The following is a 174200-nucleotide window of genomic DNA, read 5'->3' on the forward strand; positions in this document are numbered from 1 at the left end:
CCTGGGACGCCGTGCGCAGGAAACGCAGGAGCAGGAACAGCGCCCAAGGCCACCTTGGTTGCGTTGAACGCAACCAAGGTGGCCTTGGGGGCAGAAACGCACGCTGGTCGCGACCCAACGCAACCACGCCCGCCAACCCAAGGAGCTCGCACCGTGGGGGCTGCGGGGGTCGCCCCCGCAAAGCTAAAGCACTGCGGCGGGGCGGCGGGGGCCGCGGGCGACGAGGAAGGCGTACGTACCGCCGCTGGCGCAGCTGAGTACCAGCAGGGCCAGACCCATCGGACGTTTGAGGTCCGTGGTGCCGGGCGCAGTGCTGGCGAGCTGCACCTCCAGCAAACCGTCACCGACCGTGGCAGGCACGGCGATCTCGACCTGCTCGTCCTGGTCATGCCCGCAACCGCTGAGTGTTCCGTTGCGAGTGGTGCCGTCCAGCTCGAACCGCACCGTCTCCTCGGCGGCCGGATCGGTGCATTCGGCGGGGAGCGTGACGGTCGCGCGGACGGTACGGGTCTGCTCCGCCTCCGGTGTGCCGAACAGCGAGGGCCCGCTCCACCAGCTCAGCAACACAATGAGGATGCCGGTCACCGCGGCGACGCCGAGTACCTTCCAGGACATCGGCGGCATGGGCCGCCCGGGTCTCTTCACTCGCTGCCGCACGGCGCCAATGGTTCCAGATCACGCTGCCAATGCACAGAAAGCCGCCACGCACGCCACATCACCCGACTGGGGCGATCAGCGGCTGGCCTCCTCCACCGGGGTGACCTTGCGGACGTAGAGGAGCCGGTCGCCGCGCTCGATGGCGTCGGCCTCCGGCGCGTCCACCCGGTAGAGCCGGCCGTCTCGCACGATCCCCAGCACCAGGTCGGGCAGGTGCCGGGGTGAGCCGCCTTCCTCGGACGGTTCCACGGGCCGTTCCGCGATCGCCAGCCCGGTCTCCGGGGTGAGCAGGTCCTCCACCATGTCGACGACCAGCGGCGTGCGCGTCGCGATACCGAGCAACCGGCCCGCGGTCTCGCTGGACACCACGACCTGGTCGGCACCGGACTGCTTGAGCAGGTGGACGTTCTCCGCCTCCCGCACCGACGCGAGAATGCTCGCCTTGGGCGCCAGCTCGCGGGCGGTCAGCGTGACGAGTACGGCGGTGTCGTCCCGGTTCGGCGCGATGACGACCGCGCGCGCCCGCTGCGCCCCCGCAACACGCAACACATCGGACTTCGTCGCGGAGCCGTGCACGGTGATCAACCCGAGCGCGCTGGCCGCGTCGAGCGCCTGCTGGTCGGTGTCCACCACGACGATCTGGCCCGGCTCGGCGTTCTCCTCGGCGAGCAGCGCGTTGACCGCTGACCGGCCCTTGGTGCCGAATCCGACGACCACCACATGATCGCGCACCTTGTTCCTCCACTTCTGGATCCGCAGCGCCTGCCGCGAGCGCTCCGTCAGCACCTCCAGTGTCGTCCCGACCAGCACGATCAGGAACATCACCCGCAGTGGGGTGATCACCACAATGTTGACCAGGCGCGCGGTGTCGGTCACCGGGGTGATGTCACCGTAGCCGGTGGTCGACAGCGACACCGTGGCGTAGTAGAAGCAGTCCAGGAAGGACAGTTGGTCGCCGTTGACATCCCGGTACCCGTCCCGGTCGAGGTAGACGATCAGCACCGCCGCGAACAGGAACAGGAACGCGCCGACGACCCGGCGCCCGATGGCGTTCAGCGGGCTGACCTTCGTCTCCGGCATCCGGATGACGCCGACGAGCGCATGGCCCGGTTGGTCGGCAAGTGGCTGCCGGATGAGGCGCTTGATCACGGTGGCGCAGCCTAGTCGCTGCCGGGCATTGATCGCAGCAGCCGGCGCAGCCCGTCGGCGTCGAGAAGGTCGACCGGCCGCAGTGTGTGCTCGTGCCGGACGTAGTGGAACGCCGCCCGTACCTTCTCCAGTGGTGTACCCGAGAGCCCGGCCCAGGCCAGCCGGTACGCCGCGAGCTGCACGGACAGGGCGGGCAACTTCGCACCATCGGGTACCGCGCCGGTCTTCCAGTCGACCACCGTCCAGCCGCCGTCGGGGTCGGCGAACACGGCGTCCATCCGGCCACGCACCGTCACCCCGTCGATGTCGGTGGAGAACGGCACCTCCACCTCGTGCGGTGTGCGCTGGGCCCACGCGCTGCGCTCGAACGCTTCCTGCAATGCCTCCAGCTCCGCATCGCTCGCCGCGCCGACATCCGCTGCACCCGGCAGGTCGTCGATCTCCAGGAGCCGCTCACCCCCGAAGCGCCGTTCGAGCCAGCCGTGGAAGGCGGTGCCGCGGCGCGCGAATGCGTTGGGTGGGAAGGGCAACGGCCGCCGGAGCTTGCGGGCCAGCGCCGCAGGCTCGCCTGCGAGCTCGACGAGCTGGCTCACCGAGAGCTGGCCGGGCAGGCTGATCTCGTCGGTCACCGTGGCCGCCCGCTCCCGCTCGGCGAGCAGCACATCGGTGTCGGCGATCCAGCCGTCCGGATCGTCCTCGGCACCGGCCAGCGGCAGGTCCAGCTCCTCCAGCGCCGCGAGCACCAGCTCGGCCCCCTCGTGCACGGCAGCGCGTCTATCCCCGAGCGGGTCGGCAGGCCAGCTGACCGTGCGGGAGGCGGTGACCAGCGGGTTCTCCTCGTCCTCTGCTGGCGCCGGTGCCCAGTGCGCGATCGCGCCGACCTGCTCCTCGCTCCGGATCACCTCGGCGAGCTCGAGCAGGAACGCCGACGGCCCCTTCGGCCGCGCGCTGCTCTCGTTCCACCAGTGCCCGGAGGCGAGCAGGCAGTGCTCCGCGCGGGTCAGCGCGACGTAGCAGAGCCTGCGTTCCTCCTCGGCGTGCCGGGCCGCGAACCGCTCCTCGTGGTCGGTGCAGACCTCGAGCACGTCCTTGCGGTTCTCCCCGCCGTGCAGCCGGAGCTCCGGCAGGTCCTGCGAGTCGCCGCGCAGTGCCGCGGGCAGCTCGGGCACCGTTTTCAGCCACGACGACGAACGGCGCTTGCCGGGAAAGGTGTCCTGCACGAGATGCGGCACGGCGACCACGCGCCATTCCAGGCCCTTCGCTGAATGCGCTGTGAGGACCTGCACGCGGTCGGCGACCACCTCCACCTCACCGGGTGGCAGGCCGTCCTCGGCGTGTTCCGCGGTGGCCAGGTAGTCCAAAAAGGACAGCAGCGTGCCGGTCGGCGAGTTCTCCGCGTACTCGGTGACCACATCGGCGAAGGCGTCCAGGTGGGCACGTCCGGCGCTGCCCGGCCTGGCGAGAGCCTCGACGTCGAGCAGCATCGTGCGTTCGACATCGGCCACGAGCTCCGGCAACGGCTGGTCGAGCCTGCGCCGCAGGGCACCGAGCTCGTTGCTCAGCCGCCGTATGCGTACGTAGCCCTCCGGCGAATAACGCTGCAGGTCGCCGGGGTCGTCGAGCGCGTCGACGAGCCCGGCCTGCTCCGCACGCTCGGCGACGACCATGTCCTGCGCGGCGGAGAGCTCACCGGCCCGCCGCCAGAGCGCACCGAGATCGGCTGCCGCCAGGCGCCAGCGCGCACCCGTCAGCAACCGGGCGGCCGCCGTTCCGGACAGCGGTTCGGCCAGCACGCGCAGGGTCGCCACCAGATCGGCGACCTCGGGTTCGTCCAGCAACCCACCGAGCCCCACGACCTCAACGGGCAGGCCACGGGCGCGCAACGCCGCGGCGATCGGGGCCATGTCGGCGCGCCTGCGCACCAGCACGGCGGCCGTCGGCGGGGTGCCGGTGGCGTCCCGTTCGTCGAACCACGCCTGCGCCATCACCTCGGCCAGCCACTCACGCTCGGAACGCACGTCAGGCAGCAACGCGCAGCGCACGTCGGCGGGGCCTGCGCCGTCACGTGCCCGCAGCCGCTGTACCCCGAGCCCTTGCGCGCGTAACGGTTCCGCGACGGCGTTGGCCAGCGTGAGGACCTCGGGCGGGTTGCGGAAGCTGGTGAGCATTCCGTACTCGGCCGCGGGCCGGAGCCCTTCGGGACCACGCCGGGGGAAGTCGGTGGTGAACCGCGGCAGGTTGGCCGCGCTGGCCCCGCGCCAGCCGTAGATGGCCTGTGCCGGGTCACCAACCGCGGTGACTGGCATCGGCGTGTTCCCGCCGAACAGCGCGCGCAGCAGGACGCGCTGGGCGTGCCCCGTGTCCTGGTACTCGTCCAGCAGTACGGCGCCGTAGCGGTCCCGCTCCCCGGCGGCGACCTCCGGATGGGTGTCCGCGAGCTGCGCGGCGAGCGACATCTGGTCGGCGAAGTCGAGCGCACCCTCGGCCCGCTTACGCTGCTGGTAACTCTCGATCAACGGCAGCAGCGCGAGCCGGAACCGTTGCGCGGTGAGGATGTCGTTCAGCACCACGGGCAGCGCCTCCCGCTGACCCTTCGCTCGTGGTGCGTTCTCCACGATCCCGCAGAACCACTCGGTGTACTGCCGCAGCCGTTCCGGATCGACGAGGTGCTCCCCCAGCTCACCGGCCAGTCCCAGCAGCTGTGCCGTGACCGACGGCGGCACGCGGTCGGTGTCCAGGTCATTGTCCCATGTGGACACCACGCGGTGCCCCAGCTGCCAGGACGCGGTCTCCGACAGCATCCGTGTGCCTGGCTGCACCGGCAGCCGCAGGCCGTGCTCGCCGAGCAGTCGCCCCGCGTAAGCGTGGTAGGTGAGCACGGTCGGCTCACCGGTGAGCACCGCGAGCTTGCGTTCGCCACCGGGGTCGACGCGGTCGAGCAGGCCGGATCCGGCGAGTCGGCGCAACCGCGCGCGGACGCGGTCGGCGAGCTGGCGCGCGGCCTTGCGGGTGAAGGTCAGCCCGAGCACCCGCTCAGGGATGACCAGCCCGTTGGCGACCAGCCACACCACGCGTGCCGCCATCGTCTCGGTCTTGCCCGCGCCCGCACCGGCGACCACCAGTGCGGGTTCGGGCGGCGCGGCGATCACCGCTGCCTGCTCGTCGGTGGGCGAATGCAGGCCGAGTGCCTGCGCGATCTCGGCCGGGCTGACGAGTGCGCTCACGGCCCCGTCACCTGCCTGCCCTCGGGCCGGACCGGGCATGACGTGCGGCCGGGGCAGCGGTCGCAGTCGGCGTTCTCCTGAGCGGCGTACTCGGGCCCGGCGGTTGCCGCGGCGGCCTGGCGCACGAGCTCGAGCCACTGCGTGCCGCTCTCCTGGTCGAGCGGAGGCTGCGCGCGCTGTGTCGCACCGGTCTTGTTGTGCGCCTTGGCAACGTAGACCAGCCTGGCGCCACCGGGTTCGCTGCCCTGCTCGGCGAACGCGCCGAGCAGCAGCGCAAGCTGGTAGGCGGCCAGCTGTGGATGCTTCTCGGCATCCGCGGCGCTGACCGGTGTCTTGCTGGTCTTGACATCGACGATCACCGGCCTGCCCTGGTGGTCGACCTCCAGCCTGTCGACGCGTCCGGTGAGCTTCACCCGCAGTTCGTCGGCGGCCATGGGCAACTCCACCTCGATGTCCTGCTCCACGGCGAGCTGGGTGAGCTCGGTACGGCTGGTGTGCAGCCACGCCAGGAAGTTCTGCACCATCTGCTCGACCCGGCGGCGCTCGCGCCGGGAGAACCACGGCGCACCCGCGTCGACCTTCGCCCACGCGGCGTCGAGCTCGGCCTTCAGCTGCTCACTGTCGGCACCGCTGGCCGCCGCCTGCGCGAGCGCGTGCACCAGCGTTCCGGTCACCGCGGCGAGCTGCGCCGGATCGCTGCCACCGTGCCGCTCGAGTAGCCAGCGCAACGGGCACTTGGCCAGGATGTCCACAGTGGAGGGTGAGACGCGGATGGGATCAGCAGTGCTGCGCAGCGGCGCATCGGTACTCGGCCCGCGCAGCCCGTACCACTGGTCGGGATGCGCACCCGGCACCCCCGCCCGCGCCAGGCGCGTGAGCTGCCGGACGGCGAGCTGTCGCCGCTGTGGTTCGGCGTCGGGATCGCACACCACCGAGCGCAGCTCGCCGACCAGCTCGGAGAGCACGAGCGAGCGTTCCCGCGTGTAGCGGCGCACATCCGGACCCGGTTCGTCGCCGCCGGTGTCGATCAGCTCGTCCACGAACCGCGACGGCTGCTCGTCCTCGCCCTGCACGGCGCTGATCAGCAGCAGGCGGCGGGCCCGGCTGGCGGCCACGTAGAAGAGCCTGCGCTCCTCGGCCAGCAGCGGCGCCGTCGCCGACACCGTCTCATCGTCCACACCGGACAGCAGGTCGACCAGCCGTTCCACACCGAGGAGCGTGCCACGCAGGCGGAGGTCCGGCCAGCTGCCCTCCTGGGCACCGGCGACTGCAACGACTGTCCACTCACGACCCGCGGCACCGTGCGCGGTGACCAACGAGACCCCGGCACCGCGGGCGGCTGCCGGCGCGAGGCTGTCCCCCGCGATGTGTTGTGAGGTCAGGTACTCGGCGAACCCGGCAACACCGGCCCGTGGCAGCCGGTCGACATAGCGGCCTGCCGCGTGGAAGAGCGCGACGACGGCATCGAGATCGCGATCGGCCTGCACGGCAAGCGAGCCGCCGCGGGCGATCTGCCGCAGCAGCCTGCCCTCCAGCTTGCTGGCCTGCCAGACCCGCCAGAGCACGTCCTCGACCCCGGCCCCGCTGGTGACCGCCTCGCGCGCGGTGGCGAGCAGTCCGCCGACCCGACGCACCGGTGCTGCTTCCGCGTCGGCGAGACCGGCCAGGATGTCGTTGTCCCGCAAGGCTTCCACGAGTAGCTCATCGCTGGATCGTTCGCCGCCACCGGCCAGTTCGAGCCTGCGCAACCCACGCCGCAGGCGCCGCAGTGCCAGCGGATCGGCCCCACCCAGCTGTGAGGCGAGCAGCATCTCGGCGAGGTCGGCGTCGAGCGCGTCCGGCTCCGTGGCCAGCCGCAGGATCGCCAGCAGTGGCCGGACGCCTGCCTGCCGGGCCAGCGGCAACTCCTCGGTCGCCGAGGCGATCGGTACTCCGGCGGCGCCGAGTGCGCGCTGCAGCACGGGAAACGAGCGGCCCGGCGAACGCACCAGCACGGCCATCTCCGACCACGGGATGCCGTCGAGCAGGTGCGCGCGGCGCAGCTGGTCGACCACCCAGCTCGCCTCGGCGGCCGGCGTGGGCAGCAGCTTCGTGCGCACGACGCCCTCCCCGTCATCCGCCGGGTACAGGGTCCGGTACGACCGTGCGCCGGGAAGGTTCGTGACCACACGGGAGACGGTGGCGTGGACGGCCGCGGTCATTCGGTAGCTGCGGGTGAGTGTGATCGTGCGCTCGCCACGATGATCGACATCGGCGAGCAGGCGCGGATCGGCCCCACGGAAGGAGAACACCGCCTGGTCCGGGTCGCCGGCGAGCACGAAGTCGTCGGCAGCGCTGCCGAGCAGCTGGATCAGCCGGAACTGCAAGGGATCGAGATGCTGGGCGTCATCGACGAGCAGGTGCCGGATGCGCCGCTGTTCCCTGGCGAGCAGGTCCGGATCGCCCTCCAGCTCGACGAGAGCGCTCGCGACGAGCTCGGCTGCGTCGAGTGCGGGGGCACCTGGCGTGCCGAGCGCGTTGCCTCCCGACCCCTGCAGGAGGGTGACCTCCTCGTACTGCCGCCAGAAGGTTCCCGCGGCGATCCAGGCGTCGCGCTGTTGCTGGCCGCCGAGCTTGATGAGGTCCTCAGGGCCGAGACCGCGCTCAGCCGCGCGCAGCAGCAGGTCGCGCAGCTCCTCGGCGAAGCCGGGCACGGGCAACGCCGGGCGCAGCGTCTCGGGCCAGTCGGGCGCGCCCCGGTCGAGGTCCCCGGCGAGCAGCTCGCGTACGACCACGTCCTGTTCCGCGCCGGAGAGCAGGCGCGGTGCGGGCAGGTCATACAGTCCGGCTTGCAGGCGCAGCACGGCGAAGGCGTAGGAGTGCACGGTCCGGACCATCGGCTCGCGGATGGTCCGGCCGGCATGGTGCGGGTCGGCGGTGAGCAGGCGGGTGATCGCCGCGCGCACGGCGTCGGCGGCCCGCCGCGACGTGGTGAGCACGAGCAGGTTCTCCAGATCGGCGCCCTGCCGGACCCGCTCCGCGGCGAGTTCGCTGAGCAACGTCGTCTTGCCGGTGCCGGGGCCGCCCAGCACGCGGGTGAACCCGCGGGGCGCTGCGAGCAGGGTGGCCGCGGCGGTATCCCACGCGCGCGGTGGCGGCGGGCCGCCCGGTGCGCGCACGAGACGTGCTTTGAGTCCCTTCCTGCTCACGGCCTCGATGGAACCATGTCGGCCCGACAGGATCGCGCAGCGCCACGGACCGGGCGTGCCAGAGTGTGGGGTATGGACGAGGCACTGCACGAGCGAGTGCGGGAGATCGTGGCCGCGATTCCGCCGGGCACCGTCGCGACCTACGGTGACGTGGCGGCCGCTGCAGGCGCGCGCACGCCGCGGCTGGTGGGCCGCATCCTCGCCGAGGACGGCGCCGATCTGCCCTGGCATCGCGTGCTGCGCGCGAACGGCACTCCCGCACCGCACCTGGTGCACCGGCAGCTGGAGCTGCTGCGCGCAGAGGGCGTACTGGCCGACGGGCAGCGGATCGATCTCCGGCGGTACCACTGGCAGGGTTAATAGGTTAGCCTTGCCTAATGACAGTGCAGGAGGCTCCGGCGGCAACACCCACCCTGACCTACCGCGCGATCCGCGTGTGCGCTCTCCAGCAGCTGACTCCGCACCTCAGGCGCATCAGCTTCACCGGCGAGGACCTGCACGATTTCGTCAGCGTCGCGCCCGATCAGTACGTCAAGGTGTTCTTCCCGCTGCCCGGCCAGGCGCGCCCGCAGTTGCCGCCGGCGGTGGCGGCCGGCGACGTGACGTCCTGGTACCGGACCTACCTCGGGATGCCGGATGACATCCGCCCACCCATGCGGACCTACACCATCCGTGCGCACCGTCCCGAGGTGCGCGAGATCGACATCGACTTCGTGCTCCACGCCGACAGCGGACCGGCGTCGACCTGGGCCGCGAACGCCGCGATCGGCCAGGAAGTCGCCTTGCTGGGCCCGCACGGCCTGTACTCGGTACCGGCGGGCACGTCCTGGCAGCTGCTGGTGGGTGACGAGTCGGCGATCCCCGCGATCGGCGCGATCCTCGACGAGCTGCCCGCGTCCGTGTGCGCACAGGTCTACATCGAGGTCGCCGACCTGCGCGACCGGCAGGATTTCCCGACCGCGGGCGACGTGGAGATCCGCTGGGTTCCCAGGGGCGCCGCGCCGCACGGCGAGGCGGTGCTGGACGCCCTGCGCACCGCGCGGTTCCCGGCGGGCAGTCCGTATGCGTGGCTCTCCGGCGAGGCAGGGATGGTCAAGTACACCCGCAGGCACCTGGTGCGCGAGCGGGGCGTCGACAAGCGGGCGATCACCTTCACCGGCTACTGGCGGCTGGGCAAGAGTGAGGAGGACACCGGCCGCGAAAGCCTCCGCCAACTGGACGCCGGCTAGCGAGCGACGCCGGTTCCGTCCGCGAGTCCCCCACCCCGGTCGGCGAGTCCCCCACTCCGGTGCGCGAGTCCCCCGCCCCAGTCGGCGAGTCCCCCACTCCCGTGCGCGAGTCCCCCACTCCCGTGCGCGAGTCCCCCACTCCCGTGCGCGAGTCCCCCACTCCCGTGCGCGAGTCCCCCACCCCGGTCGGCGAGTCCCCCACCCCGGTCGGCGAGTCCCCCACCCCGGTCGGCGAGTCCCCCACTCCGGTGCGCGAGTCCCCCACTCCGGTGCGCGAGTCCCCCGCTGCGGCGCCCGAGTTGCCCGCGGGAGCACGCCAGTTGACTGCTCGGTGCGCCGATCGACCGGCGACGCCATTGGCCAAGCGACCGCGCGAGACCCCGGGCCGTCACCGCCCCACCGACAGCCGAACGGACACCTCACGCACCAGAACGGGCAACTCGCACACCAGAGCGGGGGACTCGCCCGCTCGAATGCGCAACTCGCGTGCCTGAGCGGGCAACTCGCGTGCCTCAGCGGGGGACTCGCGAGCCTGAGCGGGGGACTCGCGAGCCTGAGCGGGGGACTCGCGCGGTGGTTACCGGCTCAACTCAGCGGTCAGCAGCTTCACGAGGGCGCCGAGGCGTTGCCGTTCCGGTTGGAGTGTCGGTACGCCGAGTTCGGCCAGCGGCGCCGCCGTAACAGGGCCGACGCAGGCACACACCACATCCGCGCCGAGCTTGCCGACGAACTCGTCGTAACGGCCACACTCACGGGCAACGGTCAGCAGGTTCGCCGCTGCCGGGGCGCTGGTGAACGCCAGCGCGTCGACCGCACCGCCGACCACGCCGTCGATCAGGCGGCGCGCCGGTGCCAGATCGGCAGGCCAATGCCAGCGGTACGGCTGCAGCTCGACCACCAACGCACCGGCTTCGCGTAGCGCATCGGTGTGCTCGGGCAGCGCCTGGCCGTGTAGCTGCACCGCGATCCGCCTGCCACGCACTCCTTGCGCGAGCACGTGGCCGAACAGCTCCCGGTTGGTCTCCCCCGGCGCCGACCACTCCTCGGTGAGGCCCCGCCCGCGCACCGCTCCCTTGGCCTTCGGGCCACGGACGAAGATCCGGGTCCGCTCCAGTGTGCCGAGCAACCGGTCCGACAGCCCCCAGCCATCGGCAGCCGACAGCCAGCCTCGGAAGCCCGCACCGGTGGTGATCGCCGTGAGGTCGACATCATCGGCGACGACCTCCTCCGTCGCCGCACGCAGCCGCTCATCGTCGGGTAGCGGCACGATCCGGATTGTCGGCGCATGCCACACCGTGGCGCCATGCCGCTCCAGCGCGCCGATGAACTCGGCGGCGCGCCGCTCGGCAGTGATGCCGATCGTGACACCGTCAAGATCACCCATAGCGCGCACCCATCCTCGACACCGCGTCGGCCACCTCGTCCCTGAGATCGGCTGGCTCCAGCACCTCCAGCTCCGGGCCGAAGCGCAGCAGCTCGCCGAGCGCGGGGGCGCCCGGCTCGACCGGCAGCTCCACCCGCGACCAGCCGTCCTCGTCCGGTTCGCCGCCAGTCTCCCGCAGCGCCCGCGCGCCCACAGCCCCGAGGTAGAACGGTACGAGGTCCCTACCCAGTGGCGACAGCCGCACCAAGGCAATTCTGGGAAACATTCTGCGCTCGAACTGCTCCGACCATTCCCGCCAGTACCCGGCGAGGTAGAACCCAGCGGGCCGCACGAACTCACCGGCATCGGTGAGCTCGTCGATGCGCGACACCCGGTAGGTGCGGTCGCCTCCGTCGCAACGCGCCGCGAGATACCAGTTGCCCGCCTTCAGAATCAGCCCGAGCGGTTCCAGGACACGTTCCACAGCACTGTTGTCCCAGCGGCGATAACGCACTCGTAACCGGCGCGACCGCCACACCGCATCGGCGACGTCGGCGAGGCGGTCGAGCCGTTCGATGCCCCTATGCCAGCCGGGGACGTCGAGGTAGAACCGTTCGGCGACCTGCCCGGCACGGGCGCGCAGCTCCTCCGGCAACGCGGCGAACAGCTTGAGCTGCGCGGCGGCCAGCACGGTACCGAGCCCGAGTTCGGCCGCGGCGACCGGCAACCCGGCCAGCGCAAGCGAACGCGCCTCGTCCCCGGTCAGGCCGGTCAGCCGGGTACGGTACCCGTCCACGAGCTGGTAACCGCCGGTGCGTCCCCTGTCGGCGTAGACCGGCACGCCCGCCTCGGAGAGCGCCTCGATGTCGCGATACACCGTCCGCACCGACACCTCCAGCTCAGCGGCCAGCTCCTCCGCCGTCATCCGGCCACGGTTCTGCAACAGCAGCAGCACCGACAGCAACCTACTCGCCCGCATCCGTTCATTCTGCCCCGAAAAACTGACAGAAGATGGCAGGTATACCAGCCAAGCTGTCTGTCATGACTGGGAACACCTTCACCACGCAGACCTGGGACGAGCACGTCGTGAACGGCCCGGACGACGGGCCCCGCTATGCCCACGTGCACGCGACGTTCGCCTACACCGGGATCCTCGAGGGCACGTCGAGCTGCGACTACCTGATCTACTACGCCACCGAGGGCTACGACGACGGCAACAGTCAGCTCGCACCCGGCCTCGAACGGATCGAAGGCAGCGTCGACGGGCACAAGGGCAGCTTCGTCGCGCGGCACGATGTGCGTTACGGACCGGACGGAATCACCGACAACTGGACCGTGGTGCCCGGCTCGGGAACCGGCGAGCTGGCCGGCCTTTCGGGCCACGGCACCGCGGCTGGCAACTCGACGACGATCGCGTACACATTCGACTACGACCTGAGCTAGGAGGTACGCCGTGCTCGACGTCGACCGCGATCAGGTGCTCGCCTACCGGATCGCCGCGCACGGCCTGCATCGCGACGAGCACGATCCGTTTCGGTTGGATGTTTTCGACCTCGGCGTGCAGGACATGACCAAACGGGACACGGCCTGCCTTGCGCTTGCCTCCCGGTTGCCAGAGATCCACGCGGAGTCGCTTGTGGATGATCGACGGTTTGCTCTGGTGTGGACGCATCGGGGAGCGCCGCATTACCACCGCGCGAGCGAGGTCCCCGGCCTGATCCCGGCACTGTTCCCGCTCGATGACGCCGACACCGAAGCGCGGATGCTGTGGCAGCGCAAGGAAGTCGCCGCGGCGGGCATGCCCGCGCGCGAGGTGCTGCTGACGGCCGCCCGCGCAATGCGCAAGGTTGTCGACAAACCGATGACGAAGGGCGCGGCGAGCACGGCGGTCAGCAAGCTCGTGCCCGCCGCGCTGACCCGGTGGTGCCGGGGCTGCCAGGCCACCCACATCCACGAGCAGCTGATGCGGCTGGCCACACCGCTGGCCGGCATCCGGCTCGTACCGGGGGTGACACCGGCAACCCTTGCGGTGCTGGAGAAGCGCCCGCGTATCCCGGCCGCGCCGGACATCCCGGCGGCGACGGAGCTGGTGGCGAGTTACCTGCGCCTGCATGGACCGGCGACGGCTGCCGACGCGGCCGGCTTTCTTGGTACGACACGCCAGACGGTGGCCGAGCGGCTGTGGCCCACCGACCTGGCGGAGGTTCGCCTCGGCAAGCGCAAGGCCTACCTCCCGGCCGACCGGCTATCGCGGCTGACGAGCCCGCCGGATCCCGATGTCGTGCGCCTCCTCCCGCCGTGGGATCCGTTCCTGCAGGCGCGCGACCGCGCGGTGCTCGTGCCGGACAAGACGCACCAGAAGGAGCTGTGGAAGATCATCGGCAACCCCGGTGCGCTGCTCGCCGGCGGCGAGGTCGCCGGGGTGTGGCGCACCAGATCCGCGGGCAAACGGCTCGAGTTCCAGGTCACCGCACTGTTGCCGCTCGGCAAGGCGGCGAGGGCGGCCACGGACGACGAGGCGCACCGCATCGCCACGATCCGCGGCTTCGCCGACCTCCGCGTGACCTGGTACTAGGCTGCTCGGGTGGCGTGCAGGGTTTCGGTATAGCGACGCAGGACGAGATCGGCAACGGCCGGATGCGCGCCCAGTGGTTCGGCGACGAGGTCGGCGTCCGCCGCGACCAAGCGCTGCTGGAACAGTCCCGGCGCGAGTAGCCACGACGCCACGGCGACCCGGTGACTGGTGCGCCGCGCGCGTACGACGGCCTCAGCCACCGAGGGCTGCGCGGTCGCGGCGTAGCCGACCCGCACGGGTGTACACAGCCGCCCGGCGAGGGCCTGCGCGGCGGCAGCGACCTCGCCGCGTGCCCGCGGATCGCTGGAGCCCGCGGCCGCAAGGACCACGGAGTCGCCGGGTGCGTACCCGGCTTCGCACAGCCGGTGCTCCAGCACGTCGAGCAGCTCCGGCGCCGGGCCGAACGCCTCGGCGAGGACCGCCCGCGGCTGCCTGCTCGCTGCGACCTGCGCCGGGATGTCGGTACGCACGTGGTAGCCGGCTGCGAGGAACGCAGGCACGACCACCGCTGGCTCGCGCAGTCTATTGAGGACGGTCGTCACGTCGGGTTCGCGAACATCGGCGTAGGCGATCTCGACGCCGAGGCCACGGGAGCGCACCAGGTTCGCGAGCTCCTCGGTCACTTGTGGACCGGCGGGATCACGGGTGCCGTGCGCGACGAGCACGATCACAGCCGTTCTCCCTCGGCAGGCACGACCGCGAGCCGGTACCCGCGCTTGACGACCGTCTGCACGAGCCGCCCCTCCCCCAGCGAGGTGCGCAACCTGCCGATTGCGGTCTCCACCGCGTGCTCCTCGCCGCCGCTGGGCAGCGCGGCCGTCAGCTCGCGCCTGGACACGACCCGCCCCGGCTGCTGTGCCAGCGCACGCAGCACCGCCATGGGCGCAGGTGCCACCTCACACAGCTGGCCGTCGACCACCGCGGCCTGACCACGCAGCTCGATCTGCCTGCCCGCCGCACACAGGCGTGGCGAGCGGGCGATCAGCGCCTGGGACAGCGTCCGTGCGAGCGCACCGATCCGCGCCCGCTGCGGTTGGACCGTCGGGATGCCGACCGCGGCGAGCGGTCCCGCCGTGATGGGACCGACACACGCCACCACGACCCGGCGGGTCAGCGCGTCGACCAGCGCGGCCTGCCGTCCGGTGCGCTTGGCCATCGCGAGCGTGCTCGCTGCGGCCGGCGCGCTGGTGAACGGCACCGCGTCGATCGAACCGTCGAGCACCGCGTCGATCAGCCGGTCCAGCGGGCCGGGATCGGCGGGCCCAACCCACCGGTACACCGGGATCTCGATCACCTCGGCACCGCCGGCCCGCAGCGAGTCGACGAAGTACGGGAGCGGCTCGCCGTGCAGCTGCACCGCGATCCGCTGACCGTCCACACCGGAGTCCAGTAAATGCTGTAGCAGCTCGGCATTGCTCTCCGACGCCGGTGAATACACCTCCGAAAGGCCGGCTGCGCGGACCGCGCCTTTCGCCTTGGGTCCACGGGTGAGCACGTTCGTCCTGCTGAGACGGTCGAGCAAGGCCTCGCCGAGCCCCCAGCCCTCGGCGGCCTCGACCCACCCGCGGAACCCGATCCCGGTGGTCGCCACGACGGCGTCCACCGGTTGATCGAGCAGAAACCGCGTCGCCGCATGCAGTTCGGTGTCGTCGGCCAATGGGACGATCCGGATCGCCGGGCCGTACCGTACGGTCGCACCCTTGCGCACCAGTAGTGCGCCGAGCTCATCGGCCCGCCGCGCCGCGGTGATACCGACCGAGAAGCCAGCCAGCGGCATGAGGTCGGTCACGGCAGGCTCACATGCACGACACCATCGACGACACGGACGGGATAGGTGGTGACACGAACGTTCTCCGCGTCGAGACACCGGCCGGTCCGCAGCTCGAACCGTTCCTTGTAGATCGGCGAGGCCACCACGGGCACACCGCCAACATCACCCACGATCCCGCGCGACAGCACGGCGGCACCGCTAATGGGATCCAGATTGGACAGTCCGTAGAACTCGTCGTCCTCGGTGCGGAAAATAGCCACCTGCACGCCGTCGTCCAGTAGCGCCGCCACGCCGTAGGCGCGCAACACGGACTCGGCACGACAGACCGCCACCCAGGTCTGCTCCGCCATCGCTGTCATCGGCTCACCACCTCCGGCACACCCAGCAGCACGGGTACGCGCTGGTCACGTTCGGTACGGAACGAAATGGTCGGGTCCGGCGTACCGGGTGCGTTCACGAACGACGTGAACCGCGCGAGCTTCTCCTTGTCCTCCAGCACACCCTTCCACTCGTCGCTGTAGTTGGCGACGTGCTCGGCCATCGCCGCCTCCAGCTCGGCACAGATGCCGAGACTGTCATCGACGATCACCGCGCGCAGGTGATCGAGCCCACCTTCCATCTCCTCGATCCACGGCGCGGTGCGCTGCAGCCGGTCGGCCGTGCGCACGTAGAACATCAGGAACCTATCGATGATCCTGACCAGTTCCTCGGTGTCTACATCGGATAGCAGAAGGTCGGCGTGCCGCGGCATTGCGCCGCCATTGCCGCCGACATACAGGTTCCAGCCGTGCTCGGTGGCGATGACGCCGAAGTCCTTGCTGCGCGCCTCCGCGCACTCGCGCGCGCAGCCCGACACCGCCGACTTGAGCTTGTGCGGCGAACGCAGCCCCCGGTAACGCAGTTCGAGCGCGATCGCCAGCCCGACGCTGTCCTGCTGCCCGTAGCGGCACCAGGTGGTACCCACGCACGACTTCACCGTGCGCAGGGCCTTGCCGTAGGCATGCCCCGACTCGAATCCGGCATCCACGAGCCGCCGCCAGATGTGCGGCAGCTGGTCGACGGTTGCACCGAACAGGTCGATCCGCTGCCCACCAGTGATCTTGGTGTAGAGCCCGAACTCCTTGGCCACCTCGCCGATCACGATCAGCTTGTCCGGTGTGATCTCGCCGCCGGGAATGCGTGGCACCACCGAGTAGGTTCCGTTGCGCTGCAGGTTGGCCAGGAAATGGTCATTGGTGTCCTGCAGCGTCGCCTGCTCGCCGGCGAGGATGTGCCCGTTGCCGAGGGTTGCCAGTATCGAGGCGACCGCGGGCTTGCAGACAGCGCAGCCCTTTCCGTTGCCGTACCGGTCGATGAGCTCGCTGAAGGTCGTGATCCGGGTCGCGCGGATGATCTCGAACAGCTCAGCCCGCGACTGTCCGAAGTGCTCGCACAGCGCCTTGGACTGCTCAACGCCGCACGAGCTGAGCAGCTTGCCCAGCATCGGCACGCACGAGCCGCACGACGTGCCCGCGCGAGTGCACGCCTTGATCTTGGGGACGCTGTCGCAACCCTCCGCGGTGATCGCGTGTGTGATGGCACCCTTCGTCACGGCGTTGCACGAGCAGATCTGCGCCGACTCCGGCAAAGCCTCGACGCCGACCGCGGCCTCGCCGGTGCCCGCGGGTGCCAGCAGCACGCCGGGCTCGGCAGGCAGTTCGTTGCCGACGAGCGGGCGGAGCAAATTGTACTCGCCGGCGTCGCCGACGAGCACGCCGCCGAGCAACGTCCGCGCGTCGTCGGAGACCACGAGTTTCTTGTACGAGCCGTTGACGGCATCGTTGAAGACCACCTCGAGCGCGCCATCGGTGGCCGCGTGCGCGTCGCCGAAGCTCGCGACGTCGACGCCCATCAGCTTGAGCTTGGTGGAGGTGTCGGCACCGGGGAACGAGCCCGCCTTGCCGAGCAGGGTCGCGGCGGCGACCTCCGCCATCGAGTAGCCCGGTGCGACCAGGCCGTACACCCTGCCTTCGATGGCCGCGCACTCACCGATCGCGTATACGTCGGGATCGCTCGTGCGGCAGGTGCCGTCCACCACGACACCGCCGCGCTCACCGACCTCCAAACCACAGGCACGAGCCAGCTCGTCGCGTGGACGTACGCCCGCGGAGAAGACGAGCAGGTCGATGTCGAGCTCGGTGCCGTTGCCCAGTCGCGCGCACAACCGGCCCCGGTCGGCCTCGATCGCCTCGGTCGAAGTTCCGATGTGGACGGTCACGTCGAGCTCGGCGATGAGCCTGCGCAGCAGGCTGCCACCGCCCTCGTCGACCTGCAGCGGCATGAGCCGCGGGGCCATCTCCACCACGTGTGGCGAGAGACCGATGTCGCGCAACGCCTTCGCCGCCTCCAGCCCGAGCAGCCCACCGCCGACGACGGCGGCCGCCGGCCTGCCCCTGCCCTGCCGTGCCCGCTCGACGGCAGCGCGGATCTCGTCGAGGTCCTCGATGGTCCGGTAGACGAAGCAGCCGGGCAGGTCGTGCCCCGGCACCGGCGGCACGAAGGGCCGGGATCCGGTCGCCAGTACCAGGGCGTCGTAGTCCTGTACATGACCGCCCGCGGTCGTGACCCGCTTGGCGGCACGGTCGATCTCCACCACCGGATCACCGAGGCGTAGCTCGACGTTGCCGTCGCCGGCGTAGTCAGAACCCGGCAACGCGAGCGACGCAGGGTCCCAGGTGTCCACATAGGAGGTGAGTGCGACCCTGTCGTACGCCGGACGGACTTCCTCGCCGAGCACGACAATGCGCCACGTCGCGTCGACGTCGTCCGAGCGGACGGCTTCCACCAGTCGGTGGGCGACCATCCCGTGCCCGACGACAACCAACGTTCGACTCATCTGCACCCAACCTCCGTTACGGCTGCTCCCATGCTCACCAGGCACCGTGTCCGCCCTGCTTCCAGTCGATTTCGGCAGTGTTACCAAAACCTCCCCTTGCAGGTCAGGGCATGTGCAGTTGTCACGTGGACGCTGTCACACCGATGCTCCGGCGCCGGCCAGCTCCAGCTTCCTGTCGGCCGCGGTCTTCGCGATCGGCCCCCGCAGGTACACGACGTAGGTCACGACGATGCACGCCGCGTAGAACACGAGGAAGGACCAGAAAGCAACGACGCCGCTGCCGGTGCTCTGGAACGACGCGCGGAACGCCAGGTTGATGAACAGCCCGCCGAGTGCCCCGACGGCGCCCGCGATCCCGATCAGTGCACCGGAAAGCCTGCGGGCCGTCCGCAGCGCGGTCGCCTCGGACTCCCCGTCGGCGATGGCGGCGAGAGCCTTGGTCTTGAAGATCGCTGGGATCGTCTTGTAGGTCGAACCGTTGCCGATCCCGGAGAACACGAACAGCGAGACGAAGCCGACCATGAACAGGGCGAGTGAGCCTGCGTTCGACGCCATGATGCACACCACGGTGCCGACGGCCATCCCGAAGAACGTGGCCAGCGTGACACGGGAGCCGCCGTACTTGTCGGCCAGCCAGCCGCCGACCGGGCGGATGAACGAACCGACCAGCGCGCCGATGAACGTCACCTGCGCGGCCTGCAGCGGCGTGCGGTCGAACTGGTTCTGCAGCACGAGACCGAACGCGAAACTGTAGCCGATGAACGAGCCGAACGTTCCAATGTAGAGGAACGACATCACGTATGCGTGGCTGTCCTTGAGCACCTCGCCCATCGCGTTGCCGTCGTTGGACAGGTGCGCGATGTTGTCCATGAACAGTGCCGCACAGGTCAGCGCGACGATGATGACCGGAAGGTAGATGTAGAAGATGATCTGCGGAGCGGAGGGACCGGCTGTGCTGATCACCAGCAGGCCGATGAGCTGGATCACCGCGACGCCGAGATTGCCGCCGCCCGCGTTCAGGCCAAGCGCGTAACCCTTGAGCCGCTCGGGGAAGAACGCGTTGATGTTCGTCATCGACGATGCGAAGTTCCCACCGCCGACACCACCGATTGCCGCGACGAGAATGAACACCCACAGTGGCGTGCCCGGCGTCATCACGATTGCCGCGAGGATCGTGGGGATGAGCAGCATTCCCGCACTGACGATCGTCCAGTTGCGACCGCCGAACTTGGCCACGGCGAGGCTGTAGGGAATGCGCAGGATCGAGCCGACCAGCGTCGGCGTCGACACGAGGAGGAACTTGTCGGCCGGTGTGAACCCGTACTCGGTCCCCATGAACAGGACGAGTACCGACCACATGGTCCAGATCGAGAAGCCGATGTGCTCGGCGAAGATCGAGAACCACAGGTTGCGACTGGCGATCTTCTTTCCGGTCGACTCCCAGAACCCGGTGTCCTCGGGCTCCCAGTGCTCGATCCACCGCTTTCCGGTTCGGGTCGCAGCGGCCATGATGTGTCTCCTCTTCATCGGGCGGGGCGCCGTGTCGAGCGGAACCTAGCCAGTGGCCGTTTCAGGCACGGCGTCGTGCAGTCGCCTCGCTGCTAACTTCTTCTCACAAGACGGGGGATGTGCTGTGAGATCCCCGGTCACGCGGTGCTCGCGAGCCATTCGGCGATGCCGCACACCGCGTCTTTGCAGCTGCCGCAACCGGTACTGGCTCTGGTGGCCGACGCCAGTTCGGCCACACTGGACGCTCCCGCGCGCCAGGCGTCCACGAGCTGCCCCTTGCTGACCGAGTTGCACCGGCACACCACGGCGGCTGCGGGCAGATCCGCCGGGCTGGCCGCGGTGGGCGCACCGGTTGGCAGCGCACGGCCGAGCAGTAGCGCGAGCCGGTCGCTGGGCGCGGGCACACCCCGGTCGTAGAGCTGTGTGATGGTGGCCGCCGCATCCGGCAGGCCGAGCACGATCGCTCCGGCCACCCTGTCGTCGCGCAGCACCAGCTTGGCGTAACGACCACGCGCGGGATCGTCGAAGCAGAGGACCTCGGTGCCGTCGTCACCGGTCTCGGTCTGGGCCTCACCGAGCGCGGCGAGGTCGATGCCGCGGGCCTTGAGCCGGGTCACCACCGAGGTTCCGCGGTACCGGGCCGCGGTGTCGGCTCCGGTCAGCAGGTCGGCCAGCACGTCGGCCTGCTCGAACGCGGGCTGCACGAGACCGGACACCGTGCCCGGGTGCTGCGCGCAGTCGCCGATGGCGTAGATCCGCCCGTCACTCGTGCGCAACGCGTCGTCCACGAGCACGCCGCGGTCGACGGCAAGACCGGCCCCCGCCGCCAGCTCCGTCTCGGGGCGCACACCGGCGGAGACCACGACCAGATCGGCATGCACGTGGCTGCCGTCGTCGAGTTTGAGCCCGTCGCCGGGCATGTACTTCGCCGCCGACCGGCCGAGCCGGAAGTCGATGCCGAATCCGCCCAGCGTGCGGGCAAGCACCCGTCCGGCAGCCGGATCGAGCTGGCGTTCCATGATGTGGCCCATCGGGTGCACCACGGTGACCAGGTTTCCGCGCCCGGCGAGACCGCGCGCGGCCTCCAGCCCGAGCAGGCCGCCACCGAGCACCGCGACCGGTGCGCCGATGCGGGCGGCCTCGAGAATGCGCTCGCAGTCGGCCATCGTCCGGAACGCCACGGCTCCCTCGGCGAGCTGACCGTCCTCTGTGCACAGTCCGTCGACAGGAGGCAACCACGGCCTGCTGCCGGTGGCGAGCACGAGCGCGTCGTACGGCACCGCGCTGCCGTCGGCGAGCTGGACGGTCCGCGTGTCCCGGTCGATCCGCTCGGCCGCGACACCGCGCCGCAGGTCGATCCCGTGCCTGGCAGCCCATTCCTCGTCGTGCAGCCGCACGGTGTCCGGTCGCATCGAGCCGCCGACCACCGCGGAGAGCAACACCCGGTTGTAGGCGTGGTGCGGCTCGTCACCGACCACGGTCACGGTCACGCGCTCACCGTCAGGGTCCCGCCTGCGGATCTCGTCGGCGAGGCGCGCCGCCGCCATCCCGTAGCCGAGTACCACGACCTTACGGGGGCTCAACTGGCACCGTCCTTTGTAGTCAGCCGCACCGCACAGACTTTGAACTCCGGCATCCGGCTCGTCGGGTCCAACGCCGGGTTCGTCAGCAGATTGGCCCGCTGTTCACCGGGGAAGTGGAACGGAAGGAACACGACGTCCTGGCGTATCGAGGAAACACAGCGCACGCGTGCGGCCACCTCGCCCCGGCGCGACACGACCCGCGCCCAGTCGCCATCCGCCAGCCCGGCGCGCGCGGCGGTATCCGGATGGACCTCGACGTAGGCCTCCCCGATCGCGTCGGTCAGCTCTTTCACCAGTCGGGTCTGCGCACCGGACTGGTAATGCTGCAGCACGCGTCCGGTGGTGGCCTGCAAGGGAAACTCGGCGTCCGGCGGTTCGGCTGGCCCCGTGTGCTCGACGGGCACGAACCGCGCGCGGCCGTCCGGGTGAGCGAACACGTCCAGGAACATGCGGGGCGTGCCGGGATGACCTTCCCCCGGCACCGGCCAGTACAGCGCCTCCCCGACGCGCAGCCGGTCGTAGCTGATACCGGAGTAGTCAGCGGGGCCACCTGCGGAGGCCGCGCGCAGCTCGGTGAACACCGTCTCCGCGTGCACGGGGAACCGGTTCGCAGGCTGACCGAGCCGGGTGGCGAGTCCGGCGAGGACATCGAGGTCGGTGCGTACACCCGGCGGCGGGTCGACGGCCTTGCGCCGCAACAGGATCCGTCCCTCCAGATTGGTCATCGTGCCGTCCTCCTCGGCCCACTGGGTGACCGGGAAGACCACATCGGCGAGTGCAGAGGTCTCCGACAGCACGAGGTCGGCCGTGACCAGGAAGTCCAATGCGGACAGCCGGTCAGCCACGTGTGCCGCGCGTGGCGCGGATACGACGACGTTGCTGCCGAACACCAGCAGCGCCTTCGGGCCCTGTTCGGTGCCGAGCGCATCGAGCAGCTCATACGCCGAGCGGCCGGGCCCGGGCAGCGACTCGGCGGGCACGCCCCAGACACCGGCGACGTGCTCGCGCGCGGCCGGGTCCGCGATCTTGCGGTAACCGGGCAGCTGGTCCGCCTTCTGGCCGTGCTCGCGCCCGCCCTGGCCGTTGCCCTGGCCGGTGAGACAGCCATACCCGGCGCCCTCGCGTCCCGGCAGGCCGAGCGCCAGCGCGAGGTTGATCCAGGCGCTGACGGTGTCGACGCCGGTCGCGTGCTGCTCGGCGCCGCGCGCGGTGAGCACGTAGGCGTTGCGCGCGGCGGCGAGCAGTGCGGCGACGCGGCGCTGGTCGGCAGCGGACACGCCCGTGATGCGCTCGACACGCTCCGGCCAGTACGCGGCGGCAATCCGCCACACCGCATCGAACCCGGCGGTCCTAGAATCCACATAGGACTGGTTGAGCAAGCCGTCGGCCACGACCGCGTGCAGGATTCCGAGCGCCAGCGCCAGGTCCGTACCGGGTGCCGGTGCCAGATGCAGGTTCGCCTGCTCGGCGGTCGGAGTGCACCGGGGGTCCACGACGACGAGCCCGCCCTTGGCCTTCGCGCCCCCGAGGTGCTGCACGAACGGTGGCATGGTCTCGGCGGGGTTCGCTCCGACGAGCACAATGGCGTCGGCGGTGGCGAGGTCCGTGAGTGGGAACGGCAACCCGCGATCGAGGCCGAACGCCTTCATGCCCGCAGCCGCCGCCGAGGACATACAGAACCGGCCGTTGTAGTCGATCTGTGAGGTGCCCAGCGCCACCCTGGCGAACTTGCCGAGCAGGTAGCTCTTCTCGTTGGTGAGCCCACCGCCGCCGAAGACGGCGACCGCGTCGAGTCCGTGCGCTGTCTGGATCTCGCGCAGCCGGTTCGCGACGAGATCCAGCGCAGCGTCCCAGCTCGCGGGGCGCAGTTCGCCACCGGTGCGGATCAGCGGCCTGGTCAGCCGGGCCGGGGAGTTGAGCAGTGCTGGTGCGGTCCACCCCTTCTGGCACAGCCCACCGGCGTTCGTCGGAAACTGGCGCGGGGCGACCTCGGCTTCCGGGCTGATCGTCATACCGCACTGCAATGCGCAGTAGGGACAATGGGTGGCTACGGCGGTCGTGGGCGTTGGCTCGGCCGTCAGCGTCAACGGGCACCTCCTGCTGCTCGCTGGCAGGTCCTGACGGTAGGTACCCCGTGTTACTTGAACATGGCCGGATGTTTCAGGCGTGCGACATTGCCCGCCCAGGCCGGATGCGATGCGGTGAGGGTCGCGCGCGTCACAGAATTTCGCTGACCTCACTGGCTGCCACGCGCAGGCCGTCCAGGGCCGCGGCGGTGGAATTCGGATGCAACGCGTTGTAGGCCAGGCGGAACAGCGTGGCGCGCAGGAGTAGCTGTGGCCACTCGGGCAGATGCGACCAACGGCGCAGCAGCGCACTGTCGGCACCGCCCCAGGCGACCGCGTCCACCGCGGCCACCGCGGCTCCCCACTCGGCCGGCCGGTAGTGCGGAACGAAGTCGACGAGCCCTGGCGCGGCATCGCCGTCGAACAGGACGGTGCCGAACAACTCCGCGTGCACGAGCTGGTCGGGCAGCGAGACCGGGCGGCGGGCGGGGACCAGGATCTCGAACCAGCGGCCGCCCTTCTGTTCATCAAGTTCGGCCTCGTGTTCACCCCAGGCGATGCGCTCGGCGACAGCGGACACATCGCGGCGCTTGGCAAGGAAGTCGGGGCGGGGAAGGTTCGCGGTGGCCTGGTGGAGCTTGACGGCGGTGAGCACGAGGGCGTCCGGCCGGTTCTCCGCTGTTCCGGCAACGTAGCGGCTGGCGCTCCAGCCGCCGATGAGCCAACGGCCGTCGGTGGTGCGCAGCGGGCGGGCAATGCGCAGGTCGGGGATGTCGAGTGCGGCGAAGGTGGTGGCAAGCCACAGGGCATGGGTCCGATCGGTGACCTGTCTCAGCACCACGTCGCCACAGCGCCACGCGCCACCGGGCAGCGGCTCCGCGCCGTCGAAGCTCGCCCCGAACGCCGTGCACACGTGCACTGGCGGGCGTCTGAGGCTAGGGTCCACGACCCGGGACGGTACCGCGCCGGTCCCCCTCGCGGGTGCAGGCGCACGGCACGCTGCCCGCTCGTCTCCCACATTCGCTGGCCGCCCGTGCGCCGAACCTGCCAGTCTGAGGCCATGGTCGACACCGCGGCGAAACCGCCGACGGACAGAACCGCCTGGCAGCTCACCGCACAACTGGGCTGGTTGGGCGTCGCGGGGTTCGTGACAGGTATCCCAAGCGCTGCGGTCCTGTTCGCGCCCATCTTGCTGGTGCCCACTCTCGCACTCCTCTTCGCGCTGAACTACCTGGTCGGCACGGCGACCGCGAAAGCGACTCCCCTTACGGCCGGCCCGGGAAGGCGCGCGGTGTGGGCGGGCCTGGTGACGGTGCTGGGCTTCGCCGGCGTGCTGTACCTCCTGGTTTTGAGCCCGTCAGGTGTCCTGGGGGGCGCCCTGTTCGCGCTACCGGGCCCCGTCGTCGCCGCGATCCTGGCCGACCGCTGGCCCGTGCGGGCCGGTGGTCTTGCGCTGACCGGCGTGGCCATCGTGGTCGGCATCATCAACCCGGACAGCATGCACATGTTCGGTACGCTCTGTCTCGGCCTGCTGGGCCTCTAGCGCAAGTGCGCCTGAAGATCGTTCACGTATGCCGGCGCCAGCGCCTCGATGATTTCGCGGGTGGTACCTCCAGCCAGGGCGTAGATCGTGATCGCTGTCCAGACAAGAAACTTGCCAAAAAATGTGACTTGCCTAGTCAAGGCAAGTCGGATTTTTTGGCAAGTTTGCGGCCCACGAACTGAAGCGGTGAGTAGAAGTACTGTGTGCGGCGGCCCGCGGACGTGCCAGGCTTTCGCGCGTGACCGAGACACCCGCCGCCGTTCCGGCGACTTCCCGAAGTGCGTGGCGGGTGACCGCACAGCTACTGGGGTTGTGGGTCGCCGCGATCGTGACCTACTACACCGCTGGCTGGCTCGTGCCGGTCGCCGCGTTCCTCAACGCGCCCGGACTGCTGGTCCCCGTCGTCGGGCTCGTGTACGGCCTGAGCTTCCTGGCTGGCACGATGACCCCGGCGGCGACCCGGTTCACGGCCACGGCCGGGAGGCGGGCGCTGTGGGCCGGTGTGGTGGCCGTCGGCGGCTTCCTCGTCGTGATCTTCACGGCGGCGGTCTCCACGGACGCTCGACCGCCGGTCGTTGTGGGCATGCTCATGCTGACGCTGCCCTTTCCGGCGGTCGGTGCCGCACTCATGGACCGCTGGCCCGCACGGCTCGTCGGGCTGGCCTACCTCGCGGTCCTCGTGGCCATCGGCATCGCCACCCCCGGCAGCTTCGGCGAGTTCTGGGAGTTGCTGCGCTCGTTCAACCAGTGAGCCGCCGGCAGGGAAGCGACCCAGCCGCTCCCCTGCCTGGCTCCTTGGTCAGTACGTCGGCAGGCTCGGGTCGATCTGCCGTGCCCAGGCGAGCACCCCACCGCCGAGGTGGCTGGCGTCGCGGAAACCGGCGCGGTGCAGTGCCGCCAGTGCCTCCGCGGAGCGGGCACCCGACTTGCAGTGCAGCACGATCGGCTTGTCCTGCGGCAGCTCGGCCAGCGCCTCGCCCGAGAGGATCCGGTCCTTGGGGATCAGCTTGGCGCCCTTGATGTTGACGATCTCATACTCGTGCGGCTCGCGGACGTCGATGAGCTCGAAGTCCTCGCCCGCGTCGAACTTGGCCTTCAGCTCGGCGGGGGTGATGGTGTGTCCCGACGCGGCCTCCTGCGCCTCGTCGCTCACCACACCGCAGAACGCCTCGTAGTCGATCAGCTCGGTGATCTTCGGAGTGTCCGGGTCCTTGCGAATCTTCACCTCGCGGTACTTCATCTCGAGCGCGTCGTAGCTGATCAGCCTGCCCAGCAGCGGCTCGCCGATACCGGTGATGAGCTTGATCGCCTCGGTGACCATGATCGAACCGATCGAGGCGCACAGCACGCCCAGCACACCGCCCTCGGCGCACGACGGCACCATGCCGGGCGGCGGCGGCTCGGGGTAGAGGTCACGGTAGTTGAGGCCCTGACCATTCGGCGCGTCCTCCCAGAAGACGCTGACCTGGCCCTCGAACCGGAAGATCGAGCCCCACACGTACGGCTTACCGAGCAGCACGGCGGCGTCGTTGACCAGGTACCGGGTGGCGAAGTTGTCGGTGCCGTCCAGGATCAGGTCGTAGCCACGGAACACCTCGAGCGCGTTGTCGGTGGTCAACTGCTCCTGGTGCAGGATCACATTGATGAGCGGGTTGATCTCGGCGATCGACTCCTTGGCCGACACCGCCTTGGGCTTGCCGATGTCGGACTGCCCGTGGATGACCTGGCGCTGGAGGTTGGACTCGTCGACGACATCGAAGTCGATCACGCCGAGGGTGCCGACCCCGGCGGCCGCGAGGTACAGCAGCGCGGGGCTGCCGAGGCCACCCGCACCGATTACCAGCACCTTCGCGTTCTTCAGCCGCTTCTGCCCGTCCATCCCGACATCCGGGATGATGAGGTGCCGGCTGTACCGCGCGACCTCCTCCTTGGTGAGGTCGGCGGCCGGCTCGACGAGCGGCGGCAGCGTGCCTGACATCGGGTCCTCCATCTCGCGCGGATCGCGGTCCATCCATCTATAACCGCTCGGGCGGTCCGAGTCTTCCCCTGGTCCACATCGTGGACGGCTGGTCAGCGCTGCTGCACCTGCGGGCTCGGCCAGGCGTTGGGCTTGCACACCTTGCCGTCGGGGGGCACCTTGCCCTGATCGCCACCCGGCGTGTTGTTCAGCCGCGCGACGTAGTCGTTGGCCACCCCGAACGTCTGCTGCATCATCACCGGCGCCAGTGCGTTGTTCGCCGGGCAGCCTTCGTGACCGTTGCCGAGCGCGTGGCCGACCTCGTGGTTGATGGCGTACTGGCGATAGCCGGTCATGTCCGAGCTGAACGCCAGCGCCCCGCGAACCCAGCGGGCCAGGTTGATGACGACCCGGTTCCCGTCCTGCATGTTACGCCGGTAGCAGGACGCCTCGAACGGGATCGCGCCGCCGCAGACGTCCGGCCGGTGCGCGGTGTCGGGGGTGGTGAGACTCACCCGGAAGTCGGGCTCGGGGTGGCCGGCATCGACGCGCCGCAGTGACACCTGGCCGCCGCCGGTCCAGCTCCGCGGATCCGAGAGCGTGCCCTCCACCGCCTGCGCGAAGCTGTCGTCACCGGCGTAGCTGGACGGGTCGACGCCGTCCTCGACCTCGATCACGTAGGTGTAGACCTCGGGGCTGGTGCCGACCTGCTCGCCGGAGCCGGGCACGACGTGCCAGGTGCCGGCGCCCTTCTTCGTGTACTCGCCGCCTTCCGGCAGTTTCGCGGTCGGGATGTCGAGGTCGATCTCCTCCGCGGGCTGCTCGGTGGCGACCGGGCCGCTGGAGGCGGCCAGCGGGTCGTCCGTGGACGGCGTGGTCTGCGAGTCCTGCTGTTGTTCACCGGGTGCGCTGCGCGTCGTGTCGAACACGACCAGTGCGGTGATCACCAGCAGGACGGGAACCGCGTAGGCACGCCAGCCATACGTCGACGCCAGCCTGCGCAGTGCGGACCTCTTGCGGGCCGGCTTGGCGTTGTCGGCCGTTGGCTGCCAGGACGCGCGCAGCGGTTCGGCGGTCACACGCCGGGTTCCCGGCCGGTACCGGTCGTCGGATGCGCGCATCGAGCCCGCACTGTCGCGGGAGGTTCCCCCTTGTGAACGGGATCGACCGGACGGCGTGCGGCGCGACTGCTCGGCCCGCTGGCCGTCCCGCCGTACGCCGTGCGTCACCCGATCCACACGCTTCAGAGTGCCACACGCGCCCTGCCCGCCAGCGCTCGACCAGCGGCGCGTCGCGGACAGTCGCTACCCGTTGAGCCCGCTGTCACTGACGGCCACCGGCAACAGCACCGTGAAGGTCGGCGGGCTCGGCGTGGTGAGCCCGAGCCTGCCGCCCTCGGCCTCCGCGAGCCTGCGGGCCAGCGGCAGCCCGATACCGTGCCCACCGGCATCCGGCTCGCGGTGGGCGAACACGTTTCCGCCTGCTGCCGGGCCTGCTCCCTCGTCGCTCACGTCCACCGCGAGGGCGCCGACCGCATCACGCGCGGTGACCGTGACCGTCCCGGCACCGTGGTGGAAGGCGTTGTCGAGCAGGATCCCCAGTATCTGCCGCAGCACCGCACCCGGCGCAGCGGTGTCTCCCATACCGGGGTGCACCATCACCCGCAGCCTCCGCTCGCGCGTGGCGAGCCGGGTTCGCCACTCCTCGACCAGGTCGCCGATGACCTCGTCCAGCGACGTGACGTCCCGCCCCGCACGGGTGGCTCTTGCCAGCGCCAGCAGGTCGTCGATGGTGCGTTCGAGCCGGTCGGTGGTGCCCAGCGCCGCCACGATGACCTTGCGCAACTCCGCGTCGTCGCCCTCCAGCGCCATCTCCAGCTGCAGCCGCAGCCCGGCCAGTGGTGTCCGCAGCTGGTGCGAGGCATCCGCGGAGAACGCGCGCTCCCTGGCCACCAGCTCGTCGAGCCGCTGCGCGGTGGTCTCCAGTGACATGCCGACCGAGTCGATCTCGGGGATACCGGACCGGGCGGGATGCACGGTGAAGTCACCGTTGCCGAGCTGGTGGGCGACGCCGGAAAGGTCCTCGAGCGGCCTGGCCAGCCGCAGGGCCTGCCTGCGTGCGACGAGCCAGGTCGCGACGAGCGCGAGCGCGCCGAGCACGACCATCGCCAGCCAGGTCAGCCCGATCCGCGTGTAGAGCTCGGAACGGGACTCCGCCGCCCGCACGATGCCGGTGACGGAACCCTGGTTGCCGATGGCAACGGCCGTGATGATGTCGTCCGCGGTGTCGGCCGAGACCACCTGATCCGGCTTGATGCCGAACACGACCGAGTCGAGCCGGTCCGGGCCGCTGCCGAGCACGCGCTGACCGGTCGGGCTGTACAGCCCGACCTCGGTGCCGGGGCCGCCCACCGGCAACCGGTTCGGCATCTCATGGCGTGCGCTGTAGGGCGCGACCGCCAGCACGGCGGAATCGGCGACGCGTTCCAACTCGGCGCCCTCGTTGGCGAGGTAGTAGTTCGCGATCGCCACCGCGAGCGGGACACCGAGCAGCGTGGTCGCCAGCCCGGCGGCCAGCACGGTCAGTACGACGATCCGCTTGCGCATGGCACGATCATCAACCCGGTGCGGGCTGCCCGGCATCCGGTGGCTCGAGCCGGTAGCCGTAACCCCGGAGTGTGGTGATCTCCGGTATCTGCCCGTCCGGCGCGGCGTCGGCGAGTTTGCGCCGCACCGCGGCGACATGCACGTCCAGCGTCTTGGTGGAGCCGAACCAGTGCGCGTCCCAGACGTCGGCCATCAGGGTCTCCCTGCGGACCGCCACCCCCGGTTCCCGCGCCAGCCTCAGGAGCAGGTCGAACTCCTTGGCGCGCAGCGGGATTTCGTGTCCTGACACGCACACGCGCCGGGCAGCGGGGTCGATGCGCAACCTGCCGTACTCCATCGAGTGCTCACCGCGCTGCGCACCCGACTCGCGGCGCAGGTGCGCCCGGATGCGTGCGTGCAGTTCGGCGAGCCGGACGGGCTTGGCGAGATAGTCGTCGGCGCCCGCCTCCAACCCGACGACGACGTCCATCTCCTCGGTACGCGCGGTGAGGATGACCAGGACACAGCCGGCCTGCGACTCGCGCAGCCTGCGGCACACCTCGATACCGTCCAGATCCGGCAGCCCGAGATCGATCAGAGCCAGATCGAAGGCCTGCTCACCGGCTTCCTGCAACGCGAGCCGTCCACCGCGGACCCAGGTCACGTGGTAGTCGTGCCGCTGAAGGCTGGCCTGCAGGGCGTGTCCGATGGTCTCGTCGTCCTCGACCAGCAGCAGGCGCGCCATGAGTTTCAGCGTAGCCAGCATCGGCCCAGGCAGCGCGATGTCACGGCCCGCATATCGGTGTCAGATTTTGCCTTCGCCTAACCTTCCGTTGCCGAACGCTGCACCGGCCTGCTCCTACCGTCCGACGGTAGAAGGGGAGGCCATGACATTGACCAGTGCCCGGGGTCGGGGGGCCCGGACCGTGGCCCTTGGCGGATCGCGAACCGCTGCGAGTACGGCGTGGGCGACACGGGTGGTGGGACTGCTGGTCCTGGTGTCGGCCATCGTGCCGACCGGCAGGATGCGGCTGCGGCCGTCACTGCTGGCATGGCTCGGCCTCGGTCACTCCGCGCACGTCGCGGCCGGTGTCCTGCTCATCGGTGGCGGCGTTCTGCTGCTGGGGCTCGCGAACGCGCTCGCGCGGGGCAAGCGGCGGGCCTGGCAGCTCGCCACGATGGCCACCGGGTTCATCGCGGCGCTGAACCTGCTCGCCGGTCACCGCATCATCGTCGGGCTGGCGGCCGCCGCACTGTGCGTGGTGCTCGCGGTGACGCGGCGGGAGTTCCGGGCGCTGCCCGACCCGGCGTTGGGCCGCTGGCGTGCGCCGTTACTGTTCGCCGAGCTGCTGGCCGCCGGGGTGGTGATCAACTTCCTGATCCTGCTCGCGGGCAGCCACGAACTGGCAGGCGCCCCCTCGCTGCCGGACAAGCTCGCACAGGCGACCTACTCCCTGGTCGGTTTCCCCGGCCCGATCCAGTTCAGCAGCCATCGGCTGGCCGACCTCACCACCGGAGTCGGGCTCCTCTTCGGCATCAGCGCCCTGCTGGTGGGTGCCTACGCGCTCCTGCGGTCCGGCGAGCCGGCTCCCTCACTGCCTGCGGACGAGGAGCACGCGCTGCGCGGCTTGCTGCGCGAGCACGGCGCGCAGGACTCGCTTGGCTACTTCACGTTGCGCAGGGACAAGTCGGCGGTGTTCTCGCCGACCGGCAAGTCCGCGGTGACCTACCGCGTCCTCGCCGGTGTGGCGCTGGCATCCGGCGACCCGCTCGGCGATCCGGAAGCCTGGCCCGGCGCCATCACGGCGTTCCTGGAGATCTGCCGCCGGTACGGCTGGGTACCCGCCGTGCTCGGGTGCTCCGAGGCGGGTGTGACGGCCTGGAACCGGCACGGTCTCGACGCGCTGGAACTCGGCGATGAGGCCATAGTGGACACCACGACGTTCACTCTGGAGGGCAGGCCCATGCGTGGGGTACGGCAGATGGCAGCTCGCGCTCGCAGGGCCGGTTATGCGGTGCGGGTACGCCGGGTGGGGGAACTCGACGAGGCGGAGCAGGCGCAGCTGCGCGAGCTGGCCCGCCGTTGGCGGGGCACGAACACCGAACGTGGTTTCTCCATGGCGTTGGGGAGGACGGCCGACGTAGCCGACCCCGAGTGCGTGCTCGTCACGGCGGAACGCGACGACACGGTGCACGCCATGCTGCAGCTCGTGCCGTGGGGCACCGACGGGCTGTCACTGGATCTCATGCGGCGGGACCGTTCCGCGACCGACACCGGGCTCAACGAGCTGATGATCGCCGAGCTCCTGCAGGCCGCTCCTGGGCTCGAGATCCGCCAGGTCTCGCTGAACTTCGCCGTGCAGCGGGCGGCGCTGGAACGCGGGCAGCGGATCGGCGCCGGCCCGGTCGCCCGGCTCTGGGCGCGCGTGCTGCGCATCAGTTCACGGTGGTGGCAGATCGACACGCTGTACCGCTTCAACGCGAAGTTCCGCCCATCATGGGTCCCGCGGTATCTCGCCTTCCCCGCACTGCTGGACCTGCCCAGGGTGGCGTTCGCCGCGCTGGAGGCTGAAGGGCTGGGTGGGAGGCCGCCCGCACTGCTACGGCTGCTCGGCAGGACCACGGGCTGAGGCCGGGGCATGCTGTCCCGCAGACGGTTCGTGCTCGGGGCTTCAGCGGCGGCAGCGGCGTTCTTCGGGTCGCCGCTGCTGCCCGGTTGCCGTGCCGAGACCAACGGCACCACTGTCGTCGGCGACTGGCTGTTCGGTGAGTTCGGCGCCCGCGGCACCGGAGTCGCCGACGCCGCGCTCACCCCGGTGTCGCTGCCGCACTGCGTGACGGACCTGTCGTGGTGGAAATGGAATCCGTCGCGCTGGCAACGGCTGTGGCTGTACCGCCATCGGTTCCGACACCATCCGGACACCAGCGGTGTCAGGACCGTGCTGGAGTTCGACGGCGTGCTCTCCGCCGCCGACGTCTATCTCAACGGCCGCAGACTGGGCAGCAACGTCGGCGGCTATCTGCCGTTCGGCTGGGAAGTCACCAACGAACTGGTTCCCGGCGAGAACGTCCTGGACGTCGTGGTCGACTCCCGTTGGGGGCTCAACGCACCACCCAACCGGCCGGCGCCCTGGCGCCCCCGCTCCATCGACTTCCTCCAGCCAGGGGGCATCTCCAGGGCCATGACGATCCACCGGTTCCCGCGCACCTACCTCTCCGGGCTGTTCGCCAAGCCCGTGGACGTGCTGTCACCGGCACGGCGCGTCGAGCTGACGGGTGTCCTCGATGCCGGAGCGGCCACGGGACCGATCACCGTCACCGCTCGGCTCAGGCGCGACGACGGTGGCGTCGCCGAGGCCGCCACGCAGATCGTGGCCGCCGCGCCAGGGCGGCACACGTTCTTCCTCACTCTGCGGGACCTCGCGGCGGTCAGCCTGTGGGACCTCGACTCGCCCGCGCTGTACGACGTGGTCGTGTCCGCGACCGCAGGGCAACGGACAATCCACGAGGCCGCAGTCCGGATCGGCTTGCGCGAGGCCCGGTTCACCCGTGACGGGTTCTACCTCAACGGGCTGCGCTGTCAGCTCTTCGGGCTGAACCGGCACGAGTGGTACCCCTACGCCGGCGCGGCGATGCCCGACCGCGTCCACCGGCGGGACGCCGAGATCCTCAAGAACGACCTCAACTGCAACATGGTGCGCTGTTCGCACTATCCACAGTCGACGGCCTTTTTGGACGCCTGCGACGAGCTCGGCCTGCTGGTATGGGAAGAAGCGCCAGGCTGGGACTTCATCGGCGACGAGGTGTGGCGCCGCAGGGTGTTGCGGGACGTCGAGCGGATGGTCACGCGTGACCGCAACCATCCGTCGATCATCGTGTGGGGCACCCGGCTCAACGAGACCGAGAACGACGTCGCCCTCTACCAGCAGACGCGCAGCATCGCGCTGCTGCTCGACGACAGCAGGCCGGCCACGGGCGCGGTCGAGTACACGTTCCCCGGCAACGGGCCCTCGCTCCCACGCGGGTACCGGGACCCGTACCACACCGACCCACACGTGCAGGACCTGTTCGCCTTCAACGACTATCTCCGGCCCCCGCGCGGTCGGCTGCCCACGCTGCGGTCGCCCCGGACGGACCTGCCCTACCTCGTCAGCGAGGCGGTGGGCGCGCAGGTCGGCTCAGCGCACTACCGGCGCACCGATCCGGGGTATGTCCAGGGCAGGCAGGCGTTGCTGCACGCCGCCGTGCACGACACGGCGCTGTCGAACCCGCGTTACTCCGGTCTGCTCGCGTGGTGCGCCTTCGACTACCCATCGGTGCACTCGCCTGCCGTCGACGGTCTGAAATGGGCAGGTGTGGCCGACATCTTCCGCATTCCCAAGCCGGGGGCGGCGTTCTATCAGTCGCAAGTGGACCCGGCACGGCGCGTAGTAGTCGAGCCTGCCTTCCCGTGGCCGGTGGACGCGAGCCTGCGGGAGGGGCTGATCTGGTCGAACTGCGAACGGCTCGTACTGACCGTCGGGCAGCGCCGGATCGCCGACGTGCGGCCCGATCCGGCGCTGCTGTCGCATCTGCGCTACCCGCCGTTCCGGGTGGAACTGCCTGTACAGGCAAGGCAGGACCTGCGGATCGACGGCTACCTCGGCGGCCGGCTGGCGTTGTCGCGAACGCTGTCCGCCGACCAGAGCCGGGACACCCTGCTGCTGCGTGCCGACGACCGCCAGCTGAACAAGGGCCAACCCGATGCCACCCGGGTGGTGCTGGGCATCGTCGATCGCTACGGCAACTGGCGCGGCAGTGCGAGCGGGTCGGTGACCTTCGCACTCACCGGCCCCGCCGTGCTCGTCGGTGACAATCCGCTCGATCTGACGGCCTGCGGTGGCACCGGCGCCGTGTGGGTCCGCAGCACTGGGGCTCCAGGGCAGGTCGCCCTCAGCGCGTCCTACCCGGGCCTACCGCTCCGGAAGGTCGGCATCACGGTTGCCTGATCCGGGCCCTGGAGCTGCCCGGCGAACCACGGCAGCTGCTGGCCGAACATCCGGGCCGCGAAGCTCCAGCTGTGCGCGCCGGGTTCGACGTGCACGCCGGCATCGAGTCCGGCACGGCTTGCCGCCGCGGCGAGCATGCGTGCCGGCCCGATGTGCGCGGGTTCGGCGACCCCGGCGGCGAACACTCCGTGAACCCGCCACGGCCCGCGGTGCGCGGCGAGGACGGTGCGTGGATCGTGGGCTGCCCAGGCGGCGGCGTCACCTCCGTAGAGGTATTGGATCGTGCTTGCCCGCGAGCCGAGGTTCGGTCCGACGTCGCCGGAGATGTCGAGGAAAGACGGGAAGACGTCGGGATGCCGCAGTGAGAGGTCGAGGGCGCAGGTGCCGCCCATGGACCACCCGGCGACGCCCCAGCGCGTGGCACCGAAGGTGTGGTCGACATACGCGGGGATGTCCCGCGCGAGGTGGGTTTCGGCGTTGCCGCGCGGCCCGTCGACGCATTCGGTGTCCGGTCCGAAACCGCCGGAGGGGTCTGCGAACACCAGGATCGGCGCCCAGCCGCCGTGTGCGGCGGCGTAGGAGTCGGCGCTGGCGACGGCCTGGCCTGCCCTGATCCAGTCGTCCGGATGGTTGAGCACGCCGCCGATCAGCTCGATCGCGGGCAGGTGCGGGTGGTCGTGGCCGCGGAACCACGCGGGCGGCAGGTAGACGTACTCCTCGCGGTGCTGGAACTGGCTGAAGGTGGCCGGGATGGTCACCGGCACGACCCGCCCGGTCGTGGTGTCGGGGCTGACCGAACCGAGCGCGCTGAGCTGCGTCTGCTCCAGTTGCGGTGTGCCCGCCACAGCGGCGTAGAGGTCGCCAGCGGTCGGGTAGTAGGCGACGAACTGGTTCACGGCGCTGGCCGCCGCCAGCGCGGCGAGGATGATCGCGGCCCATCGCACGCCACGCCGCCACCATGATGCTCGCCAGCCGAGCCGAACACGAACACGGCGAACACGAGAGCAGCCAGCCACACCCGCAGCTCGGCTGGAAGCGGCTCGGGGGTCGTGTCGGGTCCGGCGACCGCGGCGGCGGCACCGAGGATCCCCAGGGCAGCCAGGCCGAGGGCGACGGGAAGCCGGCGCAACAGCCACCGCCGCTCCGGCTGAACCACGGCGGCCAGCAGCAACGCCCCCGCGGCCACCCGCAGGGTCCAGGGGAACGCGCCGGACAGCAGCGACAAATGTGTGAACGCCATCATGTCGCCCGCGACGGTACTGATCACCGGGTATCAGCTGCCCCCACGGCGGGTTAGCGCTCGGCAAACCTGCCTAGACGAACAAAACGAAAGCTGTTATGTTTCGTTCGAATAAAGGAGAGCCAATGGACGCAACTCTGAGCCAGGAAACGTACCTGCCCGCGCGGGATCAGGAGTTGCAGCTCGCGAAGGTCGGCGACTTCATGCGGGCACGCGAACAGACAGGATGCGGCAGGTCGGCGGCGTATTTCCTCAGCGGCGCCTCCCTGGAAGACCGGGTGGAGCTGCCCGAGGAGTTGTACCGGGCGCTCAGGCTGGTGGTCGCAGCGCTACAGAACGGGCTCGCCGTAACGGTGGCGCCGCAGAGCAAGACGCTCACCACGCAGCAGGCAGCTGAGCTCCTGGGTGTCAGCAGGCCCACCGTGGTCAGGCTGCTCGATAGTGGAGAGATTCCGTTCGAACGCGCGGGGACGCACCGACGGATCACCGCGCGGGACCTGCTGGAGTACCGCAAGCGTCGCCGTGCCGCCCAGTACGCGGCTCTGGAAGCCACGGCTGTCGACGATGACGAGGACCTGGAGACGACCTTGGATCGCCTGCGCGACGCGCGGAAGGAGATCGCCCGCCGCCGCCGTCGGCAATGAAGGCCTCGCCCCCTACCAGGTGCCTGCCTCGACGCTCTCCCACATGCCGAGCATCGCCCTGGCGACCGTGACCGGGCGTTCCATCTGCGCCACGTGCCCCGTCTTCGGCAACACCAGAAGGCGCGCTCGCGGCATGAGCTGAGCGGTGCGGGCGGCCTTGCGCACCGAGATGACCTTGTCGTGCGTGCCCCACACCACGAGTGCCGGCATGTCGACGCGCGGCGCCACCGACCACAACGACCGGGCGCCACCGGCGAACCAGGCGCGGAAGATCTCGAACGTGCTGCGCGCCAGCGCCAGGTTCGCCCATTCGAACTCGGCACGTGCGCTGTGCTCCGCGGCGAGCTCCTCGAGCCGGTGCACGGGGAAGGCGGACGGTTCGGCGAAACAGAGCCGGATCACCTGCTCTGCTCGCTCCTTCGGCCCCATCTCCGCCAGCTGTCTGCGCACCCGCCTGCCGACGAGCGGCAGGTAGGCCAGCACCATCCTGGGATCGGAGAGCCGTCGCGGGTCTGGCCGACGGTCGGGCATCGCCGGGGAGATCAGCGTCAGCGTCCGCACCAGCTCGGGGCGGTTCGCCGCCAGTAGCAGCGCGATGGCGCCACCCATCGAGTTACCGACGAGGTGCACCGGGCCACCATCCTCACTCTCGAGGAACCTGGCGACGACGTCGGCATGGGAGGTGAGGCTGAAGGTGAACCCGTTCATCGGCTCGGAGAAGCCGAAGCCGGGCAGGTCCAGCGCGGCCCCCGACGCTTGGGGGGCGAGCAGCGCGGCCAGGTCCGTCCAGTTCGTGGACGAGCCGCCGAGTCCGTGCACGTAGACGACCGTCGCGTCCTTGGCACCGGGTGTGCGCCGGACGTAGAGATCCAGATCGCCTACCCTTTCCACCCGGCCCGACCACGGCGACTGCCGTGCGTCGAGTGGCGGGAGCGGGGAACTCGACAACGGCACGTGCGTCAGCGGCACACGCTTCGTGCGAGGCGTGACCACCCGGCGGGACAGTGTTTCGGACACAATCCCAGGATGCCTCATGCCGCCGTTCTTGGCGCCCGGTGCGTACCGGCGAGTAATGTGCTGTGGGAAGAAAGTAGGAGGGCGGATGACTGAGACGGCGCAAGCGCAGTCACACGGGACAGGCGAGAGCACCGGATCGGCACAGCTCGGCCGGGGCGTGCGGCTGCCCCGCACGGAGCGGCGCGCGCAGCTGCTGGCCGCCGCGCAGCAGGTGTTCGCGGCGAACGGCTACCACGCGGCGGCCATGGACGACATCGCCGAACGCGCCGGCGTGAGCAAACCCGTGCTCTACCAGCACTTTCCCGGCAAGCTCGACCTCTACATCGCACTGCTGGAAAGCCACGTCGACCACCTCGTCAAGGCCGTGCAGAACGCCCTGTCCTCCACGACCGACAACAAGCAGCGGGTGAAGAACGCGGTGGGCGCCTTCTTCGACTTCGTCAACGGCGACGCCGGGGCGTTCCGCATGGTGTTCGAGTCGGATCTGCGTGGCGAGCCCGCCGTGCAGGAGGCCGTCGACAGGGCGACCTCGGCGAGCGTCGACGCGATCACCGAGACCATCACCGCCGACGCCGGACTCGACGAGGAGAAGGCGCGCCTGCTGGCCGTGGGCCTGGTCGGCATGAGCCAGGTCAGCGCCCGGTTCTGGTTGGCTCACCACAGCTCGATGAGCAGGGACGACGCCGTCGCGCTCACCTCGACGCTGGCGTGGCGGGGTATCGGCGCCGGGTTCCCCCTTCAGCATTCCTGAGCGGGCTACCTGCCGCGCCGCGTACGAGCGCACCGAGCCGGGCCGCGACCTCGGCGGCCCTTTCCTGCGGCAGCATGTGCCCCGCTCCGGGATACAGCACGAGCCGCGCGCCCGGCAGCTCGCTCGCGATCGCCTCGGCATGCCGCACCGGGCAGAGCCGGTCGGCCTCGCCGGCGAGAACGAGCGCCGTGGTGTTCCGCAGGGCGGCGAGGGCGACCCGCCGATCGTGCAACGAGATCGCGTTCTGGAACCCGCCGATACTGGCGGGATGTGCGCAGAGCAGCTGGTCGACCACCGCGACGACGTCCTCGCGGCGTGCCCGCCTGCCGAACACCAGCCAGCGGGCGCCCGCTCGCGCGGCGCCCGGCCGCAGCGGAAGGACGTCCTTGCGGTAGGCGAGCAGCAATTCCGCCAGCCGCCGCTCGGCACGCGCTGCCCCGCCCCCGAGCACGCCGGGCAGGCCCAGCGTGATGCGGTGCATGTCGCCACTGGACGTCGCGACGAACGCGACACCGTCCACCCGGCCCGAGACCAGTTCGGGGTGCCGTTCGGCGAGGGCCATGATCGTCATCCCGCCCATGGAGTGCCCGGCGAGGACGAGCCTGCCACTGGGCACCCTGGCGGCAATCAGCTCGGCGAGATCGTCGGCGAGCTGGTCGATCGTGGCGGTCCCCTGCCGCGCCGGCGCCGAGCCACCGTGGCCGCGCAGGTCGTAACGCACCACGCGCTGTCCAGGGGGCAGCTCGGCGAGCACCCGGTCCCAGGTTCGCCGATCCTGCGTCCACCCGTGGATCAGCACCAGCGTGGCCTGGCCGCCGGCAGGGCCGGTGAGGTCCACCCGCAGCCGGGTACCGTCGCTGGTGCAGAAGCCGTCCGCAGCTGGCGCCGTCACCGGTCGTTGACCAGGAACGATCGGCGCCACCAGTACATCCCGGGCGCACCGACGAGCCCGGCCTCGCCGAGGAACTGCATGATCCGCTCGCCCGCGTAGTGCACTGTGACGTGCCAGTGCGGGTTGGCCATGGCCGCCAGGTAGCCGTCTCGCGGCCGGATGCCAACTGCCTTGTACACGGCGGGGTTGACCAGGCTACGGGTGATCTCGTGGGATACGAGTGCGATGAGCAGCCGCTGGTAGCCCAGTTCCTTGCGGGACAGCTTCGCCATCCCGCGGGTGACCGCCTCACGGGCGAAGGTGACGTGCCGCGCCTCCTCCAGCACGTGGATGCGGTTGACCATCCGCACGAGCGGTTGAATCTCCGGGTCGGTCATCTGCTCGCGCTGGAGCCGGTCGAGGATCTCCTCGGCCACCAGAATCGAGCCGTAGAGCGCAGGACCGTAACCGATGACCGGCAAGATCTTGCCGAGCCTGCGCCGCCAGCGCACCGGGCCGTAGGCCGGGCACCCGATCCGCTCGGTCATCCTGGCGAACATCGTCGAGTGCCTGCACTCGTCGGCGATCTCGGTGAGCGCGTACTGCGCGTGCTTGCTCGTCGGGTCGGCGTCGTAGACCTCCTTCAGCAGCATCTGCATCAGGAGGATCTCGAACCACAGGCCGTTGGTGGCCACGCTCGCGACCTCGTGTTTGCCCAGCTCGATGCGCTGCTCGGGCGTGAGGCCCGCCCACAGCTCGGTGCCGTAGAGCGAGGAGCGGTGCTCCGGGATGTAGCGCTTGCCCTCGGCGAGCGGCGCGTTCCAGTCGATGTCGACGTCGGGGTCGTAGGACTTGTTCGCCGACGACTTCAGCAGCCGCTCGGCGGTCTTGTCCCGGCCGGCTTCGTCGAGGGTCCGCGTCACTGCCGACACCACCTTCTGCTTGCATGTGACCGGAGGTAACGGTTACTTCTGGTAGCATGGGAGGCATGGCCGACCCTGTCAAGCCCACCGGCGACGCGCGCCGCGATCGGTGGCGCAAACACCGCATCGCCCGGCGTGCCGAGTTCGTGGAGGCGGCGCTACGTGTGCTCCACGAACACGGCCCTGACCTGGCCATGGACGACGTCGCCGCGGCCGCGGGCGTCACCAAGCCGGTGCTCTACAGGCACTTCACAGACAAGGCCGACCTGTATCTGGCACTCGGCCAGCGCGGCACGGAGATCCTGTTCGAACGGCTGCTTCCGGTCATCAACGCTGAGCTTGCACCAGTGCCGAAGATCCGGATGGCGCTGAACGCTTTCTTCACGGTCATCGAGGAAAACCCGAACCTGTACCGGCTGCTCGCGCACGGTTCCTTCGGGGAAAAGCCGGTCGCCACCGATGTGGTGGCCGAGGACAAGGCCCTCATCGCGACGGCGCTGACCGCGCTGCTCGGCGACTACATGCGCAGGTTCAACATGGACTCCGGCGCCGCGGAGCCGTGGGCACACGGCATCGTCGGGATGGTGCAGAACACCGGCGAGTGGTGGCTGGACAAGCGATCGATGAACCGCGACAGCGTCGTGGAGTACCTGACCCAGATCATCTGGGCCGCGATCGACGGGTTGACCCGCCAGCACGGCGTGGCCATCGATCCGGACAGACCACTGGGAGCCGGCAAGGTCGTCAAGCTGACCGACGTGCGCACCAGTGAAGCAGGGGACCCACAGTGAGCGAGCACGACGAAGACGGGTACACCGGCTCCGCGACGCTGCTGCTGGAGGGCACCGAACTCGCTGTCGAGGTCGAACTGCGCGGGCACTTCCAGCCGATCGACGGCTACTACCACTGGTACGGCCGGATCGGGGCCAACGAGCGGCTCGCCGAACTGGCAGGCGGTAGGAAGAAGCCGGTCGAGATCCGCACGCCGGACGGCGCCGCGCGGGGCGAGATCTCCGACCCGGACCCGTGGGACCGCTACCGCATCACGGGCACCAGCACTCCCCCGTTCCCGATACCCACCACTCTCGACGATCTTCCCGGCTGAAAGCACCCAAGGCCATGTTCACCAACGTGGAGGGTGATTGGGCCGAGGTGATGGCGGTTGTGAAGCAGGCGGTCGAGGCGGCGGGGGGTTGGGTTGAGACGGCGAGGTCGCCGGTGGTTTCGCTGGATCGGTGAGATCATCTGTCGGTAGTGGTGTGCGTGGCAGAGGTTGATCTCTTGTCCGTCGGTCAGTCCGTGCTGGACCCTGCACGGAAGATGGGATCGAGAATCGCTGCGACGAGTGCGACTTGGTTGTCGAGGAGTTCTTCGGAGATCGTTTCGAGTCCTTCTTTGCGTCGCCATGCTGCCCATTTGGTTTGCCCGATCTGTCCGTAGCCGGCCAGGTATGGGCTGACGGGTTCCAGGTGGACCCCGCGGTAGTGGGCGACCGCGTGGGCGGAGCGGAGAAGCTCGTTCGTGTCGATGCCGTGCTGCGCGAGTTGGACGATGTCGATGTAGTCACGCCATCGGGTGCTGGTGATGCCTCGCTCGAGGATGGTGATGCCCTTCTCCGCGATGGTTGTCTCGGGTGCGTAACCGAGTATCTCGATCGGATCCCCGAGCACTCGCTCAATTCGCAGGGTTCGTGGAGCGGGGACGATCGGGTCGCCGGTGGACACGTCCCAGGCCGCGACACCCTGCCAGGGCCCGATCGCCGCTTTCACCCGCACCCGATAGCCGGGATAGCCGGCCTGCTCACGAATCTCCTGCACGGTGATCGTGTCGACGTCGAAGACCACGCCATCCGGGGTGTCTACGGCGGCGATGTCGTGCACCACGGTGCTGAGGTGCGCGGTCGAGACGTCGGCGTTGATGGCGTTCGCGTCAGCGTCCTTGGTGGGGCGGCGTACCCCGTAGGCGGCGAGCAGGATGCCGCCTTTGAGGACGAAGTCCTCGGCATGGGTGGTGCGGGTGAGGCGGTCAAGGAACGATTCGAGGACGTGGCGGATCAGATGCTCCTGCGTCGGGACGGCTCGTCCTGTCTTCGCTGCTGCCGAACGCGCGGTGGCCTGGATCTGCCGGAAGGTCGCGTCGCTGGTGTTCATGCGAGTGCGTCCAGCGCGGTAAGGATCGGGGTCTTGGCCCGGGGCAGAGTGGTGGCGAGCTTGATGAGGTGTGCGGGTTTACCACCGCGGCGCAGCCACTCCTTCAGGGCGTCTCGGGCGAGTTCGTAGCCGATCTCACCGCGGAGCCGGAAAGCATCGGCGATCGACCGTTCGGGGGAGTAGAGGCCGATTGTCAACTCGGTGCCGGGGATGGGGATCTCGTCGCGGTCGAGGTCGAAGGTGGGCCGGTCGAAGGAGTGCCACGCGATCGATGGGTTCCCGGTGCGGATACGCGACCCCCGCGGGATCGCGACGTCCAGTGCGGCCGGGATCGTGTCGGTCAGATCATGGTGGGCCAGTGCCGAGGTCAGGCAGATCGTCGCATTCGGGCGCCGGCTGGCTGCCTCGATCCAATCCCAGTCCGCTGCGGCAGCGTCGGCCGGCAGATAGATCCCGCGTGCGATCCGCTCGAACCGCCCTTCTCGTGCGGCGCGGTACAGCCCGCTGCGCGACAGGCCGTGCCGCTGGGCCGTGCCCGGTGTCACCGTCGCCATCGCAGTCACCTCCACTCGCGGAACAAAACGTCCACACATAAGAGTACCTGATGACAGTTCGTTCCAAACCGTGTCCAATGTGCTTCCACGGCACGACAGCCTGGCCACAGACGAGAACGCGTTGGAGTCGATGGGTTGGCGGGGACAGCGGGTCCGGCCGACCATGGCGGAAGCGTCTCCCTCGCCGCACTGCAACCCGCGGCCAACCTCGACCCGACGTCGGGGATCGTCGCGAGTGCCGGACGGTTCGCCGACCTACGTCACATCGAGATGGCGCTTGAACTGCGGATATGCGGTTGAGCGTGCCTTCAAGGTCGGTACTTCTTCCGGGCTGAAAGCACCCAAGGCCACCTTGGTTGCGTTGGTCAAACAGCGCGACGCGGAGCGTCTCCGTTTGGGTGGTGGTGGGAGACGGGTGGGCGCAACCAAGGTGGCCTTGGGGGACGTCAAACCGCGGCTCAGGCGCCGACGGCGAAGCCGACCTTGCGGACGTCGGACGGCGCGATCTCGACGTAGGCGATCCGGTCCGCCGGGACCAGGTACTTGCGGCCCTTCTCGTCCGTCAGGCGGAACAGGCCGTCGGCGGTAGCCAGCGCTTCGGCGACCAGCTTCTCGACCTCCTCGGCAGACTGGCCACTGGACACCACGAGCTCGCGTGGGGTGTCCTTGATGCCGATCTTGACCTCCACGTGCAACCTCCGCCTGGGTTCATGCCGGTTCGTTCACCATCAGGCTATCCGAGACCGAGCACCTGCATCCGCTTGGTGTGACCCTGCTGCAGCCTGCGGAACAGCGCCGCGATACCGGAAAGATCGCCGGAGCCACGCACGATCAGCTCGGCCAGACCGTCCCGCTCGGCCACGATGTACTGGGCGTGCGTCAGCGCTTCCCCGAGCAGCCTGCGGCCCCACAACGCCAGCCTGTCCCGCTGCTTGGCGTCGGCCTCGATGGCGGCTGCCACTTCGCGCTCGGCGAACGCCGAGTGCCCGGTTTCACCCAGCACGGTGAGCACCAGCTGCCGGGCCTCCTCGTCGAGCACCTGCGACAGCTCGCGGTAGAGGTCGGCGGCGAGGTTGTCGACGACGTAGGCCTTGACCAGCGATTCCAGCCAGGACTTCGGTGCCGTCGAGTTCTGGAAGGCGTCGATGTGCCCCACGAACGGCTTCATGGCCACCTCGACAGCCACTCCGTGCCCGGCGAGGTGCTGCTCCAGCATCTGGTAGTGGCCGATCTCGGCAGCCGCCATCGTCGCCAGCGCGGCACGCCCGGCGACGTTCGGCGCGGTACGCGAGTCCTCGGCCAACCGGTCGAACGCCGACAGCTCGCTGTATGCCAGCACCCCCAACAAATCCGCGACCCCGGGGCTGATCTGTGCCTTCGCCTCACTCACAGGGTTCACCGTAGTTGACGAGGCACACCGTGTGTGACGGCAGAAGGGCGAACACCACAGCGCATACGGCTCTACGGACACCCCGGAAGGGAGACCAATAACACGTCACTCTTTGCGACCACGGTCACCAACCGAGCGGCTGGACAAGATACACTCCGGACTGCTAGTGACGTTGCCACTTGATCGTGCGCAGCCACATGCCGGTGAATCCGGCATGGGTGCAACGACATCGGTGCAACACAATGTGCGTGCACGCCTCGAGCGGTGCTCCTGCGCAGGCCGCGCTTCGCGTGACCAACCGTGAAGCGGACCGCAGCCGCGTGGTCGAGTGCCGCGTACCACCTGGTAGTGCGCGCTGGTACGAGAGAGGCGATCAGACATCGACCAGAACATCAATCCCAATACAGAGCCCATCACAGATCCCGTAGCACTCGAGCACAGCGAGAGCGGTGTGCCGGCGACGGACACGTCCCACCCGCTCCAGGCAGTCGCCGTCACCGAGCCCGAGTCCCCGACCTTCGCCGAGTTCGGCGTCCGGCCCGAGATCGTCTCGGCCCTCGAATCGGTCGGCATCCACCGCACCTTCGCGATCCAGGCACTGACACTGCCGCTCGCGCTGGCGGGTGACGACGTGATCGGTCAGGCCCGCACCGGCATGGGCAAGACCCTCGGCTTCGGCGTCCCGCTGCTGCAGCGGCTGACCGTACCCGGTGACGGCACGCCGCAGGCGCTCGTCGTGGTACCGACGCGTGAGCTGTGCCTGCAGGTCACACATGACCTGAAAGACGCGGGCAAGAAGCTCGGCATCCGCATCGAGGCCATCTACGGCGGCAGGCCGTACGAGCCGCAGATCGCCGCGCTGCGCAAGGGCGTCGACGTGGTCATCGGCACTCCGGGACGGCTGCTCGACCTCGCCGAGCAGCAGCACCTGGTGCTGGGCAAGGTCCGGTCATTGGTCCTCGACGAGGCCGACGAGATGCTGGACCTCGGCTTCCTGCCGGACATCGAGCGGATCATGCGCATGGTGCCCGAGCAGCGGCAGACGATGCTCTTCTCGGCGACCATGCCCGGCCCGATCATCACCCTCGCGCGGACGTTCCTGACCCAGCCGACGCACATCAGGGCCGAGGAACACGACGCGGGCGCCGTACACGAGCGCACCAAGCAGCTGGTCTACCGGGCCCACTCGCTGGACAAGACGGAGCTCGTCGCCAAGCTGCTGCAGGCGGGCGACCGCGGGCTCACGATGATCTTCGCGCGCACCAAGCGCACCGCGCAGAAGGTCTCCGACGACCTGGCCGAACGTGGCTTCGCAGCCGCGGCGGTGCACGGTGACCTCGGTCAGGGCGCGCGGGAGCAGGCGCTGCGCGCGTTCCGCTCCGGCAAGGTCGACGTGCTGGTCGCCACCGACGTCGCCGCCCGCGGCATCGACGTCGAGAACGTCACGCACGTGATCAACTACCAGACGCCTGAGGACGAGAAGACCTATGTCCACCGGATCGGCCGGACCGGCCGCGCCGGGCGCACCGGTGTCGCGATCACGCTCGTCGACTGGGACGAGATCCCGCGCTGGAAGCTGATCTCCGACGAGCTGGACCTCGGCATGCCGGACCCGGTGGAGACCTACTCCACCTCGGAGCACATCTTCACCGATCTCGGCATTCCCGACGACGCGACCGGCAGGCTCCCACTGTCCAAACGCACCAGGGCGGGCCTTGCCGCGGAGCCGGAGGAGAACCTCGGCGGCAAGCGGCGGCGCGGCCGTTCCGAAGCCACCAGCCCGGCGAGCTCGCGGCGGACCCGCAAGCCGCGACGGCGCACCCGTTCCGGTGTCGATGTCGCCGACGAGAACGCGACGGCCGAGGCCGAGACCGCGGCGCCGGCGGCGGAAGGCAACGGCCACACGCGTACCAGGCGCCGCACGCGCGGCGGCTCGAAGCCGGCAGGCGAGGCACCGGCGACGAACGAGAAGCCCGACGCCACCGCCGTCGACGGCGGCGAGCGGCCCGCGCGGCGGCGCCGCCGTCGCCGGGCCGGCGTGCCCAACACGGCGGAAACGCCGGCGGGGGCAGACTGAACACGTGAACACTTCGTCCGGGCGCCATCGCAGGCACGACAACGATGAGGTCCCGCCCGTTGGGGCGCCCGGAACGGAGGACGTGCTGCAGCCGGACGAGAGTTCGGACTCGCTCGGTACACCACGGCACGCCGCATCGGCCACGACGCGCCCGTCGCCGTGGAACCGTCGCAGGGACCGGGCGGCTGCCGCGCTGATCGCCGTCGTGGCGCTCACCGCGGCGCTGCTGGTGTGGGCCTTCAGCGACAGCCACGCCACCAGCCAGGAGACGTCCGCCGAGCCGCCCGCGCTGCCCCCGGCACCGGACACGGTGCCGGCCACGCTCACCGAGCTCTGGCAGGCGCCGAGCCCGGCGACCCCGGTACCGGTGAGCGAGGGCGCGTCGGTGGTGACCGGTGCCGGTGGCGAGGTGGCCGGCCGTGATCCGCTGACCGGTGACGTGCGCTGGCACTACACCCGCGACCTCGAGCTGTGCACTGTCGCGGGCGCATGGTCCAGAGCGCTGGCCGTGTACCGCAAGGACACCGGCTGCAGCGAGGTCACCCAGCTCGACCCGGGTACCGGCAGGCGCACCGCGCAGCGCAACGGCGACGCCGAACTCGGCACGCGCCTGGTCAGCGACGACGGACATGTGACGGCCACCGGCCAGCACCTGCTCAACACCTGGCGCAACGACCTCGTCAAGAGCCTGGAGTACGGCCAGGTCTACGCACCGATCCAGCCCGACAGGCAGCCCCGGACGGGCTGCACGTACGGCACGGTCGCGGCGGCTGCCAGCCGGGTGGGCGTGATCGAGCACTGTCCCGATGAGACCGGCGCACGGCTGACCGTGGTGAAGGCGGTCGGCAAGGAGGCCGACACACCGGAGGAGGAGTTCACCGCGCTGCTGCCGGGGCGTTCGGCCCAGCTGGTGGCCATGACCCCGAACGACCTCGCCGTCATGCTGCCCGAGCAGCAGGAGCTGCTGCTGTTCGACAGCGACGGCACCCAGCGCGCGGTGTACCCGCTGGACCTGCCCACCACAGATCTGCAACGTGAGCCCGAAGGCGGTGTCGTGCCCACGGCGCAGGGCACCGAGAACGTCTACTGGTTCACCGGTTCGCGCACCATGGCACTGTCGCAGGCGGACCTCAGGCCACAGTGGACGCTCAACGACACGCTCGGCCCCGGAACGGTCTTCGCCGGTCAGTACGTCGTGCCGATCAACGGTGGCCTTGCGGTGCTCGACGAGACGACCGGCACCACGATCCGCACCGTCGGTGTCGACCGGGGCGCCTACCGCGGCCCGGTCGAACTGGCCGCCGCCGGTCCCGTCCTGTTGGAACAGCGTGGCGGCACCGTGGTGGCACTGCGATGACGACGGCATTCTCGCAACTGTCCCCGCACGGCGGGCGCCGGACGAGCCTGCCAGGCCGTTACGGCCCCGTCGCCGCTCTCACCGGGCCGGAGCCCGCTGACCCACTGGCAACCGTGCTGCTGCTGCCGGGCTACACGGGCTCGAAGGAGGACTTCGCACCGCTGCTGGACAGGCTCGCGGACGCCGGTTTCCTGCCCGTCGCCGTCGACCTTCCCGGCCAGTACGAGTCACCTGGTCCCGATGACGAGTCGCTGTACCTGCCCGCCACGCTCGGCGAGGTGGCCGCCGAGCTGATCGGCGCACTCGCCGCCGACGACCTGCCGGTGCTCGTGCTCGGGCACTCCTATGGCGGCCTCGTCGCGCGCGGAGCGGTACTGGCGGGTGCGCAGGTCGCGGGGCTGACCCTGCTGAGCTCCGGCCCCGAGAAGCTGCCGCAGGGATTCCGGCTCACCGCGCTGGCCGTGGGAGACCCGCTGCTGCGCGATCACGGCGTCGAGGCGGCCTACACGCTGCGGGAAGAGGTCAGCGCACACTCCCCCGCCTGGGCGGCACTGGCGGAGGAGCTGCGCGAGTTCCTGCGCACCCGGTTCGTGTTGTCGAGCGCGGCGGGCCTGCTCGGCATGTCGGCAGGGCTGCGCACGGAACCGGATCTGGTCGACGAGCTGGCCGCGGTCCTGCGTGAACGGGAAACGCCGAGCATCGTGGTGGCCGGTGAACGCGACGACGCGTGGTCGCTGGACCAGCAGAAGGACATGGCGCGGCGGCTAGGCGCGCCGTTCGCCGTCGTGGAGAACGCCGCGCACTCGCCGAACACCGAGAACCCGCCTGCGCTGCTGGAGATCCTGGTCAACGAATGGCGATCCTGGCTCGCGCCCTAGCTCCACCAGAAGAACCAGAGGACTGCGGCGATGACCAGGAGTACCACCGCTGCCGCGACGCCGGCAGCAGGCCCACGACGCCGGTCCACAACCACCTGCGCCCCCAGCGCCAGCGCGGCGCCGGCAACGTGACCGAAGACCGGTAGCGCGCCGGGTCCCTCCGTGCCCCTCGCCAGTGCGATCAGCTCGCCGCCGACGAAGATGACGGCGAGCACGGCAAGACCCATGGCAAGTGAGCCCGTCAGGCCACGCCACCAACGGCCGGAGCGCGCCGGCTCCTCCTCGTCGTGCGCGGGCGGGCTCATCGTGGGCGGCTCCACCGTGTCGAGCGTCGTATCCACGTCGCGCAACTCACTCAACGTGGGTCTCACTGCTCAGCGGAGCCAGGAGGTCCCAGGAACGGACGGACGGCGCGGCCTGCTGGCCCTCGGCACAGCTGGGCCGGAAGTCGCACCAGGCACACCGCCGCGCCGTCCGCGCCGGAAACAGCGTGTCCGGATCGCCGCCCGCCGCCAGGGTGTCCGTGGCCGTCTGCAGTTCGGTGGCCGTCTCATCGGCGCGCCGCACGTGCCGGAGCAGGCTCTCGCTGGTGTGCTCGGCCGCGGCGACGGTTCCCGTGGGGACGTGGTGCAGCTCGACTCGCCGACACGGCCTGCGCAGCGTGCGGGCGGCAGCCACGGCGTACATGGCCAGTGCCTGCGATGCGCGCGCCTCGTGTTCGTCGGGCACGCCTCGCCCGGTCTTGTAGTCGACGATCACGAGCTCGCCGTCGCGCTCGTCGATGCGGTCGGCACGGCCCTCGACGATCAGCGACGGCGGCCCGTCCCCCGCGCTGACCGGCGCGGAAACCCAGCGTTCCAACCCCACCGGGTCCGCGGTGACGTCGTGGTGCTCGACGTAGTCGGCAACCCACTGCTGCGCGCGCCCGCGGTACCGGCTCGCCTGTGCCGCGTCGAGGAAACCGGAGTCGTTCCACTGCTCGGACACCAACGCGGCGGCCCTGGCCGCCGTGCGCCGCCGGGCGGGGAGCTCGAAGAGGGCGCGCAACGCGTTGTGGACGACGGCGCCCAGCGTGCTGTGCGCCCACGGCCCCGTGCGCTGCGGCGTGGGCCGGTCCAGATAGGTCATCCGGTAGCGGCGCGGGCAGTCGTCGAAAGTCGCCAGCCGCGCGGGCGTCACCTTCGTGAGCCGCTTCGGCTCGACCCCGAAGTCGAAACCCAGTTGCGCCATGTGCGTCACCCCTGTTCCAGCCTACGGAGCATCAGGCCCCGGCGATGGTCCACACACCGAATCGGCCACAGGTTGCATCGAGATCGCGCGTCAGCCCACCCGCACCGGCGTGCCGCTGGCCCGCGCGATGAGTGCCTCGAACTCCTGCGGCTCGGTGGTCTCCTGGCCGATCACGATGGCCTTGTTCGTGCCGTGGTAGTCACTGGAGCCGGTGCGCACCAGGTCCAGTTCCTTGGCAAGGTCCCGCAACCGCGCCCTGGTGGGCTCGTCATGGTTGGGGTGATCGACCTCCAGCCCGGTGAGGCCACGCCCGGCAAGGTCGGCGATCACCTCGGCGCTGACCGTCGGACCACGGGAGACCGCGAACGGGTGCGCCAGCACGGTCACCCCACCCGCCGCACTGATCATGTCGATCGCCGCCGCGACCGGCGTGTCCTCCCTGGGCACGTAGTAACCGCGCCCGCTGCCGAGATAACTGGTGAACGCCTCGTCCACTGTGGTCACCAGGCCGGCCCGGACCAGCGCCTGTGCCAGGTGTGGCCGCCCCGCGGGTGCGTCGGGATGCAACAGCCCGAGTATCTCGTCCGGATCGACCGGCAGCCCGTCGGCCGCCATGTGCTCAGCCATGGTGCGCAGTCGCGCGCGCCGCTCCCGGCGCAGCCGCTGCTGCTCGGCGACGATCGTGGGCGAGTCCGGGTCGAAAAGGTACGCCAGCAGGTGCACGCTGATCCGCCTGCCGTAGGCATCGGCCGACACGCAGGACAGCTCCGCGCCGGGCACGAACCGCATACCCGACGGCAGCGCCTCGATCGCGGGCTGCCAGCCGGCCGTGGTGTCGTGATCGGTCAGCGCGACGACACTCAGGCCTGCCCGTGCCGCCGTGGCGACCAGTTCGGCTGGACTGTCCGTGCCGTCGGAGACGGTCGAGTGGGTGTGTAGGTCGATGCGCACGCCTGCCATTCTCCAGCGGCGTGCCCGCCGAGCTCAGCCGACCATCCGCTTTCCGCGCGCCGCGCGCTGTGCCTTGATCATCGAGAACCGTTCGGCCTGCTTCTGCTTGTCACCGAACACCAGTGCCGAGATCGTGTCGTAGAACTCCTCGGGCCTCGGCAGGTACTCGATCCGGTTCAGCGCCTGGATCTGGCCCGCCGACTCGACGACCATCGTGCCGTAGCCCAGCATCCGTCCCCAGAACGACCGCTCGTAGGTCAGGTCGGTGACCTTGGTGATCGGCATCATCAGGACCTTCGTGGTCCAGACACCGGTGGTCATGATGAACCGTTTGTCGGTCACGACCAGTCGCTCGACCCACCACTCGATGATCTGGTAGGCGAACCTCAGGATCACGAGCAGGGCGAGGTACCACAGGATGTTCTGGACCACCCACAATGACGGCGGCAGGACGTAGGAGACCATCACGCAGACGGCGATCAGCGCGATGGCCTCGAACATGTCCCAGGCCAGGCAGGACCAATGCCGCCTGATCCGGATGACCCTCCGCTCGGTGTCGAGGAGGTACTCGTCTGGGTCGCGCGGCGCGAACATAGTGGAAGCGTAGCGCCGATCAGCTGAAAACGTTGCTCACGAAGGTGATAACCGCCTCGGCCGCGTCGCGCAGGAAGCCGATGACGTTGTTCACGAGGCCCGCCGCGTTTCCGGGTTGGGCGATCACGAAGAACAGAACCAACGCGATACCAGCGATAGTCGCAAGCTTTTTCGCGTTCACGGCGATCAATCCCGTCTCTCGAGTGCAGACCTGGTGGCAAGGTGCCACTAAGTTTGTACCGCACTGCGCAGCGTTACGGGAGCAAAGTCCTGCGCTTGGGTCAGCGGGCTGCGAAAATCGGCCCTGTTGACTACAGAGTGTTACAAGGAGGCGGACTCATGGACACTGTCCGATGCGTCGGCGGTGTCGTCCACGACAACGCTGGGCGCCTCCTGCTGATCCAGCGCGCACACGAACCGTCACGTGGGCGATGGTCACTCCCCGGCGGGCGCGTCGAGCCGGATGAGACCGACAGCGCCGCGGTCGTCCGTGAGCTGCGCGAGGAGACCGGGCTCGACGTCGTACCAGGTCAGCTGGTCGGCAGCGTGGTGAGGGAACCGTACGTGATCTACGACTACGCGTGTTCCGTGCGCGGCGGGCGCCTCGTCGCGGGCGACGACGCGGCCGCCGCCCGCTGGGTCGATCGCGCACAGTTCGCCGAGCTGGACCGCGCCGGTGAGCTCACGGACGGACTCGCCGACACGCTCCGTGACTGGGGTGTACTACCCAGCTAGTCCGTACCCCCTAGCCCTGAACCCGCGTCCCCCGCCCGGCCCAGTCCCGCTCGCGCAGCTCGAACTTCTGGATCTTGCCGGTCGAGGTCTTCGGCAGCTCGGCCAGAAACTCGATGACATCGGGCACCTTGTAGCCGGCGATCTGGGTACGTGCGTGGTCGAGCAGCTCCCCGGCGCCCGCCTGCTGTCCCGGCCGCAGCACCACGTAAGCCTTCGGCCGCTCGCCCCACTTCTCATCCGGCACGCCGACGACCGCGACCTCCAGCACCGCGGGATGCGAGTCCAGCGCGGCCTCAACCTCGATCGTGGAGATGTTCTCGCCGCCGGAGACGATGATGTCCTTGGCCCGGTCCCGCAGCTCGATGTAGCCGTCGGGATGCCACACGCCAAGGTCACCGGAGTGGAACCAACCACCGCGGAACGCGTGCCGGGTGGCCTCCCGATCCGCGAAATAGCCGGACATCACGTTGTTGCCGCGCATCACGACCTCGCCCATCGTGGCGCCGTCGCGTCGCACGTCGTTGAGCGCGTTGTCGACGACGCGCACCCCGTCGGTGACGATCATCCCGACGCCCTGCCGGGCGAGCAGCCTGCTCCGTGCGTCGATGTCGAGCGTCGGCCAGCCGTCCTGCCACTCGCACACCGTGTATGGACCATAGGTCTCGGTGAGCCCGTACACGTGCACCAGGCGCGCGCCCAGCGCGGTCATCCGCTTGATCACCGTGGGGCTGGGCGGGGCACCGGCCGTCGTGACCAGCACCTCCCGCGGTAGCGGGTGGGCCCGCGGATGGTTGGCGATCGCGTTCAGCACGGTCGGCGCGCCGTTGAGATGCGTGATGCCTGCGGTGTCCAGCAGCCGCCAGATCTCCGCGGCGTCGACGGCCCGCAGGCACACGTGCGTGCCGCCGATCGCGGTGAGCGCCCAGGTCGTGCACCAGCCGTTGCAGTGGAACATCGGGAGCGTCCACAGGTACCGCGACGCGCTGGTGTGCTGGGAGTGGACCAGTTCGGCGAGCGAGTTCAGGTAGGCGCCGCGGTGGTGGTACATCACGCCCTTGGGCTTGCCGGTGGTACCCGAGGTGTAGTTGATCGAGATGGTCGCGCGCTCGTCGGCCACCGCCCACGGCAGCGGCTCGTCACTGCCCCGGGCGAGCAGTTCCGCGTAGGAGACACCGCCGACAGCCGGGTCCGGGACCGCGCCGGAGGCGGGGTCGGTGACGGTGACGATCTCCCGCACGGGAGCGTCCGGCGGCAACGAACCGTGCAGTGCGGCGTCGACAACGAGGACCGTCGCCCCGGAATGGTCGAGGATGTAGCGGATCTCGGCGGGCGCGAGCCGGACGTTGATGGCGACCAGCACCCCGCCGGCGAGCGGCACCGCGAAGTGCGCGACGAGCATCTCCGGAATGTTGGGTAGCAGGTACGCGACCCGGTCCCCAGGGCCGACACCACTCGCGCGCAAAGCACGGGCCACCCTGGTGGTCGCCGCGGCGAACTCGGCGTAACTGACCTGGCGCTCGCCGTAGGAGATCGCGGTCTTGCCGGCGAACACCTCCGCCGACCGCGCGAGGAACGACAGCGGTGTCAGCGGGGTGTACCAGGTCTCGATTGTGGCGGACATCACCCCATCGTCTCCGCGGGGCCGGGCCGCCACAACCGCCCGCGACGTGCCTCAGGACGGCAGCCAACTCATGCGCTCGCCGTGCGGCGCGGCGAGCGCGAGTGCCTTCGCCTTCGCCGTGCTGCCCTCCCAGTGCACCACGCCGAGGGTCGTCTGTGCGGTGCGGCTGAAGGCCAGCTCGTCCCGGCCGGGCAGCACGTGCACGAGTGCCGCCTCGTACGGCTCCATCGACACCCACCACAGTGGACGGTCGGTCGCGATCTCCTGCAGCGTCGCCAGGAAGTCGGCGCGCCGCTGCCGCGCGAAGTACGGCAGCACGTAGCTGGTGAACACGACGAGCGGCAGCTCGGCAGGCACGCGTGCGGCGGCGGCAGGCAGATCACCGACGGCGTCGCCCGCCACCAGTTCGGGTGGGTCCTTGCGCTGTGCGGCGGCGGCCGTGCGCAGCAACCGGACCCGGTCCGGCTGATCGGCCCATACGCACGCCTCGAGCCACGCCAGTTCTTCCTCGTCGGAACAGTCGACGGGCAGGCGATCCAGCCCGACCTTCGCCCCCACGGCGAGCTTCTTCGGCACCGAGGGCTGCACCCCGCCGTCGGCGACACCAAGCGCGCAGTGCAGACCGACGGCGGTCTTCGCCGGGCCCGCGGTGAGCTGGTCACCGCCGTCGCACTGGTAGCGGTAGCCGTAGGTGCCCATGCCGAGCAGCAACCCGGCGCTGCAGCCCACCTCCAGCAGACCGACCTTGGTCTTGGCCTGTTTGGCGACCATCGCCACCGCCGGGTACAGGATCGCGGCCCTGCGGACCTCGTTGGTCTGCGTGAACCGGGTGCGCACGACCTCGCGCATGCGGTCGGCCCGCTCCAGCACGAACTCGCGGAACAGCGACCACGTCTGCCCATCGACGCCGTCGAGGCCGCCGAGTGACGGGTAATAGCGCGACAGCGGGTGGATGGGCTCGGCCTGCACGAGCCGGTGCGCTGCCGCCAGCAGCAGGGTCGGCTGGGCATCGTCAGCGTCCGCGGCCGTCAGCAGACCGGCCACCTCGTCGTCGTCGGCCGCGCGGGCTGCCAGGTGTTCGTACAGCGGCGACACTCCGCCCGCGTCGTGCTCGGCGAAACGGCGTAGCCGGCTCTTGGCCAGTTCGAGGTCACTCATGCGGTTGCGGTCTCCCTGGCTGCTCGCCGCCCCGGGTCTCGCCGTAGGAACGCTTGGGCACCATGACCTTCCTCCGGAACGTGCACACGATCGTCCCGTCCTGTTTGTAACCGCGAGTCTCGACGTACACGATCCCGCGGTCGTCCTTCGACTTCGACGATGTCTTGTCCAGTAGCTCCGTCTCACCGTAGATGGTGTCGCCGTGGAACGTCGGCTTGACGTGCTTGAGCGACTCGACCTCCACGTTGGAGATGGCCTTGCCGGAGACGTCCGGAACGGACATACCCAACAGCAGCGAGTAGATGCAGTTGCCCACCACCACGTTCTTGCCGAAGTCGGTGGTCTCTCCCGCGTAGTGCGCGTCCAGGTGGAGCTCTTCGAAGTACCGTGCGAACTGCACGTCTTCGCCTCCTCTCCGCCAACGTCACACCGCCCTGCGGCGATGTGCGGTGATGTTGGGGAGTAGCCTTGAGCATTGGCGCGCAGTGCGTCAACGCGAGTAATACCACCCACGGCCCGAGGAGGTGAGGAACGCGCAATGAGTAGTGGCGATAGTCCGCTCCCTAGTTCAGCCAGCGTTTCCTGCACCCGGGCCGACTGCGGCTTTCTTCGGTAATCGCGCGCGGTCCCGGCTGCCGGGACGCTGGCAGTGCCGAGCGGACGAACAGCTCTCGCTCGGTGCGTCGTCCTCATTCAGCGACGTCACAGCCAGGAGATCCCCATGCCTGCGATTCCATCCCTCGGCGGCCTGCGCGGCCGTGGCAACGGCCGCGCAGCCCGCGCCGTGACACCACCGGTTCCGGTGCCGCTGTCGGCCTATGTCGTCGACTGCGGCGTCTATATCGATGGTGCACGGCTGCCGGGCCGCTGGACCCACGCGGCCGCCATTCAGGAAGTCCGCCGCCGCGGCGAGGGCTTCGTCTGGATCGGCCTGCACGAACCGGACGAAGAGCAGATCCAGGGCGTCGCCGACACGTTCGGCCTGCACGAGCTCGCCGTCGAGGACGCCGTGCACGCGCACCAGCGTCCCAAGCTGGAGCGTTACGACGACACGCTGTTCATGGTGTTCCGCACCGTCCGCTACATCGAGCACGAGTCCCCCACCACTGCCAACGAGATCGTCGAATCCGGCGAGCTGATGGCGTTCCTCGGCACCGACTTCATCATCACGGTGCGACACGGGAACCACGCCGGCCTCGCCAACCTGCGCCGCGAACTCGACGCCGACCCGGATCGCCTCGCGCCCGGGCCCGCCTCGGTACTGCACGCGATCGCCGACCAGGTCGTCGACCACTTCCTCGAGGTCACCGACAAGATCGAGGACGACATCGACGAGATGGAGGCACAGGTCTTCGCCCCGCGGACACGGATCACCTCCGAGCAGATCTACCTGATGAAGCGCGAGGTGCTCGAACTGCGTCGTGCGGTGTCACCGCTCGCGACACCGCTGCGCAGGCTGTCGGAGGGCTACACCCGGCTGGTGCCCGACGAGGTGCGCTCGTACTTCCGCAACGTGCACGACCATGTGACGACGGTCGCCGAGCGGGTCGAGTCGTTCGACGAGCTGCTCACCACGCTGGTCGACGCGACACTCGGCAAGATCACGCTTCAGCTCAACTCGGACATGCGCAAGATCACGTCGTGGGCGGCGATCATCGCCGTGCCGACCGCGCTGGCCGGGATCTACGGCATGAACTTCGACTACATGCCGGAACTGCATTTCCGGTACGGCTACCCGACGATCGTCGCGGTCATTCTGCTCGTCTGCCTGTTGCTCTATCGAATATTCCGGAAGAACCGCTGGCTCTGACCTGAATCCTCGACAAGCGACTGGAGAGAACTGATGCCCCGCTTGCTCACCAGCCTCAAGTTCTGGGCGCTGGCCGCCGTGATCACCTGGATCGTCGTGGTCGTCGCCGTCATCGCCAAGAATCCCGATTACGCGCTCGGCGCGCGCTAACGACCTACGCTGGGTACATGCCGCGTGCACTGGTGGTCGCCGACGAGGTCGACGAGAGGCTGTGGACCGACTGCGTGCGCAGCCTCGACGTCGACCTCATCCTGGCCGCCGGTGACCTCGAGTTCGGCTACCTGGAGTACCTGACCAGCGCACTCGACCAGCCGCTCGTGTTCGTGCCCGGCAACCACGACCCGGACCTCACCGGATTCACCCGGTACCGCGGCCTGGTGCTGCGCGGCGGTTTCCCCGCGGTGTGGCCGGGCCCCGCGGGCGGCACCAACGCCGATGGCCGGGTCGTCGAGGTCGCCGGCCTGCGCATTGCCGGGCTCGGTGGCTCGCTGCGTTACCGGGAAGGTCCGAACCAGTGGACCCAGCGCGAGCAGGCCCGCCGCGCCCGCCGCCTGGTGCGCCGTGCCGGCAGGCGCGGAGTCGACGTGCTGCTGACCCACGCACCGCCACGCGGTGTCGGCGACTGGGAGGATCCGCCGCATCAGGGGTTCGACTGTCTACATCGCACGGTCGAGCGGCTGCGGCCGCGCTGGTTGCTGCACGGGCACATCCACCCCTTCGGTCAGCCGCCTGCCGAGCACCGGATCGGCACGACCCGCGTGCGCAACGTCGTGGGCTCCCGCGTGCTGGAGCTGGGGAGCGTGCAACGCCTCGACACGAGCGCGGAGGTGCGATGAACGCACGCGACACCGGTTTCCCCCGAGCAGACGCCGAGCACGATTTCCTGCGCGCTCGGCGCAGGCAGGTGCTGTCGAGGCTGGCGACGTGGCTGCGCAGGGAACCCGATGACGTCAACATCATGCTGCCGTTCGCCGAGGTCGTCGAGGCACTCGGCTGGGAGGGCGAACGGCGCCTCGGCCTACAGGTGATCCCGCTCGACTCGATCGTCGGCAGCGTCGACCGCGGCCGCGACTTCGACCGGCGCTTCCGGCCCACGTCCGCGCGGGTACGCCAGCGCTGGGAGCGGCTCGCGCTGGCGAGCAGGCGTGGCGAGAACATCCCGCCCATCGAGGTGTACCGGGTCGGTGAGCTGCATTTCATCATCGACGGCCACCACCGGGTCTCGGTGGCACATGCGCAGAGCCTGCGCAGCATCGAGGCCTACGTCACCGAGGTCCGGACGAAGCTCGACTCCCGCGGCATCCGGTACCGCTGCGACCTGATCGTCAAGGACTACCGGCGCCTGTTCCTCGAACGCGTCCCGCTGTCCGCGCAGGCGAGGGCCGCAGTGGTGGTATCCGATCCGTGGGACTACGCCGAGCTCGGCGAGCACGTCGAGGCGTGGGGTTTCCGGCTCATGCAGGACGAGGGCACCTTCCTGGACAGGGCGAGCGTCGCGGCGCGCTGGTACGAGACCGAGTACCTGCCGGTGGTGCACATGCTGCGGCAGGCCGACCTGGTGGGCGACCGTACCGAGGCCGAGGCGTACAAGTGGGTCGCGTGCGAGCGTTACCGGCTGATCCGCACCCACCGCTGGGACGACGACGTCATCGAGACCCTGCGTTCGCAGCCAAGGCGCGGGCATTAGGTCACTGCGAGTGGGCCTGCTCGCGGCGGAGGCGGCGCCGCTGGACCGCGTCGGGATGGTGCCTGGCGAGCACCACGATTCCGGTGACCGCGATGGCCCCGCACACCGCCAGCGTGGTGAGGAACCCGGAGTCGAGCCCGCCTGCCTCGCCGAGCACACCGAACCCGATCGTCGTCGCGACCGCCGGGTTGAGCATGGTCTGCGCGCCGACCACCACGTCCGGCGGGCCGCTGGCGTAGCCGAGCTGGACGAACCACGACCCGGCCAGGAACGCCACCACCAGCCCCGCCAACGACAGCACCGGAAGGTGAGTGATGCCCTCCGTGCGTACCGTGTAGGTGACGTCGCGCACGAGGACCGTCACCAACCCGTACGCCGCACCCGCTGCCATCGCGAGCGTCACGCACCGCACGATGCCGCGGGTGGCTGCGGCCACCGCGAGGAGTGCCGCGACCCCCACCGCGACGAACTGCCCCGCCAGCAGGACCTCGCGTGCCGGGATCTCCTGCTCGGTGACCTGGCCCGCCGTGTTCGTCACGAACAGCACGATCGCCCCGGTGGTCGCCGCCACGGCCAGCCAGCCGGGCACGTCGAGCTCTCTGGCGTTGAGCAGCGCCACCATCGGCAATGCCAGCACGACGATCGGCGCGACCACGGTGATCGGCGCGAACGTCAACGCCAGGATCTGCAGGATCGCGCAGGCGAAGAGCACGACGAAGCCGCGCAGCCACACCGGGTTCCGGATGAGGTTGCCGAGCTTGCGCAGGGTGAGCTTGCCCTCCTGCGTCTCGGCACGGACGCCATCATGCTGCAACTGCGCCCCGACCGCGCTGCAGGCGGCACCGACGATCGCGAAGACGATGGCGACGGTGATCACGAAGGCACCACTGTGTCCTTGCCCGACGTTCTGGCCGCGCGGACCGATGCCCACGACACGACCAGCAGGCGGGTCGCGAGCACGAGCAACATCGCCAGCTCCACGGTGAAGAGACCGCGCTGGATGAGCCCCGAGACCGCCCGCCAGTCGAGGGGACCCGGGAACTGCCACCACGCCAGCAGATCCGGCAGCCGGGCGGCCAGGTATCCGAGTGCGAGGCCGGTGCTGGCCAACGCGAGTGCGCGCAGCACGCGCGCGGTGCCTGCCCAGCTGGGCTGCCCGGCCAGCACCTTGGCCAGCGCGAAGCCGGCGAACGGCAGTGTGATGAACAGCGAGGCGCCCGCGAACTGGTGGATCCAGCCGCCGGTCGTCTCGATACGCGGGGAGTTGTCCGTCGGGAAGAGGACGCAGAGGACCAGCGCCACGCACCAGGCGCCGAACAACACGACGGCACGGGTGCCGAGCCGCACACGCAGCTGAGCCATGCCAAGCAGTATGACCGCCGTGGCGATGGCCACGGTGGTCAACGCGGCGGAGAAGGTGTCGGCGCCCCGCTCGACGAAGACGTAGTAGCTGATCGCGCGCGACAGCGGGTCGACCTCGCTGGCGAAGTGGATGTTGAGGTAGGTCATCACCAGGATCGAGCGGACGAGGATGAGCAGGGCCAGCACGGCCAGTACACAAGCAACGAGCGAGAACGCACCCGCCCGCCGAGCACGCCGCTCTGCAGAACCCCCTGCGATCACTGCCCGGCCCCTCCCCTTGTGAGGTTCCCTCAGGTCAACATTGTGATCGTCGCACCTGTTCCCTGAGAGTTCACTGATCCCACGCGGAGAGGTGAAAAGCCCCCAATGCCACCAAGGTTTGCGTTGAACACAAACCTTGGTGGCATTGGGGGCGATCGGGGTCAGCCCGAGTAGGTGAGGTTCTGACCAGAGGAGGGGTCGAACAGTTGCACCTTGTCGGGGTCGAACCAGACCTCCAGGTTCTGCCCCTCGGCTACGTCCGAGGCCGCCGAAAGGCGGGCCACGATTGTCGAACCAGTACCCGGCACATCCGCCGAGCCGGCGTCGGCCGCGAGCTCCTGCAGCTCCGCCGTGGTGGCCAGCTCCGCCTCCACCGTGAAGTAGGCGTACTTCTCCGCGCCCATCGACTCGAGCACGTCGACGGGGGCCGAGAACATCGCGCCCGCCGCCCTGTGCCGTTCCTCCAGCAGCGCCGCGTCCTCGAAATGCTCCGGGCGGATCCCCGCCACCAGGTCTCGCGGCGCGTTGGCCGACTCGGCGAGCCTGCGCACCCGGTCGGTGAGCGTGACGCTGCCGAGCGGACTCTTCAACACGCCGTCCTCCAGCGTGCCCGGCACGAAGTTCATCGAGGGCGAGCCGATGAACCCGGCCACGAACAGGTTGGCGGGATGGTCGTAGAGGAACTGCGGCGACCCGATCTGCTGCACGACCCCGCCCCGCAGCACGACGACGCGGTCGCCCAGCGTCATCGCCTCGGTCTGGTCGTGGGTCACGTACACCGTGGTGGTGCCGAGCTGCTTCTGCAGCTTCGACACCGAGGTACGCATCTGACCGCGCAGCTTGGCGTCCAGGTTGGACAGTGGCTCGTCCATCAGGAACGCCTTCGGGCTGCGCACGATCGCCCTGCCCATCGCGACGCGCTGCCGCTGCCCACCGGAGAGGTTGGACGGCTTGCGGTCGAGGTGCTGGGTCAGGTCGAGAATCTGCGCGGCCTCTTCGACCTTCGCCTTCACCGTCGCGTTGTCCACCTTCGCCAACCGCAACGGGAAGGCCATGTTCTCCCGCACGCTCATGTGCGGGTACAGCGCGTAGGACTGGAACACCATCGCGATGTCGCGGTCCTTCGGTGCCTTCTCGTTGGCCCGCTGCCCGTCGATGCGCAGCTCACCGGACGTGATGTCCTCCAGCCCGGCGATCATGTTGAGCGCGGTGGACTTGCCACAACCGGAGGGGCCGACGAGGATCACGAACTCGCCGTCGCCGATCTGGATGTCTATTTCGGACACCGCTAGCGCGCCGTCGGGGTATCGCTTGGTCACCTTGTCGAGAACGATCTCAGCCATCTGTCTTACCCCTTAACCGCACCGGAGGTCAGCCCCGCGACGATGCGGCGCTGGAAGAACAACACGAACAGGACGATCGGAATGGTGATCACCACGGCAGCCGCGGAGATCGTTCCGGTCGGGTCGTCGAACTGCGAGGTCCCGGTGAAGAACGACAGCGCGGCCGGCACCGTACGTGACGCCTCCGTTGACGTCAGCGAGATGGCGAACAGGAAGTCGTTCCAGCAGAAGATGAACACCAGGATGGCCGTGGTGAACACACCGGGCGCCGCGAGCGGAGCGATGACCCGCCAGAACGCCTGCCCAGGGGTGGCACCGTCCATTTTGGCCGCCTTCTCCAGTTCCCAGGGGATCTCCCGGAAGAACGCCGACAGCGTGTAGATCGCGAGCGGCAACGCGAACGTGATGTACGGCAGGATCAGGCCCGGCCAGGTGTCGAACAGACCGAGCTCGCGCTCGATGTTGAACAGCGGGGTCACCAGCGAGATCTGCGGGAACATCGCGATGAGCAACGAGATCCCGACGAGCAGCTTCTTGCCGGGAAAGTCGAGCCGGGCTATCGCGTAGGCAGCCATCATTCCGAGCACGACCGCGATGAGGGTCGCGATCAGCGAGATCCCGAGCGAGTTGATGAGGGGGCGGATGAACTCGTTCGTGGCAAAGATGTCCGCATAGTTCTGGAACGTCCACTCGCGTGGAATGAAGTTGCCGTCCGACAGCGTCTCCTTCGACTTGAACGACAGCGAGACGATCCACAGCACGGGAAGCACCGCGTACACGACGACGATGACGTCGATCAGCGCCCACCTGGCTTTGCGGCCCGTAGTGACCGCACCTCCGATGGCCATCAGCGCTTGCCTCCCTGGTCGCTGCCCGGCGCCGCGGTGCCGAACACCTTGATGAAGATGAAGGCGATGATCGCCACGGTGATGAAGATGAGCACGGCCATCGTCGACCCGATACCGAGGTTCAACCCCTTGATGAGGTTGTTGTAGGTCTGCATCGACACCGACGACGTGTCGTTGGCACCGGACGTCAGCACGAAGATGTTGTCGAAGATCCGGAAGGCGTCGAGCGTGCGGAACAGCAACGCCACCAGGATCGCCGGTTTCATCACCGGGACCATGACCTTGGTGAACCGCTGCCACGCGTTCGCACCGTCCATCGACGCGGCCTTCAGCAGGTCGTCCGGCACGAGCGCGAGCCCGGCCATCAGCAGCAGCGCCATGAACGGCGTCGTCTTCCACACCTCGGCCAGGATGATCAACCACAGTGACGGCCACTGCTGCGTCAGCGGTGCGGCGTCACCGGCGAAGGCGTTCGCCAGGTACCCCGTCCCCGGCGTCCAGGCGTAGTACCAGGAGAACGCCGCCACGACGGTCACGATGCCGTACGGCACCAGGGTCACCGTGCGCACGAGCCCGCGGCCGACGAGTGTCCGGTGCATGATCAGTGCCAGCGTCATGCCCAGCACCAGTTCGATCGCCACCGACACGATCGTCAGGAACATCGTCGTGCCGAATGCCGTCCACCAGTACGAATTGGACAGAACGGCGACGTAGTTGTCCAACCCGACGAACTGCCGCTCATCGGGGAACCGTAGGTCGTAACGCTGCAGCGACAGCCAGAGCGAGTACACGATCGGATAGCCGGTCACCGCGAGCATCACGATCGCGGCCGGTGCGCACAGCAGCAACCCCAGCCGGCGCTCGGCCTTCTTGCCTTCGCTCAGTGCCGGTCTGGTTCCCGACGGCGGCGTCGGCGGTGCTTCCACCACGGTCTGGGTCATGGGATCACGCCCCTCGAGTCGAGCGCGTCGGTCAGCTGAGTGCGCAGCTGCTCCGCCGTGCTTTGCGGATCGATGTCCGATGGCGGCGAAAGCACCTTCGACATGACCGTGGACAGGTTCTGATAGGCGGGGGTGAGCGGACGCACGCCTGCGTTCTTCAACGCCTCGAGAATCGCTTCCCGCATCGGGTACTCGGTCGCCATTGTCGGGTTGTTCTCCGGATCAGCCGGCTTCGACGGATCCAGTGGCGTCGTGTCCGTGTAGACGGACTCCACGGTGGGCGGCACGCCGTCCTTGAGCGCGGAGAACTTCTGGTTCTCGGGGCTGCGCAGGCACAACGCGGCCTCGAACGCCTCGGGCTTGTGCTGTGAGTGCGCACTCACCGCCAGGTCGAAGCCGCCGATCGTGGACCGGCCGGGGCCGGATCCCACGCCGGGGTAGGGCGCCCACTTGAAGTGCTGCAGCTCCTCCGGCTTCTCCGCGGCGTAGGAGGCGTAGACGAACGGCCAGTTGAGTTCGAACGCGCCGCGGCCCTCCTGCATGGCGAGGCGGACCTCGTCCTCCTTCTGGTTGGTCAGCGACGGGTCGGTGAGCCCGGTGGAGCTGACCTCCTTGAGGATCTCCAGCGCCCGCACGGCACCCGCGTCCATCACCACGGACTGGCCGTCGTCGGAGATGATCCGGCCGCCTGCCGACTCGACGAGTGAGTTGTAGAGGACCACCAGGCCCTCGTACTGCGCGCCTGTGAACAGGATCTGGTACGGCTTGCCCTGCGCCTTGAGGTCACGCGACATCCGGATCATGTCGTCCCACGTGCGCGGCGGCGTCGGCGTGATGCGCTCGTCGTACCACAGCAGCTGGACGTTGGTGTTCTTCGGCGCCGCGTAGAGCTTGCCGTTCCACTGCGCCGTCGTCAGCGGGCCTGGCAGCACGTCCCGCTCGGCCTCGGCCTTGTCGGCGCCTGTCCACTCGTCGATCCAGCCCGCCTCGGCGAACTCCGGCACCCACGTCACGTCCAGGCCCAGCACGTCGAGCGACTCGTCACCGGCCGCGAGCCTGCGCACCATCTGCTCACGCTGGCCGTCTGCACCACGCGGCAGCTTGTTGTAGACGATCTCGTAGCGGCCGTTCGCCTGCCGGTTGCAGTTGTCCACCACCGACTGGAAATTGTCCTCGGGGGAATAGTAGACGTTGATCTTCATCCCGCCGTCGGTCCCGCACGCCGTGAGCAGTCCCGCGCCCACGATCGATGCGCCGGCCAGCGCAACGGCTCTGGCGGGCGATCGGCCTCGCCTGAACCGCCGTCGTGCCTTCCCCATCAGCTCTCCCTCCACGACAAGCACGCGAAGAGAGGACGAAGCGCCCCGCACCCCGACGTGCATGAGAACCACGGCACACAGAAAGCATCCGTGCGTAATCGGTGCGGAAGAACCTATGCCCGCACGCCACCGCACGCAAGCACTCACAGTAATGAGCCGGTTCCTGTGGCGTTCTGTCGCCCGCCGTGGAGGGAGCGAACGGTCAGCCGGAGGACCCCATGGCGAGCTTCGCCAGCAGGTCACGGCCCTTCTCGGCGCTGCGTGGCTGGCACAGCACGTCGTACCGGCCTGCGACCAGCTGGCTCGCCGACGAGAAGTCCCGGCGGCCCCGAGTGGAGGCGTAGCTGATGGCGGCGAAGATGACGCCGAACACGATGCCCGCGACCAGGCCGACCAACACCGGCGCGTACCCGCCCTGCGTGGTGTTGAACAGGCTGAGCAGCAACCCGACGAACAGGCCGAACCAGGCTCCGGACAGGGCCCCGGTGCCGAGCACCCTGCCCCATGAGAGCCTGCCGATGACCCGCTCGACCAGCATCAGATCGACGCCGACAATGGTCACGTCCTGCACCGTGAAGTCCTTGTCGGCGAGATAGTCGACCGCGCGCTGCGCGTCCTCGTACTTTCCGTACGAACCGATCGGCCAGCCGGTTGGTGGCGTCGGCAGACGCGGAAGCCCCGGCGCCTGCCGTCCCGATGAGAGTGGACCGGTCACGATCATCACCTGTGCCTCAATAGTCTGCGCTGTGGTGTCACCAGCGCGATACCCATCATCCCATCCTGCCAATACCGATGTAACCACGCGAACACGACATGCACCGGGACGAGCAAGGCGGGCCCTTCACCGCGGAAGGTGTACTCGCGGAGCAGGCCACGCGCGATCTCCTCCACCACCAGCGCATAGGTCAGCAACGACTCACCAAGACCGCCAAAGGACTCGGGGATGGTGATGCCGGCGCAAGGCGTGCCATGCATCGTTCCCCTCATGGTTCGACGCCGGCACACACGGGAGCGCCGACGCTGGCTGAGCAATCGACCCGGTTACCGGTGAGTATGACCCGGTACGACCTCCTCGGCCGGGGCAAGGTGGGCAGCACCACGCTCCCGCCCGTTCTGCTCCTGCTGCGTGTCCTCCGGCCGAGCCACGCCGTCCCTGGTCGTCTTGTCGAGGAAGCGGAGCAGCTCCACCGGGAACGGCAGCACCAGCGTCGAGTTCTTCTCCGCCGCCACCTCGACCACGGTCTCCAGCAACCGCAGCTGCAGCGCGGCCGGTGTGTGGGCCATCTGCTCGGCGGCCAGCGCCAGCTTCTCCGAGGCCTGCAGCTCACCGTCAGCCGCGATCACCCGGCCACGGCGTTCCCGCTCAGCCTCCGCCTGGCGCGACATCGCCCGCTTCATGGCCTCGGGCAGGGCCACATCCTTGATCTCCACGCGGTCGATGTGGATGCCCCAGGCCAGCGCCGGGCTGTCGATCATGAGCTCGAGGCCCTCGTTGAGGCGCTCGCGGTTGGACAGCAGATCGTCCAGATCGCTCTTACCGATGATCGAACGCAGTGACGTCTGCGCCACCTGCAGCATCGCGAACCGGTAGTTCTCGACACCCACGATGGCCTGCACCGGGTCGATGACCTTGAAGTACACGACAGCGTCGACACGCACGGTCACGTTGTCCCGGGTGATCCCGTCCTGCGCAGGCACGGGCAGCGTCACGATCTGCATGTTGACCTTGGTCATCCGGTCGACACCCGGCATGATCATCGTGAGGCCCGGCTCGCGCGGCGGGCTGCTCACCCGGCCGAACCGGAGGACGAGCCCCCGCTCGTACTGCTTGACGATTCGCACACTGGTCGCCAGCCCGAGTGCGCCGATGGCGGCCACTGTGATGAGGATGTCTACCAACATGGCGGCTCTCCGGAGTGGTTAACCCCCTGTAGATCGATCGTACTCCCCCAGCACGCGGCCAGGCAGGTGCGCCGACGACGGCATACGCTTGCTCCCATGCCTGCCGTGAACCGGGTATTCGCAGCTCAGCTGGCACGACTGCCGGTGTTCGGCCCCGACGGCGAGCCGATCGGCAAGGTGCGCGACCTCGTCGCCGGGCTCCGGCTCGACCAGCTGCCACCACGCGTGCTGGGGCTGGTGGTAGAGCTGGCAACCCGGCGCCGTGTGTTCGTCCCGATGCTGCGGGTGACCGCGCTCGAACCGAACGCCGTCACGCTGGCCAGCGGCTCGGTCAACATGCGCCGGTTCCACCAGCGCCCCAACGAGGTACTGGTGCTCGGGCAACTGTTCGACGCGCACGCCAGGCTCGTCGAGACCGGCGACCGGGTCACCGTCGTCGATGCCGCGATGGAGCAGGCCCGCACGCGCGACTGGCTGCTCACCAAGCTCGCGATCCGCGAACGCGGCGGGCCGCTCGGTCTCGGCAAACGCCGTTCGGCACTGCAGGTAGTGCCGTGGGCCGAGGTCGCAGGCCTCAGCCTCACCGATATCACCGGGCAGACGCAGGGTGCGGGGCAGCTGCTCATGCTGTTCGACACGATGCGGGCGGTGGACGTCGCCGCGACCCTGCGCGACCTGCCGCTCAAGCGCAGGCACGAGGTGGCCGACGCGATGGACGACGAGCGGCTCGCCGACGTGCTGGAGGAGCTGCCCGAGGAGGACCAGAAGGAGCTGGTCGCCTACCTCGCCGACGAACGTGCCGCCGACATCCTCGAGGCGATGAACCCGGACGACGCCGCCGACCTGCTCGCCGAACTCAACCCGGCCGACCAGAACCGGCTGCTCGGCCTCATGCACCCCGACGAGTCGGCACCGGTCAAACGGCTGCTGGAGTATTCGTCGGACACCGCGGGGGGGCTGATGACCCCGGAGCCGATCGTGTTGACGCCGGACGCGACCGTCGCGGAGGCGCTCGCGCACATCCGCAACCCCGACCTGACTCCGGCACTGGCCAGCATGGTGTTCGTGTGCCGTCCGCCCAACGCGACGCCGACCGGCCGCTACATCGGCTGCGTGCACTTCCAGCGGCTGCTGCGCGAACCGCCGGCCGATCTGGTCGCCGCGTCGGCGGACACGGACCTGCCCGCACTGCAACCCACGGCATCGCTGGCGGAGGTCACCCGGTACTTCGCCGCGTACAACCTCACCTGTGCGCCGGTCATCGACGCCGAGGATCACCTGCTCGGCGCGGTGACCGTGGACGATGTGCTCGACCACCTGTTGCCCCAGGACTGGCGGGAGACCGGACTGCACGATACGGGTGCGGCCGAGGCTGTCGAGGAGGCCGAACATGCCTGAGCTGACGACCCGCCGACGCCTGGACCAGCCCCGGCAGCCGCGCCGGTTGGCGGTCAACATCGATCCGGAGGCGTTCGGCCGCTCCTCCGAGAGGCTGGCCCGGTTCCTCGGCACGGGCAAGTACCTGTTCTGGCAGACACTCGTCGTGATCGTGTGGATCACGCTGAATCTCGTCGCGGTCTCGCTGCAGTGGGACCCGTACCCGTTCATCCTGCTCAACCTGGCGTTCTCCACGCAGGCGGCCTACGCGGCCCCGTTGATCCTGCTCGCGCAGAACCGCCAGGACGACCGCGACCGGGTGTCGCTGGAGGAGGATCGCATCCGAGCGGCACAGACCAAGGCCGACACCGAGTACCTCGCGCGCGAGCTCGCCGCGCTGCGGCTGGCGATCGGCGAGGTGGCCACCCGCGACTATCTGCGCGGCGAGCTGGACAAGTTACGCGAAGACCTCGATCGGCAGCCACGTAACATAAGGAGAGCAACCGCATCCGCCAACGACAGAAGGTCGGTGCCCGAGCAGTGACCACCACGCACGAGGTCCCCAGCGTCGAGGACGTGCGCACCGCGCTCAACAGCGTCAACGACCCGGAGATCCGCAAGCCGATTACCGAGCTGGGCATGGTCAAGGACATCACCGTCGGCGACGACGGTGTCGTGACCGTCGCCGTCTATCTCACGGTCGCGGGCTGTCCGCTCAAGGAGACCATCACCCGCGAGACCACCGCTGCCGTCGGGAAGCTGGCGGGCGTCGCCGATGTGCGCGTGGAGCTCGACGTGATGAGCGACCAGCAGCGCACGGACCTGCGAAAGCGTTTGCGCGGTGACGCGGCGGAGCCGGTGATCCCCTTCGCCCAACCTGGTTCGCTGACGAGGGTGTACTGCGTTGCCTCGGGCAAGGGCGGGGTCGGCAAGTCGAGCGTGACCGTGAACCTGGCCGCGGCGATGGCCCAGCGCGGGCTGTCGGTCGGTGTGGTGGACGCTGATATTTATGGCCACTCGGTGCCTCGGATGCTCGGCGCGAGGGACAAGCCGGTCAAGGTCGAGAAGATGATCATGCCGCCGCAGGCGCATGGAGTGAAGGTCATCTCGATCGGCATGTTCACCCCGGGTAATACGCCGGTGGTCTGGCGGGGCCCGATGTTGCACCGCGCGCTGCAGCAGTTCCTCGCCGACGTGTTCTGGGGCGATCTGGACATCCTGCTGCTCGACCTGCCGCCGGGTACTGGTGACATCGCGATCTCGGTCGCCCAGCTGATCCCGAACGCCGAGATCCTGGTGGTCACCACGCCACAGCAGGCTGCCGCCGAGGTCGCGGAGCGCGCCGGCGCGATCGCACTGCAGACCCGGCAGCGCGTGGCCGGCGTCATCGAGAACATGTCCTGGTTCGAGGCCCCCGACGGCACACGGATGGAGATCTTCGGCGCCGGCGGTGGCCAGACCGTGGCCGACTCGCTGTCGAAGGCGGTTGGCGCCGATGTGCCGCTGCTAGGCCAGGTGCCGCTCGATCCGCGGCTGCGCGAACAGGGCGATGCCGGTACCCCGCTCGTGCTGACAGCGCCGGACGCCCCAGCGGCGCAGGTGCTCAAGGCTGCGGCGGAGCGGCTCACGGTCCGCGCGCGCGGCCTAGCCGGCATGATGCTGAACGTCACACCCGCGGGTCGCTGAGCCGCTGGTCGTCGCTGGTCGTCGCTGGGCCTGAGCGTTTCGGCTAGGGAGCTGCACTGGGGGCTCGCTGACCGGCGCGGCAACTCGTAGGCCTGGACGGGAGACTCGCGGGCTGGAGCGGGGAACTCGCGGGCCGGAGCGCGCAGCTGGCGAACGCGAGCGGAGAACTGGGCGCCCGAGTGCGGGACTCGCGCCCCGGAGCGGGCAACTCGCCGGCCCGACCGGGCAACTCGGGCATCAGTCTGCGTGACTCACGCGCCCCAGCGGGGAACTCGCCAGCCTGACCGGGCAACTCGTGAACCAGACCGGGCAACTCGCGAGCCAGACCCTCGCGTGTCGCAAGCGCGGCGCGCCTCACCGGTCCGAGCGGGGAACTCGTGCGCCCGAGCGCGGGACTCGTGCGTCGGACCGGGGAACTCGCCTGCCCCAGCGCGAGACTCGTGAGCCGCAGCGGTGGACTCGCCGACCCGGGCGGGCAACTCGCGCACCGAAACGGGAGACTCGCGCACCCCAGCGCGAGACTCGCGGGCCTGCACGGGGGACTCGCGAGCCCGGGCGGGGGACTCGCCAGCCCGGGCGGGGGACTCGCCAGGCCAGCGTGCAAGTCGCGTGCTGGAGCGCGCAACTCATGAACGGGAACGGGAAACTCGGCGACCGGACGGGGGGACTCACGAGCCCGAGGGGGCAACTGGCGCACCGGACGGGTAGCTCGCGGACCTGAGCGCGGGACTCGCGCGCCCGAACGCGGGACTCGCGCACCCCAGCGGGGAATTCGGGAGCCAGACCAGGCAACTCGCCGACCCCAGCGGGCAACTCGCCGGCCCCAGCGCGGGACTCGCGCACCCGACCGGGGGACTCGCGCGCCCCAGCGCGGGACTCGCGCACCCCAGCGGGCAACTCGCCCGCCCCAGCGCGGGACTCGCGCGCCCGAGCGGGGGACTCGCGCCGCGCCTGCGGCTGGCGGTTACGTGGCGTCTGGGTCTACCGGGGGCTTCTCCCCCGGCTTCAGCGATTCCGAGGCGGCCGGGCTGATGGCCGGGTTGGCCACGCTGGAGCCATTGGAGCCGTTGGAGCCGTTGGAGCCGTTGGCAGGTCCGTGGCCGTTGCTGTAGCCGTTCGGACCGTAGCCGTTGTGGCCGCTGCCGTTCGTGTGCCCGTTGCCGTTGATGTTGTCCAGCCCGAGCGGGTCGGGGTCACCGTCGAACAGGTGCTGGGTCACCACGCGCTTCGGGTCGAAGTTCCGCAGCGTACGCAGGTCCTCGAGCGGCTTGCGGAACTCCTCGAAATCGGAGCCCATCTCGTCGCGGAGCTGCTCGCGGGCGCCGGTCGCGAACTCGCGTACCTTGCGGACGGTGCGGCCCAGCCAGGCTGCCGCCTCGGGCAGTCGCTCGGGGCCGAGAATGAACAGCGCGGCGACGATCAGTACAAGAATCTCGCCCCAGCTTATGTTTTCGAACACCAGGCAACCTCCGCCTCGAACCCGCTGCGGATCAGCGTACCTCGCTAGTCTGAACCCAAGGTGACGTCAACGGTAAGCGAACGCCCATCTCGGACGAGCCGCACCGGGACCATGTCACCGATATTGTGCTCGCGCACCGCCACGGTCAGCTCGGCGGCGTTGCGCACCTGCCGGTCGCCGACCCGGGTGATGACGTCGCCCTCCGCAATGCCGGCTCGCGCGGCTGGACCGCCGTCGAGCACGTTCTGCACCTGCGCGCCCTCCGACGTGTTCGCCGCGACCGACGCGGCGTTGACACCGAGATCGGCGTGGTTGACGTGACCGTCGCGGACGAGCGCCTCGCTGATGCGGATCGCCTGGTCGACGGGGATCGCGAAGCCCAGCCCGATGTTGCCGCCCTCGCTCCCACCGACCGTACGGATCATGGAGTTGATGCCGACGAGCGCACCAGTGGAGTCCACCAGCGCGCCACCGGAGTTACCGGGGTTGATGGCGGCATCGGTCTGGATCGCGTCGTAGGTGATGGGTGGGTCGCCGTTCTCACCAGGCGCGGTGACCGGCCGGTCGAGCGCGCTGACGATGCCCTCGGTGACGGTGTTCTCCAGGCCGAACGGTGAGCCGACCGCGATGACGGTGTCGCCGGGCGCGAGCTCAGCCGAGTTGCCGACCTGGATGACCACCGGGTTCGAGATGTTGACCTTGATCACCGCGAGGTCGGTCTTCGGGTCGCTTCCGACGACCTGTGCCTTGGACCGGGTGCCGTCGGTGAACACCGCGGTGATCTCGGCCTGCGGGTCGCGCACCGCCTGTGACACCACGTGGTGGTTGGTGAGGACATAGCCCTGCTGGTCGATCACCACCCCGGATCCGACACCGCCGGACTGGCCGGACTTCACCTCGATGGAGACCACTGCCGGAGCCACCCGCCTTGCGACGTCCGCGACCGAGCCGGCCGGCCGTTCCTTGCCCGCCGTCGCCTCGGCGATGTTGAGCTCACCGGTGAGCGAATCGCCCGTCCTCGCCAGGCCCCAGCCGACCAGTCCGCCCGCGGCGCCGACCAGCAGCGCGACGACGCCCAGCAGCGCGAGTGCGGTGGGCTTGACGCGCCGGCCGAAGACCACCTCGGGCAGGCTGAGCAGTGGTCCGCGGGTGCGTTCCTCGTCCTCGGCATCATCGTCGTCGGCGACAACAGCGGGACCACCGAGCACGGCACCGGCACCGGGATCGCGCCACGGGTCGCCTGTGGAGGACCACAGCGGCGACTCGCCCTCCGCCGCAGAGCGCCCACCGCTGTCGTCAGGCGGGCGTTGCAGGATGACCTCATCCGCACCCGGCGGCCTGCCGAACGCCTCGGTGAGCGACTCCGGCACCGCAGCCTCGGCCGACCTGCCATTGCGGTGACTGCTGTCGGGCCGGTAGAGCGTGTCGAACGAGCCGTCGACTCCGCGCGGCCTGCCGAACGTGGCGGCGAGGGCCGGGTCCACAGAGGGCCGGGCGATGGGGCGCGGCTGCAGCCTGCGCTCGGGCTCGCCGGGCTCCTCCTGCTGCGAGTTGGGTGGCTGGTTCATCAATTCCCCGACAGACGGCCTTCAGTGCTCGTTGCTCGAAACGACCCTACGCGCTCCACACTGGAGCCTCGGATTCTGCCGCCCCGCCGGTGAAGTGGGCGTGGGTCAGCGCGGGCCGTCCATCGGCGTACCTGCGCCGATCGTGGTCGACGCGGGAGCCTGAACCGGGGTCGTGGTCGTCGTCGGAGATGAGTTCGTGTCCCGAGCGAGCTGAGCGCGTAGCACGTCGGCGGGTGGGGTGTGCCGCTGCTGCTCGACCTCGGGTGTGTCGGTTCCGCCAACGGTCACCAGCGCGATCGCGCTGAGTACCAGTCCGGACACGACCACACCGGCGCCCTGTGCGGCCCGGCGGCGCGCGGAGCCGAGCCGGCTGCCGTTGCCGAGCACATTTTCAGAGTTGCCGAGCGGTGCGGAGCTGCCGAGCGGGCTGCTCTGCAGGCCGTTGCGCAGTCCCGCCACGCGGTCGGGCCGCTGGATGGTGACGAACTGGCCGTTCTCGGTGATGGCGAGGTTGTCCGGGGTGGTGGGCAGCTCGGTGTGCTCGGGGATCGAACGGAGGCTGGCAAGAAAACCGGGGGACATCGAGGGCGCCTGCGCGTGCTGTACGGCGGCCCTGACCTGACGCTGCGCCCGCACGTCCGCGGCGCAGCCGGAGCAGCGGGCGATGTGCGCGGCGGCGCGCTCGCGGGCGCCGAGCGACAGTTCGTTGTCTACGAACGCAACCACCGCGTCCGGCAACAAATGCGACTCGGGGAGCGCCCATCCCCGGTGTTCGGTCATACCACGGCCTCCTTGAGCGCACGTCGACGCTCCAGAGATGCCTTCAGTGCCTGCCGGCCGCGGTGAATCCTGCTCCGCACAGTACCGAGCTTAACCCCGAGCGTCGCGCCGATCTCCTCGTACGAGAGCCCCTCGACGTCGCACAACACGACGGCGGCGCGGAACTCGGGTGGCAGCTCGTCGAGCGCGGCCTGCAGGTCCGGATCGAGATGCGTCTCGGAGTACACCTGCTCAGGGCTCGGGTCGTCACCGACGATGCGGTCGGTGTCCTCGGGCAGCCCCTCCATCCGCACGCGCGAGCGGCGGCGCGCCATGTCGAGGAACAGGTTGGTGGTGATGCGGTGCAGCCACCCCTCGAAGGTGCCCGGTTTGTAGGACGCCAGCGAGCGGAAGACCCGGATGAACGTCTCCTGGGTCAGGTCCTCGGCGTCGTGCGAGTTACCGGTGAGCCTGTAGGCGAGCCGGTACACGCGGTCCGCGTGCTCGCGCACGACCTCGTCCCAGGACGGCGGCGTCCACGCCGTATCGGCCTGATCACCGGCAGTGCTCAGCTGGGCGGGCTCACCCACCTCCGCCTCGGTCGGTATCGGCGCGGTCTGAGTGCTGTTCTGAGACAGCGGAGGCACCTCCATCGGCCTGTTCCCCTTACTAACCTTCCCCAACGCAGCGGTTGCGCCAGGTGTTCCCATCCTTGAGACGTAGTCTCCGGCATTTCCTTATGGTTCTAGTGAGATCCGACTGAGATCAGCCTGAGAAACGTGTTCCGCGTGGTTAACCTGACGGGCGAGTTCGCCGCGCTAACCTCTGCGCGTGAACTCCGAGGTACACAGCACGAGCCCGGTCGATCTCGGCGACTTCATCGAGGGCTACTTCCCCGACGACGAGCTGCTTGCCGCCGCGCGCGGCAGGGCAGCCGAGCTCGGCTGCCCTGCCGTGTCGTGCGCGACCGGCGCGGCGCTGAGCTTCCTGGCCGCGACCCTGCAGGCCAGAGCCGTCGTCGAGATCGGGACCGGAGCCGGGGTCAGTGGCTTGCACCTGCTGCGTGGGATGGCCTCGGACGGTGTGCTGACCACGATCGACCTCGAGCCGGAATGCCACCGCTCGGCGCGAAGAGCGTTCGTCGAGGCCGGCTTCCCGGCAGGGCGTACCCGGCTCATCATGGGCAGGGCGCTGGACGTGCTGCCCCGGCTGACCTCGGGCGGCTACGACCTGGTGTTCGCCGATGCGGCGCGGCTGGAGTACCCGAACTACTTCGCGCAGGGTGTGCAGCTGCTGCGGCCAGGTGGCGTCATCGTGTTCCACAACGTGCTGGCCGGTGGCCGGTTCGCCGATCCGGCACGGCGCGACCCCGAACTGCTGGCGTTACGGGAGGTGGCGCGGGCGCTGCGGGACGACGAGCGGTTGCGCCCCGCGATCATCCCGGTCGGCAGCGGGCTGCTCGCTGCCGCTGTGGGCAGCAGCTGAGGGCGCGCGCACCGCGAGCGAACCGAGGAAGGCCACCAGCAGCCACCCGGTGACGGTCACCACGAGCCAGCCCCAGCCGGCGTGGCCGTACACCACACTGCCCAGCGTGCCGCCGACGCTGCTGCCGAGGTAGTACGCCTGCGTGTAGAGCCCCCCGGCCGGTCCGCGGGCCTGCGGGGGCGCCTCCGCGGCGGCCCAGCCGTTGGCGACCGCGTGGGTGGCGAAGAAGCCGCCGGTGAGCACGACGAACCCGGCGATCACCAGCGGCAGCGAGTCGGGCAGCGTCAGCGCGGTACCGGCAGCGGTGATGGCGAGCCCGCAGAGCAATGACCGCCGCCTGCCGAACCGGCCCACCAGCCTGCCCGCGACCACCGACGACACCGAGCCCATCGCGTAGGCGAGGAAGACCAGCGAGGCGACCGCGGGGCTGAGCCCCAGCGGGTCGCCGGTGAGCCGGAACCCGGCGGCGTTGTAGAGCGCCACGAACGAACCCATGGCCAGCAGCGCGACCGCGTACTGCGCCAGCAGCACCGGTTTGCGCAGCGCCAGGCCGAACCCGCCGAGGATGCCGCGCAGCGGTGCTCGGCCGCCGGGTGCGGCGGGGCCCGCGGCCGGCACCGTGACGACGGTGAGCACAGCGCACACGAAGGCGAGCACGGCGACCGCTGCCAGCGCCCCGCGCCAGCCGAACAGACCGGCGGTGCCGCCGCTGGCCAGCCTGCCGAGCATGCCCCCGACGGTGTTGCCCGCGACCATGGCGCCGACCGCGGCCGCCACCCCGCCGCGGCCGAGCCTCTCCACCAGGTACGCCGCGGCGACCGCGGGGAACCCGGCGATCGCCACACCTTGCACTGCCCGCAACACGAGCAGCACCTCGAACGAGGGCGCCAGCGGCAGGAGCAACCCGAGTACTGCCGAGGCAAGGACGGAGGCGATGATCACCGGCCGCCGCCCGACGATCTCCGACAGCACGGCGATCGGCAGCACCGCGATCGCCAGTGCCGCGGTTGCGACGCTCACCGCGAGTGAGGCACGCCCCGGGTCGAGCCCGTACTGCTCGGCCAGCTGTGGCAGCACCGGCTGCGGTGCGTAGAGCAGCGCGAAGGAGCACACCCCGGCCGCGGCGACCGCGAGCGTGACCCGGCGGACGTCCCCGCGTACCCGCTCCGTGACCATGCAGGTGACGCTAAGGCCAGCTAACCAATACGTCTAATACGGAATCCGTGGATAATACATACCGTGCTGGATGAATGGGAAAACGCCCGGTTCACCGCGGAACTCGCTCCGCAGGCGGCACTGCTGCGGGTGCTGAAGGTCACCGGCAACGTCACCCGCGCCGCGCAGGAGCTCGGCATCCCGCAGCCGACGGCGAGTAGGCGCCTGGCAGCCATCGGTGACCGGCTCGGCGCGCCCGTGACCATCGCCGACGGCCGCGGCATCCGGCTCACCAGGGCCGGGGCGCTGCTCGCCGATGCAGCCGAACGCGCCCTCGGCGTACTCGAGGGCGGGGTACGGCAGGCGCGCGAGGAGATCGATCCGGAACGTGGGCACGTGGTGCTCGGCTTCCTGCACCTGCTCGGCCGCTCACTGGTGCCGCGTCTGCTCAGGGATTTCCGGGAACGCCATCCGCATACCCGGTTCAGCCTCGTCCAGGGCTCTCGGCAGGACATGCTCGACCGGCTCGGCGCCGGCGAGATCGACCTCGCGCTGATCGCACCGCCGCCCGCGGACGAGGCGTTCGACAGCGTCGTCCTCAGCCAGCAGGAGCTGTTCGTGGCCGTACCGGCAGGCCACCGCCTCGCCGGGCGGGACCAGGTCCGGGTCGGCGACCTCGAACACGAGGTGTTCGTGCAGCTCGAACACGGCTACGGGCTACGCCAGATCACCGACGAGCTGTGCGCAGCTGCCGGATTCCGCCCCGCGATCGCGTTCGAGGGGCAGGAGTCCGACACCGTGCGCGGCCTGGTCGCGGCCGGCCTCGGGGTGGCGCTCCTGCCGAAGTTCGAGCCGGGCGCCCCGGCGGGCGTCATCGAGGTACCGCTGCGCCCCAAGGTCACCCGCGCGATCGGGCTGGCGTGGACCGCCGGGCACGCCCCGCCGGCCGCGGTGGCTGCCTTCCGGGACTTCGTCCGCGACCGAGCTCAGCTGTAGGACACAGCCAGCTCCACGAGCGTGCGTGCCGCGAACCCGGTGCCGCCGGGCACCACCTCGTTGTAGTTCTTCTCCGACCGGGCCGGGCCCGCGATGTCCAGATGGGCCCAGGGCAGGCCCGCGGTGAACTCGCGCAGGAAGAGCGCGGCGGTGATGCCGCCTGGCCCCGATGGTGCCTGCCGCACATCGGCGATGTCGCTGCGCACGTCGTCGGTGTGGTCCGCGAGCAGCGGCATGCGCCACCACTGCTCACCGGCCTGCTCCCCCGCGGCGTGCACACGCTCGGCGACCTCGTCGTCGCTGGCGAACAGCCCGCCGGTCCGCAGCCCGAGTGCGACCTTCATGGCACCGGTCAGCGTCGCGACGTCGACGATCGCGTCCGGGCGGAAACGCCGCACGCCGTAGGCGATCGCGTCGGCGAGCACCATCCTGCCCTCGGCATCGGTGTTGCCGACCTCGGTGGTCGTGCCGCCGTAGTGCCGCACGATGTCACCCGGCCGGTACGCCGAGCCGGAGACGTGGTTCTCCGCCGCCGGCACGAGTGCGGTCACCCGCACGCCCAACCGCAGCGCGGCGATCGCGCGCATGGCCGCGATCACCGCGCCGCCGCCGGACATGTCGGTCCGCATCAGGTGCATGCCGTCGGCAGGCTTGATCGAGATGCCACCGGTGTCGAAGGTGATGCCCTTGCCGACCAGCAGCAGGTGCCGCGTGGCGCCGCGCGGGCGGTAACTGAGTTCGATCAACCTCGGCGGGCTCGCCGAACCGCCGCCGACCGCGAGCACACCGCCGAAGGACTGCGCCGCGAGCCACTGCTCGTCGCGCACGGTCACCCCGAGCCCCGTCACCTCGTCTGCGATCTGCTCGGCCACGCCGGCAAGCCACGCCGGATCCTTCACATTGGACGGAGTGTTCGCGAGGTCACGCGCCAGCGCGGTCGCCGCCGCCAGCTCGCGCGCCCTGGCCACCGCGTCGGAGTACGCGGGAACGGCCCGCTCGTGCTGGGTCAGCAGGCGCACCGTGCGCACGGCAGGCTTCGGCTCGCCGGCACTGACCCGGTACCGGTACCCGCCCAGCAATACGCCCGTGGCGAAGGCGGCGTAGTGATTGTTGGAGACAGCGCCCGGCAGCTGCACGACGACCCGGCGCGGTGCCCGCCGTCCGGTGTCGGCCTCCGACTCGGCATAGGAGTTCGCCGCGCGAATGAACGCCGCTCCCGCCGCGCGGTACTGCTGCTCATCGCCGGCGCCGACACCGACGAGCCAGCGCGGGCCGTCGTCGCCGGGCACCAGGAGCACCTCACCCGCCTTACCGGTGGCCCGTACCGCACTGACCGCATCGGGGTACATCGAATCGCCGTCCGGCGAGATGACCACGGCGAGCGGTTCCCCGCGACGAGCGGTGTCACCGACCTCGATGTCGATCAACGGACTGGGAACGGACGGCAGCGGGGAGCGCGCCATCGGCAGCCTCCAGGCACACGAAGGGCGCCAGCCGGAGACGAGTCAACGCTGGCGGTGCGGTCGAGAGAAAGTAACTAGCTCGTGGCCTCCTGAAGGGCCGCACCGAGGTCCTTGGCTTCCTCGGCCGACAACTCGACGACGAGCCGCCCGCCGCCCTCGAGCGGTACGCGCATCACGAGGCCCCGCCCCTCCTTAGTAACTTCGAGGGGACCATCTCCGGTCCGGGGCTTCATGGCCGCCATAGCGTGCTCCCTCCGTCTGAACCAGCGCGCCCGGCTCGCGCTCGCCGAAGCAACCGGGTCACCACCATTGTCCCCTATCAGCCGACGGCGGCGAATGCGGACCGATCTTATCGTCGGCACATCGGCGCTGGTATGCGGCTCGCGGGGCTGTCAGACTCGCCGGGCGAGGTACTGACGACGAAGGGGTTTTCGTGACCACTGAGGATGTGCTGCTGCGTGCCGACACCGATGGCGTGCGCACCCTGACCCTGAACCGCCCCAAGGCATACAACTCGATGACGGTCGAGCTGAAGGAGCGGTTGCTGGCGGCACTGCGGGAGGCCGCGGCTGACACGAGCGTGCGGGCGATCGTGCTGACCGGCGCCGGCAAGGCCTTCTGCGCGGGGCAGGACCTCAAAGAACACGTCGGCCTGCTCCAGGCCGGCGACGAAGCGCCACTGCGCACCGTCGCCGACCACTACAATCCCATCGTGCGGGCGATCGTCGAGGCCCCCAAGCCGGTGATCGCGGCGGTGAACGGACCGGCCGCGGGCGCGGGCGCCGCATTCGCCTACGCCGCGGACCTGCGGATCGCGGCCAGTTCCGCCACCTTCCTGATGGCCTTCGCCGGCGTGGGGCTCGGCCCCGACTCGGGCGCCTCGTGGACCCTGCAGCGGCTCGTCGGCTACGGCCGAGCGGCGGAGCTGATGCTGCTGGGACGCCCGGTGGACGCCACCGAAGCCCTGCGGATCGGCCTGATCGCCGAGGTCGTGGCGGACGAGGATCTCACGGCGAAGGCGCACGAGGTCGCCGCGCAGCTGGCGGCGGGGCCGACCGCGGCCTACGCCGGCATCAAGCGGACGCTGTCGCTGGCCGCCGAGAGCACGCTCGCCGAGGCCCTTGCCGCCGAGGACGCCATCCAGACCGCTCTGGGCGGCACCGCCGACCACCGCGAAGCCGTGGAGGCCTTCGTCGGCAAGCGCAAGCCGAGGAGGTTGCGCGGATAGGGGCTGCCGTCGCGAGCGGGGATCAGCGTGGGAGCGCCGCGCTGGCCCCGCGCAGCAGGCATTCGCCCTATCCGCGCAACCTCGAACTTCACGGGACGGTGACCGCCGCCCCTGCCGAGAACGACAGTTCCTCGCTGTAGCGGGGTGCCCCGTCGGGGTCGTCGCCAAGGTAGAAGTGCGTCGACATCGTCCGGCTGCCGAGGTCGAGCACTGAGCGCCAGAGTGTACGTGCCGGGTAGTCCTGCGCGTTGGCGGCGGTGATCCGAACGGCGTCGAGCGTCTCACGCAGAGCGGTGCCGGACAGCCGCGCGCGGTCGGTGCGCTCGCGCAGTGTCCGGTAGCGCTGGTAGGTCAGCATCGTCTCGGCGTTGTCCTCGGGCAGCTGCGCGAGGTCGCGGTGCCGGTGTAGCAGATGGTTGGTGACGCACAGGGCCGCGTCGTTGGCGTCGATGATGTGCTCGACGCCGCCGCGTCCACGCTCCCAGACGAACGCATCCCCGCTGGCGTCCGCGACCAGGTAGTGCAGTGGCGTGCCGAGGTCGTACTGCTTGGTGCCGAGCAGAGCCAGCCTGGCTTCCTCGGCCGTGGCGCAGGTGTCGAGCAGGAACCGGGGCAGTTGCGTGCTGGACAGCCCCACCTGCGGGCCCGCCAGCTCGGGGGTGCCGGTGTTCTCGGCGTCGGCGATCAGTAGCGCGACGGCGAGCCCGTGCTCGTTGACACCCTCCATGCACCCGTCCAGCTCGTTCATGGTGAGCAGGGTCGTGGCAGGCCCGTCGTCGGGAACGCTCGTCAGTACGTAGGGCAGGGAGGCCATCGGCGGGGTGGTGTCCTCGACCTGCTCACCCGACATCAGCGCGAACAGGGCCTCGGCGCTGGTGAGGAAGAAGTCGTAGTTGCGGCCGATCAGACCGCGGCCCTCCTCCGTGAACGCGGGCGGGCAGAAGGTCACCGAGCAGGCGGACCCGTCGGGCAACCCGGTCAGCCCGTCGAGGAACACCGCATCGCTGCCGGGATCGACACCGGCCACGGCAGCGGCACCGCGCATGCGGGCGGCATGCTGCGGCCAGTTCCGCTCGAACCAGATCCGCCTCGCCCGCGCCCGCAGCGGCTCGGCAGGCAGCGGCTTCCAGGCGTAGGTGGCCATGGCGGCCTCGGCCTGCGCGCGGCCGATCTCGGTCTGGCTGCCGCGGCACGTCAGGTGCCGCACGGTCATGAAGTCGCCGTCGCCACCACCGGCGACGACCTCGTTCTCACTCATCGTCACTGTCCCTTCTCCTGTGTGCTGGGTTCACGCCACATCGGCCAGAGCGGCGGGCCGTCGGGCAGGGTGATCGGCTCGCCGGTGTCGCAGAAGCCGTGCCTGGCGTACAGCGGGCGGCTGCGGGCCGAGCTGGCTTCGAGATAGGCGGGCAGGCCCTCGGCGTCGGCACAGGCGAGTCGCCGCGCGAGCAGCTCACTGCCGAGCCCACGACCGTGCTGCGCCGGCGCGACCCCGAGGAACGGCAGGTAGAGGTGAGCCCGGTCGTGCGGGTGCCGCCGCCCGGCCAGCTCGGCGAAGGTCACCAGCCGCGAGACGTGCGGCGCCAGTTCGGGTGGCAGCTCCCCCTCGTCCTCCATTCCGGTCTCCCCCGCCGCCAGCCTCACCCACACGGCGACGGCGGCTCCGTCACCCGCCGTGGCCAGGTCGCCGGTGGCTGCCGAACGCCGGACCAGCGGAGCGAACAGGCGTGCCATCGCCGCCGGGCGGGTCGCGTCATCGGGGAACACCCACCGGCTGACCGGGTCGTGCTGGAACGCCGTCACCAGGACGGCGATGCTCTGCTCGTACTCGATCTCCATGCGTACAAAGTACCCAGGACTACCTGAACTAACCAAGAAAATGGGTGGATGACCCTACCTCGTGTACTAGTACACTCGGCACATGGAGCCGAGCATTCCGCCCTACCTGCGCATCGTGTCGGCCATCCGCGACCGCATCGCCGACGGCGAGCTGCGTCCCGGCGACCGGGTGCCGTCGGCACGACAGCTCGTCCGGGACTGGGGGGTGGCGATGGCGACCGCCACCAAGGCACTCGCCACCTTGCGTCACGAGGGGCTCGTGGAAGCCCGCACCGGCGTGGGCACCGTCGTTCGCACGGGCAGGCGCCCACCGCAGGCCACGCAGAGGGCAGCGACTGCCGAGGCCACGCTGACCAGGCAGCGCGTTGTACGTGCCGGCATCGCGGTGGCCGACGCCGAGGGGCTCGACGCGCTGTCCATGCGCAGGGTCGCAGCAGAGCTGGGCGCGGGGGCGATGTCGCTGTACCGCCATGTCGCGGGCAAGCACGAGCTGGTGCTGCTGATGGCCAGGGCCGTGTTCCGCGAGCTGCCGCTACCCGACCAGAGCCCCGAAGGCTGGCGGGCGCGGTTGGAGCTGGTCTGCCGCATCCAGTGGGAGCTCTTCCGGCGCCACCCGTGGCTTGCCTCACTGATCTCCGTGACCCGGCCGATGCTGATGCCGGAGGCCATGGCGCACACCGAATGGACCCTCGACGCACTCGGCGAGCTCGGGCTCAGCGAGCGCGAGCGGGCACGGGAGGCAATCACGCTGCCGGCCTTCGTGCGGGGGCTCGCGCTGTCGGCCGCCGCCGAGGCCGATGCAGAGCGGCGCACGGGGCTGACCAACCAGCAGTGGTGGCATTCGCTGGAGCACGAGGTCGGCGCACTGGTCGGCTCGGGGCGGTTCCCGCAGCTCGCCCGGTTCCCCGGCGACGTGATCCACGACGTCGATGCGCTGTTCGCGCACGGCCTCGCCCGCCACCTCAACGGACTGGAAGCGGCGACTCAGCGCGCGCGGAAGCAGCCCACAACGTGATCGTCAACCATGCCCGTGGCCTGCATCAGTGCGTAACACGTGGTCGGGCCGACGAAGGCGAAGCCGCGCTTCTTGAGTTCCTTGGCCATCGCCTTCGACTCGGGCGACACCGCGGGTACATCGGCCATCGTGGCAGGCCGGACCCGATCGCCGGGGTCCGGCGCGAACGACCACAGCAGCGTGTCGAGCGGCACGTCCAGCTCGGCGATCGCCCGCGCATTGCGGATGGTGGCGAGGATCTTCGCCCGGTTCCGCACGATCGAGGCGTCACCGAGCAGCCGTGTCACGTCATCGTCTTCGAACGCGGCCACCTGCTCCGGCTCGAACCCGGCGAACGCCTGCCGGAATCCCTCCCGCTTACGCAGGATCACCAGCCACGACAGCCCCGACTGGAACGCCTCCAGTGACAGCCGCTCGAACAGCGCCACGGCGCCGTGCAGCGGTATTCCCCATTCGGTGTCGTGGTAGGTCACGTAGTCCGGCGCCGAGTTCCCCCAGCCACAGCGGGAAATCCCGTCGGAACCCACCAGCACGTTCATCCACCCACCACATACGACTCGGCGAAGCGCGCGAAGTTGCGCAGAGACTGCCGCAGGCCGAGCGAGAACGCCGGCCTCACGAACGGCCAGCCGAGACGACCGACCAGCCCGAAGGGCAGGTCCAGCTGCTCGGACCAGATGCACACCGACCGCTGCGGCCCGCGGTCCTGCACGTGGAACGCACCCGTCCCGCGGACGACCGAGCCGAGATGCCGCACCGTGCACCGGATCGGCGGCTCCCAGCTCGTGATCTCCATCGTGTCGGTGACACCGACAGCGCCGACACCGGTGAACGCCTCCAGCCGCGAGCCGACGCTGCGGCCGTTGCCGGACACCACCCGCACGTCGGTGCGCAGCATCCACTCGCGCTGGCGCTGCCAGTCGGTGAGTGCGAGCCAGGTCGTCCCTGCGGGAGCGGCGATGCCGACCGAGACGACGAGGTCCGTCACGGTGAGGCCTCGTGCCCGGTGCGCTGCGCCAGCTGCTTCTCCAGGTCGGCGACCTGGCCACGCAGGCCGTCGAGCTCGGCACCGAGGCGCGAGAGCACCCAGTCCACCTCGGACATCTTGTACCCGCGTAGCACGAGCTGGAACTTCACACCGCTCACGTCGGAGCCCGTGAGGTCCTCCGCGGGCAGCCGCGTTGGCGAACTGCCGGGGGCCAGCGGCGCGAGCTCCTCGCCACGCCCGAAGACGACGGCCGCCAGCAGGAACACCACTGCCGCCACGAGCAGCATGACGACGAGATAGATGAGCGCGGTGGTCACGCACCGATCGTGGCACACCTTCGTATTGCGGGGGCGACCCCCGCACCCCCCACGGCGCGAGCTCGTCACCTTGGCGGGCGCTGGTTGCTTGATGTGGTGACCAGCGCCCGGCTGTCAGTGTTGGGCTAGCGCCTCGCGCAATGGCGGCCGGTCCGTCAACGGCACCTCGTTCGGCTGCGGAAGCCATTCACCGGCGACCTGCGTGAACTGGGTCAGTCCCGCATCACTCGCCGGGATGCCGCAGCGAGCCAGTGCCGTGCCCAGTATCTCCCGTGCCATGACGCCGAGCTGCAGCAGCGAGCGGTTGCGGTGCTTGCGCACGCCGAGGTTGACCTGGGCGAGCGCGTCGATGCCGTACCGGGCCTCGGCGTCGAGCAGCAGCCCGATCTCCACGCCGTACCCGGTGGCGAACGGCACCGACTCCAGCAGCTCGCGGGTCGCCGCGTACTCACCGCCCAGTGGCTGCACCAGCCCTGACAACGTGGGCCGCAGTGCCGCGAGCAGCGGTCTGGCCATCAGCTCGGTGACCCGTCCACCGCCGGTGCCCAGCTCCGCCGACTCCAGCCGCAACGGTCTGCGGTAGAAGCCCTTGACCAGGTGCACCCCCTGCTCGCATACAAGGGGGCCGAGCAGCGCCGGAACGAATCCGGGGTCGGGGTCGACGAGGTCGGAGTCGAGGAACACCACGACGTCACCGCTGGTGGCGGCCAGCGAGCGCCACAGCACCTCGCCCTTGCCCGGCAGCGGCGACCAGTCGGGCAGGACCTCCTCGCGGCGCACCACCCGGGCGCCGGCACGCGCCGCGACCACGCAGGTGTCGTCGGCGGAGCCGGAGTCGACGACCACCAGCTCGTCGACCAGCGAGCCGAGCAGCGGACGGATGGACGCCACGACCGTGCCGACCGTGCCCGCCTCGTTCAGCGCGGGGAGCACCACGGACACCGATCGCGTGCCCTTCGCCCTCCGTAGCTCCCCGACCGTCCACTGCGGACTCTGCCAGGTGCGCCGGCTGAACCACCGCTCGTCCATGGCACCCGATCGTGCCATGCTGGCTGAGGACCCCGCTGGAGGAGAGACGTGTTACACCTGCTGATCCGCCGTGTTCTCGCACCGCTCGCCAGGCTCATCTACCGCCCGGTCGTGTTCGGTGCGGAGAAGGTGCCACTGGACGGGCCGGTGATCCTGGCCTCCAACCACCGCTCGGCGGCGGACACCGTGGTGATCCCGATCGTCACGCCGCGGCGGGTGGCCTTCCTGGGCAAAGCCGAGTACTTCACCGGCAAGGGGTTCAAGGCCCGGTTCGTCGCCGCCTTCCTGTCGGCGCTCGGGTACGTGCCCGTCGAGCGGGGCAACGCGGCGGCAGGCCTGGCCGCACTCGGTGCGGCGCGCAAGGTACTCGACGCGGGCGGCGCCTTCGGCATCTACCCGGAGGGCACCCGGTCACGGGACGGCCGCCTGCACCGCGGGCACACCGGCGTCGCCGCGCTCGCGCTGGCCACCGGCGCCCGTGTGGTTCCGGTGGCCCTCATCGGCACGGAGAAGCTGCTGCCGGTCGGCAAGCTGGTACCGCGCCTGACGAGGGTCACCGTGCGCTTCGGCGACCCGCTGGACTTCTCCCGCTACGACGGGCTGGCGGAGTCACCGGCCATCCGTCGTTCGGTGACCGACGAGATCATGTACGCGATCATGGAGCTGTCGCAGCTGGAGTACGTGGACGAATACCACAAACCACCGAAAGCCGCCTAGTTATTCGGGGAGCGTTAACCCGCCCACTTGTTGATCGGGATCGCCTCGTGCGCGGCGAACGCGTCGAGGAGGGTGATCGGGTCCGAGTCGATGGTGATCAGCCCCCGGCTGCGGGTGTTGAGAAAGCCCTCGGCGACCATGTGCTCGATGAACTCGGCCAGCTTGGTGTAGTAGCCACCGGCGTCGAGCAGGCCCACTGGCTTGGCATGCAGACCGAGCTGGGCCCACGTCCACACCTCGAACAGCTCCTCCAGCGTGCCCGCGCCACCTGGCAACGCCACGAACGCGTCGGCGAGGGCGGCCATCTTCGCCTTGCGCTCGTGCATGTCCTCCACGACGTGCAGCTCGGTGAGGCCGTGGTGGGCGATCTCCACACGCATCAGGTGCTTCGGGATCACCCCGATGACCTCACCGCCAGCGGCCAGCGTGGCGTCGGCGACCGCGCCCATCAGCCCGACGCTCGCACCGCCGTACACCAGGCCGATACCGCGCTCGGCGAGCAGCGCTCCCAGGGCCGCGGCTCCCTCGGCGTACCCGGGATCGTGGCCCGCCGAGGAGCCACAGAAGACACAGAGCCGTCGCACAGTGTTCACCACGTTAATGAGCGTCCTCCCACGCCTTGTACGCCTCGAGCACCACACCCACCGCGTCGTCGATGTCGTCGGTGAGGTGCAGCAGCGCGGCGTCCTTCTCGCCGATCTTGCCCTCGGCGAGCACGGTCGTGCGGACCCATTCGTAGAGCCCGCCCCAGTACTCCGTGCCGAACAGCACGACCGGGAACTTCGTGACCTTCTTCGTCTGGACGAGGGTCAGCGCCTCGAACAGTTCGTCCAGTGTGCCGAACCCACCTGGCAGGCAGATGAACGCCTGCGCGTACTTGATGAACATCGTCTTGCGGGTGAAGAAGTACCGGAAGTTCACCCCGAGGTCGACCCACGGGTTGAGGCCCTGCTCGAACGGCAGCTCGATGCCGAGGCCGATCGAGAGTCCACCCGCCTCCGAAGCGCCCCGGTTGACCGCCTCCATCGCCCCGGGGCCGCCGCCGGTGATCGCCGCGAAGCCGGCGTTGGCCAGCGCCGTGCCGATGTCGCGGCCCAGCTGGTACTCGGGGTGGTCGCGCGGCGTGCGTGCGGAGCCGAACACCGTCACAGCGCGTGGCACCTCGGCGAGCGCGCCGAAACCCTCGACGAACTCCGCCTGGATCCGCAGCACCCGCCACGGGTCGGTGTGCACCCAGTCGCTCGGCCCCCGCGAGTCCAGCAGGCGCTGGTCGGTCGTGGATTCCTCGTCCTGCCGCGCCCGGCGCAGCACGACAGGGCCGCGGTGGCGCTCCGGCGGGTGCTCGGCGTCACCCTCGGTGTTCTTGATCACCTGGTCAGTCACAGCGCCCAGCCTAGAGTCACGGCGCCAGAAACGATCTGAGCACCTCGGTGACCCGATGGATCTCGGCGGCTGCGACGTGTTCCTGCTGCGTGTGTGCCAGCGTCGGATCGCCGGGGCCGAAGTTCACGGCAGGCATGCCGAGCGCGGCGAACCGGGCCACGTCGGTCCAGCCGAGCTTCGCGGCGGCGGTGCCCCCTGCCGCGGTCACCAACTCCGCGGCGGCAGGCGCCGACAGACCGGGCAACGCACCCGCCGAACTGTCGACGACGGTCACGTCGAAGCCGTCGAACACCTCCCGCAGGTGTTGCTCGGCCTGCTCCGGGGTGCGGTCCGGCGCGAACCGGTGATTGACGGTGAGTACCGCCGCGTCGGGAACGACGTTGCCGGACACCCCGCCGCCGACACGCACCGCCTGCAGGCCCTCGCGATACGTCAGCCCGTCGATCTCGACGACCCTCGGCTGGTACTCGGCCAGCCGGCGCAGCGGTTCGCCGAGCGCGTGAATGGCGTTGCGGCCCATCCACGCCCGCGCGGTGTGCGCCCTGGCACCGGTCGTGGCGAGCTCGATGCGCATCGTGCCCTGGCAGCCGGCCTCGATGACCGCGTTGGACGGTTCCCCGACGACGGCGAGGTCACCACGCAACCACTCGGGCAGCTCGCGCTCGATCCGGCCGAGCCCGTTGCGGACCGCCTCGACCTCCTCGCAGTCGTAGAACACGAAGGTCACGTCGTGGCGTGGCTGCGGCAGGGTCGACGCGAGGTGCAGGAAGACCGCGTCACCGCCCTTCATGTCCACCGTGCCGAGTCCGTGCAGCACCTCGTCCGCGCCCGAACCGGTGCGGGTGTGCGGCAGGTTGTCGTTGACCGGGACGGTGTCGAGATGTCCGGCGAGCACCACGCGGGACGGCCTGCCGAGGTCGGTGCGCGCGAGGACCGCGTCGCCGTTGCGGACGACCTCCAGCTGCGGGGCGCAGGTGCGCAGCGCCGCCTCCACGACGTCGGCGATCTCGCGCTCTTCCCCGGAGACACTGGGGATGTCCACCAACGCGGTGGTGAGGTCGACAGGGTCGGCACGCAAATCGAGCGAGGGCATGCGCGCACCGTATCGCCGGTGCGTACGGTGAGGGTGTGCGCACCCGAGCTGTCCTCGCAACCGTCGCAGGCGCCCTGATCCTGTTGCTGCCTGCCTGCTCGAGCGAGGCAGGCCCGACACCGAAGGCCGGGGCGCCCGACCCCGGTCCCGCCGCACTGCGGGTGAAGCTGGACGCGCTGAGCGTCGACGTGTGCTTCCGCACTCCCTCGGAGATCGCTCCGCCGAGCTGCCAGAAGTACGTCACCCAGCTCGGGAGTGTGCCGAGCACCGCGGAGAAGTACGCGGGCACCGAGCATCCACAGCTGGTGGACGCCGCGCGGCAGCTCGGCGCCGCCATCAACGCCTACCGCGCGAACGGCTGCGAGAACGCGGGTGGCAATGCCAAGTGCACACAGACACTGGTCGACATGTCGACCGCGCTGGGTGAGGTCAAGACCCGCGTGGCGAGCCTGCCCGCGGTCACCGGCCAGCCGGGTTGACGGGCCATCAGCCGGGTTACGGTATCGACTGTGAGTGAGCAGACCCCGATCCCTGAAACGACCGGCGCGACCGGTGTCGGACTGGCGACCGTCACACCCGGCGGCACGGTGCTCGACACCTGGTTCCCGCACCCGAAGCTGACGACCGAGGACAGCGGCACCGGCACGGAACGGCTGTCGCGCGAGGAGACCGCCGAGGTGCTCGGCGACGCCGCGGCCGCGCTGCTCGGCGTGGACGACGCCCGCGGGGTCGAGGTCGTCGCGGTGCGCACCTCGATCGCCTCGCTGGCGAAGGCACCGGCCGACACCCACGACGTGTACCTGCGCCTGCACCTGCTCTCCCACCGGCTCGTCCAGCCGCACGGGCAGAACCTCGACGGCGTGTTCGGCCTGCTGGCCAACGTCGTGTGGACCAACCACGGCCCGTGCCCGGTCGAGGGCTTCGAGGCCACCCGCCTGCGGTTGCGCACGCGGGGACCGGTCACCGCGTACAGCGTCGACAAGTTCCCGCGGATGGTCGACTACGTCATGCCGAGCGGGGTCCGCATCGGCGACGCCGACCGCGTCCGGCTCGGCGCCCACCTCGCCAATGGCACCACCGTCATGCACGAGGGGTTCGTGAACTTCAACGCAGGCACGCTCGGCGCCTCGATGGTCGAAGGGCGCATCTCCGCCGGGGTCGTGGTGGGCGACGGCTCCGACATCGGTGGTGGCGCATCGATCATGGGCACGCTCTCCGGCGGCGGCAAGGAAGTGATCTCCATCGGCGAGCGCTGCCTGATCGGCGCCAACGGCGGTGCCGGGATCTCACTCGGCGACGACTGCGTCGTGGAGGCCGGGCTGTACGTCACCGCGGGCACAAAGGTGGTCGTCGAGGGCAAGTCCGTGAAGGCACGTGAGCTGTCCGGCATCTCGGGCGCGCTGTTCCGCCGCAACTCGACGACCGGTGCGGTCGAGGTCGTGGCCCGCACCGGCGACGGCATCGAGCTCAACGCCGCCCTGCACGCCAACGACTGACCGCGCGCGCTGGCCTCGCCATGCCGGCGAGGTCAGCGCGCGGGCCGTTGTCGTTGCTGCTGCCGAAGGCGCCGCCACGCCAGCTTGTAGGGGTCGAGTTCGAGCACGCGGCCCAGCCTGATGTCGACGCGGGCGGTCGTCAGGGCGCGCCGGGCCTCCTGCCTGTCGATGTCGTACTCCCGGCACTGGGTGAAGAACCGCTCCAAGGCTCCTCCGTTGCGCGAGGTGTCCGTGCCTGCGCAACTGAAACCCCTGCCACCCGGTCGCGTGACGCCCGTACAGGGGAGACGAGCGTCACACCGTTAGCGGTGTGATCAGCTCGCGAGTCGCTCCGCCGCGGCGTTGATGCGCTCATCGGTCGCCGTCAACGCGATCCGCACGTGTTGCCCGCCGGCGGGACCGTAGAAGGTGCCGGGCGCGACGAGGATGCCCCGCTCGGCGAACCAGCCGACGGTCGCGGCGGTCTCCTCCCCGCGCGTCGCCCACAGGTACAGACCTGCCTCGGAGTGGTCGATGCGGAATCCGCTGTCCTGCAGCGCCTTGCGCAGCACGATCCGCCGCGCCGCATACCGCTCCCGCTGCGCCAGCAGGGCGTCGTCATCGGCGAGTGCGACGGTCATGGCCTCCTGCACCGGCCGCGGCACGATCATGCCCGCGTGCTTGCGGACCTCCAGCAGCCGCCGCACGAGCGCCGGGTCACCGGTGACGAAACCGGCCCGGTAGCTCGCCAGGTTCGCCGACTTCGACAGTGAGTGGACCGCCAGGATGCCGTCGAGGTTGCCGTCGTGGACGGCGGGACTCAGCACCGACACGGGATCGGCGTCCCAGCCGAGCGCGAGATAGCACTCGTCCGACACCACGACGGTGCCGCGGTCCCGTGCCCATTCGACGACCTTGCGCAGGTGCTCGACGCCGAGCACGCGTCCGGTGGGGTTGGATGGCGAGTTCAGCCAGATCATCGCGGGCCGCCGCGGGCCGACCGCGAACAGGCTGTCCGCACGCAGCACGGTCGCGCCGGCCAGCAGCACGCCGACCTCGTAGGTGGGGTAGGCCAGTTCCGGGATGACGACGATGTCGTCCGGTCCCGCGCCGAGCAGCGTCGGCAGCCAGGCGACCAGCTCCTTGGAGCCGATCGTGGGCAACACCGATTCCGGGTCGATGCCCGCGATGCCGTGTCGCCGCCGCAGGGCCTCCACCGCGGCGGCACGCAACTGGGGCGTGCCATGCGTCGTCGGGTAGCCCGGAATGTCCGATACCGCCGCAAGCGCGTCACGTATGGCGGGCGCTACCGGGTCGACCGGGGTGCCGACAGACAGATCGACGATCCCGCCGGGATGCGCCTTGGCCCGCGCGGTGGGACCGGCCAGCGAGTCCCAGGGAAAGCCGGGGAGTTCGACGCGGGTCATTCGCCCTGCGGGGGAAGGTCCTTGATCCACTGCGGGTCGTGGCTGGTCTTGCCGACCTTCGACGCACCGCCGGGCGAGCCGAGCTCGTCGAAGAAGTCGACGTTCGCCTTGGTGTAGGCGGACCACTCGTCGGGGACGTCGTCCTCGTAGTAGATGGCCTCCACCGGACAGACCGGCTCGCAGGCTCCGCAGTCGACACACTCGTCGGGGTGGATGTAGAGCATCCGCTCGCCCTCGTAGATGCAGTCGACGGGACACTCGTCGATGCATGCCTTGTCGAGCACGTCGACGCAGGGCTCGGCGATCACGTAGGTCACTGCGTTCTCCTGCTGTTTCTGTGGTCTTGCCCGTTCACGGACATTACGCGGTCCCGGCAGGCATCCTATGCGCAGGCCACCCTTAATGGGTGAGCGCAGCGCTTAAGTCCGGCTGCACTCAGTGCCGGTCCTTCTTGGGCGGATTGCGCATGTCACCGGTCACGACGAAGCGCGGCCGCTCAGTGCGCTCGGCGGCGTCCTCGGCGTCGGGCTCCTTGGCGTTCACGGCGCGGTTGAAGCTGTCGGCGATCTCCCGCACCAGGTCTGCGTTGTGGCGATCGTCCTTGCGCGCGATGCTCATCGGCATTCCTCTCTGCGCTTTTGTCACCAATCTAGTCGTGAATGACGCCGAACGGCTCGAGCACGCAGGTACCGGTGAAGGCGCCTGTGAAGACGGTGTGTGACGTCACACACGCGCAGCGCATTGCTCTCGGTTTCGGCGAGCATCACCGCTACCGCGACCGGATAGGCGTGGAAAGATCCGATGCTGTGAACGTTGTCGTTGTAGTCGGCGGGGTGGGCGGCGCCCGGTTCCTGCTCGGCGTCAAGGCCGCCCTCGGGTTGCCCCCGGTCGGCGAGGCGGAGGATTCGCCGCACCAGATCACCGCGCTGGTCAACACCGGCGACGACGTCTGGCTGCACGGCCTGCGCATCTGCCCCGATCTGGACACCTGCATGTACACGCTCGGCGGGGGTATCGACACCGAGCGCGGCTGGGGACACGCTGGTGAGACGTGGACGGTGAAAGCCGAGCTCGAGGCGTACGGCGCCGAGCCGACGTGGTTCGGCCTCGGCGACAAGGACATCGCCACACACCTGATCCGCTCCCGCATGCTGCGGGCAGGCTACCCGCTCTCCGCGGTGACCGAGGCGCTGTGCCAGCGGTGGCGTCCCGGTGTGCGGCTGCTGCCGATGACCGACGACCGGGTGGAGACCCACGTCGTCGTCGACGACCCGGACAACAGGGGGCAGCGCAAGGCACTGCACTTCCAGGAGTGGTGGGTGCGTTACCGCGCCGAGCTGCGTGCGCATTCGATCGTGCCGGTCGGTGCCGACGAGTCGGCACCGGGTCCTGGGGTGCTGGACGCCATTGCCGGCGCCGATGCCGTGCTGTTCGCACCGTCGAACCCGGTGGTCTCTGTCGGCACCGTGCTGTCGGTGCCCGGCGTGCGCGAGGCCATGCTCAAGACGGCGGCCGGGATCGTCGGTGTCTCACCGATCATCGGCGGCAAGCCACTGCGTGGGATGGCCGACGCATGCCTGAGCGCGATCGGTGTCGAGACCTCCGCCGAGGCCGTCGGCAGGCACTACGGCTCACGGCAGACCTCCGACGGCCTGCTCGACGGCTGGCTGGTTCAGGCGGGCGAGTCGGTGGACGTGCCCGGTGTCGCGGTGCGTGCCGTACCCCTGTTGATGTCCGATGTGGACGCCACGGCCAAGATGGCACGCGCCGCGCTGGAGCTGTCTGGAGTGGACGTTGACTGACCACGCCGCGCCCAGGCTGGAGATCATCCCCGTCGCGGGTCTTCCCGAGTTCGCCCCCGGCGACGATCTGACCGGCGCCATCGCCGCTGCCGTGCCGTGGCTGCGCTCGGGCGACGTCGTGGTGGTGACCAGCAAAGTGGTCTCGAAGATCGAGGGCAGGCTCGTCACCGTCCCGCGCGAGCCGGAGGCCAGGGACGCGGCGCGCCGGGAACTGATCGAGCAGGAGTCGGTGCGCGTCCTCGCCCGGATCGGGCGTACCGCGATCACTCAGAACCGCAACGGGATCGTCCAGGCCGCAGCCGGTGTCGACGCCTCCAACGTGGCACTCGACAAGATCGCGCTGCTGCCTGCCGACCCGGACGCCTCGGCGCTCGCCCTGCGCAACGGCCTACGCGAGCGGCTCGGTGTGGAGGTCGCCGTCGTCATCACCGACACGATGGGGCGCGCGTGGCGGGTCGGCCAGACCGACGCGGCCATCGGCTCCTCCGGCCTGCGCGTGCTGCACTCCTACGCTGGCGAGGTCGACAGCCAGGGCAACGAGCTGGCTGTCACCGAGGTCGCGGTGGCCGATGAGCTCGCGGGTGCCGCCGATCTGGTCAAGGGCAAGCTCGGCGGCACACCGGTGGCGATCGTGCGCGGACTCGAGATCGGCGACGCCACCGCGACCGCCAAGGACCTGGTGCGGCCGGTCGACGAGGACCTGTTCCGCCTCGGCACGAACGAGGCCATCGCGCAGGGCAGGCGTGAGGCGGTGCTGGTGCGCCGTTCGGTCCGGGAGTTCAGCGGCGAGCCGGTGGACCCGGCGGCTCTGCGCAGGGCTGTCGGGGCGGCGCTGACCGCGCCGGCACCGCACCACACCCACCCGGTCCGGTTCGGCTGGCTGCGCAACCGGCCACAGCGGGTGAAGCTGCTCGAAGCCATGCGCGATGCGTGGCGAGCCGATCTGGCGGCTGACGGCTTCACCACCGAGCAGATCGCCCGTCGGCTACGCCGCGGCGACATCCTGTTCAACGCGCCGGAGGTGGTGGTGCCGTTCCTGGTCGCCGCCGGCGCGCACACCTATCCCGACGCGCGACGCAATGCCTGCGAGCACACGATGTTCACGGTCGCGGGCGGAGCAGCCGTGCAGGGACTCCTGGTGGCGCTGGCCGCCGAGGGCCTCGGCTCGTGCTGGATCGGCTCGACGATCTTCTCCGCCGACGTCGTCCGGCAGACGCTCGGGCTGGCCGAGACATGGCAACCGCTGGGAGCCGTCGCGATCGGACACCCGGGACAACCGCTCGCGCCGCGGGAGCCGCGCGAGCTCACCGATGGGTTGGTGGAGTTCTAGTGCCGGGGACGCTGCACGCGAACGCTTTGTCCACTCTGGACGCATGGCGTCCGCTGGTCGCGAGCCAGGAGGCCCTGCGGCAGAGCTATCTCGGCTTCCTCACCGCACGTGCGGACGCGTGTGTGCGGGCATGCGAGCCGGGGCACCTCACGGCCTCCGCGGTCGTCCTCGACGAGCCGGGCGAGCGTGTGCTGCTCACCCTGCATCCGCGGGTGGGCCGGTGGCTGCAGCTCGGCGGGCACTGCGAGGCAGGCGACACATCACTGGCCGCGGCCGCGCTGCGAGAGGCGACCGAGGAGTCGGGAATCGCGGGCTTGACGCTCGACCCGGAGCCACTGCAGCTGGACGTCCATCCGATCACCTGTTCGCTGGGCGTGCCCACGCGGCATTTCGACGTTCGCTTCCTGGTGCGGGCGCCACGGGACGCCGAGCCCGTCGCGAGTGACGAGTCGGACGATCTGGCCTGGTGGCCCGTGACTGCCCTGCCACCAGGCAGCGAGGACCTCACCGAGCTCATCGCCGCAGCGCTGGAGCGTGCATCGGTGGTACACGCGCCATGATTGTTCAGGTGGACAGCACGTCGAAGGTGCCGCCGTACGAGCAGGTCCGTTCCGAGCTGGCCAGGCAGATCAACGACGGCACGCTCGCGGTGGGCACCAAGCTGCCGACCGTGCGCAGCCTCGCCGCCGATCTCGGCATCGCGCCGAACACGATCGCCCGTGCCTACCGTGAGCTCGAGGAGGCCGGCCTGATCGAGACCAGGGGCCGCGCCGGGAGCTTCGTCGGCGCCTCCGGTGACGAAAGCCGCCGCCGCGCCGGGGAGGCCGCCGTCGGCTACGCCGACACCGCGCGCCGCCTTGGCCTATCGACCGACGAAGCGCTGGCGATCGTCACAGCGGCCCTCCGGCAGTAACACCGCGCGAGTCCCCCGCCCAGGCACGCGAGTCCCCCGCCCAGGCGCGCGAGTTGCCCGCTCAGTACAGCTGGAACTGCACGTCGCGCAGGTCGGTGATCGCCATGTGGCCGGGCGCGTGCCCGATGGCGAACGAAGGCTTGGACCGCATCACGGCCGCCTGCGGGGTCACACCGCAGGCCCAGAACACCGGGATCTCCCCCGGGCGGATCTCCACGGGGTCACCGAAGTCCGGGCTGGCCAGATCGTCCAGACCGAGCAAACCGGGCGCTCCAATGTGGACGGGCGCACCGTGCACCGCCGGGTAGCGCGCCGTCACCCGCACCGCGGTCGCAACCAGCTCGGCGGGGATGGGCCGCATCGACACGACGAGCGGGCCGGCGAGCTTGCCCGCCGGACGGCACTCCCGGTTGGTCCGGTACATCGGAACGTTCGAGCCTGCATCTATGTGCCGTACCGGGACACCCGCGTCGAGCAGCGCCGCCTCGAAGGTGAAGCTGCACCCGATCAGAAACGTGACCAGGTCGTCCCGCCAGACATCCACGACCTCGGAGCGTTCATCCACCAGCGCACCGTTGCGGTACACGCGGTAGGCGGGCAGGTCGGTACGCAGGTCGCCGGAGAAGATCGACGCGCTGGTCTCCCCTGGTTCGGTCACATCGAGCACCGGACACGCCTGGGGGTTGCGCTGGGCGAAGAGCAGGAAATCGTAGGCGTCCTCGCGGGGCAGGCTGAGCAGGTTGGCCTGTGTCCATCCTGGACAGTAACCCGCGGTCGGAACCCGCAGTCCGGCACGGAACTTCGCCCTGGCCTCGGCTGGTGTCAACATCATCGTTCTCCCCTTCTACGCACGGCGGAAGCGCACCCGCATTCCGGGCCGCGCCTGCGCTGCTCGGTCGACGTCGGCCGCCACGACGACAGCGATCACCGGATAGCCGCCGGTGACGGGATGATCAGCGAGGAACAACGTCGGCCTGCTGGACGGCGGCACCTGTAACGCGCCGACGACCATGCCCTCGCTGGGCAGTTCCTCGTCCCGGACACGGGCGAGGGCGGGACCGTCGAGACGGATCCCGATGCGGTTGCTCTGCGATGCCACCTCGTACGGCTCGCTCAGCAACGTCGCGAGCGCACTCTCCGCAAACCAGTCCGCACGTGGACCGGGCACCACGGCGAGTTCGATCTCCTCCACCGGCAGGCAAACCGCCGGCGCGAAGTCGGTCGCCGGGTACTGCCGTGGCGCAGGGCCGACCGGCAGCACCGTGCCCGGGCGCAGCGGTGGCGGTCCGAGCCCGGAGAGCAGATCGCACGACCGCGACCCCAGTACGGGGTCGACGGCGATCCCACCACGAACAGCCAGGTAGCTGCGCAGCCCGCGCTCGGGCAGACCGAGCCGCAGCTCGGCGCCGGCAGGCACCCGCAGCACCGTGTTCAGCGCAGCGGCTCGGCGGCCCACCGTGACTGGGCACGGCGCCCCCGTCACCGCGACGGTCAGATCGCGGCGTGCCACAGCGGCGAACCCGCCGAAGGTGACCTCAACGGCGGCTGCACCCTCCACATTGGCGACGAGCCGGTTCGCAAGACGCAGCGAGCTGCGGTCGGCGGCACCCGACATCCCGACCCCGATACCGGCCAGCCCAGGACGTCCGAGGTCCTGCACTGTCGACAGTGGACCGGTCGCGAGCACCTCCAAGCCGTGGCTCACTCCGCCTCCTCGAAAACCACACGTACGCCCGGGCGGAGCAGCGCGGGCGGATCGCGGTCGGCCTGCCACATCGCCGCCTCGGTGCGCCCGATGAGCTGCCAGCCACCCGGCGACTCGCGCGGGTACACACCCGTGAAGTTTCCCGCGAGCGCCACCGCACCCGTGGGGACCCTGGTGCGGGACTCTGCCCGCCGCGGCACCTCCAGCAGCGCCGAACCACCGGTGAGATAACCGAAACCGGGAGCGAACCCACCAAATGCGACTGTCCACTCCGCACCAATGTGCTCCACGACGACCTCACGCTCGGTGAGCCCGGTCAGCTCGGCGACTTCGGCGAGGTCCGCGCCGTCGTAGATCACCGGGAGCCGCACGAGCTCGCTCTGCTGCCGGGCGACATCGACGGGACGGACCGCGCGGACCGCCCGCTCGACCTCGGACACATCGGCACGCAACGGATCGAGCCGCAGCAGCAGCGTCCGCGCCGCGGGCACGAGGTCGATGACCCCGGCAGGTGGGTCGGCTTCGAGTGCCGCGTGCAGCGCCCTGACCGCGACGAGGTCGTCGAGCTCGACCAGCAGCCCGGAATCGGCACAGGGCAGGAGACGCATCCTCAGCTCCACAAGTCGGCGATCCCGCTGAGCGAGTTCCAGCCTAGGTACAGCGTCAGCAGCCAGGCCAGCAGCCCGACGATCAGCAGCCACCGCGGGTACCGGTAGCCGCCGAGCAGGTCCTGGCGCCGCGCGGCCACCCACATCAGCACACCGAACCCGACCGGCAGGATCAGACCGTTGAGCGCGCCGGCCAGGATCAGCAGGGTGGTGGGCGCCTGGTCGAGCAGAAGGAAAGCCGCCAGTGACACCGCGATGAACCCGCCGACCAGCCAGTTCTGCCGCTTCTTGAGCGCAGGTGAGAACGTCACCACGAACGACACCGACGTGTAGGACGCGCCGATCACCGACGTGATCGCCGCCGCCCACAACACGATTCCGAACAGGCGCAGCCCCACCTCACCGGCTGCATGCGAGAAGGCATCCGCTGCCGGGTTGGCATCGGCCAGTGTGACGCCACCGGCCACGACGCCGAAGATCGCGAGGAACAGCACAACACGCATCACGCCCGTGACGAGCAACGCGGTGATCGAACTGCGCGACACCTGCCGCACCTGGTCGGGGCCGGTGACCCCGGAGTCGATGAGCCGGTGCGCGCCCGCGTAGGTGATGTAGCCGCCCACCGTGCCACCGATCAGCGTGGTGATCACCAGGAAGTCGACGGTGTCGGGGAGCACCGTCTGCCGTAGTGCCTCGCCGACCGGCGGACCCGACACGATCGCGACATATGTGGTCAGCCCGATCATCAGCACACCCAGCACCACGACGAGCCGGTCCATCGCGATACCGGCCCGCTTGCTGAGGAAGATCCCGATCGCGATGACCGCGGAGATCGTGCCACCGATCTTGACGTCCAGCCCGAACAGTGCATCCAGCCCCAGCGAGGTGCCTGCGACGTTGCCGATGTTGAACACCAGTCCGCCCAGCACCACCAGCCCCGCCATCACGTACCCGACGCCGGGCAGCACGCGGTTGCCGAGGTCCTGCGCGCGCATCCCGGACACCCCGATGACCCGCCAGGTGTTCAGCTGCACGGCGATGTCCACGATGATCGACAGCACGATCGCGAAGGCGAAAGCCGCGCCCAGTTGCGCGGTGAACGTCGTCGTCTGCGTGATGAAGCCTGGTCCGATCGCGCTCGTGGCCATCAGGAAGATCGCACCGAGCAGCGCACCACGCTTCGTCGCGGACTTGACCGCTTCTGTCGCCCCAGTGCTGGTGTCTCGCGTCCGCGTGCTGAATTCCTCGGCCATGAACAGACCTCCCATCGCAGTTGATGTTCGGACGAAGGTACTGAATTGTTGAACAATCCTGCAAGACTCTTGTGCAACTTCCTTGTTAAGCTGCGGGTCGACATCGGGATCGGAGGGTGCATGACCGCCACAGACCCGTGGGTGGAGCTACTCACGGGCGACCGCTCGCTGCTCGACCGCACGAGCACGGCCGAACGCGTCGCCGACGTCCTGCGGCAGCGCATCATCGAAGGCGGGCTCCCGCCGGGTACCCGGTTGTCCGAGGGAAGCGCCGGGCGCGCGCTGTCGGTGTCCCGCAACACGTTGCGCGAGGCATTCCGGCTGCTGGTGCACGAGCGCCTGCTGGTGCACGAGTTCCACCGGGGGGTGTTCGTTCGCGTGTTGAGCGTCGACGATGTGCAGGACCTCTACCGCACGCGGCGCCTACTCGAGGTTGGTGCCATCCGCTGCGCCGGGACCGCAGCGCCCGAGCAGATCGCGGCCGTCGTCGCCGAGGTGCAGGCCGCTGTTCAGGCCGCTGCTGAGGAGCGCTGGCTCGACGTCGGGACAGCGAACATGCGGTTCCACCAGGCAATTACGGCCCTCGCCTGCAGTCCACGACTGGACGAGATCATGCGACAGGTGGTCGCGGAGCTACGGCTCGGTTTCCATGTGATGTCCCGGCCACGGGAGTTCCACGAGCCCTACATCGTGCTGAATCGAGGCATCACCGACCTGCTCAGCCGCGGTGAGTTCGGCGAGGCCGAACGCCTGCTCGAGACCTACCTCAGTGAGGCCGAGGCACAGCTGGTCCAGGCCTACCGTCAGATGGCGCGGTAGTCCCGGACGGCGTGCCGCGGGCCGAACCGCGGCCGGGAGAACCCTGCGGCCTCCAGGTATCGCACCACGCGCTGGCGCTGCGGAGCGTACGGTGCGAGCTCCGCGTGCATACCCTCGTCGTCGAGTGCTCTGCCGACGAGCGCGTGCCCGACGACCGCCGGGATGTGGAAGTCGCCGAAACTGACCGCATCCGGATCGCCCCATGCCCTTTGGGCGATCTCCGCGGCCGTCCACACGCCGATGCCGGGAACCTTCCGCAGCAGGGCCCGCCCCTCAGCACCGCGCAACTCGACCGCCTTCTCCAAGCGGTGGGCGACAGCCGCCGCTCCGAGCAACGCGCGCCTGCGGGCCAGGTCGACACCGAGCTTGTGCCAGTTCCACTCCACAATGGACCGGATGGCAGCGGGTGTCGGTGGCACGCGCATTCCGGCCGGCGCGGGGCCAGGGGCCGGCTCACCGAACCACCGGCACAGCTCACGCCACGACCGGCGCGCCTCGTGACCGGTGACCTTCTGCTCCAGTACCGCAGGGATCAGCACGTCCCACACCCGCCCGGTCGCGCCGAGCCGGAGCAGCGGCAAGCGCCGCCTGGCCCAGGCGACGGCATCGTGGTGGGCGACGAAACCGGTGTCGTCATCGTCGGCGCCCAGCAGCGCGGGCACCCCGTCGAGCATGATCCGCGCGCCGCGACCCCACGCCTTCGCCTCGACAACACCGCCGGTGCGGCAGGCGAGAACCAGCGTCGCGGCGCCCTCGGCGGTGTTGCCGGTGAGCCACACCCGGCCCGCGTCGTCCTTGCGCAGGCAGGGGTCGGCCCGTCCCCGCCGCAGCGGCGCGAGGCCTGTGGCGAGGTCGACTGGGAACGTCGGCTCCCAGACCCGAGCCGATTCAGGCGTCACTGGAGAACCGGATCGATCCCGGCGGCAGCTCGACATCCGGCCAAACCCTCGCGCCGTCGATCAGCTCGCACCGCGCGCCCACCGAGGAACCGTCACCGAGCACGGCCCCGCGCACGACCGCACCGGCACCCACACGCGCACCGGCACCAACGACCGATCGCTCCACCACGGCTCCATCTTCCACCCGCGCCCCGGCGAAGAGAACGGAGCCGGAGACCTGCGCACCCGCACCGACGACGGAACCGGCACCGAGCGTGGAGCCTCCTGTCACCTTCGCGTCCTCCGCCACCTCGGTGTCGTCCAGCCGCAGTGCCTCGCCGACCGGCCCCGGCAGGGCCGACGTCGGCGCGATGCCACGGACCAGATCGGCCGAACCACGCACGAACGCCTCCGGCGTACCCACATCGAGCCAGTAGGAGCTGTCCACGAAGCCGTGCACATGCGCGCCCGCGGCGAGCAAGCCCGGAAAGGTCTCACGCTCGACCGACACCGGGCGTCCCGCGGGAATGGACTCGATCACCTCTCGGCGGAACACGTAGCAGCCCGCGTTGATCTGGTCGGTCGGCGGGTTCGGGGTCTTCTCCAGAAACGCCGTCACCCGCCCGTTTTCGTCGGTGGGCACCGAGCCGAACCGGCTGGGGTCGGCGACCCGCTGAAGATGCAACGTGACGTCGGCACCACTGTCGCGGTGCGTGCCGACCAGCGCACCGAGATCGGCACCCGAGAGGATGTCGCCGTTGAAGATCAGCACGTCATCGGCACGGAGCCGGTCCGCGACGTTGCGGATCGCACCGCCGGTGTCGAGCGGCTCCTCCTCGACGACGTAGTCGATCTCCAGCCCCAGCGCGGAACCGTCACCGAAGTGGTCCTCAAACACCTCGGCCCGGTACGAGGTGCCGAGCACGACGTGGGTGATCCCCGCCGCACGGATGCGCGACAGCAGGTGCGACAGGAAAGGCGCACCGGCGATCGGCAGCATGGGCTTCGGCGCCGAGAGCGTGAGCGGGCGCAGCCGGGTACCTTTGCCGCCGACGAGGATCACCGCATCGGCTCCGGAAACGGATGTCATCGCGAGCACCTTCTCTTTCTAGCGCCCGCCAGCAAACCGGCGACAAACCGGGGGAAACGCTGACGGTAACCGGCCGGAGGCCCTACCCTAGACAGCAACGCGGCGGCCCCGGACAGAGAGGGCCTCGGTGAAGTACGGGGAGGCGAGGGCATGGACCCCCGCGATCGGGCGAACGCCGTGCTATCCCGAGCACAGGCGCGCGCGGGCGTGGTGACGCCGGACAACATGACGTCGCCGATGGATGCCGCGAACACCCAGCAGATCCCGGGTGCGGTGGTACGGCAACTGGACGAGGGGCAGGACCCCGATACGACGACCAAGCTGCCCGCGTCGATGATCGCGAGCAACGACAGCCATCTGGCTGAGTCACCGCCGACCTCGCGGATCGATCCACCGCCACCGCGGCAGGACCTGGCACGCGAACCGGAGTTCGAGCAGACCGAGATCAGCGGTTTGGTCCCGACCACGCGCGCCGTGCCCTCCCGGTCGAACGTCGCCCGCCGCCTCGAAGGCCTGTGACTCCCGTAGCGCACCGACACTGTCCCTTGTGTCCGGTCGGTGAGCTGCACCATTGATGGTTGGTGCGCACCGACTCGCGTTCGCTTCTCGTTCGCCCTGGCTTCGATGATCGAAAGGCCATCCACTCCAGGGAGGAATCACAATGAAGCGGACCATCCGCACCACGGTCGCCGGGCTGTTCACGGGCGTGCTCGCCGCCGGCGCGCTCGCCCTCGCCGCCGTCCCGGCCGGCGCTGACAACTACGGTAGCGACCTCGACGGTGAGGGCTACGGCGTTACCGGTGACGCCCACATCACTGGCGACAACTGGAGCCTCAAGGACCTCAAGGACCTTGACGACCTCGATGACCTTGACGACCTTGACGACCTTGACGACCTTGACGACCTTGACGACCTTGACGACCTCGACAGCACCCCCAACGGCGTGTGCTGCTGACCGATCAGCACCAGTGCCTGGGGACCCGTCAAGCGCGGCGGGTCTCCAGGCGCAGCCGTACCGCAAGGCCGATCCGGATGACGGCGAGCGCTGGCTTCCACAGCAGCCCGCGGTGCCGGTCGGCGAGGTAGCGGTAGGCGCTGTCGTGGTGCGCGGCGAGCATCCGCGCCGACGCCTTCGACGTCGCCTGTCCACCTATGTGCATGACACCGGCCGACGGGATGTAGACGTTGAGCCAGCCCGCTTTGCCCAGCCGGTCGCCGAGGTCGACGTCCTCGAAGTACATGAAGTAACGCGGATCGAAGCCGTCGACCGAGTCGAATGCGGCGCGCCGGACGAGCTGACACGAACCGGACAGCCACTCGGCAGTGCGCTCGGCCGGTTGCGCCTTCTCCTGCCGGTAGGCGCGAGTCCACGGGTTGCCGGGCCAGACCTTGCCGAAGAGTGCGTGGCCGATGCCGCGACCGAGCGAGGGCAGCAACCGCGCCGACGGGTACACCGTGCCGTCGGGTTCCCGGATCAGCGGGCCGAACGCGCCGCCGCGCGGCCACCGCTTGGCAGCGTCGAGGAGCGTGTCGAGCGAGCCGGGATCCCATTCGAGGTCCGGGTTGGCGATGACCACCCAGCCGATGTCATCGCCCAGCTCGGCGACGCCCCGGTTGACGGCCGCACCGTAACCGAGGTTCGCGCCGGTGCTCACCAACTGCACGTTGGCGCGCTCGGCGGCCTTCTCGGGCGCACCATCAACGGACCCGTTATCGGCAAGCACCACGTGGACGTCCCGGTCGGTGGCCTTGTCGAGCGTGTCGAGGAAACGCTCGAGCGTCTCGCCGGGCGAGTACGTCACGGTCACCACGGCGACGCCGTCGCCGTACGTCTTCGGCTCGGTCACGCTGCCATTGTGCACGTGTCACGGTCGGTAGCTCAGCACCGGGCAAGATGTGCGGGGCGCTGGATTCCGGGACCACCGTAACGCCGACGACGAACGGAAGCTGTGGATCGCTGTGACAAGCGAAAAGCCCGCGAGACGACCGTCCGGACACGTCACGGGCTTTCCTACTCGGCTCTACCGGAACCTCGCCCCAGCGGGCTACAACCAGCCGCAACCAGGCACAACCAGCAGTCACGCCGAGGCAGCGCGGTGCCGGTGCCAGGCCAGCTCGTATGCGACCCGGTGTCGCTCGGCGCTCAACGCCCAGGAGAACTCCTTCGCCCTGCGTTGCGCGGCCTCGGCAAGCGCCGCGCGCCCCGACGGGTCGGCGAGCAGTTCCCGCAACGCCGCCGCGACATCACCGGCGCCCACGCCGCAGTACGCCACCGCGTCGCCGCCGACCTCCGGCAGCGCGAGCCTGCGCGTGGTGAGGACGCAGGCCCCCGACGCCATCGCCTCGAGTACGGGCAACCCGAACCCCTCCCCCAGGCTCGGGTACGCGACGAGCTCGGCACCGCCGAGGAACCCGGCAAGCGTCTCGAAAGGCAGGTACCCGGCCCGGATCACGCGCAGCCGATGCGGTACGGCGTCGAGCGCGTTCTCCACCTGCCGGTCCCAGCCGGGCTGCCCCGCGAGCACCAGCGCGGGGGGATCGGGCTGGTCGGCCACCGCGAGCGCGAAACCACGGATGAGCGCCGGTACGTTCTTGCGGGGCTCGAGCGCACCGAGGAACGCCACATAAGGCATGTTGCCCAACCCGACGGCATCGCGAGCCGCGCGGATCTCCTCGGGCGAGGGCGGGTGGAAGCGTTCGGTGTCCACGCCGTGTTGGATGATCTCCAGGTCGGCCCGGCGTCCCCGGGTGACGCGCGCCAGCTCCTCCGCCGTCGCGGCGCTCGGCACGACGCACAGCGACGCCCGGCGCAACGCGGTGGTCGTCCACGCACGGAAGAACCGCGCCTTCACCGACGAGTGCAGTAACGCATCGGTGAAGAACGTCGCATCGTGCAAGGTCACGACAGATGCCGCCCGGCTGGCGAGCGGCATCGTGTAGTGCGGGGAGTGGACCACGTCCACGCCGAGTCTGCGGGCAAGCCGTGGCAGCGTTGTCTGTTCCCAGGTCAGCCGCGCCGTTCTGGTTGCGATCGTCTCCGCGGTCCGGACCACTCGCGAGGCCGGAGCGAGCTGGGCGAAGAGCTGTTCGTCCCGCGGCTGGCACACGACCGTGATGGCGGCTCCATCCCGGTCGAGGGCCGCGACCAGCGAGTCGACGTAGCGGCCAACGCCGCCACGGTCGGCTGGCACGGCCGTGGCGTCGATCAGCACGCGTGGTTCTGCCACCTGTGCAGACTACGGCCCCGCGCCGCTCGGACGGGAAGGATCCAACAAACTAGCGGTCAGCGTGACCCGGTGTGCACTGCCCAGACCGCCTCGGCGGCCCGCCGCCAGGAGAACGCCGACGCCCGTGCTCGCCCGGCCGCGGCGAGCTCGGCGGCTCGCTGCGGCGTCCAGAGCACCTCCCGAAGTGCCGCGCCCAGCGCTTCGGAATCGCCACGCGGCACCGTCACGCCGGCACCGCCGGCGACCTCGACGAGTGCCGGTACGTCGGAGTGCACGACCGGTACCCCCGTTGCCATGGCCTCCAGTACCGGCAACCCGAAACCTTCCGCCCGGCTGGGCGCGGCCAGCACACTCGCTCCCCGCAGCACGGTGCCGAGCTCGGCATCGGTGAGTCTGCCCAGTAACCGCACCTGCCCTTCGCGCAGCCCCGCCTCGCGGGCGAGGCGCAGTGGGTCCAGACCACCCCAGCCGGGCTGCCCGGCGAGCAGCAACGGCTCGGCGAGCCCGGCCATGGCCTTGATGAGCACATCGATTCCCTTACGCGGTTCGAGTGTGCCGACGGCCAGCACGTAGCGCTCGGGCAGATCGACCGGCGCTGGTGCGCCGAACTCGGTGACGCCGTGGCCGACGACGTGAACCGCCGCGGGGCCGGTGACGTACCCGGCGAGCTCGTGTGCGACCGCCTGTGTCGGCACCACGAGCGCATCCGCCCGCGCGGCTGCCCTGGCGATCATCGAGCGGTGCCAGCGCACCCCGCGTGCGGTGAGGGTCTGCGGATGCGTCCACGGCACGGTGTCGTGCACGGTCACCGACAGCGTCGCGCCCCGTGGGGCGCGAGGCGGCGCCAGCGGGGTCGGCGCGTGCACGGCGGCGCCGCCCGGCCACAACGGCAGCCCGTACTGCCATGCCGCGACCAGTCCACGTGGCGGCAACGGCAGCCGCCGGGGCCCGCGCACACCAGCCACGCGTGCGGCCTCGATGTCCGCGCGGGCTGCCACCACGCTGGACAGCGTCCACGCACTGGGCACCGTCGCAGCCAGCGCGCGCAGCAGCTCAGCCGTGTAGCGGCCGGTGCCACCGGGGACCGGGGCCAGCAGCTGCTCGGCGATCACGACTAGTTCGGGCACGGCGCTATTCTGCCCGCGTGCTCCGGACCACCGTCGTCGTCGTCACCTGGCGTGGCGCGGCACACCTCGCCGACTGCCTCGACGCGCTCGCTGCGCAGGATCGTCCACACCGGACGTTGGTGGTCGACAACGCGTCCGACGACGGCACGGCCGAGTTGCTCGCGAGGCACCCGTCCCGCCCGGAGGTACTCCGCCTGCCCCGAAATACCGGCTACGCCGGCGGTATCGCGGCCGCATTGTCCCGTGTGGACACCGAGTACGTTGCCTGGCTCAACGACGATGCGGCACCGGAACCGGGCTGGCTGGCGGCACTGGAGAAGGCGATGCGGCCTGGCGTCGCCGCCGCGGCATCGCGCCTGGAGTACCCGGACGGCACGGTGCAGTCGCTCGGCGTCGGGCTGACGGCGCTTGGCTACGGCGCCGACCTGACGGCACCCGGCACGCCGTTCGGGTTCTGCGGGGGCGCCGCGCTGCTGCGCACGGCTGTGCTGCGAGACACAGGCGGTGTACCGGCGAGCTTCTTCTGTTACTACGAGGACACCGACACCGCATGGCGGCTGCGGCTCACCGGCTGGGACATCGCCGCAGTGCCGGACGCGGTCGTGCGACATCGGCACGGTGCGAGCACCCGCCCGGGCTCGGCGCGGTTCCACCGGTGGAACGAGCGCAACCGGCTCCTCATGCTCCTGCGCTGCGCCCCACTGCCCGTCGCGTTGCGCGAATGGGTGCGTTTCGCAGGCATCACAGCGTCACTACCCGTACGCAGACGTGTACCGAAAGCCGCCAATTTCCGGCTCTTGTTGCGCTGCCGGGTGCTGGGCGAGGTCGCGATCCGGCTACCCGCAACGCTGCGTGAGCGCCGAGCGATCGGGACACGCGCCACCGTGAACCGAGGCGTCCTGTGGCGGCGCTGGACCTCCGGATAAGCTCTCTGGCCAAGGTGGGGACCGCGCTCGTCAGCAGCGCGGGAAGAGAAAATGAGGAGCGCGGCCTTGGCGCAGGGCGACACCACACAGCCGCTGGTCACAGTCATCGTGGTGAACTACCGCGGCGCCGACGACACGATCACCTGCCTGCGTGCCCTGGGGGAGCTGGACTACCCACGGGTGGAGATCATCTGCGTCGACAATGCCTCCCCTGGTGATGACGCCGCCCGCATCCGGGCGGCCGTACCGGGTGCCCGGATCATCGAGGCCGGGGCGAACCTCGGCTTCGCCGGCGGCTGCAACCTCGGCGCCGGTGAGGCGTCGGGCACCGTACTCGCGTTCCTCAACAACGACGCGCGCCCCGGCCCGGAGTGGATCAACGCGGCCGTGGCTGTGTTGCGTGCTGAGCCGACGGTAGGTGCCGTGGCCAGCAAGGTCCTCGACTGGGATGGCACCGGCACCGACTTCGTCGACGGCGGCCTCACCTGGTTCGGGATGGGCTACAAGCGCCACGCGGGTAGCCCGATCGCGGAGGTCCCTCGGGATGAGCACGAGCTCACCAAGGACGTGCTGTTCGGCACCGGCTCGGCGATGTTCGTACGGGCGGGCGTGTTCGCCGAGCTCGGCGGGTTCGACGAGCGGTTCTTCATGTTCTACGAGGACGTCGACCTGGGCTGGCGCATGAACCTGCGCGGCTGGCGGGTGCGCTACGTACCCGAGTCGATCGCCTACCACCGGCACCACGGCACGATGTCCGCAGTGGACACACCGGACAGCGGCCGGGAGACCTTCCTGTTGGAGCGCAACGCTTTGTGCGCGCTCTACAAGAACCTCGCCGACGAGACACTGGCCAAGGCACTGCCCGCCGCGCTGGCCCTGACGGTGCGCCGGGCCACCGCGCGGGGCGAGCTCGATGCCACACAGCTCGACCTCCAGCGCGGAGTGGGTCCCGCCGAGACCGATCCGGTCCCGGTGCCACGCAGTGCGCTGGCCGGCGTGCTGGCCGTCGACCAGTTCGTGGAGCTGCTGCCCGCACTCGCCGAGGCGCGCGCCACCGAGCAGGCGGCGCGTGTCCGTACCGACGCAGACCTGCTGCCGCTGCTGCGCAACGCACTGGAGCCCGCCTACCCGTTGCCGCGCTACCTCGCGGCACACGACATCCTCGTCGCGGTCTTCGGCATCCAGGAGGCGTTCGGTCAGCGCCGCAAGGTGCTCGTGATCACCGGGGACGCGATCACCGAGCGCATGGCGGGGCCGGCGATCAGGGCCTGGAACATCGCCAGCGTGCTCGCCGGTGAGCACGACGTCCGGCTCGTGACCGTGAACCCGCTGGCGGACCCACCGCCCGCTCCGTTCCGGGTGAGCGCGGCCTGCCGCCGTGACCTGATGGAGCCCATCGCGTGGGCCGACATCGTGATCCTGCAGGGCCACGTGCTGGAGCTGGCACCGGCGCTCAAAGAGGAGTACGCACACAAGATCGTGGTGTGCGACCTGTACGACCCAATGCATCTGGAGCTGCTCGAACAGGGCAAGGATGCGCCCGACGACCGGCGGGCCGCCGACCTCGCCGGCGTCACCAAGGTGCTCGACGCCCAGCTCGAACGCGGCGACTTCTTCGTGTGCGCCTCGCAGCGCCAGCGTCACTTCTGGCTGGGCCACCTCGCCGCGCTCGGCAGGCTCTCCCCCCGGCTCTACGACGCGGACCCGACCACGCAGTCACTGCTGTCGGTGGTGCCCTTCGGCCTGTCGCCGCAGCCGCCGCAGCGCACGGGGCCCGGCCTGCGGGCAAGTCTGGACGGGATCGCCGAGACCGATCACGTCGTGCTGTGGGCGGGGGGCGTGTACAGCTGGTTCGACCCGCTGACGCTGGTGCGGGCGATCGAACGGCTGAGCACCCGCCGTCCGGACGTTCGGCTGGTGTTCCTCGGCATGCGGCATCCGAATCCGGAGGTCGCGGAGATGGACATCGGCTCGCGGACGATCCGCCTCGCCGACTCGCTCGGCCTCACCGGCAAGCACGTGTTCTTCAACGAGCAGTGGGTGCCCTACGACGAACGGCAGAACTGGCTGCTCGACGCGGACTGCGGGGTGACCACGCATTTCGAGCACGTCGAGACGACGTTCGCGTTCCGCACCCGGGTGCTGGACTACCTGTGGGCCGGGCTGCCGATCGTGACCACCGACGGGGATGCGTTCGCGGACCTCGTGCGCAGCGAGAACCTGGGCGTGGTGGTGCCCGCGGAGGACGTCGAGGCTCTCGCGGACGCATTGGAGCGTTCGTTGTACGACACCGAGTTCGCGAACGGCTGCCGGGAGCGGATCGCCGCTGTCGCGCAACGCTACACCTGGCCACGCGTGCTCGAACCGCTCGTGGAGTTCTGCCGGAACCCGCGGCCAGCGGCCGACCGGCTTCCCGGCGCGACGGACCTGGCGCTGGCGGAACCGTTGCGGGGCAAGGAACTCGTGCGCCGCGACCTCGCGCTGATCAGGGAGTACCTCGCGGACGGTGGCCCGGTGGAGCTCGCGCGGCGCGCGAGCGGGCGGGTCCGCAAACTAGCTCGCCGGGGACTGCGCCGTGGCTAGGGCCGACCTGCGCGTACTGCTGGACGGCACCCCGCTGCTGGGCGACCGCACCGGCATCGGGCGCTACACGGCGTCACTGTCCGAAGAGCTCGCTTCACTGTCCGGAGTGGACACGCGCGCGGTTGCGTTCACGTTGCGCGGCTGGCGCAAGCTACGCAAGGTGCTGCCGCACGGGGTGCGTGCCCGCGGGATGCCGGTCGCCGCACGGCTGCTGCGCAAGACGTGGCTGCGCTCGACCTTCCCTCCGGTGGAGCTGTTCGCCGGGCCGACCGACGTCGTGCACGGCACCAATTTCGTGTTGCCCGGTACCTTCCGCGCCGCCGGCGTGCTCACGATCCACGACCTGGCGTTCTTCGACGCGCCGGACGAGCTGCCGCCGAGCGACGCCGAGCTGCCGCAACTCGTGCGCCGGGGCGCCACGCGCGCCGACGTCATCTGCACGCCGACCGCGGCTGTCGCGGACGCGGTCGCCGAGCGGCTGGACGTTGACCGTGGCAAGATCGAGATCACGCCGCTCGGCGTTGACGCAGGCTGGTTCGCCGCGCGCCCGCCGAGTGAGGATGTGCGGGAACGGCTGGGCCTGCCGCCCCGGTATCTGTTGTTCGCCGGGGCGGCGGGCCCGCGCAAGGGCCTCAGCTGGCTGATGAAGGCCCACGCGACCGACGCCGACCTTCCGCCGCTGGTGTTCGCCGGTCCTGGCACCTTCCCCGCGTCCGACCGTACCCAGCACGTCGGCTATCTGTCCGATCTGGACCTCCAGCGCGTCGTGGCCGGTGCCTCCGCACTGGTGCTGCCGTCCCGCGACGAGGGCTTCGGGTTGCCGATACTCGAGGCGATGGCCTGCGACGTGCCGGTGGTCTGCACGGACGTTCCCGCGCTGCGGGAAGTGTCCGGCGGGCTCGCGCACCTGGTGCCCTACGGCGACGTCGACGGGCTGACCAGCGAGCTTCGGGCGGCCGTGTCCGAACCGAACGCGGCGTCCACGGCGGCGACCCGCCGGGCACACGCGGCGAGCTTCACCTGGCGGCGCTGTGCCGAGGCAACCGTGACTGCCTACCGCAAGGCCGTGGACGCCTAGCACGCCGGAGCGGGCGACTCGCGCGCCAGACCGGGGGACTCGCGCGCCAGACCGGGGGACTCGCCGACCGCAGCGGGCAACTCGCCCGCCAGACCGGGGGACTCGCCGACCGGAGCGGGCGACTCGCCGACCGCAGCGGGCAACTCGCGCGTCAGGCCGTGCGCAGTGCCGCGCCGTGCTCGGCGAAGTAGGCCGCGAGCGCCTCGCGCCACGGGCGCAGGGGCGTGAGCCCCTCCTCAGCCGACGCGACACCGGAGAGCACCGAGTACGCGGGGCGCGGTGCTGGCCGCGGGAACTCGGCGGTCGTGCAGGGACGCACCCGGTCGGGATCGGCGCCCAGCTCCTCGAAGATCGCCCGCGCGAACCCGAACCAGGTCGTGTCGCCGCCGCCTGTGCAATGCAGGACCCGCCGCGCGGGCCCCTCCCCCACCGCAATGCGCCCTGCGAGTTCGAGCAGCCCGGCGGCCAGGTCGGCAGACCACGTCGGCGAGCCATGCTGATCGTCCACAACGGACACCTGATCGCGTTCGCTTTCCAGGCGCACCATGGTCTTCACGAAGTTGACACCGCCGGCCCCGTACACCCAGGCGGTGCGCACCACCCACGCCCGCGCGCCGGAACCGAGGACGGCGTCCTCCCCGGCCGCCTTGGTCCTGCCGTAAGCGCTGCGCGGGCCGAGTGGGGAGTCCGGTTCGTACGGCTGAGTCGCGTCGCCGCCGAAGACGTAGTCGGTCGAGACGTGCACCAGCGGCACCCGGCGCGACGAGCAGACCGCGGCGAGCACGCGCGGCCCGTCCGCATTCACGGCGAACGCCCGAGCCTCGTCGCACTCCGCCGCGTCCACGGCGGTATAGGCGGCGGCGTTGATGACGACGGGGAACCGGCCTGCCGCGTGTGCGGACTCGGCGAGCTGGGTCACCGCATCGACAATGGCGCCGGGCCGGGTCACGTCGAGTTCCGCGGAACCGGGTGCGCGCACCTCCACGTCGTCGCTCGCGCGCGCGGCGAGGTCGCGCCCGAGCTGGCCTGAGCCGCCAGGAACGAGAACAGCCAAAGCCATGGTGCCTACCCTCCGGTGATCGCGGCGCGGGACTTGAGGGGCTCCCACCATGCCCGGTTCTCCGCGTACCAGCGCACAGTGTCGGCCAGACCGGTCGCGAAGTCGATCCGGGGACTGTAACCCAACTCGGTACTGATCTTGCCGATGTCCACGGAGTAGCGCCGATCGTGCCCCTTGCGGTCCGCCACCGGGCGCACCATCTCCCAGCCCGCACCGACCTCGCCCAGCAGGCGCTCGGTGAGCTCCCGGTTCGTCAGTTCCGTGCCGCCGCCGATGTTGTAGATCTCCCCTGGCCTGCCGGACTCGGCGACGAGCTGGATGCCGTGACAGTGATCGTCCACATGCAGCCAGTCACGCACGTTGAGACCGTCGCCGTACAGCGGCACCGGAATCCGGTCGAGCAGGTTCGTCACGAACAGCGGGATGACCTTCTCCGGGAACTGGTACGGGCCGTAGTTGTTCGAGCACCGCGTGACGCACACGGCGAGCCCGTAGGTCCGGTGGAACGCGCGGGCGAGCAGGTCCGACGAGGCCTTGGACGCCGAGTACGGCGAGTTGGGCTCGAGGATGTGGTCCTCGTGCCATGAGCCCCCCTCGATCGAGCCGTACACCTCGTCCGTCGACACGTGGACGAACTTCTGCACTCCCGCGTCCAGTGCAGCCTGCAGCAATGTCTGGGTACCGAGCACGTTGGTGAGCACGAAGTCGGCGGCGCCGAGGATCGAACGGTCCACATGGGACTCAGCGGCGAAGTGCACGACGAGGTCGACGCCCTTCATCACAGTGGTGACCACGCCGGCGTCACAGATGTCGCCACGCACGAAACGCAACCGGGTACTGTCCGCGACCGGCGCGAGGTTGGTCTCGCTGCCTGCGTAGGTCAGCTTGTCCAGCACGACCACCTCGGCGTCGCGCAGCGCCGGGTACGCGCCGGTGAGCGCCTGCCGCACGTAGTGCGATCCGATGAAACCGGCACCTCCGGTCACCAGGACCCGCATCTTGTCCGCCTCCTCCAGCTGGTTCGCGCAGTTTGCCATGTCACGCCGTCGGGGAAACGTTTCATCCAGGCAACGTTTCGTGATCGAACGGTGTTCTCACAAGTAGATCAGTAATGTGGAACGGGGTATCGACGGGGAGGAGCACACGTGACCGGCTCGCCGCGGGTACCGGTCGAGGAGGCGGACGCGGCGGTGCCGGACACGACGACGGGCACGCCCACTCCGGCCGGACGCCCCAGGCGGAGGGCGGGCGCCTTCGTTCTACTGGGCGGCAAGGTCGTCATCTCACTTCTCTCCGTAGCCATGCTCGCGCTCACCTTCTACGGCTGGCAGTTCGTCGGCAGTGTCAACTCCGGGCTCACGACGACCGACGTCTTCGACGGCGAACAGGACCCGCAGGCGGTGCCGCTGGACGGCGCGATCGACATCCTGCTCGTCGGGCAGGACAGCCGCACTGACGCGCAGGGCAACCCGCTCCCCCAGGAGGTCCTCGACAGGTTGCATGCCGGCGAGGCGACCGGCGAGCGGCAGACCGACACGATGATCCTGGTGCACATCCCGCAGGACGGCACGCGGGCTGTCGCCATCTCGTTCCCGCGTGACTCGTGGGTGGAGCTCGCGGGCGGTTACGGCAATCACAAGCTCAACAGCGCTTTCGTCTACGCCTACAACGACACCTTCAACACACTGCTGCAACAGGGCGAGGACGACCTGCAGGCCGCCGATGAGCAGGCCAAGGTCGCGGGGCGCCGGAACCTGATCGCCACCATCGAGCAGCTACTCGGCAAACCCGGCCTCATCGATCGCTACGCCGAGGTCAACCTGGCGAGTTTCTACGAGGTCACCAACGCACTCGGCGGCGTGGAGGTGTGCCTGAACAACGCGGTGCGGGAGCGCAACTCCGGTGTGAACCTGCCGGCGGGACGGCAGAGCCTCCAAGGCGTGCAGGCGCTCGCGTTCGTCCGGCAGCGCTACGGGCTGGAGAACGGTGACCTCGACCGCATCGCGCGGCAGCAGGCGTTCCTGTCCGGCCTGGTGCGCAAGATGCTCTCCGCCGACGTCCTGCTCAACCCCGCCAGGCTCAGCGATGTGGTGGGGGCGGTGCAGAAGTCCGTGGTGCTGTCAAAGGACTGGGACCTGCTGCAGTTCGCCGCGCAGATGCGCAACCTCAGCGGTGGCAACGTCGAGTTCCACACGATCCCGGTCCTCGGCAACGCGATGATCGGTGGCGCCGCTGTACTCGAGATCGACATCGACCAGGTGCGCCAATTCACCAACGGGCTGATCACGGGCGGGGAGGAACCGCCCTCCTCGACGACGCAGGTCGTCACAGGCGCCGAGGCGTACACGGCTGACATCTACAACGGTTCTGGCGATGCCAACCTCGGACCCGAGGTGCGGCACCTGTTGCAACAGAAGGGTTTCCAGGGCGAAAGTTCGGCCACAGTGGACACTCTAAACCAGACTGTCGTGCGCTACTCCCCCACCGACGACGGCGCGGTGGCGCTGATCCAGCAGGCACTCGGCGCCGACATCCTCACCGAGTCCGACGCCGAGGTGCCGTCCGGCCAGCTCCAGGTGTTCCTCGGCAGCGATTTTCACCTCGGCGCAGAAGTGGCGCCCGCGGCCAACATCGCCAGCGGCGGCGCGCAGTTCCTCACCCAGGCGAACCTGAGCCGCCAAGCGCAGGACACGACGGAGGAACCAATAACCGCCGGGGATGTGCCGTGCGTCAACTAAGCTGGTCGACCGGGATCGCACGCGGGGTGGGGAGGAGCCAGCGTGGACGAGGGCGAGGCGAGACGCGAGGCGTCCGAGCCGTCCGCGGAGGACACCGGGCAGGCAGCCGCCGACCCCGCGGACACTCCTGAGCGGCCGGTCCCGACCCCGTACCCGCGCTCGGCTGATCCCGCGCCCGCCGATCCGCCCCGACGTCTGCGCAGGGTCCTGCGCGGCGCCACCCGCACGGCCGTGGCGCTGCTGTCGGTCAGCGCGCTGGCCGCCACCGGCTTCGCCTACACGACGCTGGATCAGTTGCAGGACAACGTGCAGACCACCGACGCGCTCCAGCAGAACCACGGCGAGGAGCACGTCGCGCCGCCGCCTCCGGAGGACGACGGGGCCACCGACATCCTGCTCGTCGGCGCCGACTCCCGCACCGACATGCGGGGCAACCCGCTTCCGCTCGACATGCTCAAGGAGCTACGCACGGAGAGCAAGGACGGCGTCAACACCGACACCTTGATCATCCTGCGTATCCCGAAGGACGGCGGCAAGCCGGCTGCCGTCTCGATCCCGCGGGACACCTGGGTCGACGTGCCGCAAGGCGGCCAAGCGAAGATCAACTCTGCGTACGGGGCGGCGAAAGTGGCCGCCACGACGCGGTTGCGGGCCGAGGGCATGACCGACAGCGCCGAGGTCGAGCGGGAGTCGAACCAGGCCGGGCGCCGAGCGCTGGTCGCCGCGGTGCAGGACTTCACCCAGGTCCGCATCGACCACTACGCCGAGGTGAACCTACTCGGGTTCTACCTGCTCACCGAGGCTCTCGGCGGCGTGGAGGTGTGCCTGAACCACGCGACGGTGGACAAGGACTCCGGTGCGAACTTCGCCGCTGGCCCGCAGGTGGTGTCTGGTGGGGAGGCGCTGTCGTTCGTGCGGCAGCGCAAGAACCTGCCGCGCGGTGACCTCGACCGGATCGTCCGCCAGCAGGTGTTCCTGTCCTCGGCGCTGAAGCAGGTGCTCTCCGCCGGCACACTGACGAGCCCGGACCGCCTCGACCGGCTCACCGAGACCGTGTACCGGTCGTTGGTGCTCGACCCCGACCTGGACCTGCTGCGCTTCGCCGAGCAGGCAGAGGGCATCGCCTCCGGCGACATCGAGTTCGTGACGATCCCGGTCGTGCAGGTCGGCGCGCGCAGCGCGGACGGGCAGAGCATCATCACCGTCGACGTCGGGCAGGTCCGCACGTTCGTGGACGGGCTGGTGTCCCCTGTGACGCAGCAGCAGGGCGGCGGATCGGCACCGGCAGGCAGGCCAGAGTTGCTCGCCGCCGCAAGCGTTCCCTGCGTCAACTAAGTTGGCGTGGTGAGCCTGACCGAGCACCTGCTGCGTCCACTGTTGACCTCCGCCGCGGCACGGCCGCTGCTCACCCACTACGACGACGCGCTGGGCAGCCGCATCGAGCTGTCGGTCGCGACGCTGGCGAACTGGGCGGCCAAGACGGCGAACTGGCTGGTCGAGGAGTTCGACGTCGAAGCGGGCGACGATGTTGCCGTCGCGTTGCCTGCGCACTGGCAGACGGCCGGCGTGCTGCTCGGCGCCTGGTGGTGTGGTGCGCACGTGGTCGGCGACCCCAGCGGCGCCAGGGTGGCATTCGTCGGCCCGGACGCCGCCGTCGGCCAGGCCGACGCCACCGCGGTGGTGGCGCTCGACCCACTCGGCCGCGGGCTCGGCGGCTCGGTACCGGCAGGCGCGGTGGACTACCTGTCCGAGGCCCGCCTTGCCGGCGACGACTTCGCGCCGCTGTTCCCGATCGCCGGAGACACGCCTGTTCTCCTGGGCTCCACTGTGGACGATGTGCTCGCGCACGCCAAGACACGCGCAGGTCAGCTCGGCATCGGCGCCGGTGACCGGGTGCTCTCGACGCGGGAGTGGACGCTGCCGGACGGCGTGGTGGATGTCCTGCTCGCGCCGCTGTCCGCGGGCGCCCACCTCGTCCAGGTCACCAACCCCGCCGCCGAGAAGCTGCCCGGCCACCGAGCCGCGGAACGGACAACAGTCGAGGTGTCCTGAGCCCGTCACGCAAGTGATATACATCACTTGCATTGGGCGCCAATCGGCAATAATGTGCTCAATTGGCTCAGTGGATATTGATCAAATTCGTCAAGAACTCGCTTCTCACAGCGGCACTCGGCTTTTAGAAGCGCACGGAGACACCTTCGCGGTTTACGACCCGCGCGGTGATCTTCCGCCGGAGCGCCAAATGCCCTGGGCCACGATCGTCACCTCCGACACCTACGATGCGGCCTCAAACCTCGATCGACCCGGGGTGTTTCGGCTGAACATCGGATTGCCACGGACCCGATTTCGAGAACTGGTGAACCCTGCGGAAGAATACGACGCAACCGCTGTCGACGCCCTTTTCCCGCATCCGGTTTATGCCAGGCAGAACTGGGTGGGTGTGCTCAATCCGCAGCAGAGCTGGCCATTCGTTCGCGAACTGCTGGACGAGGCATATACATTCGCGGTCCGCAAATACGACAACACGGAGCAGCGCCGTACCCAGGTATAAAGGGAGGCGGCTGCGTCGAGGGTTCGACGCAGCCGCCCTCTGGTGTTGTCTCGAACCGTTGAACGTGATCAGGTGGTGGTGGCGGCCTCCTTGCGGCGGAAGACCAGCCATCCGCCACCGGCCAAGACCAGCGCACCGAGTGCGGCTTGCCAGGGCATCAGGGGTACCGGCGGGGTGGAGGTGTTGGTGATGGTGCAGGTGATGTCGTCACCGGGTTGCGGTGAGACCTGCTGGCTGGTGCCGGTTCCGGACGGCAGCGGGGTGCTGCTGCCGGTGGCGGCGTTGCTGCATGCCCAGGACTGGGCGTAGGCGCCAAGGTTGGTGCCGGTTTCGCTCAGCGTGTAGCCGGTGCCGTTCTCCCGCGGCAGCACGGTGAGTGCACCCGTGGACGCCGTGTTGCCGGTGCCCGTACTCGCTGTGCCCACGGGGGTGCCCTCAGGGGAGGTCACCGAGACGTCGAACGAGTCGGCGGCACCGGCGCGGCTGGCCACGTCCTTGTTCAGGGTGAGCTTGCTGGTCTGAATTCCGAAGGCCACACCTTCGCGGCCGGCGTGGTTGACGCTCTCGATCATCGTGACACGCATCGTCGTCGGCGACAGCGTTTTGAGAGTGAGCGCTCCGTAGCCGCCGATACCAGGGCCACCTCCGCTTCCCTGGCAGTCGACGAGACCCGTTCCGATCCCGGTCAGTGCCGTACCGCAGGTCGTTCTGGTGGGATCATCGGGATCGAGGCGGGTGAAGGGCGAGCTCGACTCGAATCGCATTTGCTCGTTGAGGCCGGTGGCCTCCGCATCGGCCGCAACCATCGCGAACCCCTGCACCTGCGCTCCGCTGGAGTCCCTGAGCGCGATGTTCTGCAGGAGCGCGGACCAGGCGCCGGACTGCACAGACTGCGTCGGGTACAGGGCCGGTTGGCCAGGAATCCCCGGATACAGCCCGGTCCCGAAATGGGCTGGCGGGTAGGTCGGGACTGGGCTCGATTGGATCGGTTGCGGCACGTAAGGCGCACCAACGTCAGTGATCCTCAGGTTGTAAGTAAGAACGTATCCCCCGGGCAGGCCGACAGTCATGTTCTGTCCGCCGGCGGTTCGTGCGGCTGGTTCGTTGAAGCCCGTCATATCGAGCCAGCAGATCGTGGATGCCTCAGGGCCGCTCGCCGCATACCCGCAGCCCACCGGCTGCTCTTCCTGCGCGGCGGCACCCGGTGCGACAGCCGTCATAGCGAGCGTCGCCACCCCGGCCACCGTGACCATGCCTCCCGCGATGCGGGCCAGCGCCCGCCCAGCTCTCCTGCTCAGTCGTGCTGGTAGCACGTAGTCCTCCTTTTGCCAACAGTCCTCGCCCCTTTGGAGCAAGCCGTCTAGAGGACCAGCGCAGCGCGACCGAACATGACGCCGGATACGCCGCGAACATGGAAACGGCCGCCCCTGGGTGAGGGCGGCCGTCTGGTGAGGTTACTGGGAGCTGAGGTCCTGGCCGAGCCCGATAACCAGAAAGAACGAACCTACTTGAGCAGCTGCCGCGCCATCACCATGCGCTGGATCTGGTTGGTTCCCTCATATATTTGGGTGATCTTGGCATCGCGCATCATGCGCTCGACCGGGAAGTCCCGGGTGTAGCCGGCGCCACCGAAGAGCTGCACTGCATCGGTCGTGACCTCCATGGCGATGTCGGAGGCATAGGCCTTCGCCGCGCTGGCCATGAAGCTCGCCCTGGCGTCGCCGCGCTCGGTGGCCGCGGCAGAGGCGTAGACCAGATGCCGGGCAGCCTCGATCTTGGTGCCCATGTCGGCCAGCATGAACTGCACGCCCTGGAACTCCGCGATGGCCTTGCCGAACTGCCTGCGGTCCTTGACATAGGCCACTGCCGCATCGAGCGCGCCCTGCGCGATTCCCAGCGCCTGCGCGCCGATTGTCGGGCGGGTGTGGTCGAGCGTGCGCAACGCGGTCTTCAGGCCGGTTCCCGGCTCGCCGATGATCCGGTCGGCCGGGATGGCGCAGTTCTCGAAGTAGATCTCGCGCGTCGGCGAGCCCTTGATGCCGAGCTTGCGTTCCTTCGGCCCCACCGAGAATCCCGGGTCGTCGGCATGCACGGCGAACGCCGAGATGCCGTTCGACTTCCTCTCCGCGTCGGGGTCGGTCACCGCCATGACCGTGTACCACTTCGACTCGCCGGCGTTGGTGATCCAGCACTTCGTGCCGTTGAGCACCCAGTGCGCCCCGTCCAGCCGCGCCCGCGTGCGCATTGACGCGGTGTCGGAACCGGCCTCGCGCTCCGACAGGGCGTAGGAGGCCGACGTCTCGCCGGAGGCGATCGACGGCAGGACGAGCTTCTTCAGCTCCTCCGACGCCGCCAGCAGGATGGGCTGTGTGCCGAGCTTGTTGACGGCTGGGATGAGGGAGGCAGACGCGTCGACCCGTGCGACCTCTTCGATCACAATGCACGCCGCGATCGCGTCGGCGCCCTGGCCGCCGTACTGCTCAGGAATGTGCACCGCGTTGAATCCGGTCTTGACCAGTGCGTCCCGCGCCTCGGCGGGGTAGCGCTCCTGCTCGTCGACCTCGGCGGCGTGCGGGGCGATCTCCTTCTCGGCCAACGCGCGCACCGCTGCGCGCAGCTCCTCGTGCTCCTCTGCGAGCTGGTAGAGCCCAGGACCCTCGGTCACCTCGCCACCTTTCTCCGGACGGTCGGCTACCAGTTTGGATGTTAGCGGCCGTTTACTCGGACGTCCGTGTGTTTTTGGCCGCACCTCTCCCCCGCGAGTCCCCCGTTCCGACGCGCGAGTCCCCCACCCAGGCACGCGAGTTGCCCGTCCAGGTCCGCGAAACGCCCGTCCAGGCACGCGAGTTGCGCGTTCCCGCTCGGCAGCAAAGCGGAGAACTGAAACACCGGCGCGTACTCGGCCACCCGATGAGGGGGTGGCGCGCCCAGCGGGCAACTCGCCTCCTGGACCGGGGAACTCGCGCGCAGGACCGGGGGACTCGCGCACCCGAACGGGCAACTCGCGCGCTGGAGCGGGGGACTCGCGCACCCGAGCGGGGGACTCGCGCACCGGACGGGGGGACTCGCGCGCCAGCGGGCACCCGGGCGCAGAGCGTCAGCGGGTCAGTTTTGCGCGCAGCGCGGCGTCCTTGTCCAGTACCAGCTGTTCCAGATCCGCCTGGAACGCGGTCATCCGCGCGCGCAGCGGCTCGTCGCTCGCGGCGAGGATGCGCACCGCCAGCAGGCCCGCGTTGCGCGCACCGCCGACGGACACCGTCGCCACCGGCACGCCTGCCGGCATCTGCACGATCGACAGCAGCGAGTCGAGGCCGTCGAGGTACTTCAGCGGCACCGGAACACCGATGACCGGCAACGGCGTGGCCGAGGCGACCATGCCGGGCAGGTGCGCCGCACCGCCGGCGCCCGCAATGATCACCTTGATGCCGCGGCCGGCAGCCGAGCGTGCGTAGTCGAGCATCCGCTGCGGGGTGCGATGCGCGGAGTAGACGCCGACCTCGTACGGCACCTGGAACTCGTCGAGCGCGGTCCCGGCGGCCTCGAGCACCGGCCAGTCCGAGTCGCTGCCCATGATCACGCCGACGACGGGGGCGGTCACGCTGTCACTCCTCAGTAGAAGTAATTCGAAAGGATCAGTGGATCTGGTAGCCGTCGAGCCATTCGGCATGCGATAGCCAGTGTGCGGCGAGCCGCGCACGCTGCCGCAGCTCGTCGGTCAGCGGCCCCAGCATGTTGACATGGCCGAGCTTGCGACCGGGCCGTTCCCCCTTGCCGTACAGGTGCACGCGCGCGTCGGGGAACCGCGCGAACAGGTGGTGCAGCCGCTCGTCCGGGCGCATTGCCGGGATCGTGCCTGCACCGAGGACGTTGGCCATCACGGTCGGCGACAGCAGGTCGGTCACGCCGAGCGGGTAGTCGAGCACCGCACGCAGGTGCTGCTCGAACTGCGAGGTGCGCGAACCGTCCATCGTCCAGTGGCCGGAGTTGTGCGGCCGCATCGCCAGCTCGTTCACCAACAGCCCGCCGTCGGTGTCGAACAGCTCGACCGCGAGCACGCCCACCACGTCGAGCTCGGCGGCGATCCGCAGCGCGATGTCCTGCGCATCCTGGGTCTGCCGCGCCGTCAGCCCCGGGGCGGGAGCCAGCACCTCGGTGTTGATGCCGTCCCGCTGCACGGTCTCCACGACCGGCCACGCCGCGCCCTGCCCGAACGGTGAGCGCGCCACGAGCGCGGCGAGCTCCCTGCGCATCCGGACCTTCACCTCGACGAGCAGCGCGGTACCCGCCTCCAGCAGCTCGGGCACGAGCCCGCGCGCGTCCTCCGGCGAGTCGACCATCCAGACACCCCGGCCGTCGTAACCGCCGGTCGCCGCCTTCAACACCACCGGCCAGCCGTGCGAGTCGCCGAACTTCACCAGGTCGTCCACTTCGGACACCTCGGCGAACGCGGGACCGGGGAAACCATGTGCCGACAACCGTTCCCGCATGAGCAGCTTGTTCTGCGCGAAGGCCAGCGCGCCGGGACCCGGCCGCAGCCGGAAGCCCTCCATCGCCAGCGTCAGCAGGTGCTCCCCAGGGACGTGTTCGTGGTCGAAGGTCACCACGTCGACGCCGCGCGCGAACGAACGCAACGCTTCCAGGTCGGTGTGGTGGCCGTACACCACCTCGCCGGCGACGAGGCCGGCCGAGTCGTGCTCACCGGCGGCGAGCACGCGCAGCGACTGACCGAGCGAGATGGCCGCCTGATGAGTCATCCTGGCGAGCTGGCCACCGCCGACCATGCCGACGACGGGGAGTCCGGTGCGAGTATCCATAGCGCAGCCCAGCTTAAACGTGCGCTCAGTGAGCAGGCGTCAGGTCCGCGGGATGCTCGGGGTTCGCCTCGGCGCGTCTGCGCTGCCACAGCCAGCGACCAGCGAGCACCGCGGTGAGCACGATCGGCATGAGGATGTAGGCACTACCGAGGACGAACTGCCAGAACGCCCAGTGCAGCTCCAGGTTGCGGCCGTTGGGGAGCACCAGCAGCACGCAGCTGACGAACACCACGAACACCGCGGCCGCGGCGAACCAGCGCTTGCCCGCCGTTGCCGGCGTGGTCTGCGGCAGGCGCGACACGAGCAGGACGATCAGCGGCACGGCCCACACCCAGTGATGCGACCAGGACACCGGCGATACGAGCAGCGCGAAGAAGGCCGTCACGAGCAGCGCCTCGAGCGCCTGCCCACGACGGTGGTACCGGAGCATGAGCCAGATCGCGGCAGGCGCGAGCAGTGCGCCGATGCCCATCGCGGCCATCGACGACCACGGCGCGAGGTCGGAGACCCGGTTGACCAGCCCGTTGAGCGACTGGTTGCCGGCCCAGTGCATTGGCCCGATGCGCCCCTGGTCGAACATCGTGTGGGTCCAGAACCGCAAGGCATCGCCGGGGATCAGCGCGAACATCAGCGCCTGCAGGCCGAAGAAGGTGACCAGCGCGCGCAGGGCTTCCCGCTTACGGCCGGTGAACAGCAGGTGCGGGATGAAGATCAACGGCGTCAGCTTGACGGCCGCCGCAACGCCGACCATGACCCCGCCCCACCGGCTGCCGCGCGCGGAGACGACGAGCACGTCGAGCACGATCAGCGCCATCAGGATCAGGTTGATCTGGCCGAGGAAGATCGTGCGCCACACCGGTTCGAGTGCGAAGCACACAATTGCGAAGATCAGAGTCGTACGGGCCGGCGAGGCCCAGCGGGGCAGCTCGCCGGACGGCCGGGGCAGTGCGCCGATCGTCACCCGGATCACCAGCGCCATCGCCAGGAACGAGATCGCGGTGACCACACCCCAGGAGACCTGCACGGGGAGCACGGCCAGCGGTACGAACAGCAGCGCCGCCGTCGGCGGGTAGGTGAACGGCAGCAGCGCCCACCACGGTTCGGGGCCGAGCGTGTTGCCGTCGTAGAGCGGATTCCCCTGCAGCAGGGTCACCGCACCGGCGCGGTACACCGCGCTGTCGACACCGAGCCGCCAGTCGAACACCCAGCCGAGCACGCCGGCGACGATCGCGATGATCGGCACCGCCACCAGTAGTGCCATGGAGCGCGGCCGGACCGAAAGCCTGTCGAGTGAGGCGCGCAGCGCGAGCACCGGCGGCTGCGGCCGCGAATCCGCGAGCACGGCGGTTCCACCTTGCTCGCCCGTACTGTTCACCGCTGTGCCATCCCCTGGCTCCCTCACCTTTCTAGGAAATCACGAACGGCATCGGTGCGTGCACAAGCCCATCAATTCCGGCTCAGCGTGTCCAGCAGCTCGCAGGCGGACTCGTACTCGGCAGGCAACCGCACCAGGTTCAGCCGCGTGCCCACCGAACGCAGCTGCGCATCGACGGCCAGCCGCTGGGTCAGCTCGCGGCGCAGTCGCACTGCCCTGGAGGCAACCCCACCGTCGCGGGCTGACACCGCCGCGACCGCCGAGGGTCCCAGCACCGCGAGGCTCTCGCCGCCGTCGAAGGCCACCCGCAGTGCGTCCGCGGCCAGGATCATCCCGGTGAGCCGTGGCCACCCAGCGCTGCCGGAGAAGTCCAGTGCCACCACGATCAGCGCGTGGTCCTCGGCCAGCCGCTTGCCCTCGCGCGCCGCCTGCCGGTAGAGCTCGCCCAGCCGAGTGCGCAGGTAGGCACTGGTCGGCAACCCGGTCAGCGGATCGCTCGCCTCCACCCGAGCCAGCTGGTCCATCGCCACGTCGGCCCACGCCACCGCGGTCACCCGCAGTAGCCGCGCGGGGGTAGCATCCACATCGGGAGCCACGAACCCGTCCTTGGCGTCCGGAACGGCGAGCACCGCGTGCAGTGCCGCCAGGTCGGTGAGTGTCTCCTCGAGACCGGCTCCCGCAGCGGCGCGCGCACGGCCCAGCCCGGCGAGCGCGGAGAGCGCATTCTCCGGCCCTCCGTTGCGCACCACTGCCGCGCACACAGCGTCAACCTCGGGTAACGCCCAGTCGCTCGGAAAACGCCACCCGGCGGCAAGGCTCGCCGTGCGCCATTTGGCACGCAGCGCTCGCAGGATGTGGTCCTGGGTCACCTGCCGCCCCACCGTCGAGCGCGCCTCGTCCGAAGCGGACCCGGCGCCCGTCGCAGGCACGTCCACAGACACCGCCCTTTCCTGACTGATCACTCCGCCCGAGTACTGGACGCAGCGACACACCATCCGTGACGTCCTTACGACGAATCATCGAGTGAACTCGTTGCGACTCCCGGGTCATCGGTCCACCCCACAGGATGACCCGATCAACCCGGTCCGTCACACTTGGCCCAGTACGACGTCTGGAGAGATGTCTGCACCAGTACGTGAGAGGAGAGCCGTGACGACCGCTCCCGCCGACCCCAGCGGCACCAGCGATGCCGAGCTGATCGCGTCGGTGCGAGCGGGCAAGCTCGAGGCGTACGGAACGCTGTACGAGCGGCACGTCACCGCTGCTTACAACCTCGCCCGGCAGCTCGCCCGGTCGAGCACGGAAGCCGACGATCTGGTGTCGGAGGCATTCTCCAAGGTCCTCGACACCCTGCGCGGCGGCAAAGGTCCAGACAGCGCGTTCCGCGCGTACCTGCTGACGTCGCTTCGGCACACGGCCTACGACAAGACCCGCAAGGACAAGCGCGTCGACCTCTCCGACGACATGACTACGGTCGGGGGTGCGGGAGCCGAGGCGCTGACCGTCCCGTTCTCCGACACCGCGATGGCCGGTCTCGAACGGACACTGGCCGCGAAGGCGTTCGCCCGGCTCCCGGAGCGCTGGCAGGCCGTGCTGTGGCACACCGAGATCGAGCAGCAGTCGCCAGCGGAGGTCGCACCACTGCTCGGGCTCACCCCGAACGGGGTTTCCGCTCTCGCCTACCGGGCCAGGGAAGGCCTGCGGCAGGCCTACCTTCAGGTGCACCTGGCCGAGGTCTCCGCCGACCGCTGCCGCGCGACCGCCGACAAACTCGGCGCCTGGACCCGCGACGGTCTGTCCAAACGCGAGCGCGCACAGGTCGAGCAGCACCTCGACGAGTGTGCTGACTGCCGGGCGCTCGCCGCGGAGCTCGCCGATGTCAACGGTGCATTGCGGGCGATCGTCGCGCCGCTGGTACTGGGCGGGGGCGTGCTGGGCTACCTCGCGCTGGCCGGTGCGGGGAAGGCGAGTGCCGCGACCGCGATCGGAGCCGGTGCCGCCGCGGGCTCGGCAGGCGGCGCCGCGAGCGCCGCGGCATCGGCTCCGCGTCAGTTCGTTGGCGTTGCCGCGTCCGGGGTCGCGATGGCGGCGGCCATCGCGGTCGCGCTGACGGCAGGCGGCGGGACACAGGAGATCCCGACCGCCGCGATGCCACCGGCGACCTCGGTCGTGCAGACCCCAGCGGCTCCCCCAACGAACCCACCAGCGCCGGAGCCACCCGCGCAGCCACCAGCTGCGGACCCACCCGCCGACGACCCGCCGGCCCCGAACTCGCCCGAGCCGGAGCAGCCACCCACGCAAGCTCCGCCGACCACAGAGCCGACCACCACTGAGCCGACGCAGCCGCCCACCACGGAGCCCATTCCTGCCCAGGTGAGCGCGCAGGCACCCGCCGACGGGGTCGCGCTGGAAGCCGGCGGGTCGACTGCGGAGCTGCCGATCACCGTGCGTAACGACGGTGGCACCGCATCTGACCCGGTGGTCGTCACGCTGTCGCTGCCGCCGGGAGTCTCCGCGCTCGGCCCTGCCAGCGGTGGCGGTGGTGCCCCCGCTGGCGGCGCCGCCGCGCGGCAGGCACAGGTCGCCGACCGCGTCATCTGCCCCGGCGGCACCGGCACGGTGACCTGCCAGACCGTCGAAGGGCTGGAGCCCGGTGAGTCGGCTGTGCTGGTTTTCCGGCTGCAGGCGGGGCCCGGCGCCAGCTCCGGAGCCATCACCGGCACGGTGAACACGGGTGCCACGGTCGAGGTGTCGATCCAGGTCCCGGTGTCGGTGGCTCCCGCGCCCGACAAGGTCTTCCTGCACGTCGCCAAGGAGTTCCACCCGTGGTGGAGCCGGACGCTCTACGTCCAGGTGCGCAACGACGGCAGCGTCGCGCGGCAGGCGACCGTGACGGTGGACCAGCCCACCCACGCGGTGATGCTCGGCCAGTTGCTCGACTGCTCCCCCGACGGGACCTCGCTGACCTGCACCACCCGCGATCAGCTCGAACCCGGCGAGGACATCCGGTTCTGGGTCGTGCTCAAGCCGAGTGTGCAGCCGGACACCGACGTCACCGTGACGGCGACGATCGGCAGCGCCAGCGCATCGCGCACCGAACGCTTCGAATGCTGGGGCTTCTGGTGCCGCTGGCCGGACCACCCCGGACAGGGCAGGCCGGGGCAGCCGGCGCCGACGACCACGCCGCCACCGTCCACAACAGAGCGTCCGCAGGCACCGTCCCTACCGGACGTGACGCCGCCCGAGTCCAGCACCGGGACCACACCGACGCGGCCCAGCGGACCCAGCACGACCGACGAGCCGGCGACACCGAGTGCGCCGGCCAGCAGCACGGCTCCGTCGCGGCCGCAGCCGCCGAGCGCGGAGCCCGAACACCCGGAACACCCGGAACACCCCGAGCACCCGGAACATCCTGCTCACCCGGAACATCCGGGCCGGCCGGACACACCGGGACGCAGCGACCTGCCGGAGAACGAGGCCGCCCGGCCCGGCATGTGGGGCTGGCTGTCCTCCTGGTTCCGCTGACCAGCGACGACACCCCGTGCGTAGACTGCGGTGGTGGCCGTTGTCGAATCCGTGCTCGCCAGGGTCCCCCAACCCCTGCGTGCAGTGCTGGTCAAGCACCGCGAGCTGCTGAAGTTCGCGGTCGTGGGCGGCACGACGTTCCTGGTCGACAACAGCATCTGGTACCTGCTGAAGCTCACCGTCCTCCAGGACAAGCCCACCACGGCGAAGGCCATCGCGATCATCGTCGCGACCATCGTGTCGTACGTGCTGAACCGCGAGTGGTCCTTCCGCACCCGTGGCGGTCGTGAACGGCACCACGAGGCGGCACTGTTCTTCGTGATCAGCGGTGTCGCCGTCGTCGTGAACCTGATCCCGCTATGGGCCTCACGCTACGTATTCGACCTCGAGCGGCCACACGTGTCACTGTTCGTCCAGGAGACGGCGGACTTCATCAGCGGCTCGGTGATCGGCATGCTGCTGGCGATGGTGTTCCGGTTCTGGGGCTTCCGCAAGTGGGTGTTCCCGGACGAACTCGGCCACCGTCGTCGCGAAGAGGAACTGGTCGACGTTCCGCGCCAGTGAGACCGCGGCTCAGCGCGGCACCCGTTCCGCGGGCCAGCGCACCCCGGGTACCTCTGCCGGGCTCGGCGTCCGCAGGAACAGGCTGAACGTCGCGGGTCGTCGCACGGACAGCTCCAGCCTGCCGCCGTCCGCCTCAGCCAGCGCACGCGCCAGCGCGAGCCCGACACCGGTCGAACCCGCACCGGAGAAGCCGCGGTCGAAGATGTGCCGCGCCAGCTCGTCGGGCACGCCGAGTCCGCCGTCGGTCACCTCGATGACCACGGTCCCCTCCGCCTCACCGCCGCGAGCCGCGAGCGTCACGTTCCCCGCACCGTGCCGCAGTGCGTTGTCCAGCAGGACCCCGACGACTTCGCGCAACCGCGCCGGGGTCGCCCACGCGATCAACCCGTCACCGACCCGCACCCGCAGAGGGCGGCTCTCGGCCCTGAGCAGTTGCCGCCATTCCTCGGAGACTTCCGGCAACATCACCGACAGCTCGACCGGTTCCGCACCCACCTCACTCGCGGCCCGCGCGGCGGCCAGCAGCTCGTCCAGTACTTCGGCGAGCCGGTCGGCCTGCTCCTGCGCGGCCTGCGCCTCGTCGGCGACCTCGCTGTCGGCGTGCATCGTGAGGCCGTCCAGCCGCAGCTGCAGCGCTGTCAGCCTGCTGCGCAGCTGGTGGGAGACGTCGCCCACCAGCTGACGCTCACGCTGCAGGAGCTGGGCGAGCGCGGTCGCCGAGGTGTCGAGCGCATCGGCGACCATGTCGAGCTCGGCGACCTCGTAGCGGCTGCCGTCGGGCCGGAAGTCACCGCCGCCGAGCCGGGCGGCCCTGTCGGCGACGTGCCGGAGCGGCCGGGCGAGCCTGCGCGCCGTCACCGTGGCCACCACCGTTCCGGTGCCGACCGAGAGCACCACCAGCAGGATCACGGCGAGCGCCACCTGGGTCTGCCGGGTCCGCACCGGCCCGGCCGGGATCGCCAGCTCGACTGTGCCCCCGCGAGCGATCGGCACGTCCTCCACGACGACGTCCGACCCGGGATCCCTGCCGTAGGTCAGCGGCTCCGTGTTGGGCTGGCGGACCGTCAGGCGTCCGGACTGCGGTACGGCCGCACGCACCTGGGCCAGGTCGAGCGCGCGGCCGTTGGCGTACTGGTCGTCCAGGATCGCGGCGATCCGCTGTGCGTTGGAAGCGAGGTCCTCCCTGGCGAAGTTGTCGACGAGCAACCAGCCCGTGACACCGAGCGGGCTGCCCAGCGCCGCGGCGGTCACCGTGACCGCCAGCAGGATCGCCAGGAGAATGCGCCTGCGCATGGGTCACTCGAGGTTGAAGCGGAAACCGACACCACGCACGGTGGCGATGTGCTCCTCGCCCGCCTTGCGCCCCGGGTCGCCCTCGGTGGCGATCGCGAGCTTGCGGCGCAGCCAGGACATGTGCATGTCGAGCGTCTTCGACGTCTTCGACTCCAGCTCGTTCCACACCTCGGCGAGGATCTCCTCACGACTGACGACCTGACCCGCGCGGCTCATCAGCACGCGCAGCAGCTCGAACTCCTTGTTGGCCAGCTGGACCTCGCGACCGTGCACGGTGACGAGGCGCGCGCCCACGTCCATCCGTACGCCGCCGATGTCGAGCACCTCCGGAACGCGCCTGCGCAGCAACGCGCGGATCCGGGCCAGCAACTCGGCGAGGCGGAACGGCTTGGCAACGTAGTCGTCGGCGCCGGCATCGAGTCCCACGACGAAGTCGACCTCGTCGGTTCTCGCGGTCAGCATCAACACAGGCAGCTCAGTGCCTTTCGCTCGCAGCCTGCGGCACACCTCGAGGCCGTCCATCTCCGGCAGCCCGAGGTCGAGCACCAGCAAATCCACCCGATCGCCGGACGCCAGCTGCAGCGCGGACGGCCCGTCGGCGACCACCTCGACGTCGTACCCTTCCCGCTGCAGCGCCCGCGACAGCGGCTCCGCGATGGCGGGATCGTCTTCGGCAAGTAGGACCATGCTCACCTAGCCAACTCTACGGCCGAAGCGCATGAAAACATCGGCCTCGTGCCCCCCTACTCAGGCGATTTGACGCTGGCAGGCAAGCTGGCCGACGCCGCAGACGCGATCACCGTCGCGCGCTTCCGCGCGCAGGACCTTGAGGTGTCACGGAAACCTGATCGCACCCCGGTCACCGATGCCGACACCGCCGTCGAAGACGCCATCAGAGAGCTGCTCACGGCCGAGCGGCCCACCGACACCGTGGCGGGCGAGGAGCGGGGCGGCGCGGCGAGCACGCCCGGCCGCGTATGGGTGCTCGACCCCATTGACGGCACGAAGAACTTCCTGCGCGGCAACCCTGTGTGGGCCACGCTCATCGCGCTGGTCGACGACGGCGTACCCGTGGTGGGCATGGTCAGCGCACCGCTGCTCGGCAGGCGCTGGTGGGCGAGCACGGGCGGCGGCGCATGGCTACGCGACGGCGCCGGTACGCACCGGCTGTCGGTGTCCGGGGTGACGGAGCTCGCGGACGCCTACGTGTCCACGACCGACCTCGGCACCTGGGTGGAGTACCACTCGCGCGAGGCGTACCTGGCGCTGCTGGACGCGTGCTGGGAGAGCAGGGCGTTCGGCGACTTCTGGCACCACTGCCTCGTCGCGGAGGGTGCGATCGACGTGGCGGCGGAGCCGATCGTCAACCCGTGGGACGTCGCGGCCGCGCAGGTGCTGGTGACCGAGGCCGGTGGCCGGTTCAGCGACCTGACCGGGGCAGGCCGCTTCGACGGCGGCTCCGCCCTGTCCACCAACGGCCACCTCCACGACGCCGCCCTGAACCTGCTCCGCCGGTAGCCGTTGAGGAGGGTCCCCCAAGGCCACCAAGGTTTGCGTTCAACGCGACTATGGTGGCCTTGGGTGCTTTTGGTCAGCGGTCAGCGGGCGACGGTTTTGACGACACCGCCGTAGTAGGGGAAGTTGACCCCGCCGCCGCATTCGACGCGCTGGCCCCCCTTGAAGTACACGGTGATGTTGCCCTTGCACTCGAAGGCCTTGAACCCGCCCCACGTCCGGGTACCCCGCTGCAGGCAGAGGGCGTCCTTGCCGGCGCGGCGGATGTAGCCGGAGTAGCCGTTCCCGCAGGTCTTGATGATGTCCGAGCTGGCGGCGGCGACCGGCGCGGCAACCGGTTCGGCTGTGGCAGCGGTGACGGGAAGCACGGCGGCCGTGGCCGCGATTCCGGCGATCAGCACGGCTTTGCGCAGCGTTCGCATGGTTCGGTTGTCTCCTCGGTCAGTCACGGATCAGTAGCAGCGAGCGGACGAGATCGTGTAGGTGTAGCTGTTCGACACATTCGACGTGACATCGAACGCGATCTTGTAACTGATCGGCGGCGCACCGAAGACGTCGGTCTTGACCTGCTTGTCCTTGCCGGGCGCGACGATGCCCTTCCACAGCGCCTTGTTCCACCTGACATCGCGGATCGTCAGCGCGAGCCCGCGCCAGTCGTGGTTGTGCACCTTGATGGTGATCCCCTGATCGGCCAGCACCTCCGCGGTCGTGGTCTTCCCGCCCGGCAGCTGCCCGCCCGCGCAGGCCTTCGCCGCCTGCGCCGACGGCGCCAGCAGCAACGGCACCGCCGCGGCGAGCGACAACAGCGCGCCTGCCCGTTTCGTCCACTTCGACATCCGGAATCTCCCCTCGGTTCTGCGCACTGGTCGCGCACTGGTCGAACCGTAAGGAGGTCCAGACCAGCCGGGGAAGGTGTGCGGCGTGCACACCGCGTCCGGTAGCCAAACGCCGATGTTCGCGCAGGTCAGCGCTTTGACTACCGGCCGATGTGGTCAAATCGCGGCTGTCATTCGACGATGCGAACGAAGAAGTACGCCGCCCGATTCGCCGGCAGCAGCAGCCGGTCCTTGGCGTCGACCATCTTCCAGTAGACCTGGCAGTAGCCGACCCGGTCGGGCGCCTGCACCTCGACCGACACCCGCGCGGACTCCCCAGGCGCGGTCCGTGGAATCGGCACCCGCTCGGCAGTGACGCACTCGTCGGGGCTGCCGAAGGACCCCTCGCGCCGTAGGTAGCGGTCGGCCCAGACGACAGTGCCCGTGTTGTGGAACTCCCAGACCTTGATGAACCGAGTGCCGGTCGGGATCTCAGTACCGTCCGGGATGGTGATGTCGCCGCCGAACATCGTCTGGTCGCCGGGGATGAGCGGCTCCGGAGCAGCCGGCTGCTCTGTCGTGCCGGGGTCCCGCGGCAGCGTGAGCCCCGCGATGGTGCCGACGGCGAGCAGGATGGTCGCGGCGACCGCGGCGATCAGCGGTCCCCTGCGCCACGTCCGCTGCGGCGCAGGGGGCTCCGCCGGTGCCTCGGTCGCGGCCCGCGCCTGTTCCCAGTGGGTGCGCCACTCCGCACGGGCAGTGTCCTCCGCTTCCCCCAGCGCGCCGACGGCGAGTGCGCGGACGAACTCCCAGGTCGTTTCCCAGGAGGGCAACCGCTGGCCACGTGCCGCGGCGGACAATGCGGACTTGGACGCGAGCGCGCCGTACTCGGTGCGCATCCGGTCGTAGGAGGGGTCCCCCGCGGCACGCTTGAGCTCCCAGAGCCGCCGCGCGAACTCACCCGCAGGTCCCGCCGCGGCATCGGGACACGTCGCGGGCCTCCCCCGCCGCCCCGAACTGTCGATCACGAAAGCGCAGCGTATTCGTCGGCGCAGCCGTACACGTCACCCGAGCACGAAGTTCAGCCGCGCGGTGTTCCGCCGGCGCGCGTTGAGCTCAAAGGCTCCGCTCAGGGCAGGACGCCGACGGCTCCGCGGGCGACCTGCGCCCAGGTCAGCCTGCCGAACAGGTAGTGGCAGGCCACCTGCTCGTTGGTGAAACGTGCCCAGTCGTAGCGGTTGCCCTGCTCGCGCCAGAACACCTCCCAGGCGATCTCGCCCTCCCCGGCGCCCTCGTCCGTGCGCAGCAGGCACCACGTGTTGTCCGCCTCGCCACCGATCGACACCACCTCGCGCGGCACGCCGACGGCCTCCAGCCAGCGCATGATCGACTCGGTGTTCATTCCCTCTCCTCGAACGTGATGTCAGTCAGGTAGCCCAGCGTCACCAGCTCCGCGGCGGAGTACACCGAGCAGTAGCGCTCGCCTCCGCCTGGCTGGGCGAACCACGCCACCGACTCCACCTTCCACAGCGGCACCTCGCGCACCACGCGGTAACGCCGGTAGCCCACGTCGAGCTGGTCCGGCGGCAACGCGCGCTGGGCGAACGGCGTGCCATCGGCGGCGTAGACCCGGCCGTGCGCGGTGCCGAAGCGGTCGAGCAGCGCACCCTCCGGCAACACCACCGGCTCGCCCGCGGCGCTGCCGCCCTCGGGGTACTGCTCGCCGGGCGGCCACACGTACTCCCGCCGTTCGCCGTCCCGTGCGAGGTAGCGCTGCTCCCACTCGTGTTCGGACAGCTCGCCGAGCGGGTCGTGGCCCTCGGTCAGCGCGGCAGGAGGGCACGGCAGCACCGCGGCCGGCGGCGGCGCGGGCTGCCGCCAGCCGTTGCGCAGCCAGGCGAGCGCATGGCCAGGGTCGATGACGTCCGAACGCGGGTGGTCGTGTGGCGGGAACCGCAACCCGGCGCCGTCCTCGGCACCGGCGGGCACGGGAAGCTGTCGCGCCGGGCGGTCGGAGGCCACCGGCAGATGCCCGATCGGGAACATGTGCACCAGGAACAGTGCGACGATGCTCTCCCGTTCCTGCCGCGGCGCACCCACCGGTACGGGTGCGGCGGGTGGCTGCGGCCGGATCGGCTCGGGCGGGCGGTGCTGCGGCGGCTGCTGCCCGCCGTACGGGGACTGTTCCGGCGCGGGAGCCCAGCGCACGGGCGGGGCGGGAGCGAACGGCGCTACACGCGGCTGCGGTCCGGCGCCCGGGATCGGCTGGGGCGCCGCCGGAGGCGGGGCGCCGTAGTGCGCGGGCGCTCCGCTGAAGTGCTGCCCGGCGAACGGCTGCGCGGCATAGGGCTGACCCGGAAACGGTTGGTGGCCTGCGAACGGCTGGCCGTGCGGCAACACCACCGGCCCGGGGGCGGGGGCGCCGGTGAAACCGGCGAGATGGGTCTGCCCCGGTGCGGCATGGACGTCGCGATAAGGCATCGGCACGCCGGTCGGCGGGGTCGGCAGGTCGGCGACGCCCCCCTGCGGCAGGAAACCGCCTCGGGGCGGGGTCGGGGCGTCGGCGATCGCGATGGGTCCGGTGCCGTCGGCATCGGGCTCGGAGGGGACCGCGCCGGAGTCGGGCGACTCCGGCGGCACCGGATCGCCCGGCATCTCGCCCGGCATCTCGTCCGGCACAGCCGGCTCGCCGGGCAACGCCTCGGACAGGTCCGCGGCAGGCAGTCCCTCCAGCACCGGCTCACCGGGCAGTGCCTCAGGCGCGTGCAGTGCGGTCTCCACAAGTACCGCGGGCACACCGGTCGCCGCGCTGAGTAACCCGGCCTGGCCATCGGCGGTGTGCGCGCCGGGATGGGCGTTCACGATGTGAGTGACGAGCGGCACCGCTCCGTCCGCCCCCGGGCCGACCGCGCCGACCAGACCGCTGGTGAGCGCGCCGAGGTTGGTCGCCGTCCCACGCAGCACGGTATCCAGCCCGGCGAGCGCGGCCGGCTGCCCGGACTCGGCCGCCGTGACGGCCGCGTCGTGGTTCCTCGCCGCATCGACGAGTTGCCGCACGATCTCGACCTTGGCCGCGCCGACCTGCTCAGCCGCGTGGTCGAGCCGGTCGGCGGCCTGCCCCGCGCCGCGCGCGGCCTCGGTGAAGCTGCCGCCGTCGGGGTCGACGAAGCCCTGCCACCGCCGGCGGGCGCCATCGGCCGCCTCCCCCGACAACGCACCGAGCGCCTTGTCCGCGATCGAGTCCGCGTCACCGGCGAGAGTGCTCAGCTCGCGCGCCGCCTGGCGCCACGCATCGGCCTGCTCCCGCATGGCGTCCTCATCGGCCGCGGGCCAGCTCACCCCGGTCCGCGCCGCGATGTCCACCAGCTCGGCAGGCAGTTCGATCCCCATGGGAGCCCCTACCCGGCCGATCCGGCGCCGGTCACATCGTCCGCGGCAGCCGAGTCGGCGGCCCGGTACGCCACAGCCGCATCGGCGAAACGCGCGCCGAGGTCACCGAGACCACTGGGAAGATCGCCGAACCGGCCGAGCACCGCGGCGACCGGGGCCTCGTGCGCGTCACGGAAGCTCTGCCCTACTGCGTCAGCGCCCCACGGTGAACCCTCCACCGCGGCGCGCAGGTCGGCGACAATGCGGGCAGCACGCTCGGCGAGCGCCTCGAACTCGCCGGCCTGCGCACCGAGCCGCTCGGCGTCGACCTCGAAACCAGGTTCCTTCCCGCTCATCGCGCCCTCGGCCAGTCGGCCTCGGCAAGCCAGTTCTGGTCCTCGAAGCTCTCGTCGACGTCCGGCACCTCCGCGGCGATGTCCTTCGCGCCGAGGTCGGCGGTGCCGAGCAGCAGCGCCTGCGGATCGGTACCCGACGGCAACGCCGGGGCCAGCACCTCACCGGCACCCGCGAACGCCTTGACGGTGGCGGCGCCGGTCAACCGCACGATCTGGGCGGCGAGTTCGGCGGGCCGGTACCGCTCGTATGCCTCGTCGGCGATCACCAACCCGGTGAGCACGCCACGGCCGCCCACCTCGGCCGTGATCAGGCCGTCGTCACTGCTGGCCGATTCGCTGATCGCCGCGAGGTCACGATGCATTGTGGCGAGCTGCTCGCGGCTGCGCCGGTAGTCGGCGAGGAGCTGGTCCACCTGCGCGCGATGGTCGGTCACTGCACCCTCCCGGACGTCCGGTGGCCTGTGGTCACAGCGGTCGGCAACGGTGAGACGCAGCGCGTGCACACTCGGTTCCCATCGCAACAAGACCGTTGTGATCCGGCCTCAGCCAGCGAGCGCGCGAACAACCCGGGACGGGCTCGGCCTGCCCAGCTGCCGCGCCATCCACGCACTCGTTTCGACCAGCGCGTCCAGGTTGGCACCGTGCTCGATGCCGAGCCCGTCGAGCGCCCACACCAGGTCCTCGGTGGCGAGGTTGCCCGTGGCCGACTCTGCATACGGGCAGCCGCCGAGCCCACCCGCCGAGGAGTCGACAGTGGACACCCCACGGCGCAATGCGGCCAGCGTGTTGCTCAGCGCCTGCCCGTAGGTGTCGTGGAAGTGCACCGCCAGCACGTCCACACCGACACCCGCGGTGGTGAAGGCGTCGAGCAGCCGCTCGACCTGTCCGGCAGTCGCGACGCCGATCGTGTCGCCGAGCGAGAGCTGCGAGCAGCCCAGCTCCAGCAGCCGCTTGCCAACGCGCACAACCTGTTCCGGCGCGACCGCACCCTCCCAGGGGTCGCCGAAACACATGGACAGGTACCCACGGACATCGAGCCCCTCGGCTCGTGCACGCGTGACGACAGGGGCGAACATCGCGAACTGTTCGTCCACACCGGAATTGAGATTGCGCTTGGCGAAGGTCTCGGTGGCGCTGCCGAACACCGCGATGTGGTCCACCCCAGCGGCGAGCGCGCGGTCCAGCCCGCGCTCGTTCGGGACGAGTACGGGGTAGCGGACACCCTCGCGGCGACGCAGCCCGGCGAGCAACTGCTCGGCGTCGGCAAGCTGCGGTACCCACTTCGGGTGCACGAAGCTCGTCGCCTCGAGCGTCGTCAGGCCCGCATCGGCGAGCCGGTCCAGGAACTCCAGCTTGACCTCGACCGGCACGCTGGACTGCTCGTTCTGCAGGCCATCACGCGGGCCGACCTCCCAGATCGTCACCCGTTCGGGAAGGCCGTCGCTCGCCGGAACCCGCTCCGGTAGGCCGAGCTCACGTGCGCCCATCGCGCTCAGCGCCCCCGCCCACGGGCCTGCGGCGGCGGGTCCTGCTGCTCCGGCCACGCTCCCGGGGCGGCCTGCGTGGCGCCGAAGTCGTCGTACGGGTTGTCGTTGACCTGGCGGTAGATCGCCGTGTGCACCTGTTCCACCCTCGGGATGTCGTCGAAGGTCAGCGGTTCGTCCGAAGCCGACTCGATGATGAGCGTTCCGCAGCCGAAGATCCGGTCCACCAGGCCGTGCTCGAAACGCACGCTGTTGATGCGGGCCATCGGGATGTCGATGCCGGTGCGCTTGATGACGCCTTCCCGCGCGATCACCCGATCGGTGGTGACGATGAAGTGCGTGGTGCGCCAGCGCACGAACGGCACGAGTACCAGCCACACGACCAGCACCAGCCCCACGACGCCGATCGCGATGAGCGCCACCAGATTCCATGGCGCGTCGAGGTCGCGAGCCAGCAGGGCCAGCCAGATGGCGGCGCCAACGGTGACTATCAGCATGAACACGGGGAAGATCAGCATCTTGAAGTGCGGATGCTTGTGGGTTATGACGCGCTCACCCTCGCTGAGCAGATCGTCTGGATAGGCCACCTCGAACACTCCCCGAATTCGTGCTTCGCCGCCGTCGGCTCACCGTACCGCGATCAGTTGCCGTTTACTCCGCGGCTGGACGCAAGTGAACGACATCGCCGGCGAAGATTGTCCGCCGTTCGCCGGCGCTGGTCTCGACGATGAGCGCCCCGGTCGCATCGACGTCGACAGCCAGGCCGAGCAGGTGCGCGCCGCCGGGGAGCATGACCTTGACCTCCTGCCCCAACGTCGCGCAGTGCTCGCGGTAGTCGGCGAGCAGGCTCGCACTGGCGAGGTCGCCGTCAGCGGCCCGCCAGCGCCTCTCCCGCTCGTGCAGGAAGGTCAGCAGCAGCCGGCAGATCTCGGTGCGGTCGGTGGTCCGTGCACCGAGCTGGGACAGCGCGACCGCGGGCAGGCCACCCGGCCCCGGCTTCACCGGCTCCCGCGGCGGCGCGACGTTGAGCCCCATGCCGAGGATCACCGCCTGCTCCTCCGATGGCGCGGCCTCGGCGAGGATGCCGGCGCACTTGCCGGAGCCGTCGGCGGCGAGCACATCGTTGGGCCACTTGAGCACAGCCGTCACGCCCAGCGCCCGCGTCAGGTCCACCACGGCCAAGCCCGCGACCGCGGCGAGCGACCCGAGGGCCGCCATCGGCACACCGGCCGGGCGGAGCAGGACACTGCAGTAGACCCCGGCACCCGCGGGAGAACTCCACGTGCGGCCGCGCCTGCCGACCCCGGCCGTCTGCTCCTCCGCGATCAGCACGGTGCGGTCGCCTGCACCGTCGACCAGGGCCTCGCGCAGGTCGGCGTTGGTCGAACCCGTGCTGGCGACGACGTCGAGCGCGCCATAGGGCCCCACCGGCCGGACAAGCTCCGCACGCAGCAGTGCGGCGTCGATCCGTTTCATGACCGCCACGATAAGACGTTGGCTACGCCACATCCTGCCCCTGGTACTGGTGGATAGGCTGCGGTTCTATGAGCAGCGCAACGGAGCCGATCGGGACGCCTCCCGATGCGGAACCCGACATTCACACGACGGCCGGCAAGCTCGCCGACCTCTACCTGCGCTATCACGAGGCCGTGCACGCCGGGTCCGAAAGGGCCATCGAACGGCAACACGCCAAAGGCAAGAAAACGGCTCGCGAGCGCATCGACCTCCTGCTCGACGCGGGTTCGTTCGTCGAGCTGGACGAGTTCGCCAGGCACCGCTCGACCAACTTCGGGCAGGAGCACAACCGCCCCTACGGCGACGGCGTCGTCACCGGCTACGGCACCATCGACGGCCGCCCGGTGTGTGTGTTCAGCCAGGACGTCACCGTGTTCGGCGGCTCGCTCGGCGAGGTATACGGCGAGAAGATCGTCAAGGTCATGGACCTGGCCATCAAGACCGGCCGCCCGGTCATCGGCATCAACGAGGGCGGCGGCGCACGCATTCAGGAAGGCGTTGTCTCGCTCGGCCTCTACGGCGAGATCTTCCGCCGCAACACCCACGCCTCGGGCGTCATCCCGCAGATCTCGCTGATCATGGGCGCCAACGCGGGCGGGCACGTCTACTCCCCCGCGCTCACCGACTTCGTGGTGATGGTCGACAAGACCTCGCACATGTTCATCACCGGACCGGACGTCATCAAGACGGTGACCGGCGAGGAGGTCACCTTCGAGGACCTCGGTGGTGGCCGCACGCACAACACCAAGTCGGGCAACGCGCACTACCTCGGTACCGACGAGGAAGACGCCATCTCCTACGTCAAGGAGCTGCTGAGCTTCCTGCCGTCGAACAACCTCGCGGAAACGCCCGTGTTCGATCCGGTGGAGCCGTCCGGCGAGTCCATCGCCGACGAGGTCACCGACACCGACCGGGAGCTGGACGCGATCGTGCCCGACTCGCCGAACCAGCCCTACGACATGCACGAGGTCATCACCCGGGTGGTCGACGACGGCGAGTTCCTCGAAGTGCAGGAACTGTTCGCGCCGAACGTGCTCGTGGGCTTCGGCCGGGTGGACGGGCACAGCGTCGGCATCGTGGCCAACCAGCCGACGCAGTTCGCGGGCTGCCTCGACATCGACGCCTCGGAGAAGGCCGCCCGGTTCGTCCGCACCTGCGATGCGTTCAACGTGCCGGTGCTGACCTTCGTGGACGTGCCGGGCTTCCTGCCGGGCACCGACCAGGAGTGGAACGGCATCATCCGGCGCGGCGCCAAGCTCATCTACGCCTACGCCGAGGCGACCGTCCCGCTGGTCACCGTGATCACCCGCAAGGCCTACGGCGGTGCCTACGACGTCATGGGCTCCAAGCACCTCGGCGCCGACGTCAACCTCGCGTGGCCGACGGCGCAGATCGCGGTGATGGGCGCACAGGGCGCGGCGAACATCGTGCACCGCAAGACGCTGGCCGGCGCCGCCGACAACGGGGAGGACGTCGAGGCACTGCGGGCACAGCTGATCCAGGAGTACGAGGACACGCTGTGTAACCCGTATGTGGCGGCCGAACGCGGCTATGTCGACGGCGTCATCCCGCCCGCGCACACCCGCGGTCACGTGGCCAGGGCGCTGCGGATGCTGCGGGACAAGCGCGAGACCCTGCCGCCGAAGAAGCACGGGAACATCCCGCTGTGACCGCCATCGACGAACCGGAGGACGCGCCGCGGCCGGTGCTGCGGATCGTGCGCGGCAATCCGGATGACGCCGAGATCGCCGCGCTCACCGCGGTGCTGGCGGGGCTGGCTTCTCCGGCTCCCGCGCCGCCCGGACCGCGCGCCCGGTCGCGCTGGGCCGACCGCGCCGCCTTGGTCCGCGCGCCGCTACGCCCCGGCCAGGGTGCGTGGCGCGCCTCGGGCCTCCCCTGCTGATCCGACGGCGGGCACCACGCCCCCGTGCCGGTGCAAGCACATGACCTGAACGGCACCCAGCACGGCCAGCGCGAGCGGCACGCCGAACGCCAGCCTGTGGGCATTCGCCGGCTGCATCCCCGCTCCGATCAGCGCGTCGAGCACGACGCCGACGCCCAGCTGGGCCATCACCGCGAAGGTGAAGCCACCCATGTTGGCGACGCCGGTGGCGATCCCGGTCCGATGCCCGTGGTTGGCGGAGCGGGCGAGGTCGAAGGCGAGCACGTTGACACCGCCAGCCGCACCGACGGCGAACACCACGGGCGTGAGCAACCCGACCGGTGCTGAACCGGGCAGCACAACGAGCAGCGCCACGAAAGCCGTCATGGCGAATGCGGCACCGAGTGCCAACCGGCCGCGAGCGGCGGGCTGGCGAGAGGCGAACTGCCCCGCCGCCGTGCTGGTCAGCACGTATCCGATCACCGCGAGACCGAGCAGCCCGCTCGCCGTGCTCCTGGCCAGGCCGTACGCACCGACCAGGTACGGCTGGCCGAGCACCGCGGTGAACGACACGAACGTGCCAAGGAGGGTGAAGTGGGTCCACATGGCGTGCCGGATGGCAGGCGTCCGCCAGACCTGGCGCAGGCTCTCGCGTAGCGGCTCCGGCCGGGTGTCCTGCGGCAGGTTCCGCGGGTGACCATCGCGCAACGCGACCGCGGTGACGATCAGCAGCACCACCGTGATCCCGCCGGCAATGAGGAACGCGCCCGTCCACCCGCGGGCACCGAGGAGCGCGGCCAGTGGCGCCGTCGCGACGAGCTGGCCGAGTCCGCCGATCATGGCCGTGAGCGCGGCGATCAGGGCGTAGCGGGGACCGGGGAACCAGTTGTGCGCGATGCGCAGCACGCTGACGAAAATGCAGGCGTCGCCCACCCCGATGAGCGCTCGGCCCGCCATGGCGGCGGGGTAGCCGGTGACCAGTGCGAACACGAGGGTGCCCGCTGCCATGAACGTCATGCCGGCGAGCAGTAACCTGCGCGGTCCGAACCGGTCGGCCCCTACCCCGACCGGCACCTGCAGGAGGGCGTAAAGGGCGAGCTGGACCACGACGAACGCCGCGAGCCCGGTCGCGTCGATGCCGAAGCGTTCCTGTGCGGTGAGGCCGCCGACCGAGAGGCTCATCCGGTGAAACAGCGCGGTGAGGTAACACAGAGCGCCTAGTCCCCACATCGCCCACGGCCGCCACCATCCCGCTCGCACGCTCAGGACTCCTTGCGTCTGTGTTGTATCTATGTTGCATCCAAGATGGTCGTTACGATGCGGGCATGTCAACGAGCGACCGGTCACAGCAGCCCGCGGCAAGCGAGCGCGCGTACCGGTGGATCAAGGACCGGATCCTGGACGGGCGCCTCGGGGGTGGTCAGCTCATCAGCGAGGGCGAGGCGGCCACGGCGCTGGAGCTGTCCCGCACACCGGTGCGTGAAGCGTTCCTGCGCCTCGAGGTCGAGGGCCTGCTCCGGCTGTATCCCAAGCGCGGCGCGCTGGTGGTACCGGTGTCCGCGGACGAGGTCGTCGAGGTCACCGAGGCCCGCATTCTCGTGGAGTCACACGCGGCGACCACGGTGATCGCGCGCGCCGTCCAGGAGGAGGTGGCCGAGCGGATGGCCACCGTGCTCGGCGACCAGCACTCAGTCGACGTACCCGGCGAGATGGCGCGGTTCTCCCGGCTCGACCGGCAGTTCCACGCCACGCTGGTCGACGCGGCCGGCAACAGCCTGCTGACGCAGTTCTACTCGGGCCTGCACGACCGGCAGGTGCGCATCACCAACTCGGCACTGCATCGGACGCCGGGCCGCCACGCCGCGATCCTCGCCGAGCATGCCGAGCTGTGCGAGCTGCTGCGCAGCGGCGACGCCGGCACCTTCGCGACCCGCCTCGCCGCCCACATCAGCGCCCACGGCGCCCTGCTGGACAGCTGAGGTGGCCCCCAAGGCCACCTTGGTTGCGTTCAACGCAAACCTTGGGGCCCTTGGGAGCTTATTCCCCGCGCTGATCACCTAACCTTGGCGCGTGCGTTTCGTTCTGGCTTCCGCCTCGCCCGCGCGGCTCGCGGTGCTGCGTGCCGCGGGGATCGATCCGAGTGTCATGGTGTCCGGCGTCGACGAGGACGCGGTCGCCGCGGCACTCACCGACCCCACCCCCAGCGAACTGGTCACCGCGCTGGCGAAGGCGAAGGCCGAGGCGGTTGCGGACAGCGTCGGCTCCGATGCCGTTGTGGTCGGCTGCGACTCGATGCTGGCGATCGAGGGTGAGGTCGTCGGCAAGCCGGGTACGGCCGAGGTCGCACGCAAACGCTGGGCCACGATGGCCGGCGGCACCGGCGAGCTGCTCACCGGCCACGCCGTGCTGCGGCTGGCCGGCGGAAAGCCCATCCGGGAGGCCAGCGGCACCCAGTCGACGACGGTGCGGTTCGCGATCCCCAGCCAGGACGAGCTGGACGCCTACCTCGCCACCGGCGAGCCGCTGTCCGTCGCAGGCGCGTTCACCCTCGACGGGCTGGGCGGCTGGTTCGTGGAGGGCATCGACGGCGACCCGTCCAGCGTGATCGGGATCAGCCTGCCGTTGACCCGCCGCCTGCTCGCCGAGGTGGGCGTCAGCGTCACCGACCTCTGGCGCCCCTAGCAACAACGACGCCCCGGCCTCAACGTTCCCAGTATGTGAGAGATCAGGGCGGGTGGAAGGGTTCCACCCGCTCGGATGTTGTCCGCTCTGGCATTGCCGAAGATTCTTCACACTTACCGGAGCGGACACGTGTCTTTCCTACGCACCTACACGAGACCGGCGGTCTTCGCGAGCGCGGTCATCGGTTCACTTGCGGCCGGGGCGCTGCTGGGCGCGCTCGCCAGGGCAACGGAGGCCGCCTGGCTGACCGAGACCCTCGACCAGCTCGGCTCGATCTTCACCACACTGCTGCAGATCGCCGTGATACCGCTGGTGTTCACCGCGGTCATCGTCGGCATCAGCAGCCTTCGCCGCCTCGGCGGCAGGCGCACGGCGGCCCGTCTCGGCGGCAAGACCGTGCTCTGGTTCGCCATCACCTCCCTGATCGCGGCGCTCATCGGCATCGCCGTCGGCACAGTGTTCAACCCCGGCAGCGGCGGCCTCGGTGGCGCGCAGGCGACAGCCGAGAACGCCGAGCGCGCCGCGGGCAGCGTCGAGAACTGGGGCTCGTGGACGGCGTTCATCGACGGCATCGTGCCGAGCAACGCGATCTCGGCCTTCGCCGAGGGCGAGACGCTGCAGGTGCTGTTCCTGGCACTCGTCGTCGGCGCCGCCGCCTTCAGCCTCGGCGATCGGGCCAAGCCGTTCGTCGACCTCACCACGAGCGTTTTCGAGATCATCCAGCGGTACCTCGGCTGGATCGTGCGGCTCGCGCCGCTGGGCATCCTCGGCCTGATCGGCGCCGCCGTCGCCAACTACGGTGACGCGTTGTTCCGGCCGCTGCTGTCCACCACGGTCGCCGTCTACGTCGGCTGCCTGCTGGTTCTCTTCGTCGTCTATCCGATCCTGCTGCAGTTCGTCGCGCGGGTGAGCCCCGCGCGGTTCTTCGGCAAGGCGTGGACGGCCATCCAGTTCGCGTTCGTGTCACAGTCCTCCGCCGCCACGCTGCCGCTGACCCGGCAGAGCGCCGTGAACCTCGGCGTCGACCCCGGCTACGCGGCGTTCGCCACCCCGCTGGCCAGTGCGACCAAAATGGACGGTTGCGCGGCGGTCTTTCCCGCGATCGGCGCCATCTTCATCGCCAACATCTCGGGTGTTTCGCTGAGCATCGGGCAGTACGCGGGCATCGTGCTGGTCGCGGTGCTGGGTGCGCTCGCCACCGCGGGCACGACCGGCTGGCTCACCGCGCTGACGCTCACCACGACGGTCATCGGCCTCGACGCCGAGCAGGTGGCACTAGGCATCGCGCTGATCTACTCGGTCAACCCGATCATGGACATGATGCGGACGGCCACCAACGTCGCCGGCCAGATCGTGGTGCCGACCGTGGTCGCGCGCACCGAGGGGCTGCTCGACGACGACGTGCTGCACGCGCCGAGCGCGCCGCCGCTGCTCAGCGACACGGGGCAGGCAGCGACCGCGCGGGTCTGACACCGGTCACGGGCAGCCGGTCAGCTCGTACTCCGCCACGTCGACCTCGGGCCAGCCACGCAGCGAGCCGGGTGACTCATGGGTGCCGGTGCACCCGGCCGGCTCGCCGCTGAGGGTGAAGACCTCGGCGAGCACGGGCGCCTGCTGGCATTCCTCGGCGGTCTCGACCCGGCTGCATTCGTGCCGCACGACCACGATCTCCGGGGCACTGTCACCGGTCGCGTCGTCGAGCACGATGCTGCCTGCGTCGGAGAAGTACGGCCGCTGGGCGGCTTGCCAGCTGTCGCCGCGCCAGACATGGACCTCACCGGCCATGCCCCCGTCATGCGGCCCGCGAACCAGGCATACCGGGGTGGCATCGTCGGCACAGCGCAGCGAATCGTGGTTGAGCCGCACGCCCATCGCGGTGATCGCGACCTCCGTGACGGTTCCGGTTACCGGGCCGCCCGCGCGCAGCCTGCCGGTGCCGCCCGCGCTGTCGGTCAGCAGTTCGATGGGCATCCCGTTCACCGACGTGGACGCCAGCACACGGCACGGATCGTCACCACAGCTGCTGTTGGAGGTCGAGGGCGTCGCCTGCACCCCGCCGGCTCCCGTCGGCGCGGCCCGGTCGGGCCGCAGCAGTACCGCTGTCACCAATGCGGCGCCCGTGACAGCGGCAGCGGTCGCCGCCGTGATCAGCACTGGCCGGGGTACCCCTTGCTCGGCCACGACATCCCCTCCCTCGTTACCCGCCTGAGCGTAGGGGAGGTAACGCTGCGCGCACGTCTATGTTGTGCGTGTGACGAATCCTCACCTGCCACCCGTGGTGTACCTGCCGACCGGCAGGCATGCCGGCACCGACACGACCGATGCGACCGTCGAGCTGCGGCGTACCGAGGACGGCCGCCTGGCGCTGCTCGCGTTCTCCGCCATCGACCGGCTCGTGGAGGGCTGCGGTGAGCACCAGCCGTGGATGATGGTGCGCACCGAGCACCTGCAGGAACTGCACCAGGCGCGGCCCTACGACGTGATCCTGTTGGACGGCGTGATCCCCGGGGAACTGCGCCATACGAGCGCCCAGTGGGCGTGAGCCTCCTCTCACCTGGCGGAACACCCGGGTCCGTAGACTCCTCCTGAGCAGCGAAGAGCGGAGGTAAGCGTGCCCGTGACGAAGGTGCTCGTCGCCAATCGCGGCGAGATCGCCGTGCGTGTGATCCGGGCGGCGAAGGACGCGGGGCTGGCCAGCGTGGCAGTCTATGCCGACCCCGATCGCGATGCTCCGCACGTGCGCATGGCCGACGAGGCGTTCGCCCTCGGCGGGACCACCGCCGCCGAGAGCTACCTGGTTTTCGACAAGCTGCTCGACGCCGCGAAGCGCTCCGGCGCCGATGCCGTGCACCCCGGTTACGGCTTCCTCTCGGAGAACGCCGACTTCGCGCAGGCCGTGCTCGACGCGGGCCTGACCTGGATCGGGCCCAGCCCGCAGGCGATCCGCGACCTCGGCGACAAGGTGACCGCCAGGCATATCGCGCTGAAGGCGGGCGCACCACTGGTGCCAGGTACGAAGGACCCGGTGGCCGGCGCCGAGGAAATCGTCGCCTTCGCCGAGGAACACGGCCTGCCGGTGGCCATCAAGGCGGCATTCGGCGGCGGTGGCCGCGGTCTCAAGGTCGCTTACACCATCGAGGAGATCCCCGAGCTGTTCGAATCGGCGACCCGCGAGGCCGTCGCCGCGTTCGGGCGCGGCGAGTGCTTCGTGGAGCGCTACCTCGAGCGGCCACGCCACGTCGAGGCGCAGGTGCTCGCCGACCAGCACGGAAACGTTGTCGTCGTCGGCACGCGCGACTGCTCACTGCAGCGCAGGCACCAGAAACTCGTCGAGGAGGCGCCCGCACCGTTCCTCAGCGACGAGCAGCGCGCGACCATCCATTCCTCGGCGAAGGCCATCTGCAAGGAGGCCGGCTACTACGGCGCCGGCACCGTCGAGTACCTCGTCGGGGTCGACGGCACCATCTCGTTCCTCGAGGTGAACACCCGCCTGCAGGTCGAGCACCCGGTGTCGGAGGAGACGACCGGAACCGACCTCGTGCGCGAGCAGTTCCGCATCGCCGAGGGCGGCACGCTGCCGTTCACCGAGGACCCGCAGCCGCGCGGGCACGCCATCGAGTTCCGCATCAACGGCGAGGACGCGGGCCGCAACTTCCTGCCCGCACCCGGAACCGTGACGCGGCTGGTGTTCCCCGAAGGCCCCGGCGTGCGGGTGGACTCCGGTGTCGAGTCCGGCAGCGTGATCGGCGGGCAGTTCGACTCCATGCTGGCGAAGGTGATCGTCACAGGCGCCGACCGCAGGCAGGCCATCGAGCGCGGCAGGCGTGCGCTCGGCGAGATGACCGTCGAGGGGCTGGCGACCGTGCTGCCGTTCCACCGCGCGATCCTCGACGACCCCGCGTTCATCGGCGACGAGCACGGCTTCTCGGTACACACCCGCTGGATCGAGACCGAGTTCGACAACACCGTTGAGCCGTTCACCGCGCCGGGCGATGTCGAGGAGGAGCCGGAACCGCGGCAGAACGTCGTGGTCGAGGTCGGCGGGCGCCGCATCGAGGTGTCCCTGCCCGGTGGGCTCGCACGGGGCGCCGTCAACGGCAGCGGCGCGGCCAAGGCGAAGCCGCGCAAGCGGGCGGGCGGCACGAAGGCCGCCGTGAGCGGTGACGCGGTCACCGCACCGATGCAGGGCACCATCGTCAAGGTCGCCGTCGCCGACGGGCAGCAGGTGGAGGCGGGCGAACTCGTCGTCGTGCTCGAGGCGATGAAGATGGAGAACCCGGTCACGGCACACAAAGCGGGCACGGTCACGAGCCTCGCCGTTGAAGCGGGTGCCGCCGTCACCCAGGGCGCGGTACTGCTCGAAATCAAAGATTGATACCCGACATACCACGCATTCACGTTGCAGGCACTGAGAAGTCGCTCAGGCTTGCTGGCCTCGATGGTCCGGGCGGACCTACCATCGAGGTGTGGTTGCCGACCGACCGGAAATGCGGCTCAGTGACGATGAGCGGCAGGAAGCGCTGGACGCGCTTTCGGAGCATGTGCGCACCGGACGGCTGGACCTCACCGAGTTCGATGAGCGTTCCCGCCAGGTGAGCGGCGCCCGCTTCCGCCGCGAGCTCGAACCGCTCTTCGCCGATCTGCCCGAGCCCAAGCCGAGCGTGCTCGCGCCAGGACGGCGGGTGGTCCCGGCACAGCAGAATCAGGTCGAGCTGCCGTGGCAGCAACGGCTCGCCTCCAGCATGGTGCCGATCGCCGCTGTGCTCGCGATCATCCTGTTCTTCACCGCCGCGCGGGGCATGATCTTCGTCTTCCTGTTGCCCGCCCTCGCGGCACTGCTCGCCGGATCGTTCGCCTCGAACCGGCGCAGGCGGTTCTGAAGCTTCGGTCACTTCAGCAGTGGGAAACGTCCGGAGTTGAGCAACGCCAGTACCGCGTCCGTCTTGGCCTTCGGTGCCGCGTAGTCCGGATGAGCGCGGAACACGGCTGCCGCGTCGTGCAGATCGTGCAGTTGGACGGCTGCTTCCTCGACGCCACGGCCGGACACCGGATGCGTGGCCAGCGCCGGTTGCCGGGGATCGACACGGCCGACCGCGACCGCCTTGTCGACCCGTTTCGCGCAGCGGCAGAACGCATTGTCGTTGACGAGCCCGCACGTGGAGTTCAGGAACGCCTGGATCCGCCGTCGTGCCCGCTCCAACCGCTTCCGGTACGCCGCCGGTGTCACCTCCAGGATCCAGGCCGCCTCCGTCGACGACAGTTCGAAGACCTCACCGAGCACGAACGCGATCCGCTCGGCCCGCTCCAGGCACTGCAACACCGCCTGCGAGCAGGTCAACCGGACCTCGTTGACCAGCAGGCTCGCTTCCGGACCGGTGTAGTCGGCGGTGGCGAGGCCGTCGACCAGACTGTCGCGGAACTCGTCAAGGCTGAGTTCCCGCACCTCCTGCGGGGTCTGCCTGCGCAGATTCAGCAGGTAGTTGACGCCGATCCGGTATGCCCACGTCAGCAGTTTCGCCTCCGCGCGCCACGACGACAGTCGCGTCACCACGCGAATCAAGATCTCCTGCGTCGCGTCCTCCGCGTCGGCGGGCCGCCACACCATCCGCAGCGCCAGCCGGTACAGCGGATCCTGGAGCAGGCGCACCACCTGCTCCAGGGCCGCTTTGTCACCGTCGACCGCCCGAGCGATCAGAGCGGTTTCGTCGTTCATGCCGACATTGTGCGAGGCAGCCACCGCGCTATCGCCTTTCCGATCGCGTCCGGCTGATCCTCCGGCGCCTGGTGCCCACCAGGCCCGACCCACTCGGTCTCGACGTTCGCGAACGTCGAGCCGGCCCACGCCACCGCCTCCGGCGAGCCCATCCCGACACCCGGCTCGACGCCCACGACGAGCACCGGCACCGGTGTCGATGCCAGCCAGCGGCCGTAGTCCAGCACGCGCTGGTGCACATCGGCCGGTTCGCCGTCGATCGGGATCTCCCTCGGCCACACGAGCAGCGGCTTCCGCGAGGCCGGATCGCGGAACGGCGCCCGGTAGACGTCGTGATCGTCGGCCGCCAGCCCGCTGACCACGCCGTGCGGCAGGTTGAACTCGATGAACATGTTGTCCCGCAGGATCATCTCCTCACCCTGCGGCGAACGGATCGCGCGGAACAGTTCCTCGCCCTGCGGTGGGAAGTCGGTCCATCGCATCGGCCGCAGGAACGTCTCGGTGACCGCGATGCCGCGCGCCCGGCCGGGATGCCGGCGCGCCCAGTCCATGCCGAGCGCGCCGCCCCAGTCGTGCCCGACGATCACCACGTCGTCGATGCCCAGCGCGTCGAACCACGCGTCCAGGTAGCGGACGTGGTCGACGAAGCGGTAGCCGATGTCGGGTTTGCCGGACGCTCCCATGCCGATCAGGTCCGGTGCGATGCAGCGGGCCTGGCCTGCGACGTGCGGGATCACGTTGCGCCACAGGTAGGACGACGTGGGGTTCCCGTGCAGGAACACCACGGGCACGTCACCGGTGCCGGTTTCGTTGTAAGCAATGAACGAGTCGAGTACGTCGACCGTATCCATGATCGTGTCCTTCCTCGGTGGAGTCGCTTTCACTCCGGTTGGACACCCGCTGCGGCCGACTGTGACATCAGGACCGCAACTTCCTCAACTCACCGGCTCGACGAGTTTGGGGCGCGCCTCGGGGGCGGCGGAACGCCGGGCGTCGGCTGCCTCGTCGTTGGGCTGCGTCTGCGAGTCCCGTTCCGCCTCCACCCGCGCCTGGTACACCTCCACCTCGCGCGCGGTGGTCGCCGCCGACCAGCCCAGCACCTCGCCCACCAGGGTGGCGACCTGTGCAGCGCAGTCCACTCCGCGGTGCGGGTACTCGATCGAAATGCGCATCCGCCGGGCGAGTACGTCCTCCAGGTGTAGTGCCCCTTCGTGGCTCGCCGCATAGACGGCCTCCACCCGCAGGTAGTCCGGCGCGTGGTCGATGGGCCGCAGCAGCTCGGGGCGCCCATCCGCCAGTGCCAGCACCTCACCGATGAGCGAGCCATAGCGGTCGAGAAGGTGCCGCACGCGGTACGGATGCAGGCCGTGCGCGGCCGCGAGCTGGTCGGCCTGGTTCACCAGCGCGTGGTAACCGTCGGCGCCGAGCAACGGGACCTTGTCGGTGATCGACGGCTGCACACGTGCGGGCAGGTCCACCGAGGCGGCGTCGACCGCGTCCCCCGCCATGACCCGGTACGTCGTGTACTTGCCGCCTGCGATCGCGACGAGTCCGGGCGCCACGCGGGCGACGGCATGCTCGCGGGACAGCTTCGAGGTCTCCTCGCTCTCCCCGGCCAGCAGTGGGCGCAGCCCCGCGTAGACGCCTTCGATGTCGGAGTGGGTGAGCTGCGTGGCGAGCACCGCGTTGACGTGCTCGAGGATGTAGTCGATGTCGTTGCGCGTGGCGGCGGGGTGGGCGAGGTCGAGGTTCCAGTCGGTGTCGGTGGTCCCGACAATCCAGTGGTTGCGCCACGGAATCACGAACAGCACCGACTTCTCGGTGCGCAGGATCAACCCCGTCTCGGAGACGATCCGGTCGCGCGGCACGACGATGTGGACACCCTTGCTTGCCCGTACCCGGAACCGGCCTCTGCTGCCGGACAGCCGCTGCAGCTCATCGGTCCACACCCCGGTCGCGTTGATCACCGCGCTGGCGTGGACCAGAGTCTCCTTGCCGTCCTCGACGTCGCGCACCCGCACACCGGACACCCGGTCGGCCTCACGCAGGAACTCCACCACCTGGGTGGAGGTGCGCACAACCGCGCCGTAGTGCGCTGCGGTGCGCGCGACCGTCATCGTGTGCCGTGCGTCGTCGGACTGCGCGTCGTAGTAGCGGATGCCACCGATGAGCGCGTCGCGTTTGAGCGCGGGCACCATCCGTAACGCGCCTGCCTTGGTCAGATGCTTCTGGCCGGGCACCGAGCGGGCGCCGCCCATCGTGTCGTAGAGCAGCAGGCCGGCGGCGGTGTAGGGCCGTTCCCAGACCCGGTGGGTCAGCGGGTAGAGGAAGCTGACCGGCTTCACCAGGTGCGGCGCGAGCCGGGTCAGCATCAACTCCCGCTCCCGCAGCGCCTCCCGCACCAGACCGAACTCCAGCTGCTCCAGGTAGCGGAGCCCACCGTGGAAGAGCTTGCTGGACCGGCTGGAGGTGCCGGATGCGAGGTCGCGGGCCTCGACCAGCGCGACCCGCAGGCCACGCGTCGCGGCGTCGAGTGCGGTGCCGGCTCCCACCACGCCCCCACCGATGACGACTACGTCGAAGGTCTCTTCGCCGAGCCTCCGCCAGGAACGCTCTCGCGCGGCCGGCCCCAGCTCCGCCTCAGTCACTCGGCCTCCCTCGTCGCGCCGACGTTGCAAGCATCGCACGCCGACCGAACGCCGCGCCTGTTGCCAGCTTGTCTCGACCGGGACCACCGAGGAGCATGAAGAACCTGGAGGCAACGATGCCTCGGGGTTTTCGGAGGTACGCCATGACCGAAACATTGCCTCGTCAGCAGGTCAGCGCGTGGAACAGGCTGCGCCAGCACACTGCTGGGGAGTTGTTGGCCGAGTTCCTCGGCACGGCGGTCCTGATCATCCTGGGCTGTGGGTCCGTCGCGGTCGCCGTCGCCGCGTTGCCCGAATCAGGACGCCAAGCGGTCGCGTTCGGGCCGTCCAACTGGTTGATCATCTGCTTCGGCTGGGGTTTGGCGGTCGTCTTCGGCGTGTACGTGGCCGGCGGTGTGAGCGGCGCGCACATCAACCCGGCTGTGACGCTGGCCTTCGCGGTCCGGCGTAAGTTCCCCTGGCCGAAGGTGCTGCCGTACTGGGGCGCCCAGCTGCTGGGCGCCTTCGCGGGCGCGGCAGTCGTGTACGCGGTTTACAGCAGCGCGATCAACGCGTTCCTGGCTGCGCAGACGCCACCGACCACGAAGCCGGACTCACTGGCGACGTTCTCGATATTCGCAACGTTCCCCGCCCAGTACTTCGGCAACAGTATCTGGGGCCCACTGGTCGACCAGATCGTCGGCACGGCGATCCTCGTGGCGCTCATCGCCGCACTGATCGACACCCGCAACGTGTCACCGTTGAGCAACATGACGCCGTTCGTGATCGGCTTCATCGTCGTGGCGATCGGCATGACCTACGGCCCGAACGCGGGGTACGCCATCAACCCGGCACGCGACTTCGGACCTCGGCTACTGGCCTTCGTCGCGGGATGGGGAAACAAGGCGCTGCCGGGCGACGGCGCCTGGTTCAGTAATTACTGGTGGATACCGATAGTCGGGCCCCTCGTCGGTGGCGTCCTCGGTGTGCTGATCTACGACTTCTTCATCGGCCAGGTGCTCAGCGCCCGGACGGCACCGGGAGCAACGCCCACGCACGAGCCGGGCCGGGTCCCCGAGTCGGCTGACGAAGCCAAGCGGTAAGGAAACGAGGAGCCGTTATGCCGTCGTACGTCGCAGCGATCGACCAGGGCACTACGTCGACCCGGACGATGATCTTCGATCACTCCGGGCGGGTCGTCGCATCGGATCAGAAGGAGCACGAGCAGATCTTCCCGCAGGCCGGCTGGGTCGAGCACAACGCGGAGGAGATCTGGGAGAACGTCCGCGCGGTGACCGCGGGCGCGCTCGCCAAGGCGGACCTTCGGGCAGGCGATATCGCCGCCGTCGGTGTCACCAACCAGCGCGAGACCTCGCTGGTCTGGGATCGCGCTACGGGCAAGCCGGTCTACAACGCGATCGTCTGGCAGGACACCAGGACCGCCCGGATCGTCAACGAGCTCGGTGCGCTCGGCGGCGGCCAGGAACGGTACCGCGCCAAAACCGGCCTGCCCCTCGCGACATACTTCTCGGGGCCGAAGGTCAAGTGGATTCTGGACAATGTGGACGGTGTCAGGGCCCGCGCCGAGGCCGGCGATCTCCTGTTCGGCAACATGGACACCTGGGTGCTGTGGAACATGACGGGTGGACCCGACGGTGGTCTCCACATCACCGACCCGTCCAACGCCTCCCGCACGATGCTCATGGACCTGGACACGCTGTCCTGGGACGAGAACATCGCCGCCGAGATGGGCATCCCGCTGTCGATGTTGCCGGAAATCCGGTCGTCGTCGGAGAAGTACGGCACGGTACGCGAGCGCGGCGTGCTCGGCGGGGTGCCGATCGCCGGCATCCTGGGTGATCAGCAGGCGGCGACGTTCGGGCAGGCGTGCCTGTCGGTCGGCGAGGCCAAGAACACCTACGGAACGGGCAACTTCGTGCTGCTGAACACGGGCACGGAGAAGGTCATGTCGCAGAACGGCCTGCTCACGACCGTCTGCTACAAGATCGGCGACAACGCCACGGTGTACGCGCTGGAGGGATCCATCGCGGTCACCGGCTCCCTGGTGCAGTGGCTGCGGGACAACCTCCAGATCATCGGCTCCGCCCCCGAGGTCGAGGAGCTGGCCCGCGGTGTCGAGGACAACGGCGGCGCGTACTTCGTGCCTGCGTTCTCGGGCCTGTTCGCCCCGTACTGGCGCTCCGACGCCCGTGGTGTGATCGTGGGCCTGACCCGGTTCGTGAACCGGGGGCATCTGGCCCGCGCCGCGCTCGAGGCGACGGCGTTCCAGACCCGCGAGGTCATCGATGCCATGAACGCCGACTCCGGCGTACCGCTGAAGACGCTCAAGGTCGACGGCGGCATGGTCGTCAACGACCTGCTGATGCAGTTCCAGGCCGACATCCTCGGCGTCCAGGTCATCCGCCCGGTGGTGGCCGAGACGACCGCGCTCGGCTCCGCCTACGCCGCGGGCCTCGCGGTCGGCTTCTGGGAAGGCGAGGCCGACATCCGCAACAACTGGGCGCAGGACAAGGTGTGGGACCCGGCGATGGACGACGTCCATCGGGAACGGCAGTACCACAACTGGAAGAAGGCGGTCACGCGGACGTTCGACTGGATCGAGCACGACTGACCGCAGCAGGGAGCGTCACCCCCGGGTGACGCTCCCATGACCGGTCAGGCCGATTCCGTGACCGAGATCAGGACGAAGTAGGAGCCCTGGTTGTCGGTCACCGTCGACATCCGGCCGTAGGGCGAGTCGGTGGGCGGGCGCACGACGTCGCCGCCGAGTTCACCGACCCTGGCCACTGCCGCGTCGGTGTCGGTGACGCCGAAGTACACCGACCAGTGCGGCGGCACGTCGGCGGGCGCCTCGGACGACATCTGACCGAGCCCGCCGACGACGTTGCCGCCTACCTTGAGGGCGGCGTAGGAGTAGCCGCCGGCCGACATGTCGTCGAACTCGTAGCCGAACACGGTTCCGTAGAATCCCTTCGCCCGATCGAAGTCCCGTGTGATGCACTCCATCCATACGGCGGAGTTCGGTACGTTCGCGAGCTGGATGCCCGTGTGCTGGACGGCCTGCCACAGGCCGAACACCGAGCCGGTGGGATCGGCCGCGATGGCCATCTTCCCGGCCTGCATCACGTCCATCGGCGGCATGACGATGTTGCCGCCGCTCTCGCTGATCGCCGCGACGATCTTGGCGAGGTCCGAGGTCGCCAGGTAGATCGTCCACGCCGCGCGTGCGCCAGCCTGGTCCGGCGGAATGGCACCGATACCGGCGACGTTCCTGCCCTGCCGTGAGCACAGCAGGTAGTTGCCGGCCTCGTCGCCCTGATCGGCGAAGTCCCAACCCAGCAGCGCACCGTAGAAGTCCATGGCCATCCGCGGATCCGGCACCATCAGATCCACCCAGCACGGCGTACCGTCAGGCCACGGTGTGTCGCGTGTCGTCATTGCCGCACTCCAATGCTCGTGACAGCTGCTCACTTCCCAGTGTCACCAGTCGGAGCGGTCGGCGGGCAACACGCGCCGAGGAGAATTTCAGTCCAGGTCGTCGTGGCGCATGAGCTGGCGCCCGGCCTCGGTGATCGAACCGGACAGCGAGGGGTAGACCGAGAACGTCAGCGCCAGATGCTCCACGGTCAGCTGGTTCTGCACAGCCAGCGCGATCGGCAGGATCAGCTCGCTCGCGGTCGGCGCCACCACGACACCGCCGACGACCACACCGGTGGCGGGGCGGCAGAACAGCTTGACGAAGCCCTGGCGCAGTCCTTCCATCTTCGCGCGCGCGTTGGTGGCCAGCGGCAGCATGATCGTGCGCGCAGGCACCTCACCGGAGTCGATGGCCTGCTGGCTGATGCCGACCGTAGCGATCTCGGGGTGGGTGAACACGTTCGCGGCGACGGTGCGCAACCGGATCGGGGCGACGCCCTCGCCGAGCGCGTGCCACATGGCGATCCGGCCCTGCATGCTGGCGACCGAGGCGAGCATGAGCAGGCCGGTGCAGTCGCCTGCCGCGTAGACGCCGGGTGCGCTGGTGCGCGAGACCCGGTCGACCGTCAGGAACCCCCCGGGGCCGGGTTCGATGCCCACCCGCTCCAGGCCGATGCCGGTGGTGTTGGGCACCGATCCGACCGTCATCAGCGCGTGGCTGGCCTCGATCTCCCTGCCGTCGGTCAGGTGGATCTTCACGCCCTTCTCGGTGCGCTCGACCCGGTCGGCGCGCGCGTGCTTGACCACGGTCGTGCCGCGCTGGGCGAACACCTCCTCCAGCACGGCGGCGGCGTCGGCGTCCTCGTGCGGGAGCACCCGGTCACGGCTGGAGACGACGGTGACCTTGACCCCCATCTCGGTGTAGGCCGAGGCGAACTCGGCACCGGTCACACCAGACCCGATGACGGCGAGGTGCTCGGGCAGCTCAGGCAGGTCGTAGAGCTGCCGCCAGTCGAGGATGCGCTCGCCGTCCGGTACGGCGCCGGGCAGCACGCGTGGCGTGGCTCCGGTGGCGATGAGCACGACATCGGCCTCGAGGATCTCCTCGACGCCCGGCCCGGTGACGCTGACCCGGTGCGTGGCGAGGCCGGGCTCGCTGTCGCAGAAGCGGGCGGAGCCGATGATCACCCGCACGCCTTCGCGCTGCACCCTGGCGCGGATGTCCGCCGACTGGGCGAGCGCGAGACCACGGACGCGGCCGTGGACGGTGGGCAGGTCGACGTGGGTGTCGGCGAGGTCGGTGGCGATGCCGAGCTCCGAAAGGCCGTGCAGGCTGGCCCTGGCTCCGGAGGAGGCGATGAACGTCTTGGAGGGCACACAGTCGTAGAGCACGCAGGCGCCGCCGAGTCCGTCCCGCTCGACGATGGTCACATCGGCCCCGTGCTGTGCCGCGACCAAAGCCGCCTCGTAGCCGGCTGGTCCGCCGCCCATGATCACGATCCTGGTCACGCTCGTTCCCTTCTACCGACGACGTCCGCGCCCACTCTAGGAGAGGACAGGCGGAGTGCGTCCTTTCGGGGGACCGCGTGGCAGTTAGGCTGTCGGCGTGCCCTTGTATGCCGCGTACGGGTCCAACATGGAGCCCACCCAGATGATGGAGCGAGCTCCGCACTCGCCGATGGCGGGCACCGGCTGGCTGGAAGGCTGGCGGTTGACCTTCGGTGGCGAGGACCTGGGCTGGGAGGGCGCGCTCGCCACGATCGTGGAGGACCCGTCGTCGCGGGTGTTCGTGGTGCTCTACGACGTCACCCACCTCGACGAGTCGCTGCTGGACCAATGGGAGGGCGGCGACCTCGGCATCCACAACAAGATCCGGCTGCGGGTGCAGACCATGGACGGTTCCGTGCTGGCCTGGCTGTACGTTCTCGATGCCTACGAGGGCGGCCTGCCTTCCGCGCGGTACCTCGGGGTGCTCGCCGACGCCGCGGAAGCCGCCGGCGCCCCAGCCGACTACGTCAACGATCTACGAACCCGCCCCTGCAAGGGCATAGGCCCCTAGCCGCTGCGCTGCGCCCAGGTGCGCGAGTCCCCCGCTCCGGTCGGCGAGTCCCCCGCGCAGGTGCGCGAGTCCCCCGCTCCAGCACGCGAGTCCCCCGCCCAGGCACGCGAGTCCCCCGCTCCAGTCGGCGAGTCCCCCGCTCCCGCGCGAGTCCCCCGCTGCAGTCGGCGAGTCCCCCGCTCCAGCACGCGAGTTGCGTTAAGCCGCAAGGCCGCGACGGCGGAACGCCGCCCGCACCGCACCGATCAACCGGCCCGGATCCTTGAGGTCAGCTGCGTCGGCCCGGACCACGATCCAACCGCGCCGCTCCAGGTCCGCATCTCGTGCCGCATCCGCAGCCTGCCGTGATTCGTGTGCCTCGTACCCGTCGTACTCGACGGCCACCCGCAGCGCAGGCCACGCGAAGTCCAGTCGGTAGATCTCGTTGCCGGCCAGGTCGACAATGCGGTACTGCTGCTCCGGAATCGGCAGGCCGGCGTCGGCGAGAGCAAGGAGGGTCCAACTCTCCGCGGGTGACTCGGCGAGGCCCGTCGTCAGGTTGACCAATGCACGGGCCTGGCACCGTCCGCGTGGATCCGGCCGCGCCCGGATCCGCTCCTCGATCCACGCCCGGAATTCGCCGCGAGCCTCCTCGGGCACGAGCCGCATCGCCTGGTCGGCACACGCCAGCCCGGCTCGCCTCTTCCCGCGGGCCAGGACCTCAGCCACGGCGACGTCCAGTGCGAGCACCCGAAGCCCGGCGATCACGTCCACGTCCTGTTCATCGAACGTGCCCTGGTGCACGACCAACCCGGGCCGTCCGCGGGGCTTGCATCCGTAGGGCACGAGGATGTGGACAGGTGCCGTGTCGGCTGCCGTACAACCGTGCAACGCGAGCGCACTATGCCCCGCCAGCACCGCGCGGGGCCCGGCGTTCAGCAGGCACGCAGCAGCACGGGTCGCGAAGTCGGCACCACGGCGCGGATCCACGACGATGCCACGCGAAAACCTCGCCAACCTGCCATCTTTGAGCGCACCACGGACAACGGACGTGCCAACAACGGTCACGAGTTCGGCCCGCACGTAGGCACCGTGGAGGCCTTCTGGTAACAGAACCATGGCTCCACAGTCCGGTTCACTGACGCCACCCGAGGGTGAAATCCCAAAACTGTGGATAACTACCCCAGCTGTGGATAACTCCCGTTGACCGGAGCGCGCAACTCGCGGGCAAGAGCGCGAGACTCGCGGGCCGGAGCGGGAGACTCGCGCGGCTGAGCGGGCAACTCGCGCACCCAAGCGCGGGACTCGCGCGGCTGAGCGGGCAACTCACCGACCGGAGTGGGGAACTCGCGCACCCCAGCGGGAGACTCGCGCACCCCAGCGCGCACCTCGCAGGCCAGAGCGGGCAACTCGCGCACCCAAGCGGGGGACTCGCGCGCCTGGGCGGGGGACTCGCGCGGTCAGGCCAGCGCGGCCAGTGCGGTATGCACCATGACCCGGGTACCGGTTAGCAGGGCGCGCTCGTCCAGCTCGAACGTCGGCTGGTGCAGGTCACGCATGGCACCCTCGCCGGACCACACGCCCAGCCGCGCGAACGCGCCGGGCACCTGCTCCAGGTACCACCCGAAGTCCTCACCGCCGGAGGACTGCTCGGTACCGGCCAGCGCCGCCTCACCGAGCGCGGCCTCCACGCCAGCCCGCAACAGAACCGTGCTCTCCTGCTCGCTCACCACCGGCGGAACCCCGCGCCGGTAGTTGAGGTCGTAGCCGACACCGGTCGGCGCGAGCAGCGACTCGATGCACGACGCGATGAGCGGCTCGAGGGTGGTCCACGTCTGGTGGTCGGCAGTGCGCAACGTGCCGCGCAGCAGCCCCTCCTGCGGCACCGCGTTCGCGGCCTTGCCCGCATGCACGGCACCCCACACCAGCACCGTCCCCGAGCGCGGGTCGACCCGCCGCGAGAGCAACGCCGGCAGCGACGTGATGACGGTGCCGAGCGCGTGCACCAGGTCCGCCGTCAGATGTGGCCGGGACGTGTGCCCACCCGGCGAGGTCAGCCGCAGCTCGATGAGATCGGCAGCCGACGTCAACGCACCGATCCGGGTGCCGACCTCGCCGACCGGCAGCCGCGGGTCGCAGTGCAGGCCGAAGATCCGGTCGACGCCGTCGAGCACACCCGCCTCGATCGCCTCCAGCGCGCCGCCGGGCATGACCTCCTCGGCGGGTTGGAAGATCAGCCGTACCCGTCCCGGCAGCTCGGGTGCCATCGCGAACGCCATGCCCGCGGCGAGCAGCACCGTCGTGTGCAGGTCGTGGCCGCATGCGTGGGCGACACCGTCGACGGTGGACGCGAACGGCAGCCCCGTCGCCTCGGTGAGGGGCAGGGCGTCCATGTCCGCGCGCAGGGCGACACACGACGCACCGTTGCCGATGTCGCACACCACCCCGGTACCACCGGGCAGCACCTTCGGCGCCAGTCCTGCGGATCGCAGCACCTTCACGACCAGCTCAGTGGTGCCGTACTCGCGCCGGGCGAGCTCCGGGTTCGCATGAATGTGCCTGCGCCAGGCCACCACGTCGGTGGAATGCGCGTCCAGCCACTCGTCGAGCCAGTGCGGGCCACGGCCCGCACCGAGGTCAGCCACCGGAGCCATACTCACGCCCGCCTCGGTGAGCAGGGCGTCGGTCGAGCCGGCCGGCTCCCCTGGCATCTCGGGTCGCGAGTCGAGAACCGTCACGCCGCACCTCCGGACGAGCCCAGCGCGGCGGACGTCATCACAACCGCATACCGCCGGGAAACTGTTGCCATACGCATTTGCATCCAGTCTTGCACCAAACAGGTGATCGTCAGACCCAGATGTCCTAATGACGAGACAGACGGTAGCCGACTTGCGCTGAGCGGCTACAGAGAGTTCGGCTTCGCTGTTCGGGCGTCACAGCTCAACGCCCGAACCACAACTACTACTTCTTCTTCGTCTTCTTTCTCTTGCTCCGGACGTGCCGCCCCCAGACCACGATGCCGAGCAGCGCAGCTGCGGCAACGCCGACCACGAGCCTGCTGCGAGTCTTCCTCGCGTCCGCCTCGGTCTGCGGGTCCAGGGTCGGGCCCGGTTCGGCGGTCTCCTGGGTCAACGCCGGAGCGACGGCGGCCACCGGTTCAGCCGCGACGGCCGCCGCGGGACCCCCGACGGCCAGTGCCCCGACGAGGACGGCCAACACACCAACCAGGACGGCAAACACGCGCACCCGGCCAGTGTGCACCCTCGACACGGCTGCCGTCAGGTGCCACGCGGTGACTCTCCGCCGAATGCCGCAAGGATGCGCTCGGCGGCCAGCGTTGCGGTGAGCCTGCCCTCGCGCACGGCACGCTCCACCTCCGGCACGATGGCACGCACCTCGGGATGCGCGGCGAGCCGGTCGAGCAGCTGGTCGCGAACCATCGCCCAGGTCCAATCCACCTGCTGCCGCCTGCGTTTCTCCGCGAGCTCGCCGGAGTCGTCGAGGAGTTGCCGGTGCCTGCCGATCTGCTGCCACACGGTGTCCAGACCTGCCCCGGTCAGCGCGCTGCAGGTCAGCACCGGCGGGGTCCACGCCGCGTCCGGACCGTAGATCAGCCGCAGCGCACCGGACAGCTCGCGCGCCGCCGCGCGTGCCTCCTTCTCGTGTTCGCCATCGGCCTTGTTGACGGCGATCACGTCGGCCAGCTCGAGCACGCCCTTCTTAATGCCCTGCAGCTGGTCACCGGTGCGCGCCAGTGTCAGGAACAGGAAGCAGTCGACCATGTTGGCGACGGCCACCTCGGACTGGCCGACGCCGACGGTCTCCACCAGGACGACGTCGTAGCCGGCGGCCTCCATCAGCACGATCGTCTCCCGGGTGGCCCTGGCCACCCCGCCGAGCGTGCCTGCCGTCGGGGACGGCCGGATGAACGCCGCGGGGTCCACCGCGAGCCGCGCCATGCGCGTCTTGTCGCCGAGGATGCTCCCGCCGGTGCGGCTGGACGACGGGTCGACGGCGAGCACCGCGACCCGGTGCCCTGCCCCCGTGAGGTCAGCGCCGAGTCGGTCGATGAATGTCGACTTGCCGACTCCCGGTACGCCGGTGATGCCGACCCGCTGGGCTCCCCCGGCGTGCGGCAGCAGCTCCACCAGCAGCTCCTGCGCCTGCCGCCGGTGCTCGGGCCTGCTGGACTCGACCAGGGTGATGGCGCGGGAAAGGATCCCGCGGTCCCCGGCGAGCACGCCCTTGGCATAGGCGCCGACGTCGATCGTGCGAGGCATGCCTACGAGTGTCGCGCGTCGAGCTGGTCGAGCAGACCGACGGCCGCGTCGGCGATCACCGTGCCGGGCCCGAAGATCGCCGCCGCCCCGGCCTTGCGCAACTCGTCGTAGTCCTGCGGCGGGATGACACCGCCCACCACGACCATGATGTCGTCGCGGCCGAGGCCGGCGAGCTCGGCACGCAGCGCGGGAACCAGCGACAGGTGCCCGGCGGCGAGCGAGGACACGCCGACGATGTGCACGTCGGCCTCGACAGCCTGCCTGGCCACCTCGGCCGGGGTGGAGAACAGCGGGCCGACGTCGACATCGAACCCGAGGTCGGCGAACGCCGTCGCGATCACCTTCTGCCCGCGGTCGTGCCCGTCCTGGCCCATCTTCGCGACGAGGATCCGCGGCCTGCGGCCCTCCGCCTCCGCGAAGCGCTCGACCCGCGCCCTGGCAACATCCACGGTCGCCGACTTGCCGACCTCGTCGCGGTACACACCTGAGATCGTACGAATCTGGCCGGAGTGGCGCCCCCAGATCTTCTCCAGTGCCGCCGAGATCTCGCCAACCGTCGCCTTCGCCCGTGCCGCGCCGATGGCCAGCTCGAGCAGGTTGCCGTCCGATTCGGCACCGGCGGTGAGCCTGCGCAGGGCGTCCTCGACCTCGGCCGGGTCGCGCTCCTCGCGCAGCCTGCGCAGCTTCTCCAGCTGCTGCGCCCGCACGCCCGCGTTGTCGACCTTGAGCACGTCGACCTGCTCGTCGGCGGCGACCCGGTACTTGTTCACGCCGATCACCGGCTGCCTGCCGGAGTCGATACGCGCCTGCGTACGCGCGGCGGCCTCCTCGATGCGCAGCTTCGGGATGCCGGCGTCGATCGCGCGCGCCATGCCGCCTGCCGACTCCACCTCACTGATGTGCGCCCACGCTCGCCGGGCGAGGTCGTAGGTGAGCCGCTCCACGAACGCGCTGCCGCCCCACGGGTCGATCACCCGCGTGGTGCCGGACTCCTGCTGCAGCAGCAGTTGCGTGTTGCGCGCGATGCGCGCGGAGAAGTCGGTCGGCAGGGCCAGCGCCTCGTCGAGTGCGTTGGTGTGCAACGACTGCGTGTGTCCCTGCGTGGCCGCCATCGCCTCGACACAGGTGCGAACCACGTTGTTGTAGACGTCCTGCGCGGTCAGCGACCAGCCGGAGGTCTGACAGTGGGTACGCAGTGAGAGCGACTTGTCCTTGCGCGGCTCGAACTGCTTCACGAGCTTGGCCCACAGCAGCCGGGCCGCCCGCATCTTGGCGACCTCCATGAAGAAGTTCATGCCGATGGCCCAGAAGAAGGACAGTCGCGGCGCGAAGGTGTCGATGTCCAGCCCCGCGTCGAGCCCGGAGCGGATGTACTCGACGCCGTCCGCGAGCGTGTAGGCCAGCTCCAGATCGGCGGTGGCCCCGGCTTCCTGCATGTGGTAGCCGGAGATCGAGATGGAGTTGAACCGCGGCATGTGCCGCGAGGTGTAGGCGAAGATGTCGGAGATGATCCGCATCGACGGCTGCGGCGGATAAATGTAGGTGTTGCGGACCATGAACTCCTTGAGGATGTCGTTCTGGATGGTCCCCGTGAGCTGTTCCGGCGCGATGCCCTGCTCCTCCGCGGCGACGACGTAGAGCGCCAGCACCGGCAGCACCGCACCGTTCATCGTCATCGACACGCTCATCTTCCCCAGCGGTATGCCGTCGAAGAGCTGGCGCATGTCGTAGATGGAGTCGATGGCCACGCCGGCCATTCCGACGTCACCGGGCACCCGCGGATGGTCCGAGTCGTACCCCCGGTGCGTGGCGAGGTCGAAGGCGACCGAGAGTCCCTTCTGTCCCGCGGCGAGGTTGCGGCGGTAGAAGGCGTTGGACTCCTCGGCCGTGGAGAACCCGGCGTACTGCCGGATGGTCCAGGGCTGGGTCACGTACATGGTGGGGTACGGCCCGCGCAGGAACGGCGCGATGCCGGGATAGGTGCCGAGGAAGTCCACATCGGACAGATCGTCGGCGGTGTAGAGCGGCTTGACGCCGATGCCCTCGGGGGTCTCCCACACCAGCGCGTCGGCATCCTTGCCGGTGCTGGCCCGCAGCGCCTCGGTCCAGGCCTGCGGTTCACCGGGCTCGGGCGAGCCGAGCTCGACGTCGGCGAAGTCGGGGATACTCATCAGGCGACTCCCAGCTTCTCGAGGGTGCTGGTCAGGACGGCGAGGGCATCGCATCCGATGTGGACGAAACCGGTGACACCGGGGTAGTCACCGGGTTTGCCCGCGAGCAGTACGTCGGTGGCACCGGCCTCGCGCAGGGCCTGTGCCACGGCGGCGGCCTGCTCGGCGTACAGCGTGTCGCTGCCGCACAGGCAGGCGATCGGCGTACCACTGTCGCGGAAGGCACCCACCACGTCATCGCTGACGCCGGGGTTGACCGGCTCGATGCCGCCCGCCTGGAACAGGTTGCCCGCGAACGCCGCACGCGCGGTGTGCGCGGCGAGCGGACCGAGGGTGGCCAGGAAAACGCGGGGACGGGTGCCGTGGGCATCGGAGCGGTCCCGCAACTGCTCGTAAGCCTGCGCGTAGCGCAGACGCGGCAGGCCACCTCCGTCCACAGGAGACGGTGTGGCAACGCGTCGCACCGGTTTCTCGTCCAGCTGTGGAAACTCGCTGACCCCGGTGATCGGATCGGCACGGGTGGCGATCCGCTGCGCGCGCTCCTGCCAGGTGGCGGCGAGCCTGCCGGCCAGCGCACCCGAGGCGAGCTCGCGCTCGATGCCACCGGCGCGCTCGATGCCGGTGAACTCGCGCCAGGCCGCGTGCGCGAGTGCGTCGGTGAGCTGCTCGACATACCAGGACCCACCCGCCGGGTCGATCACACCGGCGAGCTTGGTCTCCTCCAGCAGGATGGACTGCGTGTTGCGGGCGATGCGCCTCGCGAATGCGTCGGGCACGCCGATCGCCGCGTCGAACGGCAACACGGTCACGGCGTCCGCACCGCCGGCACCCGCGCCGAAACAGGCGACGGTGGCGCGCAGCATGTTCACCCAGGGGTCGCGCCGGGTCAGCATCGCGGGCGAGGTCACAGCGTGCTGGCGCATGCCGAGCGCACTGCCTCCCGCGACCTCGGTGACGCGCGCCCAGAGCCTGCGCGCGGCGCGGAACTTGGCGATGGTGAGGAACTGGTCGGCGGTCGCCGCGTAGCGGAACTCCAGCTGCCCGGCGGCGGCCTCGACACTCAGCCCGGCCTCGGTGAGCGCCCGCAGGTAAGCGACCCCGGCCGCGATCGACGCACCGAGTTCCTGCGCGTCGGAACCACCTGCTCCGTGGAACGGCAACGCATCGACCACGATGGCGCGTAGTGCCGGATGGCTCGTGGCGGTACGGGCGGCCAGTTCCGCCGCCGGTGCCAGCTCGTGTGCACGACCGGTGCGCGCCTGCAGCCCGATCGGGTCGGCGCCGAGGTTGCCTGTCACCTCGCGGACGGGAACACGGCGCTCGGCGAGCACGGCCAGGAGCGCTTCCGCAGCCGCCGCGTAACTTTCGCCCGCGTCCAGCACGATCGGCGCGAAGTCGAGGTGGACACCGCTCAGCACCTCGCCGAGTGCGTCGAGCGGCAACGCGTCAGCGCCGACCCGTAACCAGATCGAGGTGACGCCGTTCTCCAGGTCGGCGAGCACAGCCGTGTGGGCCTCGGCGGGATCGCGCAGCTCGTGCAACGCTCGGACATCCCAGCCTGCCCCCGCCTGCCCTTCCGGCCGGGAACCCCTGACGAACGGGGCGAGGCCGGGGAAACCGGCAGGCGGTACGCCGTTCTCGGCGGTGTAGAGCGGCTGGATCTCGATGCCGTCGTACGTCGTGGTGGCCAGCAGACTGTGCGGCGCACCCGTGAATCCCTCCGGGATGGCGCCACTCTTGGTCAGTACCCCCGCGACGAGGCGCTCCCATTGAGCCGCCTCCGGCGTGCCGAACTCGGCCGCGAGCCGCAGCTCAGCGGGCACGGACCCGGACGTCCCAGCCACTTCGGTCATACCTCGTCATCGTAGGCGCACGCCCTGTCCAGCAGATGTGAGGCTAATCAACACCGGCGCCTCTTCTGCCACCGTAGGTCGACAACGAACTCGCAGGTCAGCAGCTCGCCCCTCACAGGAACTTCCAACGGCTACAGCGTCAGGTGCGGCCGCAGAGATGATTTCCGGCGAGGTCCGCCGATGCTAATCGCCACTAACAACGGCGGGTGAACGTTCCGGCGGGCGCGGTTTCGTCACAATAGAGGTCGTGTCCACCTCCACCGATGAGTCCCGTCTCGTGGCCGGCCGCTACCGGCTGCGCTCGGTACTCGGTTCGGGCGCGATGGGCACCGTGTGGGCCGCCTTCGACGAGTTCCTGCAGCGCTCGGTGGCGGTCAAGGAGATCCGTATCCCGCCGGGGGTGCCCGCGACCAGGGCCGACGAGGTGCGGGAGCGGACTCTGCGGGAGGCAAGGGCGATCGCGGGGTTGTCCCACCCGAACGTGATCACCCTGCACGACGTCGTCCGTGAGCACGGCGATCCCTACATCGTCATGGAGCTGCTGCCCGCACACAGCCTGGCCGGCCTGCTCCGCGACGGCAGGCGGCTGACCGTCGCACAAGCGGCCGTCGTCGCCGACGCCGTGGCCGCCGCGCTCGAAGCCGCCCACAGCGCGGGAATCACGCACCGGGACGTCAAACCCGGCAACGTGCTCGTGTCTCCCGACGGCCGGATCAAGCTCAACGACTTCGGCATCGCGCGCAATGTCGCCGAGGCGACGATGACCCACACGGGGATGATGCTGGGCTCGCCCGCGTTCATCGCCCCCGAGGTCGCCTCGGGCGGCGCGGTCACCTACACCGCTGACCTGTGGGGGCTCGGCGCGACACTGTTCGCGGCAACAGAGGGCCGCCCGCCCTACGACGCCGATGGCGATCCGCTGGAGACCGTCACCCGTGTCGTACGCGGAGAGGTACCGAAGCCGTCGCCGGGGCCGCTCGCCGCGGTGATCCGCGGGCTGATGGCCAAGGAACCGTCGGCGCGGATGTCGCTGGCGGAGGTGCGGCGCAGGCTGTACCCGCTGGTGGCGCAGCCGCGGCGCACCCTCTTCGGTCCCGAACTGTTCCGTGAGCTCGACGGCAAACCGCTGGGACCGGACGCGAGCGAGACGCGGGTGATCCCGCAGATGCCGGTCAGCCCGGCGGCAGAGAAGGACGAACCCGCCGAGGTGTTGGCAGCCGATCCCGGTCCGCTGCCCTTCACCGCGGCCGCCGCTACCGCGGGCCCGGCCACTACCACCACCACCGGGCACGCAACGGCGCGAACGGTATGGCTCGTCGTGGTCGCGGTACTGCTGTTCATCGTTGCCGTCGCGGGTGGGTTCGCGCTCACCCGGCTGGTGGCGGGGCAGCCGATCGAACCGCCCGCGCGGGCGGAACCGGCACGTGCCACGCCACCCGCGGGCGCCGGCCGGGAACTGGTGACGCGTGAGGGCGACGCGACGAACCTGCGTGGCGCCAAGGGTGGGCTGTTCTCGGTGCGGGTGCCCGCGGACTGGACCAGGTTCGTCACGCAACAGCCGGCAGGCCCGTTGCCGACGAGCACCCGGGTGCAGTTCGTGTCCCCGGACGGCGCGCAGGTACTGGCTGTCGAACGCTTCGCGAACAACACGGGCGCGTACACGGCCGACGACTACGTGGCCGCACTGGGCACCTCCTGGGCACCCGGCGACTTCACGTTCGTTCGCTCCGAACCACTCGGCGACAACAGGGACGGCGTGGTCGTGACCTACCGGACGGCGGAGCGGGGCACGACCGGCGAGCGGGCGAGCAACCGCACGACCGTGGCCGAGGTGTTCCGCAACGGCTCGGGGCTGTGGGTGGTCGGCGTGACGGTGCCGGTGGAGCAGGAACGGCTGGGCCGCAACGAGCTGTTCGACCGTCTCGTCCCCACCTTCCAGACAACAGGCTGAGCCGCCTGTTCAGCTGGTAGCGGTCTTGTCGGCGAAGCGCCTGCGCGACGCCGCACCCTGCGCGAGCCGGCGCAGCGCGGCCAGCAGCACGTCACCGAGCACGGTGCCGACGACCGCGCTCTCCACGATCGCCTCAGTGGAGTCGAGCCCGGCGACGGAGTCGAGGTCGGCCTCGGCGATCCGGTCGGCGACATCGGCGTAACGGTCCAGCACGGTGAGCAACCGGGCATGCCCCAGTTCCCGGAAGCTGCACAGAACACTGACGAGGGCTTCGGTCGGCGGGGTACCCGGAAGGAGCCGCCAGTCCCGTTCCTCCGCAACCACCGCGAGCTGTTTCATGGCCCAGGCGCGGGCCTCGTCATCGACCTCGACCTGCCGCAGCGGCAGGCTGTACTGGGCCACGCCCAGCACGTTGTGCGTCGAGTTGCGTTCGTCGATCTCATCGACGACATCGCGTACGGCGGCAACCGACAGCCCGCCGACCTCCAGCAGCGCCCGCACCAGCTTGAGCCGCTGCACATGCGACTGGTCGTAGCGCGCCTGGTTGGGGCCGGTCCGCTCGCCAGGCGGCAGCAGTCCCTCGCGCTGGTAGTACTTGATGGTCGCGATCGCGACCCCGGACTCTCGGCTCAGTTCCGCCATCCGCATCCGCCTCACGCCTTTCTCTGGACAGCCGCCACATGGATAGCGTAGCTTCCCATCATGGATAGTGAAGCTATCCATGATGGGGAGGCGTGATGTCCACCTTGTTTCGCCAGGCCAGGACCTGGCACCGACCGATGATGTTGTTCGCGGGACTGATGACCGTCATGACCGTTGTCGCGCTCGGCGGCCTGCTGTTCGACGACCGGATGCTGCTCGCCGTGCCGATCTGGCTCAAGCCGTTCAAGTTCGCGGTCTCGATCGTCGCCTACTGCGTGACCTGGGCGTGGCTGGTCACGCTGCTGCGCTCCCGGCAACGGCTGGCGCACCGCGTGTCGACCGTGATCGTCGTGTTCCTCGCTGTGGAGTACGTGATCATCCTCGGCCAGGCGATGCGCGGCAGGGCAAGCCACTTCAACGTCGCCACCCCGCTCGACTCGGCGCTGTTCTCGGTGATGGGCGCGACCATCGCGGCGCTGTGGGTCGGCACGTTGGTGCTGACCGTGCTGCTGCTGCGCGCGCCGATCGCCGACCAGGCCGCACGCTGGTCGATCCGCCTCGGCGCAATCATCTCGCTGGCCGGACTCGCACTCGGCGGACTCATGCTCGGGCCGACCGGCACGCAGCTGGAGTCAATGCGGACAGGCACGTTCACCGGTGTCGTCGGCGCGCACACCGTGGGTGTACCCGACGGAGGCCCTGGAATGCCGATCGCCGGCTGGAGCACGATCGGCGGCGACCTGCGGATCCCGCACTTCGTCGGCATGCACGCGTTGCAGGCGCTGCCGCTCCTGGCCGCGCTGCTGGGAGTGCTCGCGACCCGCGTGCCCCGGCTGCGTCACGACGCGGTGCGCGCGCGGCTCGTGCTGACCGCCGGGCTCGGCTATGCCGGTCTCGTCGGCCTGGTCACCTGGCAGGCGTTGCGCGGCCAGCCGCTGACGGCACCCGATGGCTGGACCCTCGCCGCGTTCGGCGCCCTGGTCATCGCCATGGCGGCCGGCACGGTGCTGTCCCTGCGGAGCGTCGTTTCCCAACCGCGCCTCGACAGGCAACTGGTGGGCGCACCATGAACACGGCGACGCTGTTCGACATCACCTTCTACCTCGCCGCGCCGTTCTGGGCCCTGATGATCCTGGCCCCGCGGTGGAGCTGGACCGAGCGCATCATCGCCTCGCCATGGATCGTCCTGCCACCGCTGGTGGTCTACACCGTGCTTGCCGCCGGCGATCTCGGTGAACTGTGGCGGGTGGTGAGCAACCCGGATCTCGAGGCGCTGCGGGCATTTCTCGGCAAGCCCGAGGGTGCCGCGGCCATCTGGGCCCACCTCATCGCGTTCGACCTCTTCATCGGCAGGTGGATGTACCGCGACGCACGCGAACGCGGCGTCAGGCACGTATTTCTGGCGCCGATACTGGTGCTGACGATCCTGCTGTCGCCCTTCGGCTTGCTGGCGTACCTGCTGATCCGCGGGTTTACCGCCGCACCCCGTAGGCTGCACGACCGTGACCGAGAAGCTCGACCAGCCCAGTGAACTCGCCGGCGCCGCAGCATCGATGATCGCCGACCGGACCGGCGCCGCCACGCACGACATCGCCGTGGTGCTGGGGTCCGGCTGGCGCCCCGCAGCCGACATCATCGGCACACCGGAGACGGAGATCCCGCTCGGTGAGTTGCCCGGCTTCGAGACGCCCAGCGCGGTCGGCCACGGCAGCACCGCCCGTTCGGTCGTCGTCGGCGGTAAGCGCGCGCTGGTGCTACTCGGCCGAACCCACCTGTATGAGGGCAAGGGTGTGGCCGGCGTCGTGCACGCGGTGCGTACCGCCGCGGCGGCCGGGGTGCGCACGGTGCTGCTGACCAACGCCGCGGGCGGCCTGCGGGAGGGCTTCCAGGTCGGCCAGCCGGTGCTCATCGCCGACCACCTGAACATGACGGCGATGTCGCCGATCACCGGCGCCAACTTCGTCGACCTGGTGGACCTCTACTCCAGCAGGCTGCGTGACATCGCCAGGCAGATCGATCCGTCACTGGCGGAGGGTGTGTACGCGGGACTGCCAGGGCCGCACTTCGAGACGCCAGCCGAGATCCGGATGCTGCGCACGCTCGGCGCCGACCTGGTCGGCATGTCGACGGTGCTGGAGGCCATCGCGGCCCGCGCAGCAGGCGTCGAGGTGTTCGGCCTCTCGCTGGTGACCAATCTGGCCGCGGGTATGACCGGTGAGCCGCTCAGCCACACCGAGGTCATCGAAGCGGGCCGGGCAGCGGCGGAACGGATGGGGACGTTGCTGCGGGAACTGGTCCTGCGGGCCTGACCAGCGCGCTCCCGCACATGACACGATGGCCCGGTGACCGAACAGCCGAGCAGACTCACGCCTGACCTGCGAGACAAGGCATTCCGCTGGATCGCAGACGATCCCGATCCGGCCACGCGTACCGAACTGCAGACCGTCGTCGCGCGGGCGATGGGCGGCGACGGCAACGCTGTGACGGAACTGGCCGACCGCATGGCAGGGCCGTTGACGTTCGGCACCGCCGGCCTGCGCGGCCCGGTGCGCGCGGGGCAGAACGGCATGAACACCGCTGTGGTGGTCCGGACCACTGCGGGGGTCTCGGCATGGCTGACCGCGTCGGGCCACGCGGGCGGGACCGTGGTGGTCGGCCGCGATGCCAGGCATGGTTCGGAGAGCTTCGCCGCGGCCACCGCCGAGGTGCTCAGCGCCGCCGGTTTCGCGGTGTCGGTGCTGCCACGACCGCTGCCGACGCCGGTGCTGGCCTTCGCCGTGCGGCACCTCGGCGCGGTCGCGGGCATCCAGATCACCGCGTCGCACAACCCGCCTGCCGACAACGGGTACAAGCTGTACGACGGCACTGGGACCCAGATCGTGCCGCCTGCCGACGGCGAGATCGAGGCTGCGATCGCCGCCGCTCCGGCCGCGGTGTCCGTGCCGCGCGCAGCCGGAACGGCGACGTTGGACGACGAGGTGGTCGACGCCTACCTCGCGCGGGTCGCCCTGCTGCCGTGGAACACCTCCCGCACGCTGCGGGTGGTGGCGACGGCGCTGCATGGTGTCGGGGCGGAACTGCTCGACCGGGCGCTGCGCGATGCCGGTTTCACCGACGTGCACCTCGTCCCAGAGCAGGCCGATCCGGACCCGGACTTCCCGACGGTGTCGTTCCCCAATCCCGAGGAGCCCGGCGCGACCGACCGGCTGCTCGCCCTCGCGGCCGAGACCGATGCCGACCTCGCGATAGCACTCGATCCGGATGCGGACCGGTGCGCGCTCGGTGCCCGTGGCCCCGACGGGGCCTGGCGGATGCTGCGCGGCGACGAGACCGGTGTCCTGCTCGGCGAGTACGTCTTGTCCACATCGGACATAGCGGATCCGTTGGTTGCCACGACGATCGTGTCGTCGTCGATGCTGTCGGCCATCGCGCGGGCTCACGGCGCGCGTTACGCCGAGACGCTCACCGGGTTCAAGTGGCTGGCGCGGGCCGGCACGGGCCTGGTCTACGCCTACGAGGAGGCGCTCGGGGTGTGCGTGAACCCGGAGTTCGTCCGGGACAAGGACGGCATAGCGGCCGCAGTGTCGGCGGCCGACCTGGCAGCGACGACGAAGGCAGCCGGACGCACGCTGTTCGACCTGCTCGACGATCTCGCCGTGCGGCACGGCGTCCACCTGACCGACCAGGTGTCGTTGCGCATCACCGATCTGCGCGCGCGGGCGGAGCTCATGGCGAGGCTGCGGACGGCGCCGCCCGCGACGCTGGCGGGAGCCGAGGTGAGTGCCGAGGACCTGCTGCCGGACGCCGACGTGCTGCGCCTGCGCGGCGAGGGCGTGCGGGTGGTGATCCGGCCGTCGGGAACGGAACCGAAGCTGAAGGTGTACCTGGAGGTGACGGCACCCGTGCCGTCGGCAGCGGAGCTCGCCGAAATCCGCCGCCAGGCAGGCGACCGGCTCGCCGCCCTGCGCGCCGATGTCGAACGGCTCCTCACCGCATGAACGCGCGGAGGCTCGTCACGCATGGCCCGTGAGAATCACTGTTATCACGGATGGCAGGCTGACACACTGTGCCCACGCTGCTGATCGTCCACCACACGCCTTCGCCGCACCTGCAGGCGATGCTGGAAGCGGTGGTCTCCGGCGCCACCGATCCGGAGATCACCGGTGTGGACGTCGTGCGGAAACCCGCCCTGTCGGCGACGGCCTCCGATGTCCTCGCGGCCGACGGCTACCTGCTCGGCACGCCCGCGAACCTCGGCTACATGTCCGGGGCCCTCAAGCACTTCTTCGACACCATCTACTATCCGTGCCTCGACGCGACCCGCCAGCGCCCGTTCGGCTACTACGTGCACGGCACACAGGGTGTCGAAGGTGCCCAGCGGGCCATCGAGACCGTCACCACGGGGCTCGGCTGGGCGCAGGCCGCGCCACCGGTCATCGTATTGGGCGAACCGAGCAAGGACGGGCTGGCGGCGTGCTGGGAGCTCGGCGCGACTCTGGCCGCGGGGCTCATGCCGTGACCGGTGCCGCCCTAGGATTCGGCGCATGGTCCTCCGCCGAATCCTGACCGGAGTTCTCGCGCTGACTGCGGCCGTGGCCGCGGGGTGCAGCTCCGACGAGGCTCCGAGTGAGCCGCTGCCCGACGCTCCCGCCTTGATCAGAGACGCGGCCGCCGCCACCGGCGAGATCCGGAGCGCCCACGTCACCGTGCAGGTGAACGGCACGGTGCCGGGTCTGCTCGTACAGAGCCTCGAGGCCGACCTGACCAAGCAGGGTGAGGCAAAGGGCACCGGAACACTGAACCAGCTCGGTCAGCTGGTGGAGATCGAGTTCGTGCTCACCGGTGACACCCTGTATCTCAAAGGCCCCACCGGCGGTTACCAGGAGATCCCGGCGACGCTGAGCTCCACTGTGTACGACCCTTCGGCGGTGCTCGATCCCGAACGTGGCGTGCCCCAGCTGCTCACCGCTCTGCGCGACCCGAAGACCGAGGCCCGCGACGAGGTCGACGGCACGCAGGCGTACCGGGTGACCGGGACGCTGAACCAGGAGGTGCTCGGTGGCCTGCTGCCGGGGATCCAGTCCGCCGCCGACATGACCTTCTGGCTCAGCACCGGGGAAGGACACCTGCCCGTCAAGGCATCCGCCGCGTTCGGTGATGAGGCCACTGTGGACGTCACACTGTCCGATGTGAACAAGCCGGTCACGGTCACCGCGCCGGCATGATCCAGCTCAGCACGTCCCGGCGCGATCGTGGTCTCGCCATCGGCGCCGGAGGCCTCGCCGTCCTGCTCGGGGCACTGGACACCTACGTCGTCATCGGCTTGCTGCGCCAGATCATCGACGATCTGCAGATCCCGGTGAACCGGCTCGAGCAGGTCACCCCCATCGTCACCGGTTACCTACTCGGCTACGTCGCGGCGATGCCGCTGCTCGGCCAGGCCTCGGACCGGTTCGGCCGGCGGGCGTTGCTGCAGGCCTGCCTCGGTGGGTTCCTCGCCGGATCGGTAGTCACCGCGCTCGCCGACACGGTGCCGCTGCTCGTCGCGGGCCGGGTGCTGCTCGGAATCGCAGGCGGTGCGCTGCTGCCGGTCACCATGGCGCTGGCCGCCGACCTGTGGTCGGAGCACCGCAGGGCAACGGTTCTGGGCGCGGTAGGCGGTGCGCAGGAACTCGGCAGCGTGCTGGGACCGGTGTACGGGATCGCACTCGCCGCGCTGGCGGGCTGGCGCAGCGTTTTCTGGGTGAACGTGCCGCTCGCGCTGCTGGCGATGCTCGCCGTGGCAGTCTCGGTGCCACCCGACAGGCGCGACGCGAACCGGCCCAAGGTCGATGTGGTCGGGGCCGGCCTGCTCGCGACCGCACTCGGGCTGTCCGTTGTGGGCCTGTACAACCCGAACCCGCGGGAACAGGTGCTGCCGAGCTGGGGACTGCCGCTCCTCATCGCCGCGGCCGTGGCGTTCGTGCTGTTCCTGGTGTGGGAGTCACGGGCGAAGACCCGGCTCATCGACCCCACTCACGTGCGGCTGCGACCGTTCCTCGCCGCGCTGGCCACCAGCGTGGCCGCCGGCGCGGCGCTCATGGTGACGCTGGTGGACGTCGACCTGTTCGCACAGACCCTGCTCGGGCGCGACGACCAGGGCGGCGTGGAGTTGTTGTTGCGGTTCCTCGTCGCGCTGCCGGTGGGCGCGGTCCTGGGTGGGCTGCTTGCGTCCCGGTTCGAGGAACGCTGGGTTGCGTGCATCGGCATGCTTGTCGCGGCGGCAGGGTTCCTGCTGATGTCGTCGTGGACGGCGGCTGTCCTGTCCACCCCACACGAGCTGGGGCCGCTGACCCTGCCGAGGCTGGACACCGACCTGGTGGTTGTCGGCCTCGGCCTCGGCCTGGTCATCGCGCCGTTGTCCGCTGCGGTACTGCGGGTCGTGCCCGCCGAGCAGCACGGCGTTGCTTCCGCCGGTGTGGTCGTCGCGCGGATGACCGGGATGCTGGTGGGTATCGCGGCGCTGTCGGCATGGGGGCTGCACCGCTTCCACAGCATGACCGCGACACTCGATGTGCCGATCCGCGTGCTGTTCCCGTCGGATGCGGCCTACGACCAGGCACTCGGGTCGTACCTCGACGCGGTACGTGCGGCACTGCTCACGCAGTACACGGAAATCTTCACCATCACCGCCGTTGTGTGCGGTGTCGGCGCCGCCGTCGCCCTGCTCATCGGCACCCGGCGGGTCGCCTAGACTCGGCCTGAGCAGCCAAATCAATCAGTGAGGATCAGTCGACCGTGCCCGAATACCTGCCGACCGCGCCCTACCGGGGTACCCGGGACTTTCTCCCACCGGAGATGTCCGTCCGTACCCAGGTCTTCGGCAAGCTGTACGAGGTCATCGAGCGGTACGGATTCCTGCGTTACGACGGTCCGATCCTGGAGTCAGCTGAGATCTACGAGGCGAAATCCGGTGAGGAGATCGCCAACCAGCAGCTGTACACGCTCACCGACCGCGGTGGCCGGCGCCTGGCGCTGCGCCCCGAGATGACGCCGTCGGTGGCCAGGATGATCGCGGGCAACGCCGGTTCCCTGCAGTTCCCGGTGCGCTGGTACAGCCACCCGAACTGCCACCGCTACGAACGCCCACAGCGAGGGCGGGTACGTGAGCATTGGCAGATCAACGTCGACATCTTCGGCTCGACGAGCGCGAGCTGCGAGATCGAGATTTTCGAGCTGATCCACGACATGCTGGGCGGTCTTGGCGCAAGCGAGGACATGTTCGTGGTCCGCGCGAACGACCGCAACCTGCTCTCCTCAGCGCTCACCGACGTCGTGGGCGTCACGCAGGAGCAGTTGCCCGAGGTGTTCGCACTGGTCGACCGCTGGGAGAAGTACGAGCGCGAGAAGCTCGCGGCCAGCGCCGAGGAGATCGGCCTGTCCGGCAACCAGTTCGACAAGCTCGGTGACGTCCTGGCAGCGGGTACCGCCCTGCTCGACGAACTGCCTGCGCATGTCAAGGATGGTTCGAACCTGGTGAAGGTGCTCGGCAGCAGCGCGGCCGGCCTGATCCGTTTCGACCCGATGATCGTGCGTGGCCTGGCCTACTACACGTCGACGGTGTTCGAGGTCTTCGACACCTCACCGGAGAACAATCGCGCGTTGTTCGGTGGCGGCGCCTACAGCGATCTGGCGTCGCTGTTCACTCCGCAGCAGATCCCGGGCATCGGTTTCGGCATGGGCGATGTGACGCTGATGGACTTCCTGCAGACGCACGGGCTACTGCCCCAGCCACGCAGCGAAGTGGACGCCGTGGTGATCCCGGTCGTGGAGGAGCTCGGCGATGCCGCTCGCCAGGTGGCGGCGACATTGCGTCGCGCCGGCATCCGCACCTCGGTTCCGCTGGAGTACCGCAAGCTGGGCAAGGAACTGGGCCGCGCCGACAAAGCAGGCGCCCGGGCGGTGGTCATCGTCGGCCAGGAGGACTGGGACGCCGGCAATGTGACGGTACGCAGCCTCGTCACCCGGGAACAGCGGCAGGTCACCGTCGACGCCGCACCGACCACGGTCACTGAGCTACTCACCGACTGAGGGCACACAAAAGGGCGGCCGTTCATGTGAACGGCCGCCCTTTTCTTGATAAGTGACAAATGACGAAGGGCCTACCAGGAGTGATCCTGATAGGCCCTTCGTACTAAGTTTTGTTCGGCGGTGTCCTACTCTCCCACACCCCCACGGGTGCAGTACCATCGGCGCTGGCAGGCTTAGCTTCCGGGTTCGGAATGGGACCGGGCGG

Annotated in this window: 171 protein-coding genes, 1 rRNA gene and 3 pseudogenes; 67 read left to right on the plus strand and 108 right to left on the minus strand. The window is 69.9% G+C overall.

Going from position 1 to position 174200, the window contains the following annotated elements; all coding sequences use genetic code 11:
• Positions 1 to 183: 183 nt before the first annotated feature.
• The 4 genes from ABZ863_RS13995 to ABZ863_RS14010 all read right to left on the minus strand — a co-directional run bounded on the left by ABZ863_RS13995 (position 184) and on the right by ABZ863_RS14010 (position 8188).
• Positions 184 to 624, minus strand: a complete 441-nt coding sequence (locus tag ABZ863_RS13995) for a hypothetical protein (RefSeq protein ID WP_358535376.1) — start codon at positions 622 to 624, stop codon at positions 184 to 186.
• 108 nt (positions 625 to 732) lie between these two features.
• Complete coding sequence (locus tag ABZ863_RS14000; RefSeq protein ID WP_358535378.1) at positions 733 to 1737, minus strand: potassium channel family protein; 1005 nt, start codon at positions 1735 to 1737, stop codon at positions 733 to 735.
• An 80-nt stretch (positions 1738 to 1817) separates the two neighbouring features.
• Positions 1818 to 5030: an ATP-dependent DNA helicase gene (locus ABZ863_RS14005; protein ID WP_358535072.1), complete on the minus strand. Its 3213-nt coding sequence runs from the start codon at positions 5028 to 5030 to the stop codon at positions 1818 to 1820.
• Positions 5027 to 8188: an ATP-dependent DNA helicase gene (locus ABZ863_RS14010; RefSeq protein WP_358535380.1), complete on the minus strand. Its 3162-nt coding sequence runs from the start codon at positions 8186 to 8188 to the stop codon at positions 5027 to 5029. The genes ABZ863_RS14005 and ABZ863_RS14010 overlap by 4 nt, the downstream gene beginning before the upstream one ends.
• Before the next feature lie 102 nt (positions 8189 to 8290).
• Here ABZ863_RS14010 and ABZ863_RS14015 point away from each other — a divergent pair, with 102 nt between their 5' ends.
• Both ABZ863_RS14015 and ABZ863_RS14020 read left to right on the plus strand, forming a co-directional pair.
• Complete coding sequence (locus ABZ863_RS14015) at positions 8291 to 8578, plus strand: MGMT family protein (protein ID WP_358535074.1); 288 nt, start codon at positions 8291 to 8293, stop codon at positions 8576 to 8578.
• Between the two features lie 17 nt (positions 8579 to 8595).
• Positions 8596 to 9447 (plus strand): siderophore-interacting protein, encoded by an 852-nt coding sequence (locus ABZ863_RS14020; RefSeq protein WP_358535077.1) that lies wholly within the window; start codon positions 8596 to 8598, stop codon positions 9445 to 9447.
• A 577-nt stretch (positions 9448 to 10024) separates the two neighbouring features.
• Here ABZ863_RS14020 and ABZ863_RS14025 read toward each other — a convergent pair.
• The gene (locus ABZ863_RS14025; protein ID WP_358535081.1) at positions 10025 to 10831 is read right to left on the minus strand and encodes a uroporphyrinogen-III synthase; all 807 of its coding nucleotides are present in this window, start codon (positions 10829 to 10831) and stop codon (positions 10025 to 10027) included.
• On the minus strand, positions 10824 to 11789 hold the full coding sequence (locus tag ABZ863_RS14030; protein ID WP_358535083.1) for a YafY family protein: 966 nt from the start codon (positions 11787 to 11789) through the stop codon (positions 10824 to 10826). The genes ABZ863_RS14025 and ABZ863_RS14030 overlap by 8 nt, the downstream gene beginning before the upstream one ends.
• 62 nt (positions 11790 to 11851) lie before the next feature.
• On the opposite strand from ABZ863_RS14030, the gene ABZ863_RS14035 reads away from it, so the two are divergent.
• Together ABZ863_RS14035 and ABZ863_RS14040 are read left to right on the plus strand one after the other, a co-directional pair.
• Positions 11852 to 12253, plus strand: coding sequence for a DUF3224 domain-containing protein (locus ABZ863_RS14035; RefSeq protein WP_358535085.1), 402 nt, complete (start codon positions 11852 to 11854; stop codon positions 12251 to 12253).
• Positions 12254 to 12263: 10 nt separating this feature from the next.
• A complete protein-coding gene (locus tag ABZ863_RS14040; RefSeq protein WP_358535087.1) occupies positions 12264 to 13385 on the plus strand; it encodes a winged helix DNA-binding domain-containing protein in 1122 nt (373 codons plus the stop codon).
• Here ABZ863_RS14040 and ABZ863_RS14045 read toward each other — a convergent pair.
• The 8 genes from ABZ863_RS14045 to ABZ863_RS14080 all read right to left on the minus strand — a co-directional run bounded on the left by ABZ863_RS14045 (position 13382) and on the right by ABZ863_RS14080 (position 24135).
• Positions 13382 to 14056, minus strand: a complete 675-nt coding sequence (locus tag ABZ863_RS14045; protein WP_358535089.1) for a sirohydrochlorin chelatase — start codon at positions 14054 to 14056, stop codon at positions 13382 to 13384. The two genes, ABZ863_RS14040 and ABZ863_RS14045, sit on opposite strands and share 4 nt — an antisense overlap.
• Positions 14053 to 15174 (minus strand): uroporphyrinogen-III synthase, encoded by a 1122-nt coding sequence (locus ABZ863_RS14050; protein ID WP_358535091.1) that lies wholly within the window; start codon positions 15172 to 15174, stop codon positions 14053 to 14055. Before ABZ863_RS14050 ends, ABZ863_RS14045 begins: the two co-directional genes overlap by 4 nt.
• Positions 15171 to 15515, minus strand: a complete 345-nt coding sequence (gene nirD / locus ABZ863_RS14055) for a nitrite reductase small subunit NirD (RefSeq protein ID WP_358535093.1) — start codon at positions 15513 to 15515, stop codon at positions 15171 to 15173. The genes ABZ863_RS14050 and nirD overlap by 4 nt, the downstream gene beginning before the upstream one ends.
• A complete protein-coding gene (gene nirB / locus ABZ863_RS14060; protein WP_358535095.1) occupies positions 15512 to 18031 on the minus strand; it encodes a nitrite reductase large subunit NirB in 2520 nt (839 codons plus the stop codon). The genes nirD and nirB overlap by 4 nt, the downstream gene beginning before the upstream one ends.
• Before the next feature lie 135 nt (positions 18032 to 18166).
• Complete coding sequence (locus ABZ863_RS14065; protein ID WP_358535097.1) at positions 18167 to 19540, minus strand: nitrate/nitrite transporter; 1374 nt, start codon at positions 19538 to 19540, stop codon at positions 18167 to 18169.
• 137 nt (positions 19541 to 19677) lie between these two features.
• Positions 19678 to 21123, minus strand: coding sequence for an FAD-dependent oxidoreductase (locus tag ABZ863_RS14070; protein WP_358535098.1), 1446 nt, complete (start codon positions 21121 to 21123; stop codon positions 19678 to 19680).
• Positions 21120 to 23210 carry a molybdopterin oxidoreductase family protein gene (locus tag ABZ863_RS14075; protein ID WP_358535100.1) on the minus strand — a complete coding sequence of 697 codons (2091 nt, stop codon included), beginning with the start codon at positions 23208 to 23210 and terminating at the stop codon, positions 21120 to 21122. Before ABZ863_RS14075 ends, ABZ863_RS14070 begins: the two co-directional genes overlap by 4 nt.
• Positions 23211 to 23340: 130 nt before the next feature.
• A complete protein-coding gene (locus ABZ863_RS14080; RefSeq protein ID WP_358535102.1) occupies positions 23341 to 24135 on the minus strand; it encodes a TIGR02569 family protein in 795 nt (264 codons plus the stop codon).
• 114 nt (positions 24136 to 24249) lie between these two features.
• Here ABZ863_RS14080 and ABZ863_RS14085 point away from each other — a divergent pair, with 114 nt between their 5' ends.
• Positions 24250 to 24732 carry a hypothetical protein gene (locus tag ABZ863_RS14085; protein WP_358535104.1) on the plus strand — a complete coding sequence of 161 codons (483 nt, stop codon included), beginning with the start codon at positions 24250 to 24252 and terminating at the stop codon, positions 24730 to 24732.
• Positions 24733 to 24970: 238 nt separating this feature from the next.
• Positions 24971 to 25483 carry a hypothetical protein gene (locus ABZ863_RS14090; protein WP_358535106.1) on the plus strand — a complete coding sequence of 171 codons (513 nt, stop codon included), beginning with the start codon at positions 24971 to 24973 and terminating at the stop codon, positions 25481 to 25483.
• 48 nt (positions 25484 to 25531) lie between these two features.
• On the opposite strand, the gene moeZ is transcribed toward ABZ863_RS14090, so the two are convergent.
• The 4 genes from moeZ to ABZ863_RS14110 form a co-directional block, all read right to left on the minus strand.
• Positions 25532 to 26710 carry an adenylyltransferase/sulfurtransferase MoeZ gene (gene moeZ, locus ABZ863_RS14095; RefSeq protein WP_358535108.1) on the minus strand — a complete coding sequence of 393 codons (1179 nt, stop codon included), beginning with the start codon at positions 26708 to 26710 and terminating at the stop codon, positions 25532 to 25534.
• A 92-nt stretch (positions 26711 to 26802) separates the two neighbouring features.
• Positions 26803 to 27927 carry a DUF3152 domain-containing protein gene (locus ABZ863_RS14100; RefSeq protein WP_358535109.1) on the minus strand — a complete coding sequence of 375 codons (1125 nt, stop codon included), beginning with the start codon at positions 27925 to 27927 and terminating at the stop codon, positions 26803 to 26805.
• Positions 27928 to 27993: 66 nt separating this feature from the next.
• Complete coding sequence (locus tag ABZ863_RS14105; protein WP_358535111.1) at positions 27994 to 29295, minus strand: HAMP domain-containing sensor histidine kinase; 1302 nt, start codon at positions 29293 to 29295, stop codon at positions 27994 to 27996.
• Between the two features lie 10 nt (positions 29296 to 29305).
• Positions 29306 to 30019 (minus strand): response regulator transcription factor, encoded by a 714-nt coding sequence (locus ABZ863_RS14110; RefSeq protein WP_358535113.1) that lies wholly within the window; start codon positions 30017 to 30019, stop codon positions 29306 to 29308.
• Positions 30020 to 30251: 232 nt separating this feature from the next.
• Here ABZ863_RS14110 and ABZ863_RS14115 point away from each other — a divergent pair, with 232 nt between their 5' ends.
• Together ABZ863_RS14115 and ABZ863_RS14120 are read left to right on the plus strand one after the other, a co-directional pair.
• A complete protein-coding gene (locus ABZ863_RS14115; protein ID WP_358535115.1) occupies positions 30252 to 31904 on the plus strand; it encodes a phosphatidylglycerol lysyltransferase domain-containing protein in 1653 nt (550 codons plus the stop codon).
• 9 nt (positions 31905 to 31913) lie between these two features.
• Positions 31914 to 34262: a glycoside hydrolase family 2 TIM barrel-domain containing protein gene (locus ABZ863_RS14120; protein ID WP_358535117.1), complete on the plus strand. Its 2349-nt coding sequence runs from the start codon at positions 31914 to 31916 to the stop codon at positions 34260 to 34262.
• Here the strand turns inward: ABZ863_RS14120 and ABZ863_RS14125 are convergent.
• Both ABZ863_RS14125 and ABZ863_RS14130 read right to left on the minus strand, forming a co-directional pair.
• Complete coding sequence (locus ABZ863_RS14125) at positions 34217 to 35206, minus strand: alpha/beta hydrolase-fold protein (RefSeq protein ID WP_358535119.1); 990 nt, start codon at positions 35204 to 35206, stop codon at positions 34217 to 34219. The genes ABZ863_RS14120 and ABZ863_RS14125 overlap by 46 nt on opposite strands.
• Entirely contained in the window at positions 35155 to 35529 is a 375-nt protein-coding gene (locus ABZ863_RS14130; RefSeq protein ID WP_358535120.1) for a hypothetical protein, read from the minus strand. Before ABZ863_RS14130 ends, ABZ863_RS14125 begins: the two co-directional genes overlap by 52 nt.
• 98 nt (positions 35530 to 35627) lie before the next feature.
• Between ABZ863_RS14130 and ABZ863_RS14135 the strand changes: the two genes are divergently transcribed.
• Positions 35628 to 36146 (plus strand): helix-turn-helix domain-containing protein, encoded by a 519-nt coding sequence (locus ABZ863_RS14135; protein ID WP_358535122.1) that lies wholly within the window; start codon positions 35628 to 35630, stop codon positions 36144 to 36146.
• A gap of 12 nt (positions 36147 to 36158) precedes the next feature.
• Here ABZ863_RS14135 and ABZ863_RS14140 read toward each other — a convergent pair whose 3' ends face one another.
• Complete coding sequence (locus ABZ863_RS14140; protein WP_358535382.1) at positions 36159 to 37100, minus strand: alpha/beta fold hydrolase; 942 nt, start codon at positions 37098 to 37100, stop codon at positions 36159 to 36161.
• A 148-nt stretch (positions 37101 to 37248) separates the two neighbouring features.
• Between ABZ863_RS14140 and ABZ863_RS14145 the strand changes: the two genes are divergently transcribed.
• Positions 37249 to 37914 carry a TetR/AcrR family transcriptional regulator gene (locus ABZ863_RS14145; RefSeq protein ID WP_358535124.1) on the plus strand — a complete coding sequence of 222 codons (666 nt, stop codon included), beginning with the start codon at positions 37249 to 37251 and terminating at the stop codon, positions 37912 to 37914.
• Here the strand turns inward: ABZ863_RS14145 and ABZ863_RS14150 are convergent.
• The gene (locus ABZ863_RS14150) at positions 37856 to 38806 is read right to left on the minus strand and encodes an alpha/beta fold hydrolase (RefSeq protein ID WP_358535126.1); all 951 of its coding nucleotides are present in this window, start codon (positions 38804 to 38806) and stop codon (positions 37856 to 37858) included. The two genes, ABZ863_RS14145 and ABZ863_RS14150, sit on opposite strands and share 59 nt — an antisense overlap.
• Positions 38803 to 39708: a diiron oxygenase gene (locus ABZ863_RS14155; RefSeq protein WP_358535127.1), complete on the minus strand. Its 906-nt coding sequence runs from the start codon at positions 39706 to 39708 to the stop codon at positions 38803 to 38805. The genes ABZ863_RS14150 and ABZ863_RS14155 overlap by 4 nt, the downstream gene beginning before the upstream one ends.
• Before the next feature lie 56 nt (positions 39709 to 39764).
• On the opposite strand from ABZ863_RS14155, the gene ABZ863_RS14160 reads away from it, so the two are divergent.
• From ABZ863_RS14160 to ABZ863_RS14170, 3 genes and pseudogenes are all read left to right on the plus strand, one after another.
• Positions 39765 to 40499 carry a TetR/AcrR family transcriptional regulator gene (locus ABZ863_RS14160; RefSeq protein ID WP_358535129.1) on the plus strand — a complete coding sequence of 245 codons (735 nt, stop codon included), beginning with the start codon at positions 39765 to 39767 and terminating at the stop codon, positions 40497 to 40499.
• Positions 40496 to 40813, plus strand: coding sequence for a DUF4873 domain-containing protein (locus ABZ863_RS14165; protein WP_358535131.1), 318 nt, complete (start codon positions 40496 to 40498; stop codon positions 40811 to 40813). Before ABZ863_RS14160 ends, ABZ863_RS14165 begins: the two co-directional genes overlap by 4 nt.
• Before the next feature lie 11 nt (positions 40814 to 40824).
• Positions 40825 to 40899 (plus strand): annotated as a pseudogene (locus ABZ863_RS14170) (thiamine-binding protein); the annotation flags it as partial.
• A 101-nt stretch (positions 40900 to 41000) separates the two neighbouring features.
• On the opposite strand, the gene ABZ863_RS14175 reads toward ABZ863_RS14170, so the two are convergent.
• The 4 genes from ABZ863_RS14175 to ABZ863_RS14190 all read right to left on the minus strand — a co-directional run bounded on the left by ABZ863_RS14175 (position 41001) and on the right by ABZ863_RS14190 (position 43802).
• Positions 41001 to 41858, minus strand: a complete 858-nt coding sequence (locus tag ABZ863_RS14175; protein WP_358535133.1) for a nucleotidyl transferase AbiEii/AbiGii toxin family protein — start codon at positions 41856 to 41858, stop codon at positions 41001 to 41003.
• Positions 41855 to 42412: a type IV toxin-antitoxin system AbiEi family antitoxin domain-containing protein gene (locus tag ABZ863_RS14180; RefSeq protein ID WP_358535135.1), complete on the minus strand. Its 558-nt coding sequence runs from the start codon at positions 42410 to 42412 to the stop codon at positions 41855 to 41857. The genes ABZ863_RS14175 and ABZ863_RS14180 overlap by 4 nt, the downstream gene beginning before the upstream one ends.
• A gap of 458 nt (positions 42413 to 42870) precedes the next feature.
• On the minus strand, positions 42871 to 43101 hold the full coding sequence (locus ABZ863_RS14185; RefSeq protein ID WP_358535137.1) for a DUF3107 domain-containing protein: 231 nt from the start codon (positions 43099 to 43101) through the stop codon (positions 42871 to 42873).
• Positions 43102 to 43145: 44 nt separating this feature from the next.
• Entirely contained in the window at positions 43146 to 43802 is a 657-nt protein-coding gene (locus ABZ863_RS14190; protein ID WP_358535139.1) for a ferritin-like fold-containing protein, read from the minus strand.
• Between the two features lie 451 nt (positions 43803 to 44253).
• Between ABZ863_RS14190 and ABZ863_RS14195 the strand changes: the two genes are divergently transcribed.
• The 3 genes from ABZ863_RS14195 to ABZ863_RS14205 are packed head-to-tail and all read left to right on the plus strand — an operon-like array spanning position 44254 to position 48114.
• Positions 44254 to 45879 (plus strand): DEAD/DEAH box helicase, encoded by a 1626-nt coding sequence (locus tag ABZ863_RS14195; protein WP_358535141.1) that lies wholly within the window; start codon positions 44254 to 44256, stop codon positions 45877 to 45879.
• Positions 45880 to 45883: 4 nt separating this feature from the next.
• A complete protein-coding gene (locus tag ABZ863_RS14200) occupies positions 45884 to 47236 on the plus strand; it encodes a hypothetical protein (RefSeq protein ID WP_358535143.1) in 1353 nt (450 codons plus the stop codon).
• Positions 47233 to 48114 (plus strand): alpha/beta hydrolase, encoded by an 882-nt coding sequence (locus ABZ863_RS14205; RefSeq protein ID WP_358535146.1) that lies wholly within the window; start codon positions 47233 to 47235, stop codon positions 48112 to 48114. The genes ABZ863_RS14200 and ABZ863_RS14205 overlap by 4 nt, the downstream gene beginning before the upstream one ends.
• Here the strand turns inward: ABZ863_RS14205 and ABZ863_RS14210 are convergent.
• The 5 genes from ABZ863_RS14210 to ABZ863_RS14230 all read right to left on the minus strand — a co-directional run bounded on the left by ABZ863_RS14210 (position 48111) and on the right by ABZ863_RS14230 (position 51070).
• A complete protein-coding gene (locus ABZ863_RS14210) occupies positions 48111 to 48473 on the minus strand; it encodes a hypothetical protein (RefSeq protein ID WP_358535148.1) in 363 nt (120 codons plus the stop codon). The genes ABZ863_RS14205 and ABZ863_RS14210 overlap by 4 nt on opposite strands.
• Positions 48466 to 49344, minus strand: coding sequence for a PD-(D/E)XK nuclease family protein (locus ABZ863_RS14215; protein WP_358535150.1), 879 nt, complete (start codon positions 49342 to 49344; stop codon positions 48466 to 48468). The genes ABZ863_RS14210 and ABZ863_RS14215 overlap by 8 nt, the downstream gene beginning before the upstream one ends.
• Before the next feature lie 90 nt (positions 49345 to 49434).
• A complete protein-coding gene (locus tag ABZ863_RS14220; protein ID WP_358535152.1) occupies positions 49435 to 50304 on the minus strand; it encodes a PHP domain-containing protein in 870 nt (289 codons plus the stop codon).
• Between the two features lie 24 nt (positions 50305 to 50328).
• Complete coding sequence (locus ABZ863_RS14225) at positions 50329 to 50889, minus strand: PH domain-containing protein (RefSeq protein WP_358535154.1); 561 nt, start codon at positions 50887 to 50889, stop codon at positions 50329 to 50331.
• Positions 50890 to 50908: 19 nt separating this feature from the next.
• The gene (locus ABZ863_RS14230) at positions 50909 to 51070 is read right to left on the minus strand and encodes a hypothetical protein (RefSeq protein WP_358535156.1); all 162 of its coding nucleotides are present in this window, start codon (positions 51068 to 51070) and stop codon (positions 50909 to 50911) included.
• 158 nt (positions 51071 to 51228) lie between these two features.
• Here ABZ863_RS14230 and ABZ863_RS14235 point away from each other — a divergent pair, with 158 nt between their 5' ends.
• A complete protein-coding gene (locus ABZ863_RS14235; protein WP_358535158.1) occupies positions 51229 to 51624 on the plus strand; it encodes an NUDIX domain-containing protein in 396 nt (131 codons plus the stop codon).
• A gap of 10 nt (positions 51625 to 51634) precedes the next feature.
• Here the strand turns inward: ABZ863_RS14235 and ABZ863_RS14240 are convergent, their stop codons facing one another.
• The 3 genes and pseudogenes from ABZ863_RS14240 to ABZ863_RS14250 form a co-directional block, all read right to left on the minus strand.
• Positions 51635 to 53245 (minus strand): AMP-binding protein, encoded by a 1611-nt coding sequence (locus tag ABZ863_RS14240; RefSeq protein WP_358535160.1) that lies wholly within the window; start codon positions 53243 to 53245, stop codon positions 51635 to 51637.
• A 51-nt stretch (positions 53246 to 53296) separates the two neighbouring features.
• The gene (locus ABZ863_RS14245) at positions 53297 to 54403 is read right to left on the minus strand and encodes a DUF2332 domain-containing protein (protein WP_358535162.1); all 1107 of its coding nucleotides are present in this window, start codon (positions 54401 to 54403) and stop codon (positions 53297 to 53299) included.
• A pseudogene (locus ABZ863_RS14250) lies at positions 54396 to 54776 on the minus strand (MaoC family dehydratase); the annotation flags it as partial. The gene ABZ863_RS14245 and the pseudogene ABZ863_RS14250, both read right to left, overlap by 8 nt.
• Positions 54777 to 55124: 348 nt before the next feature.
• On the opposite strand from ABZ863_RS14250, the gene corA reads away from it, so the two are divergent.
• The 3 genes from corA (at position 55125) to ABZ863_RS14265 (ending at position 57900) form a co-directional block, all read left to right on the plus strand.
• Entirely contained in the window at positions 55125 to 56213 is a 1089-nt protein-coding gene (gene corA / locus ABZ863_RS14255; protein ID WP_358535164.1) for a magnesium/cobalt transporter CorA, read from the plus strand.
• Positions 56214 to 56380: 167 nt separating this feature from the next.
• Complete coding sequence (locus tag ABZ863_RS14260) at positions 56381 to 57049, plus strand: metallophosphoesterase (protein ID WP_358535166.1); 669 nt, start codon at positions 56381 to 56383, stop codon at positions 57047 to 57049.
• On the plus strand, positions 57046 to 57900 hold the full coding sequence (locus ABZ863_RS14265; RefSeq protein ID WP_358535168.1) for a chromosome partitioning protein ParB: 855 nt from the start codon (positions 57046 to 57048) through the stop codon (positions 57898 to 57900). Before ABZ863_RS14260 ends, ABZ863_RS14265 begins: the two co-directional genes overlap by 4 nt.
• Before the next feature lies 1 nt (position 57901).
• Here the strand turns inward: ABZ863_RS14265 and ABZ863_RS14270 are convergent, their stop codons facing one another.
• The 9 genes and pseudogenes from ABZ863_RS14270 to ABZ863_RS14310 all read right to left on the minus strand — a co-directional run bounded on the left by ABZ863_RS14270 (position 57902) and on the right by ABZ863_RS14310 (position 65876).
• Positions 57902 to 58777 (minus strand): hypothetical protein, encoded by an 876-nt coding sequence (locus ABZ863_RS14270; RefSeq protein ID WP_358535170.1) that lies wholly within the window; start codon positions 58775 to 58777, stop codon positions 57902 to 57904.
• Positions 58774 to 59523, minus strand: a complete 750-nt coding sequence (locus ABZ863_RS14275; protein WP_358535172.1) for a DUF998 domain-containing protein — start codon at positions 59521 to 59523, stop codon at positions 58774 to 58776. The genes ABZ863_RS14270 and ABZ863_RS14275 overlap by 4 nt, the downstream gene beginning before the upstream one ends.
• Positions 59524 to 59684: 161 nt before the next feature.
• Positions 59685 to 60866: a sn-glycerol-3-phosphate ABC transporter ATP-binding protein UgpC gene (gene ugpC / locus ABZ863_RS14280; protein ID WP_358535174.1), complete on the minus strand. Its 1182-nt coding sequence runs from the start codon at positions 60864 to 60866 to the stop codon at positions 59685 to 59687.
• 5 nt (positions 60867 to 60871) lie between these two features.
• A complete protein-coding gene (locus tag ABZ863_RS14285) occupies positions 60872 to 61714 on the minus strand; it encodes a carbohydrate ABC transporter permease (protein ID WP_358535176.1) in 843 nt (280 codons plus the stop codon).
• Positions 61714 to 62655, minus strand: a complete 942-nt coding sequence (locus ABZ863_RS14290) for a sugar ABC transporter permease (protein WP_358535178.1) — start codon at positions 62653 to 62655, stop codon at positions 61714 to 61716. Before ABZ863_RS14290 ends, ABZ863_RS14285 begins: the two co-directional genes overlap by 1 nt.
• Entirely contained in the window at positions 62652 to 63974 is a 1323-nt protein-coding gene (locus ABZ863_RS14295) for an ABC transporter substrate-binding protein (RefSeq protein WP_358535180.1), read from the minus strand. Before ABZ863_RS14295 ends, ABZ863_RS14290 begins: the two co-directional genes overlap by 4 nt.
• Before the next feature lie 202 nt (positions 63975 to 64176).
• Entirely contained in the window at positions 64177 to 64695 is a 519-nt protein-coding gene (locus ABZ863_RS14300; RefSeq protein WP_358535384.1) for a general stress protein, read from the minus strand.
• A 143-nt stretch (positions 64696 to 64838) separates the two neighbouring features.
• A pseudogene (locus ABZ863_RS14305) lies at positions 64839 to 64928 on the minus strand (acyl-CoA dehydrogenase family protein); the annotation flags it as partial.
• A gap of 87 nt (positions 64929 to 65015) precedes the next feature.
• Positions 65016 to 65876 (minus strand): slipin family protein, encoded by an 861-nt coding sequence (locus ABZ863_RS14310; protein WP_358535182.1) that lies wholly within the window; start codon positions 65874 to 65876, stop codon positions 65016 to 65018.
• A gap of 96 nt (positions 65877 to 65972) precedes the next feature.
• Here ABZ863_RS14310 and ABZ863_RS14315 point away from each other — a divergent pair, with 96 nt between their 5' ends.
• Genes ABZ863_RS14315 through ABZ863_RS14325 form a run of 3 tightly spaced genes read left to right on the plus strand, consistent with a single transcriptional unit; the run spans position 65973 to position 68939 of the window.
• Entirely contained in the window at positions 65973 to 67274 is a 1302-nt protein-coding gene (locus ABZ863_RS14315) for a CBS domain-containing protein (RefSeq protein ID WP_358535184.1), read from the plus strand.
• Positions 67267 to 67797, plus strand: a complete 531-nt coding sequence (locus ABZ863_RS14320; RefSeq protein WP_358535185.1) for a DUF1003 domain-containing protein — start codon at positions 67267 to 67269, stop codon at positions 67795 to 67797. Before ABZ863_RS14315 ends, ABZ863_RS14320 begins: the two co-directional genes overlap by 8 nt.
• Positions 67794 to 68939: an Mrp/NBP35 family ATP-binding protein gene (locus tag ABZ863_RS14325; RefSeq protein ID WP_358535187.1), complete on the plus strand. Its 1146-nt coding sequence runs from the start codon at positions 67794 to 67796 to the stop codon at positions 68937 to 68939. Before ABZ863_RS14320 ends, ABZ863_RS14325 begins: the two co-directional genes overlap by 4 nt.
• Before the next feature lie 964 nt (positions 68940 to 69903).
• Here the strand turns inward: ABZ863_RS14325 and tatB are convergent.
• The 4 genes from tatB to sigE form a co-directional block, all read right to left on the minus strand.
• On the minus strand, positions 69904 to 70398 hold the full coding sequence (gene tatB, locus ABZ863_RS14330; RefSeq protein WP_358535189.1) for a Sec-independent protein translocase protein TatB: 495 nt from the start codon (positions 70396 to 70398) through the stop codon (positions 69904 to 69906).
• 44 nt (positions 70399 to 70442) lie between these two features.
• Positions 70443 to 71966 carry a trypsin-like peptidase domain-containing protein gene (locus ABZ863_RS14335; protein ID WP_358535191.1) on the minus strand — a complete coding sequence of 508 codons (1524 nt, stop codon included), beginning with the start codon at positions 71964 to 71966 and terminating at the stop codon, positions 70443 to 70445.
• A 105-nt stretch (positions 71967 to 72071) separates the two neighbouring features.
• Entirely contained in the window at positions 72072 to 72746 is a 675-nt protein-coding gene (locus ABZ863_RS14340; protein WP_358535193.1) for a zf-HC2 domain-containing protein, read from the minus strand.
• Complete coding sequence (gene sigE / locus ABZ863_RS14345; RefSeq protein WP_358535194.1) at positions 72743 to 73378, minus strand: RNA polymerase sigma factor SigE; 636 nt, start codon at positions 73376 to 73378, stop codon at positions 72743 to 72745. The genes ABZ863_RS14340 and sigE overlap by 4 nt, the downstream gene beginning before the upstream one ends.
• 178 nt (positions 73379 to 73556) lie before the next feature.
• Between sigE and ABZ863_RS14350 the strand changes: the two genes are divergently transcribed.
• Entirely contained in the window at positions 73557 to 74210 is a 654-nt protein-coding gene (locus ABZ863_RS14350) for an O-methyltransferase (protein ID WP_358535196.1), read from the plus strand.
• Here the strand turns inward: ABZ863_RS14350 and ABZ863_RS14355 are convergent.
• Positions 74109 to 75386, minus strand: a complete 1278-nt coding sequence (locus tag ABZ863_RS14355) for an MFS transporter (RefSeq protein ID WP_358535198.1) — start codon at positions 75384 to 75386, stop codon at positions 74109 to 74111. The genes ABZ863_RS14350 and ABZ863_RS14355 overlap by 102 nt on opposite strands.
• Before the next feature lie 63 nt (positions 75387 to 75449).
• Here ABZ863_RS14355 and ABZ863_RS14360 point away from each other — a divergent pair, with 63 nt between their 5' ends.
• Positions 75450 to 76361 (plus strand): LysR substrate-binding domain-containing protein, encoded by a 912-nt coding sequence (locus ABZ863_RS14360; protein ID WP_358535200.1) that lies wholly within the window; start codon positions 75450 to 75452, stop codon positions 76359 to 76361.
• Here the strand turns inward: ABZ863_RS14360 and ABZ863_RS14365 are convergent.
• Entirely contained in the window at positions 76352 to 77824 is a 1473-nt protein-coding gene (locus ABZ863_RS14365; RefSeq protein WP_358535201.1) for a leucyl aminopeptidase, read from the minus strand. The genes ABZ863_RS14360 and ABZ863_RS14365 overlap by 10 nt on opposite strands.
• A gap of 74 nt (positions 77825 to 77898) precedes the next feature.
• Positions 77899 to 78066: a DUF3117 domain-containing protein gene (locus tag ABZ863_RS14370; RefSeq protein WP_009152618.1), complete on the minus strand. Its 168-nt coding sequence runs from the start codon at positions 78064 to 78066 to the stop codon at positions 77899 to 77901.
• Positions 78067 to 78257: 191 nt separating this feature from the next.
• Here ABZ863_RS14370 and ABZ863_RS14375 point away from each other — a divergent pair, with 191 nt between their 5' ends.
• A complete protein-coding gene (locus ABZ863_RS14375) occupies positions 78258 to 79052 on the plus strand; it encodes an enoyl-CoA hydratase-related protein (protein ID WP_358535204.1) in 795 nt (264 codons plus the stop codon).
• Positions 79053 to 79140: 88 nt separating this feature from the next.
• Here the strand turns inward: ABZ863_RS14375 and ABZ863_RS14380 are convergent, their stop codons facing one another.
• Positions 79141 to 80310: a C45 family peptidase gene (locus ABZ863_RS14380; protein WP_358535206.1), complete on the minus strand. Its 1170-nt coding sequence runs from the start codon at positions 80308 to 80310 to the stop codon at positions 79141 to 79143.
• 2 nt (positions 80311 to 80312) lie between these two features.
• On the minus strand, positions 80313 to 80891 hold the full coding sequence (locus ABZ863_RS14385) for a GNAT family N-acetyltransferase (RefSeq protein ID WP_358535208.1): 579 nt from the start codon (positions 80889 to 80891) through the stop codon (positions 80313 to 80315).
• 82 nt (positions 80892 to 80973) lie between these two features.
• Here ABZ863_RS14385 and ABZ863_RS14390 point away from each other — a divergent pair, with 82 nt between their 5' ends.
• Positions 80974 to 81906, plus strand: a complete 933-nt coding sequence (locus ABZ863_RS14390; protein ID WP_358535210.1) for a TetR/AcrR family transcriptional regulator C-terminal domain-containing protein — start codon at positions 80974 to 80976, stop codon at positions 81904 to 81906.
• Here the strand turns inward: ABZ863_RS14390 and ABZ863_RS14395 are convergent.
• The 4 genes from ABZ863_RS14395 to ABZ863_RS14410 form a co-directional block, all read right to left on the minus strand.
• Entirely contained in the window at positions 81876 to 82445 is a 570-nt protein-coding gene (locus tag ABZ863_RS14395) for a DNA-3-methyladenine glycosylase I (RefSeq protein ID WP_358535212.1), read from the minus strand. The two genes, ABZ863_RS14390 and ABZ863_RS14395, sit on opposite strands and share 31 nt — an antisense overlap.
• Positions 82442 to 82894, minus strand: a complete 453-nt coding sequence (locus tag ABZ863_RS14400; protein WP_358535214.1) for an SRPBCC family protein — start codon at positions 82892 to 82894, stop codon at positions 82442 to 82444. The genes ABZ863_RS14395 and ABZ863_RS14400 overlap by 4 nt, the downstream gene beginning before the upstream one ends.
• Positions 82891 to 83211, minus strand: a complete 321-nt coding sequence (locus ABZ863_RS14405; RefSeq protein WP_358535216.1) for a DivIVA domain-containing protein — start codon at positions 83209 to 83211, stop codon at positions 82891 to 82893. Before ABZ863_RS14405 ends, ABZ863_RS14400 begins: the two co-directional genes overlap by 4 nt.
• 114 nt (positions 83212 to 83325) lie before the next feature.
• Complete coding sequence (locus tag ABZ863_RS14410) at positions 83326 to 84240, minus strand: glucosyl-3-phosphoglycerate synthase (RefSeq protein WP_358535218.1); 915 nt, start codon at positions 84238 to 84240, stop codon at positions 83326 to 83328.
• 48 nt (positions 84241 to 84288) lie between these two features.
• Between ABZ863_RS14410 and ABZ863_RS14415 the strand changes: the two genes are divergently transcribed.
• Positions 84289 to 84957, plus strand: a complete 669-nt coding sequence (locus tag ABZ863_RS14415; protein WP_358535220.1) for a lysophospholipid acyltransferase family protein — start codon at positions 84289 to 84291, stop codon at positions 84955 to 84957.
• A 14-nt stretch (positions 84958 to 84971) separates the two neighbouring features.
• Here ABZ863_RS14415 and ABZ863_RS14420 read toward each other — a convergent pair whose 3' ends face one another.
• Genes ABZ863_RS14420 through dapE form a run of 3 tightly spaced genes read right to left on the minus strand, consistent with a single transcriptional unit; the run spans position 84972 to position 87433 of the window.
• Positions 84972 to 85541 (minus strand): TIGR00730 family Rossman fold protein, encoded by a 570-nt coding sequence (locus ABZ863_RS14420; RefSeq protein ID WP_358535386.1) that lies wholly within the window; start codon positions 85539 to 85541, stop codon positions 84972 to 84974.
• Between the two features lie 13 nt (positions 85542 to 85554).
• Entirely contained in the window at positions 85555 to 86340 is a 786-nt protein-coding gene (locus ABZ863_RS14425; protein ID WP_358535222.1) for a TIGR00730 family Rossman fold protein, read from the minus strand.
• A 16-nt stretch (positions 86341 to 86356) separates the two neighbouring features.
• Positions 86357 to 87433 carry a succinyl-diaminopimelate desuccinylase gene (dapE, locus tag ABZ863_RS14430; protein ID WP_358535224.1) on the minus strand — a complete coding sequence of 359 codons (1077 nt, stop codon included), beginning with the start codon at positions 87431 to 87433 and terminating at the stop codon, positions 86357 to 86359.
• 35 nt (positions 87434 to 87468) lie between these two features.
• Here dapE and ABZ863_RS14435 point away from each other — a divergent pair, with 35 nt between their 5' ends.
• Positions 87469 to 87912, plus strand: a complete 444-nt coding sequence (locus ABZ863_RS14435; protein WP_358535226.1) for a hypothetical protein — start codon at positions 87469 to 87471, stop codon at positions 87910 to 87912.
• 30 nt (positions 87913 to 87942) lie between these two features.
• Complete coding sequence (gene dapD, locus ABZ863_RS14440; protein WP_358535228.1) at positions 87943 to 88929, plus strand: 2,3,4,5-tetrahydropyridine-2,6-dicarboxylate N-succinyltransferase; 987 nt, start codon at positions 87943 to 87945, stop codon at positions 88927 to 88929.
• A gap of 32 nt (positions 88930 to 88961) precedes the next feature.
• Here the strand turns inward: dapD and ABZ863_RS14445 are convergent, their stop codons facing one another.
• From ABZ863_RS14445 to ABZ863_RS14460, 4 genes are all read right to left on the minus strand, one after another.
• Entirely contained in the window at positions 88962 to 89135 is a 174-nt protein-coding gene (locus ABZ863_RS14445; RefSeq protein WP_358535230.1) for a hypothetical protein, read from the minus strand.
• 108 nt (positions 89136 to 89243) lie between these two features.
• Entirely contained in the window at positions 89244 to 90335 is a 1092-nt protein-coding gene (gene dapC, locus ABZ863_RS14450) for a succinyldiaminopimelate transaminase (RefSeq protein WP_358535232.1), read from the minus strand.
• Entirely contained in the window at positions 90332 to 90652 is a 321-nt protein-coding gene (fdxA, locus tag ABZ863_RS14455; RefSeq protein WP_358535234.1) for a ferredoxin, read from the minus strand. Before fdxA ends, dapC begins: the two co-directional genes overlap by 4 nt.
• Positions 90653 to 90770: 118 nt before the next feature.
• Positions 90771 to 90953 carry a hypothetical protein gene (locus ABZ863_RS14460; protein ID WP_358535236.1) on the minus strand — a complete coding sequence of 61 codons (183 nt, stop codon included), beginning with the start codon at positions 90951 to 90953 and terminating at the stop codon, positions 90771 to 90773.
• A gap of 188 nt (positions 90954 to 91141) precedes the next feature.
• On the opposite strand from ABZ863_RS14460, the gene cofD reads away from it, so the two are divergent.
• Genes cofD through ABZ863_RS14480 form a run of 4 tightly spaced genes read left to right on the plus strand, consistent with a single transcriptional unit; the run spans position 91142 to position 94380 of the window.
• Positions 91142 to 92137, plus strand: coding sequence for a 2-phospho-L-lactate transferase (gene cofD, locus ABZ863_RS14465; RefSeq protein ID WP_358535388.1), 996 nt, complete (start codon positions 91142 to 91144; stop codon positions 92135 to 92137).
• The gene (locus ABZ863_RS14470) at positions 92130 to 93467 is read left to right on the plus strand and encodes a coenzyme F420-0:L-glutamate ligase (RefSeq protein ID WP_358535238.1); all 1338 of its coding nucleotides are present in this window, start codon (positions 92130 to 92132) and stop codon (positions 93465 to 93467) included. The genes cofD and ABZ863_RS14470 overlap by 8 nt, the downstream gene beginning before the upstream one ends.
• A complete protein-coding gene (locus ABZ863_RS14475; RefSeq protein ID WP_358535240.1) occupies positions 93467 to 94027 on the plus strand; it encodes an NUDIX hydrolase in 561 nt (186 codons plus the stop codon). Before ABZ863_RS14470 ends, ABZ863_RS14475 begins: the two co-directional genes overlap by 1 nt.
• Positions 94024 to 94380: a GntR family transcriptional regulator gene (locus ABZ863_RS14480; RefSeq protein ID WP_358535242.1), complete on the plus strand. Its 357-nt coding sequence runs from the start codon at positions 94024 to 94026 to the stop codon at positions 94378 to 94380. The genes ABZ863_RS14475 and ABZ863_RS14480 overlap by 4 nt, the downstream gene beginning before the upstream one ends.
• A 61-nt stretch (positions 94381 to 94441) precedes the next feature.
• On the opposite strand, the gene ABZ863_RS14485 is transcribed toward ABZ863_RS14480, so the two are convergent.
• Genes ABZ863_RS14485 through ABZ863_RS14500 form a run of 4 tightly spaced genes read right to left on the minus strand, consistent with a single transcriptional unit; the run spans position 94442 to position 97946 of the window.
• The gene (locus ABZ863_RS14485; protein WP_358535390.1) at positions 94442 to 95206 is read right to left on the minus strand and encodes a putative hydro-lyase; all 765 of its coding nucleotides are present in this window, start codon (positions 95204 to 95206) and stop codon (positions 94442 to 94444) included.
• 18 nt (positions 95207 to 95224) lie between these two features.
• Entirely contained in the window at positions 95225 to 96085 is an 861-nt protein-coding gene (locus ABZ863_RS14490; RefSeq protein ID WP_358535244.1) for a biotin-dependent carboxyltransferase family protein, read from the minus strand.
• Positions 96082 to 96693, minus strand: coding sequence for an allophanate hydrolase subunit 1 (locus tag ABZ863_RS14495; RefSeq protein ID WP_358535246.1), 612 nt, complete (start codon positions 96691 to 96693; stop codon positions 96082 to 96084). Before ABZ863_RS14495 ends, ABZ863_RS14490 begins: the two co-directional genes overlap by 4 nt.
• A gap of 2 nt (positions 96694 to 96695) precedes the next feature.
• Positions 96696 to 97946 (minus strand): NRAMP family divalent metal transporter, encoded by a 1251-nt coding sequence (locus ABZ863_RS14500; RefSeq protein ID WP_358535248.1) that lies wholly within the window; start codon positions 97944 to 97946, stop codon positions 96696 to 96698.
• 120 nt (positions 97947 to 98066) lie between these two features.
• Between ABZ863_RS14500 and ABZ863_RS14505 the strand changes: the two genes are divergently transcribed.
• Positions 98067 to 98765 carry a GntR family transcriptional regulator gene (locus ABZ863_RS14505; protein ID WP_358535250.1) on the plus strand — a complete coding sequence of 233 codons (699 nt, stop codon included), beginning with the start codon at positions 98067 to 98069 and terminating at the stop codon, positions 98763 to 98765.
• Here ABZ863_RS14505 and ABZ863_RS14510 read toward each other — a convergent pair.
• Positions 98750 to 99664: a DNA-3-methyladenine glycosylase 2 family protein gene (locus ABZ863_RS14510; RefSeq protein ID WP_358535252.1), complete on the minus strand. Its 915-nt coding sequence runs from the start codon at positions 99662 to 99664 to the stop codon at positions 98750 to 98752. The two genes, ABZ863_RS14505 and ABZ863_RS14510, sit on opposite strands and share 16 nt — an antisense overlap.
• Positions 99654 to 100733, minus strand: a complete 1080-nt coding sequence (locus ABZ863_RS14515) for an NDP-sugar synthase (protein WP_358535254.1) — start codon at positions 100731 to 100733, stop codon at positions 99654 to 99656. The genes ABZ863_RS14510 and ABZ863_RS14515 overlap by 11 nt, the downstream gene beginning before the upstream one ends.
• Before the next feature lie 150 nt (positions 100734 to 100883).
• Here ABZ863_RS14515 and ABZ863_RS14520 point away from each other — a divergent pair, with 150 nt between their 5' ends.
• Both ABZ863_RS14520 and ABZ863_RS14525 read left to right on the plus strand, forming a co-directional pair.
• Positions 100884 to 101252 carry a hypothetical protein gene (locus ABZ863_RS14520; protein ID WP_358535256.1) on the plus strand — a complete coding sequence of 123 codons (369 nt, stop codon included), beginning with the start codon at positions 100884 to 100886 and terminating at the stop codon, positions 101250 to 101252.
• Positions 101253 to 101394: 142 nt separating this feature from the next.
• Positions 101395 to 101688, plus strand: a complete 294-nt coding sequence (locus ABZ863_RS14525; RefSeq protein ID WP_358535258.1) for a hypothetical protein — start codon at positions 101395 to 101397, stop codon at positions 101686 to 101688.
• Between the two features lie 28 nt (positions 101689 to 101716).
• Here the strand turns inward: ABZ863_RS14525 and ABZ863_RS14530 are convergent, their stop codons facing one another.
• The 3 genes from ABZ863_RS14530 to ABZ863_RS14540 all read right to left on the minus strand — a co-directional run bounded on the left by ABZ863_RS14530 (position 101717) and on the right by ABZ863_RS14540 (position 105087).
• The gene (locus tag ABZ863_RS14530) at positions 101717 to 102580 is read right to left on the minus strand and encodes a glycosyltransferase family 2 protein (protein WP_358535260.1); all 864 of its coding nucleotides are present in this window, start codon (positions 102578 to 102580) and stop codon (positions 101717 to 101719) included.
• Positions 102581 to 102811: 231 nt separating this feature from the next.
• Complete coding sequence (locus ABZ863_RS14535) at positions 102812 to 103945, minus strand: glycosyltransferase family 1 protein (protein WP_358535392.1); 1134 nt, start codon at positions 103943 to 103945, stop codon at positions 102812 to 102814.
• A 71-nt stretch (positions 103946 to 104016) separates the two neighbouring features.
• Positions 104017 to 105087 (minus strand): glycosyltransferase family 1 protein, encoded by a 1071-nt coding sequence (locus ABZ863_RS14540; RefSeq protein ID WP_358535262.1) that lies wholly within the window; start codon positions 105085 to 105087, stop codon positions 104017 to 104019.
• 17 nt (positions 105088 to 105104) lie between these two features.
• On the opposite strand from ABZ863_RS14540, the gene ABZ863_RS14545 reads away from it, so the two are divergent.
• The 3 genes from ABZ863_RS14545 to ABZ863_RS14555 all read left to right on the plus strand — a co-directional run bounded on the left by ABZ863_RS14545 (position 105105) and on the right by ABZ863_RS14555 (position 109674).
• Complete coding sequence (locus ABZ863_RS14545; RefSeq protein WP_358535264.1) at positions 105105 to 106013, plus strand: glycosyltransferase family 2 protein; 909 nt, start codon at positions 105105 to 105107, stop codon at positions 106011 to 106013.
• Positions 106014 to 106079: 66 nt separating this feature from the next.
• The gene (locus ABZ863_RS14550; protein WP_358535266.1) at positions 106080 to 108596 is read left to right on the plus strand and encodes a glycosyltransferase; all 2517 of its coding nucleotides are present in this window, start codon (positions 106080 to 106082) and stop codon (positions 108594 to 108596) included.
• On the plus strand, positions 108589 to 109674 hold the full coding sequence (locus ABZ863_RS14555; RefSeq protein WP_358535268.1) for a glycosyltransferase family 1 protein: 1086 nt from the start codon (positions 108589 to 108591) through the stop codon (positions 109672 to 109674). The genes ABZ863_RS14550 and ABZ863_RS14555 overlap by 8 nt, the downstream gene beginning before the upstream one ends.
• 151 nt (positions 109675 to 109825) lie before the next feature.
• Here the strand turns inward: ABZ863_RS14555 and rfbD are convergent, their stop codons facing one another.
• Positions 109826 to 110734 (minus strand): dTDP-4-dehydrorhamnose reductase, encoded by a 909-nt coding sequence (gene rfbD, locus ABZ863_RS14560; RefSeq protein ID WP_358535269.1) that lies wholly within the window; start codon positions 110732 to 110734, stop codon positions 109826 to 109828.
• Positions 110735 to 110739: 5 nt separating this feature from the next.
• Entirely contained in the window at positions 110740 to 111732 is a 993-nt protein-coding gene (gene rfbB, locus ABZ863_RS14565; RefSeq protein ID WP_358535394.1) for a dTDP-glucose 4,6-dehydratase, read from the minus strand.
• Between the two features lie 147 nt (positions 111733 to 111879).
• On the opposite strand from rfbB, the gene ABZ863_RS14570 reads away from it, so the two are divergent.
• From ABZ863_RS14570 to ABZ863_RS14585, 4 genes are all read left to right on the plus strand, one after another.
• Positions 111880 to 113472: an LCP family protein gene (locus ABZ863_RS14570; RefSeq protein ID WP_358535271.1), complete on the plus strand. Its 1593-nt coding sequence runs from the start codon at positions 111880 to 111882 to the stop codon at positions 113470 to 113472.
• A 42-nt stretch (positions 113473 to 113514) separates the two neighbouring features.
• Complete coding sequence (locus ABZ863_RS14575) at positions 113515 to 114807, plus strand: LCP family protein (RefSeq protein WP_358535273.1); 1293 nt, start codon at positions 113515 to 113517, stop codon at positions 114805 to 114807.
• 9 nt (positions 114808 to 114816) lie between these two features.
• Positions 114817 to 115524: a TIGR03089 family protein gene (locus ABZ863_RS14580; RefSeq protein WP_358535275.1), complete on the plus strand. Its 708-nt coding sequence runs from the start codon at positions 114817 to 114819 to the stop codon at positions 115522 to 115524.
• Positions 115525 to 115594: 70 nt separating this feature from the next.
• Entirely contained in the window at positions 115595 to 116023 is a 429-nt protein-coding gene (locus ABZ863_RS14585; protein WP_358535277.1) for a DUF6194 family protein, read from the plus strand.
• A 68-nt stretch (positions 116024 to 116091) separates the two neighbouring features.
• On the opposite strand, the gene ABZ863_RS14590 is transcribed toward ABZ863_RS14585, so the two are convergent.
• From ABZ863_RS14590 to ABZ863_RS14615, 6 genes are all read right to left on the minus strand, one after another.
• Positions 116092 to 117336: a hypothetical protein gene (locus ABZ863_RS14590; RefSeq protein ID WP_358535279.1), complete on the minus strand. Its 1245-nt coding sequence runs from the start codon at positions 117334 to 117336 to the stop codon at positions 116092 to 116094.
• Between the two features lie 191 nt (positions 117337 to 117527).
• The gene (locus ABZ863_RS14595; RefSeq protein WP_358535281.1) at positions 117528 to 118688 is read right to left on the minus strand and encodes an acyl-CoA dehydrogenase family protein; all 1161 of its coding nucleotides are present in this window, start codon (positions 118686 to 118688) and stop codon (positions 117528 to 117530) included.
• Positions 118689 to 119120: 432 nt separating this feature from the next.
• Positions 119121 to 119621 (minus strand): 5-(carboxyamino)imidazole ribonucleotide mutase, encoded by a 501-nt coding sequence (purE, locus tag ABZ863_RS14600; protein ID WP_358535283.1) that lies wholly within the window; start codon positions 119619 to 119621, stop codon positions 119121 to 119123.
• 34 nt (positions 119622 to 119655) lie between these two features.
• Complete coding sequence (locus tag ABZ863_RS14605) at positions 119656 to 120837, minus strand: 5-(carboxyamino)imidazole ribonucleotide synthase (protein ID WP_358535285.1); 1182 nt, start codon at positions 120835 to 120837, stop codon at positions 119656 to 119658.
• A 25-nt stretch (positions 120838 to 120862) separates the two neighbouring features.
• Positions 120863 to 122098, minus strand: coding sequence for a glycosyltransferase 87 family protein (locus tag ABZ863_RS14610; protein ID WP_358535396.1), 1236 nt, complete (start codon positions 122096 to 122098; stop codon positions 120863 to 120865).
• Between the two features lie 185 nt (positions 122099 to 122283).
• Positions 122284 to 123093: a GGDEF domain-containing protein gene (locus ABZ863_RS14615; protein WP_358535398.1), complete on the minus strand. Its 810-nt coding sequence runs from the start codon at positions 123091 to 123093 to the stop codon at positions 122284 to 122286.
• 268 nt (positions 123094 to 123361) lie between these two features.
• Here ABZ863_RS14615 and ABZ863_RS14620 point away from each other — a divergent pair, with 268 nt between their 5' ends.
• Entirely contained in the window at positions 123362 to 125737 is a 2376-nt protein-coding gene (locus ABZ863_RS14620) for a sigma-70 family RNA polymerase sigma factor (RefSeq protein WP_358535287.1), read from the plus strand.
• A gap of 33 nt (positions 125738 to 125770) precedes the next feature.
• Positions 125771 to 126301: a GtrA family protein gene (locus tag ABZ863_RS14625; RefSeq protein WP_358535289.1), complete on the plus strand. Its 531-nt coding sequence runs from the start codon at positions 125771 to 125773 to the stop codon at positions 126299 to 126301.
• Positions 126302 to 126310: 9 nt separating this feature from the next.
• On the opposite strand, the gene ABZ863_RS14630 is transcribed toward ABZ863_RS14625, so the two are convergent.
• Positions 126311 to 127594, minus strand: coding sequence for an ATP-binding protein (locus ABZ863_RS14630; RefSeq protein WP_358535291.1), 1284 nt, complete (start codon positions 127592 to 127594; stop codon positions 126311 to 126313).
• 3 nt (positions 127595 to 127597) lie between these two features.
• Positions 127598 to 128281 (minus strand): response regulator transcription factor, encoded by a 684-nt coding sequence (locus tag ABZ863_RS14635; RefSeq protein ID WP_358535400.1) that lies wholly within the window; start codon positions 128279 to 128281, stop codon positions 127598 to 127600.
• A gap of 48 nt (positions 128282 to 128329) precedes the next feature.
• Between ABZ863_RS14635 and hisN the strand changes: the two genes are divergently transcribed.
• Positions 128330 to 129112 (plus strand): histidinol-phosphatase, encoded by a 783-nt coding sequence (gene hisN / locus ABZ863_RS14640; RefSeq protein WP_358535293.1) that lies wholly within the window; start codon positions 128330 to 128332, stop codon positions 129110 to 129112.
• 80 nt (positions 129113 to 129192) lie between these two features.
• Here hisN and ABZ863_RS14645 read toward each other — a convergent pair whose 3' ends face one another.
• The 10 genes from ABZ863_RS14645 to ABZ863_RS14690 all read right to left on the minus strand — a co-directional run bounded on the left by ABZ863_RS14645 (position 129193) and on the right by ABZ863_RS14690 (position 136609).
• On the minus strand, positions 129193 to 129531 hold the full coding sequence (locus ABZ863_RS14645) for a hypothetical protein (protein WP_358535295.1): 339 nt from the start codon (positions 129529 to 129531) through the stop codon (positions 129193 to 129195).
• 30 nt (positions 129532 to 129561) lie between these two features.
• Positions 129562 to 129945: a hypothetical protein gene (locus ABZ863_RS14650; protein WP_358535297.1), complete on the minus strand. Its 384-nt coding sequence runs from the start codon at positions 129943 to 129945 to the stop codon at positions 129562 to 129564.
• Positions 129946 to 130115: 170 nt separating this feature from the next.
• On the minus strand, positions 130116 to 130952 hold the full coding sequence (locus tag ABZ863_RS14655; protein ID WP_358535299.1) for an NBR1-Ig-like domain-containing protein: 837 nt from the start codon (positions 130950 to 130952) through the stop codon (positions 130116 to 130118).
• Between the two features lie 101 nt (positions 130953 to 131053).
• A complete protein-coding gene (locus ABZ863_RS14660) occupies positions 131054 to 131326 on the minus strand; it encodes a hypothetical protein (RefSeq protein WP_358535301.1) in 273 nt (90 codons plus the stop codon).
• Entirely contained in the window at positions 131323 to 133314 is a 1992-nt protein-coding gene (locus tag ABZ863_RS14665; protein ID WP_358535303.1) for a glycohydrolase toxin TNT-related protein, read from the minus strand. The genes ABZ863_RS14660 and ABZ863_RS14665 overlap by 4 nt, the downstream gene beginning before the upstream one ends.
• Before the next feature lie 8 nt (positions 133315 to 133322).
• Positions 133323 to 133649, minus strand: a complete 327-nt coding sequence (locus ABZ863_RS14670) for a hypothetical protein (protein ID WP_358535305.1) — start codon at positions 133647 to 133649, stop codon at positions 133323 to 133325.
• Positions 133646 to 134083, minus strand: coding sequence for a YbaB/EbfC family nucleoid-associated protein (locus ABZ863_RS14675; RefSeq protein WP_358535307.1), 438 nt, complete (start codon positions 134081 to 134083; stop codon positions 133646 to 133648). Before ABZ863_RS14675 ends, ABZ863_RS14670 begins: the two co-directional genes overlap by 4 nt.
• Positions 134084 to 134191: 108 nt before the next feature.
• On the minus strand, positions 134192 to 135136 hold the full coding sequence (locus ABZ863_RS14680; RefSeq protein ID WP_358535402.1) for a hydroxymethylglutaryl-CoA lyase: 945 nt from the start codon (positions 135134 to 135136) through the stop codon (positions 134192 to 134194).
• 5 nt (positions 135137 to 135141) lie between these two features.
• Positions 135142 to 135720, minus strand: coding sequence for a PH domain-containing protein (locus tag ABZ863_RS14685; RefSeq protein WP_358535309.1), 579 nt, complete (start codon positions 135718 to 135720; stop codon positions 135142 to 135144).
• Positions 135721 to 135784: 64 nt separating this feature from the next.
• Entirely contained in the window at positions 135785 to 136609 is an 825-nt protein-coding gene (locus tag ABZ863_RS14690; protein WP_358535311.1) for a biotin--[acetyl-CoA-carboxylase] ligase, read from the minus strand.
• 68 nt (positions 136610 to 136677) lie between these two features.
• Between ABZ863_RS14690 and ABZ863_RS14695 the strand changes: the two genes are divergently transcribed.
• Both ABZ863_RS14695 and ABZ863_RS14700 read left to right on the plus strand, forming a co-directional pair.
• Complete coding sequence (locus ABZ863_RS14695; RefSeq protein ID WP_358535313.1) at positions 136678 to 138318, plus strand: acyl-CoA carboxylase subunit beta; 1641 nt, start codon at positions 136678 to 136680, stop codon at positions 138316 to 138318.
• Between the two features lie 5 nt (positions 138319 to 138323).
• The gene (locus tag ABZ863_RS14700) at positions 138324 to 138551 is read left to right on the plus strand and encodes an acyl-CoA carboxylase subunit epsilon (RefSeq protein ID WP_358535404.1); all 228 of its coding nucleotides are present in this window, start codon (positions 138324 to 138326) and stop codon (positions 138549 to 138551) included.
• On the opposite strand, the gene ABZ863_RS14705 is transcribed toward ABZ863_RS14700, so the two are convergent.
• Positions 138504 to 139790 carry an MFS transporter gene (locus tag ABZ863_RS14705; RefSeq protein ID WP_358535314.1) on the minus strand — a complete coding sequence of 429 codons (1287 nt, stop codon included), beginning with the start codon at positions 139788 to 139790 and terminating at the stop codon, positions 138504 to 138506. The genes ABZ863_RS14700 and ABZ863_RS14705 overlap by 48 nt on opposite strands.
• A gap of 65 nt (positions 139791 to 139855) precedes the next feature.
• On the opposite strand from ABZ863_RS14705, the gene ABZ863_RS14710 reads away from it, so the two are divergent.
• The 3 genes from ABZ863_RS14710 (at position 139856) to ABZ863_RS14720 (ending at position 142682) form a co-directional block, all read left to right on the plus strand.
• A complete protein-coding gene (locus ABZ863_RS14710; protein WP_358535316.1) occupies positions 139856 to 140509 on the plus strand; it encodes a GntR family transcriptional regulator in 654 nt (217 codons plus the stop codon).
• A 91-nt stretch (positions 140510 to 140600) separates the two neighbouring features.
• Positions 140601 to 141212: a nucleoside triphosphate pyrophosphatase gene (locus ABZ863_RS14715; RefSeq protein ID WP_358535318.1), complete on the plus strand. Its 612-nt coding sequence runs from the start codon at positions 140601 to 140603 to the stop codon at positions 141210 to 141212.
• A 129-nt stretch (positions 141213 to 141341) separates the two neighbouring features.
• Positions 141342 to 142682, plus strand: a complete 1341-nt coding sequence (locus ABZ863_RS14720; RefSeq protein WP_358535320.1) for a dicarboxylate/amino acid:cation symporter — start codon at positions 141342 to 141344, stop codon at positions 142680 to 142682.
• Between the two features lie 6 nt (positions 142683 to 142688).
• On the opposite strand, the gene ABZ863_RS14725 is transcribed toward ABZ863_RS14720, so the two are convergent.
• A complete protein-coding gene (locus ABZ863_RS14725) occupies positions 142689 to 143393 on the minus strand; it encodes a hypothetical protein (protein ID WP_358535322.1) in 705 nt (234 codons plus the stop codon).
• 70 nt (positions 143394 to 143463) lie between these two features.
• On the opposite strand from ABZ863_RS14725, the gene ABZ863_RS14730 reads away from it, so the two are divergent.
• The 3 genes from ABZ863_RS14730 (at position 143464) to ABZ863_RS14740 (ending at position 146092) form a co-directional block, all read left to right on the plus strand.
• Positions 143464 to 143754: an SAV_915 family protein gene (locus ABZ863_RS14730; protein ID WP_358535324.1), complete on the plus strand. Its 291-nt coding sequence runs from the start codon at positions 143464 to 143466 to the stop codon at positions 143752 to 143754.
• A gap of 69 nt (positions 143755 to 143823) precedes the next feature.
• Complete coding sequence (locus ABZ863_RS14735; RefSeq protein WP_358535326.1) at positions 143824 to 145587, plus strand: acetyl/propionyl/methylcrotonyl-CoA carboxylase subunit alpha; 1764 nt, start codon at positions 143824 to 143826, stop codon at positions 145585 to 145587.
• 91 nt (positions 145588 to 145678) lie between these two features.
• On the plus strand, positions 145679 to 146092 hold the full coding sequence (locus ABZ863_RS14740) for a DUF1707 domain-containing protein (RefSeq protein WP_358535328.1): 414 nt from the start codon (positions 145679 to 145681) through the stop codon (positions 146090 to 146092).
• An 8-nt stretch (positions 146093 to 146100) separates the two neighbouring features.
• Here ABZ863_RS14740 and ABZ863_RS14745 read toward each other — a convergent pair whose 3' ends face one another.
• The 3 genes from ABZ863_RS14745 to ABZ863_RS14755 all read right to left on the minus strand — a co-directional run bounded on the left by ABZ863_RS14745 (position 146101) and on the right by ABZ863_RS14755 (position 149573).
• Positions 146101 to 146925 carry a sigma-70 family RNA polymerase sigma factor gene (locus tag ABZ863_RS14745; protein WP_358535330.1) on the minus strand — a complete coding sequence of 275 codons (825 nt, stop codon included), beginning with the start codon at positions 146923 to 146925 and terminating at the stop codon, positions 146101 to 146103.
• Positions 146922 to 147776: a haloalkane dehalogenase gene (locus ABZ863_RS14750; RefSeq protein WP_358535332.1), complete on the minus strand. Its 855-nt coding sequence runs from the start codon at positions 147774 to 147776 to the stop codon at positions 146922 to 146924. Before ABZ863_RS14750 ends, ABZ863_RS14745 begins: the two co-directional genes overlap by 4 nt.
• 84 nt (positions 147777 to 147860) lie before the next feature.
• Entirely contained in the window at positions 147861 to 149573 is a 1713-nt protein-coding gene (locus ABZ863_RS14755; protein WP_358535334.1) for a glycerol-3-phosphate dehydrogenase/oxidase, read from the minus strand.
• 143 nt (positions 149574 to 149716) lie between these two features.
• On the opposite strand from ABZ863_RS14755, the gene ABZ863_RS14760 reads away from it, so the two are divergent.
• Complete coding sequence (locus ABZ863_RS14760) at positions 149717 to 150655, plus strand: MIP/aquaporin family protein (protein WP_358535336.1); 939 nt, start codon at positions 149717 to 149719, stop codon at positions 150653 to 150655.
• 17 nt (positions 150656 to 150672) lie between these two features.
• Positions 150673 to 152184 (plus strand): glycerol kinase GlpK, encoded by a 1512-nt coding sequence (gene glpK / locus ABZ863_RS14765; protein WP_358535338.1) that lies wholly within the window; start codon positions 150673 to 150675, stop codon positions 152182 to 152184.
• 44 nt (positions 152185 to 152228) lie between these two features.
• Here glpK and ABZ863_RS14770 read toward each other — a convergent pair whose 3' ends face one another.
• Positions 152229 to 153011 (minus strand): VOC family protein, encoded by a 783-nt coding sequence (locus ABZ863_RS14770; RefSeq protein ID WP_358535340.1) that lies wholly within the window; start codon positions 153009 to 153011, stop codon positions 152229 to 152231.
• Between the two features lie 87 nt (positions 153012 to 153098).
• Positions 153099 to 154499 carry an NAD(P)H-quinone dehydrogenase gene (locus ABZ863_RS14775; protein ID WP_358535342.1) on the minus strand — a complete coding sequence of 467 codons (1401 nt, stop codon included), beginning with the start codon at positions 154497 to 154499 and terminating at the stop codon, positions 153099 to 153101.
• 97 nt (positions 154500 to 154596) lie between these two features.
• Here ABZ863_RS14775 and ABZ863_RS14780 point away from each other — a divergent pair, with 97 nt between their 5' ends.
• Entirely contained in the window at positions 154597 to 155049 is a 453-nt protein-coding gene (locus ABZ863_RS14780; RefSeq protein WP_358535344.1) for a gamma-glutamylcyclotransferase, read from the plus strand.
• Between the two features lie 198 nt (positions 155050 to 155247).
• Here ABZ863_RS14780 and ABZ863_RS14785 read toward each other — a convergent pair whose 3' ends face one another.
• From ABZ863_RS14785 to ABZ863_RS14810, 6 genes are all read right to left on the minus strand, one after another.
• On the minus strand, positions 155248 to 156147 hold the full coding sequence (locus ABZ863_RS14785) for a DUF559 domain-containing protein (protein ID WP_358535346.1): 900 nt from the start codon (positions 156145 to 156147) through the stop codon (positions 155248 to 155250).
• A 341-nt stretch (positions 156148 to 156488) separates the two neighbouring features.
• Positions 156489 to 157766, minus strand: a complete 1278-nt coding sequence (locus ABZ863_RS14790) for a M20 family metallopeptidase (protein WP_358535348.1) — start codon at positions 157764 to 157766, stop codon at positions 156489 to 156491.
• A gap of 223 nt (positions 157767 to 157989) precedes the next feature.
• Positions 157990 to 158274, minus strand: a complete 285-nt coding sequence (locus ABZ863_RS14795) for a hypothetical protein (RefSeq protein ID WP_358535350.1) — start codon at positions 158272 to 158274, stop codon at positions 157990 to 157992.
• Positions 158275 to 158306: 32 nt separating this feature from the next.
• Positions 158307 to 159308, minus strand: a complete 1002-nt coding sequence (gene meaB, locus ABZ863_RS14800) for a methylmalonyl Co-A mutase-associated GTPase MeaB (protein WP_358535352.1) — start codon at positions 159306 to 159308, stop codon at positions 158307 to 158309.
• 2 nt (positions 159309 to 159310) lie between these two features.
• Entirely contained in the window at positions 159311 to 161479 is a 2169-nt protein-coding gene (gene scpA / locus ABZ863_RS14805; RefSeq protein WP_358535354.1) for a methylmalonyl-CoA mutase, read from the minus strand.
• Positions 161479 to 163332 carry a methylmalonyl-CoA mutase family protein gene (locus tag ABZ863_RS14810; protein ID WP_358535356.1) on the minus strand — a complete coding sequence of 618 codons (1854 nt, stop codon included), beginning with the start codon at positions 163330 to 163332 and terminating at the stop codon, positions 161479 to 161481. Before ABZ863_RS14810 ends, scpA begins: the two co-directional genes overlap by 1 nt.
• Positions 163333 to 163579: 247 nt before the next feature.
• On the opposite strand from ABZ863_RS14810, the gene ABZ863_RS14815 reads away from it, so the two are divergent.
• Positions 163580 to 165283, plus strand: coding sequence for a serine/threonine-protein kinase (locus tag ABZ863_RS14815; protein ID WP_358535358.1), 1704 nt, complete (start codon positions 163580 to 163582; stop codon positions 165281 to 165283).
• Positions 165284 to 165292: 9 nt separating this feature from the next.
• Here the strand turns inward: ABZ863_RS14815 and ABZ863_RS14820 are convergent, their stop codons facing one another.
• Positions 165293 to 165925, minus strand: coding sequence for a MerR family transcriptional regulator (locus ABZ863_RS14820; RefSeq protein ID WP_358535360.1), 633 nt, complete (start codon positions 165923 to 165925; stop codon positions 165293 to 165295).
• Positions 165926 to 166020: 95 nt separating this feature from the next.
• On the opposite strand from ABZ863_RS14820, the gene ABZ863_RS14825 reads away from it, so the two are divergent.
• From ABZ863_RS14825 to hisS, 8 genes are all read left to right on the plus strand, one after another.
• Positions 166021 to 166995 (plus strand): hypothetical protein, encoded by a 975-nt coding sequence (locus ABZ863_RS14825; RefSeq protein ID WP_358535362.1) that lies wholly within the window; start codon positions 166021 to 166023, stop codon positions 166993 to 166995.
• A complete protein-coding gene (locus ABZ863_RS14830) occupies positions 166992 to 167456 on the plus strand; it encodes an ABA4-like family protein (RefSeq protein ID WP_358535364.1) in 465 nt (154 codons plus the stop codon). Before ABZ863_RS14825 ends, ABZ863_RS14830 begins: the two co-directional genes overlap by 4 nt.
• Positions 167457 to 167478: 22 nt before the next feature.
• Complete coding sequence (locus ABZ863_RS14835) at positions 167479 to 168234, plus strand: purine-nucleoside phosphorylase (RefSeq protein ID WP_358535406.1); 756 nt, start codon at positions 167479 to 167481, stop codon at positions 168232 to 168234.
• Between the two features lie 33 nt (positions 168235 to 168267).
• Positions 168268 to 169923, plus strand: a complete 1656-nt coding sequence (locus ABZ863_RS14840; RefSeq protein WP_358535366.1) for a phospho-sugar mutase — start codon at positions 168268 to 168270, stop codon at positions 169921 to 169923.
• A gap of 68 nt (positions 169924 to 169991) precedes the next feature.
• The gene (locus tag ABZ863_RS14845; RefSeq protein WP_358535368.1) at positions 169992 to 170444 is read left to right on the plus strand and encodes an NAD(P)H-dependent oxidoreductase; all 453 of its coding nucleotides are present in this window, start codon (positions 169992 to 169994) and stop codon (positions 170442 to 170444) included.
• A gap of 25 nt (positions 170445 to 170469) precedes the next feature.
• Entirely contained in the window at positions 170470 to 171150 is a 681-nt protein-coding gene (locus ABZ863_RS14850; protein WP_358535370.1) for an LppX_LprAFG lipoprotein, read from the plus strand.
• Entirely contained in the window at positions 171147 to 172658 is a 1512-nt protein-coding gene (locus tag ABZ863_RS14855) for an MFS transporter (RefSeq protein WP_358535372.1), read from the plus strand. The genes ABZ863_RS14850 and ABZ863_RS14855 overlap by 4 nt, the downstream gene beginning before the upstream one ends.
• Positions 172659 to 172702: 44 nt before the next feature.
• Positions 172703 to 173995: a histidine--tRNA ligase gene (hisS, locus tag ABZ863_RS14860; RefSeq protein WP_358535374.1), complete on the plus strand. Its 1293-nt coding sequence runs from the start codon at positions 172703 to 172705 to the stop codon at positions 173993 to 173995.
• A 112-nt stretch (positions 173996 to 174107) separates the two neighbouring features.
• Here the strand turns inward: hisS and rrf are convergent.
• Positions 174108 to 174200, minus strand: a 5S ribosomal RNA gene (gene rrf / locus ABZ863_RS14865); the annotation flags it as partial.

This window comes from Saccharomonospora sp. NPDC046836 (genome assembly GCF_040645195.1).
Taxonomy (GTDB): domain Bacteria; phylum Actinomycetota; class Actinomycetes; order Mycobacteriales; family Pseudonocardiaceae; genus Prauserella_A.

What these genes read in the sequence shown, in the direction of transcription:
- ABZ863_RS13995 (WP_358535376.1), bottom strand. Translation starts at nt 624, where the DNA reads ATGCCGCCGATGTCCTGGAAGGTACTCGGCGTCGCCGCGGTGACCGGC.
- ABZ863_RS14000 (WP_358535378.1), bottom strand. Translation starts at nt 1,737, where the DNA reads ATGCCGGAGACGAAGGTCAGCCCGCTGAACGCCATCGGGCGCCGGGTC.
- ABZ863_RS14015 (WP_358535074.1), top strand. Translation starts at nt 8,291, where the DNA reads ATGGACGAGGCACTGCACGAGCGAGTGCGGGAGATCGTGGCCGCGATT.
- ABZ863_RS14020 (WP_358535077.1), top strand. Translation starts at nt 8,596, where the DNA reads ATGACAGTGCAGGAGGCTCCGGCGGCAACACCCACCCTGACCTACCGC.
- ABZ863_RS14025 (WP_358535081.1), bottom strand. Translation starts at nt 10,831, where the DNA reads ATGGGTGATCTTGACGGTGTCACGATCGGCATCACTGCCGAGCGGCGC.
- ABZ863_RS14030 (WP_358535083.1), bottom strand. Translation starts at nt 11,789, where the DNA reads ATGCGGGCGAGTAGGTTGCTGTCGGTGCTGCTGCTGTTGCAGAACCGT.
- ABZ863_RS14035 (WP_358535085.1), top strand. Translation starts at nt 11,852, where the DNA reads ATGACTGGGAACACCTTCACCACGCAGACCTGGGACGAGCACGTCGTG.
- nirD (WP_358535093.1), bottom strand. Translation starts at nt 15,515, where the DNA reads ATGACAGCGATGGCGGAGCAGACCTGGGTGGCGGTCTGTCGTGCCGAG.
- nirB (WP_358535095.1), bottom strand. Translation starts at nt 18,031, where the DNA reads ATGAGTCGAACGTTGGTTGTCGTCGGGCACGGGATGGTCGCCCACCGA.
- ABZ863_RS14065 (WP_358535097.1), bottom strand. Translation starts at nt 19,540, where the DNA reads ATGGCCGCTGCGACCCGAACCGGAAAGCGGTGGATCGAGCACTGGGAG.
- ABZ863_RS14085 (WP_358535104.1), top strand. Translation starts at nt 24,250, where the DNA reads ATGGTCGACACCGCGGCGAAACCGCCGACGGACAGAACCGCCTGGCAG.
- moeZ (WP_358535108.1), bottom strand. Translation starts at nt 26,710, where the DNA reads ATGTCAGGCACGCTGCCGCCGCTCGTCGAGCCGGCCGCCGACCTCACC.
- ABZ863_RS14105 (WP_358535111.1), bottom strand. Translation starts at nt 29,295, where the DNA reads ATGCGCAAGCGGATCGTCGTACTGACCGTGCTGGCCGCCGGGCTGGCG.
- ABZ863_RS14110 (WP_358535113.1), bottom strand. Translation starts at nt 30,019, where the DNA reads ATGGCGCGCCTGCTGCTGGTCGAGGACGACGAGACCATCGGACACGCC.
- ABZ863_RS14120 (WP_358535117.1), top strand. Translation starts at nt 31,914, where the DNA reads ATGCTGTCCCGCAGACGGTTCGTGCTCGGGGCTTCAGCGGCGGCAGCG.
- ABZ863_RS14135 (WP_358535122.1), top strand. Translation starts at nt 35,628, where the DNA reads ATGGACGCAACTCTGAGCCAGGAAACGTACCTGCCCGCGCGGGATCAG.
- ABZ863_RS14145 (WP_358535124.1), top strand. Translation starts at nt 37,249, where the DNA reads ATGACTGAGACGGCGCAAGCGCAGTCACACGGGACAGGCGAGAGCACC.
- ABZ863_RS14160 (WP_358535129.1), top strand. Translation starts at nt 39,765, where the DNA reads ATGGGAGGCATGGCCGACCCTGTCAAGCCCACCGGCGACGCGCGCCGC.
- ABZ863_RS14175 (WP_358535133.1), bottom strand. Translation starts at nt 41,858, where the DNA reads ATGAACACCAGCGACGCGACCTTCCGGCAGATCCAGGCCACCGCGCGT.
- ABZ863_RS14180 (WP_358535135.1), bottom strand. Translation starts at nt 42,412, where the DNA reads ATGGCGACGGTGACACCGGGCACGGCCCAGCGGCACGGCCTGTCGCGC.
- ABZ863_RS14205 (WP_358535146.1), top strand. Translation starts at nt 47,233, where the DNA reads ATGACGACGGCATTCTCGCAACTGTCCCCGCACGGCGGGCGCCGGACG.
- ABZ863_RS14215 (WP_358535150.1), bottom strand. Translation starts at nt 49,344, where the DNA reads ATGGCGCAACTGGGTTTCGACTTCGGGGTCGAGCCGAAGCGGCTCACG.
- ABZ863_RS14220 (WP_358535152.1), bottom strand. Translation starts at nt 50,304, where the DNA reads ATGGCAGGCGTGCGCATCGACCTACACACCCACTCGACCGTCTCCGAC.
- ABZ863_RS14225 (WP_358535154.1), bottom strand. Translation starts at nt 50,889, where the DNA reads ATGTTCGCGCCGCGCGACCCAGACGAGTACCTCCTCGACACCGAGCGG.
- ABZ863_RS14235 (WP_358535158.1), top strand. Translation starts at nt 51,229, where the DNA reads ATGGACACTGTCCGATGCGTCGGCGGTGTCGTCCACGACAACGCTGGG.
- ABZ863_RS14240 (WP_358535160.1), bottom strand. Translation starts at nt 53,245, where the DNA reads ATGTCCGCCACAATCGAGACCTGGTACACCCCGCTGACACCGCTGTCG.
- ABZ863_RS14245 (WP_358535162.1), bottom strand. Translation starts at nt 54,403, where the DNA reads ATGAGTGACCTCGAACTGGCCAAGAGCCGGCTACGCCGTTTCGCCGAG.
- corA (WP_358535164.1), top strand. Translation starts at nt 55,125, where the DNA reads ATGCCTGCGATTCCATCCCTCGGCGGCCTGCGCGGCCGTGGCAACGGC.
- ABZ863_RS14260 (WP_358535166.1), top strand. Translation starts at nt 56,381, where the DNA reads ATGCCGCGTGCACTGGTGGTCGCCGACGAGGTCGACGAGAGGCTGTGG.
- ABZ863_RS14265 (WP_358535168.1), top strand. Translation starts at nt 57,046, where the DNA reads ATGAACGCACGCGACACCGGTTTCCCCCGAGCAGACGCCGAGCACGAT.
- ugpC (WP_358535174.1), bottom strand. Translation starts at nt 60,866, where the DNA reads ATGGCTGAGATCGTTCTCGACAAGGTGACCAAGCGATACCCCGACGGC.
- ABZ863_RS14285 (WP_358535176.1), bottom strand. Translation starts at nt 61,714, where the DNA reads ATGGCCATCGGAGGTGCGGTCACTACGGGCCGCAAAGCCAGGTGGGCG.
- ABZ863_RS14290 (WP_358535178.1), bottom strand. Translation starts at nt 62,655, where the DNA reads ATGACCCAGACCGTGGTGGAAGCACCGCCGACGCCGCCGTCGGGAACC.
- ABZ863_RS14295 (WP_358535180.1), bottom strand. Translation starts at nt 63,974, where the DNA reads ATGGGGAAGGCACGACGGCGGTTCAGGCGAGGCCGATCGCCCGCCAGA.
- ABZ863_RS14300 (WP_358535384.1), bottom strand. Translation starts at nt 64,695, where the DNA reads ATGATCGTGACCGGTCCACTCTCATCGGGACGGCAGGCGCCGGGGCTT.
- ABZ863_RS14310 (WP_358535182.1), bottom strand. Translation starts at nt 65,876, where the DNA reads ATGTTGGTAGACATCCTCATCACAGTGGCCGCCATCGGCGCACTCGGG.
- ABZ863_RS14315 (WP_358535184.1), top strand. Translation starts at nt 65,973, where the DNA reads ATGCCTGCCGTGAACCGGGTATTCGCAGCTCAGCTGGCACGACTGCCG.
- ABZ863_RS14320 (WP_358535185.1), top strand. Translation starts at nt 67,267, where the DNA reads ATGCCTGAGCTGACGACCCGCCGACGCCTGGACCAGCCCCGGCAGCCG.
- ABZ863_RS14335 (WP_358535191.1), bottom strand. Translation starts at nt 71,966, where the DNA reads ATGAACCAGCCACCCAACTCGCAGCAGGAGGAGCCCGGCGAGCCCGAG.
- ABZ863_RS14340 (WP_358535193.1), bottom strand. Translation starts at nt 72,746, where the DNA reads ATGACCGAACACCGGGGATGGGCGCTCCCCGAGTCGCATTTGTTGCCG.
- sigE (WP_358535194.1), bottom strand. Translation starts at nt 73,378, where the DNA reads ATGGAGGTGCCTCCGCTGTCTCAGAACAGCACTCAGACCGCGCCGATA.
- ABZ863_RS14355 (WP_358535198.1), bottom strand. Translation starts at nt 75,386, where the DNA reads ATGGTCACGGAGCGGGTACGCGGGGACGTCCGCCGGGTCACGCTCGCG.
- ABZ863_RS14365 (WP_358535201.1), bottom strand. Translation starts at nt 77,824, where the DNA reads ATGGCGCGCTCCCCGCTGCCGTCCGTTCCCAGTCCGTTGATCGACATC.
- ABZ863_RS14370 (WP_009152618.1), bottom strand. Translation starts at nt 78,066, where the DNA reads ATGGCGGCCATGAAGCCCCGGACCGGAGATGGTCCCCTCGAAGTTACT.
- ABZ863_RS14380 (WP_358535206.1), bottom strand. Translation starts at nt 80,310, where the DNA reads ATGAGTGAGAACGAGGTCGTCGCCGGTGGTGGCGACGGCGACTTCATG.
- ABZ863_RS14385 (WP_358535208.1), bottom strand. Translation starts at nt 80,891, where the DNA reads ATGGAGATCGAGTACGAGCAGAGCATCGCCGTCCTGGTGACGGCGTTC.
- ABZ863_RS14390 (WP_358535210.1), top strand. Translation starts at nt 80,974, where the DNA reads ATGGAGCCGAGCATTCCGCCCTACCTGCGCATCGTGTCGGCCATCCGC.
- ABZ863_RS14395 (WP_358535212.1), bottom strand. Translation starts at nt 82,445, where the DNA reads ATGAACGTGCTGGTGGGTTCCGACGGGATTTCCCGCTGTGGCTGGGGG.
- ABZ863_RS14410 (WP_358535218.1), bottom strand. Translation starts at nt 84,240, where the DNA reads ATGGACGAGCGGTGGTTCAGCCGGCGCACCTGGCAGAGTCCGCAGTGG.
- dapE (WP_358535224.1), bottom strand. Translation starts at nt 87,433, where the DNA reads ATGCCCTCGCTCGATTTGCGTGCCGACCCTGTCGACCTCACCACCGCG.
- dapC (WP_358535232.1), bottom strand. Translation starts at nt 90,335, where the DNA reads ATGACCCGCGTCGAACTCCCCGGCTTTCCCTGGGACTCGCTGGCCGGT.
- ABZ863_RS14460 (WP_358535236.1), bottom strand. Translation starts at nt 90,953, where the DNA reads ATGAGCATCGCGCGCAAGGACGATCGCCACAACGCAGACCTGGTGCGG.
- ABZ863_RS14480 (WP_358535242.1), top strand. Translation starts at nt 94,024, where the DNA reads ATGATTGTTCAGGTGGACAGCACGTCGAAGGTGCCGCCGTACGAGCAG.
- ABZ863_RS14495 (WP_358535246.1), bottom strand. Translation starts at nt 96,693, where the DNA reads ATGCGTCTCCTGCCCTGTGCCGATTCCGGGCTGCTGGTCGAGCTCGAC.
- ABZ863_RS14500 (WP_358535248.1), bottom strand. Translation starts at nt 97,946, where the DNA reads ATGGCCGAGGAATTCAGCACGCGGACGCGAGACACCAGCACTGGGGCG.
- ABZ863_RS14505 (WP_358535250.1), top strand. Translation starts at nt 98,067, where the DNA reads ATGACCGCCACAGACCCGTGGGTGGAGCTACTCACGGGCGACCGCTCG.
- ABZ863_RS14515 (WP_358535254.1), bottom strand. Translation starts at nt 100,733, where the DNA reads ATGACATCCGTTTCCGGAGCCGATGCGGTGATCCTCGTCGGCGGCAAA.
- ABZ863_RS14520 (WP_358535256.1), top strand. Translation starts at nt 100,884, where the DNA reads ATGGACCCCCGCGATCGGGCGAACGCCGTGCTATCCCGAGCACAGGCG.
- ABZ863_RS14525 (WP_358535258.1), top strand. Translation starts at nt 101,395, where the DNA reads ATGAAGCGGACCATCCGCACCACGGTCGCCGGGCTGTTCACGGGCGTG.
- rfbD (WP_358535269.1), bottom strand. Translation starts at nt 110,734, where the DNA reads ATGGCTTTGGCTGTTCTCGTTCCTGGCGGCTCAGGCCAGCTCGGGCGC.
- rfbB (WP_358535394.1), bottom strand. Translation starts at nt 111,732, where the DNA reads ATGCGGGTCCTGGTGACCGGAGGTGCCGGTTTCATCGGATCGCACTAC.
- ABZ863_RS14605 (WP_358535285.1), bottom strand. Translation starts at nt 120,837, where the DNA reads ATGGATACTCGCACCGGACTCCCCGTCGTCGGCATGGTCGGCGGTGGC.
- ABZ863_RS14610 (WP_358535396.1), bottom strand. Translation starts at nt 122,098, where the DNA reads ATGGCACTACTGGTGGCGGTGCCGATCATCGCGATCGTCGCCGGCGTG.
- ABZ863_RS14630 (WP_358535291.1), bottom strand. Translation starts at nt 127,594, where the DNA reads ATGCGCAGGCGCATTCTCCTGGCGATCCTGCTGGCGGTCACGGTGACC.
- ABZ863_RS14635 (WP_358535400.1), bottom strand. Translation starts at nt 128,281, where the DNA reads ATGGTCCTACTTGCCGAAGACGATCCCGCCATCGCGGAGCCGCTGTCG.
- ABZ863_RS14645 (WP_358535295.1), bottom strand. Translation starts at nt 129,531, where the DNA reads ATGCGAACGCTGCGCAAAGCCGTGCTGATCGCCGGAATCGCGGCCACG.
- ABZ863_RS14650 (WP_358535297.1), bottom strand. Translation starts at nt 129,945, where the DNA reads ATGTCGAAGTGGACGAAACGGGCAGGCGCGCTGTTGTCGCTCGCCGCG.
- ABZ863_RS14660 (WP_358535301.1), bottom strand. Translation starts at nt 131,326, where the DNA reads ATGAACACCGAGTCGATCATGCGCTGGCTGGAGGCCGTCGGCGTGCCG.
- ABZ863_RS14665 (WP_358535303.1), bottom strand. Translation starts at nt 133,314, where the DNA reads ATGGGGATCGAACTGCCTGCCGAGCTGGTGGACATCGCGGCGCGGACC.
- ABZ863_RS14670 (WP_358535305.1), bottom strand. Translation starts at nt 133,649, where the DNA reads ATGAGCGGGAAGGAACCTGGTTTCGAGGTCGACGCCGAGCGGCTCGGT.
- ABZ863_RS14680 (WP_358535402.1), bottom strand. Translation starts at nt 135,136, where the DNA reads ATGGGCGCACGTGAGCTCGGCCTACCGGAGCGGGTTCCGGCGAGCGAC.
- ABZ863_RS14690 (WP_358535311.1), bottom strand. Translation starts at nt 136,609, where the DNA reads ATGAAACGGATCGACGCCGCACTGCTGCGTGCGGAGCTTGTCCGGCCG.
- ABZ863_RS14695 (WP_358535313.1), top strand. Translation starts at nt 136,678, where the DNA reads ATGAGCAGCGCAACGGAGCCGATCGGGACGCCTCCCGATGCGGAACCC.
- ABZ863_RS14710 (WP_358535316.1), top strand. Translation starts at nt 139,856, where the DNA reads ATGTCAACGAGCGACCGGTCACAGCAGCCCGCGGCAAGCGAGCGCGCG.
- ABZ863_RS14745 (WP_358535330.1), bottom strand. Translation starts at nt 146,925, where the DNA reads ATGAACGACGAAACCGCTCTGATCGCTCGGGCGGTCGACGGTGACAAA.
- ABZ863_RS14750 (WP_358535332.1), bottom strand. Translation starts at nt 147,776, where the DNA reads ATGGATACGGTCGACGTACTCGACTCGTTCATTGCTTACAACGAAACC.
- ABZ863_RS14760 (WP_358535336.1), top strand. Translation starts at nt 149,717, where the DNA reads ATGACCGAAACATTGCCTCGTCAGCAGGTCAGCGCGTGGAACAGGCTG.
- glpK (WP_358535338.1), top strand. Translation starts at nt 150,673, where the DNA reads ATGCCGTCGTACGTCGCAGCGATCGACCAGGGCACTACGTCGACCCGG.
- ABZ863_RS14770 (WP_358535340.1), bottom strand. Translation starts at nt 153,011, where the DNA reads ATGACGACACGCGACACACCGTGGCCTGACGGTACGCCGTGCTGGGTG.
- ABZ863_RS14785 (WP_358535346.1), bottom strand. Translation starts at nt 156,147, where the DNA reads ATGGTTCTGTTACCAGAAGGCCTCCACGGTGCCTACGTGCGGGCCGAA.
- meaB (WP_358535352.1), bottom strand. Translation starts at nt 159,308, where the DNA reads ATGCCTCGCACGATCGACGTCGGCGCCTATGCCAAGGGCGTGCTCGCC.
- scpA (WP_358535354.1), bottom strand. Translation starts at nt 161,479, where the DNA reads ATGAGTATCCCCGACTTCGCCGACGTCGAGCTCGGCTCGCCCGAGCCC.
- ABZ863_RS14810 (WP_358535356.1), bottom strand. Translation starts at nt 163,332, where the DNA reads ATGACCGAAGTGGCTGGGACGTCCGGGTCCGTGCCCGCTGAGCTGCGG.
- ABZ863_RS14820 (WP_358535360.1), bottom strand. Translation starts at nt 165,925, where the DNA reads ATGGCGGAACTGAGCCGAGAGTCCGGGGTCGCGATCGCGACCATCAAG.
- ABZ863_RS14825 (WP_358535362.1), top strand. Translation starts at nt 166,021, where the DNA reads ATGTCCACCTTGTTTCGCCAGGCCAGGACCTGGCACCGACCGATGATG.
- ABZ863_RS14830 (WP_358535364.1), top strand. Translation starts at nt 166,992, where the DNA reads ATGAACACGGCGACGCTGTTCGACATCACCTTCTACCTCGCCGCGCCG.
- ABZ863_RS14835 (WP_358535406.1), top strand. Translation starts at nt 167,479, where the DNA reads ATGATCGCCGACCGGACCGGCGCCGCCACGCACGACATCGCCGTGGTG.
- ABZ863_RS14850 (WP_358535370.1), top strand. Translation starts at nt 170,470, where the DNA reads ATGGTCCTCCGCCGAATCCTGACCGGAGTTCTCGCGCTGACTGCGGCC.
- ABZ863_RS14855 (WP_358535372.1), top strand. Translation starts at nt 171,147, where the DNA reads ATGATCCAGCTCAGCACGTCCCGGCGCGATCGTGGTCTCGCCATCGGC.